This window comes from Actinacidiphila cocklensis (assembly GCF_907177275.1).
GTDB lineage: Bacteria > Actinomycetota > Actinomycetes > Streptomycetales > Streptomycetaceae > Actinacidiphila > Actinacidiphila cocklensis.
The window spans coordinates 1-184,479 of sequence record NZ_CAJSLV010000044.1; the positions used below are offsets into that span (position 1 = coordinate 1).

Here is a 184,479-nt window from a genome sequence, read left to right on the forward strand (position 1 = left end):
GCCCCGGGCCGCCCCTGCGCGGCGGCGTGCGCGGGGACAGCGCGTGGTCGCGCCGTACGGGGGTCTCCGCGCCGGGCTCCCGGCGCCCGGCCGCGCAGCCGCGCCCCGGCATTCCCCGCCGTGCCGGGCGGCCGCGGCCCAGATTCCCCAGTCCTCGGGAAGAGTTCCCCTATCGATCGGGAACAGCGGAAATCTAGCCTCATGAGGTCCATCGCAGAAGTCACGACCGGTGGACGCACCATCGATGAATCGCGCACCGAAACGGGTTTTTCTCTGTGTGAGTGGGATCAATCGAGGGAGTCCTGTGCCCGACATTCCGGCGAACTCCTCCGCCCCTCCTTCTTCGACGATTTCCACGGCACCCCACAAGAAGTCCACACCTGTCGAACAAAGGACCGATTGATGGAACGCACGATGGTGATCGCCCCCGGACCGACCGCGAACGGCGATCTGCACCTCGGCCACCTGGCGGGGCCGTTCCTGAGCGCCGACGTCTGCGCCAGGTACGCCAGGGCCGCCGGCCGGGACGTGCTCTTCGGCACCGGCGTGCACTTCACCCAGAACTACATCGTGACCACCGCCAGGCGGCTGGGGGTGCCGCCCGAGGAGCTGCGGGTCAGGTCGGGTGAGCAGGTCGAGCGGACGCTGAAGGCGGTGGGCATCGAGCCGGACGGCTTCGTGCCCTTCGACGAGCGGTACGTCACCGGGGTGCGGCGCTTCTTCGAGCGGCTGCACGCCGCGGGCGGCCTCGTCCTGCGGTCCGTGCCCTTCCCGTACGTGGCGCGCACCGGCGAGTTCCTCACCGACGCCTACGTGCGCGGCACCTGCCCGGTCTGCCTGTCCGAGGGCTGCGCGGGGCTGTGCGAGGGCTGCGGGCACTGGATCGGCTCGGGCGAGCTGATCGCCCCGTGCTCGACCCTCGACCCCGACGACGAGGTGGAGATCCGCGAGGCGCGGGTGCTGGTGCTCCCGCTGGAGGACCACCGGGAGGCGCTGACCGCGTACTTCGCCGGGCTCGCCCCGACGATGCGGCCGCGGCTGGCCCGGCTGATCGAGGAGCTGCTGGCGCACCCGCTGCCCGACTACCCGGTCACGCTGCCGATCTCCTGGGGCATCCCGGCGCCTTTCCCCGAGGTCGAGGGCCAGGTGATCTACGCCGACGCCGAGGTCGTCGCGTGGAGCATGCACAGTTCTGCGCTGGCCGCCGAGCGCCGCGGCGAGGCACCGGCCGGCGAGGACGCGCTGTGGTTCGCCGAGTCCGGCGCGAAGGTCGTGTACTTCTTCGGCTCGGACGCCGGGTTCGCCTTCGGGGTGGTCGGCGTGGCGATGCTGATGGCGCTGGGCGGCTACACGCTGCCCGAGCACTTCGTGACCAACGAGTTCTACGAGCTGGACAACGACAAGTTCTCCAGCAGCCGCGGCCACGTGGTGACCGGCCGCGAGCTGGCCGCCGAGGTGCCCAGGGACCTGATCCGCTTCTACCTCGCCGCCACCGGACCCGACTTCCAGCGCACCAACTTCACCCGCGGCGCGATGTCCCAGGTCACCGCGTCCCGCCTGGTGGAGCCGTGGAACCGGGTCGCGGACAAGGCGGCACGGGCCGCGCAGGAGAGCGGCGGCGGGCCGCTGCCGGTCTCGGCGCGCTCCCGCGAGGCGGCCGCGCGGATGGCCGAGCGCTTCGGCTCCGCCTACGACGCGCGCCGCTTCAGCCTGACCGCGGCGGCGTTCACGCTGACCGAGCAGCTGGGCCGCCTCGACCGGTGGGAGGTGACCGCGGCGGACGCCGGGGACTTCTGCCACGAGGTGGACGTCTTCCTGCGCTGCGCCGCCCCGCTGCTGATCGACCTGGCCGACGAGGCGCTGCCCGACCTGACGATCCCCGCCGCATCGCCGGCCACCGAGGTCACGCCCCGCGTGCTGCCACGACTGACCGAGACCGCGCAGTGACACCGGCGGCCGGCGGCGCGCGGGTCGTCGTCGTCGGAGCGGGCGTCACCGGTCTGCTGACGGCCGTGGAGTGCGTGCTGGCCGGGCACCGCGTCACGGTGCTCGACCGGGGCGCGATCCCCGACCCGGGCGCCACCTCGCACGACCAGCACCGGGCGCTGCGCACCCTCGCGGTGGGCGACGCCGACGCCACCCGGCGGATGGGCGCGGCCCACCGCCGGTGGCAGGAGCTGGAGTCGCTGCTGGGCGCCGGGTTCTACCGGCAGGTGGGGGTGGTCACCGCGTGGCCGCGCGAGCGGCTGGCCGAGGTCACGGGCTTCGCCGCCGCGGCGGGCGTACCCGTCGAGACGCTCGGGCCGTCCGCGCTGCCGCACCTGGGCTTCCCCGCCGGCACCGCGGGCGTCAGGGAGTCGCGGGCCGGCGTGCTGCTGGCCGGGCGGGTGCTGCGGGCCGCCGCCCGGTGGCTGGCGGCCAGGCCCGCCGCCGCGCTGCGGCCGTACAGCCCGGTGACGGCGGTCGACACCGGCACCGGCAAGGTCACGCTGGCCGGCGGGGAGGTGGTCGGCGGTGACCTGCTGCTGGTCGCCGCGGGTCCGTGGACCAGGGACCTGGTCGACCGGCCCGCGGTGCTGCACCGGCAGACCATGGTCTACCTGCGGCCGGGCCGCACGCAGGCCCGCCGCTGGCGGCACGCGCCCGCGGTGGGCGGGCTCGGCCCCGACGGGCGGGCGTGGGTGGTGCCGCCGGTGGCCGGCACGCTGCTGAAGGTCAGCTCGGACGCGGTGTGCCGGGAGGCGGCGGACACCGACACGAGCGCCGAGGACCAGGCGCCGTGGGCGGAGCGGCTGGCGGCCGCGGGCATCCTGCGCGACCCGGCCGGCTACGAGGTGGCCGCGGTCAGGGCGTGCCACTACACGACCGACACGGCCGCCGGCGGTGCCCGGCTGGCCCGGATGAGCCCCGCGGTGTGGGCGCGTACGGCCTGCGGGGGCTCGGGCTTCGCGTCGGCCCCGCTGGTCGCCGCGGCGATGGCGGAAGCGGCGAAGGAGGCGGCGATATGACCGACGAGGGAAAAGTCGGGGTGTTCGACACGCTCAGGGCGACCCCGACGACGGTGCGGTACCTGCTGGGCGGCGTACTGATCAACCAGCTGGGCGCGTTCGTCCAGACGTTCCTGGTGCTGTACCTGACGCACCGGAACATGTCGGTGCAGGCCGCGGGCCTGAGCCTGGTGGCGTACAGCGCGGGCACGATCCTGGGGACCATGCTGGGCAGCGAGGCCACGCAGCGCTTCGGGCCGCGGTTCACCATCGTCGTCGCGATGGCCGGCTCCGGGCCGCTGGTCGCGGTGATCCCGGCGCTCAGCCGCAACGGGCTGCTGGCGCCGCTGCTGGCCGTGGTGGGCCTGGCGGGCCTGCTGGGCCAGGCGTACCGCCCGGCCGCCTCGGTGCTGCTCAGCGACCTGATGCCGGAGCGGCACCAGGTGATGGGCTTCTCGATGTTCCGCATCGCGATGAACACCGGTGCCGCGGTGGCGCCGCTGATCGCCGCGGGGCTGATCCTGGTCGACTGGGACGCGCTGTTCTGGCTGGACGGCGCGACCGCGCTGGCCTACGCGGGCCTGGCCTACGCGCTGCTGCCCCGGCAGGCGGTGCTCGCCGCCCGCGAGAAGGCCGCGGCGGCGCAGGACGCCGAGCAGGACGCCGACGCGCCGGCGCCGCTGACCGGGCGGGCCGCGTACGCCGCGATCCTGCGGGACCGCAGGTACCTGCTCTTCCTGGCCGCGGTCATGCTCGGCACGCTGGCCTACATGCAGTCGGTGGTCGCGCTGCCGCTGCAGATCAAGGCGGACGACTACCCGACCGGCCTGTACAGCGCGGTGCTCACCGTCTCCTCGGTGGTGCTGATCACCTGCGAGCTGAAGGTCACCACGTACATCCTGCGCATCCCCACGCACACGGCGGTGCTGGTCGGCCACCTGGTCAACGCGCTGGGCTTCGTGGGATACGCGCTGTCGGCGCACTCGCCCGTCTACCTCGTGGCCGGCGCGGTCCTGGAGGTGGCCGGGGTGATGATCGCGGGGCCGAGCATGTACGCCCACCCGGCGACCTTCCCGCCGGCGCTCAAGGCCCGCTACATCGGCGTGATGCAGGCGGCGACCGGGCTCGCGGCCGCCCTCGGGCCGCTGATCACCGTCTACGTCTGGACCCGGCTCGACCACGGCTTCTGGGTGCTGTGCGCCCTGGCGGCCGCGGTCACCGGCGTGCTGGCCATGGCGGGCACGAACCGCGGCGAGGGGCACGGCCCGGCCGCGGAGCGGGACGAGACCACTCTGGGCAAGGCGGAGGAAGTCGTCGGAGGGACCGCATGAGCGAGCAGCACAGCACTCCAGGACCGCGCGGGCCGGTGGTGATCGTCGGCTACGTGGCGGTCACCATCCCCTTCATCGAGGCCTTCCAGCCCGCGGGTTCCGTGGTCTACGTCGAGGAGCCGGACGTCGTGCGCAAGCGCGGGGCGCGCGAGAAGCTCGCCTCCGTCGGATACGTCCGCGACCTGGTCGAGTGGGAGTACCACCTGCCCGGCAAGGCCGACGAGTTCCACGCCGCCCACCCCGGCCTGGACCCGGTCGCGATCGTGCCGGCGATCGAGTACGCGGTGCCCTTCGCCGCCCGCCTCGCCGAGCGCTACGGCCTGCCCGGCGCGACCCTGGGCGCCGCCCTGATCCTGCGGGACAAGGCGCTGCTGCGGCAGGTCAGCGCGGCGGCCGGGATCGCCAACCCGGCGAGCGCACGGGTGCGGAGCCCGCAGGACGTACGGGACTTCCTGCGCGACCATCCGGGGCCCGTGGTGCTCAAGCCGGCCAACCGGCAGGCGTCGATCGGCGTGCGGGTGCTGCACGACCCGGCGGAGGTGGCGGCCGCCTGGGAGGAGTGCCTGGTCCAGGACGAGGGCATCCTGGTGCCCGACCGGCCGATGGACGTGGCCATGCTCGCCGAGCAGTTCGTCGAGGGCGACGAGTACAGCGTCGAGATGCTGGTCCGCGGCGGCGAGCCGCTGTTCACCAACGTCACCGCCAAGGTCCTCTACCCCGGCCCCTATCCGGTGGAGCAGGCGCATGTCGTGCCGGCCGACGTCCCCGGCGAGCTGTCGGGCCTGCTGGGCGCGCAGACCGCGCGGGTGCTGGCGGCGATCGGCTTCGCCGACGGGGTGGTGCACTGCGAGTGGATCGTCTCCGGCGGCGTGCCGCACCTGGTGGAGTGCGCGGGCAGGATGCCCGGCGACGGCATCCTCGACCTGATCGAGGCCGCCTACCCGCTGGAGTTCATGCGCAGCTACTTCGCCGTGCTCAAGGGCGAGCAGCCGCCGGCGGAGCTGCCGGTACGCGCCAGGGGCGGTGCCGCCGTGCGCTTCCTGGCGCCGGGCGCGGGCGAGGTCGTGAGCGTGACCGGCGTCGAGGACGCGGAGAAGGCCGAGGGGGTGCTGATGGTCCACTGCACGGTCCCCGGCGCGGTCTTCGGCGGCCTGCGCAACTCCTGGGACCGCGGCGGCATCGTGATGGCCCGCGCGGACACCCCGGCGGACGCGCACCGGCTGGCCGGCGCCGCCGCCGCCATGGTCCGTATCGAGATGCGGCCGCCGTCGGCGGAAAAGCCGTAACAAGGGAGAAGGGATTCCCCGCTTCCCGGGAATTGTTCCCCTATGTCGCGGGAATGCCGACTCCTTAACCTTGAAAGGCATCACTGTCATCGAGGGGGTAATATGACTCACCGCGAGGTTGATGTTCTGGCGATCGGTGCGGGGCCGGCGAATTTGGCGCTCGCCGCGGCGATCGAGGAGTGCGGCGACACCGAACTGGCCGAGAACACCCTGCTGCTCGAACAGGCTCCTGACATCAAATGGCAGCGCGATCTGCTGATGCCGTGGGCGCGCAGCCAGGTGTCCTTCCTGAAGGACCTGGTCACCCTGCGGAATCCGCGCAGCAAATTCTCGTTCCTCAGCTTCCTGCACGACCACGGCAGGCTCGACCACTTCGTGAACCTCGGCACCTTCCACCCCTACCGGTGGGAGTTCTCCGACTATCTCCAGTGGGTGGCCACCTCGCTGGAGCGGGTGCAGATCCGCTACAGCGCGCAGGCCGCGGGCATCACCCCGGACCGCGACAGCCACGACGCCGTGACCGGCTGGACGGTGACCCTCACCGACGGCGACACGATCCACTGCCGCGACCTGGTCATCGGCGGCGGGCGCGACGCCCGTATCCCCGAGCCCTTCGACGGGCTGCCGCAGGACCGGGTCATCCACAGCTCCACCTACCGCGGCCGTATCGCGCAGATCCCCAAGGACCAGCCGTTGCGCGCGGTCGTCGTCGGCGGGGCGCAGAGCGCCGCGGAGATGTTCTACGCGCTGCACGAGAACCTGCCGGAGAGCCAGATCACGATGGTGGTCCGCTCGATAGGCCTGCAGAACTACCAGACCAGCAAATTCGTCAACGAGCTGTTCTTCCCCTCTTTCGTCGACGACTTCTACGACACACCGCAGGAAGTACGCGCGCAGGTGCTCGACGAAATGCGGTTCACGAATTACGCGGGGCTCGCGCCGCCCTTCCTCGACGAGCTGTACACGATGCTCTACCGGAATCGCATGCTGGGCGCCCAGCGTTCCGAGGTCCGCGCCATGACCGAGGTCACCGGTGCGCGGATCGAGGACAACGACGTCGTTCTCGACCTCAGGGACCGTAAGACCGGAAAGGAGTCGCCGCTGCGCTGCGACCTGGTCCTGCTGGGCACCGGCTACGACACCCGCATGCCGGCGCTGGTGCGGGAACTCGCCGAGCACGCCGGGCTCGACAACGTCAGCGTCAGCCGCAACTACCGGGTGGACCTCGGCGCGTCCACGCCCGGCGCGGTCTACCTCCAGGGCGTCAACGAGTCCACCCACGGCATCGCCGACTCCCTGATCAGCGTCCTCGCGCACCGCAGCCACGACATCGTCAGCGACCTGCTGACCCGCCGCAGCACCGCAGAGGCCGGGGCCGCCCGATGAGCCGCGGCACCCTGCTGGTGATCGGCAGCGGCCTGAAGGTCTACCGCGAGTACCTGGTCGCGCCGATCTGCGCCCGGGCGCGGGAGGCGGGCCTGGAGATGGTGCTGCTGAACAACCTCAGGCCGACGTGGCAGCAGGAGTACTTCGACGAGGTGGTCGTCGCCAACGTCTTCGACTCCGAGGTGATGGGCCGGGCGGCCCGCGAGGTCGCCGCCCGCCGCGACGTGGTCGGCGTGATGTGCTGGGACGAGCCGCTGGTGCTGGACGCGGGGCTGCTGGCCGCCGAGTTCGGGGTGCCGGGCCTGTCCGCGCGCGGGGTGCGCGGCTGCCGCGACAAGGAGCTGACCCGGGCCGAGCTGACCGCGGCGGGGCTGCACCAGCCGGGCTTCGGGCTGACCACCACGGTCGAGGAGGCCAGGGAGGTGGCCGGGCGGATCGGCTACCCGGTGGTGCTCAAGCCGCGGGCGATGGGCGCGAGCATCGGCGTGGTCTTCGCGGCCGACGCCACCGAGCTGGACGCGGCCTTCGGCGTCGCGCTGGCGGCAAGCGAGGTCGACCCGGGTCCCTACCGGGCCAGCGCGATCGTGGAGGAGTACGCGCCCGGTCCCGAGATCAGCATCGACGGGGCGGTCCACAAGGGCGAGTACCTGCCGCTGTTCGTGGCCCGCAAGTACAGCAGCGACCACCCGTACTTCGAGGAGGTCGGCCACACCGTGGACGCGGCCGACCCGCTGCTGGACGACAAGGAGCTGATGCGCACCCTGGCCCGGGCGCACCAGGCGCTCGGCATCGAGGACGGCATCACCCACAGCGAGGTGCGGCTGACCGACCGCGGGCCGCTGATCATCGAGGTCAACGGCCGGCTCGGCGGCGACCTGATCCCCTTCCTCGGCCGGATCGCCACCGGGATCGAGCCGGGCGAGGTGCTCTTCGACGTGGCCACCGGGCAGCGCCCCGACGTCGCGCACACCCGGCGGGCGGTGGCCGGCATCAGGTTCGGCATCCCGCGGGACGACTGCGTGCTGCGGTCGGTGCGGGTGCCCTCGCCGGGCGAGGCGCCTGGCTTGGTGGCCGCGGCGCCGATGGCGGAGCCGGGCACCACGCTGCGGCTGCCGCCGGGCGGCTACCTGGCGCGGCACTCCTTCGTGGTGTGCGAGGGCGACGACCTGGCCGGCTGCCAGGACCGGCTGGCGGCGGCCGCGGCGCTGGTCGAGCTGGACACCGGACCGGTGGGTCCCGCGGACCCGCAGGCGCCGTTCGCGATGCCGGCGGGCCTGCTGGACGTGGACGAGTGAGCGGCGTGGGCGATCAGGCGAGGGACGGGACGGACTGATGACGACGACAGCACGCACGGCGGCGGACCGGGCACCCGCGCACCGCGGGGAGCCGGACACCGCCGCCGAGATCCTGGCCCGGGCCAAGGCCCTGGCCCCGGTGCTGCGGGAGCGGGCCGACGAGATCGAGAAGAACCGCAAGCTGCCGGCCGACGTGGTGGAACTGCTGCGCGGCACCGGCGTGTTCCGGATGGGCTCGGGCCGCGAGTGGGGCGGCCCCGAGCTGACCTCCATGGACCAGACGCGGGTGGTGGAGGCGCTGGCGTACGGCGACGCGTCGGCCGCCTGGTGCGGTGCGATCGGCTCGCTGACCGGGCCGATCACCAGCTTCCTGGACGCCGACGTCGTCAAGGAGGTCTACCCGCGGCAGGACATGGTCACCGCGGGGGTGCTCGCGCCCGCGGGGCACGCCGAGCGGGTGCCCGGCGGCTTCCGGCTGACGGGCAGGTGGTCCTTCGGCAGCGGCATCGACCACAGCGACTGGGTGACCTCGGGGGCGTTCGTCTTCGAGGACAGCAGGCCCTACGCCAGCCCCGACGGCAGCAACCCGCACGAGTCGCGGCAGTTCCTGGTCCCCCGCGAGCAGGTCGAGCTGATCGACAACTGGCACACCACCGGACTGTGCGGCACCGGCAGTTGCGACTACACGGTCACCGACGTCTTCGTGCCGGAGAACCACACGTACACCTTCTACGAGCCGCGCGGCCGGCTCAGCCCGCTCTCGACGCCCGACGCCTTCATGCGGATGCTCTGCGGGGTGGCGCTCGGGGTGTCGAGGGCCGCGCTGGACCACGTACGGGAGATCGCCGCCACCCGGGTCGACCGGATGACCGGCACCGCCTGGTCCGACAGCTTCCGGGTGCAGGTCGCGCTCGCCGAGTGCGAGGCCGACTTCAACGCCACCCGCAACGGCGTCTACGGCGGGATGACCCGGCTGTGGGAGGTGCTGGAGGCCGGCGGCGAGCCGACCCCCGAGGAGCGCGCCGCCTCGCCGCTGTCCTGGCTGCACGCCTACCGCAGCGCCCGCTCCATCGTGCTGCGGCTCTACGACCTGCTGCAGACCTGGTCGATCAACCGGTCCTCGCCCATGGACCGCTGGCTGCGCGACACCACGACCATGTGCCAGAACCTCCCGGCGCAGGACATCGTCCTGGAGTCGGTCGGCGCGTATCTGCTCGGCGGGACCCCCAAGTTCCGGATCAGCCTCGGCATCACCACATGAGGCGTACAGGCCCTGGGGCCGAGTGAGGAATCCGCATGACCAACGAGCTGAGGGGCGAGGACATGACGTTGACCACGCAGGCGGAGGCGCCCGCCGCCGCGGCCGAGACCCTGGCGCGGGCCAGGGCGCTGGCCCCGGTGCTGCGGGAGCGGGCCGCGGAGATCGAGCAGAACCGCAAGCTGCCGGCCGACGTGGTGGAACTGCTGCGCGGCACCGGCGTGTTCCGGATGTGCTGGGGCCGCGAGTGGGGCGGCCTTGAGCTGACCTCGGTCGAGCAGACCCGGGTCGTCGAGGCGCTGGCGTACGGGGACGCGTCGGCGGCCTGGTGCGCGGTGATCGGCGCGAACACCGGGATCTACAGCAACTTCATCGACCAGGCCGCCGCCAAGGAGATGTTCCCGCACCCCGACATGATCACCGCCGGGCTGCTGCAGCCGTCGGGCCGGGCCGAGCGGGTGCCCGGCGGCTACCGGCTCACCGGGCGCTGGCCGTTCGGCAGCGGCATCGACCACGCCGACTGGGTGACCTCGGGCGGCTTCGTCTTCGAGGACGGCAGGCCCTACGCCAGCCCCGACGGCAGCAACCCGCACGAGTCGCGGCAGTTCATGGTGCCGCGCGGGCAGGTCGAGCTGGTCGACAACTGGCACACCACGGGGCTGTGCGGCAGCGGCAGCTGCGACTACACGATCACCGACGTCTTCGTCCCCGAGGAGCACACGTACTCCTTCGGCGTCGTCCACGGCCGGCCCTCGCCGCTCGCCCAGCCCGACGCCTTCACCCGGGCCATGTGCGGGGTGCCGCTCGGGGTGGCGCGGGCGGCGCTGGACCACGCGCGCTCCCTCGCCACCGGCCGGTTCGACCGGATGACCGGCACCGCCTGGTCCGACAGCTTCCGCGTGCAGGTCGCGCTCGCCGAGTGCGAGGCCGACTTCAACGCCACCCGCAACGGCGTCTACGGCAGCATGTCCCGCCAGTGGGAGGTGCTGGAGGCCGGCGGCACCCTGGACGGCCTCACCCCCGACGAGCGCGCCGCCTCCCCGCTGTCCTGGCTGCACGCCTTCCGCACCTCGCGCTCGATCGTCAACCGGCTCTACGACCTGCTGCAGACCTGGTCGATCAACCGGTCCTCGCCCATGGACCGCTGGCTGCGCGACACCACGACCATGTGTCAGCACCTCATCGCCCAGGACCGCATCCTCCAGTCGGCCGGCGCCTACCTGGTCGGCGGAAAGCCGGAGTTCGGCATCAGCCTCGGCATCGTCTAGCCGGGCACCGCCCAGCCGGGTCCGGCCCGGTCCCGCCCTTCGCCCCACGACCCGGCCGGCCCGCCCGCGCACGCACGCACGCACGCCGGGGACCGCGTACGCGCACGTACGCCCCCACCACCACACCTGATTCGCCGTCGCCGCGCGCCCGCCTGCCCGCACGTACGCAGGCGCCGCGGCGCTCGTCCGCCTGCGCGCAGGCCACGGGGAGGAGACCCGATGAGCAGAGGACTTGTGCTTCTTGTCAACCCCAACAAGGTGCACCCGCCGATCGCGCCCTACGCGCTCGACGTGCTCACCACCTCGTTGGAGGCCGCCGACTTCGAGGTCGAGGTACTGGACCTCACCTTCCACCGGGAGGACTGGAAGTCCTGCCTGGCCGAGTACTTCGCCGAGCGCGACCCGATGCTCGTCGGTGTCACCGTCCGCAACACCGACACCGTCTACGCCTTCGAGCAGCGCCCGTTCGTCGGCGAGCACAAGGAGATCATCACCGAGATCAAACGCCTCACCGGCGCACCCGTCGTGGCCGGCGGCATCGGCTTCTCGACGATGCCCTTCGCCCTGGTCGACTACTTCGGCATCGACTACGGCGTGAAGGGGCCGGGCGAGCGGATCATCTGCGACCTGGCCGACGCGCTGCTCACCGGCCGCGACCCCGGCACCGTACCGGGGCTGCTGCGCAACACCGGCGCGGGTGTCACCAGGGTCCCGCCGGCGGTGCTGACCGCGCGGCACGGGCAGGCGCTGCTCCCCTCGCCCACCGGGGAGTTCGAGCCCCGGGTGTGGCAGGTGGACGGCACGGCGAGCTACGTCCGCAGGTCGGGCGAGGCGCTGAAGGTCGACAACCTGAAGTACTACCGGCGCGGCGGGCTCGGCAGCATCCTCACCAAGAACGGCTGCACCTACCGCTGCTCGCACTGCGTGGAGCCGGACGCCAAGGGCACCTCCTTCGGGCAGCGGGCGGTGACCGCGGTGGTCGACGAGATGGAGTCGCTGGCCGCGCAGGGGATCCTCGACCAGCACACCACCGACAGCGAGTTCAACCTGTCGGTGGCGCACGCCAAGAACGTGCTGCGGGAGATCGTCCGCCGCCGGCACGCCGACCCCGCCGGGCCGCTGGCGGACCTGCGGCTGTGGGTCTACTGCCAGCCCAGCCCCTTCGACGAGGAGTTCGCCGAGCTGCTGGCCGCGGCCGGCTGCTGCGGGGTGAACGTCGGCTCCGACCACGTCAGGCCGGAGATGCTGACCGGCTGGAAGGTCACGGAGAAGGGCACCACCTACTACGACTTCGCCGACACCGAGCGGCTGGTGCGGCTGTGCTCGCAGCACGGCATCCTCACCATGGTCGAGGCGCTGTTCGGCATGCCGGGCGAGACCCCGCAGACCATGCGCGCCTGCGTCGAGGCCTTCATGAGGCTGGACGCCACCGTGACCGGCTTCTCGCTGGGCCTGCGGCTGTTCCCCTACACGCCGATGGGCATCGCGATGGCCGCCGAGTGCGACGGGGTCCGCACCGTGCCGGGACTGCAGTCCAACACCGCCAGCGGGCCGATCGTGCTCAAACCGCTGGCGAAGTGCTCGGGGCCGATCGAGTACGAGCGGCAGTTCATGTTCGACGAGCACGGCGACTTCCGGCTCGTGTGCTACTTCTCCCCCGGCCTGCCCGCCGACCCCACCGCCGCCGGCGACCCCTCGGCCCGCTGGGGACCGTCCGTCGACCTGCTGTGGGACATGGTCGACCCCGCCGACCACCACCGGGTGATGCTGCCGACCCTGACCGGCTCCAGCAGCTACGACAACAACTACGCCGACAACCCCTTCCTCACCGGCCTGGCCGGCCTCGGCTACACCGGCGCCTTCTGGTCGCACTGGCGCGAGCGCGAGGAGATCATGCGCCGGGTGAAGGACGGCGGCATCACCGAGCACGCCGAGGTGTAGCCCGGCAGGTAATGGGGCCGCGCATATTCTCCGGAACACATACGATTGAATTCCCGACCGCCCGCGATACGCCCGACGGCCCGTCCCATTCATGCCGTACGGCGTATCGCGGAGCATCCGTGACGCCCTTGCGGTCCGCTGTTTCCTGCCCCATCCTGGTAGCGCTCGACCGGTTCGACCAGGAACAGCACGTTGGGGGAAATCCATTTTAGAGGGGCAAATGAGCCAGCAGGAAAACACCAAGAGATTACATTGGCAACTCCCGTCCCAGGGGGATGTCCGGCGGGACGATTCGGGCCACCGGCCCGAGGGGGAAGGCCCGCCCGCACCACGTGCTCCTGCACCGCTCACCGTCCTGCTCGCCGACGCCCAGCCGGCGATCCGGCACGGCGTCAGATCCGTGCTGGAGCGCTCGGGCGGCATCTCGGTGGTCGGCGAGGCCGCCACGGCCGACGAGGTGCTCGCCGAGACCTCGCGCTGCCGGCCCGACGTCCTGGTGGTCGACCCGCTCATGGACGAGCCGACAGGCATGCAGGTCATCAGCCGGGTGTTACGGATGACGCCGGACACCGGCGTCCTGGTCTTCAGCTCGGTCGACGACGACAAGGCGATCACCTCGGCGCTGCACGCCGGCGCCCGCGGCTATCTGATCAAGCGGGCCAGCGCGGACCAGATCCTGCGCGGCATCCACGCCGTCGCCGCCGGCGAGGCCATCGTGGACCGCTCGATAGCCGACCGGCTCAGCGCCCTCATCCGCCCCGCCACCGGGCAGTATTACTACCCGTTCCCGCAGCTCACGAACAGGGAGCGGGACGTCCTGGACCGCATCGCGGCAGGCAAGTCCAACTCGGCCATTGCCCGGGAACTCGCGCTCGCTTCCAAGACCATCAGCAATCGGGTCTCCGCGATCTTCGGCAAGCTCGGTGTCGCCGATCGCGCACAAGCGATTGTATTAGCCAGGGATGCGGGCCTGGGACATGGCTGAACGCCTTTTCCTGCACCCCGCGCACCCGGAAACCCGCCCGGGTCCCGCATTTCCGCTTCCCCGCCGCAGATTCCCTTGTGAAAGGGAAGACTTCCCCTGTCGACGGGGAGCCGACGGATTCTAGCCTGAAGGCTGTCGCACGGCCACCCAGTCGAAGAAAGCCGATCGGAGCGGGACGTTGACCGACCACGAGCACGCCGACGTGACCATCCGCGCCATGGAGCCGGACCACCTCGAAAGAGCCCACGGACTCGACCTCAGGCTGCTGTACCCCTGGCCCGGGCTCGACTCGCCCTTCCGCGGCGCCTGGTGCGTGCTGCGCCCCGGCGACGTCTCGGAGCTGCACTCGCACCACGACCGGGAGATCTTCATCGTCATGTCCGGCCGCGGCACCGTCCTTACGGGCGGCAGCCGGCAGGAGGTCGCGGCCGGCGATCTGGCGTACATCAGGCCCGACGTGGAGCACAGCGTCGTCAACGAGCACGACGAGGACTTCGCCTACTACGCGATCTGGTGGGACCGGGAGATGTCGGCGGAGTTCCTGGACCGGCAGGAGCAGGCGGCCGCGGGGCGGGCGTCGTGATCGACTACGACGGGCGGCGCTTCCGCGCACCGGACGGCGACACCGCGACCGAGGCCGTCTACCACCAGCAGGGCGACCTCGTGTGGGGCGAGGTGGCGGGCGGCGCGGTCCGGCGCGGCTGGACGGCCGGCACCCGCGGCCCCGACGGGACGCTCTCGATGGGCTACACCATCGTCTTCGCCACCGGCGAGGTGGTCTGCGGGCGCTCGGTGAACACCCCCGAGCTGACCTCGGACGGGCGGGTGCGGCTGCACGAGAGGTGGGAGCGGTACGGGCCGCACGCGGCCACCGGCGTCTCCTACATCGAGGAGGTGGCCTGAGCGTGGCAGCGGCGAAGGCCCCCTCGGATTCGGACTGGCACCTGCTGGACAAGAGCGTGGCCGGGCGCGTGCTGCGGCCCGGCGACGCGCACTTCCGCTCGTCGAGCAGCCCGTTCAACAAGCGCTACGCCGCGGCCGCGCCGGCCGGCGTGCTCGCTGCGGCCGACGTCCTCGACGTGCGGCGGGCGGTGGAGTGGGCGCGGGAGACGGGCGTGCCGATCGTGCCGCGCGGCGGCGGGCACTCGTACGCCGGCTACTCGGTCAACTCCGGCCTGGTGGTGGACCTCAGGGCGCTGGGCGAGGTCACCGCGGACGGCTCCACCGGGCTGGTCACCGCCGCGGGCGGCGCGTCGATGGCCGCCGTCTACGCGGCCCTGGAGCCCGAGCGGATCGCCTTCGCGCTCGGCAACGGCGCCTCGGTGGGCATCGCGGGCCTGACCCTGGGCGGCGGCTCCGCGGCCACCTCGCGCAGGTTCGGGCTCACCGCGGACGCGCTGGTCGCCACCACCCTGGTGACCGCCGACGGCGAGCTGCTGACCTGCGACGCCGAGCGGAACGCGGACCTGTTCTGGGCCTGCCGCGGCGGGGGCGGCGGCAACTTCGGCATCAACGTGTCCTTCACCTACCGGGCCTTCCCGGTCTCCGGCGCCGCCACCTGCCTGCTGCTGTGGGACGGCGCGGACGCCGCCAAGGTCTTCGCGGTGCTCCAGGAGGTCATGCGGCAGGCGCCGCAGGAGTGCTCGATCCGGCTCGGCCTGAGCACCACCGGCTCCGGCGTCACGGTCTCCGCGGTCGGGATGCACCTGGGGTCCGCGGCCGAACTGCGCGACCTGCTCGACCCGGTGCTCGCGGTGGCCAGGCCGCTGCGCGAGGACATCGCCGACCGCACCTTCTGGGAGGCCAAGGACTACCTGGCGCACGAGACGTCCGAGGGCGCCTTCGCGGCCCGGACGAACTTCGCCACCGACCCGCTGCCGCCCGACGCCGTCGAGGAGGTGCTGGCCCGCCTCGGCCGCCGGCCGGGCGGCAGCAACCCCGACGGCGGCGGCTTCGCCCTCTTCGGCTGGGGCGGCGCGGTCAACGAGGTCGCGCCCGCCGACACCGCCTTCCCGCACCGGCACGCGAACTACCTGGTCAGCATGGACACCTCGTGGGGCGAGCAGGACGGCCCGGACGCCGAGGCCACGCATGTGCGCTGGCTGACCGGGCTGCGCGAGGCGCTGGCGCCCCACATGGCGGAGGGCGCGTACGTGAACTTCACCGACCCGGACCTGGCCGACTGGCGCACCGCCTACTACGGCGCCAACTACCCGCGGCTGGTGGAGATCAAGCGGCGGGTCGACCCCGCGGGGCTCTTCCGCTTCCCGCAGGCCGTCGGCTCCTGACACCCCGCGGTGGGCCCCCGGCAGGACGCGCGTCCCGCCGGGGGCCGGGTGCCGGCCGTCAGGTGGCCAGCGGCAGCGCGGTGCGCACCGGGACGGGGGTGAGCACGGAGGAGGGGACCACCTCCTCGGTCTCCTCGTCAATCAGCGAGACCCGCACCGCCGGGTGGGGCGCGGTGTCGACGGTGAGGGTCAGGTCGAGCGCGAAGAGCACGCTGACCGGGTGGGTGCCGCGGGCGTCCTGGTAGCTGCCCGCGTACCGCAGCACCCGCCAGCCCTCGTCGTCCCAGTGGTCGAGCAGCGCGGAGCGCACCACCGGCATCGCGGTCTGCCAGGCCAGCGAGTTCTCCAGCAGCTGCACGGTGGCGGCGACCGGCACCCGCTCGCCGGCGGCCGACGGCAGCGGGTTGCCGAAGACCCTGATCCTGGCCCTGCGCAGCGGCAGCAGCCACACGTGGTCCAGGTCGGCGCTGGCGCACAGCAGCAGCGCTGCCGCGGCGGCCAGCACCAGCGCGGAGCCGCCGGGCCGCCGGGAGACCTGCGACCACCAGGCCGAGTCGGCGCCCGCCGCCGCCAGGCCGCCGGCCACGACGAGCCCGGCCCTGGCGAAGGAGCGCACCCCGATCGGCCCCTCGGCGCGGGCGCTGCACCCGCAGGACGACTCGGGGGCGGTGGCCTTCGCGTAGGCCAGGTAGCCGGTGAAGCCGGCGCCGAGCACCGCGGTGCCGATTCCCGGCAGCAGCGCCTCGGGGGACGCCAGCAGGGCGGCGGCCAGGGCCAGTTCGGCCCCGCCGAGGGTGCGCAGCGCCAGCGTGGCTCGCCGGCCGTCGTTCAGCACCCGCACCAGCACGGTGTTCGCCGCCAGTTGCGCGGTCTGCCGGCCGAAGAGCTTGGCGGCGCCGGTCAGCGCGAGCAGCACCGCGCAGGCGAGCGGCGCGAGGTTGGAGACCAGCGGGATCATCGCACCGCCCCCTCAGTGCCCGAGCGAGACGCGGGCGATGTCGATGGCGCCGTCCGCGGGCCGCCAGGCACCGAGCACCTGCGCCTCCTGCCCGATCCTGGTGCGCGACAGGTCGGCGGTCAGCGCCCCGCCGAGGTAGGAGGCGGTGGTGGTGTCGGGCACGATGTGGCCGACCAGCTCCTCGTTGCCGTGCGTGAGGTGGAGGCGGTCCCTGGCGATGCCGCGGATGGTGACGTAGACGTTCACGATGTTGACCCACACCGCGTCGGCCGCGATCGTCCCGTCGGGCATGGCGGCGCCGCGCGCGTAGAGGCCGTCGCCGACCTCGATGGCCTCTGCGGTGGTGGTGCGCAGCTTCCAGATGCTGGTGGCGTTGGTCAGCTGGATCAGGTGCCGCTCCCCGTGGGAGCCGGCGACGTCCAGGACGTTGCGGTTCGTCGCGACGATCCGCCCCTCGGCGAAGGCGGCGGGGATCGCCGCGTCGAGCGAGGGCATCGGTTCGGCGAACGCGGCCTCGGCGTCGAGCCCGCCGAGCGCGGACGCGCCCACGATGGTGGCGCCGCCGACGGCGGCCGTGGTCAGAAAGCGCCTCCGGTCCAGGCGACGCCCGCCGGATTCCTGGCTGTGGCTCATGTCGTCCTTCCTTCGTGACGGTGGTGCGCGGGTTCGGAGGTCACTCGTAGATGTAGACGGGCAGCTTGCCGGAGCTGAGGCTGCCGATCGCGGTGAAGGCCGAGGGGGTGAGGTCGATGACGCGGTTGGTGCGGCAGGCGCCGTTGCAGCAGGTGGCCTCGCCGCAGAAGCTCTTGGTGCGCGGCCCGCAGTCGGCGAGCGTCACGCACACGGTGGCGCCCGAGCACTGGTGGCGGACGTTCATGACGGCGCCGCAGGTGCGGCGCGGCATGTTCTCGCCGCACAGGTCGGGCCGGGTGATGTCCCAGCAGGCGGCCGAGAGGTTGGGCCAGGCGGCCATGTTCTTGCCGGACTGGCAGGTTCCGCACGCGCCGGTGCCGGCGCTGCCGCAGGAGCCCCAGGCGTTGCCGCAGCAGAACCAGGTGGCTTCACCCGCCCACAGGGAGGTCGATCCGCAGGCCATGTCGAATCCCTTCGCTTCGAGCGCAGGTCATGTCTGACCTGCGCATGACAAGACGATCTGCGCACACGGGGACGGTCGCGCCGCGGAATGGGGGGCCGCGGCGGTGCCGGCGGGAGGTGCCGAGGGGGATCACGCGCCCATGACAAGCGTTCGAGCTGGGGGTCCGCGTCTTTGCGGGCGCCGGCCGGGCCGGTGCGGTGACGTGCCGTGCCGTGCGGTGCTGCGAGGGGGTGGCACTGTGCCTTGCCTGGCGGTGCGCGCTTGCGGGGGCAGCCTCGGGCGGGCCTCCTGCTGTGCCGTATGCGTCTGATGCGTCGGCAGTGCAGGGTGGAACAGGCCCATGATGCGCCTGTCTACGCGCGTTCGGAAGAGGTCCCGCACTCCCGGTCCGCCGCGGGCCTCACCCGGACGGGGGCCAGTCGACCAGCCTCTCGAAGAGGACGAAGCCGATGACCACCAGGCAGGGGGCGAGGACCGCGAGCACCCACCGGGTGCCGGCGTACCGCTCCCGCCAGGGCAGCGTCCAGCTCGCGAGCAGCACGGCGAGCGACAGCCCCAGGACGATCCGCAGGACGTCGTAGCCGACCGCGAAGGAGGCCTCGAAGCGGTCGGAGGCCGCGCTCTCGCAGCTGTCGCAGGCCATGGACGAGAACGAGCAGTAGACGAAGGCGCACAACGCCAGTGGCAGGGTGACCAGGGACGACGCGAACGGCGACACCCAGGCCCTGGACACCGGCGCCTGCGGGGCGCGCTCCGACAGCGGATACGTCATGCCTCCACTCAACTCCCGTGCCGCCCGCGCCGCATGAGTCGCCGTACTCAGGTCTCCCCCCGCACCCCCGTCGGCCGTCCGGGGTGCGGGTGCGGGGCACCATCCGGAGGGAATCGCCGGCTTTCCCGTGGCTGCGCGGCGAAGCCGGGTACCCGGAGGTGGTGGGCGTTGCGGCCCGGTGAGGACACCACGTCGCGGAAGGGGTGGACGCCATGGCGGGACGGACGCCGGGCGGGACGGTCGGGCCCGGGGCAGCCGAGGACGGCGACCCCGGGCGGCACGAGACCGCCGAGGAGCGGGCGGACCGCCGCTGGGGCGACCTGCTCCAGGAGCTGCGGGTCGCGCAGACCGGGGTGCAGATCCTCTTCGGCTTCCTGCTGACCGTGGTCTTCCAGCAGCGCTTCACCCAGCTGTCCACGACCGACCGGCACCTCTACGTCGCCACCGTGGTCGTCGGTGCGGCGACCACCGGCGCCCTCGTCGGCCCGGCGGCGATGCACCGGCTGCTCACCGGCCACCGGCTCAAGCCGGAGACCGTGGTGTGGGCGTCCCGGATGACGGTCCTCGGGCTCTTCCTGCTGCTGTGCACGATGGCCTGCTCGCTGCTGCTCGTGCTGCGGCTGGCCCTCCACGACGCCGTCGCGGCCTGGCTGGCCGGCGCGATGGTGTGCTGGTTCATGCTGTGCTGGCTGGTGCTCCCGCTGTGGGCCAGGCACCACAGCGCCCGGGCCGAACGCGCCCAGGCGCCCGACGGCTGACCCGGGCTCAGCCGGGCTCAGCCGGCCGGCTGGAGGCGGTCGGCCAGACCCGCGGCGGCGAAGGCAGCCGTCAGGTCCTCCCGGCTCTCGGTGAAGTGCGCCCAGCTGTCGCAGTGCGCGGCGACCACCCGGCGGGCGCCCAGGATCGCGGCGGCCTCCGCCGCCTGCGCGCTGTCCAGGACGATCGGGGCTCCGTCGAAGAGCACGGGGAAGCGCGGGGCGCCGGCGAAGAGGACGGCGGTGTCGACCGGCGCGAAGCGCGCGGCGATCTCCCTGACCGCGTCCAGCGAGGCGTTGTCGCCGCTGACGTAGACGGTGGGCAGGCCCTCACCGGTCAGGACGAAGCCGACGACCTGCCCGGTGACCGGCTCGACGTCCGCGCGTGCCCCCGGCCCGTGGACCGCGGGCACGCCGGTCACGGTCACCGTGCCGCCGCCGGGCCGGTCCAGCTCGACGGACTCCCAGTCGGCCAGCCCCCTGGCCCCCTCCCCCAGCCGCCGGCTGCCGTCGGGCGTGGTGAGCGTCAGCGGTACGCCGGCGAGCAGCGCGCGCCCGGAGATGTCGAGGTTGTCGGCGTGCTCGTCGTGCGAGAGCAGCACCACGTCGATCGGGCCGAGGTCCGCGGGGTCGGCGGTGGACGGCGCGGTCTTGGTCAGCACGGGCCGGCCGGGACGCCGGTAGTCGCCGGGGCCGTCGAAGGTCGGGTCGGTCAGGAACCGCACGCCGCCGTATTCGAACACGGTGGTCGGGCCGCCGAGGACGCGGACGGGGAACTGCGAGGCTGCGGGGTGGGCGGCAGCGGACATGGAGACCTTCCTCACGGATGACAGCCAGTGTTTCCGTGAGCAACGGTAGAGACTTCTCATGGATAAAGGCAAGCCGTACCATGAGATTCATGAAGGACAGCGCGCCCTCCGCACCGCCGGCCCCCGTACCCCGAGCGCACGAGTCAGCGGCCCCGCCGCCCGCGTCCGGCGCGGAGCAGTACCCGGCCCTGGACTTCGCCAACAGCGCGCTCACGCTGCCCGGCGGCCAGTCGCTCGACCTCCTCGCGACCCCGGCGGCCGCCGGGGAGTGGCTCGCCGGCCACGGCCTCGCACCGGCGGGCGCCGGCCTTCAGGAGGTGTGCGCGTCCCGGTTGCGCGCCCTGCGCGACCAGGTCCGCGCCCTGATCGCCGCCCGCGTCGAGGGCCGCCCCGCGCCCGCCGGAGCGCTGGCCGCCGTCAACGACGCGCTCACCCGCGCGCCCGCCGCCCGCCTGCTGCGCTGGGACCCCGAGCGCGGGCTGCACCGCGAGGCGTCCCACCCGGTCACCCAGATCGTCGAGCACGCGCTGGCCGCCCTGGCCGCGGACACCGCCGACCTGCTGACCTCCCCCGACGCCGACCGCCTCACCGCCTGCGGCTCCAGCCCCTGCACCCGCTTCCTGCTGCGGCACGGACGCCGCCACTGGTGCTCCACCCGCTGCGGCGACCGCGCCCGCGCCGCCCGCTCCTACGCCCGCAGAACCGGCACCGCCACCCGCTGACGGCACCGGCCGGCGCGGGCCTCAGGCCCAGGTGCGCAGGTCCACCGCGTCGGGGTCGGGGCCGCCGCGCACCCCGGTGTCGATCGCGTCGATCGCCGCGACCTCGTCGGCGCTCAGGGCGAAGCCGAAGACGTCGAAGTTCTCCGCGATGCGGTGCGGGCGGACGGACTTCGGGATGGTGGCCAGGCCGCTGTCCAGGTGCCAGCGCAGGACGACCTGGGCCGGCGTCCTGCCGTGCCGGGCGGCGATCGTGTGGACGGTGGGGTGGTCCAGCGGGTTCTTCGCCGCGCTGCGGCCGCCCTCCCAGTAGAGGTTCACCCCGCCGAGCGGCGACCAGGACTGGGTGACGACGCCGAGGCCCGCGCCGGCCTCGCGCACCTCGCGCTGGGTGAAGTACGGGTGCAGTTCGACCTGGTTGACCGCGGGGACGACGCCGGTGCGGTCGACCAGCCGGCGCAGGTGCTCCGCGGTGTGGTTGCACACCCCGATCGCGCGCGCCCGGCCGTCGGCGAGCAGCCGCTCCGCCGCCCGGTAGGAGGCCACCGTCTCGTCGAAGGAGGCGGGGGCCGGCCAGTGCAGCAGGTAGAGGTCGACGTGGTCGAGGCCCAGATCGGCCAGGCTGGTGTCGAAGCCGCGCAGCGCGGCGTCGTAGCCGTAGTCGTCCAGCCACAGCTTGGTGGTGACGAAGACCTCGCCGCGGTCGAGGCCCGAGCGGGTCAGGCCCTCGCCGACCTCCTTCTCGTTGCCGTAGACGGCGGCGGTGTCGATCAGGCGGTAGCCCTCGCGCAGCGCGGCCTCGACCGCGCCGGCGGTCTCCTGGGGGGTGCTCTGGTAGACGCCGAGGCCCAGGGCGGGCATCTGGACACCGTTGTTCAACGTGATGGTCGGGCTCGTGCCGGTCATGGCGTTCCTCGCTCGGGAGACGGTCGGGGGACGGGTCGGCCGGCCGGGGCGCGTACGCCCTCACCCCGGCGCCCCGCCCCGGGCAGCCGGGGCGGGCACCTCCCATGCAACCTCAGATGACCGCGCCGCAGGGGCGGTTGGCGCAAGGGCGCAGGGGCGGGGGCGCAGAGGCGCGGGGCGCAGGGGCGGGGGCGCAGGGGCCGCTACTTCGGGTCGCGGTGGAAGAGCGACGTGGACCAGACGTAGCCGAGCGCGGCCAGCCCCACGCACCAGGCGACCGCGATCCACCCGCTGTCGCCGATCGCGGTGCCGAGCAGCAGCCCGCGCAGGGTCTCGATGGCGGGGGTGAAGGGCTGGTACTCGGCGACCGGCTGGAACCAGCCCGGCATCGCGTGGACCGGCACGAAGGCGCTGGAGATCAGCGGGAGGATCATCAGCGGCAGGGCGTTGTTGCTCGCGGCCTCCGCGTTCGGGCTGGACAGGCCCATACCGACGGCGATCCAGGTCAGCGCCAGCGAGACCAGGGCCAGCAGGCCCAGCGCCAGCAGCCATTCCACGGCGGTGGCGTCCGTGGAGCGGAAGCCGATCGCCACGCCGACGGCGCCGACCAGGACGACGCCGGCGACGCACTGCAGCACGCTGCCGACGACGTGCCCGACCAGGACGGACCCGCGGTGGATCGCCATCGTGCGGAAGCGGGCGATGATGCCCTCGTTCATGTCCATGGCGACCGAGACCGCGCTGCCGATCGTGGTGCCGCCGACGGTCAGCAGCAGGACGCCGGGGACGAGGTAGGCGACGTAGTCGGAGCGGCCGGTGCCGCCGATGCCGGTGCTCATCACGTCGCCGAAGACGTAGACGAAGAGCAGCAGCAGCATGACCGGGGTGAGCAGCACGTTCAGCGTCAGGGACGGGTAGCGGCGGACGTGCAGCAGGTTGCGCCGCAGCATGGTGTTCGAGTCGCGCAGGGCGAGGGACAGGGCACTCATCGGACGTTCTCCTCGGTCTGGTGGGGGACGTCGGCGCCGCCGGTCAGGGCGAAGAACACGTCGTCGAGGTCGGGGGTGTGCACCGCCAGCTCGTCCGCCTCGACGCCGGCCGAGTCCAGCCTGTCGAGGACGGAGCGCAGCTCGCGCTGGCTGCCGTCACTGGGAATCCGCAGCGCGAGCGCCTCGTCGTCCCGGGTCGCGTCGTGCAGGGCGGTGGCGGCGGACCGGTAGGCGTCGGGGTCGGAGAAGCGCAGCCGCACGTGGCCGCCGGGGACGAGCCGCTTGAGCTCCTCGGCGGTGCCCTCCGCGACGATCCTGCCGTCGTTCAGCACCGCGATACGGTCGGCGAGCTCGTCGGCCTCGTCCAGGTACTGCGTGGTGAGGAAGACGGTGACGCCGCCCGCGACGAGCCGCCTGACGATCTGCCACATGGTGTGGCGGGAGCGCGGGTCCAGGCCGGTGGTGGGCTCGTCGAGGAAGAGGATCCGCGGGTCGCCGACCAGCGTCATGGCGATGTCGAGGCGGCGCTTCATGCCGCCCGAGTAGGTCGAGGCGGGCTTCTTCGCCGCCTCGGCGAGGTCGAAGCGCTCCAGCAGCTCCGCGGTGACCCGCCGCCCCTCGCGCCTGGACAGGTGGTGCAGGTCGGCCATGAGGAGCATGTTCTCCTCGCCGGTGATCAGGCCGTCGACGGCGGAGAACTGGCCGGTGACGCCGATCGCGGCCCGCACCCCGTCCGGTGCGGTGGCGATGTTGTGGCCCGCGACCTGGGCCTGGCCGCCGTCGGCGGCGATGAGCGTGGACAGGATCCTCACGGCGGTGGTCTTGCCTGCGCCGTTCGGCCCGAGCAGCGCGAACACGGAGCCGGCGGGGACCCGCAGGTCGATGCCGTCGAGGACGGTCCTGTCGCCGTAGGCCTTGCGCAGCCCGACCGCGGAGACCGCGGGCGGCGCCGTTTTGGATGTGGACATGACAGATGAAGCCATGGGGTCCTCCCGAGGGGGCGTGCGGTGGCGAGGGGGATGCGGTGGCGGGGCCGGTGGCACCGGCCCGGCGGGCGCCGGGCCGGCCCCGCCGGCGTCAGGCCCTGGCGCGGCGGATGTCGATGTTGCCGAACCGGGTGCGGGCGCGGACCTCGACGGTGTCCTCGGACTTCTCCGGGGTCCCGGACTCGGCGAGCGTGTTGCGCACCTGCCCGGCGCCCGAGCGGACGTCCAGCCAGGCGGCCGTACCCTCGCGGACGCCGATCTCGATGGCGCCGTAGGACGTCTCCAACTGGACACTGCCGCGGGCCACCTCGCCCACCCGCAGGTTGCCGTAGGCGGTGACGGCGGTGACAGCGCCCTCGGCCCTGCGGATGTCGATGTCGCCGTTGGCGCCGCGGACCCGCAGGTCGCCGATGGCGGCGCCGACGGTCGTGGTGCCGTGCGAGTTCTTCAGGACGGCGGGTCCCTCGACCACGCCGACCCGCAGGCTGCCCGAGCTGGTGGTGATCTCAGCGAGGCCCTCGACCCGGTCCACGGTGATCGAGCCGTGCGACGCGGTCAGCCGCAGCGGTCCCGTGGCGTCGAGGCGGACGTCGCCGGACGAGGTCTTGACGCTGACCTCGCCGAGCCGGCCCTCGCCCAGCACCTGCGCCCAGGAGCCGGTCATGTCGACCCGCGAGCCCGTGGGCAGTTCGACGGACACGTCGACGACGCCGGTGCGGCCGAACAGGCTCGCCTTGGGTGTCGTGACGGTCAGGACGCCGCCCGCGAAGCTGACCCGGGTCTGGTCGGCGGCCCGTACGTCCTGGTCGCGCTCCGGGTCGCGCGGCCGGACCTCGACGACGGTGTCGGCGCGGTCGCTCGCGACGAATCCGATGGAGCCGGCGTCCACGCGAGCGGTGGCCGAGATGGGTTCAGGAGTGGCGAAAGAAGGCATGGTGGTCCCGTCCTCGTGAGTCGGTGGGCCGTCCCCGCTGGTGGGACGTGGTGGGAGTGACGTGAGGTGGAGGCGGCGGGGCGCGGTCAGCGCACCCAGCCGGTGAAGCTCTGCCCGAGGTTCTGGGCCTTCTCCGGCTGGTGCGGCCGGGCGCCGCCGTCGACCGCGGCCGACACGGCCCGCACCAGCCACGCGTTGACCGACAGCCCCTCGCGGGCCGCGGCCTCCTCGGCGCGGGCCTTGAGGTGCGCCGGCAGGCGCAGGTTGACGCGGGCGGTGCCGCTCTCGTCGGCGTCGGCCGGTGGCCTCGGCGCTTCGGCGGGCGCGTCCGGCTGCGCGGTGGCGCCGCCCGTGAGGGGCGGCAGCATCACCACGAAGTCCGGGTCGAGCCCGCGCAGCCGGACGTCGACCGAGCCGGGGGCGAGTTCGCGGGTGATCTCGTCCGTGGCGGCGGACAGCACGTTGAGCATGACCAGCCGGGTCGCCGACTCCAGGGGGGCGGTGAGCCTCTCGGCCAGCTCGCGGGCTTCGTCGCCGCCGGCTTCCGCGGCCACCGCGAGTTCACGGCGGAGAGTGTCGACATACGGGGTGAGGTCCATGACGCCATCATGGCACCACAATGGCACCACGCGCAAGCCCGTATGACACCACTCCTGCACCAGCAGGCGCCACAGCGCTCTGACCTGCACAAACACCCTGGCACCAGAGGTGCCCGTCGTGGCACCACGCCCGCGCCGACGCCTCCTGGCACCCGAGGTGGCACCGCGTGGTGCCATCCCGGCGCCATGCGGCATCAGGTCTGCGCCGGCTCCCCGCACCACAGGGCCAGCCGGTGCCGTGCCCCCCGGGTGCCGCGGTGGTCCTCGCCGAGCGTCCGCGCCATGTCGGCCGCCAGGCTCGCGTACGCCGCCAGGGCGCCGGCCACGTCACCGCCCTCCGCCCGCATGCCGGCCAGGGTGAGCCGGGTGACCAGCGTGACGTCGTGGTCGGCGCCCCGCTCCCGCGCCCGCCTCACGAGCAGCCGCTCGTACGCCTCCACGGCGCCGACCTCGTCCCCCTGGTTCCACCGCACCTGGGCCAGGTTCCGCAGGACGGCGGTGTCGTGCGGCTCCCCGATGAGCACCTCCCCCAGGGCCGGCCCCTCCAGCTCGCTCATCCTGGGCGGCGGCGGGGCCGCCCACGCCGTCCTCGCGCGCCAGTGGGCGAGGTTGCGCCGGACCCACGGGAGGCGCGGGTGGTCCGCGCCGAGCACCCGCACCATGTCCGCCGCCAGGCCCTCGTACGCCGCCGCGGCGCCGCCCACGTCACCGGCCTCCGCCCGCACCGCGGCCAGGGCCAGGCGGGTGTCCAGGACCAGCGGATGGTCCGCCCCCCACGCTGCCGCCCGTACGGCGACCAGCTGCTCGTACGGCTCCACGGCGCCGGACGCCTTCCAGTTCCGCCGCCGCCACACCGCCGTGATCCGCAGCTTGCGGGCGTCCTCGTCCTGCTCCTCCTCGCACCACAGCCGGTCCCTGGCCGTCATCACGCGCCAGGGGTTCCGCTTCAGCTCCCGCCCGACGTCCCGGCTGTCGTTGACCACCGCGACGCCGATCGCCACCCACCGCGTCCACCTCATACGCACCCCCGCGTATCGCCAGGCCCTTACGCGGCATTGTGCGCCGCCGCCCCGCGGATGCGAAGGGGCCGTCCCGGCCCGGCGCGGACGTGCCGTCAGCCCGCCCGTCGGGTCAGCAGAACCAGCCGTTCTGCACCCACCCGTGGCGGTTGATGTCGCCGTAGGCGAAGCCGTACACCCACGAGCCGTTCACCTGCTCGACCAGGAAGGTCTGGCCCTGGTAGAGCGTGCCCATCCAGGCGCCGACCGGTTCGGTGCGGACGTAGAGGTCCTGGGCGCAGACGGTCTCCCGAACGCCGACCGTGCCGTTGGCGGCTCCCGCCGGGGCGGCGGCGGTCAGGAGGGCGGCGGCGGCCAGGAGGGCGGCGCCTGCGCCCGTCGTTGCGGTTCGCAGCACAGTGGACTCCCGCTGCTCGAAGGGGTGTTGGGGGGCGGGCGGCACGCGGGGCGTCACCAGGAGTCGTAGCCGCCGATGCACTCGATCCGCAGATAGCCCCAGTCGTTGGGGCCGTAGTCGAAGCTGGCGGCCCAGCCGTTGTAGACGGGGTGCGAACCGGGGGTGTGGCCGATCTTGTCCCCGTAGGGCAGCGTGCGCAGCAGCCCGGACGGGCCGCTCGCGCTGTCGTAGTTGGCGTAGAAGCTGGCGCTCTGGCAGACCACGACGGCGTGCTCGGGCGGCACGGCGGCCGCCGCCGAGGGCAGCAGGGCGCTCGCGGCGGGCAGGGCCAGCAGGCAGCCGGCGATGAGCGTACGACGGCGTCGCGTCATGTCACGTCCAGGGGTGAGGGGTGTGCCGGACGATGCGGAAGTGCCGGATGCTGCGCCCACCACTCTAGATTCTTGACCGGACCCTGACAATAGTCGAGCGCCGGCCGCAGGATGTCCCGCAGCCGGCGCCGGGCCGGGTCGACCCGGCCGTGACCCTCCGGGCGGAGATCGACGCTTGGCGCTGCCCCCGCTGAGCGGCGGCCGGGCCGCCGCTCAGGCGTCAGGGGAGCAGGGAGACCTGGTAGTGCGTGATGTACCAGCCGTCCGCCAGGCGCTTGACCAGCAGGCTGAGGTTGACCGTCAGCGGGTCGCGGTCGGTGAAGGCGAACTCGACGCTCTGGTAGCCGAGTACGAGGTCGTCGGCGAGCCGGCGGGTCTCCAGGATGCGGTACTGCGCGGTCATCCCCAGCGGCTGGGAGGCGTAGTAGGCGGCGACGCCCTCCCGTCCGACGGTGAAGGGGTGCAGCCCCTGGAAGATCGCGTCCTCGGTGAACCGGGCGGCGACCCGCTCCGGCTCGTGCGCGTCGACCGCTGCCTTCCACTCGTCGAGGACGCCGCGCAGGACCGCTGCGTTGTCCGTCGTGCTGCTCATCGGGCTCTCCTGTGGGTGGGACGGAACGTGGTCAGTGGAGGGCGGCGGCCGCGGCGCCGAGCCCGCGGTGGGGGCTCGGCGACGCCGGTGCCGCGTGCCGCTCCGGTGGCGACGGCGGCCCTCCGGGCGAGGTCCATGGCCGGATTATCCCGTTACGGGTCCCGGCCGGCGCGCCTGGCGGCGGGCGCGTCGCGCGGTGCGGCGGATCAGTGGCCGGCGCTCATCCCGCCGTCGACGTGCAGGATCTCGCCGGTGACGAACGGCGCGTTCTCCAGGTAGATCACCGCTTCTGCGATGTCGCTCGTCTCGCCCATCCGGCCGACCGGGTGCAGCGCGGCGAGGAAGCCGTAGGTCTCCTCGGCGTGCATCGGGGTCTTGATGGTGCCGGGCGACACGGCGTTGGCGCGGATGCCGCGGGTGGCGTACTCGATGGCGAGGGACTTCGTGGCCGACTGCAGGCCGCCCTTGGTCAGGGAGGCGAGGACGGACGGCACGTTGGAGTCGGCGTTGTCGACCAGGCTGGTGGTGATGTTGACGATGTGGCCGCCGCCCTGGGCGAGCATCTGCTCGATCGCCAGCTGGGTGAGGCGGAAGAAGCCGCCCAGGTTGATCCCGGTCACGGCCGCGAAGTCGTCCTGGGTGTAATCGGTGAAGGGCTTCGCGACGAAGACGCCCGCGTTGTTGACCAGCGTGTCGACCCGGCCGAACCGCTCGACGGCCGCGGCGATGACGCGGTCGGCGGTGGCGGGGTCGGCGATGTCGCCCTGCACGGTCGCGACAGCGGGGTCGTCGGAGGGCCCGATGGTCCGCGAGGTGGCGACGACGGCGTAGCCGAGCTTGCGGTAGGCGTCGACGATGCCGGCGCCGAGGCCCTGGGACGCTCCGGTGACGACGGCGACCTTCTGGTTCTGGGTGCTCATTGGTGGCTCTCCTCGGTGCGGTGGAGTGGTTGGTCGTTGCGCCTCCGGTCACTAGCCGACCGGTCGACTATTTGAACGTAAGCGACTCGCCCGAGGAAGGCAACCGACAACAGGGGGTGGGCTCCGACCTGTCTCCTCCCAGCTGGGAGGTACGGCCTCGCAGGGCGTCCCGCGGCTACCGCCGGTGCGGGTCGCCGTCCGGCAGCCAGGCGTCCGGGCCGTCGAGGCCGAGGTCGGCGACGCCGCCGCAGAGGGCGTCGGCCGCCGCCAGCACCCCGGCCCGCACCTCGTCGCGGCGCCGGACGAGGGACCAGGTCCAGTACACCTCGGGCACGACGACGGGCCGCATGACCAGGTCGGCCGGCAGCGGAGCGGTCTGGCCCTTGGGCGAGTTGAGGACCGGGCGGCCGCTGCGGCGGACGTGGTCGAAGAACGCGGCGCCGGTGATGCCCCCGTCGGAGACGCGCAGCGCCCGCGCCCCGGTGGCCCGGGCCAGCTCGGCGGCGAAGGCGTTCCACGACGACCAGGAGATGGTGTCGTCGTCGAGGAGGACCACGGTGTCCTCGGCGCGCACCTCGCCCGTGTCGTCGCCGGTGCTCACGGCGTGGAGCCGGTCCGCGCCCAGGAGCCCGGCGTGCAGGCCGTGCCGCTCCAGGTCCTCCTCGCGCACCCAGCACACTGCGAGGTCCAGGCTCCCGTCGGCGACCCGGGCGGCCTGCGTGTGCGAGGGGGCGACCCACGCGTCGAGGATGAGCTGCGCCACCCCCGAGGTGCGGGCGGCCACGTCCGCGGGAAGCCAGTTGACGTAGCCGAGGCGCACCGGTTCCGAGCCGGACAGCCGGCCGGCCCGCTTCTGCAGCTCGTCGGCCCGCCCCAGCAGGTCGCGGACGTTCGGGAGCAGGGCGGCACCGGCGGGGGTGAGGGACACCGAGCGGCGGTCGCGGTCGAACAGCCGCACCCCGAGGTCGCGTTCGAGCGCCTTGATCTGCTGCGACAGCGAAGGACCCGCGATCAGGAGCCGCGCGGCGGCCCGGCCGAAATTGAGTTCCTCGGCGACCGCGACGAAGTACCTCAGCTGGCGCAGCTCCACGACCGCCATGCTACGTGCGGCTGGGAGGCGGCGCCTACCAGCAGCGAGGAAGCAGGACATGGCACCGGCGCCCGCGGCGGCACATCATGCAGGAAGGGGCGGCCGCCCGCCGGCGGCGCCTGCTTCACCCCTCCACGGCGTTCCGGCATCCGCCGGCGCCCCACCGAACGGAGCAAGGCCATGCGCGACTTCCTGGTGGAGATCACCACCACCATCCCCGAGGGCACCAGCCAGGAGGAGGTCGACCGGCGGCGCGCGGCCGAATCCGTCCGCGCCCGGGAGCTGGCCGCCTCCGGCCACCTGTACCGGCTGTGGCGGCCGGTCGGCGAGCTGCGCAGCGTCGGCATCTGGCGGGCGGCCGACGAGGAGGAGCTGCACCGGGAGGTCCTCGGCACCCTTCCGCTGCGCCCCTGGATGACGCCCGCCGTCACCCCGCTGGAGTCCCACCCCAACGACCCGGGCAAGGCCGGCGCCGAGGCGTGACCAGGTCGCCCTGGGGCCATGTCGCCCAGGCGGCCGCCGCGCTCGCCGCCGGCATGGGCGTCGGGCGCTTCGTCTACACCCCGATCCTCCCCCTCATGCACGCGCAGGCGGGGCTGTCCGCGGGCGCCGGCGCGAACCTGGCGACCGGCAACTACGCCGGCTACCTCGCCGGCGCGCTCGCCGGCATCCTCGCCCCGTCACTGGTGCGCTCGCGCGCCCTGCTGCGCGGCTGCCTGGTCGTGCTGACCGCGAGCCTGGCGGCCATGCCCGCCACCCACAGCACCACCGTGTGGGTCGCGCTGCGGCTGCTCGCCGGGGTCGCCAGCGCCCTGGTCTTCGTCATCGTGGCCAGCTCCCTGCTCAGCCGGCTCCGCGAGCACCCCGCCCACCTGTCCGGCTGGGCCTTCGGCGGGGTCGGCGGCGGCATCGCGCTGTCCGGGCTGCTGGTCCTCGTCCTGCGCTCGAACGCCGGCTGGCGGGCCGCGTGGTGGGCGTCCGCCGCGCTGTGCGCGCTGCTCGCGGCCGTCTCCTGGAACCTGCGGACCGAGGACGCCCCCGCACCCGCCGGCGCCGCCCCCGCCCCGCCGCCGCGGCCGCGCACCCACCGCTGGTTCGGCGCCCTCTTCGCCAGCTACACCCTCGAAGGCATCGGCTACATCGTGGCCGGCACCTTCCTCGTCGCCGCGATCGGGCAGGGCTCCCCCGGCTGGGCCGGCAGCGGCGCCTGGGTCGTGGTCGGCCTGGCCGCGGTGCCGTCCGCGGCGCTGTGGGCGCGGCTGGGGCGCCGCTGGTCCCGGCCCGGCCTGCTGCTCACCGCCCTGGTCGTACAGGCCGTGGGCATCGCCCTGCCCGCCCTCGCCGGCGGGATCGGCGCCGCCCTCGTCTCCGCGGTGCTGTTCGGCGCGACCTTCATCGGCGTCAGCACCCTCGCCCTCGCCACGGGTGCCCATCTGCGGTTTCCGCGTTCCGTGGCGCTGCTGACCGCCGGATACTCCGTCGGCCAGATCCTCGGCCCGCTCGCCGTCACCCCGCTGCTCCACCACGGCTACCACCAGGCGCTGCTCCTGGCCGCCGCCGTGGTGCTGGCCGCGGCGGCGGCCGCCGCCCTGCTGCGGGTGGGCTTCCCGCACGCGACGGTCGTGGTGCACCGCGCGGCCGCCCGCACCGCTCAGGGGCCGCGGCCCGCACCGGTGGACACGGCCGCCGGCTCGCAGAGCTGACCCCTGGCGGCGCGGTGGCCTGCGGGTTTCAGCCGCCGGCCACCGCGCCCTGCGGTGCGCGCGCGCCGAGCAGTGCCAGGCAGTTGGCCCACAGGGGGCTGAGCTGCTGGGGGCTGTTGTAGAGCTTCGCGAACAGCACCTGCCCCTCCAGCTGGGCCACCACCGACCGGGCGGCCTCCCGCGGGTCCGCGACGGTGACCTCGCCGCGCGCGAGGGCCTCGGTGACGACCGCCTCGACCATGTCGACCTGCGCCTCGAAGATCTGCTGGAGGCGCGCGCGGATGGCCTCGGTCTGGTTGCTCATCTCCAGGCTGAGGTTCCCGAACATGCAGCCGGCCACGGTGCCGCAGCTCTGCTGCCCGGCCTGCTGGCCCGCCTGCGTCTCCTCGAACAGCAGCCGCAGCCGCAGCAGCGGTTCCGCGTCGCCGCCGAGGACGCCCGACCAGGCGGCCTTCTGCGCGGCCCAGTGCTCGTCGAGCACGGCCAGCGCGAGTACCTCCTTGGAGGCGTAGAAGTAGTAGAAGCTGCCCTTGGGCACGCCGGCCGCCTTGCAGATGTCGGCCACGCCCAGGGCGGAGTAGCCACGCAGCTCGATGAGCGACTGCGCGGCGTCGAGGATCTTCTTCCCGGCGTCACTGGTCCGTCCCATGCGAATCAGTTTACGACCGGTCGACTACATGCGTCGTGAAACAGCCGGCCGGCCTCTCCCCCGACGGAACCGGTTGACTTTCCCAGTGGGAAAGTGAGACGCTCACTTTCCAACCAGGAAAGTGAGGTGTGGCCATGGACGGCATCGCTCCGGAAGAAGCGCTCACCGCCCTCGACGCGGCCGACCGTGCCCGGCGCCAGGTGACCGAGGAGGTCGGCCTGCCGCGCGGCTATTGGTGGGCCATGGCGGCCGGCTGGCTCGTGCTGGGCGGGCTCGGCAGCGAGGCGCCGTCATGGGTCGCGGGGATGGCGACCGCGACCTTCGGTGCGGCGCACGCGGCACTCGCGTCGCGCCTGCTCGACGGGCGCAGGCGCACCGGCCGGCTGCAGGTCAGCAGGGCGGTCGCCGGCCACCGCGTCCCGCTGGTCGTGGTCGGCATGCTGGTCGGACTCGTCGCCGTCACGGTCGGTGCGGCGCTCGCGCTCGACGCGGACGGCGCCGACCACGCCGCCCTGTGGGCGGCCGTGCTGGTCGCGGCGATCGTGGGATTCGGCGGACCGGACATCCTGCGCGTACTGCGCCGCTGGGCGCGGGCATGACCGAGCCGCGGTTCGACGAGCTGATCCACCCCAGCACCCGCCTGTCGCTGGTGGCGACGCTCACGGCGGCCGACTGGGCCGAGTTCGGCTACCTCAAGGAACAGCTGGGGCTGTCCGACTCGGCACTGTCCAAGCAGCTCACGACGCTTGAGGAGGCCGGCTACGTCACCACGGAGCGGCGCCTGAGCGGCACGCGCAGGAAGGTCCGCGCCCGCCTGACGGACGCCGGCCGCGACGCGTTCGACGGCCACATCGCGGCCCTTCAGGAGATCATCACCGAGGCCGGCGCCGCCCGCAGGAGCGAGGGCTGACGGGCCGGCCGCCCGGCTACTTCGGCCGCCAGCACACGGTGTAGGCGAGCGACGGGTAGTCGCCGGGCTGCCAGGTCGCCCAGCCGTCGTTCCCGCAGAAGGAACTGGCGTGGTAGCGGCTGGTGCGTCCGGTGACCACGACGTTCGACGAGTCGCAGGAGCCGGTGTTGGTGAAGGTCGGCTGGGTTTCGCTGCCGGTCTTCAGGAGGCATTCGCGCTGCGTGGCGTATCCGATGTCGTCGGGGTAGTTCATGGACAGGCACAGCAGCACGTCCAGGCCCGAGTCGGCCGCGACGGTGAACGTCTTCCACTCGTTGTAGTGCGGCCAGGAGCTGCACTTCCCGTGGTCGCCCGTGCCCCGGTAGGCGGCCAGGACCTTGAAGTTCCCCGTCCGGCAGCCCGTCTTGTCCCAGGTGCCGCCGGAGGGGGCGCCGTAGACGCAGTCGCCCTGCTGCGCGTGGAAGGCGGTGCCGCCGGGGCTCTGGTAACTCAGGCACAGCACGAGGTTGTTGCGCGCGGAGGAGACGCTCTCGTCGTTGTCGGTGACGTGGTCGCAGCTGTCCAGGTCGGTGGTGCCGGTCCGGATGTCCACGACCTCGAACGCCCCGTCGGTGCAGTCGGTCGCGACCAGGTCGACGTGGCCGCCGGTCCCGTTGTCGTAGAAGCACGACCCGATCTCGGCGGCGGCGATGTCGTCGGGGGTCGGGGAGTCCGACGGCGTGTCCGTATCGTCCGCCGGGTCGTCCGCCGGGTCGTCCGGCGAGTCGGGATCGTCCGCCGGGCCGGTCTCCGTGGTGCCGGGGTCGCCGGGGTCCGTGTCGTCGGCGGCGGGGTCGGTGTACGACGGGTCGTCGGACACGGTCTCGGTCGCGGTGGGGAAGGCCGGCGCCTCCACGGCGGCCGGCCCGGAACCCGAATGGCCGGAGTGCCCGGCGGCGAGGCCGATGACCGCGACGAGCGCGACGACGACACCCGCGGCGATCGCGGCCCCGTTCCTGGCCTTGGGCGGCCGGCCGCCGGGGCCGGGCACCCCGGTGGCGCGGTTGCCCGGCGTACGGCGGGTGCGCCGGCCCGGCCCCGTCACCGTCCTGGTGCCCGGTCCTGCCGGGGCGGACGCCGGGGCGGTCGACGCCGTCGCGACGGCGGCCGCGAGGTTCTCCGCCCACAGGGCCGGGGTCGGGCGCCTCTTCCGGTCGGGGTCGAGGCTGCAGCGGGCCAGGTCTTCCAGCGCCGGGCTGACGGCGGCCAGCACGGCCGGGTCGGTGGCGGTCTGGTCGCGGGCGACGAGGCGGATCGCGAGCAGCGCCAGCTTGTAGACGTCGCTGGCCCCGGTCGCCCGCTCCTCCCCGTCGGGGATCTGCCAGTCGGGCGTCTCGGCCTGCGGCAGGACGGTGGTGCCCCGCAGCCGCATGGCGTCGGCGTCGATGAGGAAGCACTCGGGCTGCGGAGCGGTGCTGAACAGCAGGTTCTTCGGGGAAAGATCCCCGACGGTGATGCCCAGGCGGTGCAGCCGGCTCAGCGTCTGGGCCAGGTCGCCCAGCAGGGCGAGCCGGTCCCGGCTGCTGATGGTCAGGCCGATGCCGGCCACGTACGCGTCGTCGTTGAGGAGGTACTCCATGGTGGCGAGCCGCCGGGTGCCGGCCGTCCCGTTGAGGGTCTGGAACGCGAACCGGAAGCGGTCCGGCACCGCCCGCATGAGGAAACCGCAGGCCTGTCCCTGGCGTTGGACCACGGCCGCGGGCCACGCGGTCCGCTCGCACAGCCACTCGGCGTCCGCCGCGTTCAGCTCGCCGACCAGGTCGGCCCTCGCGGTGAGCGCGTCGGCCTGCAGCGACGGCAGGACGGCAGGGCTGTACTCCTTGTAGACCACGTCCCAGCCGTGGCCCGCCGTCTCGTTGATCCGCCGGTTGGTGACCTCGTGGACCGTGCCCTGGCCGCCCTGGCCCAACTGCGCTCCCAGGACGAGCCGGTCGTGTGCGACCGCCGGGGTCCGGGGGGCGTTCACCGCTGCCCCCGGGGTGTCGTGGGCCAGACCGCCAGCAGGGTCCGGTCGTCGTCGAAGGTCTCCCGGGAGAAGTCCAGCAGGTGGGCGAGCCACACCGGCGGCAGCGGGTGCGCGAGCTGGCCGGCGAACAGCGAGCCGACCTGGCCGTCGCCGTCGCCGAGCGGATCGGCGAAGCCGTCGGTTCCCACCAGCAGCGCCTCACCGGGGGACAGCTGCCTGGCGGCCTGTTCGAGCGGATCGGGCACGTGCGGCAGCGGCGTGACCGTGTTGGACACCAGCAGGACGTCCGTCCCCGTCTTGGTCGGGAACAGGTGCACGTACTCCCCGCGGGCGCGGTCCAGCGCCCATGCGCCCGAGTCGCCGACACGGCACGCCTCCACCACCGGCCCCTCGGGCCGCGGGCGGACCACGCCGGCCACCAGCGTCGTCGCGTACAGGCCGGCCACCTCGCTGAACTCCGGGTCCCGGCCGCCGAGCCGCCACCGCGTCAGCTCCCGCAGCCGGTCGGCGGCGTGGCACGCCACGTCCCGCAGGTCGAGCCGGCCGCCCGGCTGGTCCAGCAGGTGGAGCATCCGCTCCACGGCGGCCCGGCAGGCCGCCACCGCCCCCTGCTCGGAACTGGACGCGCTGGAGACGCCGTCGGCGACCGCGAAGACGACGCTGCCGCTGGCGGTGTGCACCGCCGCGCGTGCGGCGTCCTGCCGCGGCTGCCGGTAGTAGCGGTGCCTGGCACCGCGGACCGAGGCGAACCGCATGGCCAGCTCCGCGGTCGACCAGCCGTCGCACTCGGTGTCGGGGAAGTCGAAGCCGTACTGGCCGGGGGGCAGCGCCTCGAACTCGGGACCCGGGGTCCCGACCGTGATCCGCTGCCACGGCGCGGGCCGCGCCGGGTCCGATGCGTCCCGTGTCCCGGCGGACAGCGGGCCGTTCTGCGCGTCCACGGTCACACCTCGTCGATCGCCATGGTGAACTGATCCGGCCGGTTGACCACGAGCTGCGGGGTGGCCGAGTTCAGGGCGTGCCCCGAGGCCACCAGGCTGGCGGTCAGGGAGTGGAAGAACTCGGCGATGGCCTGGCCCAGGTCCGTCCCGGCCTTCGCGACGAAGGCGAACTCGGGGCGGGTCGCCACCTCCAGCATGGTGTCGGCCCGGGCGTCGCCGATGCCGCAGGCGATGATGTTCGGCGCCGTCGGGGTCTGCGCCTTGTCGGTCAGCGCCGCGTGCGGGTTGCGCCAGGACCGGCCGTCGGTGGGCTGCCCGTCGCTCAGCAGGAACACCACGGGGCGGTGCACCTTGTACCCCTCGCTGCGCAGCCACTGCACGTCGGAGGGGATCCGCTGCAGCAGGTCCTCGAACACCGCCTTGTAGCTGGTGAGCCCGCGGATCTGCATCTGCGGCAGGCTGCCCTCGCTGCGCATGTCGGCCACCGCGAGCCGCACCTGCACGTCGTCGGAGAAGCCCAGCACCGCGAGCCGCAGCTTCGCCGCGACCATCGGCTCCGCGCGCAGCCCCTCGCACAGCGAGGTCAGCCCGGCGGACAGTTCCGACAGGTAGGGGCTCATCGAACCGGACTCGTCCGCCAGCACGTAGGCCGGCAGCAATACGCCCTTTGTTTCTGACATGGGTATCCTCTCCCAAGTGGTCGTTCCCATTCGGCCCGGGATTCTTTTCCGTTCGCCTTCCGCGGGCCGGATTACGGCGAATCTCACATCTCGATGCCCAGGGGCGGCGGCGGCCATTCGGGCATCCAGGCGGTCTCCAGCTCACCCGACAGGACGCCGACGAACCACTCGCCGAATTCGTGCGGTGTCTCCAGCCAGTCGTGGTGGTTCCTGCGGAAGGCCGCGACGGTCCACCGCCCGTCGTCCCCTGGCCGCAGGAAGAGCTGGTCGCCCTCGATCGTGTTGCCCCACAGGAGCGATCCGCCGGGAGCGGGCAGCACCGCACAGGGGACGGTGGGGTTGTCCTCCATGTCCTCCCCCATGAGCTGGGCGTAGGACCGGATGCTCGACGCCCCGGCGAGGAAGATGAACCCGCCGATCATGGTGTTGCCGTACGCTCCCGCCACCTCGGTGAAGTCCCGGGGGAACGTGACCCCCCAGCTGTCACCGATCCGTGCCACACGCTCGGCGTCCCCGTGGCGCACGGGGCCGCCAAGGAGCGGGACGAGCCTGCTGAGTACCTCACTGGTCTGCATTCTCACGATCCGTTCTCGCAACGGCTTCCGGCACCCGTGGCGTTGTTCTGGATGACGCATTCCTTCTTGACGTCGCCATCGGTGACGTAGTTGACGGAGGTCGGTACCGGGGAATCCGGGTTCCCGTACACCGGATACGCCTCGACGTACACGTGGCCGCCTGCCTTGATGGATTTCACGACCGCTTCTTCCGCATTGTTGTACATCCACTGATTGGCTTTCTGGTACAGCGGGACAAAATTGCGGGTGTCCTTGTTCTCACCGCCCATCGCGTAGCCGATGAGGTGTCCCCGGGATCGGTTGTTCCAGGGCAGGGTCGTCAGACCCGGCAGCGCGAAGCCGAGACTGGGGCGGTCGTCACCGGTGTAGTTCTGCGGTCCGAGCTGCCCGTAGGCCCCGCTGGCCACGCACTCCCCGGCCTGCTTGTGGCGGGGCAGATAGACGATGCTGCCGATGAAGAGCGCACCGGTGTTGCAGGGGTCGTCGACCCGGTCGTCGTCGGGGACGGTGATGGCCCTGTCGACGACCACCGGGCTGCGGTCGACGGTCGCCGTGGCCCGCCCGCCCTGGGTGAGGACGTCGCCGAAGGCGCTCGCGCCCTGGTCGGTCCCGGCGTCGCCGCTCTGGACCAGGAGGGCCAGGTAGTTCCCGTTCGCCTCCGGCGCGAGGCCGTCGTAGGTGACGGAGAGCGGCAGCTGCGCGGCTTTCGACGCCGGAACCTTCGATGCCGCGCCCGGCGCGAGCCGCACCACGGTGGGCTGGAACCGCACCGGGAGGTGGTTGCGCACCGCGTAGGAGGCGAGGGAGGTGACCTGGCCGGCCCGCGAGGCGGGGTCACCGCCGGGGGCCTGGGCCGCCTGGCCTGCGGGCGGCGCGGGCTCGGGGGCGTCCCCGCCGCCGGCCATGGCCGCGGCCTGCGCCGGCGGGGCGGTGAGCAGGTCCTCCAGCGCGGTCACCATCTCGCCGAGCAGTTCCTGGTGCGTCGCCTCCAGCCGCTGCTGGTCGGCGGTCCACGTATCGCCCGCCGCGTTGTGGTCGGCCATGTCCGTGGCCAACTGGGCTTTCTGGGCGCTGAGCTGGGCCTCCTCGGCGTCGAGCTGCTGCTGCTCGCCGTCGATCGACGCCTTCTCCTCGCTCAGCGCGGTGCCCTCGGTGTCGAGTTGCTCCTTGCGGGCCACGGCCGCGTCGTACGCCCCCTGCTCGTCGGGCAGGAGGAAGTCGTGATCGGTGGCGTTGTACGCGTCCACGTCCGCGTTGTAGGCGGCCAGCTTCTGGTTGTGGGTCTGTATGCGGGTCCCGCAGGCGGCGTCCCTCTTGTTGTACGCGTCGGTCGCGGCGTTGAACCTGGCCGCGGACCTGGTGAGCGAGGACTTCTCGGTGGTCAGCTTCGTCTTGCGCTGCTGGAGTCCGTCGACCTGGCTGTTGTAGATGACCTCTTTCGCGACGAGGCTCGCCGGGAAACTGCCGCTCACGGCGACCTTCGCGGGGACCTCGGTGCTCTCCGCCACCGCTGCCGTGCGCGGGAGCGTCGCCGGGGCGGCCGCCGCGGAGCCCGCGGTGAGCACCGCCACGAGCAGCGCCGCGACAGCCGGGACCAGGGCACGCCGTCGGCTCTTGCTCCGGCGGGTCCGGGAAGGGCGGGGGTTCGGGGCGGGGCGAGGCGTCCGCTCGCCTCCGGCGCTCATTCGCCGACCCCTGCGGCGATCCGCAGGGTGAGCGCCTGGACGGTCGACCGCCCGTCGCCCGCCTCACAGATGCCCGCCTGAAGCAGCGACCTGCCCTTCAACTGCGCCTGGCGGTAGCAGGCCCAGCCGTTGCCGCCGTCCTGCACGGCCGTCCAGGCGACGCCGTCCTGGGTGGCGGCGTCGACCCGGTAGGTCCACCGGGAGCTGCGGCCGTCCTGGTCGGTGCGGACGGCCGACGGGCAGGAGCGGAGCCCCGCGGCCAGCCCCTGGAGGACGGCGCCGGCCTTCGCACTGTCGGGGTAGACGCCGGCGACCTGGGTGAGCGTGTAGTCGCCGAACCCACCCGCGTCCTGGTAGGTGGCGGACAGGAAGGCCGTCCAGTCCTTGCCGTAGACCGCCTGGGTGGCGGGACCGACGGCGATGCCGCAGCTCGACGGATCAGCGGCCAGGGCCGGAGCGGGCTCGGCCGCCCGCGGTCCCGAGGTGAGGCTCACCCCCGTCAGGCGGCTCGCCTGCTCCGGGGTGAGAAGCGCGGCGTGCACCGTACCCGCCACCAAGTGCAGCGGGACGGGGGCGGGTTGGCTGGGCCAGCGCCACCAGCCGACGCCGGCCAGCACGAGGCAGGGCAGCACGGCGGCGAGCGGCAGCCGCCTGCGGCGCAGGGCCGCTGCGATACGGACCCGGGTGCGGGTGGCCCGTGGCGCGGGTGCCTGAGCGGACGCCTGGGCCGCTGTCCGGGCCGGCGCCTGTGCCGGTGGGCCGGTCAGGGCGGTCGCGGCCCTGACAGCCGGCGCCTGGGGAGCCGCGGTCCTTGCGACCGCGGTCCCGGGAGCCGGGCTCGCGGGAGCCGGCGCCTTGCGCGGCGGCGTCGTGAGAGGTGCGGGGCTCCCCATGGGGGGCGGAGTGGCCCGGGGGGTCTGCTGCCAGGTGGGGAGTGCCGCCTCCCCGCTGCGGGTGCCGGCGGCGGAATCCGCCGGCGTCTGCCACGTCGCCTTGCCGTGTGACGCGGTCGGACCAGTTGCGTCGTGCTCGGGCACCGTCACTCCTTCCATGCATCCGGTCGTCCGATCCGGTCGGGACGTCGACTGCATCGACTCTGCTGCCGCCTGCGGCAGCACGTAACCTGAGGGCTCTCAGGGTCCGCACGGCCATGACGCCGACGACGCCGATGACGCGGGGTGCCACAGCATGGAGACGGTCATCGTTCAACTCCCCGACCCCCAGCCGCCGATCGGCCCGGGGCAGGGGCGGCCCGGCCAGCTCGTGCTCGGCCCGGGCCAGGTGGCCACGTTCGGGCGCGGGTCGGAGGACCGGCCGGTCGACATCCCCCTCCGCGGCGAGGGGGTCTCGCGCTACGCGGGCGAGCTGACCGCAAGCGACGACCACTGGCGGCTGACGAACTTCAGCCCCCGCACCACGTACGTCGTGGAGAACCTGGAGGGCGGCGGCGAGTACGTGAAGGTCGCCCCGCGCCGGCTCGGTGCGCCCATTCCCTTCGAACTGTCCCGCGTGGTGCTGCCGTTGACCGACAGCTTCGTCCGGTTCACCGTCTTCGCCCCGCGGCACGCGTTCCTCGACCCCGGCCCGGAGGCTCCCACCGGCCACGCGGCCGAGCTGACCCTCATGCCCTTCGCGCTGGACCCCACGGCGAAGTACTTCCTGGTGCTGCTCGCCCTCTGCGAGCCCCGGCTGCGCGACCCCTCCAGCCTCGCCATCCCGAGCGTCGGCGAGGTAGTCGCCCGGCTGCGCGCGCTGCCCAACTGCCGTGACCTGACCGCCTCCGCCGTCAACTTCCACATCGACTACCTGGCGGGCTCCAAGCTCAAGGTGCGGGAGCGCACCGGCACGCAGGACAGCCCGCGCCTGGACTGGAAGCGCGAGGCCCTCGTCTCGCTGGCCCTGCGCTTCGACCTGGTCCAGGAGAAGCACCTGCAGATCTTCTGGAACCCGCACGCATGAGCGAACCCTTGCACGCACCGGCCGCGGCCTGACGGAATGTCAGCAACGGCGGGCGTCCGCCGCGGTCCCATCTGGCAGACTGTGCAGCCCGGTTGGGCGGCTGACCGGGGGCGGTCTGGAGGACGGGCGTGTGGGATCGGGGCACCGTACTCGGCGGGCGCTACACGCTCGCGGAGCGGATCGGCGGCGGCGCCATGGGCGACGTCTGGCAGGCCGATGACGGAGTCCTCGAACGCCGGGTCGCGCTGAAGATCCTGCGCCCCGAACTGTTCGACGACGCCAGGTTCGCCAAGCGCTTCCGCCGCGAGGCCCTGATACTGGCCGCGCTGGACCACCCGGGCATCGTCGACGTCCACGACTACGGTGAGAACGCCTTCGGCGACGGAAGCCGGGTCGCCTACATCGTCATGGAACTGGTCGAGGGACGACCGCTCGACGACCTCCTCAGGGACAGCGGACCCCTGCCGCCCGCGCAGGCCCTCGCCACCGCCGCCGACGCGCTCGACGCGCTGCACGCCGCCCACCGGCGGCAGGTCGTCCACCGCGACGTCAAGCCGTCCAACCTGCTGGTCTGCGACGACGGCCGGGTGAAGGTCACCGACTTCGGCATCGCCAGCGACCTCACCACCTCCAAGATCACGCCCGACCACGCCGTCGTCGGTACGGCTTCCTACATCGCGCCCGAGCAGGTCGAGGGCCACGGCACCACGCCGGCCTCCGACCTCTACTCGATGGGCGTCGTCTGCTACAACATGCTCACCGGGAAGCTGCCCTTCGACGGCGAGCGGGCCATCGAGCTGCTGATCAAGCACGTCCAGGAGCCGGCGCCCGCCCTGCCCGCCGACTTCGCGCAGCCGGTACGGGACTTCGTCGCCACCGCCCTGGCCAAGAAGCCCGAGGACCGCTTCCCCGACGCGGCCGCGATGGCCGGTGCGGCCCGGGCCGCGGCGGCCGCACCCGCGCCCGGCCCCGGACCCGGACCCGTGCCCGGAGTGGACGTTCCCGCCGAGCCCGAGGAGCCCGCCGAGCCCGCCCGGTCCGGGGGCCGCCCGGCCGAGGACGTGGTCGCCACCGGTGAGGAACGCCCGGGGCGCAGCCGCCGCAGCGTCCTCGTACCCGTGCTGGTCGCCGCCGCCGTCGCGGTGGCCGCCGCGGGCGTCGCGCTCATCGGCCCCTCGCACTTCCGGTCCCACCCGGGCACGCCCGGCCAGGAGGTCCACGTGTCAGCGGTCGCGTCCGCCTCCGGGTCCGGTACGGCCTCCGCGTCACCGCCCGCGTCCGGTACGCAGAGCGCCGGCACGACACCGCCGGCCTCGGGTCCCGGCACGCTCCCGCCCACGTCCGCGCCCGCCCCGCCGCCGCCACGCGCCGACCCCTCCACCGTGCGCCCGAGCGCGCCCGCGACCACGGCGCCGGGCACGTACCCCATCGGCGGCGTGAGCATGAGCAAGGACCCCGCCGCGATCACGGGCTCCGGTGCCGCCGCAGGCCCTGCCGGCGGCTGCACCGCCTGGCTCGACGACGCCGGCGGCGGCGATCTCTACGGGATGCTGAACACCGACTACTACGAGACGTGCCACGCCGAGCTGGTCAGGAGCGACGGCCTGACCGTCGAGCTCGCCGCCTCGACCGGCGCCGAACGCACCGGCACTGTCTCCGGCGTCGGCCACACCACCCGCATCTGCGTCTGGCAGCAGGGCGCCATCGCCGACAAGCAGTGCGCCGCCCCGTTCGGCATCCGCAACGGCACCCCGGTCATGCAGTAACCGCCCCCGGCCCGCACCGCTCGCCGGACTGCCGCCCGTCCGGGTCTGCCGACTCCCGCTGGACATCCGCGTGTTGGCTGGTCAGCGGCCTGCTGGTGGGGAAGGTGACGGGGCGGTCGGCCGCCCCGACGGATCATCACACTATCTTTGGCCGGATGCAGTCACAGCAGCCTCACTCCCCCGACGTCCCGGCAACCCCTCCGGCGGTGCCCCCGCCGCCACGAAGCCGTACGGCGACGGTCGTCGTGTCGCTGGTCGCGGGACTCGTGCTCGGCGCCGCAGGGGTCGGCGCCGGCTGGGCGCTCAGCGGCGGCGACGGCGACAGCGCCGGGGGCCCGACCCCCGCGGGCGACGCCCGCGCCGCGTGCCAGGCGCTCGACGGATTCGACGAGTCGAAGTACGCCGCGAAGGGGCCGGAGGGCGAGATCGCCCTCAACCGCTATGCCGCGGCGGGGGCGTTCTCCGCCTCGGCCGCCGCGGGGGACGCGTCGTACGAGCCGCTCGCCCAGGCCGTACGCCGCTCCCAGGACCGCCACAACCGGGTCTTCGACTTCGACGCGAAGGTGAAGCAGGACCTGGACGAGGCCCGCCGGATCTGCGGCACCCTCTAGACCACCGGCGGCCCGCCCGTCCTGAGGCGCGACCTGAGCGGATGCCCCCGCCGCTCAGGCCGGGCGGCGAGCGCGGTGACGGCGGCGCTGAGCCGGCCCGCATAGGCGGCGTTCAGGGCGGCGCGGTCGAACAGCAGCCGGTACCACATCGGGCTGAAGACGAGGTCGATGAGGAAGTCGTCGTCTTCGCGGGTGAGTTCGCCGCGCTCGCGGGCGCGCGCGAGGAGCACCCGGACGTTGTCGAGGCGGGGCAGGATCAGGCGTTCCCAGACCGTACGGGCGAGGACGTCGTCGCCGATCGCCTCCGCCGCCAGCGCCCGGTTGAGGACGCCGCTGATGCCCTGCTGGGCCTCGAACGTCGAGGCCCAGCAGCCCGGTGAGATCGCCGTGCAGGGTGCCGGTGTCCGGGGCGGGGAGCTTCCCGGCCGCGTAGGCGGCGAGCGCGTCGAGGATCACCTCGCCCTTGCCGCGGTAGCGCCGGTAGACGGTCTGCTTGGAGATGCCCGCCCGTGCCGCGATGGCCTCGATGCTGACCGCCCGGTAGCCGCTCTCCTCGACCAGCTCCATGGCGACGCGCAGGATCGCGTCGTCCACGCCGGGGTCTCTGGGTCGTCCGCTCACCCCGCTGCTCACCCGCACCCCCGGCGCCCGCATCGTCAACGTCAGCTCCGCGGGACAGGCCACCCTCGACTTCGACGACCTGCTCCTGGAACGCGGCTGGGACGGCGTCCAGGCGTACTGCCAAGCCAAACTCGCGCAGATCATGCTGACGTTCGAGCATGCGGAACTGCTGCGCGGCCATGGCGTCACCGTCAACGCCCTGCACCCCGCCTCGTACATGCCCACCGAGATCGTCATCCATCTGTTCTCCGTGCAGAGCACCCTCGACGAGGGCGTCGCCAACCTGGCCAGGCTCGTGACCGACCCCGGCCTCGGCACGACCACCGGCACCTACGTCAACCGCGACATCGCGTCCCGCGCACACGCCCAGGTGTACGACCCGGCAGCACGCCGGCGCCTGCTCGACCTCAGCGAGAAGCTCACGGGCGTACCCCTCCTCGCGCCCTGACCGCGCCCCGGCACGGGCGGACGGCCCCTGCGGCTCACGTCACCGAGCCGCAGGGGCAGTCGGGGGCTCCGGCCGAGAGGGGGTCAGGTCAGGGTGAACTTCTGGGCCGCGGAGCCGTTGCAGTCCCAGATCTGGAGGCGGTGCCGTTCGCGGTGGCGCCGCTGGGGGTGTCGAAGCAGCGGCCGGACTGCGGGTTGAGGAGGGAGCCGTCGGACTGCTGCACCCATTTCTGGCCGCCGACGGCAGGCCCGCCTGTTCGGGGCTGACCTTGGCACGTCGGGAGCGGAGGAAGGCGCTGACGGCGTCCCGGTTGTCCATGGGGACAGGGTAGGCAGCCCGCGCGGGCGGTGGGGTGCCCTGGCATTACCCCTCACGGCGGGGACTCCCCCGGTGCGGCCGCGTCCCGTTGCATGGTGCGTGACGGAGGAACACGGTGAACGAGGAGAGGGACACGCCATGAACGAGCGGACCGGGACGGCGACGGAAGATCCCGCGGACGTCGTACGCGGACTGTACGAGGCGCTGGCCAAGGGCGACGTGCCGGGTGTCCTGGCCAGGCTGGACCCCGAGGTGGTCGTGGACGAGCCTGGCCAGCTGCCGTACGGCGGTGTGCACCGGGGGCGCGAGGCGTTCGCGGAGTCGGTGCTCGGCGCGATGACGGGTTACGCCGAGGTCGCCGTCACCGGCGCCGAGGTCTTCGCGGGCCCCACCGGTGTCGTCGGGCGGCTCACCGGCGCGCTGACGGCCCGCAGCACCGGTGAGGTGTTCCCGCTGACCATGCTGGAGGTCCACCAGGTCGAGGGCGGCACGGTGCGGCGGATCGACGTCCACCTGAAGAACCCCCACGAGCTCGCCGCGTTCTACGCGCGAGCCGAGGCGGGCAGGAGCTGACCGCCCGGCGGGGCTCCCGCGCTCAGGAGGCGGACTCCTGCTCCCGCAGCGTCCGTTCGACCGCCTCGCGTACCCGCGCGTCCTCGCGCAGCCTGCCCCGGGCGCGGGCGCGGCGTACGAGGAGCGGCACGGCCACGGCCGCAGCGACCAGGAGCACGGCCAGCAGCGTCAGCGTCCACGGGACGGCCCAGCCGTGCGCGGTGGCCGTCACCGGCTTGAGCGCGGACGTGGAGCCGGACGCGTCGGTCAGCAGCGGTGTCAGCGTCACGGTCGCGCTCAGCCGGAAGGCGGGGGCCGTGCCGTGGACGGGCACCTGCACCTTCCGGCTCTCGCCGGGCAGCAGGGGCGGCGGCGCGGCGACGCTCTTCGCGTCGGCCTTCAGCCAACCGAACGGGCCGGAGACGGCGACGGTCTGGCGGGCCGACAGCGTGGCGTTGCCGGTGTTGCGGATCGTGTACGTGACGGTCGCGTCGCCGGTGCCGAACGGATCGGCGGTGCCGCTGTAGCCGACGTGCAGGTCCTCGACCTTCAGCGCCGGCCTGAGCTCCCCGCTGACCCGCAGCGCGATCTTGATGCCCAGGCGCCGGTCGACGGTGATGCCCTGTGCGGCGTCCGGCTGCTTGAGCGAGGTGAGGATGCCGCCCGCGTAGTCGCCGGGCGTGGCGTCGGCCGGGACGGCGACGGTGAAGGGGACGTCGGCGGACTTCCCCGGCGGGACGACGACGCTGCCGCTCGCGGGGCGGGACCAGGCGCCGACGCCGACGGACTTCTTGTCCCGGGTGAGCAGGTCGAGCTGGCCGGTGGCGGTGGTGAAGCCGTCGGCGGCGTAGACGGTGAGGGTGAGCGGGTCCTTGCCGTGGTTGGCGACGGTCATGGAGTCCTTGATCACGCCGCCGGGGTTGATGCTGTAGCCGAAGCTGGACCGGTCGGAGCCGTACTGGTTGGCCGCCGTCCTGACCGTCCAGCTGACGTCGCCGCCCGCGGCCCGTGCGGAGCCGGCGGCGACGCCCGTGGCCAGGCCGGCGAGCGTGGACGCGACGGCGATGAGCAGCGCCAGGCCCAGGACGCGGGCGGCGGTGCGGGAGAGGGTACGGATGGTGGTCGGGCGGCACATGGGGGTCGCGTGCATGCAGGTTTTCTCCTGGCGCGGGGAGGGCGGGGCGGGCGCCCGTGGGCACCCGCCCCGCCCCCCGTCAGTCGATTCGGCCGGTCAGCCGGTCAGCTGCTCAGTTCCTCAACTGCTCAGCTGCTCAGCGCAGTGATCGTGAGAGTGGCCTGGTAGCTGCCCTTCTCGACGCTGTCCGGGATCTTGAGGCTGAGGTCGGCGCCGACCTTCGCCGTACCCCGGGTGTGGCCCTGGCCGGCCGAGCCGAGAACCTGCGAGACCGACAGGCCCTTGCCCTGGTCGGCGTAGCCGGACGCGACCGTGTCGCCGGCCTGGGCGCCCGCGCCGGCCTGCAGGACGCGCGGGGACCAGCCGAGGTAGGAGCCGGAGAACGTCTTGCCGGCGTCCCGGAAGTCGCTCACGCCGGCCGAGATCGACCAGGGCGCCAGCGAACGGCGGGTGTCCGACACCGAGATCGGGTTGAGCTTGCCGCCCGCCTCGAAGTGGTCGCCGCCCTGCTCGACTGCGGTGCCGAGGTCGACCAGGCCGTTGTTGCCGTCGATCGTCCAACCGAACTCGCCCGGCGCCGCGTTGGGCACGTTGACCTGGATGTCCTGTCCGTCACCGTGGTAGTTGTGCACGGTGAAGTCGTCGACGACGGAGCCGACGGGCTGGGCCTCGCTGGTGTTGTTGCACCAGTTGCCCTTCTCCACCGCCGCGTTAGGGGCGGCGCAGGTGCCGCTGCGGACGTTCTGGACCACGAGCTGGTCGTTGCGCACCTGGACCTTGACGTAGGTGCGGACGTGCTCCTGGTTCTGGACCGAGTTGTACCAGTAGTTGTCCGGGTTCAGCGGGTCCGCACCGTTGCCGGCGCCGCTCGTGCCGCTGCTGTCGGGCTTCGTGATGTCGTAGTACTTCGAGCCCGAGGCGGAGTTGGCCGTCACGTAGACGACGCCGCCGGGACCCGGGTACAGCTGGGCCTCGCCGGGCTGCTCGTCCGGGTTGGCCTTCTGGCCGTTCTTGATCTCGTAGCTGCGCGAGTAGCTGTGGTCGTGGCCCTGGAGGACCAGGTCGACGCCGAGCTTGGAGAACGTGGTCGGGAAGTCGACCCGCCGGGTCTTGTTGTCCGAGTCCTTGGCGTGGTCGGCCGGCGAGTAGATCGAGTGGTGGTAGGTCAGCACCTTCCACTTCGCCTCGGAGCCGTGCTTGTTGATGACGTCGGTGACGTAGGCGAGGTGCGCCGCGTCACCGCCGCCGCCCTGCGAGGTGGCGTAGCTGTTGCTGTTCAGGTCGATGAACAGCACATCCTTGTAGATGTACCAGTAGTCGCCGCCCGAGGAGTTGGACGCCGGGTCGCCGTTGGAGTAGTACGCCCCCGACTTGTCGGTGTTCGGGGTGGCGAAGTGCTGCTCGTAGGCCTTGCCGCCGACGTCGTGGTTGCCGATGGTGGCCGCCCACGGGTACTGGCGCAGCTTGTCGGGACCCAGGAAGGCGTTCCAATGGGACTCGTTGTTGGCGCTCTCGACCTGGTCGCCGCCGGACACCAGCAGTTCGGCGTTCGGGTTGGCCGCCAGGGCGACGTCGAGCGTGTCCTTCCAGCCGGCACCGTCCTCGGCGGTGTCGCCGGACGAGCCGATCTGCGGGTCGCCGAAGAACAGGAAGTCGTAGTTGCCCTCGAAGTCCTGCGTCTTGAACGAGTACGTGGCCGACCAGTTGCCCTCGCTGCCGACGCGGTACGAGTACGGCGTCTGCTCCTTGAGGTTGGTGATCGTCGCGTGGCGGTTGAAGCCGCCGCTGGTGGCGATGTTGGCCGTGCCGGTCGCGGCGAAGGTCGCCGCGTCGGCCGGGAACTGGCCGTCGACGACCGAGGCGGTCGGCGCGACCTGGAGCTGCTGCGCGGTGTCGGCCGAGGAGTACCAGCTGACGGTGCGCTGCGCCTCGTCGGCGCCCACGCCGAGGATGACGCCGGTGATCGCGGTGGGCTCCGCGGCGACGGCGGGTGACGCCAGGACGCCGCCCAGCGCCACGGTCAGGCCCAGGAGCGCCGCGGTGGTCCCGGTGGCCACCCGGCGCCGCACAAGCTCGGCGGCCTGTGTCGAGGGTCTCGATTTCATTCGGTTCTCTGTTCCTTCTGCGGACGTGAGTACATGAAGTGGGAGCCGTCAAGCTCTCAGCACCGGGTAAACCGATACCAAATACAGTCTTTGCAATGTCTAAACTTTTCCATGGTCAAGAAATTACTGACGCGGAATCAGAAGGAGAAGGTTCGCTGCAGGAACCACACGAGCCCCATGATGAACACGCCCGCGGAAATCGCCCCGGTCGCCCGCAGCCCCGCGGTGGGCGCGCGGTGCCGCAGCAGCACGAGCACCGGGAAGATGAGCGCGATCAGGGCCAGCTGGACGGCCTCGATCCCGACGTTGAACACCAGCAGCGACCACAGCAGCGTCCACGAGAAGGCGCTGTCGATGCCGAGCGCCCCCGCGAAGCCCAGGCCGTGCACCAGCCCGAAGCAGAAGACCACCGCGAGCCTGGTCCTGCCCGCGCGGTCCAGGCCGAAGTGCCCGCCGCCCGTCTCCGCCAGGTCGATGGCCCGCTCGCGGTGCCGCCACAGCCGCCACAGGTACCAGCCGGCGACCACCGCGATCGACAGCGCGATGACCGGCTCCACGACCGCCGACGGCACGTCGACCAGGCCGAGCGCGGCGAGCAGCAGCGTCACCGAGTGCGCCACGGTGAAGGAGGTGGCGGCGAGCACGACCTCGCGCAGCCGCCGCGAGCCGGCGATGAGCGCCAGCAGGAAAAGGATGTGGTCGGTGCCGGTGAGCAGGTGCTCCGTGCCCAGCCGGAAGAACTCCCAGAACCGCTCGTACCAGGCCTGGTGGGTGGAGAAGGCCGGGTGGGCGGCGTCCAGCGCGGCGCTGCCCGTACGGCCGTCGACGTCGTAGGTGACGATCGTCCGGGTGCCGGTGACGTACCCCTCCGCGTCGGGGAACAGCCCGCTGCGCACCTCGTGGTCCACGCCCCGCTCCTGGCACGTCCAGTCGAGCACCAGGTCCGCGTACGGCACGCCCTGCCGGCGGCCCGTCGTGAAGTCGCCGACCTGCTCAGGGGTGCAGCCGCGCCCCTGCGAGGTGACGGAGAAGCGCTCGCGGACGTAGTCGACGGCGGCCTTCCGGTGGGCGTTCAGGGCCGCGGCCCGGGCCTGGGCGTCGCCGGCGTCGAAGGCTGCGGTGCCCGCGCGGAAGAGCGCGTCGTCGTGCCCTGCGTCGGCGGCGGAGACGACGTAGAGGTCGTATTCGAGCTGCAGCTTCGTCCGCAGGCGCCCGTCGCCGCCGTCGCCGACATCGACGTAGGCCACCGAGCTGAAACCGTGGGCCGACGCGGGCTGCGCCGAGCCCAGGAAGGCGGCCGCCGCGACCAGGACCGCCACAAGGCCGATCCGTATTCTGGATGACACCGTTCTCCCTTTGCTGCTCCTTTGCCTGCCAGCGCACGGTGCACGTGCCGGGTGAACGGAATGGCGCGCGAAGGCGAACGTTGGAAAAACAAGGGCGGGAACGGCTTCCCCGGCGTGAATACGGCGGCGGGCGGCGTAGCAGGATGGCGCCACACCCCCCGCCACTACTTCGGAGGACGAACGTGTTGCGCCCCTCGTTCCTGGCTGTCGCCGCACTGGCCGCGGCCGTCGCGATGGTCACCGGATGCGGTGCCGGCGACGACTGGTCGAAGCCTCACCCCAGGCCGTCCGCCGTCGGCACGCTCGGCCCCGGCTTCGTCGACCGCTCCGACCCGCCGGGACCGGAGGCGACCGCCACACCCGAACCCGGCTCGTGGGCGGGGGTCAGCCCGTCGGAGGGCTTCCGGGTGGTGCTGCTCACCACGGGCGCCGACCGCCCGACGACCGCGCTGGTCACGGCGGTCAGGGACTGGGCGGCCGAGGAGCACGTCTCGCTGCGGACGGTGACCGCCGGGTCCGCGTCCGACCTGGTGCCCGCCGTCACCCGGGCGATGGACATGCACCCCGACCTGATCGTCAGCGCCGGCAACGACCTGATCGACCCGCTGGCGACCGTCACCCCCAACCACCTGTCCCAGCAGTTCCTGGTGGTGGGCGCGGAGTTGGCCGAACCGACCAGCAACGTCACGGCGGTGGACTGGTCCGGCGCGTCCTTCCGCGGCGAGGGGCTGGGGATGTCCTCGACGTACGACGCCGCTTCCTTCACGCCGGAGCGGTGTGCGGCGTCGATACGGGCCGGGGTGGCAGCGGTGCTCAACGACCTGACGGGCATCGTGCTCTGGCTGGACAAGGCCTGAGCCTCAGCGGTCTCCCGTACGCCGGTCGGCGGCCCCGGTCAGCGGTCGGCGGTCGGCGGTACCGCGGGGCCGGAGACCCACACCACGACGCGGTTGCCGTTCTCACGGATCGCGGCGATCAGTCCGGCGGCGCCGCCCACTTTCTGGTCGGCCAGCAGCTGGAGCCGGGGGATGTCGTCCTCGGTGAGCTGGCACTCGGCGCCGTCCCGCCCACCGCCGTCATGGTTCCAGAGCCAGGGAGCGATCTCCCGCTTGAGGGCGTCGGGCAGCTGGTTCCTCGGCTGGACGCTCCCCGGCCGCCAGTACAACCCGCGGGCCATGCCGACCTCCTGGTGCGTCGGGTGCCCACCGCTGTCCGGACGCTGCTCCGGACGCGGGGACGCGGATCACGATCGTCGTCCCCGTGCTTCCAGAAGCACTGCCCGACGACAGCGGCCATTCACGCCGCGCCGCCACCGGTGCTGGACGACTCCAGCACCGTGCAGGCGGAGCCCCACCCCGGCAGCCCATGGCGCACCTGGTCGAGATCGTGGCCCGGATAGCCCGGTGGCGCTTCAGGGATCCCGTGGACGTCAAGCAGGTAGAAGTCCGCGTGCTCTCCTTCGACAGAGAACTTCCCGTCGGGAAAGAACTCCAGCTCCAGCCGCAGTCCCCCGCCGGCGGCCTCGGAAGGCCGGCTCGACGTCACCGAGAAGGCCATCAGCTTCCGGGACTGCGGCGCCCCGCTCCAGGAGAACGACCGCAGCCCGCGGACCACGAGGAGTGCGGCGTTCCCCGTCGGGTAGTACGACGCGGTGCGCATGTCGAAGAGCAGCGCCGCACGGTTCGCGGTGGGGCACACCCTGGAGTCCAGAAGCTGCGTGTCCTCCAGGGCGTCGTCTTCCTTCAGCGGGTCCCAGCCGACGGCTTCCGGGGCCGGACGGTAGTCCTGGGACGAGAAGAGGTCTTCCACAAGGGTCATGGGATCGCGATGTGCCAGTAAGGGTCGGCCTTGGTGAGGGTCTGCCCGGTGATCGGATTGATGATCTGGCCTCCGTCGTTGAGGTAGCTGACGTACCCGTTGGGGTACGGGTGCGGGCCGCCCGTCACCGGATCCATGACGCGCACGTACCTGACGGTCTTGTGGAACCCGTTGGCGAGTGCCTCGGACGGCTTGACGTCGAAGATCCAGCCCTTCAGGTTGTTGGCGGTCGCGATGGCTTTGCGGCCCTTCGGCAGCCAGAGCTTCTCACCCTTGGGACCGACGAGGTTGCCGATCAGGCACCGGTCGTTGTGCACCAGCACCGGGATGCCACCGGCCAGCACATAGTACGTGTGGAGGTCTTCGACCGTCAGGTTGTAGGTGACGATGCGGGCCGTGTAGTTGCGTACGGTCGCGACCGTCGTGGTGTGCCCGTCGGGCAGGCGCAGGGCGTCGCCGACGTGCAGGTCTGCGGCGTTGACCCAGCGCTCGCGGGTGGCGTCCCAGTAGGGGTGGTGCTGGGTGGACGTCAGGGCGTGCGGCGTGCCCTTCCCGGTGTCCGCACCGACGGTGATGTCGGTGAAGTCGGTGTCGGTCAGGGTCGTGATGACCGCGACCACCTTCTCCGGAGCGGTCTTCCCGGTGAGCGGGTCGGTCGCGAGCACGGTGTCGCCGACCTTCACCTCGCTGATGGGTCCGGCTCCGCCGTCGGCCCTCAGTACGGGGGTCTCCGCCGGGAAGCTGTCCACGCTGCAAACGGACTTCGCCAGCTCCTCCAGGCCCGACCCGATGTCCTTGACCGCCACCTCGGCACCGGTTCCGGCGCCCCGTGCCGCGACCTTGGCGCCGTCGGCCTCCTCGCCGACCCCCGGGACGAACATCAGCAGGTCACTCGCGACTCCGACGGCCGCCCAGCCGCAGTCCTTGCCCTTGGTGACGCAGTGCACGGTGTCCTTGATGCCGAACGGGTCGTCGCCGGCCTTGGGCAGCAGGCCTGAACTCGCAGCGTCGTCACAGAACTTGATCATCACGGGGACGCTGTCGTTGCTGCCGCCACACTCCTGCTGGATCCACTTGCCGATGAGGCTGGCGTAGCTGTCGGTGTCGCGCGCTATATAGCGGGCAGCCAGCTCCTTCCGCGTGGGGACCCGGACCGTGTCGAGCGTCGGCTGGCCGTCGTCGTAGGTGCCGACCGTGAGCCCCGGGCCCTTCGGTCCGCCGACGGTGACCTTCCCCTGGTGGCCGCACGGCACCCCGCGTACGCCCTCGCACTGCTTCGGCGTGCAGTACGACAGGTCGTAGGCACAGGTGTTCTGGGTGCCGGGCGGGTCGGTGCCCGCAGGGTCGCTGAGGTTGACCGGGTCGTTGTCGGCGTAGGAGTAGCCGTTCCACTGCTGGGGCTGGGCGGCGTCGAGGATCGGGTCGGGGCTCAGGAAGCGGCCGGTGGCGGGCTGGTACTCGCGGGCGCCGAGGTTGGTCAGGCCGGTGGCGTCGTCGGCGGTGCCGCCGACGAAGCCGTGGTCGCCGGCCCAGACGGTGGGCTGGGTGCCGCGCGGCTGGCCGAACGGGTCCGAGGGGCGCCGGGTCTCGGCCAGCGTGGTGGAGTCCAGGGCCAGCGTGGCGGTGCCGTTCAGGTCGGCGGACTGCCAGGTCAGACCGCTGGGCTGGAGGACTCCTGTCAGGCCGTCGGGCAGGGTGTAGCTGCGGGCGTCGGTGACGGCACCGGTCGCGGTGTCCAGGGTGAGTTCGTCGAAGCCCAGGTTGAGGGTGGCGTGGCCGGGGTCGTGCCGGACGAGCTGGTTGCCTTCGGCGTCGTAGACGTAACTGCTGTCGCCGGAGGTGCCGGTGGCGTCGAGCGAGGCGAGTTTGCCGTCGGGTGTCCAGGCCAGCGTGGTGGTGCCCGGTGTGCCGGTGACCGCGGTGGTGTTGCCGTCGGCGTCGTACTGGAACGACTGGGCACCGGGGTTGTTCGGGCCGGTGCTGGTGGTGGACAGCAGCGCGTGCGCGCCGCCGGTGCCGCCGCCGGTGTTCGCCGCGGTGGTGGGGGTGTTCTGGGTGCCGGCCGGCGGGAACACCTGGGTGGTGACGACGTCCTTGGCGGTGTCACCGGTGATGTCGTGCCGGGTCAGGCCGGTACGGTCGCCGCGGCTGTCGTAGCCGTAGGAGGTCCAGTAGGGCGCCGGGCCGCCGACGGTGGTGCGGCCTGCCGCCGCCCCGCTGGTCGGTGTGCTGTTCATGCAGCTGCCGATGCCGGGCACCTGCGGCTGCGGCTTGACCGTGGTGCCGCCGGTGTCGGTCCAGGCGGTCGTCACCCGGTCGAGGTAGTCGTAGGAGAAGCACTGCAGGTCGGTCTGCGCCGGGGTGTTGTCGGGGATGTTCTTGATCGCGGTGAGCTGCCCGGCCGGGTTGCGCAGGTACGTCGTCTGCTGGACGGCGCCGCTGGTCGCGGTCTGCTTGTCCACCCAGGTGGACAGCAGCGCACCGGTGGCCTCGTCGTAGTTGTCGGTCGCCACCACCTCGGTGCCCCACGGGTTGACCGTGGTGCGTATCGCGCGCCCGTAGGCGTCGTAGTCGGTGGACAGGTCGTAGGTGGTCTGGGCCGAACCGAAGGTGATCAGCGGCCCGTTGACGTCGTACTTGTAGTTGACCGTCTCGGCCGGCAGTCCACCCCGGGCGTCGGTGTGGCTCGCTGTGATCGCTCCGGTGATCGGGTCGTAGGCGCTCTGCGAGGTGTAGGCGCGGGCCAGGCCGCCCTCGGTGGACGGGATGGTCACGGTGGTGCCGGTGGCGTGGTAGTCGGCGTCGTAACCGGTGATCGCGCTGGTGTACGGGTGCGCGGTGTCGCCGGCCAGGTAGCTGGTGGACGTCACCGGCTGGCCCTTGGCGTTCGCGATGCTGTCGTACGTCCAGGCCGCCATGGGGACCTTGGTGGTGGACGGGGCGGTGGTGCTGTACTCGGCGGTCTTGCGGCCGGTGAGGTCGTAGTCGAAGCTCAGCGTCACCTTGCGGGCGTCCGTCGTGCTCTTCAGCCGCCCGTCGCTGTCGTAGGCGCTGGTGAGGGTGCCGGTGTCCGGGTCGGTCGCGCTGATGGTCCGGCCGTGCAGGTCGTAGCCGTAGGACCAGGTGTCCTTGGCGGTGGAGTCCGTGCGGGTGAGCGGCTTGCCCGACGGGGTGTAGGTGTACGCGGTCACGTCGGCGTCGGCCGCGTTGCGCGTGGGGGTGGCCGTCTTGTACTGCCACACCTGCGAGGTGCGGTTCAGCGAGTCGGTGATCGTGGTGGTCGGGGTGCCGCCGGCAGGCGGGGTCACGTCGGTCTCGTCCACGCCCGGGTACGCGGTCGTGGTGCGCCACTGCTCGACGGCGTAGGAGGAGGTGATCTGCGCGGTGGGACGGCCCTGGCCGTCGTACTCCGTGGTGGTCTGCTCCGGGACCTGGTCGTCTTCGAAGGTCGTAACCAGCGTGCCGCTGGGTGCCGCAGCGTTGTCGTAGTACGGCGAGCGTGCCCCTGCCGTGCGGCCCTGCGAGTCGTAGAACGTGTCGGTCAGCACCCGGCCGTGGTAGGCGGAGATGCCGGGCGTCGACTGGGTCTGACGGGACCGGCCGAGCCCGTCGAATATCTCCACCGAGACCAGGTAGCGGGGGGTGTCGCTGGTCAGCGTCGAGGTGGTGACCGCCGACGGTGCGGCCGAGCCGTTGACGGCGTAGCCGTAGGTCACGCTGGGGTTCTGGCTGCTGGTGCGGCCGGGGTACCACAGCTTGGTGAGCCTGCCGAGGGAGTCGTACGCCTCGGTGGTGACCTTGTTGTTGATGTCGGTCGAGGTCAGTTCGAGGTTGCGGGCGATGTCGACGGTCGTCGTGATGGACCAGTCCGTGGTGCTGCCCGGCGCCGCGTGGGCGACCGTGATCGTCGAGGGCAGTTCACCGGTGTGCGCGGGGGCGTACGTCGTCGTGGTGGTGGCGCCGTTCGGGTGCTGCGTGTCCGTCGCGTTGGGGTCGGTGGTCGAGACGGCACGGCCGTAGGCGTCGTAGGCCGTGGTGCCCTTCGTGCTGAAGACCGCGTTGCCGGAGGCGTCGTAGTGGTCGATCTCCTGCGCGGTCGTCGGAGCGCCGGTGCCACTCGCCGAGCCGAACGCAAGGCTGTCGTACAGCGTGCGCAAGTCGGAGACGGTGTTGGTCGCCGTGGGCTTGGCCGTGCACGCCGATGTGCCCGAGATCGTCCTGACCTCGTCGGGCAGCGTGGCAAGCAGCGTGTTGCTGCTCGTCGCATACGACGTCAGGACGCAGGAGTCGGGCTGCCCGGCGGCCTGGGTCTCCACGCTGGCGGTGCGGTTCGCGTGCCCGGAGTCGGTGACCGTCGTGGTGGTCGTCGTCTCCCAACTGCCGTCCGCCTTCTTCGCCTTGCTGGTGACGACGCTGCGCGTCGAGGCGTAGCCGGCCAGCAGCTTCGGCAGGTCCGCACCGCGGGAGTGGGTGGCGGTGGTGACCGGTGAGCTGCCGACGGTGACGGTGTAGGCGGTGACGCTGCCGCCGGCCTTGTCGTAGGTGTCGGTCTCCAGCGTCTGCCCGGAAAGCCACTCGGTGTCCGTGATCTGGTCGCCGAGGGTGTCGGTGACCTTCACCGGCTTCGTCCCGCCGGACGCGGTCCGGTCGCCGTCCATGCCTTGCAGGTACTTGGTGACGGTCTGCGACTGCGGACCGTCCTGCCCGCTGCCCGTCACCGCGGTCACCGACGCGTAGCCGCGGAACTGGTCCCAGGTACGGGACTTGGGGTCGGCCAGCTCCTCGTCGTTGTAGTGCCAGGCGGCCGGGCCGTAGGTGTACGTGGTGACCTGCGCGGGCGAGTGGGCGACCGGGTCGTTCTCGGTGACCGAGGCGACCTGGTAGCGGTTGAACCAGTCCGAGGCGGGGTCGGCGCCGTAGACGCTGCCCGGCGGCGACCACAGCACGTTGTAGCAGGCCATCGTGTCCGTGGACGGATCGGCCGGCATCACGTGGTTGACCCGGGAGCAGGCCGGGAGGCTGTAGTCCACCTGGATCTGCTCGCCGGTCTCGGTGGTCAGCTCCTGGATCCGCGGCCGGTTGAAGATCCCCGGCGCCGGCACCAGGTCGGTGCCGTCCACCCGGTTGGGCAGTTCCACCGGGGTGAAGGTGACCTTCGGCAGCTGGAGGTTCGGGGTGCCGTCCTTGCCGGTGCGCTGGATGCTTGCCAGCCACAGCGACGGCTTGGTGCCGTCGTGCGGGTCCTGGAAGGACTGCGTGAGGTCGTAGGTGTCGACGTCCTTGTAGGCGCCGTTGGACAGCACCTGGGTGGTGATCGACTTCAGCCGGATGTTGGACCAGAAGCTCGGACCGACGTTGTGGCAGGTACCGCTGCTCGCGCAGTTCTGGTCGTACGGCACGTCCGGCCAGTGCGACGCGTTGCCGGACGCCAGCGTGGCGCCGTCGCAGGTGAACCCGCCGTCGGTGGAGCAGCGCCCCTCCGCACGCGGGGTGAACACCACCTTGGCCGCGGCCTTCAGCGTGCCCTTGGCCGTGATCTGGTCCGCGAGCCGCTGCCCGTAGCTGATCGACGTCAGCGCGCCGCCGCGGATGTAGGAGGTGAGGGTGCCGCCGTTCTCGTGCTGGCCGCCGCCGCGCTGGTAGGAGTTCGACTCCGTGCTGTACGTGTACGTGGTCAGGTTGCCGTTGGGGTCCACGGCGTAGTCCAGGTTGAACCGCCACGCCATCTGGCACCAGGACTCGTCGCCCTTGGCCGAGTCGTAGCACGGGTCGCCGCTCTTGGGCGCGTACACCGGCTCGGTCCAGGCCGAGTTCGTCGCCGGGTCGGAGTTGTCCCCGCCGGGCAGGTGGTTGGCGCCGAAGTAGTAGATGCTCCCGGAGCTGGTGCTGACCTTCACGTACTCGCCGGCGTGCGCGCCGTTGGAGGCGCCCGACAGGAACTCCACCTTGGAGCCGTCGTCGTTCTTCAGCCGCCAGGCGCCCGAGGTGTCGTCCTGGACGAGTTCGGCGGAGGTGCCGTTCAGCGACAGCGTCGCGTTGTAGCCGCCCCAGCACAGGTCACCTGAGTGCGAGATCCCGTCCTTGTCGCAGGACTTGTAGCTCCGCTCGACGTATCCCGGCGAGTAGTCCCAGCCGTCGCCGATCCAGGACGCCTGCGAGTTCGTCGACGACGTCAGGCCGTCCAGCGAGGAGGAGTTGTAGTCCAGCGACACCTTCGGCGCGTCACCGCCGATGGCCGGGGGCACCTGGATGGGGTAGCTGTAGCCGAAGCCGCCGCTGCTGGAGCCGGCGGTCCAGGCGTTGCTGGGGTTCAGGCTGGTGGCCGCGTAGGTGCCGCCGCCGCCGGCCGGGGCCGGGTCGGCCGCGATCACGACGGAACCGGCCGCGGCCTGCGTGGTGGTGGCCGGGATCCGCACGTCGGCGACCAGGCGCTCGGTCGCCGGATCGACGTGCGAGGGCACCGGGGTCTCTTTCCCGCATCCCGCGGCCGCCGGGGTGGTCAGCGCACAGGCCGGCAGCGTCACCAGCCGGGCGCGCGACGCCGCGTCACCGCCGTAGGCCGCGTCCAACGAGCTCACGTCCAGACCGACTTCGACCAGTCCGGCCGGTCCCGCACTCCCCCGGGTCAGCGAGACGACCGGGCCGGCCAGCCCCGCAGCCTTCGCGGTGCTGCCGGAGACCGTCCGTACCACGACCGGGGTGCCGCTCGCCGCGGGCGCGGCCGGGGCCGCCAGGCCGGTGGCCCTGGCGGCCTTCGCGCCGCTGGGCGCCGAGCCGATCCAGACGGGCGACTGGGACGCGTGCGCGCTCGGTCGGCCCTTCCCGGGGACTGCCACGGTGGCCGTGCCGGCGCTCGGGGCAGGAGCCCCCGCCACTCCGCCCCACGCCCCCGGGACCTGGTAGTGCAATTTCGGGGCGGTCGGCCTCGCCGCGTTCTGCACCGGTACCGAAGCCGTACGCGGCAGTTTCGTGCCCGGCGGCGACCAGACCTTGTGCGAATCCGTCGGCGTGGCAGCCTCGATAACCCCGGTGCCTATCGGCCCCAGCAGCGTCGCCGTGACGCCGAGCACGGTGAGCCCGCCCAGCCACACGCGCCGGCTGCGACGCCTCTCACCAGGCCATACCTGTCCCCAACCCCCCACGATTCCCCCCCAGTCCGGCCCGCGCCGCAAGCGTCACAGCCGGCGGCTGCAGGCGGGCCGACTGTAGTCACGCCGGATGACCCCGAGTTAATGCATGGAACGATTTTTGCTTCATCTTTACCCATAAGCGCGCCCGTCCCATCGCACACTGCCCCACATAGCACGATTCATTTACTATGGGATCTTGACCACCTGCCGACCGGTGCCGCTACTGTGCGGCCTCCATGGGCACTTGTTCGAGCGCCCGCACCAGGAGGGGGTCCGATGGGGGGCATCGGTATGTCTGCGGAGGGCACGAACCGGGCAGGTCGACGGCAGCGCAGACGCAGGGGCCGGTTCGGCGGCGGGCCGCTCGGCGCGCTGCTGGCCCTCGCTCTGGCCGGCAGCGCACTCACCGGCATTGCCGGAACGGCGCACGCCGACGGAACGCGCTCCGGCGGCAGCGACGCCGCACAACTGCCGGCGGACGCCGACGCGACCGCACGTGCGCAGGCCCAGGCCCAGTCGTCGGACGAGCCGGTGGTGGTGGACGAACTCACCACTGCCTACGCGCAGACGGTCGCCAACCCGGACGGCACACTGACCGAGACCAGCAGCGCAGCGCCCGTACGGGCCAAGGTGAACGGCGGTTGGGCGCCGGTCGACGCCGGCCTGCAGGCCGGCAGTGACGGCACCCTGTCCACCAAGGCGTCGGTCAACAAGCTCACGCTGTCCGGCGGCGGCACCGCGCCCTTGGCCACGCTCACCAGCCCCGGCGGCGCGACGCTCGCCATCACCATGCCCTTCGCGCTTCCCGCACCGACCGTGCACGGCGACACCGCGCACTATCCGGATGTGCTTCCGGATGTCGATCTCGACGTCACCGCGAACGAGATCGGCGGCATCCGGGAGATCCTGGTCGTCAAGACGGCCGAGGCCGCGAGCAACCCGGCCCTGGCGACCCTGCACCTGGCGACGTCCGGTGCCGGGCTGACCATGCAGGCCGACGCGGCAGGCAACCTCCAGGCCGTCGACGCGGCGGGCAACCCGGCCTTCGTCGCGCCCGCGCCGATGATGTGGGATTCGAGCGGAGCCGCCACGGCGGCGCCCGCGGCGAAGTCAGGCGCGGACGCGACCGCCCTCGCGACCACCGAGGCAGGCTCCGACCCGAGTACGCCGGAAGGCCCGGGAACCGGCGCCCGGACCGCCGCGATCCCGGTCACCGCCGCCGCAGCCGGTGTGGACCTCAGGCCGGTCGCCGGCATGCTCAGCGGTAGCGACACCCACTACCCGGTGTTCATCGACCCCTCCTACATCCCCTGGGACCCGGGCAGCCCGACCTGGACCTGGATCCAGTCCGCCTACCCCAGCTCCAGCGACAACTACGGCACTTACGGCACCTCGCACAGCTCCCAGCCGGGCGTCGGCATCTGCGGTACCTATCCCGGGGGCGGCAGTTGCAGCCCCGCGGACAAGGAGCGCTCCTACTTCCAGTTCAACACCAGCACCCTCGTGTCGCACAACGACATCGTCGGCACTGCTGTGCTCAACCTGACCCAGACGTACTCCGCGGACTGGAGCTGCACCAACAAGTACGGCCTCAAGCTCTACTACTCGCACGACACGATCGGCCACGGCACCACCTGGAGCAGCCACCCCGCCGACACCTACACCGGCCTCACCGACAACGTCGGCGGCACCGGGTCCAGCGGCTGCATGGGCGACGTGCCGTTCGCCTACACCGTCACCTCCACGGTGAAGACCGCCGTGGAGAGCGGCAACTGGAACAACATCACCTTCGGTGTCTACGGTGACGAGTCGGACGCCAACGGCCTCAAGCGGCTGTCCAACCAGGCGACGCTGGCCATCACCTACGACCACACGCCCAACGTGCCCACCGGCATGACGTCGACGCCGCTCCCGCACAACGCGAGCACCGGCAGCACGTCCCCGTGCTACGCCGCCACCAACCCCACTGCCGACGCGTTCGTCGGCAAGCCCGCCGGGACCACCGGCCTGGTGCTCAAGGCGACGGTCTCCAGCCCGACATCGCCGGCCCAGCCGGTGCGCGGCGACTTCAGCGTCTGGGACGACTCCGTCACGGGTACCCCGGTCACCCCGCACGGTTCCGGTTACAGCTCCGGTTACGCCTCCTCCGGGAGCCAGGTCTCCTTCACCGTCCCGCAGGGCGACTTCACCGACGGCCACGCCTACGGCTGGAACGTCAGCGCCAACGACGGCCTCGCCAGTTCCGCGGCCTCCGGCGTCTGCCACTTCCGGGCGGACTTCTCACCGCCCACCGTCAGCATGCCCACCGCCGACGACCAGGTCGGCTCGCTGTCGGTGACCTTCCCGCCGGCCGGCAACGGCCAGACCACCGGGGTGTTCGTCGGTGGCGGCGGATGGGTCCCGTTCACCGCGGCCGACCCCACCCCCGCGGTCGGCGTGGCCTCCGGCCTGGCCTGCGGACGGTGGAGCTTCGACCCGGAACTGGCCGACGCGGCCTGGCAGTGCGGCGCGAACCTGCCGGGAAGCAGCGGCCTCGCGGTCTTCCCCGGCCACTGGGGCACCAACATCCTCTACGTGCAGTTCGAGGACAGGGCAGGCAACCTGTCCGGCATCGCCACGTACGCCTTCTACGTACCGTGGAATCCGCACGGTCCCGCACCCGTCTTCGGTGACACCACCGGCGACGGCTCCGCGGACATCGTCGCGGCCGGCAACACCGACGGCGGCCTCTACGAGTACACCGTGCCCGGCAACACCCAGGCCACCAGCCCGGCAACGTCGTTCGGAGCGAAGGCGGCCGACTCGCCGGCCGGCGACGCCTGGAAGAACTACCGGATCACCCACCGGGGCAGCCTGCGCGGCGGGCTCAACGTGGACGACCTGATCGTCCACAAGGACGGCTCGCCGGAGCTGGACTTCTACTACAACCCCGGCAACACCGCCACCGACGGCCGCTTCGACAAGAAGAGCCCGCTGGACAAGCCGGCCTGCGTGGACGACGGTTCGGGTACCTACTGCTCCGGCTACCCGGCCGACTGGTCCAAGACGCTGCAGATCGCCGCACTCGGCGACGTCTCGTCCGCCGCGCTGGACGCCGGCCACTTCCGCAACCGCACCGGCCTGCTCACCACCGAGACCAACTCCGCCGGCGACGCGGCCCTCTGGTTCTATCCGACGGTCTCCGACGGCACGCTCGGCCGGCCGGTCCGGCTGGCCGCCACCGGCTGGAAGAACCTCGACCTGATCTCCCCCGGCGACTGGAACGCCTCCGGGCGCCCCGGCGTGTGGGCGCGCGACCGCACCACCGGTGTCATCGACGCGTACGCCTTCACCACCGGCACCCTCACCCCCACCGACGTCTTCGGTGACCCGCTCGGCTACACCGTGCCGACCCTCACAGGAATCAGCGCCGGCACCCAGATCGGCGTCCTGTCGGTGGCCACGGCCCCGCTGATCGGCTCGGACGGCGACCTGAACGGCGACGGCATCGCCGACCTCTGGTCGGTCGCGACCAACGGCGCGATCACCTTCCGCCCCGGCAAGACCACCGGCGGCACCTCGGCGACCGCCGTCAGCTCCTTCGCCGCGGCACTCGCGGTAGGAGCCACCACCGGGGCAGCCGACCAGTGGTCGCTCCAAGGCAGCGGAAACGACACCGGCTCCGTCAACCCGGCCACCGCGGTGGGCGGCGTGACCTGGGCCGCCGACCGCACCGGCCGCTCCCCGGGAGCCGCCGTCCTGGACGGCTCGACCGGCTACCTGCACACCGCAGGACCGGCGCTCAACACCACGCTCAGCTACACCGTCTCGGCATGGGTCAAGCTCGACTCGACCGCCGTCACCCAGACAGCCGTCAGCCAGGGCACGGTGAACCACCAGGCGTTCTACCTGGGCTACTACACGACCACGTCGTCCTGGTACTTCATGACCACCACGAGCGACGCCGCCACGACCTCCTTCCCGACCGCCCACGGCGGCAAGGCGACCACGGGCACCTGGACCCACCTCACCGCGGTGTACGACGCGAGCTCCGACATCATGTCCCTCTACGTCAACGGCGTCCTGGCCTCCACCGCCGCCGCGAACTCCACCCCCGTCTACAACCCGAGCGCCCCGCTGACCGTCGGCGGCAACATCACCCTCGGCAGCACCAGCCCCTACAACCAGTTCGACGGATCGATCTCCGACGTGCGCACCTTCGCCTCCGCGCTGACGGCTGACGAGGTCCACACGGTCTTCACGTCCTCTTGACCCGGTGTGGGCCGCCGCCCGGGCGGCGGCCCACACGCGTACTCAACCCTTGTGGCCGACACCGCTCCTGACGGTGCCGGGGGGCAGGGAGCCGGACGGCGTGGACCCCCGGAAGGGACGGGTGGACATGCACGCGGGCGGCGGACCCTGGGTGACGCCGATCACCGCCATGTAGCTTCCTGCGGGCGCGGGAGAGCCGCGACCGCACCGTGCCGACCGGAACGCCCAGCGCCGACGCGGCCTCGCGGTAGTCGAGACCCGACCACACGCACAGCGCGAAGACCTCCCGCTCACCGCGCCGCAGTTTCTCCATGCCTCTAGCTGTCCACCCACCCGCGCCCGGGCCCCGTGACGCACACCACAAGTCGAGCTTGGTGGACGGCCGCGGAACCGGGGGACGGCACCCCCGCCCACGTGTCCCCGCGGTCAACCTCCAGGTCGGCGCCGGGGCAAGGACTCCTTGCCCCACAACAGGCTGCGGGGCGCTCAGTCCTGCGCTCGGGGCCAGGCGGCCAGGGCCAGTTCTGCGGTTCCGGTGAGCTCTGCGGCCGTTGCGCCGTCCCGGGCGCGCTGTGACATGCCCTGGATGACTGCGGCGAAGTACGCGGCCAGGGCGCGGGGGTCGGCTGCGGCGGGCAGTTCGCCGTGCTGCTGCGCGCTCTTCAGGCGGGTTTCGAAGGCGGCCAGGTTCGCGTTGCGCAGGTCCCGCAGGAATGCCGCGACCCCGGCGTCCTGGACGGTGACGTTGGTGGCGGCGCTGATGGTCAGACAGCCGGCCGGGTGGGAGGGGTCGGGGTAGACGGCCGCCGCCTCGCGGAGGATGCGGCGGAAGGCGCCGCGGGCCGTGGGCTCCTCGTCCAGGGCGGCGCCGACGAACGCACCGGCAGGAGAGCGTCCGTAGGCGTGGACAACCTCTTCGAACAGGGACTTCTTGTCGCCGAATGCCGCGTACAGGCTGCCGGGCTTGATGCCCATCACCCGCGTCAGCTCGCCGATGGAGGTGGCCTCGTAGCCGTGCTCCCAGAACAGCCGGATTGCGGCCGTCAGGGCCGTCGTGCGGTCGAACGCCGGCGGCCGTCCTCGCTTCACGCCTGATCCACTCATGCCCTTGATTTTAGAGCGTCCGCTCAAGAACTCGTGCTACGTTCATTCTTGAGTCATCACTCAAGAATTAAGGAGGGGGCAACAGCCATGTCAACAGGGGCACTTGAGGGCAAGACCGCACTGGTCACCGGCGGCAGCCGGGGGATCGGCCAGGCCATCGCGGAACGACTCGCCCGGGACGGCGCCGCGGTCGGCGTCGCCTACGCCCGGGACGAGACGGCGGCGACCGAGACCGTCGAGCGCATCCGAAAGAACGGAGGGCGGGCCTTCGCGCTGCGCGCGGAGCTGGGACGGCACGGCGACGCGGCCCGCATGTGGGCCGCCTTCGACGCCGCAGGCAAAGACCACGCGCCCGACGGGAAGCTCGACATCATCGTCAACAACGCCGGCATAGGGCGCAGCGCGGCGCTGGCCTCGCTGACCGAGGACGGCTTCGACGAGGTCTTCGCCGTGAACGTGCGTGCACCGTTCTTCATCGTCCAGCAGGGGCTCCCGCGCCTCCGCGACGGGGGCCGGATCATCAACATCTCCAGCGGCGCGGCCCGCCTGGCCATGCCGGAGATCATCGCCTACGGCGCAACCAAGGGCGCTCTGGACACCTTCACCCTCAACCTCGCCAAGGAACTGGGCCCCCGCCGCATCACGGCCAACTCGGTGGCTCCCGGGATCGTCGATACGGATGTCAACGCGGCCTGGCTCCGCGGCAATCCGCAGGCCGAGGCACATGCGGCGTCCCTGGCCGCCCTCGGCCGGGTCGGACAGCCGCAGGACGTGGCCGACATCGTGGCCTTCCTCGCGTCCGACGACGCTCGCTGGGTGACCGGCCGGGTCATCGACGCGACCGGAGGCGCGGGCCTGTGAGTCACCCCCCTCGGGCTGGAGCACCGCGCCGCGGCCTCCCGCCCGACAGGGACGTCGGCGACCTGCGTTCGTCCCGCACCACCGTCATCGGGACCTGCGGCTGAGATGCCGCACCGCAGCGGCCGGCCCCTTTCAGACGTGCGGGAGCGTGTGTTCCGCGCTGGCGTACGCACCGCCCTGCAGACCGCTCTCCGCCGAGTCCCCTTCCGGCGGAAGGCCCGACGCGAAGACTTCCGCGTCATCCACGGGCGCGTACCCCAGAGCCGCCCCAGCCTCGATGTCCCAGAACCGGCGGGTGTTGGCGGAAACGGCGTAGCCGGCCGTGAAGCGGATACCGGGAGCGGTGAGAGCCGCGCGGACGAAACCGAGGCAGTCGCGCGGGCTCAGCCACGTCGCCAGGTGACGACGCTCGGTCGGCGCGTTCTCGAAGCTCCCGATGCGCAGGCACACCACGGACACACCGAACTTGTCCGCATACAGACGCCCCAGCGCCTCGACCGCTGCTTTGCTCACTCCGTAGAGGCCGTCCGGACGCGGAGGCATCTCGGGCGTGACGGTCTCCGAGACCGGATAAAGGCCGGTGAGGCGATTGGGGCCTGTTCGAGGTTCGGATCATGACCCGAGCGCTGGCTAGACTCACCTCGTGAGGATCAGCCAGGCGAATGCGGACGACATTGCCGACTTGGCCTGGTTGTTGTGGCTCGATACCCGTAATGAGGAGCCAGCACAGCGGTCTGTTGACGCATTTGCGGCGGAGCTCGCGCAGTGGTGGTCCGCCCACCAGGACTCGCACCTAGCGTTCGTGGCCCGACTCCTCCGACCGGAGATCGTCGGCATGGCCTGGGTCGCGCTCGTCCCTCGCGTGCCGAGACCTGGAGCGACGAATCGGCTATCTGCAGACATCCAGAGCGTCTTCGTCGTACCGGAGCACCGGGGTCGGGGGGTCGGCTCGGCGCTCGTGGACGCCGCTTCGGAGCATGCGGCACGCTTCGGGGCCCTTCGCGTGACGGTCCACTCTGGTCGCAAGGCAGTGCCGGTGTACGAGAGGCTGGGCTTCGAGTCGTCCCGACAGCTCCTACAGCGATCGCCGGGCTAAAGGTTTTTCTGGGTGTGATCAATGGGCTGGTAGGAGGTAGGCGATCCAGATCGTCGCGGCGCGAAGGTGTACTCCGGCGAGGTAGCTCTCGGGGGTCTTGTCGTAGCGTGTGGCGACGCCTCGCCAGGTCTTGAGCTTGTTGATGGCGCGCTCGACGGTGTTGCGGTCGCGGTAGAGGTCCGTGTCGTGGCTGAGGGGCCGGCCGCCCCGGCGGCCCTTCTTTGCGCGGTTCCCGGTCTGGTCCTTCTTCTCCGGGATGACGGCCTTGATACAGCGTTTGCGCAGGTGGGTGCGGTTGGCGCGGGAGGAGTAGGCCTTGTCGACTGCGTCGGGCCGGGTGCGGGGACGGCCGCGAGGGCGGCATCCGTCGCGCGGCTGTTTCACAAGGGGCTCCCGCCCCGTCGGCCGAGCACCGCTCAGCGCACCCAGTCCTTCAGCGGCTCGGTGTCCAGGGTGATCCCCACCGGAGCGGGCAACGCGATCGTCTTCCCGAAAGGGCGCCGGGCGATCATGCTGTAAGCGCCGTCGTCGGGCTCGCTGTACACCAGCGTTTCGCACGCGTCCCGGTCGATCAGCAAGTACACCGGGATGCCGGTCTCCGCATAGGCTCGCGGCTTGTCCTCCCGGTCCCGCTTGTCGGTGTCGGTGTCGTACGACGTCACCTCGACCACCATCACCACCCGGTCGGCGGTCGCCCACTCCCCATGGCCGGCGAAGCTGCCCTTGGGCGCCAAGGCCCCGTCCGGCTTCGCGTGACCGCTGCGGTAGGTCTCCACCTTGAGGCCGCGTTCCGGATAGAGCCACAGGTCCGAGCGCTGCTGCATGCAGTGCTCCATGACCCAACGGACGATCTCGTCATGATCCCCGTCCGGCACCGCTTTGACTCCCAGCTTCCCGTGGACGAACTCCAACCGGACGCCCTCGCGCTCGGCAGCGGCAGCGATGCGTTCGAACTCGTCCGCCTGCATCTGCGGCCGATCCTCAGTGACAGTCATCGCGCGCCTCGCTCCTCCACGCCCGCTCCTGAAAACACCGGCACACGCACAGTCTAGGGATTCTGCGTCCGGCACGTCGGATCGACGGCGTGGTCGTCGACGCCAGTCCCTTGACGTCGGCCTCCGCCGGGCAGCGCCTGCTCAGCGATGCGTGCTGCATGTGTGCCGGGCATCCGGGCCAGGTCCCGCACACCGCGCGGGCAGGGCCTGACCAGGCAAGAAAAAAGAGCCCCCAGTCGGGTTCGAACCGACGACCTACGCTTTACAAGATCTCCAGGAGCGAGCGGCTGACCTGCGGGGCGCAGCCGACGCGGCGCTGACCTGCAGAAACGGCGTTCGTCCTTTGCCGGTGCTTCACGCTGGTTTCCGCGCCCACGTGTGCTGAATCCGTGCTGAGCCGGCGAACGCTCAGGCGTACGGCAGCAGCGTCGCGGTGTCCAGGTCGAAGCCGAACGGTTGGGGGATGTACAGGCTCTCGCCGAAGTCGGCGTCCTCGCGGCGGTGATACTTCCCGCCATCGGGGCGGCTGAAGAGCGTGACGGTCTTCAGCCTGGCGTCCACCACGAGATACAGGGGGATTCCCATCACCGGGTAGTCCCTGACCTTGCCCACCCAGTCGTTCTCGGGGTTCGAGGGCGAGACCAACTCGACGGCGATGGCCGCGGCCTCCGCAGGGACCTGGTTGTCCGTGGTCTCCAGGACGGCGGTCGGCAGATAGGTCAGATCGGGATTGCGGCTCTTGCCCACGCCGGGGGAAACGAGGTCCGTGTTCTCACTCGGCACCAGGTCACCCGGGCTGTGCACGTCGAACTGCCGCCTGACTACCAGGAGATTGCGCTGATGGATGCCGGAGGGGCCGACCATCATGACGATGGTGTCGCCGGAGAGCTCGATCTTGAACCCGTCCGGCAGGCTTCTGCGGGCCTCATCGAGGAGTGCGAAGTGCTGCGGGTCCATGCTGCTGTGCCTCCCGAGAGCGAGCCGACCGTCTCCAAGACTATCGGGGGACGCTCCGCCCGGCGCCGAAGCCGCTCGCGGACGACGTCCCAGGAGAACCGCGCTCGCCAATGAGACCAGAACCGAGACAAGCCGACAGCAAGACACCGCGGCCGGCACCGGGAGGGCTGCCCTCACCAGGGCAAACGTGGAGCCCCCTGTCGGGTTCGAACCGACGACCTACGCTTTACAAGACCCCTCGGGGCGGGCTGCTGACCTGCGGGGATGCAGCGATCTGGCCGCCTGAGCAGCCGAAACTCCATCCACTGATTGCCGCCCGTTCGGATCGTTTTCCAGCGCGGTGTGTGCCGAATCCGTGCTACCGGAGGGCCAGGGCTGGCAGCACGGCCCGTCATCCAAGGACGTCGCCGCATGGCATCAATTCAAGGCATGACTTAAACTGAGAGCAGTCATCATTGAGGAGCTGCTTTGCCCTGGGCCGTCAAAGTCACCGATGAGTACGCCGTCTGGTTCCGGAATCTGATCAAGGAAGATCTGGAATCCGCTTCGCTGGTGGCCCAGGCGGTCGCGGCCTTACGCGAGGCCGGACCGACGCTGGGGCGACCTCTCGTCGACCGGCTGAAGGGAGGCGGCTTGCACCACCTCAAGGAACTGCGGCCGGGATCGAGCGGGCGCTCCGAACTCCGGATCATCTTCGCGTTCGACCCAACGCGTTCGGCCCTCCTCCTGTTGGGCGGCGACAAGGCAGGAAACTGGGAACGCTGGTACCGCGACAACATCCCGATCGCAGAGCAGCTCTACCTCGACTACACCCGTGACACCGAGGAGTGACGATGCCTGGAAAGACCCCGCAGGACTGGGAGAGCCTCGAACAGGAGCTTTACGCGGCTGGCGTCGATCCCGCCGAGGTGGAGGCCGGCGCCCGTCGCCTACTGGCCAAGGCCCGCGGCCACCAACTCGCCGAGACGCGCAAGCAGTGCTCCATGGCGCAGAAGGACGTGGCCGCCCGGATGGGCGTGAGCATCGCCCGCGTATCCCAGATCGAACACGGCGAGGTCACCTCGCTCGACGTCATCGCGCGCTACGTCGAAGCGCTCGGCGGACGTCTCGACCTCGTGGCCGACTTCGGCGACCACACCGTTCGCATGCCGGCCAGCGGCGACAGAAACAACGCTGCCGCGTAGATGACGGAGTTCCAGATCAGAGCAAGGGCGCGGGCGCTATGGCGAACTGGCGCAACACCGTGAGCGAGTCCTGACGCGACAAGCGGTCAACAGCCGGGCCTGCGGGCACCCGCGCGGGGGCTGCGATGGCCCTCGGGTAGCGCCGGGGGGCCGATCTGGTCAGTCGCCTACGTGGCCGACGGCCAGAAGGTGGGAGCTGGCCGCGAGGAGTTCGGGGTAGGGCTCGGCGAGGCGGGCGGCGGTGAGGGCCGACTCGAAGAGTTCCTCGCTCGGCTGGGCGCCGGTGGCCTGTTCGACGGCTTTGAGGAGCGACCAGGTGGGGCCTTCCACTCCGAAGACTTGGACGTCGCGCAGTCCCGCCGCGCGCAGTTCGGCGGCCAGTTCCTCCGCGCGGTGGAAGTAAGCGACAGTGAAGCCGCGTCGGCCGTCGTAAGTCGAGGTGGCGAGGGTTTCCACGATCGATTCCCGCAGGCGTTCGGTGTGCAGGTGCGCCAGTGCGGTGTGTTCGAAGATCGAGGCGTACCGGTTGATGCCCGCCGCCGCGACGAGTCCGCCGAGGCGAGCGACGCGGGCCGCCTCGCGGAGTGCCTGAAGCCGTTCGGCGCGGTCGGGCAGGTGGTACAGCGGGCCGAGCATGGTCACCACGTCGTACGACCCGTCCTCGGCATCCAGACTGCGGGCGTCCCCGACGGAAGCCGCACATACGTGGCGTGCCTGCTCGACATGGCGGGCGACGGGATCGACGAGATCCACGTCGTAGCCGTCCTCGACCAACCAACGCGCGTGCACGCCTGTACCGCCGCCGACGTCGAGGACGCGAGCGGGCGCCTTCGGCAGGAAGCGACGCAACAGCTCCTGCGTGCGCAGCAGTTCCAGCCGCCCATCAGCGGAAGAGTTCAGTCGGCTCCCTTCGTCGAAGACATCGGTGTAGAAGGTTGTGACCTCGGGCGCCAGCTCGGGGGACGACATGTCGGCAGTATCCTCTGCACCGGTGGACCAGTCCAGCCCACGACCTGACGAGGAGCCATGGCACTACTGAAGTACGAAGAGATCGCAGAGTCGCTGCGCGTCCGCATGGCCAGCGGCGAGTTTCCGCCCGGAGCGACGCTCCCCTCCGGCCGGGACCTCGCCGAACAGTGGCAGGTGGCGCGGGCAACAGTGGTCAAGGCGATGGACGTACTCCGCAATGACGGCCTGGTCGAGGCACGGCAGGGCGCCGGCTTCGTCGTGACCGAGACGGCGATCGGGCGGTCCGCCGGCAACAGGAAGTCGGGCAGCGCACGGGTGACCGGCGGCATGCCGTTCACGCGGATCGGCGACCCCGAGCACACCACCCCGCCCGCTCGCATCGCCACTGCACTGGGCCTGCCCGACGGCACGCATGCGCTGCGTCGCGCCAGGCTGATGCAACTGCGGGACGGCACCCCGCACAGCTATGTCGAGGCATGGTTCCCGCCGGACGTGGTCGACAAGGCACCGCGCCTGGAACAACGCGCGCCGATCGCCGAGGGGACCACGAGGTACATCACCCGGCAGACGGGGCGCACTCCCGCCGAGGGCGTGGACGTGACAACCGTCCGCCTCGCCACGGACAAGGAGGCACATCACCTGCACCTCGACACTCCGGCAGCAGTGGCCGTCGTGCTCCATATCGCGTACGACCAGGAAGGCCGCCCCTTGGCGTGCGAGGAAGGCGTCACACCGGGGTCGCTGTGGGAGCAGACGGACGCCTATCCGATGTGACCGACCAACCGTTGAAGAGCGCGGGTCGCAACCACCTCGCTCCATCCATCGGCGCACGGACGTACGCGCCGACCTGACCCTCCATCCTGGGCATCGAGGCGCGCACCAGCAGGACTTGACTGGACCGGTCCACCGGTCCAGTCTGTTTGTGACGGTTGGTCACCTCGTCATTCGCGAGGTGCCGTGTTCCGCGTTGTGTTGATGAAGGGGTGGGATCGGGATGCCCAGTCGTAGTTCTCCGCGGTTGGCGCCGCCACACGTTGGCCCGTTGGAAACGTCCAAAAGGTCGTGGCGGTGTGTCACCTTCCCCGAGTTCCCGGTGGAGCCGCACGAGTCAGATGTCGTGACCGCCCGGCGGGCCGTCGCACGGATCGTCCGGGAATGGCGGGTGCCCTTCACGGAAGAACGGCTCGAAGACCTGGAACTGCTGGCCGGAGAAGTGATCGCCAACGCCGTCGGCCAGACCCGGGCACCGTGCTCTGTGGCGGTGCGATGGACCCGGAGTCAGGGTGCGGGTAGAGGTCGCCGATTCCAGCGCTGTACGCCCGAAGCCGCGCAGCAGTTCGCCGGACGCCGAGGACGGGCGGGGGCTGCTGCTCGTGGACGCGCTCGCTGCGGACTGGGGCAGCTTCTACGATCCCGCCGGGAAGGTGGTCTGGTTCGAGGTCGCCTCCAGCATCCGGCCCGCACGGCGGAAGCAGCCGCCGCCGTGGAGTACTCCGGGGACGTGGGCGATCACGACGTCAGACGGTGCCGTCACGTCTGGGTATCTGCCGGCCTGGGCCGAGGACGACCCCACCGAGATCGGCGTGCCGGAGGAGGAGCTGCCGCAAAGGCTGGCCCAGGTCAACCATCGCGCCTTCTTCGAAGGACCGATGCCGCCCCTCACCGCTCCGGACCTGTGGGGCACAGGCGGGTGGCCGAGGTGGGCGGACTCAGGAATCGGCCTCCCGGCTGTGTGCCCTCGTCCCCCGGCGAGGGCACACGGAGCACATCCCGCTGCCTGAGTTGGTCCTGCCTCACCTCTGACGAGGTCCCTGGCATGATGTGCGCCATGACGCAGACCCGAAAGGCCGATGGCGCGTAGGCCGCCCGGCGCCATCCGTGCTCAGCGATGGCCGGCCCGGAAGAAGGACGTTCCCCCTGCCCGCCAGGTTTCGGGCGTTCCTCACCGAACCCGCGCAGCCATCAATCAGCTCGAAGCCCGACATCTCTGGCGGGGAGCGGTCGCCGAGGCCCTGCACCACTACGAACGGTTCCTCCGTCAACCCGGCCGATATCTCTCTCTGCCTTGGGACGACTGCCCCTGCTGCAATCCGGCAGAGGCCCGGGACATCCTCGGAGAAGCGCTCCGACTCCTGCCGCCTGCGGCCCGAGCAGGGCTCCAGAAGATCGTCACCCCGCTGGATGCGGAGTACCTCCGTCGCACCCTGCCCGACCCTGTGGCAGCGTCCATCAGCCCGTGGCATGCGGAAGCGTGGTGGCGGCAGAGAGTCCGGGAGAGATGACCCCCGCCCTGATATCGGGCAGCTTCCTGCTCGCCTGCCGCCGGTTGCCGCCCTCGGCCGCGGCGCGGCGGCCCCGCGACCGGCCGGCGGACCACCCAGGCGCCGTGAACCGGCGCGATGTGTGCTGCATGTGTGCCGGGCGCCCCGGCCGGGCGCCCCGCACCGCGGAAACCAGGCCTGACCAGGCAAGAAAAAGAGCCCCCTGTCGGGTTCGAACCGACGACCTACGCTTTACAAGTCCACGAGCGATCGTGACGACCGGTTCCAGCTCATGCCGCGCGGTGGCGTTCTACCTGGTCAACGCAGTTGTCGCAAGCTGGACTGTGACGCCCCGCACCGCCCCGTCCGAAGGCGTCTGCGCTCCCCTTGCGCTCCCCGCGCCCCACCGGGCGGGCTGGCCCGGCGACACTGGTCGGGGATACCTCCACAGGCCGCAGGAAATGTAACCAAATCAAGAGAATATGTAACCACCTATGGGTTACATTTATCGCCGTGCCCACGGACCTGACTGCAATGATCGCGGAGCTACGCTCGGCGGGAGGCGACTGCGCCGACATCGAGGTGAAGTCGGCCGCCGGGGGGCTCCCCCAGTCGCTGACCTCGACGCTCAGCGCGCTGGCGAACCTGCCGGGTGGCGGCACCATCATCCTGGGGCTCGACGAGCGAACAGGATTCCGGCCCGTCCCCCTGGCGGACCCGCAGGGGCTGAAGCAGGGCCTCGCGCTCAAGGCCCGTTCGTTCACGCCCCCGGTTCTCCTCACCATCAGCGACGGAACGGTCGACGGCTGCCCTGTCGTGGTGGCCACGGTCCATGAGTGCGACCGTTCGGCGAAGCCATGCAGGGTCACCGCCTCGGGCGCCTCCTACTCGCGTGGATACGACGGCGACTTCGAGCTGTCGGCTCTTGAGGAGCAGGCCTTCCTCGCCGCACGCCGCCCTCCGCTGTTCGACCGGGCGCCGGTTGCCGACGCCGCCCGGGCGGATCTCGACGACCAGCTTGTCACCGAGTTCCTCCGGTCGGTCCGGGAACGGGACCCCCGCGGCCTGGGGCGCTTCACCGATGACGCCGAACTGCTGCGGCGCGCCGGCGTGACCACCGCCGAGGACACACCAACCGTCGCGGGCCTGCTGGCTCTCGGCGCCCACCCTCAGCAGTGGTTCCCCCGATTCGTGATCCAGGCCTCAGCAGAGCCGCTGCCGGAGGATCCCGTGGGCTCCCGCGCACGCAACCAGACGACGATCACGGGGCCGATTCCACGGATGCTCGACGAGGCCCTGGCCTGGGCCCGGCGCACCTTCGACACCACGATCGTGTCCGAACCCGACGGGACCGTCCACGACCGACCCACCTACCCCTACGTTGCCTTCAGGGAGCTGATCGCCAACGCCCTGGTGCACCGAGACCTCGACCACTGGTCCGCAGGCCTGGCAATCGAGGTCAGGCTCCGACGCGACCGGCTGGTGGTCTCCAACCCCGGCGGGTTGTACGGAATCACCGTCGAACGACTCGGCCGGGACGCCGTGACCTCGGCGCGCAACGCCAGGCTCGTCGCGATCTGCCAGCACGTCCGCTCCCCCGAGACGGGAGCGCGGGTCATCGAAGCCCTGGCCACGGGAATCCCGATCATCACAGCCTCCCTCAGCGAAGCCGGAATCCCCCCCGCCCACTACGTGGACGCGGGCATCCGGTTCACCGTGGTCCTGCAACGCGCAGCGGCACCCGCCACACAACCCGGGCTGAACGAAACCGCGCTGCGAGTCTACGACGCGCTCGCAGCCGGCCCCCAGAGCGCGGCCGAACTACAGAAGTCACTGGAGCTCACTGCTCCCAACATCCGCAAAGTCCTCCGCGACCTGCGCAGCCGAGGCCTGGTGGAGCAACTCGGAGGCAGAGGACGACCGACCACCTACCGGCGCCCCGCAGAGTAGTCCGTACCCGCTGGCGCAACGTCCCGCTGCGGCGCGCGGCGCAGTCCGGCACCGGTCCGCAAAGCTCCACGAAGGACGCCGGTGCGTGTTCCCCCCGACCCCCGTGTCGAGTGCCGGTCCACGTCCGATGTCCCCGCGTAGCCCGCCTAGCCCCGTGGCGTAGGGGAACCAACGCCAGGTCTCCGCTGCACCAGCCGCAGCACTCGGCGGTAGGCTGCGCGGCCGTGAGCGAGTACCAGTACTACGAGTTCCAGGCCGTTGACCGACCGTTGACCACGGACGAGCTCCAGCAGGTACGGGCCCTGTCGAGCCGGGCCAGGATCAGCACGACGCACTTCGTCAACGAATACCACTACGGCGACTTCCGCGGTGACGGCCGCAAGCTGATGGAGCAGCTGTACGACGCACATCTGTATTTCGCCAACTGGGGCTCGCGCCGCCTGATGCTGCGCCTGCCCACCACGCTGCTGCCCGCCCGCAGCGCCAAACCCTATTGCGCGGAAGACGCCTTCACCTGCTGGACCAGGAACGGCCACCTCATCCTCGACTTCGCCTATGCGGCCGAGGACGACAGCGAGTGGGAGTTCGACACCTCCTTCACTCTGGCCTCGTTCACGGCCCTGCGTACCGAACTCGCCGCAGGCGACCTGCGCCCCCTCTATCTGGCCTGGCTTTCCGCGCTCACCCGCTGGGAGTTGCAGGAAGACGTCGACGAAGACGAGTACACCTCCGCCATCGAGCCGCCCGTACCCGCCGGTCTGGCCCAGCTCACCGGCTCGCAACAGGCCCTGGCGGACTTCCTGCACATCGACCCGCACCTGCTCACCGCAGCCGCCCGCGCCAGTTGTACCGCCCCTCCCCCGGCGGTCGACAAGAACGCACTCGCCGCGTGGATCCGCGCCCTGCCGCAACGCGAGAAGGACGCCCTGCTGCTGGACGCCGCCCTGGGCACATCCCCACAACCGGGCCCCGCGCTGCTGGCCCGCCACCGCACCGCATCCCACGGCACAGCCGGACCCTCCACCGCCGCCCCACGCCGCTCAGCCGCAGACCTCCTCGACGCCGCCCACGAAGTACGCAGCGAGCACACACGGCAGCAGCAACGTGCCCGTATCCTGTCCCGCCGAGCCGAACAACAGACCAGGGAGGACCGCCTGGACCACCTGGCCGAGAACGCCGAGCAGGTCTGGCAGGACATCGCCCACCTGATCGGGCAGAAGCAGTCCGGCCCGTACGACGCCGCAGTCGCCCTCCTGAAGGATCTCCGCGAGGTCCATGACCGGGCGGGCACCCCCGAGGAGTTCGCCCGGCGCCTGCAGCCCCTACGCGACCAGCACCGCGGCAAGCCCTCGCTGATGCGACGCCTCACCGACGCCGGCCTGACAGCCCGCTGATCGCCTGAGGGGAAAGACCGGCACCAGCGCGCCGCCCCTCATCGGCCGCTCCCCAGGGCCACCCCTTGTCGACCCGGCACAAAGTCCGCGATCGAAGATTCGTTCCTCGCTCCCGCCCCCGGCGGCGCCCAGCACACGCAACAAGCGGTCCGGGCGCAGACCACGTCCCCCGCACGCCTTCACCAGAGCCGTTCACGACCGCCGACGACCTCCCTGCACAGGGACGCCCGCTGCACCCGCGCTGTCCTGATGCGCTCCCCTCGCGCTCCCCTTGCCGGCTCACCCACCGCCCGCCCGGCCGTCAGGCACCGCACTGGGCCGTGAAAGCCCTGTTCAGAGGCCCGTGAGCGCCCGCAGGACCAACCAGTGCCTCCCGTGGGTCAGCCCGCGCCGGACGCATCACCATGCGTAGGTCAAAAGGGGTCCACTGGAGGCCTCCCCATGGTCAAGAGAAGGGAAAATGGCCAGGCCAAACGCTTAGCCTGGGGTTCACCATGGAGCCCCCTGTCGGGTTCGAACCGACGACCTACGCTTTACAAGAGCGTCGCTCTGGCCAACTGAGCTAAGGAGGCGCAGGGAGAAGTGTAGCGGGCGGGGTCGGGGGAGGGTGGGGAAAAAAGGGGTGGAGGGCTGGTGACAAAACGGGGAACGTGCAGGTAGCGTCACCGGGAGTCCGTGGGATGCGGGCTGGACCACTGAAGCGGCACCAAAAAAACTGCTTCCTTTACTCGGATCGTCCGGCACGTTCCTGCCGGTGAAGGGACTGCGTAACAGTCATGGCTACAGTCACGTTCGACAAGGCGACCCGGATCTACCCGGGTGGCGACAAGCCCGCGGTGGACGGGCTCGACATCGAGGTCGGGGACGGCGAGTTCCTGGTGCTGGTCGGGCCTTCGGGTTGCGGCAAGTCGACCTCGCTCCGCATGCTCGCGGGGCTCGAGGACGTCAACGCCGGTGCGATCCGGATCGGTGAGCGGGACGTCACGCACCTGCCGCCCAAGGACCGCGACATCGCGATGGTGTTCCAGAACTACGCGCTGTACCCGCACATGACGGTCGCCGACAACATGGGCTTCGCGCTCAAGATCGCCGGCGTCAACAAGGCCGAGATCCGCAAGCGGGTCGAGGAAGCCGCGAAGATCCTGGACCTGACCGACTACCTGGCGCGCAAGCCGAAGGCGCTCTCCGGTGGTCAGCGCCAGCGTGTCGCGATGGGCCGCGCGATCGTCCGTGAGCCGCAGGTCTTCCTCATGGACGAGCCGCTGTCGAACCTCGACGCGAAGCTGCGTGTGCAGACCCGTACGCAGATCGCCAGCCTGCAGCGCCGCCTCGGCGTCACCACCGTCTACGTCACCCACGACCAGGTCGAGGCCATGACGATGGGCGACCGCGTGGCGGTGCTCAAGGACGGTCTGCTGCAGCAGGTCGACAGCCCGCGCAACATGTACGACAAGCCGGCCAACCTGTTCGTGGCGGGCTTCATCGGCTCCCCCGCGATGAACCTCATCGAGGTCCCGATCGTCGACGGCGGCGTGAAGTTCGGCAACACGCTGGTCAACGTCGAGCGTGACGCGGTGCAGGCGGCGGCGGACAAGGGTGACCGCACGGTCACCGTCGGTGTGCGCCCCGAGCACTTCGACATCGTCGACGGCGAGAGCGAGAGCAAGTCGCTGTCCAAGGACGCCCCGGCCGGCCTGGCCGTGACCGTCAACGTCGTCGAGGAGCTGGGCGCGGACGGTTACGTCTACGGCTCGGCGAAGGTCGGCGACGAGGACAAGGACATCGTCATCCGCGTCGGCGGCCGCGCGATCCCGGAGAAGGGCTCCGTGCTGCACGTGGTGCCGCGCGGCGGCGAGACCCACGTCTTCGCCACCTCCTCGGGCGAGCGCCTGAGCGACTGACCCAAGGGTCACAAGCGCCAAGGGCCGGGCGGTACGTGGGCGACCACGTACCGCCCGGCCCCTTTTGCGTGCCCGCGCTCGCGGGAGAGCCGGCCGCGGGTACGGGCCGCGGGCACCGCCCCCGAACGCCGGTCGCTTACATACGCATAACCGGCCTTTCGGATGCGTTCGTCAACACCCGAACACCCTGACAGCGATTTCACTCCCTCGGGAGAGTGACTAAATGTCGCCAAATCATCACCAGTCGCTACGATCCGAGGCGTGAACCAGGTAGCTCGCCGTCTCGGCAAGACATTCGCGCTCGTTCTCCCGGTCGTTCTCGTGCTGTCGGGAACGCTCGCCGTCACCCGCGTCCCGTGGGCCGTCTCCTCCTCCGACGCGCAGGTGCTCACCGCCTCCGCCAAGAGCCGGCAGGAAGTGGCCGCGGAGACCGCCGCGAAGGCGCCGCAGGAGGCGCTGCGTATGCGTCTGCTGGCCGAACTCCAGGAGAAGGACCCGGGAGTGGCCCTGACCGGCCTCCAGGTCGCCATGGCCCGCCAGCCGTCGCTCGCCAAGTACTGCGCGTCCATCGCGCGTTCGCTGGGCCGCGCGGCCGTGGCGAAGTACGACGGCGCCACGCAGCGTGCCCAGTCGTGGTCGCGCCCGGTGTGCGACACCGCTTTCGCGACGGGCATCGCGTCCGTCGGCTGACACCAGGCCCCGCATTCGCCGCACTTACCGCGTTCCCGCAGGGGCGGGGTACGGTCCGCGTCCGGTCCGTACCCCGCCTTCCGCGTCGCATAGGGTGCCGAGCATGACGCACGACACCATTGCGCACGAGGTCATCCCGGTCACGCAGGCCGTCATCCTGGCCGGAGGGCAGGGCTCGCGGCTGCGCCCGTACACCGACGACCGGCCCAAGCCGATGGTCGAGATCCCCGGTACGGGCACGCCGATCATCGGCCACCAGCTGGCCTGGCTCGCCGCGGAGGGCGTCACCGACGCGGTCGTCTCGTGCGGGCACCTCGCGGAGGTGCTCCAGGAATGGCTGGACAGTACGCCGCTGCCGATGAAGGTGACCACGGTCGTCGAGCACGAGCCGCTCGGCCGCGGCGGCGGGCTCAAGTACGCCGCCGCGTCGCTGCCGCGGGCCGAGGAGCCGTGGTACGCCACGAACGGCGACATCTGGACGCGCTTCTCGCTGCGCGACATGGCCGCATTCCACGAGGAGCGCGACGCCGTCGCGACGCTCGCCCTCGCCAGGCCGCGGATTCCCTGGGGGGCCGTCGAGACCAACGAGTTCGGGCAGGTCCTGGACTTCATCGAGTCCCCGCCGTCGCCCTTCCTCATCAACGCCGGCGTGTACGTCTTCGCGCCCGGCTTCACGGCGATGCTGCCGGATCTGGGCGACCACGAACGCACGACCTTCCCGCGGTTGGCGCGGGAGCGCCGGCTGGCCGGCTACCCCATTCCGCAGGGGGCGTACTGGCGGGCGATCGACACGGCGAAGGATCTTCGCGAGGCGGCCAGGGAATTGGGCTCGACGCCCGTCTAGGAGGGTTCCCTTTCCCCGACGGGGGGCTCTGGACGACTGCGGGTGATTGCCCCTTGCGGTGGGGTGTCGGCTGCCGGGCGCGTCGTGGCTTGTCGCGCAGTTCCCCGCGCCCCCGAGGTCCTGCCCCTTGGGCGCCACGTTTGCCTGCGGCGCTGTGATGGTTGCGCGCGCAGTTCCCCGCGCCCCCGGGTGATTGCCCCCTGCTGCCTGCCGCGCCGTCGTCGTTGCGCGCGACGCCGAGGGGCGCCCGCGTGCGGAATCCCCGCGCCCTGGCGGGCGCGGGGATTCCGGCGGGCGAGAGGGGGCAGGTCAGGCGATCGGGGAGGTGGCCGGGGCGGCGCCCAGCAGGGGGGCGCCGAGGAGGCCGCCGATGGCGCCCTGGGGGGGCCTGGACGCCGGGGGCGGGGGCGGCGGCGGGGCCGCGTGGGTCGGGGGCGGGGCCGCGGGGGGCTGGGTGGGCGTGGAGTGGCCGCCCGAGCCGCCCGAGCCACCGGAGGAGCCCGAGGAGCCCGTGGAGCCGCCGGTACCGCTCGTGGACGTGTGGCCGGGGGTGTGGGTGCGCCCGGGGGCCGTGGTCGGCGCCTGGGCGGACGCGGGGGCGTCCGGCTCCTTCGTCTTCCTGGCCTTGGCCGAAGTGCTCGGCGCGGGCGTCGTGGACGCGGACCCGGCGTCGGCGCCCGGGGCCTCGGGCAGCGGCACTCCGGGCAGGTTGTTGACGAGCGGGGCGGCCGGCCCCGCGGGGCGCTGGGCAGGGGCGGTGGTGGCCCGTACCGCGGCCCCCAGCACCGAGCCGATCAGCAGGGTGCAGCCGGCGATGACCGTACCGAGCACCACACCGCGCCGCAGTACATAGCCGCGCAGGTCCCACACGCCGACCCGGGGGCCGAGCCTGCGCCATGCGTCGCCGGCGAGCTTGCCGTCGACGGAGTAGACGGGGGCGCCGGCGATGACCAGCGGGCTCCAGGCGGCCAGGTAGATGAAGTCGGGGGCGTCGTACACCGGGACGGTGCGCCAGCTCACGGTGACGAGCAGGGCGATGGACAGGGCGGCGCCGAAGCTCGCGGCGACCCGCTGCCACAGTCCGCAGACGGTCAGGACGCCGACCACGACCTGGAGGAAGGCGATGCTCAGGCCCGCGCCCACCGGGTGGTTGAGCGCGGCGTCGCGCAGCGGCTCGGCCGCCGCCCAGGGGTGCAGCGAGGACAGCCAGGTGACCATGGAGCCGCGCTCGCCGCCGTCGAAGTAGACGCGGTCGCACAGTTTGCTCATGCCGGCGTAGATCGACACGAAGCCGAGGAAGATCCGCAGCGGCAGCAGCACGATGCCGAGGTTCAGCCGACGGTGCGGATACCAGGCGTGCTTGACGAAGTCGGCGTTGCCCTGGCGCGACATGCGCCGCGGCCCGGCGCCGCCGTATCCGTCGCCATGTACGCCGCCGTCGCCATGTACGTCGCCGTACGCGTCGCCGTCGCCGTGTACGCCGCCGCGGTAGCCGACGACCGGCTCGCCGTCGTCCTGGTCGTACGCGCCGCGCGCCGGGCGGACGCCGCTGAGCAGGCCGGTCGGGGACTGGCCGCTGCGGGGGCCGACGACGGTCGGGCGACCGGGCGGCCGCCCGGTCGTGCCGTCGATCCGCGGCAGTACCTGGGTGGCCGCGCCCGCGCTGCCGTCGTCGGAGCCGGCCCGCCGTACCGCCCGCAGCAGCTCACCCGCGCGCGGGTCGCCCGGCTCGGTGCGGCCGGACCACACCACCGGGACGAGCTTGCGGCGGCCCGGCGCCCGGGCGGCGCCCGCGTACTGCGGGGCGGCGGCGATCCGGCTGGTGTCGCCGAGTCCCAGGGAGCGGGTCGAGGCCCTGCCCAGCTGCACACGGAAGCTCGCATGGGTGACGATGACCTGCGCGGGGTCGCTCGGCACCCGTGCCATCGTCATGACCTGCTCGTCGAATCCGGGCGTCCCTCCCCCTGTGGAGGGGCGGGGGGTTCTGGTGTCCACACTCATCTAACCGAGTGACGAACGGTTAGGACACTGCCTGGCAGAGCCCTCGATGTCCGAGACGCGTCAATCGCACCGAGGCAGTATGATGCGCCCGCACGGCCTGCGGGGACCGTTCAGGCCCGGCGCCGCGCCGCCTCGTAGAGGACCACGCCCGCCGCCACGCCGGCGTTCAGGGACTCCGCGGCACCGCCCGGCATCGGGATGCGGACCAGCAGGTCGCAGGTCTCGCCGACCAGCCGCGACAGGCCCTTGCCCTCGCTGCCCGCGACGATGACGACGGGGCCGGTGAGCGCTTCGAGGTCGTAGAGGTCGACGTCGCCGTCGGCGGCCAGGCCGATGACGGTCAGGCCGGCCTTCTGGTACGCCTCCAGCGTGCGGGTCAGGTTGGTGGCGCGGGCCACCGGGACGCGGGCCGCAGTGCCGGCCGAGGTCTTCCAGGCGCCGGCGGTCATACCGGCGGCACGCCGCTCGGGCACCACGACGCCGTGGCCGCCGAAGGCCGCGACCGAGCGGACGACGGCACCGAGGTTGCGCGGGTCGGTGACACCGTCGAGGGCCACGATCAGCGGCTCGTCGCGCTGCTCGGAGGCCTCGGCGAGCAGGTCGTCGGGGTGGGCGTACTCGTACGGCGGGATCTGCAGCACCAGGCCCTGGTGGTTCAGGCCCGCGGTGATCCGGTCCAGCTCGGGCCGGGGCGCCTCCAGCAGCGGCACGCCGCGGTCGGTGGCCAGCCGCAGCGCCTCGCGCACGCGGTCGTCGCTGTCGATGAACTGCTGGACGTAGACCGCGGTCGCCGGGATGTCGGCGCGCAGCGCCTCGACCACGGGGTTGCGGCCGACGACCATCTCGGACGTCGACTTGGCGCCGCGCCCCGACGGGCGGCGGGACTGGCCCGACACCCGGCGGGCCTGGGCGTTCGCGACGCGGTTCTTCTTGTGGCCCTTGCGCGCCTCGGCCGGCGGCGTCGGACCCTTGCCCTCAAGGCCCTTGCGGCGCTGCCCGCCGCTGCCGACCGTGGCGCCCTTCTTGTTGGTCGTACGGCGGTTCCTGCGCTGGCTGTTGCCGGCCATGGGGCACTCTCACTTCTGTCTTCGTCCCGGCGTCGCCGACGTCTGTACGCCCGCGCGCCGCATGTCTTGTGTGCCGGGGCTCCTGTGCGGGAGCCCCGGCCGGGCGGTCAGCCCCGCAGTGTCCACCGCGAACCGGTCGGGGTGTCCTCGATCTCCAGGCCCGCCTGGACGAGCTGGTCGCGGATCGCGTCCGCCGTCCCGTAGTCCTTGCGGGACCGCGCCGACTGCCGCTGCTGGAGCACCAGCTGGACGAGCGAGTCCACGACGCCGTGCAGGTCGTCCCCGCGGTCCGCACCGGTCCAGTGCGGGTCCAGCGGGTCGAGGCCCAGCACTCCGAGCATCGCACGGACCTCGGCCAATCGCGCGACCGCCGTCTCCTTGTCGTCGGCGGTGAGCGCGCTGTTGCCCTGCCGGACGGTGGTGTGCACCACCGCCAGGGCCTGCGGCACGCCCAAGTCGTCGTCCATCGCCTCGGCGAAGGCCGGCGGCACCTCTGCCGCGGCCTCCACGTGGCCGGCCTTCTCCACGACCCGCTGCACGAAGCCCTCGATCCGCGCGAACGCGGACTCCGCCTCGCGCAGGGCGTCCTCGCTGTACTCGATCATCGACCGGTAGTGCGGGGTGCCCAGGTAGTAGCGCAGCACGATCGGGCGCCAGCGCTGCACCATCTCCGAGACGAGCACGGAGTTGCCGAGCGACTTGCTCATCTTCTCGCCGCTCATGGTGACCCACGCGTTGTGCACCCAGTAGCGGGCGAACTCGTCGCCGTACGCCTTGGCCTGGGCGATCTCGTTCTCGTGGTGCGGGAAGATCAGGTCGATGCCGCCGCCGTGGATGTCGAAGACGGGGCCCAGGTACTTGTGGGCCATCGCCGAGCACTCCAGGTGCCAGCCGGGCCTGCCGCGGCCCCACGGCGTCTCCCAGGACGGCTCACCGGGCCTGGCGGCCTTCCACATCGCGAAGTCGCGGTGGTCGCGCTTGCCGGTCTCGCCCTCGCTCTCGGGCTGGCGCAGGTTGTCCAGCTCCTGGTTGGACAGCCCCAGGTAGCCGGGGAAGGAGCGCACGTCGAAGTAGACGTTGCCCTCGGACTCGTAGGCGTGGCCGCGCTCGATCAGGCCGCGCATCATCTCGATCATCTCGGGCACATGGCCGGTGGCCCGCGGCTCGTACGTGGGCGGCATGCAGCCGAGCACGTCGTAGCCGGTGGAGAAGGCGCGCTCGTTCTCGTACCCGATGGACCACCAGGGGCGCCCCTGGTCGGCGGCCTTGCCGAGGATCTTGTCGTCGATGTCGGTGACGTTGCGGATGAAGGTCACGTCGTAGCCGCGGTGCCGGAACCAGCGCTGCAGGATGTCGAAGTTCAGCCCGGACCTGATGTGGCCGATGTGCGGTGCCGCCTGCACGGTGGCGCCACACAGGTAGATCGAGACACAGCCCGGCGTGAGCGGGACGAAGTCACGTACCTGGCGTGCGTCGGTGTCGTACAGGCGAATAGTCACGCCTCAAGGGTAGTGGGCGTTGGGCCGTGCCTTGTGCGGTCTGCGGGAGTCGGACTACACATCGGCTATATGCGGAGTCTGCGGCGGCACCGCAGGCGGGTTTCACCTGGGACGACGGACCACCAGAGCGGTGGCGACGGCCGCGAGTCCCTCGCCGCGCCCGGTGAGTCCGAGGCCGTCGGTCGTGGTGCCGGAGACGGACACCGGCGCGCCGACGGCCGCGGACAGGGCGGCCTGCGCCTCCGCCCGGCGCGAACCGATCTTCGGGCGTACCCCGATGACCTGGATCGCGACGTTGCCGACCTCGAAGCCGGCCTCGCGGACGATGCGGGCCGCCTCCGCGAGGAGCGTGGCGCCGGAGGCTCCCGACCACTCGGGTCGGTCCGTGCCGAAGTGCGCGCCCAGGTCGCCGAGCCCGGCCGCCGAGAAGAGCGCGTCGCAGGCGGCGTGCGCGGCCACGTCCGCGTCGGAGTGCCCGGCGAGGCCGAACGCGGCGCCCTCCCAGTGCAGCCCGGCGCACCACAGCTCGCGCCCCGCCTCGAAGGCGTGGACGTCGGTCCCGATCCCGACCAGGGGCAGCGGCAGGGGCTGAGCCCCCGCGGGGACGTCAGTGGCCATTGACCCTCCTCCGTGCCAGGACGGCCTCGGCCAGGACGAGGTCCAGCGGCCTGGTGACCTTGAAGGCCTCCTCGTGCCCGGGCACGACGAGGACGGGGACGCCCATCCGCTCGACCATGCCGGCGTCGTCCGTGACGTCGTCGGTGACCGTGGCGTGGGCCTTGGACAGCACGGCCCGGTCGAAGCCCTGCGGGGTCTGCACGGCCCGCAGCAGGGCGCGCTGCGGGGTGCCGGTGACCGTGCCGGTCCCGAGGTCGATGCTCTTGACGGTGTCGGCGAGCGGCAGGCCCGGTACGACGGCGGGGGCGCCGCCCCTGACCGCGTCCACGACGGCCTCGACGGTCTCGACCGGCACCAGCGGGCGGGCGGCGTCGTGGACGAGGACGACGTCGACGTCGTCGGGCAGCGCGGCCAGGCCGAGGCGTACCGAGTCCTGGCGCTCCTCGCCGCCGGGCACCACCCTTATGTCGGTGGCCTCGGGCAGCCCGTTCGCGTCGAGCAGCGCGCGGACCTCGGCGGCGCCGTCCGGCGGGGCGACCACGACGATGACGGTGACGGCCCTGGCACGGGCCATCGCGCGGACCGCGTGGACCAGGATCGGGACCCCGCCGAGAGTGCGCAGCGCCTTGGGCGCTCCGGGGCCGAGCCGGACGCCACGTCCGGCGGCGGGAATGACGGCTGCGGTACGCAGGTTTGTGTCCTTGGATGAGATGGGTATCGCTTGGAGGTGCCCCCGGGCCGAACGGCCGGGTGGCGCCCCCGGGCGAAGTCAGGGGGTGGGATCACCGGGCGAAGCCCGGGGAGCCAGGGCACGGTAGTCCGGAGGACCCCTTCCGTGAAGTCCTCAGGGAAGACCGTAGCGCCCGGCGCGAGCGAAGGTGTGGCCAATGCCGCGCAAAGGCGTGCGGCGTCGGCGCACGGAGCCCTGCGGCCGCACGCGGGGTCGGCACATGCCGCAGCACCCGGCGATCATGCAGGCCGGGTGCCGCGGCAGGGTCCCTCAGGAGTCGTCCGAGGGGTTGCGTCTGCGTAAGTCAGTACGTCACGGCAGCGTGAGTGGCGCTGGAGGGACGCGACACGAGAACGTCCGGAAAGGGACGGTCTTACGACGCGAGGACTTCGTCGAGCAGGGCCTCGGCCTTGTCCTCGTTGGTGTTCTCGGCCAGTGCGAGTTCGCTGACCAGGATCTGCCGGGCCTTGGCGAGCATGCGCTTCTCGCCGGCCGACAGGCCGCGCTCGCGCTCGCGGCGCCACAGGTCACGGACGACTTCCGCAACCTTGATGACATCGCCGGAAGCGAGCTTCTCCAGATTTGCCTTGTATCGGCGGGACCAGTTGGTCGGCTCCTCGGTGTACGGCGCGCGCAGCACCTCGAAGACCCGATCCAGACCCTCCTGACCGACCACGTCGCGTACGCCGACGAACTCCGCATTGTCCGCGGGTACGCGCACCGTCAAGTCGCCCTGAGCGACCTTGAGCACCAAGTAGGTCTTGTCCACGCCTTTGATCTGGCGAATTTCGATAGCCTCGATCAGCGCGGCCCCGTGATGGGGATAGACCACGGTGTCGCCAACCTTGAACGTCATGTGACAGGTACCCCTTCCGTGGCTATCCAGGGTAACACGGGAACGCCCTCATCTGAATGGCGTTTTCGCAGGTCAGGGCATATCTCGGGGCTTGACAAGCGCCCCTGGAACGTGCTGGAGGGTGCCACAGCCATGCGGTATCCGCAGGTCGGAGCAGGTATACGGCGAGCCGGAAACACACCCGTCACACTCCGGAAGGTCTCACAACAGTGGCCGATACGTCCAGTTTTGTCGGTTCCCAAGGAGTGGATCTTCGCTACTCCGTTCGGGTTCCCGGCGGTTGAAGATCCAATTTTGCACGTTCATGGAAATCCCCCGCGCGCCCGCTCGCGTCGGTCCGCCGGTAAACACACCGTGGTAATGCCGGAATACATTGCGGGCGTGTTGCCTACCGACGCCCCGGGCGGCCCGTTCGGGTTCCCGGCCTGCTCAGAGGGGTGTTCAGAGGCGTACGGGGACCAAAGGACCCGCCGCGGGCGGGTGCGCGGCCCGCGGGCGTACGACCGGCGCACAGGACCGGTCGGGTGAGGGTGCGTCACGGAGGGACCACCCGGTGTGTGGGCGCGCGGGCGGCTCGGTAATCTTAGGCCGCTGGAAGATCGTCAGAATCTGCCCAAGGAGATGCCGCCGCCGTGGTCCGCAGCTTCCGACGCGGCGCCCTCGCCGCCGTCGTCGCTCTCACGCTCGCCCCCCTCGCCGCCTGCGCGGCAGGCAACAACGCCCAGACCGGGAAAGTCCAGCCGGACAGCCAGTCGGCGGCGGTCGGCGACATCCTGGTGCAGAACGCCTTCGTGCTCACCCAGCCCGGTGGCCCCGCCACCGTCTCCGCGCGGGTGTTCAACGACGGCACGGCCGACCAGACGCTGCAGGCCGTCCAGCTCGCGGGCGGGATCTCGGCGCAGCTGTCCGCCGCCGACGGCGGCAGCACCATCACCGTCCCCGCGCACGGCACCGTGCTGCTCGGCGGCAAGGGCAACCCGGCCGCGGTCATCAACAGCGGCGTCGAGTCGCTGCGCGACGGCGACGTGCAGAACGCGGTGTTCAACTTCAGCTCCACCGGCGCGGTCGCGCTGCCGGTCAACGTGACGCCCGCGGCCGGCTTCTTCGAGCCGTACGGCCCCAGCTCGCTGCCGACCACCGCGACGCCGCTCCCGTCGGAGACGCCCACGGCCGGCTCCACCGCCACCCCGACCGGCACCGCCACCCCCACGGGAACGGCGACCCCCACAGGCACGGCGACGCCGACGGGCACCGCCACCGCGACCTCCTGAGCGGCGCAATACGCCGCCATATACGCCGGAAAACGCCGGTAAGGGTCCGACGCCTTGCGTCGGACCCTTACCTGTCGGACTACCTGTCGGACTACCTGTCGGACTACCCGCCGGAATACCCGGAGGAGCGCCTCAGGGCGCGGCCGCGGCCTACGGCTCGAACTTGTAGCCCAGCCCGCGGACCGTCACCAGGTAGCGCGGCGCCCCCGGGTCGGGCTCGATCTTGGCGCGCAGCCGCTTGACGTGGACGTCGAGGGTCTTGGTGTCGCCGACGTAGTCCGCGCCCCACACCCGGTCGATCAGCTGCATGCGCGTCAGCACCCGGCCGGCATTGCGCAGCAGCATCTCCAGCAGGTCGAACTCCTTCAGCGGCAGGTCCACCTTGCCGCCGCCGACCGTGACGACATGCCGGTCCACGTCCATACGGACCGGTCCCGCCTCCAGGGCGGCAGGGGAGATCTCCTCGGGCTCACCGCGGCGGCGCAGCACCGCGCGGATGCGGGCGACAAGCTCCCGCGAGGAGAACGGCTTGGTCACATAGTCGTCCGCGCCTATCTCCAGGCCGACGACCTTGTCGATCTCGCTGTCCTTGGCGGTCACCATGATCACCGGGACATTGGACTTGAGCCGCAGCTGGCGGCAGACCTCGGTGCCGGGCAGCCCCGGCAGCATCAGGTCGAGCAGTACCAGGTCGGCGCCGTTTCGTTCGAACTCGTCCAGCGCGTCGGGCCCGGTCGCGGAAATAGCAACCTCGAAGCCCTCCTTGCGGAGCATGTACGACAGCGCGTCGCTGAAGGACTCTTCGTCCTCGACGACGAGTACGCGGGTCACGGAAGGACCTCCGGGGCGGGGATGTGTTCTGGGAGGGTCTGGAACAGCTGGTCGTCCGACGGCTCGTCGGCCGGTTCTGCGTCCGCTTCGGCATCCGGGTCGGTGCCGGGCGGGAGCGCGCGGTCGCGGGCGATCCCGGCCTCGGGAAGCCGCAGTGTGAAGGTGGAGCCCTGGCCTTCCGCGCTCCACACGGTGACCTCGCCGCCGTGGGTGGCGGCGACGTGTTTGACGATGGACAGGCCGAGCCCGGTGCCGCCGGTGGCCCGCGAGCGCGCCGGGTCGACCCGGTAGAAGCGCTCGAAGACCCGGTCGCGGTCCTTCTCGGAGATGCCGATGCCCTGGTCGGTGACGGAGATCTCGATGAGGTCGCCCCCGGTCGCGGCGATCCGGCGTCCTGCTATCCCGACCCGGGTGCGGGCCGGGCTGTAGTTGACGGCGTTCTCGACGAGGTTGCCGAGCGCTGCCGCGAGCTGGCCCCGGTTGCCCCATATGAAGAGGTCGGGTGTGGTGCCGGTGGCCATGGTGATCTGCTTGGTGTTGGCCTGGTGGCGGCAGCGGTCGACGGCTTCGGCGACCAGGTCGTCCACCGCCACCGGCTCCGCGTCGTCCAGCAGGTCGTCGTCCTGGACCCGGGAGAGGTCGATGATCTCCTGCACCAGGCTGGTCAGCCGGGTGGCCTCGATCTGCATCCGGCCGGCGAAGCGGACGACCGCCTCGGGGTCGTCCGAGGCGTCCATCACGGCCTCGGACAGCAGCGAGAGGGCGCCGACCGGCGTTTTCAGCTCATGGCTGACATTTGCCACGAAGTCCCGCCGTACCGCCTCGATCCGCCGGGCCTCGGTGAGGTCCTCGACCAGCAGCAGCACCAGCCGGGAGCCCAGCGGCGCCACCCGGGCGGAGACCGCGAGGCCCTCGCCGCGCCCCGCGCCGCGGCGCGGAAGGTCGAGTTCCACCTGGCGTATCTCGCCGTCCCGCCGGGTCTCGCGGGCCATCTGCAGCATCTGGTCGACGGCCAGCCGGCCGCCGCGTACCAGTCCGAGGGCATATGCCGCGGAGCTGGCCTTGACCACGATGTCGCCCTCGTCCAGGACGACGGCCGACGAGCGCAGTACGGACAGCACGGTGTCCACTCCCGGCGGGAGCACGGCGTCCGTGTGCAGTGCGGTACGGGTCGGGCGGGCCTGTTCCCGCTCGCTCCAGCGGAACGCGAGCACGGCGATCACGCCGGTCAGGAGACCGGCTATCGCACTGGCTGCGGCGACTGCCGCGTTCACGTCCATGGCCCCAGGGTAGGTGGCATGCTCAAGCACTCCACAACCCTGAGAGCTACCTCTCAGATGCACGTTGCCAAGAGTTCACCTTCACGTAGGTGCTGATTCACTCCGGGTGCGCGGACGGTACGCACAGGCCCATCAGCGTGGCAGCGTGGAGGAGAAGCCTCTGTACTGGCCTGAGCACTTTCTGCACATTCTGCTCATACGGAAGGAACGCGATGCGGGACGCATACCACGAGGAGCTTGACTCCATCGGTGACGGGCTGGTCGAGATGGCCAGGCTGGTCGGCTCGGCAATAGGCCGCGCCACCACCGCACTGCTCGACGCGGACCTCAACATCGCGGAAAGCGTGATCGCCGCGGACGAGAAGGTGGACGACCTCCAGCGCGAGCTGGAGACCCGGGCGATCAACCTGCTGGCCCGCCAGCAGCCGGTGGCCACCGACCTGCGGATCGTCGTCACCAGCCTGCGGATGAGCGCCGACCTGGAGCGCTCCGGCGACCTGGCCCGCCACGTCGCCAAGCTCGCCCGGCTGCGCTTCCCGGTCTCGGCCGTCCCGCACGACCTGCACAGCACCATCCTGGAGATGGGCCAGCTCGCGCAGCGGCTGATGGCCAAGGCCGCCGAGGTGATCATCACCAAGGACGTGGACGACGCCCTGCAGCTCGAAGCCGACGACGACCGCATGGACGAGCTGCACCGCACCCTCTTCCAGCACCTGCTGGACGACCGCTGGAAGCACGGCATAGAGACCGCCGTGGACGTCACCCTGGTCGGCCGCTACTACGAGCGCTTCGCCGACCACGCCGTCTCCGTCGCCAAGCGCGTGGTCTACCTGGTGACCGGCGAGCACGTCGACGCGATGTCGCCGACCCCGACGCAGGTGGAAGGCGCGTAACCGGGGCGGGGGGCGTGCGGGTGGTGCTCCTGTGGGCGTTATGCCCTTGTGCGCCCTTGATGCGCGGCTGCACACGGGAGTTCACTGGTGAGTGAGCTAAGCCTGAGGAGGGCGCACTGATGCCGGAGACCCCCACGCCCGTACCCGTACGCGACCAGTCGACGTCCGACGCCGTATCTCCGCTGCGGACCCCACTCCCCCTGGTCGCCGCATGCGGCTGCGGCTCCGGCTGCGGCTGCGGCTGCCAGTCCGGCGGCGCCTGCCAGTGCGGCGGCTGACCAGCTGGGACACAGCACACAGATCGTGCCCCCGGATCGCGGACCGACCGCGGCCCGGGGGCACGTCTGCAGCGAAGATTACGTGACCGCCGGCAGTGCCCACGCTGCGCTCCCGCTCGCCCGCCGCGCGCCCGCCCTCAGCCGATCGGTTGATACCGCTGAGCCGTCCGGCGGATCAGCCGCCCCCCGCCGCACAGGACCGGCCGGCCGATGCCGCCGGAGCGCCGCCCTTGCCACGCTGGTGGCGGCGGCCCGGAACCCTTCCGGAGCCCGTGAGGAGCCCTCCGAACCCCTCGGAAGCGCCTCCGGAACCGGAAAAGGACGGCGCGCGCATGCCGGCGGTCATCGAGGTGCGGAACCTGCACAAGAGATACGGGCCACACGTCGCGGTCGACGATGTCTCGTTCGCCGTGGAGCAGGGCGAGATCTTCGGGATTCTCGGCCCGAACGGGGCCGGCAAGACGACCACCGTCGAGTGCGTCGAGGGGCTGCGGACACCCGACCGGGGCGAGATCGACGTACTGGGGCTCGATCCGCGGCGCGACCGCGCCGAGTTGACCCAGCGGCTCGGGGTCCAGCTCCAGGACGGTCAGCTCCCCGACCGGCTGAGGGTCGGCGAGGCACTGCGCCTGTACGGCTCCTTCTACCGCAGGCCGGCCGACCCGGCGGCCCTCGCGGACGCCCTCGGCCTGGCCGGGGCGCAGCGGACCCCGTACGCCGCGCTGTCCGGCGGGCAGAAGCAGCGGCTCTCCATCGCGCTCGCGCTGATCGGCAGCCCCGAGGTGGCCGTCCTGGACGAGCTGACCACCGGCCTTGACCCGCAGGCCCGCCGTGACACCTGGGACCTGATCCAGGACGTCCGTGCCCGCGGGGTGACGATCCTGCTGGTCACGCACTTCATGGCGGAGGCGGAGCGGCTGTGCGACCGGGTGGCGGTGATCGACGGGGGCCGGGTCGTCGCGCTGGACAGCCCGGCCGCCCTGGCCGAGCGCGTCCAGGGCGGCCAGCGCATCCGCTTCCGGCCGTCCGTGCCGTTCGAGGACGCCCTGCTCACCGATCTGCCCGACGTCACAGGCCTCACCCGGCAGGGCGATGTCGTGGTGGTCACCGGCACGGACAACGCGCTGGGCGCGGTCACCTCGGTGCTGGCCCGCCACGACATCGCGGCGGACCACCTGCGGGTGGAGCAGGCCGGCCTGGAGGACGCGTTCGTCGCGCTGACCGGGGGCGACGAGAAAACGAGGAGAAGGAGAACGCCATGACGGCCCACGCCAGCGCCGTTCCCGTCCCGCCCGCCGCCCGCCCGGGGTCGGTGCTGGGGCGGTTGACCCGCACCGAGCTGCGGCTGTTCGTCCGGGAGAAGGCGGGTCCCGCCTTCGCGATCGCGCTGCCGCTCGCGCTGCTGACCGTCTTCGGCAACATCCCCTACTACCACCGGCACCGGATCGGCGGCTCCACGCTCCTGGAGCTGTACGTCCCGATCCTGGCCTCCTTCGTCCTTGCCACGCTGTCCTTCAACTGGGTGCCCGCGGCGATGGCCGGCTACCGGGAGAAGGGGGTGCTGCGCCGCCTGCGGACCACCCCGGTCGGGCCGGCCCGCGTGCTGGCCGCCCAGCTCCTGGTCAGCCTGGCGACCGCGGCCGTCGCGGTGGCCGCCGTCCTCCTGGTGGCCCGGCTCTCCTTCGGGGTGCCGCTGCCGCGGCAGGCCGCCGGGTACCTCGCCGGCCTCGTGCTGGCCGCGCTCGCCCTCATGGCCATCGGCCTGTTCGTCGCCGCGGTCTCCCCCAACGGCCGGGTCGCCAACGCCGTGGGCGCCACCCTCTTCTACGTCATGATGTTCTCCGCCGGGCTGTTCCTCCCGATCGCCGCCATGCCCCCGCTGCTGCGGCACATCAGCCGGGCCGCACCGCTCGGCGCCGCCGCCCAGGCGCTGACCGACGCCACCCAGGGACACTGGCCGCACGCCCTCCAGCTGCTCACTCTCGCCGGCTACGCCGTTGTCTTCGGCGCGGCGGCGGTGAGATCGTTCCGATGGGAGTGAGGCCGATCCGGAGGGCACCGATGAGCAGGCGGGAAGCCAGGCGGCAGGCGCGGCAGGAGGCCAGACGGCAGGTGCTCGCCCGCGCGGGCGAGCAGGACGCGCGGCTGCTCCCGCTGATGACCGTCGCCCCGTACGCCATCCTCGCCGCCCTCGCCGTGGCGATCCTGATCGCCGAACACCGCTCGGGCGGCGACCTGCTGGTCGACCTCGGCCTGTGCGCGGCGACCGCGCTGTGGCTGCTGTCGATGTTCAGCCTGCGCCCCCAGCGGTGGGAGCGGCCCGCGGCGATGGGGGTCTTCTTCGCCGGGCTGATGGTGCTCGCCTGCCTCCTCGTCCTGCGCGATCCGTGGTTCGGCCTGTTCACGCCCGCCTGCTACTTCTACGCCTTCGGCATCCTGCCCTGGCCGGGGCGGCTGCCGGGGGTCGCCGCGGCCGCGCTGGTGTCGGGCAGCGCCCAGGCCTCGGGCATCCCCAAGGGCGACGCCACCGGCTGGATCGCCTTCGCCGCGGTACTGGCCGTCAACGTGGTCTGCATGTGCGGCTTCGCGTGGTGGGAGCGGGACGCCGAGGTGCGGGGCAAGGAACGGGAAGCGGCCCTGGAGCAGGTGCGGGAGGCGAACCAGCGGCTCCAGGCCACCCTGGACGACAACGCCGGGCTGCACCGGCAGCTGCTGGCCCGGGCCAGGGAGGCCGGGGTCCTCGACGAACGGCAGCGGATGGCCCGGGAGATCCACGACACCCTAGCGCAGGGCCTCATCGGGATCATCACGCAGCTGCAGGCCGCCGAGCAGTCGGGCGACATCCCCGACCGGTGGCGGGCGCACTTCGCCGCCGCGACCAGGATGGCCCGCGAGAGCCTGGCCGAGGCACGGCGCTCGGTGGACGCCCTGCGCCCCGAGCAGCTGGAGACCGCCGAGCTGGGGGACGCGCTGGCCGGCGTCGCCGAGCGCTGGTCGGTGCTGCACGGGGTCGCCGTCCGGGTCACCACCACAGGGACCACCCGGCCGATGCGGCCGGAGGCCGAACTGGCGCTGCTGCGGGCGGCGCAGGAGGCACTGGCCAACGTGGCCCGGCACGCGCAGGCCGGCAGCGTCGCGCTGACGCTCGGCTACCGGGAGCGGGACGTCGCGCTGGAGGTGCGCGACGACGGGTGCGGCTTCGCGGCGCCGACGCCCGCACCGGGCGGCGGGTTCGGGCTGAAGGCGATGCGCGAACGTATCGAGGGCCTGTCCGGCACCCTGCGGGTCCGCTCGGAACCCGGCTCGGGCACGACCGTCTCCGCCCTCGTACCGCACGCGACGGCCGAGGTGCGCGCGTGAACGCCGAGGTGCGCGCATGAACGCCCCCGCCCCGATCCGCCTGCTGATCGCCGACGACCACCCCGTCGTACGGGACGGCCTGAGCGGCATGTTCGCCGCCGACCCCGCCTTCGAGGTGGTGGGCGAGGCGGCGGACGGCGCCGAGGCCGTCCGGCTGGCCGGAAGCCTGGAACCCGACGTCGTCCTGATGGACCTGCGGATGCCCGGCATGGACGGCGTGGCCGCGATCACCGAGCTGGCCAGGACGGGCAGCCCCGCCCGGGTGCTGGTCCTGACCACGTACGACTCCGACAGCTACGTCCTGCCGGCCATCGCGGCGGGCGCGACCGGCTACCTCCTCAAGGACGCGCCCCGGGACGAGCTGCTCCGGGCGGTCCGGGCCGCCGCCAACCACGAGGCGGTCCTCGCCCCCTCGGTGGCGGCCCGCCTGATGGACCGCGTACGCCCCCCGGCCCCCGCCCTGCTCACCCCGCGCGAGCACGAGGTCCTCACCTGGGTCGCCGCCGGCGCCACCAACCGCGAGGCCGCCGCCCGCCTGCTGATCAGCGAGGCCACGGTCAAGACCCACCTGCTGAACATCTACGCCAAGCTCGGCGCGAACGACCGCGCCTCGGCCGTGGCCGCCGCCTTCACCCGCGGCATCCTCACTCCCGGGACGGGGGCGTAGTCCCCTGGGCTCCTGGTCTCATAGTCTCCGGCTATGAGCATGATCGGTGAGTACCTGCGCGTGACGGCCGCCGAGCTGGCCCGGGCCGTCGACGACCCCGACTGGGCGGCCGACCTCGTCGAGCGGATACGCGAGGCGGAGGACGACGCGGAGCCCGCCCCGTCCGACGCGCGCCACTTCAGCACGTACAAGGCCTGGGACCTGCTCCGCTTCCTGCTGGCCCGCGCCGGCTTCCCGGTGGACGTCGTCCACGGCGAGGAGCCGTTCGCCGAGGACGACGACTGGGGCTACGGCCCGCCGAAGTACCTTCCCCCGTCACGGGTCCGCCTCGCGGCGCAGGCCCTGCGCGCCACCCCGTACGACCGGCTCACCAGCGGGCTGGACCCTGCCGAGCTGACCGCGGCCGAGGTGTACCCCGTCATGTGGGACCAGCCCGGGGCAGTGGAGTGGGGACGCCACTGGTACGACGCCCTGACGCGCTTCCTCTCGGCTGCCGCGTCCGCGGACGACGCGCTGCTCGTGTGGCTCGACTGACTTCCCGTCAGCCGAGGTTCTCGGCCGCCTTGGTCCTCGGCCCGCCCACGTCACCGGTGTTGAGCGTCCCCGCCGGCTCCAGCAGCAGGATCGCGGTCTCCTCCTCCGCGAGGGGGCAGTGCTCGACCCCGCGCGGAACCACGTACAACTCCCCCGGCTCCAGCACCACATCACCGTCCCTGAGCTGAATGGTCAGCCGCCCGCTGACGACCAGGAACAGCTCGTCGGTGTCCTCGTGGGTGTGCCAGACGAACTCCCCCTTCACCTTGGCGAGCTTGACGTCGTAGTCATTGAGCGCGGCCACTTTCTTCTGCGACCACAGGTCGCTGAACTGCGCCAGCTTCTCCACGAGGTTCACAGCCTCAGCCATTCCCGCACCCTCCTCGACCCCCGGGCTCTCCGCCCTGCTGCCGCCGAGCATGCCGCACCTGGCCCCCAGCGGTCTTGTACGTTTCTGACGTGCCCGCTTCCCTGGACGCGGAGAGTTGTCCACAGGCTGTGGGTAACTCGCCTTCGCGGCGGCAGGCCTGAAGGGCGGAGCCCCACCACAGAGTCGAGGCACCCATGCGCAGCCTTGCCCGTCTGCCGAAGGCCCATCTCCACGTCCATCTCGAAGGCGCGATGCGGCCGGCCACGTTCGCGGAGCTGGCGGGCGAGCGGGGAGAACGGCCGTCTGCCGGTTTCACGTCGTTCGCGGGCTTCCTGTCCGCGTACGGTGCCGCCGCCCGGCTGGTGCGCGAAGGTCCGCGGGAGAACGTCCTGCGGCTGGTGCGCGAGGTCGTCGAGGACGCCGCCGCGGACGGAGCGGTGTGGATCGAGCCGCACCTGAACCCCCTGACATACGCGGACGATCCGGGCGCCGCGCTCGACCTGCTGGATGTGGTGATCGACGAGGGCCGCCGTACCGCGGCCCGGCTGGGCATCGGCTTCGGCGTCCTGGTGTGCGCCCGGCGCAACGGCGACCCCGTGGAGGCCGTCGCGACCGCCCGCCTCGCGGCCCGGCGGGCGGGCGACGGCGTGGTCTCCTTCGGCCTGGCAGGAGACGAGGCCCGCTACGCACCGGAGCCCTTCGCCGAGGCCTTCGGCATCGCCCGCGACGCCGGGCTGATCTCCGCCCCGCACGGGGGCGAACTCGCCGGCCCGGCGAGCGTACGCGCCGCCGTCGACGTGCTCGGCGCGCGACGGATAGCCCACGGCGTCAGGGCGGTCGAGGACCCGGCACTCGTCGCCCGCCTGGCCGCGGAAGGCGTCGTCCTCGACGTCTGCCCCACCTCCAACGTCGCCCTCGGCGTGGTGGATTCCCTGTCCGCCCACCCCCTCCCACGCCTGCTCCAGGCCGGCGTCCCCTGCACCTTGAACGCCGACGACCCCCTCCTGTTCGGCCCCGGCCTCCTGGCGGAGTACGAAACCGCCCGCGCGGCCCTCGGCCTGACCGACCCCCAACTCGCCTCGATAGCCCGGACCTCGGTCGAATCCTCCGGAGCCCCGCGCGCATCCGTGACCGCAGCGCTGGCCCGCATCACCGAATGGCTGACCCCTCCGCCCCCGGGGGACGCGGCGGCCACCGTACGAGTCGACCACGCAGACGCGGACCGCGTCCCCGAGCTTTGACCCGACAGCAGGACGAGGGTTCAGGCCCCCTTCGGCGGTGCCTGGGGCTTGCGCTTGGCGGCCAGCCCCGCCGGCAGCATGACGATCAGGCCGGTGCCCGCCCCGCACACCGTCCACAGCACCCGGTAGCCCTCGGCGGCGTAACGGGAAGGCTGGGGGAGGTCGATCAGGATGAGCACCCCTGCGGCAACGGCCGCGCAGTAGAGGGCGTAGTTCAGGAAGCGGATCCCCACCGCGTGCACCAGCAGCACGAGCGCGACGACTTCGAGCCCGCTCGTCACGGTGATCAGCCTGAGCCCGTGTTCGCTGGCGGGCACCAGGAGCAGCAGCACAGCCACGACCGCGCCGATCACCGCGCCGGCAAGGCGCTGTACGGACACGAGCATGCCCTGCTCCAGGCTCGGCTTCATCGCGACGACGGCCGCGATCGGGATCCAGGAGCCGTCCGGCAGATCCGGTCCGAACGCCAGGGCCACGCTGCCGGCGATGGCCACAGCCCGGAGCACCGCGAACAGGGCTAGTGGCCGGGTCAGCTTCCGGCGCGAGGTGTCCCCGGGGAGTTCCACGAACGGCTGGGGCCGGTCCTCACACCCGCGGACCAGCCACTCGACGAACGTCAGCACGATCCACAACGCCGCCCCTCCGGCCCACGCCAGCACCTGTGCCCAGGTGTGGCTGGAAACGTGGGCGTGATGGTGGAGGGTGAACGCGAGTCCGACGGCGACGATGAACCAGAGGTTGAGTTGAGAAGCAGGGCGTTGACGAATCTGCGCACCCCGAACGCGACGGCCAGCCCGGCCACCAGCGTGACCCCGAAAGCCGCGAGCGCCAGCCAGCCCCAGGCCTCTCCCCCGATACCGAACGCGAGCGCGGTGACCCCCGCGCCGATCAGCGCGAAGAACGAGACGTGCGACGCGCGATACCCGTAGCCGCCCCCCGGGTCGGCCAGCGCCACGAACAGCATGCCGAACAGGGCGCTCAGGAGGTACTGCTCGTACCCGATCGCCCAGAAGACGAGCAGCGGCACGAGCGCGACGTCCAGGAACAGCACCGCTCGCGGCCAGTTGACGCCTGCACGGTTGAGCTCGAACACCTTCGATAGCCAGCGCCCGGCCCGACCCCCGCGGCCAGCCCGTCCTCGCTCGGCCGCACCAGCCATGACCGCCCCCGTCCGCTCCAGTCGCCGGGTATGCCACTCCTAACCTGCATTCTCCGATTCGGCCGAGACCACCTCGAAACGACCCGCCGTCGAGTCCCCAGCACGGAGCACACCTCACGCCTGGCTGCGCCCCAGAACTGACCTCGTACGGCGACGCCCCGCGCTTGCAGGTGCGTCAGAGCAGGTGCGTGCCGTCGTGGGATCGGATGGCTGGCTGCCCTGGTTGGTCCAGGGCGTCGGTGATGCGGATGGCGAATGCCTCGGAGGCGAGCCGGGGGATCTCGTCGCGGGTGGCCCATCCGACAGCGTCGCCTCCTCCTCCGGCTGCCACGATCAACCGCGTCATGTGATCACCGTATGGCGTCGAGGATTAGCCACTCGCCCCAGAGTGGCCGGTGGTAGCCACTTGGCCCAGGGACGGCCCGGGCGTCAACCCCCGTAGCGGCTACGGAGGTCCTGTGCGGTGCCCGACATGATCGAAACGGCGGAGTCGATGGAGGCCGTGAAGGGACCCTCCGTCTGGGGGTCGAAAGCGATGAGGCCCGACTCCCGCTCAACGATCGCCACGATCGCCGAGACAATCTGGAAGACCTGGGCGGCTCGCTCCCCGTCGTGCCAGTACGGCACAGACAAGCTGATCTCATCACCGAAGATCGCAAGGTCCAGGCCCGTGCCGTCGTGGCTCAACTCAAGAGCACCTGCACTACGGGCCAGCTCAACTTCGCCCAATATGGCCTCAGCCTGGGGCGTCACGCGTCCCCACACCTCGATGAGTGCCGCCGGAACGTCCTGGGATGCTTCTGCCGCCGCTTCCCGTCCCTCCGAGAGTTCGTCCCAGGAAAGGTCCGCGCGAGGTTCCACGAAGTAGATGTCGTAGCTCACCGCGTGATCGTATGGCCCGACCCGCCCCTGAAGTTGCAGTTGCAGTTGCGCCCTGCCTGCTCGCTAATCCCCGAGGCGGTCCTCCGCTGCTGGCGTGCGCCGAGATCGAGTTGGCCTAGGGTCCGTCTCTCGTCCGAGCCGAAACGCCCACATGAACACGGAGAGGGACATCATGAGCCGGATACTAAATTCGCTGCTGACGGCGCCGAACACAGCGCCGGGCACGACGATCAGCAGCCCCCACCACGGGTTCTGGTGCCAACGCCGGGGCCTGGCAGACATCGATGACCACCTCCGGCGCGCACCATACCGTGGCTCAGCCGCACCCCCTCCAGGAATGGAGCTCCCGCACTCCTCCCACGATGAACTGGCAGTTGCCAGCCGGGCCTGGCTCATCTCGGAGCCTGAGCGCCCCCGCCAAGGCACCTCATTTACCCGGACTACGCGGCCTCAGCCCATGCCGAGCGGGGCGGACTTCGGTGGACTCGTCGGAGATGGCCAATCCACCGCCGGTGATGCGGCCGGTGAAGCAGAGGTTGAACTGGCGGCGGACCTCGCCGTCCGTGCAGGCGATCACGTGGCGGGGGTCAGCTCTCGTTCCGGGCGGGGCGGGCAGTCGCCCACGCGGACACGGTGACGAACCGGGAGATCATCCGACGACCGCCGACGGTCACAGAACCGATCCCCCGAGGCGCGGGCAGGGGGCATAGAAAAGCGGAAGAACTACTTCTTGCCCTGGTTCTCGCGGGGCGACGCGGCTGCCTGCGACATCCCTGCTCAGGGCGCCTGCCTGCCACTCCCCCGCCGTCGTCGTTGGTCGTCTCCGGGCACCCACGAGCACCCTCGCACGGCCCACAGACGGCCCAGAGTTGATCAATGCAGGGCTACACCGAAGCGGTCCGCCTGAGTCTCAGCCGACGACAGCCCGCCACGACGATGCGGCAGCCAACCGACGAGGCGCGCGTATGCCTCGCCGCACCCCCACCTCCCTCGGCCACGCCGCGGCTTCCGTCAGCCTCCGGCCTGTCCGGGGGCGGCAACAGGCTGCCAGCTCCTATCACTCACGCTATGACTCGTCGGTGGGCTTGGCTTCATGTACGGAGACAAGTTCGCCTAGATCGTTCGCGACCATGACTTGCGCGAGTCGTCCGGCGACGGCCACAACCTCCGGCCATGCGGTTGCCTGGAGGTACTCCGCGTCGGTGTCGTTGGGGGCCTCGGCCTCGGCGGCGTTGAGTGCCCGACCCAGCTGCCGCACGAGATCGACCTCTTCCTCGGTCCTCAAGCTGATGCCGAGATAGCGATCTGGGTGGTCGGCGTCGCAGAAATCATCGAAGAGTGTGTGGAAGATGTGGTCCAGATCCTCGAAAGTTGACGGATCCAGCCACACGTCCCGTTGCCACGGAGGGTTGGCCAAGGCCAGGACCGCCGGCACGAGGTGGACTCGGAAGTTCGCTACGCGCTGGCTACTCTCACTCACGCGATCGAGAGTAGCGACCACCCCCACCTACGAACTGACCGAGCAGCACGACCGTACTTCCGCTGCGTGGACGCTGAGCTTGGGAATCACGTGGCCTTGGGGCCTGTAAACCCTCTCTGACCTGGTGGAACGGCGCTCCTGGGAGGGCTCGGCAGGATTCACCGCTGACCGCATTTGACCGTTGACGCGGACGATCCAATCACGCGGTCGGTGATGGTGTCCGGGTCCGCCTGGAACCCGAGATCTGCGATGGCAGCGGCGGCGTTCAGCCGATCTCGCATCTGGGGGTCTTGGATGCGATCGATCCGCGCATTAGTCTTCTCGTAGCGGTCGTCCACCTCTACCCGCTTTTCAATGCGCTCGACATGGTTGGAAACCTTGGTGCGGGCGTCACGGGCTTGTTTATGCCACACACCTCCAGCGATCGCAACGGCGGTTGAGACGAAGCTCGTCACCCACTTGATGCCCTGGTTGCCACCTTGGAACAAGGCGATCCCGAATGCGCTCAGCGCGATGACGGCTGCTACCCCCGTGACGGCGAGGCTTACCCAAAACGCCAGCTTCGCTTCCTTGCGCTCGTCTTCGAGTGAGCCATAGACGAACTCCGAACGCCGATCAGTCGTCGTGAGCTGTTGCGCCTCTGGTTGAGCTGCAGAAATCAGAGGGGGTGCGCTTTCCTGAAAACTCCCAACAATCTCACCAGAGTTGATCGTAACGTTGCCGTCACCTGTGACGACGATATTCCTAGCGCCTTAGTTATGCGCGTTTAATTGGGCTATCAAGCGCTGCCGAGTTTTCGACGCGGTTGCCATGGCGCCCACTAGTTCGCTGCGAGCCTCCCGCGAAAGATGGCTAGAACGGTTATCTCGGCTCAGACGCGAACGAATAATCTCCAAATCCCGGTCAAGTTGCTCTAGCCTCTTGATCAGATCTGAAATGTTGAGCCGCCCAACTCCGCGCTCGTCCTCGGCCGCCATGATCGTCCCGATCCCCCTCCTGCCGCACTGCGTTGGGGCATCAGCGTAGCGCCGACGGCGTGGTAGTGGGCGAGCGTTCAAACGCCGAGCCGCAGTTCATGCAAATTGCGGATGTTCAGCGTTCGGTGCGGGGTCATGCAGCAGACGCGCCTACCGTCAGTCGGGCTGCTCGGTAAGCGCCCGGATCATACCCGGGATGAGCTTCTTCTACGACGCCGCAGGGGTCGAGGGCGTCAAGCGCCCGGGCCAAGAGGTCGCGATGGAGGAATGGGGTGGAACCCACGGGATTCAGAAGCGCAAGGCGGTGCTCTACTACGCGACTCGGGACGCCTACCCGCGCAGAGACGCGGATTAGATCTTCTGGAAATGGTGTGAGCCTCCGCAGACCTGGGACCTTGCTAACGATCAATGCCGTGACCTGCGGCTTAGCCGTGGACCGTTGTCAGCGCTGGTCATCGTCGTGCGGCCTCGGACGGCCCGGAGACGGCCCGGCAGGCGAGGCGTTCCCCGCCTAGCTATCAACGCGGATACCGCGTTCCGGCGCTCTATCGCAACAAGACGCGGCAATATGGCGTCATGGACCAAGGGGATGCTGCGGTTTGGGCTGCGGGTCTGGGCATTGCTGGCACGCTGTTTGGAGCGCTCGGCGGTGCTCTTGTGCAGAGTCGAGCGCAGCGACGGCAGGTCCACGATCAAGAGATCGTGGACGTTGGGCATTGGCTCAGGGGCCAGCGGCAAGTGGCGTTCGCGGCAGTTCTGGAAGCTTCCACCCATGTCACAGAGACGCTGGGACCGGTTATCGCCGCTCGGTTGGCACCCGACTGGAGTGAAGGCGGGGATCACCGTGCTCTGTGGGAGCCATGCAACGGGGCACTGGGCATGCTGAAGAAGGCAGTCACGGCCGTCGCTATCACTGGGCCGCCCCATATGGCAGACCTAGCAGCGGCCGTTTACGACGCTGAGCACAGCAAAGCAGACAGCATGCGTCAGCTCGGACTCGACTTTGATGGGAGAGTCGCCATCTACGTTCACACCAGCGGCCTGGTGGACGCAGCACGCGAGCGCTTCACGAAAGCAGCCCAAGAGGTATTGGCAAGCACGTCGGGCCCTTGACCAAGGTCGGTGGAGCGGCTTTGGGCGGGAGCTGCCATGGGGCGAGTGAGTGCCGCCGGCCAGCCCATAGTGGGCGCGCGCGGCGCCGGCCGGGCCGAGCGGGGCGAAGACATGAGCGACGGCGCGGCCGGTGCCGGACGCGCGCCCCGGCGGAGCGGTAGCGCGGCCGGTGCCTTGAATAGGTAGAGGCAGGTTTCGACAGTTCGCGGAGACGGATAATCGACTGAGCCGCGATTGCACTGCGACGCTGGCGGTAGAGCCCACTTGACCCCCAGCTCATAGGCTCAAGGGTTTCAGCAGGTCAGAAGCCTTCTGAGGCACGACCAGTCGTTCGCGTGACCTGGGGTTGTTCGGCTGCGCGCATAGCGTGTGGTCCCAAAGTGGTCCCAAGATCCAGGGCAACGCCTCGTCGTGGGATCACTCGTCGGTTTCCTCCATCTCCTTGAAGTAGATGGGGTCAATCGCTGTCACGCTGTATGTCGTCCCCCTGTAAGACGCGCGGCCGCGCTGCATGAGGTTCCACGTAACCGACCATGCCGCGGCCCGATCCCGCTGCAACGTTGGTTCCTGAGTGCCGAATACCAGTCGGACAGCGGCCATGATCGCATCGCCACGAGAGCCGTGCAGATTCTTGCGATCAAGAATGTTGCTGGAAAGTGGTGGTCGGGCAACGACCTGCCACTGCGTAAATCGCCCCATGTGACACCCCCTGTGACTGAAGTTGCCTGCGTTGCGCGGCATGGAAGCTGAGCCCCTGCATCGACGATAGCCAGGTAGTGATCCCAAGGCGACGCAAGCCCGCCACCCTCCCCCTTCCTCTTTCCCATCCCGTCTGCCGTCGGCCCGCACGTATGTGGAGCGGGCGTGGTTCAGGGCGTCAAGGTGGAGCGCCCCGCTGGACGAACGACCTTGACGCCCTGAACCACGACGGCTCGGCTTGCCCGAGTCGATGGCAGGTGGGATGGGAGCCCCCACCGCTCACCACGATGAACGTGCAGACGCCGGCGGGTTGGGGCCATCTCGGAGCCGGAGCGCCCCCGCCGGAGGCATCGTCGTGACCTCGGCTGTGCGGGATCACCTCATGCCGCAGGCCTCCCCCTCGCGGGCGCGCGCGGTGCGGGCCGTGCCGCGCGGGGCGGAGACAGAAGCGACGGCGCGGCCAAGCGCCGGACGCGCGCCCGGCGGAGCGGTAGCGGAGCCGGGTGCCTTGAACTCGTAGAGAAGGTTGTTACTCGGTCGCCGGTGCCCTGGGGGCATGAAGTTGGCCCCGACCGCTGTGGAGCTTGGTGGCGGTCGAGGCCCTGGACTGCGCTCGTGGTCAAGCGTTGTGATGGGTCGTCCAGTCTTCGCGGGCTGTGATGAGGGCGGGGCGCACCTCGTGGTCGAGGTGGTCCGCCTGGGTGCGGAGTTGGGTGGCGATGGCGGCCAGCTGGTCGGGGTCGAGGTTGTGGAGCCAGTAGTCGTCGACCAGTTGGAGATTGACCACGGGCAGGCGTGCCGTGGGGTCTTCGCTGTAGGGGGCGCAGTCGATGCTTCCGCTCAGGATGACGGCCTCGGCGCCAGGAACGTCGGTGACGGAGACGGTCATGCCAAGACCCGAGAAGGGCTGGTGATGTGTAATGTCGGCCAGCTCGGTGGCGAAGTACTGGGGCGGTACGTCGGTGGCGCTTGGGTCGTCTTCGGCCCACGGAGGCAGGTAGCCGGCTGCGGTGTAGCCGGTGGTCGTGGTGATGGTCCATGTCGGCGGGGCCTCGGCTGATGGTGCGGGCTGAGGTTGGCCGTCGTCCTGTCGCGTTGCACCCGGCTCCGTGCTGGGGCGCTCCTTCGTTGCTCCGCTCATGGGTCATCGCCCTTCCGTCGCCGGTTGGATGGATGCGGGTAAGGCCGGCGCCTCGGACGAGTGCTGCTCGATCGTCGCGGCGACCTCCTGCCAGGCCGTGAAGACGTTCATGACCTCGTGCTCCGGGGCGTGGGTGAGGTCCAGGAGGAAGCGGCGGATCAGGACTTCGCTGCTCAAGGTGTTCTGGATGCGGGCGATCGTCCACAGGCTGTGGGTAGTGGGCGCAGCCGTCGACGGTTGGCCGGGGGTCATCGGGCGTCCTTAGCGTGGGTGAGGTGGGCGGTCACGGTGTGGCCGTGCTGGTCGCCGTGAGTCTCGACCTGGTGGGCGAGTGCGGTGACCATGGTCAGGCCGCGGCCGTGGGTGGCCTCGTCGCCGGGGTGCTCGACGGTCGGCGCCGTCTTCGTACCGCCGGAGTCGGTCACCGAGATGGACACGACCGCGTCGGAGATGGCGAGGCTGACGTGGAAGGCTCCCCCAACCGGGCCGCCGTCCCCGCTGGCGGTGTGCAGCACGGCATTCGCGCTCAGCTCCGTGACGATGAGCGCGGCGTCGTCCGCGCACGGGGAATCGCGCAGGACATCGCGGGTCCAGCGGCGTACGCGGCCAACTTCTTCGGGTGAACCTGGGCAACTGAGTCCCCAGACTCGCGGACTACTCGTATACTCGTGCATACAAGTTACTTTCTGCTGGTGGGCGGCCATGGACCGATGGTGGGAGCTAGACGAGTTTCACGCCGTCGTGCGCACGCACGGCAGGCGGGGACATCGCGTCAAGGGCGTCGAGCACGCGGATCGCGTACGCCTCGTCCGCGAGTTCGGAGACTTCCTCGCGGGTGGCCCAGCGCAGGGCGCTGGTCTCCTTACCGGTGGAGGGCTGGCCGTCGATCGCCTCGCAGCGGAAGACGAGGGAGACGATCAGGCCGGTCATGTTCTTGTAGACGCCTGTGAGGGTGGCAGGGACAGCGATCTTGACGCCGGTCTCCTCCAGCACTTCGCGCTGGAGTGCGTCGGGGATGGTCTCCCCCGCCTCCAGGACTCCGCCCGGCGGTTCCCAGTGGCCGTTGTCGCGGCGCCTGATCAGCAGAGCGCGGCCGACGTCATCGATGATGACTCCGGCGACGCTCACGGAGTGCGGGCGCTCGATCGGCACGGACCTGATCCTCTCGGGTGGCTAGGCTGCCCACCGTAGCAACAAAGGTCGGCCACTCGTCTAGATATCCAAAGGAGTACGTATGCCCGTTCTTCCCTCCGGCGTCCTGGGGGCGCTGGACCCGACGAGCGACCGAGCGGTGTTCCGCCAGATCGCCGACCAGCTGCGTGAGGCGATCGACAAGGGCAAGTTCGCCGAGGGCGACAAGCTGCCCTCCGAGACGGAGTTGGTCGAGCATTACGGCGTCTCGCGAATGACCGTACGGAACTCCTTGTCCGTCCTCCAGGGCGAGGGCCTGGTGGTCTCCGAGCACGGCAAGGGCGTCTTCGTACGTCCCCGGCCGCCCGTGCGGCGACTGGCCTCGGACCGGTTCGCCCGCCGGCACCGCGAGCAGGGCAAGTCCGCGTTCATCGTGGAGGCCGACGCTGCCGGCAGCCACCCCACCGTCGACAGCCTGGAGATCAAGGAAGAACGGCCGAGTCAGGACGTCGCCACCCGGCTCGGGGGTCCGCGTCGCGTGCTGGCCCGGCGCCGCCGCTACCTCCTCGACGGGCGCCCGGTCGAGTTCGCCACCTCCTACCTCCCCCTCGACCTGGCCCGCGGGACGCCGATCGCCGAGCCGAACCCCGGACCTGGCGGCATCTACGCCCGCCTGGAAGAACTGGGCCACCGCCTCGACCACTTCGAGGAGGAGATCCGCGCCCGCATGCCCGCGCCGAGCGAGGTCAAGACGCTCCAGCTGGCTTCCGGTGTGCCCGTGATCCACCTCGTCCGCACAGCGTTCGACACCGAGGGCCGCGCTGTCGAGGTCTGCGACACGGTCATGGCCGCTGACGCATACGTCCTCGCGTACCAGCTTCCGGCCACGTGACCTGGGTGGATGGTGTCGCGACACGGGCAGAGGCAGGCCAACTCCCGTGACTCGTACGCCTTCACGGGCAAGCTCATCTAGACGAGTAGCCGGGTCCTGTGGCACAGTGGTTCGCGTACCCGGTTCTTCGGGTACACAGGGCGACACTTGTCTAGACGACTAGCTGTCACGTGTGAAGGAGAAAGCGTTGCGTTCCATCCGTGTGGAGACCTCGGCGGCGACGATCCTGCTGACCGAGGCTCCGGAGACGAAGATCAAGGACCGGCAGACCGGCGAGATCGCCACCGACGCCAACAGCGGTGAGCCGCTGATGACGCTCGGCGTGGTCCACATCGAGGACGGGGAGTCCTCGCTCCTCAAGGTCACCGTTCCGCAGAGCGGCGTCAGCGAGGGCCTGACCCTCGGCGGACCCGTCGCACTGCCGGGGCTGGTGGCCCGCCCGTGGGAGAGCACCTTCAACGGGCAGCAGCGGCACGGCATCGCCTTCCGCGCCGCCGCCGTCACCCCGGCCGCCTTCCCGGTCCAGGCGGGGGCCTGAGCCTGATGCCGGACCTGATGACGTTGATGGAGGTGGGTGGCCCCCTCGCCGCGGTCGGCGGTGGCGCCGCCTACCTCCGGGCCGAACAACCGGCCGCGTACTGGTCCATGGTCGGCCTGCCCCTCTCGACCGCCCGCCTGCTCGGCTCGTACACGTCCGTCATGGACGCCTGCGGGCTGACCGTGGCTCCGTCACGCTTACGGGCGCTGGCGGTGCGGGCGACGACTCGACGGGAGGTGCGGGCGGTCCCTCCGCGGCGGGGGATCATCCGCCCGACCTCGACGGGCATGCGGATACGGCTGCGGCTCGCGCCGGGCCAGGAGCCGGCCGACGTCGCCGCCTCGGCTGAACGCCTTCGGCATGCGTGGGGCGTTCACGCCGTGTACGTCTCCGTGGTCAAGCCCGGCGTGGTCGAACTGCGGCTCGTCGGCTTCGACGTCCTGCGCAAGGTCCGCATGCCCCGCAAGACCTCCGGCGGCTTCCTCAAGGTCCCAGTGGCGCTTCGGGAGGACGCAACCGCGTTCGTACGGGACTACCGCGCGATACCCCACCAACTCACCCTCGGCGCGCCCCTCTCCGGCAAGTCCATGTACCTGCGCCACCTGATCGCAGGACTCGCCCCTCAACCCGTCGCCCTGGTCGGCATCGACTGCAAGCGCGGCGTGGAACTGGCGCCGTTCACGGCCCGGCTCTCCGCCCTGGCCACCGACCCCGGGCAGGCGGCGGAACTGCTGCCCGTCCTGGTCCGGCTGATGGAAGAGCGCTACGACCTGATCAAGACCCGGCAGGGCATCGCCCGCTCGACACCCGACGAGGAGATCACCTCCGACATCTGGGGCTTGCCCGATGCCGAACGCCCCGTGCCCGTGGTGCTGTTCGTGGACGAGGTGGCCGAACTCTTCCTCGTCGCCACCAAGAAGGACGAGGAACGGCGGGACGAGATGGTCACCCACCTCATCCGGCTCGCTCAACTCGGTCGAGCCGCCGGCATCTACCTGGAAGTCTGCGGGCAGCGCTTCGGCGCCGAACTCGGCAAGGGCGCGACCATGCTCCGAGCCCAGCTCACCGGCCGTGTCTGCCACCGGGTGAACGACGAAGCCTCCGCGAAGATGGCGCTCGGCGACATCGCACCTGAAGCAGTGGGCGCCGCCTGCGCCATCGTCCCCGATCGGCCCGGCCTCGCCGTCGCCGGGGACACCTCCGGCGGCTGGACCCGCATCCGCACGCCCTACCTGTCCCTCGCCGACGCGGCAACCGTCTGCGACACGTCCGCGCACCTCGTACCGGACCTGCCGACGCTGGAACCTTTCCGGCCCGCCACCCAGCCCCACCGGCCCGATCTGCTGACCAAGCTCCGCCCCGTCACCGGCTGACCCCCCCCCCGTACAGCGTCACGTCCCTACCCCGTCATGCCCCGAGCCGAAGGGAGGTCTCGCGCGTGCGCGCTCGCCTGGTCCGCGTCGACGCGGTGCTCGTACAAGCAGCCATCGCCGCCGCGTTGTCCTTCGCCCACCTCCACGACATCGCCAACGCCGCAGGCCAGCACGGTTGGAAAGCCTGGGCCTACCCGGTCTCCGTCGACCTGCTCCTCGTCGCCGCGTGGCGACGGCTCCGCTCCGGTACGGCCAAGGGCGCGGCCTGGTGCTGGTTCGCCATCTCGCTGGCCGCGTCCCTCGGCGCCAACGTCGCCACGGCCGGACTGCTCGACGTCCACGCCGTACCGGCATGGCTCCGCATCCTCGTCGCCGGATGGCCGGCCGTCGCCTTCCTGGGCGGAACGCTGCTCGCGCACAGTCCGTCGCCGCAGGCGCCTTCCCCGGAGCCGGTCACCAGCGATCCGGCCCCCGTACTGCCCGTCCCCGCCGTTCCCGCTGCCCTGGTCGCCCACGCCCGCAAGGTCGCCGCCGACCACCGCACCCGTACCGGCCAAGCCATCGACACCCCAACGCTCCGCGCCCGCCTTGGCGTCACCACACCCCTCGCCGAGGCCGTCGCCGCCCAGCTCTGAGAGGAGAACTCACAAAGGGGGTGGCGGTGGCAGCGGCGCCGAACGCTTCTCCCGGCGTCGTCGCCTCAGCTCCGTGAAGAACCCGGCCGACACCATGACAACAGGAAAGAGCGCCACCTGACGCCACGTCTCATGGTCCCACCAGTGGAAAGCGGCCATGCCGAGAGCGGCGCACGCACTCCAGAAGACGACCGTCAGCAATAGGCCCACTCGCTCGCTCATGAACTCCCCCCGCCCAACTCGCTCAGAGCCCTCCCCGAACGCTGCCAGGCACGAGATCTGTGTACCGCCACGCCCAGAGCCCGACAACCAAGGCCCAGGAAAGGAGAGTTCTCGATGTCTGCTAACCGCCGCTTCCGCAGCATCGTCCGCATCGGCCCTGTCCAAGTCGGCACCGCCTACGACCAGCGCGGCCAGGAGAAGCACACCGCCGCCTGCACCGCCCCGCGCTGCGGCTTCTCCGCCGACTACGACTCCCGTGCCGCCGCCGAACTGGCAGCCCGCACCCACCAATGCGCCGCCCGATGAAAGGACTCGCCCACCCGTGACCGTCAGCCTGCCTCTGGTCGCCGTCCTCGGCATCATCGCCTGGGCCGCGATCAAGTTCCTCGGCATCCGCCTCTGGGTCGCCGTCGTCATCGCGCTGTTCGGTTTCTACCTCGCCCACACCTTCCTCGCGCCCGCGATCGACGACAGCACGCGCAACGGCGTCGAGATCGTCAACGGCACACACACCTAGACGAGTAGCCAAGAGAGGTCCGCCGTGTCCCTGACTCCCAAGTACCCGCAGGCCCCGGCCATTCCGGCGCCGCACGCCCCCTCGCGGGCCGTCCCCGCTCAGCACGCTCATGCACCCGCCTGCCACTGCCAGCCGACCACTCCCGCACGCCGCACCGCCCCCGCGCTCGGCGTCGCCGCCGGGGCAGTCGCCGCCGTCGTCACGGTCGGCATCGTCCTGACCGCGCTCCTGGTCGCCGTCACCGTCGCGGCCGTCTCAGTCGCCGTCGTCGCCGTGGTCCTGCGCTCGCTGCTCACGCCTCCGCGCCAGCGCTGACCGCTTCCACCGAACTGCCGGGGCGGCACTGATACCGCCAAGCATCCGCCGCCCCGGCAGCCCAACTCCACGAACCGCAGCCCGTGAAGGAGCCCCATCATCACCCGCGCCACCCCGCCCCCGCTGCCCGAACTCGCCACCCTCGCCGCCCTGGGCACGATGCCTGCGCTGCTCCGCCAGCTGTCCGGCCTCGGCGGCTGCATCCACCCGATCCGCCTCGACGGCCACCGCATCGAATACGCCCTCGACACCGCCACCGGAGAGATCGGCGCCGCCCTACGCCACATGGCCTCGGAAAGCATGGCCGCCGGCCACCTGCTCGTACGGTGCAACAACCGCCGTACGACCCGTTGCCCGGCCTGCGCCGAGACCTACCGCCGCGACACCTTCCACCTCATCACCGCCGGACTGCGCGGCGGCAAGGGCACCCCGGAGGACGTCGCCCACCACCCGCGCGTCTTCGCCACCTTCACCGCACCCGGCTTCGGCCCCGTCCACAACCGCCCCGACTCCGGCCGCTGCCGCTGCGGCACCGCCCACCCGGCCGACTCCCCCGAACTCGGCACCCCACTCGACCCGGACACGTACGACTACGAAGCCGCCGTGCTCTGGAACGCCCACGCCGGAGCCTTGTGGCGGCGATTCACCATCTACCTGCGCCGCGAAATCGCCAAGCGGGCCGGACTCAGCCAACGCGCCTTCCGCCAGCACGCCCGCGTCTCGTTCGCCAAGGTGGCCGAGTACCAGCGACGCGGCGCCGTCCACTTCCACGCCGTCATCCGCCTCGACGGCCCGGACGGCGGCAGCACCCCGCCGCCCGCCTGGGCAACCGCCGACCTACTCACCGACGCCATCCGCGCCGCCGCCTCAACCGCCCGGGTCACCGGGCCGACCGTCCACGGTCGCACCCACACCTTCACCTTCGGGCGCCAACTCGACGTCCGCACCATCCGCGGCAACGACTTCCGCGGCTCAGAACTCACCGACCGTGCGGTGGCCGCGTACATCGCCAAGTACGCCACCAAGGGCGCCGAGACGGCCACCGGCACCCTCGATCGCCCCCTCCGCTTCCTGGCCGAACTCGCACACGTCCAACTCTCCGGCCACGCCGAGCGGATGATCCGCACCGCATGGACCCTCGGCGCCCGCAAGGACCTCGAACACCTCCGTCTGCGCGCCTGGGCGCACATGCTCGGCTTCCGCGGCCACTTCTCCACCAAGACCCGCCGCTACTCCACCACCCTCGGTGCACTCCGCGACGCCCGCGCCGAGTACCGCCGCGCTCAGGCCCCGCAGACCCCGGAAGAGACGACGTACGTCCTCTCCCACTGGGTCTTCGCCGGCACCGGCCTCACCCTCGCCGAAGCCTGGCTCACCGCATCGCTCGAACCCGCCCCCGGAACGGAAGGAGAACCCACCCATGGCTGAGCGACGCCGGAACCTGGCCGCGGCGGCCGACGCATCGCCTGCCCTCCCCGCTCGGTACCTCACGCCCGAGGACCTGGTGGAGATGTTCGAGCTGCCCAGCGTCGAGACGGTGTACCAGTGGCGGCGCAAGCGGACCGGTCCCCGCGGCTTTCGTGTCGGCCGACACCTGCGCTTCGACCCTGCCGACGTACGGGCCTGGGTGGACTGCCAGCGTGAGGGGGTGGCCGCCTGATGGCCGGGCACATTCAGGATCGCTGGTACCGGGTCGAGGCCGGGCAGGACGGCAAGAGCCGGAAGGTCAAGACCGAGCGCTACGGCTCGGGGCTGCGGTACCGCGCCCGCTATGTCGGTCCGGACGGCACCGAGAAGAGCAAGAGCTTCCCCGACCGGCAACGGCGGCTCGCGGAAGCGTGGCTCGCCCAGACCAAGGCCGACATGGAGCGGGGCCAGTACGTCGACCCCAAGGCGAGTCGGGTCACCTTCCGGCAGTACGCGGAGCGCTGGCTCAAGAACCACGGGGCCGACCCGAACACGGGCTTCTCCATGGAGAGCCAGCTCCGGTTGCATGCCTTCCCCTACATCGGTTCCCGGCCGCTCGGCTCGTTCCAGCCCGCGCACATCCGGGACTGGGTGGGTGAGCTGGCTGCGGCCGGCGTCACTGGGTCGTACGCGCGGGTGATCTACTCCAACGTTCGCAGCGTGCTCAGCGCTGCCGTGGACGACGGGCACCTGCCCAAGAATCCCTGCGCGGCACGGTCGGTGAAGGCGCCCGTAGTCGAGGTGAAGCGCGTCACCCCGTGGACGACTGAGCGGGTCTTCGCTGTACGGACTGCTCTGCCGGAGCGGTATCAGGCAACCGTGGACCTGGGAGCCGGGTGCGGGCTGAGGCAGGGTGAGATTCTGGGCATCACAGTGGATGCGATCGACTTCGACACGGACACCGTGCACGTGGTGCAGCAGCTCAAGCTCAGCCGGAGCAAGGCGGTGTTCGCCCCGCCGAAGGGTGGCAAGCTCCGGGACGTGCCGCTGCCCGGCCCCGTGGCGGATGCCTTACGGGCACACATGAAGCGGTTCCCGCCGGTGGACATCACGCTGCCGTGGAAGGTGGCGGGTGGGCCGCTGGTGACCAGGAAGCTCCTCTTCACCGGGCCGATGGGTGGGCACGTCTGGCGCAGCTCGTTCAACCCTGACGCGTGGAAGCCGGCGCTGGCTGCGGCTGGGGTCATCCCGGCACGTAAGAAGGGTGCGGAGTACGCCTCTGCGCGCGAGCACGGGATGCATGCGCTGCGGCACTTCTACGCCTCGGTCCTGCTGGACGCTGGCGAGAACGTCAAGGCGCTGGCCGAGTACCTGGGCCACTCTGACCCAGGCCTGACCCTGCGGGTGTACGCGCACCTCATGCCGAGCAGCCAGGAGCGGACGCGCAAGGCGATCTCAACAGCTTTCACCGCTTCCAAAGACCACACCATTTCGTAGTCCGGGAACCCAAAGTCTGTTGCGACAGATTTCCCAGCATCACAGACGACCAAATCACAGCTAGAGATTCGTCCCCAGCCGCGAAATCCCGGGATGCAAATTCCCCGGATCCTGTGGGACCAAATCGCGGGCACCAAATCACCTCGAAGCAAATCGATCCGTGAATCCCAATCCCTTCACCATCGCCTGTCCCCCTACGTTGCAGGCCAGACTCCCCATGAGGCAGACCCGGAAGCTCACTTCACCGAGGTTCGCGATGGCGTTGTCAAGCACTCTCCAGAAAGGGCTTGACAACGTCAACCCATTACCACCTGGGCATTTGCCTGACACTGAGTTAGAAGGCTAGGGTCAATAACGCAGGAAGGCCGCCCCGGTCGGACGGGGCGGCCTTTGCTCACCTGCATACCTAGCAGCTATCACAAGTGAGGTGTCTATCGTGGCACAGATCCACTGGAGTATCGACGTCAGCGTCCGCCCAGCTCCCTTCGGACGTATCAGTCTCGGCGAAGTGGCCCTGGGGTACTGGGCAGGGGCTCCCCTGTGGGCTGCCCTGACGGTTGGCGCGCTGACGCTGTTCGACGTAAGGATCCGTCGCTGGCGGGGGCCCAAGCACGCGTGACGGCCCACACACGGCCCCGGCCGTGACTATGCCCCCTGCCTAGCGGCAAACCCGCAGGTAGGGGGCATGTTGGCGTCTAAGAACTACTTCTTGCCCTGGTTCTTCACTGCCTCGATCGCCGCCGCCGCCGCGTCCGGGTCGAGGTAGCGGCCGCCCGGGGTGAGGGGGCGGAAGGAGGCGTCGAGGTCGTAGGACAGGGGGATGCCCGTGGGGATGTTGAGGGACGCGATGTCCGCGTCGGAGATGCCGTCGAGGTGCTTGACCAGGGCGCGGAGCGAGTTGCCGTGGGCGGCGACCAGGACGGTGCGGCCGGTCAGCAGGTCGGGGACGATGGCGTCGTACCAGTACGGGAGCATCCGGGCGACGACGTCCTTGAGGCACTCGGTGCGCGGGCGCAGCTCCGGGGGGATCGTCGCGTAGCGCGGGTCGTCGCTCTGGGAGAACTCGGTGCCGTCCTCAAGGGGCGGCGGCGGGGTGTCGTAGGAGCGGCGCCACAGCATGAACTGCTCTTCGCCGAACTCGGCGAGGGTCTGCGCCTTGTCCTTGCCCTGCAGCGCACCGTAGTGGCGCTCGTTGAGCCGCCAGCTGCGGTGGACCGGGATCCAGTGGCGGTCGGCGGCCTCCAGCGCGAGCTGCGCGGTGCGGATCGCGCGCTTCTGCAGTGAGGTGTGCACCACGTCGGGGAGGAGCCCGGCGTCCTTGAGCAGCTCGCCGCCGCGCACCGCCTCCTTCTCGCCCTTTTCGTTGAGATTCACGTCCACCCAGCCGGTGAACAGGTTCTTCGCGTTCCACTCGCTCTCGCCGTGGCGGAGCAGGATCAGCTTGTACGCAGCAGCAGCCATGTCTCCGAGCCTAATCGAAACTCCGTGGCACCTCGCGACCGGCCTCGGTAACATGCGCTGAGCACATGTGCCTGTTACAGAGAACGAGGGGGAGCCCGTGACGGCGATCAGCCGAGCGGTACGCGAGACGACCGGCGGCCTGCCGCGGCAGTTCTGGTGGCTGTGGACGAGCACGCTGGTCAACCGGCTGGGCGGCTTCGTCGTCACCTTCCTCGCGCTCTACCTCACCGTGCAGCGCGGCTACTCCGCCGCGTACGCCGGACTGGTCGCCGCGCTGTTCGGGCTCGGCGGGGCCGCGGGGGCGGTGCTCGGCGGGGTGCTGGCCGACCGGGTCGGGCGGCGGGCGACGCTGCTGGCCGCGCAGCTCGGCGCGGCGGTGACCACCGCCGTCCTCGGCTTCGTCACCGACCCCCTCGCCATCGCCGCCGTGGCCACCCTGGTCGGCCTGACCGGGAACGCCTCACGGCCCGCACTGTCCGCGATGATCGCCGACCTGGTGCCGGCCGCGGACCGGGTCCGCGCGTTCTCCCTCAACTACTGGGCGATCAACATCGGCTTCGGCGTCTCCGCGGCCGCCGCCGGCTTCATCGCCGCCGAGGGCTATCTGTGGCTCTTCCTCGGCGACGCCTTCACCACCGTGCTGTGCGCGCTCGTCGTCTACGCCAAGGCCGCGGAGACGATGCCGGCGGCGCCCGCGGACCGCGGCACGCACGAGAAGGCGGAGACGTCGACGCTGCTGGACGTCATGCGCGACCGGCGCTTCATGGCGCTGGCCGGCCTGACCTTCCTCTTCGCCGCCGTGATGCAGCAGGCGAGCTCCACGCTCGCGGTGGACATGGGGCAGCACGGGCTCAGCGCCCGGCAGTTCGGCCTGGTCGCCGCCGTCAACGGCGTGGTCATCGTGCTGCTCCAGATGCCGGTCACCCGCGCCCTGCGCAGCCGCAGCAGCGGCGTCCTGCTCGCCGCCGGCTCCCTGGTGCTGGCCTGGGGCATCGGCCTCACCGTCTTCGCCACCTCGGTCGCCGTCTACGCGGTGACCGTCGTCATCTGGACGCTGGGCGAGATCGTGCACGCGCCCGCCTCGATGTCGGTCGTCGCCGACCTCGCCCCGCCGCACGCCCGCGGCCGCTACCAGGGGATGTTCACCCTGGCCTGGTCCGCTGCCGCCTTCGCGGGGCCGCTGGCCGGCGGCCTGGCCCTGCAGTACCTGGGGCGCGACTCCGTGTGGCTGGGCTGCGCCGCCATCGGCACGGTGGCGGCCGCCGGCTACTACCTGCTGCTCCGCCCGCGCACCGCCCCGCTCCAGCCGGCCGTCCCGGTGGAGGCCGGCCGCGACCTCCCGGTCGCCTGAGGTCCCGTCGCGACGCCGTACGGCAGCGGTCGGCGGGCCGGCCTGCCACGGCCCCCGGTGCGCCGAGCCACCGCAGTAAACGGTTTCGTCAGACGTCGTCGCTGGTCAGATGCGCGAACGCGGCCAGATTCTTGGTCGACTCGCCGCGCGAGACCCGCCAGGCGTACTCCTTGCGGATCGAGGATGCGAACCCCAGCTCCAGCAGGACGTTGAAGGACCCGTCGGAGTTCTCCAGGACCGCGCCGAGCAGCCGGTCGACCTCCTCGGGGGTGACCGCGGCCAGCGGCAGGCGGCCGCTCAGATAGACGTCGCCCAGGTGGTCGATGGCGTACGTGACGCCGTACAGCCGCAGGTTGCGCTCCAGCAGCCAGCGGTAGAAGGCCTCGTGGTTCTCGTCGGGGCGGCGGACGACGAAGGCGTTCAGCGACAGGGTGTGGCGGCCGACGATCAGCTGGCAGGTGGTCGACAGCTTGCGGGTGCCGGGCAGTTGCGTGACGTACGTGCCCTGGCGCGGCGACTCCCAGGTCAGCTCCGACTCGCGCAGCACCTGCTCGATGACCCGGCCGGCGGCGGCCTCCGCGTCCGTGGGGGCGCCGTTCGCGCCCTGGCCGCCCCCGTCACCGCTCCCGTCGCCGCTCGCGTCCGCGGTCGGGTCCCCGTTCACGTCCCTGGGCTCAGCCATGGGCCGATCGTAGGCGACGGCGGCGCTCGAACTGCGCTGCCGCGTACACGTCGGCGGTGTCCGCCGCCGAGGCGTCCCAGCCGAAGCGGCGCGCGTGCACCGCGGCGGCCTCGCCGAGCGAGGCGCCCAGCAGCGGGTGGTCGACGAAGCGGCGCAGCACCCGGGCGTAGTCGCGCGGGTCGTGCCCGGGGACCAGGAAGCCGGTGCTCCCGTCGCACACCGCGACCGGCAGCCCGCCGACCGCCGCCGCCACCACCGGGGTGCCGCAGGCCTGCGCCTCGATCGCGACCAGGCCGAAGGACTCGCTGTAGGACGGCATCACCAGCACGGTCGCCGCCCGGTACCAGTCGGCCAGCCGCTCCTGGTCCACCGGCGGCTGGAAGCGTACGACGTCGGACACGCCGAGCCTGGCCGCCAGCTTGTGCAGGGCCTCCGGCTTGGCCAGGCCCGTGCCCGACGGGCCGCCGACGACCGGCACGACCAGCCGGTCGCGCAGCGCCGGGTCCTCGTCGAGCAGCACGGCGACCGCCCGCAGCAGCACGTCGGGGGCCTTCAGGGGCTGTATCCGGCCGGCGAAGAGCGGGATCAGCGCGTCCTGCGGCAGGCCGAGGCGGGCGCGGGCGGCGGCGCGGCCCGCGCCCGGCCGGAAGCGGTCGAGGTTGACGCCGGGGTGGACGACGGCGACCTTGCCGGGGGCGGCGGCGTAGTGCCGGACCAGCTCGCCCGCCTCCTCGTCGGTGTTGGCGATCAGCCGGTCGGCCGCGGCGACCACCTGGGTCTCGCCGATGACGCGGGCGGCGGGCTCTGGGGCGTCGTCCTCGGCGAGCGCGGCGTTCTTGACCTTGGCCATGGTGTGCATGGCGTGCACCAGGGGCACGCCCCAGCGCTCGGCGGCCAGCCAGCCGACGTGGCCCGACAGCCAGTAGTGCGAGTGGACCAGGTCGTAGTGCCCCGGACCCTGCCCGGCCCAGGCCTGCATCAGGCCGTGGGTGAAGGCGCACAGCTGCGCGGGCAGCTCCTCCTTGGCCAGCCCCTCGTACGGCCCGGCGTCCACGTGCCGGACCAGGACGCCGGGCGCCAGCTCGACGCAGGGGCGGCGGGCGCCGGTGGTCGACCGGGTGAAGATCTCGACCTCGATGTCGCGCTGGGCCAGCCGTTTGGCCAGCTCGACGATGTACACGTTCATGCCGCCGGCGTCGCCGGTGCCCGGCTGGTGCAGCGGCGAGGTGTGGACGCTCAGCATCGCGACCCGCCGCACCCGCCGCCCGCCCCGCCTGCGGTGCGGACGGTATGCGGCGGCAGCCGCACCGGCGGCGTCGCGCAGCCCGCCGAACCGGGACGTGTGCTGGGTCACCTTCGTTCCTTCCGGCAGCCGTACCCCCGCGCTCAACAAGTGCGAACACCGGAAGACGGGGTTCCATTTCCGGCTTTGCCGAAGCGTGACGAAATCGCTGGACAGTGCCGCACCGGGAGCGTCCTCCCGGGGCCGCCCGGGGCTGGCCCCTGCCTTCCCGCCGCCTGCCCGCCGCGGGCCGGCCGAACCCGGTTACCCTCGCCGCATGGGTGGTGAGCGGGCGGTCGGGGTGGTGACCAGGGGGACGACCAACCCGAACCGGCTGCGCCGGATGGACCGCTGGATCGCCGCCACCCACGGCCCGCAGCTGCGGCGGGCCGACGACCCGCTCGCGGTCGACCTCGGCTACGGGGCCGCGCCCTGGACCGCCGTCGAGCTGCTCGCGCGGCTGCGCCGGGTGTGCGACGCGGCGGAGGTGGTCGGCGTCGAGATCGACCAGGACCGGGTGACCGCCGCCCTCCCCTATACCCGCGACGGGCTGCGCTTCGTCCGCGGCGGCTTCGAGGTGCCGCTGCCCGGCGGGCGGCGGCCGGTGCTGATCAGGGCGGCGAACGTGCTGCGGCAGTACGCCGAGGACGAGGTCCCCGCGGTGTGGCGGCGGCTGACCGCCAGGCTCGCGCCCGGCGGGTTGCTGGTCGAGGGCACCTGCGACGAGATCGGGCGGCGGCACGTGTGGGTGGCGCTCGGCCCCGAAGGCCCGCGCACGGTCACCTTCGCCACCCGGCTGGGGTCCCTGCACCGCCCCTCCGACCTGGCCGAGCGGCTGCCGAAGGCGCTGATCCACCGCAACGTGCCGGGCGAGCCGGTGCACGCGTTCCTCACCGCCTTCGACCGGGCGTGGGCCGCGGCGGCCCCGCTGTCGGCGCTGGGCGCGCGGCAGCGCTGGATCGCGGCGGTGCGCACGCTGCGGGCGGACGGCTGGCCGGTGCTGGACGGCCCGGCGCGCTGGCGGCAGGGCGAGGTCACGGTGGCGTGGGAGGCGCTGGCGCCGCGCTGAGGTCCGCGAGTGCCCGCGGGGCCGCCCGAGGCGCCTCCGCGCCGTCGCTCAAGTCCCCCTCCAGGTCCGCCGAGTTCCCATCCGGGTCCCTGTCCAGGTCCCTGTTCAGGTCCCTCCCCAAGTCCCTCTCCAAGTCCGCAAAAGGGCCGAATCGCCCCCACGGTTGCAGTGCGGGAGCGTGATGTGTGTCATGTGCGGATCCCCACATCGGGGGCGAAATCCCGCCCTGGCCACCGCATATGACGCTGACGGTTTCCCTGCGGCTCTCCCGTCACGTCGGGTTCAGCCACTAGGGTCTCTCAGACCAGGGGTGGCAAAGCAAGGCAAAGGAAAGACCTCGAATCATTCAGGGGACCGGAAAGGAGTCGCTTGATGTCCGCTGCCAAGCGCGGCACCGAACGGCCCTCGGGCTCCGATCCCGGGGCGGAGGCGGCCGCCACCGCCGCAGCGCCGGAGGCCGCGGGCACGCCCGCGGTGAGCCTGCCGCGCCAGCGCCAGGACACCGCCGACGGGCCGCCCGCCCTCAACCTGCTGGTCGTCGGTGACGACCCGACCGGCGCCTTCACCGCGCCCTGGTTCCAGGACGGCGGCGGCCCCCGTATCCGCATCCTGCGGGCCGGCAACCTCACCGCGGCGGGCCGGCTGCTCACCGACGACGTGCACTGCATCCTGCTCGACCTGCCCGACGCGCTGGAAGGCGTACGGCACATGCTGCGGGTCGCCCCCGGCACCGCCGTCCTGGTGCTGACCGACGGCGCCGACGACGGCAGCGCGGCCGAGGCCGTCCGCGTCGGCGCCCAGGACCACCTGGCCCGCAGCGACGTCGACGCCGGCAGCATCACCCGGGCGGTGCGCTACGCCGTCGAGCGCAAACGCGCCGACCTCGCGCTGCGCAAGCTCACCGAGACCCGGCTGCTGGCCCAGGAGAACCGCAGGCTGGAACGCGGCCTGCTGCCCACACCGCTGCTGGAGGGCGCGGGCCTGCGCTTCGCCGCCCACTACCGCCCGGGCCGCAGCCGCGCCCTGCTCGGCGGCGACTTCTACGACACCGTCCGCACCTCCGACGGCGTGGTGCACGCGATGATCGGCGACGTCTGCGGCCACGGCCCGGACGCGGCGGCCCTCGGCGTGGAGCTGCGCATCGCCTGGCGCGCGCTGACCTTCGCGGGGCTCGGCGGCGACGCCCTGCTGCGCACGCTCCAGCAGGTGCTGGTCCACGAACGGGCCGACGACGAGATCTTCGCGACGCTCTGCACCCTGGACATCGCGCCCGACGGCTGCAGCGCCGAGCTCCACCTGGCCGGCCACCCGGCGCCGCTGCTGGCGGGACCTGGCAGGGTGCCGCGGCTGCTGCCCCACGAGGACGGCGGCCCGGCGCTCGGTCTGCTGCCCGACACGGTCGCCGAATGGCAGCGGGTGCCGGTCGCGCTGGACGGCGAATGGCGGCTGATGCTCTACACCGACGGCCTGATCGAGGGCCGGATCGGGGTGGGCACGCAGCGGCTGGAGCAGGACGGCATGGTCCGGCTGGTCTCCCGGCTGCTGGCCGCGGGCCTGCACGGCGACGCGCTGCTGGACGCCGCCGTCACCGAGGTGCGCGAGCTGAACGGCGGCGAGCTCACCGACGACGTGGCGGTCGTGCTGCTGGAGCGGACCGGGCTGGAGCCGTAGCGCGTACGCGGCTCGTCAGGGCTCAGCGCCTGCCGTTGTACGGGCCGTACGGCCCGTCGCTGCTGCTGCCGCTGTTGCGGCCGCGCAGCCGGCGGGCGGCGCCGCCGCGGCGGCCGCTCACCTCGCGGACCGCGGGACGCACGTCCACCATGTAGACGATCACCGCGACCACGCCGATCACCGGCAGGAACGTCATGATCGGGAAGAACTTCATCACCAAGGCGCAGACGCCGAGGATGATCAGCCAGAAGCCCTTGTTGTTCTTGCTCGCCGCGCGATAGGCGTCCTCGCGGTGCAGTGCCGCGTCGACGAACGCGAACGTCGCGAAGAGGAAGAGCCCCCACGAAATCAGGGCCTGCACTCCCAGGATCTGTGTGGTCAGCACGCCGTCCACCCGCCTTTGTCGTCCGCCGTCCGCCGTCGGCCGGCGCTGCCACCGTACCGGTCGTAGACCTACAACGGGCCGGGCGCGCGATGCGTGCCCGGCCCGTGTGTCCTGCCCGCTCTCCTGCCCGGCACACCGCGCAGGGCCGGCAGTTTCGCCTACTCGGCCGGCTTGTCGGCCTTCTTCGCGGCGGGCTTGCGGGCCGGCGCCTTGCGCGGGGCGGCGGGCTTGGCCTTCGCCTCGGCGGCGATCTCGGGGGCCTTGCCGTTCTGCTCGCCGCTCTCGCCGCGCCAGCTCGCGACGGCGCCCTTGCCGCGCACGGCCAGCTCGTCGTACGTCTCGCGGGCCTTCACCGCGTAGCCGGTGGCCACGCCGACGCCCTGCAGCGCCAGGTCCTGCACCGACTCGCCGAGCTTCTTGAAGTCGGGCATCTCCTTGAACGCCTTGAGGTCGATCTCGCGGTAGGTCTCCGTGAGCTTCGCCTGCGCGTCCTTGGCGCCCGCGCTGACCTTGCCCTGCACGGCCTTCGGGTCGGTGCTCTTGATCTTCTCGATCTGCTCGGGAGCCTGCTCCCTGAGCTTCACGAACAGCCCCGGCACCTCGCGCAGCTTCTCGGCGGCGAGGTCCGCGGTCCCGGCGACCGCGTACAGCGGGGTCGGGTTGCGCAGGCTCTTCACGATGTCGTCGGTGATCGTCATGGTCCGGTTTCCTCCCGTACGGGGGTGGGCCGCCCGCGGCGGTCCGCCTCCTCTTCCTCTGCTTCTGCCTCTGCGTCCTCGGCCGCCCGCGACTCCCCCGCGGCGGCGTTCTCCTTGCGGAAGGACTCGTAGATCTGGATGAGCACCTGCTTCTGCCGCTCGTTGATCGACGGGTCCGTCAAGATCGCCGCCGGCACCTCCAGCTCGTCCCGCTCCCGCGCGTCGAGCATCCCCGCCTGGACATACAGCGTCTCGGCGGAGATCCGCAGCGCCTTGGCAAGCTGCTGCAGAATCTCGGCACTAGGCTTCCGCAGCCCGCGCTCGATCTGGCTCAGATACGGATTCGACACACCGGCCGCCTCCGCCAGTTGCCGCAGACTCAGCTGCGCGCTGCGCCGCTGCTCCCGCAGGTACTCGCCGACGTTGCCGACCTTCAGTGACGCCATACGTACGAGAGTGCACCAGCGCGCTAACTTTTGCAAGCACATCGCTTGCAGCTGGCAAACGGATGTCTCGGGGGAGGGGTTCGCGGCCCCGGGCCGCGGGGCGCGGTCAGGACTCCGGGTCGGGGTCGGGGTCGGGGTCGACGAGGAGGCGGGCGTAGTTGGCCATCGAGCGCTGGTAGCGGGGCAGGTGCGGGGCCAGGGCGGCCACCGCCAGGGAGACGGCCTCGCGGGCGCGGTCGAGGTCGGTGAGGGCCAGGGCGAGGACGACGGTCACGGCGTCGTCGAGGTGGTCGCTGGTCCTGGCGCGCTCCTCCGTCAGCAGGGCGACGCTCTCCTCGGACCGGCCGAGGTTGCGCAGGGAGCTGGCCATCTGGATCACCGCGCGGCGGCGGCGCTCGCCGGGCACGCCGGCGTCCAGGGCGGCCCGGTAGAGCGGGACGGCGAGGTCGGAGTGGCCGGTGGAGTCCCAGGCGGCGGCCCGCTCGAACAGGCCGGTGCCGTCGCCCTCCGGGAGCTCGCCGACCAGGGCGTCCATGGCCGCGCGGAAGTCCTCCTCCGGCAGGCCGTCGACGGCCGCCCACAGGTCGGCGTTGCGGCGCTCCCAGTCCGCGGCGGGGGCGGCGGTCGTCGGTGCTGCGGTCATGGGTCCACGCTCCTGGCTGTGCGGTCCGGTGCCCGGCCGGTCGTCCGGCGGCGCCGCCATCCTGCGAGGGCCGTCGCGGCCGGCACCAGTGATTCGGTGGCCGCCGAATCACCGCGTTGTACGGTGAGGGCGCCGCGCCCGTCCGCGCCGCCGCCGCTGCCGCCCGCCGCCACCCCCGCCCACCTCCCCGCCCGACCCGGACGTCCCCTCCCAGGAGGTCCCGCTCCCCGGCGGCCTGCTCCCAGGAGGTCCCGCCATCACCACCCTGCGCTTCGGCCCCGCCGACCTGCTGCGCTGCCGCTTCGCCTGCTCGCCGGCCTTCGAGACGCTGGCCGCCGTACGCGTCGCGACCGGCCCGCAGCCGCCCGGCCACCACCGGCGCTGGCTCGCCGACGTCACGGACGCCGCACGCGGACTCGACCTGCGGCCGCTGACCCTGCTGCAGCCGCGCCGCGGCTACACCCCCGACTTCCTCTCCCCGCCGCCCGACCGCCCGGCCGAGTCCTTCCCCTCGTTCGCGGACGACCTGGCGCGGATCGCCGCGACGCCGCCGCATCAGGCCCGCGCCGAGATCGCCCGGTCGCTCGCCGAGACGCCGGGCGCGGCCCGCACCGCCACCGGCCGGCTGCTGCTCGACGGCGACCCCGCCGAGGTCGTCGCGCTACTCGCGGGCCTCGTGGCGGACGCGTGGACGGCGCTGGTCGAGCCGTACTGGCCGCGGACCAGGGCGCTGCTCGAAGCGGACATCGCCTTCCAGGCGCGGCGGCTGGCCGGCGGCGGCCTCGACCGGCTCTTCGCCGAACTGCACCCGTCCGTGCGCTGGCACGACAACGTCCTCACCCGGGAGCACGGCGGCACCGACCACCGCGACCTCGAAGGCGAGGGGCTGGTGCTGATGCCCAGCGCGTTCAAATGGGAGCAGGTGGTGATCGTCCTCGACCCGCCGTGGCAGCCGACGCTCATCTATCCGGCGCGGGGCGTCGGCAACCTGTGGGTCGCCGACGCGGGGGCCGATGCCGCGGCGGCGGCGCTGGGGCGGCTCATCGGGCACACCCGCGCCAAGCTGCTCACCGGCCTGACGGAACCCGCCGCCACGGCGTGGCTCGCGCACCGGTACGGGCTCGCTCCCGCGACGGTTTCCGAGCACTTGGCCGTGCTCCGGGACACGGGCCTCGTCACGGCGGCGCGGCACCGCCACGAGGTGCGCTACCGGCGCACGGAACTGGGCGATACGTTCGCCGGCGGCGAGGGCGGCGGCCTTCACCGGGCGGCTGCGAGCGCGAGGGAGGCGACAGCCAGGGCGAAGTAGCCGCCGGGGAAGGCGATGTTGCGGAACACGCGGGCACGGACGTGGGCTGCGAGAGCGCCGGCGAAGAAGAGGACGAGCCCGATCGCGGCGGCGATGCCGACGAAGGCGGTGAAGCGGCCGTCCAGCAGCCCGACCGCGAGCCCGGCGGCCCCGGCCGCCTTCAGCGTGGCGAGCCGCGGGAGCCAGGACTGCGGGAGGCCCACCTCGGCGGAGTTGGCGAGGACGAAATCCGCCCTGGCGAGGTCGGCGACGGCGATCCCGGCGTTGACCGCGATCGTGACGACGGTGTCACGCGCTTCTGCGGCCTGCGGCCGGGCTGGCGGGTCGACATGCGGCAGGCCCCGTGGTCGGACCCGACCGCCGGGCTCGCCGACGGGGCAGTCCACGTCGCCCTGCTGCGGCTGCCCTTCCCCGGCCAGGACGCACTGCGGGTGGAGGTGCTGCTCACCGAGCCCAGGTGGGTCGCGCTCCCGGCCGCCCACCCGCTGGCGGCGCGTGACGTGATCCCCTTCCGAGACCTGTGGGAGGAGCCGTGCGTGGCGGCCGCGCCCGAGACGGCCCGGTGGCGGGACTACTGGCTGGCCGCGGGTGAGCGCGAGGGCCGCCCGGTCACCGTCGGCGCCGTCACCGAGCACCCCGACGACTGGCTCAACGCGATCGCCAACGGCTACGGCATCGCTCTGGCCCCCGCCTCCGCAGCCCGCTTCTACGCCCGGCCCGGCGTCGTCTACCGGCCCGTCAGCGGTGTCAGCGCCAGCCAGGTCGGCGTCGCGTGGGCGCCCGCCGACGACGGCGACCCCGTCCTCCGGGACTTCGTCCGCTGCTGCGTGGACTGCACGTCACCCGCCCGCGACGGAGGCGCCGGCTGACCTGCCCCCCTCGGCGTCCGCCAGGACCTCCGCGATCACGCGGGCGTGCGCGGCGGCCAGGTCCTGGTCCGTGGTGCGGAATTGGCGCATCGAGATGAGGGCCTTCCACAAGGCCCAGCCGCGGGCGCGCGCCCATGCGGGCCGGTCCTGGGCGACGGTGTCGCGGAAGGCGGCGCGGCTGCGGCCGGAGAAGAGGGTCCAGGCGATCACCAGGTCGCACGCGGGGTCACCGACCCCCGACGTGCCGAAGTCGAGCACCGCGGCGAGGCGGCCGCCGGAGACCAGGAGGTTGCCGCCGGCGATGTCCCCGTGGAACCAGACGGGCGGACCCGTGAAGTCCGCCGCGAGTGCCGCCTCCCAGACCGCCGTGGCCTTCGCGGTGTCGACGAGGCCGTCGAGTGCGGCCAGCGCGGCGCGCGTCTCGGCGTCGTAGTAGGCGGGCGGCGCACCGCGCTGGAAGCTGTGCGCGCCGGCCGCGGGGCCGCCCGCGGGGTCGACGGACTGGAGGGCGAGCAGGAAGCCGCCGAGCGCGACGGCGAAGCCGGTGAGGTCGCCGACCCGGTCGGGCGTCATCGCGGTCTCGCCGTCCAGCCAGCCGCGTACCGACCAGGGGTACGGATAGCCCTCCCCCGGCTCCCCCTCGGCCAGCACCTGCGGCACCGGCACCGGCAGGTGCGGCGCGAGCAGCGGCAGCCAGGTGTTCTCCTTCTCGACCGCCGGCACGTAGCCGGCGGCGGTGGGCAGCCGTACGGACATGTCGCCGCCCAGCCGGTAGGTGCGGTTGTCCCACCCGTCGACCGCGACCGGCCGCACGGGCAGGTCCCGCCACTGCGGGAACTGCGCCGCGATCAGCCGCCCCACCAGCGCCGCGTCGATCCCCGCACGGCCGTCCTCACCAGAAGTCACCCGGGTGATGATCACCGCACCCCCGGCCCGCCGCAAGCGAATTGAACGGCGGGCTCTACAACACCTCGATGTGGACGCCGCGGAGGCGTTCGGGGTCGGCGATGACGTCGATCGCGGTGATCAGGTCGTCGACGACGGTGAAGGTCAGGACCAGGCGGAGGCGGCCGGCCGGGGCCATGACCAGGCCCGGGACGCCGTTGAGCAGGGCGGGCTCGGTGAAGGCGACGCGGGCCGCGGCGGCCGACGCGCCCTGGGCGACGCGCAGGCGCCCGCGGATGTCGACGGGTTCCGGGGTGGGGCCGGCGGTGCGGTCGGCGTGGATGACGACGTCCGGGTCGAGGACGGCGACCAGCGCCTCGAAGTCGCCGTCGCGGGAGGCGGCGAGGAAGGCCTGCACCACGTGGCGCTGCCTGGCCACCTCGGCCTCCTTCGCGGCCGGGTCCGCGCCCCTGACGCGGCGCCGGGCGCGGCTGGCGAGCTGGCGGGCCGCGGTCGGGGTGCGCTCGGTCATCCGGGCGATCTCGTCGAAGGGCACGGCGAACATGTCGTGCAGCACGAAGGCGACGCGTTCTGCGGGCGCGAGGGTGTCGAGGACGACCAGCATCGCCAGGCCCACCGACTCGGCCAGCACCGCCTCCTGCTCGGGGTCGGCGGCCTCCTCCACGGGCTCGGGCAGCGCGTCGTCGAGCGGGGCCTCGCGGCGGGTGCCGCGCGTCCTGAGCATGTTCAGGCACAGCCGGGCCACCACGGTCGTCAGCCACGCGGGGAGGCTCTCGATGCCGTCGGCGCCGTTGCGGCTCAGCCGCAGCCAGGCCTCCTGGACCGCGTCGTCGGCCTCGGCGGCCGAGCCGAGCATGCGGTACGCGACCGCACGCAGCCGGGGCCGCTCCTGCTCGAAACTGCCGGCCAGCGCCGCCTCGTCGCTCATCGGTCACGTTCCTCTTCCGCCGCGGGTCACCAAAATAACCCGCCAGAACAGCGCGAACGCCACGGGAGAAACCACATGATCACCTCGCCCATCCTGGTCACCGGCGGCACCGGCACGCTCGGACGCCACGTCCTGCCGATGCTGCGGGACGCCGGCCGCACCGTCCGCGTGCTCACCCGGCACAGCCGCGAATCGGCCGACGACGGCGTCGAGTACGTCACCGGCGACCTGCTCCAGGACACCGGCGTCGGCCCCGCGGTGGCCGGCGTGCACACCGTCCTGCACCTGGCAGGCAGCAACAAGGGCGACGACGAGGCGACCCGCCACCTGGTGCGGGCCGCGGTCGAGGCGGATGTGCGGCACCTGCTGGTCATCTCGGTCATCGGCGCCGACACCGTCCCGCTGGGCTTCCTGCGGACGAAGCTCGCCGCGGAGCGGGTCGTCGCCGAGTCGGGCCTGCCCTGGACGGTGCTGCGCGCGGCCCAATTCCACGACCTGGCCCTGACGATGGCCAAGGGCATGGCCAGGTTGCCGGTCGTCCCGGTCCCTTCGGGCATGCGCCTCCAGCCGGTCGACGTCCGCGACGTCGCCGCCCGGCTGACCAGGCTGGCCCTCGGCGAGCCCGCCGGCCGCGTGCCCGACCTGGCAGGCCCGGCCGTCTACCCGGTGGCCGACCTGGTCCGCGGCTACCTCACCGCCCGCGGCAAGCACCGCCCGCTGCTCCCGGTCCCCCTGCCCGGCAAGGCCGGCCGCGCCTACCGGGCCGGCGCCAACCTCACCCTGGAGGGCGCCGACACGGGCAGCAGGACGTGGGAGGACTTCCTCGCGGAACGCGCCGCGTGAGCAGGCCGCCCACCTGCGCGGCGAGCACCTCGGCGTCGACCGGGGCGCCGCCGCCCGTCTCGACCCGCAGCAGCGGCGCGTCGAGGTCGAGCGGCCCCCGGTAGGAGGCCCGTACGGCGGCGACCCGCTCCGCGACCTGCTCCGGGGTGTGCACCGGGTCGAGGTGCCCCGGGTGGCGCGCACGGGCCTGGAAGCGGGCGGCGGCGACGGCGGCGTCGCAGTCGCAGTGCACCTGGACCAGCCGGGCGCCGCCCTGCCCGCACAGCTCGTGCAGGCGGGCCGGGGCGGTCTCCGGGTGCCACCAGTTGTCCAGCACCGCGCCGGGCGCCAGCGCGGCCTGCGCGTAGAGGACGTCGTCCGCGGCACGGCTCAGCCGGTGCCGCCACGGCTCGGGGCCGACCCCGAGGGAGTCGTACAGCGCCTCCAGGACGACGTCCTTGTCGATCACCGCCAGCCCCAGCCGCGCGGCCAGGCCGCGGGCGAGCGTGCTCTTCCCGCTGCCCGGCAGACCGGACACGACGACTACGCGGGGCTGTCCACGAGGGGAGTATGGCCCGGGGCTTGAACCTGACACCGTGGCAGGGGCTGGAGTGGAGGGGTCATGTTCACCATCGGGGACTTCGCCGCGTACGGCCAGGTGTCGGTGCGGATGCTGCGGCATTACGACGCCATCGGGCTGCTGCCGCCCGCGCGGGTCGATCCGGTCACCGGGCACCGCGGCTACGAGGCCGCGCAACTGGCCCGGCTCAACCGGATCATCGCGCTCAAGGACCTCGGGTTCAGCCTGCGGCAGGTGGCCGTACTGCTGGACGACCGGGTCGACGCGGAGCAGTTGCGCGGCATGCTGCGGCTGCGCCGGGCCGAACTGGCCGCGGCGGCGGCCGCCGCGGCCGACCGGCTGGCGCAGGTCGAGCGGCGGCTCCTCACCATCGAGAGCGAGGGCACGATGCCCGTCGACGAGGTCGTCGTCAAACCGCTGCCGGCGCTGCGGGTCGCCGCGCTGAGCGGCACCGCGGACAGTTTCGACCCGCGGCACCTGGGGGCGGTGCTCCGGCCGCTCCTGCGCGGCGCCCGCGCCCTGATCGCCGCCGCCGGGGTGCAGGCGGCCGGCCCGGACCTCGCGTGGTTCGAGCCGCTGCCCGAGGGGGCGTACGGGGTCACCGTGCACGCGGGTGTGCCCGTGCGGGGCGGGGTGCCGTACGTGCTGCTGCCCGCTGTGCCGCGGGCCGCCACGCTGGTGCACCGCGGGTCGCCCGAGTCCGTTCTGGCCTCGATCCAGAAGCTGGCCCGCTGGGTCGAGGCGGCGGGTCTGGTACCCGAGCCGCCCGGCCGCGAGCACTTCCTCACGGCCGGGGGTGAGCCTTCGTCCTGGCTCACCGAGATCCAGGTCCCGGTGGCCGCGCCTGCCGCACCAGGGCGTACGCCGCCTGCCGCGGTGCCTTCTCCCCTGCGGCCCGGCGGGGGCTTCCCGCGCTCCTGAGGTCCTGCCCCTTGCGGAGCGTTGCCTGCCTAGGGCCGCGTCGTGATCGGCCGCCGGCTCGACCCCGCCGACGCGGATCGCCGTACGGGACCCGGCGCCGGTCTGCCCGCACTCGCCGGTGTGGCACCGCGACAACCCGCACCCGGCGCTCGCCGCGCTGCGCGGCCACCTGCGCTCGGGGCGGTTCGTCCACTCGGCGGCCGGGACGTGGACACCGGCCCGGGCGTGGTCGATGCGCCTCGGGGGCCGGCCACCGTGCCGTCCGAATACCGCCAGCCGGAGATCCGTTCGCAGGGCAGGGTGGGGGCATGACCTCACCGAACACGACCACGCTCGACCACACGCGTATCGAGCCCGGAATCCTCTACTTCGGCACGCCCGTCGTGCTGCTGTCCACCCTCAACGAGGACGGGGCGACGCCGAACCTGGCGCCGATGTCGTCGGCCTTCTGGCTGGGGTGGCGGTGCATGCTGGGCCTGGGGGCACGGTCGCAGACGGCCCGCAATCTGCTGCGGGAGCGGGAGTGCGTGCTGAACCTGCCCGACGACCGGCTCGCCGACGCGGTCGACCGGCTGGCGCTGACCACCGGGCGCGATCCGGTGCCCGGCGGGAAGGCGGAGCGCGGGTACCGCTTCGAGCGCGACAAGTTCGGGCGGGCCGGGCTGACGGCGGTGGCGTCGCAGACCGTACGGCCGCCGCGGGCCGCGGAGTGCCCGGTCGCGATGGAGGCCGTGGTCGAGGCCACGCACCCGCTGGCCGAGGACGACCCGGAGCAGCGCGGCGGCATCATCGTCTTCGAGGTGCGCGTCCAGCGCGTGCTGGTGCACGACGGGATCCGGCTGCCGGGCAGCACCGACCGCATCGACCCGGACCGCTGGCGCCCGCTGATCATGAGCTTCCAGCAGCTGTACGGGCTCGGGCCGCGCGTGCGGGAGTCGACGCTCGCGCGTATCCCCGAGCGGATGTACCGCGGGCCTGACATCGCGCGGTCCCGGGTGGCCGGGGCCGGCCCTGGCGCCCTTGACACCCGGCAGTGACCCGCCGAGTCTGAGCAGGCGCGCTCGCGGTCCCCGCGGGTGGCGCACCGTCACTTCCCGTGCACAGCGGCGGACGACGACCTGCACCACGTTCGACCGCCGGGCAGCTGCGGAGCTGAGCGGCGGGGTGGTCGAACGCCTGCACAGGGAACAGCCGGAGAGCCGCTCAGCCGAGGAGGAGCCGTCATGCGCGGGCCAGACGCGTATCCGACCGTGTCCGGTGTCGCGGCGGCGGCCCGCCTGCTCAGCGCGCGGCATCCGGACCTGTGCCGGATGCGGCTGGCCGGTGAGTCCAGGACCGGGCGGCCGCTGTGGCTGCTGTCGGTCGGACACGGCAGGCGGCACGTACTGGTGGTCGCCGGGCCGCACCCGGACGAGCAGGCCGGCGGCGGCACGGTGCTGTGGCTGGCGGAGCAGGCGGTCGCCGACCGCCGGCGGATGGCCGACGCGGACCTGACCTGGGACTTCCTGCTGTGCCTCGACCCCGACGGCACGGTGCTCAACGAGACCGGGCCGGCCGGACCGCGCCCGCCCGCCGTCCACTTCCGGCACACCTACCGCCCGGCGGTCAGCGAACAGCCCGAGTGGGCAGGCTCCTTCCGCGCCCCGGGCGACGAACTCCCCGAGACCTACGCCCTGCTGGCCGTCATCGACGAGCTGCGGCCCATCCTGCAGTGCACCCTGCACGGTACGGACGTCGGCGGCAGTTGGGTGCAGCTGACCTCCGACATCCCCGGGCTGGCCGAGCCGTTCGGGAAGTACGCCGCGGAACTCGACATCCCCGTGCAGGTCGGGACGTACGACGCGCTGTTCTGGCAGGGCTCGGGGCCGGGCGTGTACGTGCTGCCGTCCGGCGGGGTGAGGGAACGATTCGCCAGCGAGCCGGAGGACGTCAACGGCTCCACCTGGTGCCGCCCGCAGCGCTACGGCGGGCTCACCGCGCTCGTCGAGGTGCCGATGTGGGCGACGCGGCGGGTCGCCGACCCGGCACCGCACCCCGACCCGGCCTACGCGGTCGCCGCGATGGCGGCCAGGCTCCGCAAGGACGGGGCCGCACTGGCCAGCACGCTGGAGCGGGCGCTGCCGGTCATCGGCCCGCCCGAGGGCGGCAGCCAGGCGCTGCTGCTGCGCGGGGTGGAGCACGCGGTCGGGACGTTCGCCGCGCTCGCCGCGGACTACGACGCGCTCGCGGCGGAATCGCCCGTGCCGCTGACGATGGCGCACGTCGCCGCGCTCGACATCGCCTCGCGGCGCATTCCGCTGCGGGCGACGGGGATGCTTTTGCGGCTGCTCGACGAGCAGCCGCTCGGGGACGGGGATCCGGCTGCCGAGCCGGGGCGGTTGCGGAGCCGGCTCGAGCGGCGGCTCGACGCGGGGGCGCGGGAGTTGGTGGCGAGCCTCGATGCACGCTGGGTGCCGGTTTTCGACCAGGTCGAGCTGCAGGCGCGGACCGTTCTCTCGGCGGTGGAACGCCTTTCCTGAGGTGGCCCCTGCGGGTGGCTCAGGGACCAGGTGACTGCCCCCTGCGGTGGCCCGCGCGTCTTCCCGCCGTCGTGGCCGGTCGCGCAGTTCCGCCCCCGGCCCCCCCTGGAGTGACTGCCCCTTGCGGCGAGTTGCCTGGCCTCTGCGCAGCCGCGGGCAGGCGACAGGCCGCGAGGGGAGGTCAGTTCCCGGGGCCGGCGGAGCCGCAGGCCGGGCAGGTGGGGCGGCGGGGGTGGATCTGGAGGACGGGGTCGCCGAGGGACATGAGGTTGATGCCGTAGCGGAAGCCGTGGCGCATGGGCGGGACGCCCGTGAGGAGGGCGAGGGCCGCGTGGGCGACGAGGGTGCCCGAGAGGGTCGCGGTCACCGCGCTGGCCGGGTTCCACGGCATCCGGGGGGACACGGCGCCCTCGTCCTGGCCCGGCGCCAGCCGGAGGTCGCGGCGCTCGTCCTCGCCCGCCCGCTGGCACTCCCAGCACGGCCCTGAACCGGGCACGTGGACGCCCGCGGTGACCAGCGGGCCGCGGTAACCGCCCTCCACCCAGGGGAGGTCCGCCGCCAGGCAGACGCGGTTCGCCCAGCGGCGGATCTCCGGCGGGCGGTCCGCGCCGAGCACCAGCACGTCGTAGGGCGGGCCTTCGGCGACCAGTTCGGCCAGCGCGTCCTGGCCGCGGATCTCCCGGCGTTCGCCGGTGACTGCCGCGTCGGAGTTGAGGGCACGCAGCGCGGCCACCGCCGCCTCCGCCTTGGGGTGCCCGATGTCGGCCTCGCCGTAGAGCAACTGGCGGTTGAGGTTGGACAGTTCGACGGTGTCGGGGTCCACCACGTGCAGCCGCCCGACTCCGGCGGCGGTGAGGATCTGCGCGGCGGCGCCCCCCGTTCCGCCGACCCCGAGCACCAGCACGCGGGCGCGGCGCAACCGGAGCTGCGCCTGCCACGGGCTGGCCCGCGGGCTGAGGTCCATCCAGCGCAGCAGCGCCACCCCGCGGGTGTGCCGCAGCCGGTCGCGTTCGGCAAGGCCCGGCGGCATCGGGGCGGCCGCGTCCTCCACGAAACCGGCCTGCCGCAGCTCGCCGATGGCCGCGCCGACCGTCTCGGGGAGCACCGCCGCCGGGTGCAGCGCGGCGACCTCCGCGGCGATCCGCTGCCCGCTGCGGGTGCCGTCCATCAGCTGGGTGAGCGTCCAGATCCAGCCGTGCGGGTCGGCGATCTCCGCGCCGATGCCGTAGATGACGCTGCCGATCCTGACGTTGCCGTCGACCGTGCGGTACGCCCGGTGCTCCGGCTTGATCCGCGGCCGCCGTAACTCCCCGTCCGCGCCCCCGACGTCCGCCTCCGTCCGTGCCGTCATCCGGGCCGCCCCCTTCCCCGTCGCCCTCCTTGACACTGTCGCCGTGCCGCCGGACTCTGACAAGGCATGGGAGTAACCCGGGGTGAAGAGTCAACTCCTGTGTGCAGCAACCGACTTGGACAGGGGAGAGGGGAGTCAGCATGGCGGGCACCATCGTCATACGACGGCTGGACAAGAAGGAGACCACCGGCGACAGCAATTCCAACGGGACGTGAGCCATTCCACGGCCGATGCGTACCCGGGCGTCGCGGGGGTCGTTGCTGCGGCCTCCGCGTTCGTCCGGTTCCGGCCGGGGCTGTGCACCCTGCGGGTGGCCGGCCGGTCGCGGGAGGGCCGCCCGCTGCATCTGCTCACCGTCGGCCTCGACCGGCCCCGGGTACGCAACATCCTGGTCGTCGCGGGGCCGCACTCCGACGAACGGGTCGGCGCGGCCAGCGCGCTGCGGATCGCCGAGCGGGTCGCCCTCGACCCGCACCTGCACGTCGGATCGGGTGCCGCCTGGCACTTCCTGCTCTGCCTCGACCCGGACGGCACCCTGCGCAGCGAGGCGGGACCGGCGGTCCGCCGCACCCCCGCCGACCACTTCCGGCACGCGTACCGGCCGCCGGCCGACGAGCAGCCCGAGTGGGCGCCGTCGATCCGGCCCCCCGAGGACCAGCTCCCCGAGTCGCAGGCGCTGATCCGGCTCATCGACGAGCTGCGCCCGGTGCTGCAGTGCTCGCTGCACGGCAACGACATCGGCGGCAGCTGGGTCCAGCTCACCCGGGACCTGCCCGGGCTGTCCGAGAGCCTCGGCAAGCTGTCCGCCGAGCGGGACGTGCCGGTGCAGACCGGTACGTACGACGCCCTCTACTGGCGGTCCTCAGGCCCCGGCGTCTTCCTCCTGCCCGAGCCCGGCGAGCGCGCCCAGTTCGACAGCCTGCCCGAGGACGTCAGCAGGTCGACGTGGATACGGCCGCAGGCGTACGGCGGGATGACCGCGCTGTTCGAGGTGCCGATGTGGGCGAGCGCCGGTGTCTCCGACACCAGCCGGCACCCCGACCCGGCCCGCGCCCTCGCCGACCTCGCGGTCCTGCTGCGGCACCAGTCGGGGCTGGCGCGCACGATGCTCGCCGAGGTGCGGCAGGTGCTGGGCGCCTCGGGCGGCGACCCCCGGCTGCTGCGGATCGCCGACGGGCTCGTCGCGATGGGGCCGCGGGTCGCGGAGGAGTGGGACGCGCTGCATCCGTCGCCGGTGCGGTTGTCGCGTGCTCACGTGCACGCGCTCGACATCGCCGCCCGGCGGATGGCCCTGCGGGCGGCGGGGACGCTCCTGCAGCTCCTGGACGCGGATGCGTCGCCCTCGGCGGAGGCCGTACGCACCGCGTGCGCGCGGCGGCTCGCCCGCTGGGCGGCGGAGCTGGCCGCGGAACACGGCCTGACCTGGCTCCCCGTTCCGACCCAGGTCGACCTCCAGACCGAGGCGGTCCTCTCGGCCTTCCACCACCTCCCGTCCTAGGGGGGTGCCGCACCCCCTGCCCCGACCCGCACGCCCCGGACCTTCCCCGGGTGGACAGCTCGTCTCGCGGTTCCGCCCCCAGCGCTTCGCATGGGGGTACCCCCAGCGCCACCTGGGGTGGGTGCCCCTTGCGGTGGCGTCGCTTTCTTTCCCGCCCGTTCGGCGGGGCGCGCAGTTCCCCGCGCCCCTTTTGGCCTGCGTCCTCCAGCGCACAGCGTTCGCCCCTGGCAGGGGCTTGCCCTCTGCGCAGAGGGTGACCGTTTTTCAGGGGCGCGGGGAACTGCGCGACGAGCCACCCAACCGGGCGAAGGTCCCGGGACAAGGGGTGCCCGGGAGGGCGGGGGCTCAGACCGTCGCGGAAAGTTCCGCTGCGACCAGTTCGGCGAGCTGGACCGCGTTCAGCGCAGCGCCCTTGCGGAGGTTGTCGTTGGACAGGAAGAGCGCGAGCCCGTGCTCGACCGTCTCGTCGCGGCGGATGCGGCCGACGTACGAGGCGTCGCGGCCCGCGGCCTGCAGCGGCGTGGGGATGTCCGACAGCTCGACCCCCGGCGCCTGCGCCAGCAGCTCGTACGCCCGCTCCACGCTCAGCTCGCTCGAGAACCTCGCGTTGACCTGGAGCGAGTGCCCGGAGAAGACGGGCACGCGCACGCACGTGCCGGACACCTTCAGGTCCGGGATCTCCAGGATCTTGCGGCTCTCGTTGCGCAGCTTCTGCTCCTCGTCGGTCTCGAAGCTGCCGTCGTCGACGAGGGACCCGGCGAGCGGGAGGACGTTGAAGGCGATGGGCCGGGCGTAGACGGCCGGCTCGGGGAAGTCGACCGCGTCGCCGTCGAAGGTGAGGCGGTCGGCGCCGTCGACGACCTGGCGGGCCTGGCCGTACAGCTCCGCCACGCCGGACAGGCCGGAGCCGGAGACCGCCTGGTAGGTGGTGGCGACCATCGAGACGAGGCCGGCCTCCTGGTGCAGCGGCTTGAGCACCGGCATCGCGGCCATCGTGGTGCAGTTCGGGTTGGCGATGATGCCCTTGGGGCGGTCGGCCAGGGCGTGCGGGTTGACCTCGGAGACGACGAGCGGGACGTCGGGGTCGCGCCGCCAGGCGGAGGAGTTGTCGATCACGACGGCGCCCTGGCCGGCGACCTTCTCCGCGATGGCGCGGCTGGTGGCGCCGCCGGCCGAGAAGATGACGATGTCCAGGCCGGTGTAGTCGGCGGTGCCCGCGTCCTCGACGGTGACCTCGCCACCGGGGGCGCCGGCCCACGGGAGGGTGCGCCCGGCGGACCGCGCCGAGGCGAAGAGCCGCAGCTCCGTCACCGGGAACGCGCGCTCGGCCAGCACCTTGCGTACGACGCCGCCGACCTGCCCGGTGGCTCCGACGATTCCGATCCTCATGCGGTCTCTCCGATCTGGTCGCGCCCGTCCGTGGCGCTGGGTGCTGGGTGTGCCCGCCCGTTCGAGTATCACCGCAGCGGCGGGCGGGCGGCGAATGGTTTCAGGTGCCGAGACGTACGCCGGCCAGCGCCTGCGGGCTCGCGGGCAGCAGCGGCAGCCGTACGCCGGGGGTCGGGATGCGGCCCTGGGCGTGCAGTGCGGCTTTGATCACGGTCGGGTTCGGCTCCCGGAAGAGCGCGGCCGCCTGTGCGGCGAGCCGGTGGCCGAGCTCCCGGTCGCCGGTGGCGGCCAGCCGCACCCATGCGGCGGTGTCGAGGTGGGCGGAGGCCAGGACGGCGCCGGTCGCGCCGAGGGCGAGCATCGCGGGCGCGAAGACGTCGTCGCCGGCGAGCACGTCGAAGCCGGCCGGCCGGTCGCCGAGCAGGTCGACGGTCTCGGCGTCGATGCCGCCGACCGCGTACTTCACCCCGGCCACCCCGGGGATCGCGGCCAGCTCCCGCAGCGCGCGGGCGGTCAGCTGCTGACCGGTGCGGTAGGGGACGTGGTAGACGACCAGCGGCACGTCGCTGCGGGCGGCCACGCCGGCGAAGTGCGCGACGACCCCGGCCTCACCCGGCCGGACGAAGGCCGGCACCGTGACCAGCACGGCGTCGGGCGCGACGGCCCACTCCCCCAGGCCGCGCCGCCCGTCCCCCACCCCGAGCACGAACCGCGCCCCGGCGGCCCGGCACACCCGCCCGACCAGCTCGGCGACCCGCCCCCGCTCCTCCTCGTCCAGGCTCCCCGGCTCCCCGGTCGTGCCGAGCGCCACCAGCCCGTCGGCCCCCTGCGCGAGGACGTCCCGGGCCAGCGCTTCGAGCGCGCCGTAGTCGACCCCTCCGTCGGCGGCGAAGGGCGTGACGAGCGGTACGTACAGGGCTGGGCTCATGCGGCGAGTCTCACCCGGCGGAACACCGTAGGTCCAGTTAAATTTTGCGAGGGTAACCGTTAAGAATCTCTGTTCTTATGGGCGGTCATCCACGCCTCGAACACCGCCTCGACCGCGACCGGCGGCGGCACCTTCTCCATCCCCAGGACTTCCTGCGCCGCCACCAGCGCCCGGTACACGACGGTCGCCACGTGCCGGAGCCGCCCACCGTCCGGGTGCTCGGCCAGCCGTGCCGCGCCGCGGATCACGTCGGTGCAGACCGACTGGACGCGCTTGAAGTCGCGGTAGCGGGGCAGATCCGCGTCCAGTCCCCGGGAGGCGGCGGGGCCGACGGCCCGGCGCCAGCGGCGGATCATGTCGCGTTCCTGGTCGGGGCGGTAGCCCATCAGGTGCAGATGGGTGGCCAGGTCGTACACCGGGTCACCGATCAGTGCCAGCTCCCAGTCGATCGTCCACAGCGCGCCCGCCCGGTCGACCACGAGGTTCTTGCGGTGCAGATCGCCGTGCAGGAGGCGGGGGCCGCGGGGCGTGAGGTCGGGCACCTGCGCCGGCAGCCCGACCAGCGTCTCGTGGCTCACGCCCAGCTCGTCGAACAGGCCGCCGACCCGCGGCCGGTTCGGCAGGTAGATGTGAGCGATGGCGAAGTGCAGCAGCTGGCGCAGGAACCCGGTCCCGTCGCGGCCGCCGGCGCCACCGTCCGCGCAGTCGCAGGACGACTGCCCTTCGGCGAGCAGCGGTCCGGGGTCGATCGCGGCCAGTGCGGCGAACAGCTCCTCCAACTGCTCCTGGATCTGCTCGGGCACCCGCTCTGCCGCCGCGGGCCACCGGTCGAGGGTGACGCCCTCGATGAACTCGGCAAAGGTCAGCACGTCGCCCCTGACCGCGGCACGTCCCACCCGCGGCACCCGCGGCACCCGGCCCTGCACCTGCTCCAGCAGCTGGTCCTCCGACGGGAAGTACCGCATGTCGTACCAGAAGACCCCTTCCCGCGGCTCGCGGAGCTTGAGCCAGGGAAAGTCGCCGGCCAGCGGCGAGGCCCGGTCCAGGCGTACGGCGAAGGTGAAGTGGTGGTTGCCCTTGAGCGGCCCCTCGACCAGGTCCGCGCCGACCGGAGCGGCGTGTGCTCCGACTCCCCAGGTCATCGAACTCCTCGACTGCGCGGTGAACCAGCTGACGGCCACGTCCCAGCACGCCGCCGCGTGGAGTGGAGGGTAGTCCCGGCACCGGATCCGCCGGACGCCCGCCGGAAAGCCACCTGCGGCACAACGGCGGCCCGGGCTACGCGTAGGCCGCGGCCTGGTACACGTGCACGAGCGAGTCGACCACGTGCTCGACCCCGGCGTCCGTCAACTGCCGATGCTTCCTGGCGTTCCTCGCATAGCCGAGGAAGGCGACACCGGCGGCGGAGGCCGCCTCGTAGTCGCGGGGGGAGTCGCCGATCATCAGGCACTGCCCGGCGCCGACGCCCGTACTGCGTATCGCCTCCCGCACGCAGGAGGGATGCGGCTTCAGCAGCCGCGGGTCGGCAGCCCTGCCGTGCACATGCGGGCCGAAGCAAGCGGTCAGGCCGCGCAGTTCGAGATAGCCGAGGACCGCCGCCGCCGAGTTGTTGGTCGTCACCGCGACGGACTTGCCGCGCGCCACCAGCCGCCGTACGAGGGAGTCGGCGTACGGCGTCGGCCTGGCCGAGACGATCGCGACCGATTCCTGGTCGGTGAGCAGCTTGTCCAGTTCCGCGACCCTGTGGTCGTGCTCCGAGCCGTCGAAGGCCTTCGCCACGTCCAGCAGGATCTGTATCGGGTCGGTCCGGTGGGCCACTTCGGGCGCCCGTGGCCAGGAGGCGACACGGGAGGTCAGCGCCGCCGCGACCTCGGTTGCCTTGTGCCCGCCGAACACTGCGGTGAGCGGGCCGTCGAAGTCGAACAGGACGCAGTTCGCGGCGGCCAGCAGCTCCCTGAGCGTGTCGGCCGTCGTCCGGGGGGGCGGGTGCGAGGTCACTCAAAGAGTGTCAACGGCTCGGCGATCGTTGACCAGAGCGTTTCGAACCAGCGCTGCGAGCTGTGGACGAATGCCGCGCCCTGGCCGTCCTCGGCGTCGGCCGAGTAGTGGTAGAGCGTGGCGTCGAGACCGAGGATGTCGTAGATCTCCATTTCCTGCTGCTGGAACGGCACCATGCGCCTGACGACCTCGTAGTAGCCGAACAGCGCGTCCGTGCCGTTGAGCAGATACAGCTTGTGCATCGGGGTGAGCGGGACCGTCCTGATGTCCACCCTCACGTCGGCCACGTGCCCGGAGTCCGCCAGCGCGCCCACCGCGCTCTGCACCGTCACCGCCTGGCTGATCGTCAGCCTGCGGAGTCGGCGCAGCGGCCGGTCGTCGTCGGCGTCGCCCACCGCCTTGGGGAGCGCGAGCCGCACGTCGGGCGACGGCAGCAGCAGCCGCACCGCGATCGATTCCGGCCGCAGCTCGCCCCTCCTGACCCGGCGCAACGGCTCCTGAAGCGCGGAGTTGAGGGTCTCCGAGGTGAACGAGAAGGAGTCCAGAGTGATCCGGTCCGCCTCGAAGGCGGCATCGATGTGGTCGGTCAGCCCCACGCCTGCGGGTTCCGGCGCCGTGTGGGCGGCGGACCGGTCGAGGACGTAGGAGCCGCGGCCCTGCTGGGAGTCGATCCAGCCGTCCCGCCGCAGCTCGTCCAGCGCGCGCTGCACGGTGGCGCGGGACACGTCGAAGCGCCGCACCAGCGCCGCCTGGGTGGGCAGTTGGGCTCCCGCTTCGAACGTGCCCTGCTCGATGTCGTGACGCAGTTCCCAGGCGATCCGCAGATACGGCACCTCGGGCGGGCTTCCGCTCACAGCCGACTCATGCAGGCTCACGGCAACAGCGTACAACCCTCTGTCAACTTTGGGACTTGACTGAGATTCGTTTTGCGATCTCCGCCAAGTGGCACAACATGATTGCCAGACATCAATCAACTTATGGAATTTGACCAAGAGTTGCTGAAGTTGGCCAAGCAGGCTCGGCCGGTACGCCCGTCCAGCGTCGTACGAGCGTCAGCCGACACCGCGGTGCCGGCAGCCAAGCCGGGCAGGTGCGGGCGAACGACCCGGTAGGCGTCGACAAATGCCGGACCTAGCGTCGTCGCCACGGGCGGGAAGAGGACCACGTCAGTCGCCCAGGAGGGGGTGAGGGCGATGCTCTTGATGGATCTGACGGTCTGGTTGCTTCAACAAGGGCTCGAAAACCGCTACGGCCCGGTCATGGGAGCAGGGCTCCTGTGCTGCGGGGTCGGCTTACGGAACCGCGCACGCAGCACACAGGCATGGTGCGCCGGCGGAGTCCTGATCGTGCTGGCGTATCTGGCGCAGCACTGAGCCCCCGGGGCATCACGCCCAGGGGGCTCTCCTCGTCCCTGAGGGCCTTGCCTCAGAACACCTCGGGGCACCAGGGCCGGCGCGGGGTGTGGAACAGGTGGGACGCGGTGGCGGCCGCGCCGGGGCGGTGCTCGGTCAGCAGGCCCAGGGCCGACAGCCGCTCGGCCGACTCGTCGCCGAGGTAGAGGCGGGCCAGGGTGGCGACGTCCAGGGTCAGATCGGGCGGCGAGGCGGGGGCGGGAGTGCAGCGCGGGGCCGCGCCGGGAGCGGTCTCCAGCCGGAAGGTGCCGCCGGCCAGGCCGTCGGCGTCGCGCACGTCGAGTACGAGGTCGGCGCCCAGCGGGGCGTAGGTGCGGGCCGACAGTGCGACCGGGACGTCCAGCAGCCGCAGCCACATGTAGTCGGCGTAGGTCTCGGTGCGGGCGGCGCGGGGGTCGCCGAGCAGCAGCGGGAGGATGTCGTCGGGCGGGCGGTGGCCGGACTTGAGCCGGACGACCCAGTCCAGCGAGAGCAGGTAGCGCCACAGCGCCGCGTCGGCGTCCGGGGTCGCGGCGAGCTGCCAGAGCACCTCGGCTTCGGCGTTGGGGAACTTGCCCGGCCAGTAGGGGTCGTTGACCCGGTACGCCGCCATGCCGTCGACCTCGCCCGCCGTGTCGCGGTGGACGACGAAGAAGGGCACCTGGAAGCCGAACGAGGGCAGCACGATCGCGCCGGTGGCCCGGTCCCACCAGCGGCTGTCACGGCTGATGGCGCCCGGGGTACGGACGCGTACCCGCTCGTGCAGGGCCGGTCCCAGCGCCCGCACCTCGGCCGGGGTGACCAGCTCGACCGTGCCGGATACCGCGTCACCCGGCGGGAGCACCGCCCGCGGCACGTCGACCTCCCACTCGGTGACCCAGGTGGCGGGGCCGAAGCCGAACCGCCCGTAGATCGGGTACTCGGCGGCGATCAGGATGGCCACCGCCTCGCCGCGCTCCTTGGCCGCCGCGAGGTCCGCGGCCATCAGGCGAGTGGCCAGGCCCCGGCGGCGGTGCGTGGCGGTGACGGTCACGTTGGTCACCGCGGTGGCGGACACCGAGCCGCCGCCCGGCACCGTCAGGTCCCGCGCCATGCTGCGGAAGGTCCCCACGCAGCGGTCCCCGTCGAAGGCGCCGCGGGTGCGGTCCAGGTCGAACCCGGGCCGCGAGAGCGCGATCTCCTCCGCGGAGATGACCTGCGACCGGTGGAAGCCGGTGTGCATCGCCTGCACCCACGGGCCGACCTCGGACTCGGTGATCGTGCGTATCTCAACACCCATGTCCGCACGTTACGCAGCCGCGCCCGCCGCCCGCATCCGGTTATCACGGCAGGCCCCGGGCCGGCCGCCGGTCAGCCGTCGGAGAGCAGGTCGTCGATGTGGGCCTCGCCCTCGCGGTAGCGGCGGGCGATCTCCGCCGAGCAGTCGTCGACGGTCTGCTGGAGGCTCAGCCTGCGGCCCGAGACCTGCTGCTCGTGGCGGGCCAGCCGGGCCATCCCCGCGTGCAGCTCGGGGTCGGTGCGCGCGTCGAGGTCGGACAGCTCCACCTCGGCGAGGATGTCGGCGGCCAGCCGCTGCACCCGGGGGCTCAGCGGGGTGCCCAGCGTGACGTGCCGGGCCGAGCGGACCCGGGACGGGCCGTCGGCGAGGATCTCCGGGAGCCGGTCGAGCACCGGGGCGTCCGGGCCGCCGGGGGCGCCGGGCAGGGCGGCGGCACCGGCCCTGCGGCTCAGCTCGGCCCGCAGGATGTCGATCCGCCCGTGCAGCAGCCGGCGCAGATACGACAGGTCGGCCTCCTCGCTCTGGGCGTCCCTGCGCAGGGTGCGCAGCGCCACCAGGTCGAGGCCGCCCAGGTCGGCTGCCGCGGTGTCCGCCAGTGGGCCGCGGGGCGCGGGCGGGCGGGACGGCCCTGGTGCGTCGGCCTTGAGCATGCGGTGGCCCTTCCTGGTGGGCGCCGGGGGCTGGCACCGCCGGCAGGTCGGCGGCGGTGCCGGGAGCCTGTCCAGCGCCGGACGTGATCATGCCTGTCGTCCCCCGCACGCAGCAGCCGTACGCGCCGGCACCGCGAGGGCGGCTCCCACACGGGCAGCTCCGCCACGGCAGCGCACGCGGCAGGCGGCCACGGGCGGGGAATCCTGCCGTCGATGCTGCCACCTGTCCCCGGCACCCCGCAGCGAGTCTGCACCCGAACGGCCGTCGCGACAGTTGTGCGAGGCGGCCGGTGCGGCGCGCGCCGGCGTCCGTACGCGCCCCCGCCCCGGTACGGTGACCGCCCGCGTGCGCGCCCCCACCCTGGTTCTTCCGGCGTTCCCGCACCCGACACAATGAGGCCATGCGAGCGGTGGCCCAGCGGGTGAGCGAGGCGAAGGTCGTGGTCGACGGGCGGAGCGTGGGAGCCATCGGCCCCGGGCTGTGCGTCCTGGTCGGGGTGACGCACGACGACACCGCGGAGAAGGCGGCGGCGCTGGCCCGCAAGCTGTGGACGCTGCGCATCCTGCCCGAGGAGCGGTCCTGCTCCGACATCGCGGCACCGCTGCTGGTGATCAGCCAGTTCACGCTCTACGGCGACGCCCGCAAGGGCCGCCGCCCCACCTGGAACGCCGCCGCGCCGGGACACCTGGCGGAACCGCTGGTCGACGAGGTCGTCGCCCAGCTGCGTGCGCTGGGCGCGACCGTCGAGACCGGGGTCTTCGGCGCCGACATGAAGGTGTCGCTCACCAACGACGGACCCTTCACCGTCGTCGTGGAGCTCTGAGCGCGGTTCGCAGCGCGGCTCGGCTCAGGGATCGGCTCTGCGCCCCGCTCAGGGCGCGACGACCGTCTCCTGGGTCGCGGCGGTGTCCCCGGCCAGCAGCGTCGCACCCTCCGGGGTGTTGCGCTTGACGACCGCGAGCGCGATCGGGCCCAGCTCCCAGTGCCGGGCCGACGAGGTGATCGTGCCGACCGCGCGGCCCTCCTCGCCCTCGGCCGCGACCCGCACCTCGGTGCCGGGCCCGGGCAGCCGCACCTCGCTGCCGTCCAGGTGCAGGAAGACCAGCCGGCGCGGCGGGCGGCCCAGGTTCTGCACACGGGCGACCGTCTCCTGGCCGCGGTAGCAGCCCTTCTGCAGATGCACGGCGGTGTCCAGCCAGCCCAACTCGTGCGGGATGGTGCGGTGGTCGGTCTCCAGGCCCAGCCGCGGCCGGTGCGCCTCGATCCGCAGCGCCTCGTGCGCCAGCACCCCGATGGGCGGCCCGGCCTGCGCGGCGAACTCCTCGAACCTGTCGCGCGGGACGAAGACCTCCCGGCCGTACGGCGTCTGCCGGGCGACCCACTCGGCGGGCACCTCGGTGATCGACCCGGCGGGCAGGTACACGACGGCGAACTGGTCGGAGGCGTCGGCGGTCTCGACCCGGTAGAAGAACTTCATGCTCTCCAGGTAGGCCAGCAGCGGCCCCTGGGTGCCGGGCTCGACGTGCATCCAGGTGGTGGCACCGTCGTCGACCAGGTAGAGGGCGTGCTCGATGTGGCCGTGCGCGGACAGGATGAGCGCCTCGGTGGCCTGCCCGGCCGGCAGGTTCTCCACGTGCTGGGTGAGCAGCAGGTGCAGCCAGGACAGCCGGTCGGCACCGCTGACCGTCACCACACCGCGGTGCGAGAGGTCCACGAAACCGGTGCCGTCGGCGAGGGCGCGCTGCTCGCGGAAGAGGTCGCCGTAGTGCGCGGCCACTCCCTCGTCAGGGCCTTCTGCGGGGACGGCGCCGGGCAGCGACAGCAAAGGGCTCTTGGTCATGCCGTCAAGACTACGACCAGGCCGCTCGTATGACCGGACCGGCGGTCATTGCCACGGTCACAGCGAAGGCGGCGGTACGGGCACCGGCCGTCAGGAGTCCGCGGCCTTCGCCGTGCAGTCGCGGCAGCGGCCGAAGATCGCGAAGTGCTTCATGTCGGTCTCGAAGCCGAACTCCGCCCGCAGCCGCTCGCCCAGCGGCGCCGCGATGTCCACGTCGGCCTCGGTGACCACGTCGCAGTCCCGGCACACCAGGTGCATGTGGTCGTGCCGGTCGGCGAGGTGGTACGTGGGGGCGCCGTGCCCGAGGTGGGCGTGGCTGACCAGGCCCAGCTCCTCCAGCAGCTCCAGCGTGCGGTAGACGGTGGAGATGTTGACCCCGGAGGCGGTCCTGCGCACCTCGGACAGGATGTCGTCGGGCGTCGCGTGCTCCAGGCAGTCGACGGCCTCCAGCACCAGCTGGCGCTGTGGCGTCAGCCGGTATCCGCGCCGGCGCAGGTCGGTCTTCCAGTCGGTGGTGACCACCCGGCCAGTGTAGGTCGACACGCCGGTGAACGACCGCGGCCGGCAGCTCGCAGAACCGGGCCGGCCGCGTGGGGGCCGGCTACTTGAAGAAGGCGATGCCGTCGTCCGGCAGGTCCTTGAGGTCGGCGATCCACTCGCGCGGGTCGACGACCTTCTTCAGGTGCGCCGACATGTACGCCCGCAGCGGCACCGAGGGGGTGGCCTTCTCGCCGACCCACATCAGGTCGCTGTTCACGTAGCCGTACAGCCGCTTGCCGCCGCTGTACTCCGGGGCGAAGGGCAGCCGGGCCACCGCGTCCGTGACCAGGTCGATCTGCGGCTTGCCCTCGGCCAGCTCGCCGGTCCAGATCTCCACGACGCCCTCGTCGCGGCTGCTGGTGACGTCGACCTTGCGGTCCGCGCCGATCCGCCAGTAGCCGCTCTCGCTCTCCAGCGGCCTGACCTTCTTGCCCTCGTCGTCCAGCACCCAGGTGTGCGAGACGTACTCGAGGAACGCCCGGCCGTCGTGGGTGAAGGTGAGGGACTGCCCGAAGTTGCACTTCTCCGAGCCCGGGAAGTCGTGCACGCCCGCGCCCTCCCACCGGCCCAGCAGGAACGCCAGCGGTACGAGGTCGGGGTGCAGGTCGGACGGGATCTCGATCATGTCAGCGCTGGCCCTGGTAGAGCTTCTTCACCGCGTAGAACGCGAATGCGGCGACGCCGACGCAGACCAGCACGAGCAGGACGTCGAAGTAGTACTCAATGTGCACGGGTCGTGCTCCTCGCGAGGGCAGCGGGCAGGGCCGCGCCCAAGTCTAGTGCGCGGCCCCGCCCCGGGCGCGGCCAGCCCACGTGACGTGCCGCTCAGCCGTGCGCGGCAGCAGGGGCCGCGTACCGCTCAGCCCAGCAGCTGGGCCTGCAGCCGCACGGTCTGCCGGAAGGCCTGCTCGGGCACCTCGCCGCCCTTGCGGGTCAGCAGTACCAGCGCCACGGTGTCGCCCGCCGTCACGTAGGCGAACCGGGTCATGCTCGCGCCGTACGGGGCGGTCTCGCCGTAGCCGGAGACCGTCTCGCGCCGGGGGACCGTGCGGTCCACGAGGCTGCGGTCGGGCCTGTCGGTGGTGACGCCCTCGACCGGGCGGCCGTCGGCGTCAGGGCCGACGATCTCGGCGTAGCCCGCGGAGATCATCTGCAGCAGGTACACCTCCGCCCTGGTGCCGTCGGGCATCGTCCAGGCGCGGCCCGCGATGTGCCGCAGCCCCTGCTGCTTGAGGAACAGCGCCTTCTGCGCTCCTGCCCCGTTCTGCCTCGTCCTGAGGTACGCGGCCGTCGGCAGCCAGCCCTTGGTGCCGGGGAAGGCCGGGTCGTCCACCGCGCCCCGCGGCAGCGGGACCAGCAGCGAGCGCAGGTCGGCGTAGTGGATGCCGCCGGGGTCGAGCGCGGCGTCCAGCGGGCGGGGCCTGCGGGCGGGGAGCAGCGGGAGCGCGATCGGCGGGTAGGTCCAGCGCCCGTCGTCCGGCGTCCTCAGCCCGGGGATCTTCGTGCGCTCCGGACGGGTCACGGCGTAGGCGGTGCCGGCGCCGAAGACCGCGAAGACCAGCAGCACGGACGTCCAGCGCAGCGCGACCCGCGCCCGCGGGCTCATCCCGTGCGAGGCGACGACGTCGAGGTCGGTGCCGGTGCCGGTGCCGGTGCCGGTGTGGAGGTGGGTGCCGGACATCAGACTCCCTCCCCCGGCGCCTGGATGCGGTCGAGCTGCTTGGCCATCAGCGCCACGGCCTGGCTCCTGTTCACGCGCGGACCCTCGACCCTGAAGGTCACCATCAGGTCCCCCTCGGTGGCCTGGCAGTACATGCCTTGCAGCCAGTCGTCGCCGGAGGCGGCCGCGCTGCCCGGCACCACGCAGACGGCGTGCGGATGGCCCGGCACCGCGGGTCCCCTGCCGAAGACGTCGGAGCCCTGGCTGAGCTTGCGGAAGGCCTCGGGCGCGGCGCCCGCGGCGAGCTTGTTGCCCACCTGCACGATCGTGATCGCGTAGGTGTCGCTGCCGTCGAACCTGCGGAAGGTGCGCAGGGCGGCGCCCTTGATGTGCATGGCGTCCAGCTCGGCGTCGGCCTGCCTCCGCTCCTTCGCGCTGAGGTCGGCGGCGCCGTCGCCGCCCTCCGCCATCGCCTTGGCCTGGGCGGCGTCGAGCACGGTGTCGTTGCCGTACTGCTCGACGTCCGGTCCCTGCTTCAGCATCGGCTGCGGGGGGAGCAGCAGTTCCCCGAGGTCGCCGTAGTGGGTGCCGCCGGCGGTCACGCCGTAGGACCTGGCCGCGGTGTGGCCGGGCGCGGCCGTCGCCGCGCTCCGGGCGGCGGGCTTGCCGCCGCCGCTGCCGCTGCCGAAGAGCGCGTAGCCGCCGCCGGCCAGGGCCGCGACGGCCAGCAGCGCCCCGGCGATGATCAGATCGCGCCGCTCCTTGGACCGCGCGGGCGCGACGGGCGGGACGGCCGGGGGCGTGGGAGGGGCCGCCGGCGCCGGGTGTTGCTCGGTCACATCCGCTCCAGCTGCTTGGTGATCACGGACAGGACCGCGTTCCGCGACACCGGGCGGACCCCGGTCACGTAGACCTCCACGTAGATGTTGCCGACCCGGGCCAGGCCCATGCCGACGTAGACCTTCAGGCCGCCCTTCTCGCCGTAGGGCTCCGCGGACGGCATGACCTCGCCGTCCTCGGTGCCGGGGATCGGGGTGGCGTAGTCCTGGTGCCCGCCGTCGCCGTCCTCGTTCTCCCGCAGCATCTGCGCGGTGTACGGCGACTGGTCGTCGCGGAACTGCGTGAGGCTGATCTCGGTGTCGGTGGCCTTCGGTTTGCCCACCGACCAGCGGGCCACCGCCGCCCGGCGGAAGCCGTTCTGCCCCAGCTCGCCGTACTCGGACGCCGGGTCGTAGTACTTGTCCGCCTCTTCCGCCTGCGAGACCCAGTGCCTCTCGCGCTGCTCGGCGCCCTTGGGCGTCGGCAGGATCAGCTTGAGCAGGTCGGCCTCGTAGACCGCGTTGCGGTCGTCGGCGGGTTTCGGTGCCGGCCGGGCCGGGGCCGCGCCCTCGGGCTGAGCGGGCGCGGCGGCGACCAGCGGCGGCAGCGGCGTGGGCTTGCGGCCGCGCTGCACCTGGTAGCCGGCGCCCGCGCCGGCCAGCACGCCGAGCACCGCGGCGGCGGCGATGACCAGCGTCAGCCGGGAGCGGGCCATCGGCCGGTAGGGCTCGGGCGGCGGCGCCACCGAGGACGAGACGAGTTCGGGTTCGAACAGCAGGGCAGGACGTGCCTGCCAGTCCTGACCTGCGTCACGGCGTGCTTCGCCGCCGATGTCCTGCATGGAGCCCCCCCGGGCGAAAGACGTACAGGCGTGCGACCAGCGGCACGCGGATTCGTATTATGTCCAGCCGACTCGCTGGGTCCCTACCGATTTCCCGGCCGCGGGATGTGACCTGCCGCACAACCTTGCACCGCCTACGCTGGGCGGATGGCGAAGAAGCTCGTGATCAAGGTGACGGCGGGCGCGGACGCGCCCGAGCGGTGCTCGCAGGCGTTCACCGTGGCGGCGCTCGCGGTGGCCAGCGGAGTGGAGGTGTCGCTGTGGCTGACCGGTGAGTCGGCGTGGTTCGCGCTGCCGGGCCGGGCGGCGGAGTTCGAACTGCCGCACGCCGCACCGCTGCCGGATCTCCTGGACGCGGTGCTGGCCGCGGGGACGGTCACCCTGTGCAGCCAGTGCGCGGCCCGGCGCGACATCACCGAGAAGGACCTCGTGGAGGGGGTGCGCATCGCGGGCGCGCAGCTCTTCGTCAGCGAGATCATGCCGGACGGCGTGCAGGCCCTGGTGTACTAGGAGCGGGGCCGCCGGCGGCGGGAGACCGCGCTCATCTGCGGTGGTCCTTGCCCTTCCGGCCCTCCAGCTCGTCCCACCACGCGTCGGACTCGGGGTCCCCGGTGCCGGCGTCGGAGCCCCGGTCGTCGTCCTGCGGTTCGTCGAACCACCGCTCGTTGGGGCCGTGCCGGTTCGCGATGATCGCCGCGACCGGGGGGATGACCATGGCCACCAGGCACATCCCGATGGCGGCCTGGACCGACCAGAGACGCACGACCGCCCACGCCATGACGAACAGCACCACGCAGGTGCCCATCATGGCGTAATACCAGTGACGGCGGTGTGCGTTCACACTTCAACGGTACGTCCGCCAGGCGGATACCGAAACAGCTCGGAACGCGGCGCGGAGGGCCGCACCCCCTTGCGCGGGGTGCGGCCCTCCGGGCGTGTCGGGCGACGTCGGGGACGTCAGACGGCGATGGCCACCTCGGCCGCCGCACCCTGCTCGGCGACGACCGTACGGTCCACCGTCGCACCGGGCACCAGCGCGCGCAGCGTCCAGGTGCCGGGCGCCGCGAAGAAGCGGAACTGCCCGGTCGCCGAGGTCGGCACCTCGGCGGTGAACTCGCCGCCGCCGTCCAGCAGTCGGACGTAGCCGCTGACCGGCTCGCCGTCGCGGGTCACAGATCCCTGGATGATGGTCTCGTTCGCCACGTCAACTCCTGCCAGGTCAGGCCCGCCGGCCTTGGCTCCACACATTGCGGATATCCCTCACTTCTTGTCGGTCGGTCCCGGTTCAGTTGGCGCCGAGCTCGATCGGCACGCCGACCAGCGAGCCGTACTCGGTCCAGGAGCCGTCGTAGTTCTTGACGTTGTCCTGGTCGAGCAGCTCGTGCAGCACGAACCAGGTGAGCGCCGAGCGCTCGCCGATCCTGCAGTACGCGATGGTGTCCTTGGCCAGGTCGACGTTCTCGTCCTGGTAGAGCTGGACCAGTTCGGCGTCGGACTTGAACGTGCCGTCGTCGTTGGCGTTCTTCGACCACGGGATGTTGCGGGCGCTCGGCACGTGGCCGGGGCGCTGCGACTGCTCCTGCGGGAGGTGGGCCGGGGCGAGCAGCTTGCCGGAGAACTCGTCGGGCGAGCGCACGTCGACCAGGTTCAGCGTGCCGATCGCGGCGACGACGTCGTCGCGGTAGGCGCGGATCGCGGTGTTCTGGGCCTTCGCCTTGTACTCCGTCGCGGCGCGCGCGGGCACCGCGGCGACCAGGTCGCGGGAGTCCAGCTCCCACTTCTTGCGGCCGCCGTCGAGCAGCTTGACCGCGTCGTGGCCGTAGAGCTTGAAGTACCAGTACGCGTACGACGCGAACCAGTTGTTGTTGCCGCCGTACAGGACGACGGTGTCGTCGTTCGCGATGCCCTTGGCGGACAGCAGCGCCTCGAAGCCGGCCTGGTCGACGAAGTCCCGGCGGACCGGGTCCTGGAGGTCCTGCTTCCAGTCGATGCGGACGGCGTTCTTGATGTGGTTCTTCTCGTACGCCGAGGTGTCCTCGTCCACCTCGACGATGACCACCTTCGGGTCGTCGATGTGGGCCTCGACCCAGTCGGCGTCGACCAGGACGTCACTGCGGCTCATGCTGTTCTCCTCCGGGGCAGTACGGATGGTGCGGTTGCGCGACGCGCAGGGGGGCGGTGCGAGTCGGTGCGGTCGAGCGGCTCGGTCGGCGCTCCACAGCACGGGGCAGGCAGGCTGCGCCGGGGGCCTTTCGGCCGGCTTCGGCACGGGGGAGCTGCTGCCCCTAGGGCATGCGACAGAGCATGGCGGCGACGCGGCACAGGTCGACTGCCCGCCGCTTCGTGAGATCCGCCTGTCGCTTCATGAGTCCCGATCGTAGGGAAATGAACCCGTAGGTGTCACCGGCGTGTCATATGGCGAGACAAGATTGTCCGAATGGCGGATGCACCCCTTTTGGCCAGGGGCTCCCCGGGGAACTGGCGGGTGAATCTCAGCTGGCGAGAGTGACGTGCTTCCCGCCCGCCGCGACCGACAGGCCGTCCGGCGTCGTCGTCACCGAGGTCAGCGCGATCCCCGACGGCAGGTGCGTGAGCTGCCGCTCGAAGTCGATCTGCTGCCGCACGTTGTCCTCCAGGCCCAGCTTCGTCAGCTCGACCGGCAGCTTCTCGGCGTGCAGCCCTATGGTGTCCGCGCCGCGCACGGTCACCTGGCTGAGCACGCTGATCTTGGTGCCGATGCCGGGGATGGTCCCGGTGAGCTTCACCATCGGCTTGCCGTCCGCGCTGTTGCCCGCGGCCGAGACGGTGACCCCGGGAGGCGCGGCCTTGGACAGGTCCGCGTAGGTGATGAAGGCGATCCCGTCGGCGCTGTCGGCGACCGCGGTGCGGTAGCCGTTGGAGAACTTCACGCCGTGCAGGTCGGCGTTGAAGGTCGCGATCCGCAGCGTCTCCCCGCCGGCGCCCGCCGCGATGTCCTCCGCCTCGATCGTGACGTCGTCCAGCTTGCCGAAGGCGGCCTGGGTCAGGAACGGGAAGCCCTTGATCGACACCTTCGGCTTGTGGTCGAGCCCCTGGGTGGCCTGGGCGCGCTCGGCGGCCTTGTTCTGGGCGACCGAGACCGCGATCCGGTCGGCGGCGACGAAGAGGCCGCCGAGGACCACCACCACGATCAGGACTATCCGCCACACTCGCATGCGCCCGTACTCCCCCACACTCGTTCCGCCTCGACTTCCGCAACGCCTGACGGGCGGCGGGGGGTCCGCGGTTCCCTGCGGCACCGATCCGTTACCTGTGAGGATCCGCGGAACCTCTCAGGTCAGCGCGCGGCCAAGAGCGTAGACGACCGGCGCCGCGGCGGTGAGCGGCAGCGCCACGCCCGCCGTGAAGTGGACGAAGCGGGACGGGAAGTCGTAGCTGGCCACCCGCAGCCCGATCATGGCGCAGGCGCCGCAGGCCACCGCGAGCAGGATGCCGTCGCTGCTGCCGAGGCCGCCCGCACCGCCGGTGGCCGCACCGGTGACCGCCGCCGCCAGCAGCGAGGTCAGCACCGACAGCGGTTCGCCGGGCAGCGGCAGCGCGCGCACCAGGGTCGCGGCGGCCACCGCGACCGCGCCGGCCACCACCGCGTCCTTGCCCGCGTCGGAGACCGCGGCCGCCAGATAACCGCAGGCCAGCACCGTGATCAGGGTGGAGGCCGAGGTCGCGGTGAGCGAGGACAGCCGCTCGTCCGCGCTGCCGTGGTGGCGCAACTGCAGCACCAGGACCAGCAGCAGCCACACGCCGAGGGTGCCGGCGACCACCTCGGGCGCGTGGTCGCCGTCGGCGGCCAGCATCGCGACGTCGGCGGTCACCCCGGCCAGGAAGGCCAGCACGATGCCCTGCCGGGCGGGCCACATGCCGTTGAGCCGGAACCATCCGGCGGCGGTGACCGCCTGGAGCAGCACCAGGAAGACGGTCAGGCCCGGCTTGCCGAGTGCGGCGCCGCCCGCGAGCAGCAGGCCGAGCGCCGCGGTGAGGGCGGCGGGCTGGATGCCGGGCGCGATGATCGGCGAGCCGGTGCGCCCGTCGGGCCGCACGGGCACGGTCCTGGCTCCCCGGCGGGCGGCCCGGCCGCCGGGCCGGGCGGCGGCGGGCTCGTCCTCGATGACCGGCAGCACCGCGGTGTGCTCGGCGGCCTGCTGCTCCGCCGGGTAAGACTGCGGGTCGGCGTAGGCGTGGGCCTGCGGCTGCTGCCACGGGGCGCCCTGGGCCTCGAAGGCCGCCGCCCCCGGCGGGAACGCGCCCTGCGGCGCGGCGGGCTCCCAGCCTGCCTGCGGGTACTCCTGCGGCGCCGTCCACGGGTGCGCGGCGGGCGGGGTGGCGCCCCAGCCGTCACCCGCGGCGGGGGCGGGGGCGCCGTAGGCCTGGCCGTCGTGGGCCGCGGCGTGCCCGGCCCAGTCGTCGCCGGCCGGCGGGGCGCCGTAGCCGGCGTCCTGGCCCTGCGGCGAGGGCGGGGCGGCGTGCAGCGGCTCGGGGACGTAGGTGCCGTCCGTGCCGTAAGGCGCCGCCCCGCCGTATGCCTGCTCGTCGTGGCCGCGGCCCTGGCCGTAGCCGTCGCCGTACTCGTACGCGCCGTGGTCGCTCATACGGACCCCCCGGCGAAGGGCGGCAGCACCTCGACGGTGCCGCGGTCGGGCAGCGGAACCTGGGCGTGGTCGCGGGTGCCGACCGGGTGGCCGTCGACCAGGAACGAGCAGCGCAGCAGCACGCGGGCGAAGTCGGGCCGCCCGGAGTGCCGCTGCCTGGCGGCGGCCAGCGCGTCGGCGAGCGTGGCAGCGCGGTACGGCTCCTCCGCGGTGCCCGCGGCGGCCTTGGCGGCGGCCCAGTAGCGGATCGTCCCCGCCGCCGGGGGCGCGGCCGTCTCGGTTCCAGCCATCGCGGCTCCGTCTCCTCGTCCTTCGTGGTGCGTGTCGTGCGTGCGGTGCGGGTCGTGCAGGTCGTACGTGCGGTGCGGCCGCGGCGCGGGGGGTGTGACGCCCGTACGCCGGCGTGGGCCGCCTCCATCATGGACCGTCGGCGTCACCGCGCTCCAACACGGGCGGTCAGCCAGTCGCCGATCCGGCCGAGCAGGGCCGCGTCCGCGGCGTTCTCCGCGTGGCCGAAGCCCGGCTCGATCCACAGCTCGGCGCCGCCCTCGCCCGCGGCCGCGGCGAGCGAGTGCGGGTGGTCGAGCGGGAAGTACGTGTCGCGGTCGCCGTGCACGATCAGCAGCGGCGTCGGCGCGATGTGCGGCACCGACTCGACCGGCGAGCGCGGCACCGGGTCCCACTCGGCGGAGTGGATGCGGGTGCCGAGGCCGACCCGGGAAACCAGCCGGCCCGCGGGCCTGGTCACCACCCAGTGCAGCCGCCGCATCGGCGCCGTACCGCGGTAGTACCAGCGGGCGGGAGAGCTGACCGAGACGACCGCGTCCACGCGGGAAAGGCCCGCGTCGGGGCCGGCGCCCGCGTGCCGCAGCACCACGGAGGCGCCCATCGAGAAGCCGACCGCCGCCACGCGTGCGTAGCCCAGCCGCCGCGCCCAGCCGACCGCCGCGTCCAGGTCGAGCACCTCGCGGTCGCCGACCGTGGAGTGGCCGCCGGAGCGGCCGTGGCCGCGGAAGGAGAAGGTGAGCACACCCCCGCTGCCGTGCAGCACCGCGGCCGCCCTGCGGACCGCGGGGCGCTCCAGAGCGCCGGTGAATCCGTGCGCGACGACGATGGCCAGATCCCGACTACCCTTCGCGGCGGCGAGGTGTTCGGCTTCGATCGGTATCCCGTCGGACGTCAACAGAACCGCGCTCCGGCCACCCGAAGTGAGCGGTGAAACACGGAAACGCATGTCGTCGGTCTCGGCAGCGCTGTCCATGTGGGCTATTCTTCCGTGGAAGAGGACCTGGGCAATGCCGCCCCCGGGTCCTTTCGTGCTTTCCGCACGTTGTCGTCCTCGCCGCACCGAGGAAGGGTCGTAGCAAATGAGCCAGCCTGATCCACCCGGCCGCCCCTTCGGCCACGCCTGCGGGAACACCCGCGGCGTCCCCCGCGACAACACCCGGCACCACCACTCCGACCTCGCCCTCGATGTCCGCACGACCGATGGGAGCACCCGGTGAGTTCTCTGCTGCTGCTGACCAACGCACTCCAGCCGTCCACCGAGGTGCTGCCCGCGCTCGGGCTGCTGCTGCACAGCGTGCGCGTGGCCCCCGCGGAAGGCCCCGCGCTGGTGGACACCCCCGGCGCCGACGTGATCCTGATCGACGGCCGCCGCGACCTGCCGCAGGTGCGCAGCCTGTGCCAGCTGCTGCGCTCCACCGGCCCCGGCTGCCCGCTGATGCTGGTCGTCACCGAGGGCGGCCTCGCCGCGGTGACCGCGGACTGGGGCATCGACGACGTGCTGCTCGACACCGCGGGCCCGGCCGAGGTCGAGGCGCGGCTGCGGCTCGCGATGGGCCGCCAGCAGATCACCGGCGACGACAGCCCGATGGAGATCCGCAACGGCGACCTGTCGGTCGACGAGGCCACCTACAGCGCCAAGCTCAAGGGCCGGGTGCTCGACCTGACCTTCAAGGAGTTCGAGCTGCTCAAGTACCTGGCGCAGCACCCGGGCCGGGTCTTCACCCGCGCCCAGCTGCTCCAGGAGGTCTGGGGTTACGACTACTTCGGCGGTACGCGGACGGTGGACGTGCACGTGCGGCGGCTGCGCGCCAAACTCGGCGTCGAGCACGAGTCGTTGATCGGCACGGTCCGCAACGTCGGCTACCGTTTCGTCACTCCGGAGAAGGTCGAGCGGGCCGCAGAGGAGGCCGCGCGCAGCGAGGCCGCGCAGGGCCGCGGGTCCGACCGGCAGGACAGCCGTTCCTCCGCTGAACAGACGGTATGACGATCCGCGTGACGAGCCGATAGACACGCGTAGACTTCCCGTCGTGCCCAAGGTGACGCGCGACGACGTGGCCAGGCTGGCGGGGACATCCACCGCGGTCGTCAGCTACGTCATCAACAACGGACCCCGGCCGGTAGCCCCGGCCACCCGCGAGCGAGTGCTCGCGGCCATCAAGCAGCTCGGCTATCGCCCGGACCGTGTGGCCCAGGCGATGGCGAGCCGCCGTACCGACCTGATCGGCCTGATCGTCCCCGACGCGCGCCAGCCCTTCTTCGCGGAGATGGCGCACGCGGTGGAACAGGCCGCGTCCGAGCGCGGAAAGATGGTGCTGGTCGGTAACTCCGACTACCTCGACGAGCGCGAGGTCCACTATCTGCGGGCCTTCCTCGGCATGCGGGTCTCCGGCCTGATCCTGATCAGCCAGGGCCTCAGCGACAACGCGGCCACCGAGATCGACGCGTGGGACGCCCGGGTGGTGCTGCTGCACGAGCGGCCCGAGGCCATCGACGACATCGCGGTGCGCACCGACGACATCGGCGGCGCGCAACTGGCCGTACGCCACCTGCTGGAGCACGGCCACGACTACGTGGCCTGCCTCGGCGGCACCGAGGTCACCCCGGTCATCGGCGACCCCGTCACCGACCACGTCGTCGGCTGGCGGCGGGCCATGGAGGAAGCCGGGCGGTCCACCGAGGGCCGCCTCTTCCAGGCCCCCTACAACCGCTACGACGCCTACGAGGTCGCGCTCGACCTGCTGGCGGGACCGGACAGGCCGCCGGCCATCTTCTGCGCCACCGACGACCAGGCGCTCGGGGTGCTGCGGGCCGCCCGCGAACTGCGGATCGACGTGCCCGAGCAACTGGCCGTCGCCGGCTTCGACGACGTCAAGGAGGCGGCGCTCGCCGACCCGCCGCTCACCACGGTGGCCTCCGACCGCCAGGGCATGGCCAGGGCGGCGGTCGACGCGGTGCTCGACGACTCCCTGCGGGTACCGGGCGCCCGCCGCGAACGCCTGCGCCAGTTCCCCTCCCGCCTGGTGGTCCGCGGCTCCTGCGGCTGCCACGCCTAGCCTGCGGCTCGCTCGCCCGGCACGACGCAGCCCTCTCCCGCCAGAGGGTGCCCCCAGGGGCGCGGTGCTCCTGCGGTGCCCTTTCCGAAGGGGGTACGCCCCAGGGGCACCCTCCTGCGCAAGGGGAGCCGCACAGACCCCGTGCCCGGGGGAGGCTCGCCCCCTGCCTGAGGGGCACCCTTTACATCGGGCATATTGTCGGGCTTCTCAGCGTGTGCTCAGGCGGCTCTCATCTTCGGGCCGCAGAGTCGTTGACATGACCGAGAGCAGCCGCAACGGCGGCGAACCCCAGCACCCGCACGACCCGCAGCTTCCGCTCTACTTCGGCCCCCAGGCCCCGGTCCCGTCCTCTCCCGCGCCCTCGTCCGAGGGGGAGGGCGAAGGCACCCAGAGCTACGCGGGCTTCCCGCCGCCGCCCCCGCACGACCCGGCCGTCGCGACCGGCGGCCCCGGTGAGCCCGGCGGCCACCGCCGCAGGGTCGTCCGCAGGCCCGTCGCCCTGTTCGCCGCCGCCGCGATCGCGGCCGGGGTGATCGGCGGCGGGATCGGCGCCCTCGTCGGCAACGCCACCGACCACTCGAACGGCACAAGCAGCGCCACCGGCGGCGCCAGCGCCGTGGTGAACGCCGCCGCGCTCGACGGCACCGTCGCGGGTGTGGTGAAGGCGGTCGACCCCAGCGTCGTGGAGATCAACGCGACCTCCGGCCAGGGCAAGGCCACCGGCTCCGGCGTCATCATCACCGCCGACGGCCAGGTCGTCACCAACAACCACGTCGTCGCGGGCGCAAGCCGGCTCAGCGTCACCTACGCCAACGGCAAGACCGCGAGCGCCAGCGTCGTCGGCACCGACCCGGCCAAGGACCTCGCGCTGATCAAGATCCAGGGCGCCACCGGCCTGCCCGCCGCCGGCCTCGGCGACTCCTCCTCCGTGGCCATCGGCGACCAGGTCGTCGCCATCGGCTCCCCCGAGGGCCTGAGCAACACCGTGACCAGCGGCATCGTGTCCGCCCTGAACCGCGACGTGACCGTCCCCGTCGAGACCGGGCAGAGCCAGGGCCAGGGCTTCGGCGGCAACGGCAGCCAGAGCGGCAGCGACCAGTGGCCGTTCTCCTTCGGCGGCAACCAGTACAACGGCGACACCGGCAGCTCCACCACCACGTACAAGGCGATCCAGACCGACGCCTCGCTCAACCCGGGCAACTCCGGCGGCGCCCTGATCAACATGGCCGGCCAGATCGTCGGCATCAACTCGGCGATGTACTCCGACTCCTCCTCCGGCTCGTCCTCCTCCTCGTCCGGCAGCGTCGGCCTCGGCTTCGCCATCCCGGTCAACACCGTCAAGGCCGACCTCGCGACGCTGCGCGGCGGCGGCACCAACTAGCGCACGGCGCCGTGCGACGCTGAGAGGGTCAGCGGCACCACCCATGACGAGCAGCGAGGTATCCCCCACCATGAGCCCTGGTCCCGGCACCGGACCCAGCGCCGGCGAGCCCGCCGAGGCACCCGCCCGCATCCTGATCGTGGACGACGAGCCCGCCGTACGCGAGGCGCTGCGCCGGAGCCTGGCCTTCGAGGGCTACGACACCGAGCTGGCCGCCGACGGCATGGCCGCGCTGGAGACCGCCGACACGTACCGCCCCGACGCGATCGTGCTCGACGTGCTGATGCCGCGGATGGACGGTCTGACCACCGCCCGCCGGCTGCGCGCCACCGGGGTCACCACCCCCATCCTGATGCTCACCGCGCGCGACACCGTCGGCGACCGCGTCACCGGCCTCGACGCGGGCGCCGACGACTACCTGGTCAAGCCCTTCGAGCTGGACGAGCTGCTGGCGCGGCTGCGCGCACTGCTGCGCCGCAGCTCCTACGCCGCGGCCGCGGCGGGCGGGGGCGACCCCGCCGCCCACACCCTGGCCTTCGCCGACCTGCGGATGGACGTCACCACCCGCGAGGTCACCCGCGACGGCCACCCGGTGGAGCTGACCCGCACCGAGTACACCCTGCTGGAGCTGTTCCTCACCCACCCCCGCCAAGTCCTCACCCGCGAGCAGATCCTCAAGGCGGTGTGGGGCTTCGACTTCGAGCCCACCTCCAACTCCCTCGATGTGTACGTGATGTACCTGCGGCGCAAGACCGAGGCGGGCGGCATGCCGCGGCTGGTGCACACGGTGCGGGGCGTCGGCTACGTGCTGCGCGCCCCGGACGGCGGCCACGCGTGAAGAAGCTCACCCTGCGCTCGCGGTTGACGCTGCTGACCGCCGCCGCGGTGGCGGTCGCGGTGGCGGCCGTCGCGCTCGCGGCGTGGTTCATCACCCGCGACCAGCTGGTGGCCCAGCTCGACTCGACGCTGCACAGCACGCACGTCGACAACCGCTACCTCAACCAGACCCTCGTCACCTGCGCGTCGACCGCGCAGACCAGCGGCAACGTCCCGCCGGGCGCCGTGGGCATCCAGATCGTCAAGGCGGACGGGACCCGGTGCCTGGGAGTCGGCGCGCCGCCGGTCAAGGTGCAGGCCCGCGATATCGAGGTGGCGTCCGGCACGGTGGACACCGTGACGCACGACGCCCGCACCGACAGCGGGCAGGAGGTCCGCGTCTTCACCGAGCCGCTGCTCGACGGGCCGGACGGGCAGGCCACCGGGCTCGCCGTGTCGATCTCGCGCCCGCTGACCGAGATCGACAAGACCCTCACCACCCTGGCGTGGGTGCTGTTGGCCGTCGCCGGGGTCGGCGTGCTGGGTGCGACCAGCGCCGGCCTGTGGATCGCCCGGACGGGGCTGCGGCCGGTCGACGAGCTGGCCGGCACCGTCGAGCACATCGCGCGGACCGAGGACCTGAGCGTCCGCATCCCGGTCGAGGGCGAGGACGAGATCGCCCGGCTCGGCCAGTCCTTCAACGCGATGACGTCCGCGCTGGCGTCGTCCAGGGACCGGCAGCAGCAGCTGATCGCCGACGCGGGGCACGAGCTGCGCACCCCGCTGACCTCACTGCGGACCAACATCGAGCTGCTGGAGCGCAGCGAGGCGACCGGCCGGGCCATCCCCCCGGAGGACCGGCGGGCGCTGCTGGCCTCGGTGAAGGCCCAGATGACCGAGCTGGCCGCGCTCATCGGCGACCTCCAGGAGCTGTCCCGGCCGGACGCCGCGCCGACCCTGCAGGTCGTCCCGCTGCACGAGATCACCGGCACCGCCCTGGAACGCGCCCGGCTGCGCGGCCCCGACCTGACGATCTCCGCGGACGTGTCGCCGTGGTTCGTGCGCGGCGAGGCGGCGGCGCTGGAGCGGGCCATCGTGAACCTGCTGGACAACGCGGTGAAGTTCAGCCCGCCTGCCGGGCGGATCGACGTACGGCTGCACGGCGGCCGGTTGACCGTGCGCGACCACGGCCCCGGCATCCCCGCCGAGGAGCTGCCGCACGTCTTCGAACGGTTCTGGCGCTCACCCTCCGCGCGCTCGCTGCCCGGCAGCGGCCTGGGCCTGTCGATCGTGGCCCGTACCGTCCACCAGGCCGGCGGCACGATCGCGCTGACGCCCGCACAGGGTGGCGGCACCGAGGCCGCGCTGTACCTGCCGGGCGCCCCGACCGCACCGCCGGACGCGCCGCCCGAGCCCTGACAGGACCGCATCGATCGTCTCGACATGTGAAATTGCCGTCTCGGATTCCGGTAACCGGCGAATACTTGGCTGCACCATCCACTCATCGGAGGTGCGTCGACCGTGCGTCGCTGGATCATGCTCGCCCTGGGGACCGCGGCGCAGACGGCTGCCTGCGCGTTCGTCTACGGAATCCCGTACCTCGCCGACGACCTGCGCACCCAGCAGGACCTGAGCCTGACCCAGGTCGGCCTGCTGGTGTCCTGCCCGACGGTCGGCCTGGTGCTCGCGCTGTACGGGTGGGGCGCCGCGGCCGACCGGTGGGGCGAGCGGGTGGTCATCGCGGTCGGGCTCGGCGCGGCCGCCGGGGCGCTGGCCGGTGCCGCCTGGGGCGTGCACGGCATGGTGCCGCTCGGGGCGCTGCTGGTGGTGGCAGGCGCCGCGGGCGCGTCGGTCTACTCCGCGAGCGGGCGGCTGGTCATGGGGTGGTTCGCGGCGAGCGAGCGCGGCCTGGCCATGGGCATCAGGCAGACGTCCACCCCGCTGGGCATGGGCCTGGCCGCGCTGGCCATGCCGCCGCTGGCCGGGGCGCACGGGCTGCGCGGCGCCATCGGCTTCCTGGCCGTGCTGTGCGGGGTCATCGCCGTGCTGATCGCGCTCTTCGCCGCCGACCCCGCCAGGCCCGCCGCGAAGAGCGCGGAGCCCGCGCCCAACCCCTACCGCGGCTCGCGCCTGCTGTGGCGCATCCACGGCTCGGCAGCGCTGCTGGTCGTCCCGCAGTTCACCGCGGGCGCCTTCGCGCTGGTGCTGCTGGTGGACGTACGCGGCTGGTCCCCGGTGCACGCAGGCCAGCTGATCGCCGTCGGCCAGGGGCTGGGCGCGCTGTCCCGCATCCTGGTCGGCCGCTGGTCGGACCGGGTCGGCGAGCGGCTGCGGCCGATGCGGCAGCTGGCGGTCGTCACCGCGGCCGTTGTGGCCGGCGCTGCCCTCGCCACCGCCTTCCCCTCCCCGCTGACCGCCGCCGTGCTGGTGGCCGCGATCGCGATCACGGCCAGCACCAACGGGCTGTCCTTCACCTCCACCGCGGAGCACGCGGGTCCCGCCTGGTCGGGCCGCGCCCTCGGCGTCCACAACACCGGCCAGAACCTGACCGCCGCGGTCGTGCCGCCGCTGATGGCCGCGTTCATCTCGGCCACCGCCTACTGGCCCGGATTCGCCCTGGCCGCGGCGACCGCCTGCGCCTCAGCTGCCATCGTCCCGGTGACGCGTGCGGTGCCCGCCCGCCAGGCGGCAGACGGGACCCGTACGATTCCGGCATGACCGACCGGCGGATCGACACCCTCACCGACCTCCCCGCCGACACCGCGCAGGCGGTGCTCGACCTGATCGCCACCGCCGCCACGGCGGACGGGCAGCCCGCGGTGTCAGAGCAGGGCCGGCTGCACGTGCGCCGGGGCGGCCGGGAGGGGGTACGGCACCTGCTGCTGCGGTCCGGCGACGAGCTCGCCGGCTACGGGCAGATCGAGGACACCGACCCGGTCGAGGCGCCGGCCGCGGAGTTCGTGGTGCACCCCGAGCACCGGCTGCACGGGCACGGGCGGGCGCTCGGCGAGGCGCTGCTCGCCACCAGCGGGCACCGGCTGCGGGTGTGGGCGCACGGCGGCCACCCCGCGGCGCGGCACCTGTCCGTACAGCTCGGGCTCAAGCTCTTCCGCGAGCTGCGGCAGCTGCGGATGCCGCTGGCGGCGGCAGGCGCGGGCCTCCCCGAGCCGGTGCTGCCCGCCGGGGTGACCGTGCGGACGTTCCGGCCCGGCGAGGACGACGCGGACTGGCTCGCCGTCAACGCGGCCGCCTTCGCTCACCACCCCGAGCAGGGCTCGCTCACGCAGCGGGACCTCGACGACCGCAAGGCCGAACCGTGGTTCGACCCGGCCGGCTTCTTCCTGGCCTTCCGCGGCACCACCCTGGTCGGCTTCCACTGGACGAAGGTCCACGCCGATCTGGGGCTCGGCGAGGTGTACGTCGTCGGTGTCGCCCCCGCCGAGCAGGGCAGCGGCCTCGGCCGCGCCCTCACCACGATCGGCCTCCGCCACCTCGCCGCGGACCGCGGCCTCCCCGGCGTCCTCCTCTACGTCGACGCGGACAACGCCCCTGCCGTGGCGGTATACGAACGCCTCGGCTTCACCACGTACGAACTCGACCTCATGTACCGCACGGAAACCTGACGCCTGCGGCGCGCCTGATGGGGGATTACCTCTCCCCCGTCGTGGCTGCTCGCGCAGTTCCTCGCGCCCCCAGGTGATTGCCCCTTGCGGAGCGTGCTTCGTCTACAGCTGCGTCGTGGCTTGTCGCGCAGTTCCGCCCCCAGAGCTTCGCCTGGGGTACCCCCAGCGCCGCCTGGAGTGATTGCCCCTCGCGGTGGCGTTGCATTCTTCCCGCCTCTCCGGCGGGGCGCTCCGTTCTCCAACAGAGCTTCGCCTGGGGGTACCCCCACGCGCCCCTGAAAAACGCCCACCCTCTCCGCAGAGGGCAGCCCTGCCAGGAACAAACCCTGCGCGCAGGAGGACGCAGGCCAAAAGGCGCGCTGGGTGTACCTCCAGGCGAAACCCGGGGGGCGGAACTGCGCGCGCAACCCAACGCCGGGGGAAAGCCGACCGCCCACCGCAAGGGGCCACCCCCCGGAGGGGGAGGCGCCTCAGGTGGCACCCAGGACCGCGGAGGCGGAACATGTGTGCGGGAGGTCCCGCGGCGGGGCGACGGGGGCACCCCGAGGAATCCCCGCAACCTCGCCGGAGGTGCTGCGCTTGCCTGACGGCAATGCTCTCGTTACCAGCGGTTCAACCACCCTTGCAAGCATCTCAGGATGCAGCCCGCTGCCCCCCACTGCTCACCCCCGCCCGACCTGCCGAAACCCTCGCCGGCACGAGACAATGGAGTGACGGCTGCTGGCCGCCTGACGGGGGGTGTCGGCCGCGCGTACGACGTGCCGGAACCGGAGGAGGGCTCGCGCACCATGGCCCAGACGAATCACCCCAGCGTCCCAGCCCAGCCCCAGAAGAGGGCCGGCGAGGGCACCACCGATGTGTTCGGCACCTTCCGGCCGCGGGTCGTACCCGACCTGGAGCCGGAGCCGCCAGGCCTCGACGCGGCCAGCGAGGAGTTCGGCGCGGAGCTGCCGCAGGGTCGCTTCCTGGACCGGGAACGCAGCTGGCTGGCCTTCAACGAGCGGGTGCTCGAACTGGCCGAGGACCCGGCCACCCCGCTCCTCGAACGGGCTAATTACCTGGCGATATTCGCCAGCAACCTGGACGAGTTCTTCATGGTCAGGGTCGCCGGGCTGAAGCGCCGGATGGCCACCGGGGTCGCGACCAGGTCGGCGTCCGGGCTGCAGCCCAGGGACGTCCTGGACCTGATACTGACCCGTTCCAGGGAACTCATGGCCAGGCACGCCGCCTGCTTCCAGAACGACGTCGCCCCGCAGCTGGCGGACGAGGGCATCCACGTCATCCGCTGGGGCGAGCTGACCGAGAAGGAGCAGGCGCGGCTCGCGACGCTGTTCCGGCAGCAGATCTTCCCGGTGCTGACCCCGCTGGCCGTGGACCCGGCGCACCCCTTCCCGTACATCTCGGGCCTGTCGCTGAACCTCGCGGTGGTGGTGCGCAACCCCGTCTCCGGCCACGAGCACTTCGCGCGGGTGAAGGTGCCGCCGATCCTGTCCCGCTTCCTGGAGGCCGGGCCGCAGCGCTACGTCCCGCTGGAGGACGTGATCGCCGCGCACCTGGAGGAGCTGTTCCCCGGCATGGACGTGCTCGACCACCACATGTTCCGGGTGACCAGGAACGAGGACCTGGAGGTCGAGGAGGACGACGCGGAGAACCTGCTCCAGGCGCTGGAGAAGGAGCTGATGCGGCGCCGCTTCGGACCGCCGGTGCGCCTGGAGGTGGAGGAGTCGATCGCCCCCCGGGTGCTCGACCTGCTGGTGCACGAGCTGAAGATGAAGCACACCGAGGTCTACCCGCTGCCCGGGCCGCTCGACCTGACGGGCCTGTTCGCGATCGCCGGCCTGGACCGCCCGGAGCTGAAGTTCCAGCGGTTCATCGCGGGCACCCACCGCGACCTGGCCGAGGTGGAGTCCGCGTCACCGCCGGACATCTTCGCGGCGATGCGGGAGCGGGACATCCTGCTGCACCACCCGTACGACTCGTTCTCCACGTCCGTGCAGGCCTTCCTGGACCAGGCGGCCGCCGACCCCGACGTCCTGGCCATCAAGCAGACCCTCTACCGCACTTCGGGCGACTCGCCGATAGTCGACGCGCTGATCGACGCGGCCGAGGCGGGCAAGCAGGTCCTGGTGCTGGTCGAGATCAAGGCGCGCTTCGACGAGCAGGCCAACATCAAGTGGGCGAGAAAGCTCGAAGAGGCCGGCTGCCACGTCGTCTACGGCCTGGTCGGCCTCAAGACGCACTGCAAGCTGTCGCTGGTGGTCAGGCAGGAGGGCGACACGCTGCGCCGCTACAGCCACGTCGGCACCGGCAACTACCACCCCAAGACGGCCAGGCTCTACGAGGACCTGGGCCTGCTGACCGCCGACCCGCAGGTCGGGGCGGACCTCTCGCACCTGTTCAACCGGCTGTCCGGCTACTCGCGGCGCGCCACGTACAACAGGCTGCTGGTCGCCCCGCGCAGCCTGCGCGACGGCCTGGTCTCCCGGATCATGGCGGAGATCGAGCACCAGAAGGCCGGCAGGCCCGCGTTCGTCCGCATCAAGGTCAACTCCATCGTGGACGAGGCGCTGATCGACGCGCTCTACCGGGCCTCGCAGGCCGGCGTCCCGGTGGACATCTGGGTCCGCGGGATCTGCGCGGTACGGCCGGGTGTGGCCGGGCTGTCGGAGAACATCAGGATCCGCAGCGTCCTGGGGCGGTTCCTCGAACACTCCCGGGTGTTCGCGTTCGGCAACGGCGGCGAGCCGGAAGTGTGGTTCGGCAGCGCCGACATGATGCACCGTAACCTCGACCGCCGCATCGAGGCGCTGGTCAGGGTCGCCGACCCGGCCCACCGCGCCACCCTCAACCGCCTGCTGGAGACCGGGATGTCGGACAGCACGTCCTCCTGGCACCTGGCGGCTGACGGCGACTGGACCCGGCACAGCACCGACGCCGAGGGGCGCCCGCTGCGCAACGTCCAGGAGATGCTCATCGACGCCCGGAGGCGCCGGCGTGGCCCATCAGCAGCTACCTGACCGGCTGCCGTCGCAGCGCAGCCACACTCCGCCGGGCAGGCCCGGCGGCAGCTCACCGGCAGACAACGGGGACACGGGGACCAGCACCAGCATGAACGCCGAACCGTACGACGCCACGCCGCCGGGCGGCGGCACCGCGGGTGAGGTGCTGACCCGCTACCTGCACGAGCGCGCCGCCGCCTTCCTGCGCGGGCTGAGCCTGCGCGGCGAGAACGAGGCAGAGGCCGACGCGCTGCTGCGCGGCAGCGCCCGCAGGATCGGCGGGGTGCTGCACATCTACGGGCCGCTGACCGACCCCGGCTGGGCCGAGCCGCTGCGGGCCGAGCTGGGCTGGCTGACCACGACGCTGGGCCGCGAGCCGCAGTACGCCGCCCGGCTGGCCCGGCTGCTCGACGCGCTGCGGCGGCTGTCGGTCAGCGTCGAGGAGCAGGAGGCCGTCACGGTGGGCGGCCCGCCGCCGCCCGCGCCCTCCGGCGGCGGACCGCTGGCGCTGGGCGCGGCCCGCGCGGGTGCACTGCTGGAGCGCCAGCTGACGCTGGCAAGGACCCGCGCGCACTCGGCGTCGCTCCAGGCGATGGGCTCCGCCCGCTTCCACGCGCTGGCCGACGCGATCGCCGTGCTGGTCTCGGACGTCCCGCTGGCGCCGGCCGCCGCGGCCCCGGCCGCCTCGGTCATGCCGCCGCTGGCCGCGCAGGCGTACAGGCTGCTCGCCGACGCCGCCGCCGCGCTGCCGCTGCACCGGGCGGCGCACCCGTACAACGCCGACGCCGTGCAGGCCTCGCTGGGCGCCGACCTCACCGCCGACCTGCAGGACGCGCCCTGGCACCAGGTCCGCATCCTGCTGCGGCTGAGCCGCTACGCCGCCGAGGTGAGCCGGCCCGAGGGCGACGCGGCCGACCGGCAGCGGCTCGCGGACGCGGCGACGGTGCTCGGGCGGCACCGGGCGGCGGCGGAGTCCGCGTCCGCGGTCGCCACCGCGGCCCGTACCCCGCGGATAGCGCCGGCGACCGCCTACGCGCTGGGCGTGCTGCACGCCGACCAGCGGCACGAGGTCGAGGCGGCCCGCTTCGCCTTCTCCCGCCTGTGGCAGCCCGCGGTTCCGGGGCCGCGCGGGCAGTGAACGGCGAGAGCGCGGCCGTACGGGCGGCCGGCGTGGTGCTCTGGCGCACCGCACCGGCGGGCGTCGAGATCGCCCTGATCCACCGGCCGCGGTACGACGACTGGAGCCTGCCCAAGGGGAAGCTGAAGCGGGGCGAGGAGTTCGCCGACGCGGCGCTGCGGGAGACCCGCGAGGAGACGGGCCTGGCCTGCGACCTCGGCCCGGCGCTGCCCGCGACGCACTACCTGGTGGACGGCCGGCCCAAGGAGGTCCGCTACTGGGCCGCACGGGCGCACGCGGGCGCCTTCGTCGCCAACACGGAGGTGGACGCGATGGTCTGGCTCCCCCCGTCCGCGGCCCGCCACCGCCTCACCCACGACCGCGACCGCCCCCTCGTCGACGCACTCCTGCTGGCGCTGGCCTGAGCGGGTGAGCCTCCCCCGGGCACGGGGTCTGTGCGGCTCCCCTTCCGCAAAGGGGGTGCGCCTTCCCCGGGCGGGTGGGCTATGCGACTTCCCTTGCGCAGGAGGGTGCGCCTTCCCCGGGCACGGGGTCTGTGCGGCTCCCCTTCCGCAAGGGGGCAACCCCCAGGGGCGCGGGGAACTGCGCGACCATCCCCCAGAGCTTCGCATGGGAGGTGCCCCCACCACCGGAGCGCGGGTCGTCACCGGCCCGAAGGGGCTGTTCGGTCCGCGCCGGACCACCGGCAAGTGGGTGGCTGAGCGCGCAGTTCCCCGCGCCCCATCAGGCGCCGCCCAGGCATGAGCTCCCCCTGCACAGGGGGAACGCACGCCCCACGCGGGTGGGGACCACCCCGGGCTGACGGGTGAGGTTCACCCGGCGTTCACCCTCTCCCGTTGGTCGCTTCACCTGATCTGCCTAATTTCGGCCTTACCGGTGAGCACCAGCCGCCGGAGGACGAATGCTTCGCCGTCGTCGGCGGGCTCTCGGAAGGAACACACGAAGGTGAAGCTTCAGCGTAAGAGCGGGCTGCGGGCCCTGACCGTCGGCGCGGTCGCGATTACCGGTGCGCTCGTCCTGTCGGCCTGCGGTTCGGACGACAACAGCGACAGCAGCAGCACGCCGAGCGCCTCGGCCAGCGGTTCGAGCAGCGCGGCGGGCGGCACCAACGCGGCGGGGATCTCCTGCGCGCCCGGCAAGATCCTCTCCTCGGGTTCGACCGCGCAGCAGAACGCGATCGAGTCCTGGGTCAAGGACTACCAGCAGGCCTGCAGCGGCTCGACGATCAACTACAAGCCGTCCTCCTCCGGCGAGGGCATCATCGACTTCAACAACGGCACGGACGCCTTCGCCGGCTCCGACTCGCCGCTGAAGCCCGAAGAGGTCGACAAGTCCAAGAGCGTCTGCACCGGCGGCCAGGGCATCAACATCCCGATGGTCGGCGGCCCGATCGCCATCGGCTACAACCTGCCCGGCGTGAACAACCTCGTGCTGAACGCCTCGACGCTGGCCCAGATCTTCAACGGCAAGATCACCACCTGGAACGACAAGGCGATCACCGCCCTCAACCCGGGTGCCACCCTGCCGAGCACCAAGATCCAGTCGGTCCACCGCCAGGACGACTCCGGCACCACCGACAACCTGACCAAGTACTTCAAGGGCGCCGCTCCGGCCGACTGGCCGTACGAGCACGCCAAGGCGTGGGCCGCCAAGGGCGGCCAGGCCGCTCCGAAGTCCGCGGGCGTCGCCGGCCTGGTGAAGCAGACCGAGGGCTCGATCGGCTACTTCGAGCTGTCCTACGCGACCGCCAGCAGCATCCCCACGGTCAAGATCAACACCGGCGCCTCCGCCCCGGTCGAGGCCACCACCGCCAACGCCTCCGCGGGCATCGCCCAGGCGAAGGTCATCGGCACCGGCTCGGACCTCGCGCTCGACCTGGGTGCCGCGTACACCACCAAGGCGGACAACGCCTACCCGATCGTCCTGGTGACGTACGAGATCGCCTGCGACAAGGGCAACAAGGCCGACACCCTGCCGCTGACCAAGTCCTTCCTGAACTACATCGCCAGCGACGCCGGCCAGGCCAAGCTCACGTCGGCCGGCTACGCGCCGCTGCCGACCGAGATCGCCACGAAGGTCCGCACCACCATCTCCGCCCTTTCCTGATCCAAGCGCGGCGGGTCCCGCGGCCGACGGCCGCGGGACCCTCCGCGTATCCGGTGCACCGCCGCCGGGGGAGCGCGCTCCCCCACCCAGACCGGAGAAACCACTGATGACAACCACCGCTCCACCCGCCACACGGCCCGAACCGCATCGGGCCGCCAAGACCGTCTCCCGGCCGGGCGACCGGATCTTCGCCGGCCTCGCCCGCGGCTCCGGCATCCTGCTGCTCGTGGTGATGGCCGCCATCGCGGTCTTCCTCACCGTCCGCGCGGCCCACGCGATCTCCAAGGACCACGGCAACTTCCTGACCACCTTCGAGTGGACGCCCAGCCTGAACCCGCCGGTCTTCGGCATCGCGGTCCTGGCCTACGGCACCGTGGTCAGCTCGATCATCGCGATGGCCATCGCGGTGCCGATCGCGATCGGCATCGCCCTGTTCATCACCCACTACGCACCGCGCCGCCTGGGCGGTCCGATCGCCTACGTGATCGACCTGCTCGCCGCGGTGCCCAGCATCGTCTACGGCCTGTGGGGCGCGCTCTTCCTGGTGCCGCACCTGCGGGGCGTCAACCTCTGGCTGGACCACTACTTCGGCTGGACCTACATCTTCCACAAGGAAGACCCGAACTCCGCGGCCCGCTCGCTGTTCACGGTGGGCATCCTGCTGGCGATCATGATCCTGCCGATCATCACCAACGTCAGCCGCGAAGTGATCAACCAGGTGCCGAAGATGCACGAGGAGGCGGCGCTCGCGCTCGGCGCGACCCGCTGGGAGGTCATCCGCCTGTCGGTGCTGCCCTTCGCCCGCTCCGGCATCATCAGCGCCTCGATGCTGGGTCTGGGCCGCGCGCTCGGCGAGACCATGGCGGTCGCCACCGTGCTGTCCGCCTCGCCGACGCTGTCCGGGCACCTCCTGGACCCGGTCGGCGGCACCTTCTCGCAGAACATCGTCGCCAAGTTCGGTGAGGCCGACGACTTCGGCCGGGACGCGCTGATCGCGTCCGGCCTTGTGCTGTTCCTGATCACCCTGCTGGTCAACGGCGCCGCGCGGATCATCATCCAGCGGCGGAAGGAATACTCGGGGGCCAACGCATGAGCGACACGGTTATCGACGCCACGGCCGCCGCCGGCAAGCCCGCCACCCCCCGGCTCGCCTCCCGGCACCTGCCGCGCTGGAGCCCGCTCGCCATCGCCGCAGGCGCCATCGCGATCGCCGTGGCGATCGGCGCGGGCGCAGGGCTGACCAGCCACATCCAGTGGGGCCTGATCGCGCTGGCGCTCTTCGTCGCCGGCTCCTACGCCATCACCGCACGGGTCGAGGGCCGCCGGCAGGCCAAGGACCGGGTGGCCACCAGCCTGGTCTGGTCGAGCTTCATCCTCGCCGTCGTCCCGCTGTACTCGCTGGTCGAGACCACGATCAGCAAGGGCGTCGGGGTGCTGGACGGCACCTTCCTCACCCACTCGATGAACAACGTGCTGACCATCCAGCCCGGCGGCGGCGTCTACCACGCCATCATCGGCACCCTGGAGCAGGTCGGCATCGCCACCGTCATCGCCGCCCCGCTGGGCATGCTCACCGCGATCTACCTGGTGGAGTACGGCAAGGGCCGGCTCGCCAAGTGGGTGACCTTCTTCGTCGACGTCATGACCGGCATCCCGTCGATCGTGGCCGGTCTGTTCATCCTGTCGGTCTGGTTCGTGGCCCTCGGCAAGGCCCCGGCGTCCGGCTTCGCCGGCTCGCTCGCGCTCGCCCTGCTGATGATGCCGGTCGTGGTGCGCTCCACCGAGGAGATGCTCAAGCTGGTGCCGAACGAGCTGCGCGAGGCCTCGCTGGCGCTGGGCGTCCCGAAGTGGCGCACCACCGTCAAGGTGGTCCTGCCCACGGCCGTCGGCGGCATCACCACCGGCATCATGCTGGCGATCGCGCGTATCGCGGGCGAGAGCGCCCCGATCGCCCTGCTGGTCTTCGGCAGCGCCGCGATCAACACCAACCCGTTCAAGGACCCGCAGTCGTCGCTGCCGTACTACATCTTCGAGCAGTACAACAACGGCAACCAGCCCAGCTACGACCGCGCGTGGGGGGCCGCCCTGGTCCTCATCGCGTTCGTGATGATCCTGAACCTCGTCGCCCGGGTCATCTCCCGCTGGAAGGCGCCCAAGGCCGGTCGCTGACGCGGCCCCCACCAGCAGTCAGCAGACCGCCCGCAGAAAAGAAGTGATCCCCATGGCCAAACGCATCGACATCAGCGGCCTGTCCGCGTACTACAGCGCCTTCAAGGCGATCGACGACATCTCCATGACCATCGAGCCCGGCTCCGTGACGGCCTTCATCGGCCCGTCCGGCTGCGGCAAGTCGACCTTCCTGCGCACCCTGAACCGGATGCACGAGGTCACCCCCGGCGGCCGCGTCGAGGGCAAGGTGCTGCTCGACGACGAGAACCTGTACGGCTCGGGCGTCGACCCGGTGACCGTGCGCCGCACCGTGGGCATGGTCTTCCAGCGGCCCAACCCGTTCCCCACCATGTCGATCTTCGACAACGTGGCGGCGGGCCTGAAGCTCAACGGCGTCCGCAAGAAGAACGAGCTGAACGACATCGTCGAGCGCTCCCTCAAGGGCGCCAACCTGTGGAACGAGGTCAAGGACCGGCTGAACAAGCCCGGCTCCGGCCTGTCCGGCGGCCAGCAGCAGCGGCTGTGCATCGCCCGCGCCATCGCGGTCGAGCCGCAGGTGCTGCTGATGGACGAGCCGTGCTCCGCGCTCGACCCGATCTCGACCCTGGCGATCGAGGACCTGATCGGCGAGCTGAAGAGCCGGTACACCATCGTCATCGTGACCCACAACATGCAGCAGGCCGCCCGCGTGTCGGACCGTACGGCCTTCTTCAACCTGGCGGCCGTCGGCCAGCCCGGCAAGCTCATCGAGATCGACGACACCGAGCGGATCTTCTCCAACCCGTCCGTGCAGGCCACCGAGGACTACATCTCCGGCCGCTTCGGATAACCAGGACCGCCGTGCGGTGCTGCATGGCGGTGCCACCGCAGGGCGCAGGCCCCGCCCCCTTCACCGGGGGCGGGGCCTGATCCGTCGTACGGCTCGGCTGAGGTGGGTCAGAAGACCAGCCGGAGGATCTCGTAGCAGGCGGCGGCCACCAGAGCCGCGGCCGGCATGGTGATGAACCAGCCCGCGACGATGTTCTTGGCGACGCCCCAGCGGACCGCCTTGACCCGCCGGGTCGCGCCGACGCCCATGATCGAGGACGTGATCACGTGGGTGGTGGAGACCGGCGCCTGGAAGATGTACGCGGTCGCGTAGAGGATCGACGCGGACGTCGTCTCGGCCGCGAAGCCCTGCGGCGGGTCCAGGTCGATGATCCGCCGGCCCAGGGTGCGCATGATCCGCCAGCCGCCCGCGTACGTACCCAGCGACATCATCGCCGCGCACACGAACTTGACCCAGATCGGGATGCCGAAGCCCTTGGACGGGTCGTTGATGACCAGCGCGAGCACGACGACACCCATCGTCTTCTGCGCGTCCTGCAGGCCGTGCCCCAGCGCCATGCCGGCCGCCGAGACGGTCTGCGCGATACGGAACCCGCGCTTGGCCTTGTGCGGGTTGGCGCGGCGGAAGAACCACAGGATGGCCAGCATCACCAGGTAGCCCAGGACCAGGCCGACCGCGGGCGACAGGAACATCGGGATGATGACCTTGTCGACCACCCCCGACCAGTGCACGGTCGTGCCGCCGGCCAGCGCAGCGCCGACCAGGCCGCCGAACAGCGCGTGGCTGGAACTCGACGGTAGGCCGAAGTACCAGGTGACCAGGTTCCAGGCGATCGCACCGGCCAGCGCCGCGAAGAGGATGGCCATGCCCGAGCGGCCCTCGGGCGTCGCGATCAGGCCCTTGCTGACCGTATTGGCCACTCCGCTGCCCAGGAACGCGCCGGCCAGGTTCATCACGGCGGCCATCGCGAGCGCCGCCTTGGGCGTCAGGGCCCGGGTCGAGACCGAGGTGGCGATGGCGTTCGCCGAGTCGTGGAAGCCGTTGGTATAGGTGAAGAAGAGCGCCACCGCGATGGTGACGATCAGAACGAAGGTGTCCACGTAGGTCAGGACTCCTTGACCGCGATGGTCTCCACCGTGTTCGCCACGTGCTCGAAAGCGTCCGCGGCCTCCTCCAGCACGTCCACGATCTGCTTGAGCTTGAGCACCTCGATGGCGTCGTACTTGCCGTTGAAGAGCTGGGCGAGCAGCTTGCGGTGGATCTGGTCGGCCTGGTTCTCCAGCCGGTTGACCTCGATCCAGTACTCCGTGAGGTTGGACATGGTCCGCAGGTTCGGCATCGCCTCGGCGGTCAGCTCCGCGGCCCTGGCCAGCACCTCGATCTGCTGCTCGACGCCCTTGGGCAGCTCCTCCACGTTGTAGAGGACGACGAGGTCGACGGCCTCCTCCATGAAGTCCATGATGTCGTCGAGCGAACCGGCGAGGGTGTAGATGTCCTCCCGGTCGAAGGGCGTGATGAAGGAGGAGTTCAGCTGGTGGAAGATCGCGTGGGTCGCGTCGTCCCCCGCGTGCTCAGCCGCCCGCATCCTCTCGGCGATCTCGGTACGGGTAGCCGAATCGGCTCCGAGCAGTTCCATGAGGAGCTTCGAACCGGTGACGATGTTGTCCGCGGACGCGGCGAACATGTCGTAGAAGCTCGTCTCCCTGGGGGTCAGACGAAAGCGCACGTGGGTTCCTCGGCATACATCGGAGTCGGTCTCGTTGATGCTAGGCGCAACATCCGGCCACAGCTAACCGGCGTCATCCAGTGTCGCCCATGGGACAGAGTCCCCCTCACGGGGGATGCGTCGCACACACTACCGATTCGGTAACATATACCCACCAGGGGTATAAGGGACAGAGAGGGCGGGCGGCGGGATGACGGACACGGCGGCGGAGACGGCAGTGACACAAGCAGCGGCGGGCTCAGCGCCGGGATCGACGGGTTCGGCAGCAGACGAGATTGTGTCGCCGCAGGGCCCGCATGGCTATAGCCACGACAAGGAGTCCCACCTCAAACGCCTGCGGAGGATCGAGGGCCAGATCCGCGGCCTCCAGCGGATGGTCGAGCAGGACGTCTACTGCATCGACATCCTGACCCAGGTCTCGGCCAGCACCAAGGGGCTGCAGTCCTTCGCGCTGCAGCTCCTGGAGGAGCACCTGCGGCACTGCGTGGCCGCGGCGGCGGTCGGCGGCGGCCCCGAGATCGACGAGAAGGTCGCCGAGGCGACGGCGGCGATAGCGCGGCTGCTGCGTACCTAGGGCCGGCCCTGGGGCGGGTCCTAGTGCGCGGGGCAGCGGTCGACTTCGAGTACCTCGTCGATGCGGGCGAAGCTCAGCCGCTCCTCGTCGGCGGTGGACGCGGCGATGATCAGCTCCCCGCACAGCTCGATCTCGGCGAGGGCCACCGGGTCGTCCTGGACCGTGGCTCCGGGCGACGGCACCATATCCGCACCACCTCCTCCGCCAAGCGTCCCGTCCAACGGCCGCCATCCAGCGTAGGGACCTCCTTGCCCCGGCGCATGGCACGGAAGGACCATTTCCCGCACCCCCCGCCCGGGCGGAGGGCGGCCGTGCGGCGGCCAGGGTGGATCCGCAGGGTCCCGCACTAGGAAGAAACGATCTTGCCGGCCCAGATGTCGTCCCCCCGGGGCGTGGCGAACGCCACCAGCGCGCCGAAGCCGTCGAAGACCGTGGTCGACACCACACCCACCCCGCTTCCCTTGGCGCCGAAGGTGAAGTGCTCGGTGAGCCGGCGCAGCCGGCCCTCCGCGTCGAGCCACGCGTCGAACGGCACCCGGGTGACGGCGAAGCCGCCGGCCGCCGCGGTGAGCGCCCCCGACGTGCCCGGCGCCGCGGCGCGGGCGGCCCGCGCGATGTCCGCGACGCCGCGGTAGTGGCGTACCGGCGTACCGCCCAGCGCCTCCTCGCCGACCAGGACCACCTGCTGGGCGCCGCGCAGCAGTTCCGCCGCGGCCAGCGGCTCGGTGGCGCCGCCGGTGACGAGGTTGCCGTCCGGCAGCGCCGTGGTGTCGACCCGTACCCACTTGCCCGCCGGCACCCCCGCACCGCGGTCCTTCATGTACAGCGCGCCGGGCGTCATCACCTCGGTGACCGGCCTGTGCTCCTCCGCGCCCGCGGCGTCCCTGGGCAGCACCAGGATCAGTTCGCCCTGCCGTCTGGCGTAGTCGAAGCGGCCGGTACCGGTGACGGTGACCCAGGTGCCGCCGCTGGCCATCCGCATCGACGTCTCCACCAGCGAGCTGCCGGCCCGCACCAGGGCGTCGGCGGCGTCCCACACAGCCGCCGACGCGTCGCCGCCGGCGTCCTTCGCACCGCCCGGCCGGGCCTCGGCCGCCGCGGGCTCGCCGCCCGCCGCGGCACCGTGCTGCACGCACCCCGTGACCAGCGCCACCGCGCAGCCTGCCGCGGCCGCCGCCGTCGCCGCACGCCGGAGCCGCCCCGCGGCCGGCGTCCCTACCGCCGGGGGCGTCGCCCCCGTGGACATCGCAGCCACCATCCCTGAACCATCCCGTCCGCGCCTCGGCCTCACCTCGGTAACGACGGTCGGAAGCGCACCGTCACGCCCGTTACGGTGGTGAGGTGCTCGAGTTCTGTACCGTCCAGGAGACGGCGGCCGCCGACCATCGGACGTCCGTCGTCGAGCGGGGCTCCTTCGCCAGCGCCCACTGCTCCTGCGGCTGGAAGGGGCCCGCCCGCAGAGCCCGCGACCGGGCCAGGCGCGACGCCCAGGAGCACGCCGGCGGCTGATCGCCGCCGCCCGCCGCGCACCGCAACCAGCACCCCCGCCGCCACGTCTGGACTTGCAGAGTCCCCACAGGAAATGCGGCGGTGAAGCACGTGAACGAGTCGTCGGCCCCCCAGGCCCAGGCCAGTGCCCCGATACGGCGGCGTACGGCCCTCACGGCGGGCGGCGGCGCCCTCGCCGCGACCTGGCTGACCGGCTGCGGCCCGGCCGGCGGTGACAGCGGCGGCGACGGCAAGGCGCCCCCGCCGCGCACCACCACCGCGGCGCCCGCCACCCGGACCCCCAGCCCCGGCTTCTCGCCGGTCGCCGCCGACTGGCCCGCCCTCGGCTCCGCCCTGCACGGCCGGCTGGTCCGCCCGAAGGACGCCGCCTACGCCACCGACCGGCGGCTGTACAACACCCGCTTCGACCACCTGCGCCCGGCCGCCATCGCGCACGTCAGCGGCGCCGACGACATCCGCCGCTGCCTGGACTTCGCCCACCGCACCGCGACCACGCCCGTCGTGCGCAGCGGCGGCCACTCCTACGCCGGCTGGTCCAGCGGCGACGGCAAGCTGGTCATCGACGTCTCCGAGCTGAACTCGATCCGGCTCGACGGCACCACGGCCACCGTCGGCGCCGGGGCCAAACTCATCGACGTCTACGCCACGCTCGGCAAGCAGGGCAGGACGATCCCGGCCGGCTCCTGCCCCTCCGTCGGCGTCTCCGGGCTCACACTGGGCGGCGGCCACGGCGTGATGAGCCGCTCCATGGGCCTGACCTGCGACAATCTCATCGGCGCCACGCTGATCACCGCGGACGGCACGACCCACGAGGTCTCCGCCGACCAGGAACCCGACATCTTCTGGGCACTGCGCGGCGCGGGCTGCGGCAACTTCGGCGTCGTCACCTCGCTGCGCTTCTCCACCCACCCGGTGCCCGAGGTCGTCACCGGCTACCTGACCTGGCCGTGGGGCCGGGCCGCCGAGGTGCTCACCGCCTGGCAGGGCTGGGGTCCCGACCAGCCGGACCACCTCTGGTCGGCGCTGCACCTGGACTGCGCCCCGGGCGGCTCACCGACCGTCTCCGTCGCGATGCTGTCCACCGGTTCGAAGTCCGACCTGTCCGCGGCCGCCGACCGCCTCGCCGACGCCGCCGGCGCCCCGGCCTCCTCGGTCTCGCTGCACCCGCACACCTACCTGGAGGCGATGTTCGCCTACGCGGGCTGCTCGGGACAGTCCGCCGCCCAGTGCCACCTGGCGCCCGAGGGCCACCTGGGCCGAGACACCTACACCGCCCGCTCCGACTTCTACGACACCGACCTGCCGGCCGCCGGCGTCAGCGCCCTGCTCTCGCAGGTCGAACGGCTGGCGAGCGCCTCGGGCGGCGGCGCGGGCAGCATCGCGCTGACCGCACTGGGCGGCGCGGTCAACCGGGTCTCCCCCACCGCGACCGCCTTCAGCCACCGCGGCTCGCGCTTCCTGGCGCAGTACCTGGCCTCCGCGGCCCTGTCGACGACCTCCTGGCTGGACACCACCCACGACGCGATGCGCCGCTACGCCTCGGGCGGCGCCTACCAGAACTACACCGACCCGGCCCTCACCGACTGGCGTACCGCCTACTACGGGCAGAACGCCGGCCGGCTCGCCGCGCTCAAGCGAACCCTCGACCCGCAGCGGCTCTTCGACTTCCCGCAGGCCCTGTGACGGCTCGCGGCCGGACGCGAACGGCCGGAAGCCGCCTTGACGGCGACCGGCCCGAGCGGTCTCACGCTGCCAGGTCCTTGTCCGCGGCGCTGTGCCAGCGGTGCGGCGAGGAGGCGCGCGGCGGCCGGCCGTAGGGCGCGGGCCGCGCGACGACCAGGAAGGCCGCCCGGCCGCGGGCCAGCCTCGTGGTCAGCGCGGTGAGCAGGGCCAGGGCGAGCGGGGCGAGCAGCAGCGCGGTGGCGGCGCCGAGCGCGAAGCCGCCGACGACGTCGGTCGGGTAGTGCGCACCCAGGTAGACCTGCGCGAAGCCCTCGGCCACCGCGACGCCTATCGCGACGGCTCCCGCGGCGCGGCTGACCATGAACAGCCCGACGGCGACCGCCGCGGCGAGCGCGACGTGGTCGCTGACGAAGGACGCGGTGTGGTGGCCGCGCACCAGCACGTCGAGGCCGTCGTGGTCGACGTACGGTCGCGGCCGCTGCACCAGCGCGCGTACGGAGATGTTGAGCAGCAGGGCGATGCCCGCGGCGAGGCAGGACCACAGGACGCCCGCGACCGCGGCGGGCGCGTCGGCCGAGCGCCGGGCCACCCGCCACCAGCACCATCCGGCCAGCAGCGCGGTCAGGGCGATCAGGCCGTAGCCGCCGAGCAGTTCGACGGCCCGGTCGACGCCGCGCGGTGCCTGCTTGGCGAGTTCGTTGATGGAGCGGAGCAGGGTGATGTCGGGGTTCGTGCTGTCACTGGCGACCTCTGCCATGGCGGTGGTACCCCTTACCACTAGCAACTGACCGTACCTCAGCGGTTCGGCACGTCTGCAACCCCCGTCGCTTGCGTACCAACCCATTGTCGCCCGTACAACGGCCGACACGGTACGTAGCGTTCCGGTCTTCGCCAGAAGATCACCATGCTGTTATCCAAGGGTGACCAGCGAACCCGCATGAACGTCAGGCGTGGGCCAGGAGGTGACGTTCCGTTCAGGCCGCGGCCACCGGAAGCGCCGCCGCGCCCGCCTGGGTGACCCGGGTCGCGCCGATGAAGTCGGGCGTGTCGATCCGGTCGAAGCGGATCACCGCACCGGTGTGCGGGGCGTCGATCATGTAGCCGCCGCCGACGTAGAGCCCGACGTGGTGGATCGAGCGCGGGTCGTCCAGGTTGTGGGCGAAGAAGACCAGATCGCCGGGCAGCATCTCGTTCCTGCCCGGGTGCGCGCCGGCGTTCCACTGGTCGTTGGCGACCCGCGGCAGGGTGATGCCCACCGAGGCGTACGCCGCCTGCGTCAGCCCCGAGCAGTCGAACCGCCCGCCCTGCGCCGCTGTCCCCTCGCCGCCCCACAGATAAGGGGTGCCGATCCGGGTCTGCGCGAAGTAGATCGCCCCGGCCGCCTGCTGCGACGGCCGCACGGTGCCGACCGGCGCGGCGAAGCTCTTCTCCAGGGTGCGGATGGTCGTCACGTAGTTCTGCGTCTCGCGGTACGGCGGCACCCCGCCGTGCTGGATGACGGCGTACGCCCCGGCGTTGTAGGCCGCCAGCATGTTGTCCGTGTTGTCCCCGGGGACGTCCTTCACATACCGGGCCAGGTCGCAGTCGTAGGTCGCGGCCGACGGGATCGCGTCCTGCGGGTCCCAGACGTCGGCCTTGCCGTCGCCGTTGCCGTCGATCCCGTGGGTGGCCCAGGTGCCGGGGATGAACTGGGCGATGCCCTGTGCCTGCGCACCGCTCTGCGCGCGCGGGTCCCAGCCGCTCTCCTGGTAGAGCTGCGCGGCCAGCAGCGCCGGATTCAGCGCCGGGCACAGACTGCCCCACTTCTGCACGATCGGCTGGTAGACGTCCGGCACCGCGCCCTTGGCCAGCCGCACCGCACCGCCGGAGCCGCCGCCCGCCAGGCCGGCCGCCGCCGAGTACGTCCCGACGACCAGCAGGGCCATGAAGGAGAAGAGCAGCCCACCGCCGAAGATGACGGCCAGCCAGACCTTACGCGCCATCAGTGCCGCCTCCCCTTCCGCACCCTGTCCGCCGCACCGTTCTCACCATGCAGGAACACACGTTCCTATCGTTGCCCTGCGGTTATGCTCGTGATACACAGAGTAGTCATCCATGTCCCATCGAACACCGGTCCGCGTACCAGTCTGACGGCTCCGGGCCGGATCACACGGACGATCCGCCGAGAAAGTCGCCCAGCGGCGCGCAACAGCGGAAACGTCGGTCAAGATAGATGCTGGCCCCTTGCGCCCCGGCAGGGGAGCCAACTGACAGAGCGGGGTGGTGAGTTACATGTTCGTGGCAGCCCCAAAGGGCGACATCAACACCATCATCGGCGGCATCGCACCGGACTGGGGACCTTTCGGGTCCCTGGGCCAGGAAGCGCGTGTGATGATCGAGGTGGTCATGGCGGTGGCGATCCTGCTGTGCCTGGCCATGGCGATCTGGGGTGCGGCGAAGCAGCGGATCGGCGCGACCGCGCTGCGCGACACGTTCAGCGCGGAGCAGGGCAAGGGATTGATCATCGCCGGGCTGACCGGCGTGTTCATCATCGGATCGCTCGGCACGCTGTTCACCATCGTCTACGGAATGGCCGTGTAGCCGGGCGCACCCGCCGCCCGCCCGCCGGCCGCTGCCCTGCCAAGTCCCCAGGAGCCCGTCCCAGGCTCCACCTTCCCACCCGAGGCTGCGTGCTGATGCCCACTCGACCAAGCAGCGGAGCCGTCCGCCCGACGCGGTGCTCCCGCGCGCCCGCGGCGCCCCGAGGGGCGGCCGCGCGATGAGTCTCGGCCAGGACGGACCCCCGACCAGGACCCGGATGCCCGAGGGCCACACGACCCACGGCGGCGGCACCCGCCGCCCGCAGCCCCGGCGTGCCCTGGTCACCGTGGTGGGCATCGTCGTCCTGCTGATCGCCGCCCTGGCCTTCGCCAACCGCGGTGACCACCCCTCAGCCGGCGGCGGCAGTACCGGCGGCGGCACCTCGGGCGGCGGCACCGGCTCCCACGGCTCCGACGCCGCGCCCACCGCGCCGACCGGCCAGAAGCCCGTCGACGGCAAGGGCGGCGCGGGCATCCCGGCCGGCTTCGCGCACACCGACCAGGGCGCGCAGTCCGCGGCGGCCAACTACGCGGTGGCGCTGGGCTCCGCCGACATGTTCAACACCGACCGCAGGCACCGCATCGTCAGCTCGATCTACGACCCCGCCGTCAGCGCCGGTCTGCAGACCAGCCTGGACCAGGCATACGCGGGCGCGGCCCTGAAGAGCCTCGGCCTCACCGCCGACGGGACCGCGCCGGCCGGCTTCACCTTCGTCTCCCGCACGGTGCCGATCGGCACCAAGGTCACCTCCGGCTCCGGTGCCGGCTCCGCCGACGCCAAATCCGTCGAGGTGTGGTGCACCGACCTGGTCGGCCTGGCCGGCTCCGGCTCCACCAAGCCGGTCAGCACCGCCTGGTTCACCATCACCGAGCAGCTGGTCTGGTCCAACGGCGACTGGAAGATCCGCTCCTCCAGTCAGAAGGACGGCCCCGCCCCGGTCGCCGCCGACAACCAGGCCGCCTCCGCCGACGAAATCGCCGGCGCGGTCCGGGACTACGGAGGGTTCACGTATGCCAGGTAGCAGCCGCACCCGACGTCAGAACCGCACCCGGCGCGGACCCGCCGCCCGCCGCTGGTCCGTACCCGCCACGCTGACCGTCCTGACCGCCGCCGCGGTCACGCTGTCCTCCCGCGCGGCGCTGGCGGCCACCGCGACGCCCTCCCCGCCCGGCGCCACTCCCACGACGGCGCCGCCCGACAGCAGCGCCTGCGACGGCCTGATCGGCGCCGCCAAGGACTACTGCACCAAGGGCGACGCCAACGCCCCGGCCAAGGGCACCAACCCGACCGACACCCTCGACCCGCTCACCTCGCTCGCCAAGGGCTGCGCCAACGCCGCCTCGTGGACGATCGACAAGCTGTCGGCCGCCGTGACGAAGACGACGCAGGTGGACTTCACCAACACCGCGTTCCTGCGGCAGTACGCCGTGGTCTTCGCGGCGTCCACGATCCTGACGCTGATCCTGTGGCTGCTGGCGGTGGCCAAGCGGGCGGTGCGCGGGGCGCCGATGACCGAGGCGCTGACGGAGGCGGTCGGCTTCCTGTGGCTGACGGTGCTGGCGTCGGCCTTCACCCCGCTGATCCTCTACACCGTGGTCTCGGCGACCGACGCGGTCACCGACGTGGTGTCCTCGGGCACCAAGTCCGACACCCAGGTCTTCTTCGGTTCCTTCTCCGGCGCCCTGACCAAGGGCACCGACATCGGCGGCGGCCCGATCATGCTGATCGTGGTGTCGATGGTCTCGGTGCTCGCGGCCGGCGTGCTCTGGCTCGAACTCGTCATCAGGGCGGCGCTGCTGTACGTCGGCGCGCTGCTGGGCACCGCGGTCTACGCGGGCCTGGTGGACAAGAACATGTGGCACCACGTCAGGCGCTGGGCCGGCATCATGATCGCGGTGATCCTGGTGAAACCGGTGATCGTGATCGTGCTGGGCCTGGCCGGCGCGCTGTCCTCCTCCGACGACGGACCCGACGCCTTCTCCGCGGTCGTCTCCGGCCTGGCCATCATCCTGCTGGCGATCTTCGCGAGCTTCATGATCTACCGCTTCGTCCCGGGCTTCGGCGACGACGTGGTCAGCCTGCGCAACAGCCGCAAGGCCAGCGGCCAGAGCCAGGCCGCCGCGGTCATCTCCTCGCCCGCCGCACTGGTCAAGCAGGGCATCAAGACGCACAGCGCCCGCGGCGGCCCGCAGGAGCAGGCCCAGGGCGGCGGGCCGCAGCCGTCGAACGCGGTGGCAGGCGGCATGGCCGCGCACAGCTCACGCGGCGGCCAGAGCGGCGGCGGCGCCGCCGCACCGCCCCCGCGGCCCGGCGGTGGCGGCCAGGGCGGCGGAGGCGGCCTCGGCTCGCCCTTCCGGGCGAACCAGGGATCGAACAACGGCACGCAGGGAGGTGATCGCGGGTGACGACCCAGCCCTTCACCCAGCCGCGCCGCACCTATCTGATCGGCAAGGCACGACCCAACGCGATCGTGGGGAAGAACCGCGAGACCGGCGAGATCGTGCTGATCGTGCTCGGCGCGGGACTCGGCATGCTCAACGGCCTGCTGGTGCCGATACTGCTGCTGCGGATCGTCGGCCTGATCGGCTGGCCGTTGCTCGCACTGGCCGCGGTCTTCCTGCCCTACCGGCGGCGCACCTTCTACCGCTGGTTCGAGATCAACCGCACCTACCGCCGTACGCTGCGGGTCTCGCCCACCTACCGCTCGTCGGTGCAGGAGGCGGGCACCGCGCTGGACGGGCGGGAGATCGAGGTGGGTCCGCCGCCGGGGATCGGGCGGATCAGCTGGCTGGCAGCGCCGTTCGGCCCGGACGAGATCGCGGTGCTGCTGCACGTGGACCGGCGTACGGTGACGGCGGCCATCGAGATCGAGGGTCCCGGTGTCGGCCTGCGGGACAGCGAGGACCAGGAAGCCCTGGTGGAACGCTTCGGCACGCTGCTCAAGCACGTGGCGAACGGCGACGGCTTCGTCACCCGCCTGCAGATGCTGGCCCGTACGCTGCCCGCCGACCCCGACGCGCACGCCAAGGACGTCGCCCAGCGCGGCGACCCGGACGCGGACCGGTGGCTCAAGGAGTCCTACGAGCAGCTCCAGTCGATGGTGTCGACGTCGTCCGAGCAGCACCGGGCGTACCTGGTGGCGTGCATGCACTTCACCCGCGAGCTGGCCGCCGAGGGCAACGCGATGGCCCGCGCGACGGTGGTGCGCGGCACCAAGGTCGACAAGGACGCGGGCCTGGCCGCGGTGATGGCCCGTGAGCTGACCGACATCTGCGCCCGGCTCGCCGAGGCCGACATCCGGGTCAGGCAGCCGCTGGGCCAGGCGCGGCTGGCGTCGCTGGTGCACTCGATGTACGACCCGGACCACCCGATCGACCACATCCAGGCGATGACCAGGCGCAACGCCTGGCCGGCCGAACTGGACGCGACCGAGCCGACCTTCCTGCAGGCCAAGACCCGCGAGTCGATGACCCGTGCGCCCTGGCACCATTCGACGGCCTGGATCAAGGAGTGGCCGCTGACGCCGGTCGGGGTGAACTTCCTGGCCCCGCTGCTGGTGCACACCCCCGACGTGATCCGTACGGTCGCGGTGACGATGGACCTGGAGCCGACGGACGTCGCGATCGAGCGGATGCTGACCGAGAAGACCAACGACGACGCCGAGGCCAGCCGTGCCGCGAAGATGAACCGGGTGGTGGACCCGCGGGACATCGCCCACCACGGCCGGATCGACCAGCGCGGCGAGGACCTGGCCAGCGGCGCGGCGGGAGTGAACCTGGTGGGGTACATCACCGTCTCGTCGCGCTCCCCCGAAGCGCTGGCGCGCGACAAGCGCACCATCCGTGCTTCCGCCGGTAAGTCGTATTTGAAGCTTGAGTGGTGCGATCGTGAGCACCACCGGGCATTCGTCAATACGTTGCCGTTCGCGACCGGCATCCGCCGCTAGTCGTCGTCACGAGGAGGCCATCGCCATGCCCATGCTGGACCCTCTTGCGGCGCTCACCGACGCGTTCACCAGCTTCCTCTTCGGCCGGGTCGAGTCGACCCGGCTGCCGGTGCGGACCTCCACGGGTCAGGCGCAGGCGGTCTACCTGCCGACCGCCGCGCCGGGACTCGGCGACTCCGGAGTGATCATCGGGCGCGAGGTCTACTCGGGCAAGGGCTACATCTACGACCCCTTCCAGCTCTACGGCCAGCAGCTGCCGGCCCCGCACTGGCTGGTACTCGGCGAGTCCGGCAACGGCAAGTCGGCGCTGGAGAAGACCTACGTGCTGCGCCAACTGCGCTTCCGCGACCGGCAGGTGGTGGTGCTCGACGCGCAGGGCGAGGACGGCGTCGGCGAGTGGAACCTGATCGCCAGGGCGATGGGCCTGACCCCGATCCGGCTGGACCCGATGGCGGCCCTCGACGGCGGCATCAAGCTCAACCCGCTGGACCCGGCGATCACCGTGACCGGCCAGCTGGCGCTGCTGCGCACCATCATCGAGGTGGCGATGGGCCGCGGCCTGGACGAGCGGTCCGGTTTCGCGCTGAAGGTCGCGCACGCCTTTGTCGCCGAGACGGTGACGGAGCGCCAGCCGATCCTGACCGACATCGTCGACCGGCTGCGGCACCCGATGCCGGAGTCCGCCGAGGCGATGAACGTCGACCTGGACGACGTGCGCGCCTGGGGCCTGGACGTGGCCCTGGTGCTCGACCGGCTGGTCGACGGCGACCTGCGCGGCATGTTCGACGGGCCGACGAGCGCGGGCATCGACCTGGACTCGCCGCTGATCGTCTTCGACCTGTCGCACATCGACCGCAACTCCATCGCGATGCCCATCCTGATGGCGATCGTCGGGGTGTGGCTGGAGCACACCTGGATCCGCCCCGACCGGAGGAAGCGCATCTTCCTGGTCGAGGAGGCCTGGCACATCATCAACTCGCCCTTCGTGGCGCAGCTCTTCCAGCGGCTGCTGAAGTTCGGCCGCCGGCTGGGACTGTCCTTCGTGGCCGTCGTCCACCACCTGTCCGACGTGGTCGACGGGGCCGCGGCGAAGGAGGCCGCCGCGATCCTGAAGATGGCCTCCACCCGCACCATCTACGCCCAGAAGGCCGACGAGGCGCGGGCGACCGGGCGGGTGCTCGGGCTGCCGCGCTGGGCGGTGGAGATCATCCCGACGCTGACCCCCGGCATCGCCGTGTGGGACGTCAACGGCAATGTGCAGGTGGTCAAGCACCTGATCACCGAGAGCGAACGCCCGCTGGTCTTCACCGACCGCGCCATGACCGAGTCCTCGGTGGAGCACGCCGCCGACATGGCCGCGGAGGCGGAAGCCGAGGCCGAGGCCCGCGCGGAGGCCCATGCAGCGGCCCAGGTCGCCCTCGCCAAGCAATTGGCCGACGACGCGGTGGCGTGACATGGCGGCGCAGAAACGGGAGCAGAGCGGTGGCCTGCCCGACGGGCTGATCGTCGGCATCATCGCGTTCCTGCTGGGCGTCACCCTGCTGGTGTGGACGGCGACCGGCATCGCGGGGGTGCTCTCGCACGGGGCGTGGCCGGGCGACGTGCACTTCACCCGCACCCCGCGGGCCATGCGCGCGCTGATCGGGCAGCCGCACGACGTCCCGGCGGCCTGGCCCGACGCGAAGCCCGGCGAGCTGCCGGGTGCGGGGCTGTTCTGGGGGAACTTCATCGGGCAGTTCATGGTGCTGATCACCGTCGCGGTGTGGGTGCTGAACGTCCTGGCGCGGCTGCGCACCCGCGGCGAGCGCCGCGGACCCCGCCCGCAGGCGGCTCCCGAGCCGGCCGCTGCCGCCGCGCCGGCGGCCGCGGCGGTGCCCTCGCC

186 protein-coding genes, 1 tRNA gene and 8 pseudogenes are annotated in these 184,479 nt (G+C 72.1%); 94 read left to right on the forward strand and 101 right to left on the reverse strand.

All coding sequences use genetic code 11. The annotated features are described in order from the left end of the window. Positions 1-402: 402 nt before the first annotated feature. The 13 genes from NFU81_RS07620 (at position 403) to NFU81_RS07680 (ending at position 16,025) form a co-directional block, all read left to right on the forward strand. On the forward strand, positions 403-1,947 hold the full coding sequence (locus NFU81_RS07620) for a class I tRNA ligase family protein (RefSeq protein WP_251486416.1): 1,545 nt from the start codon (positions 403-405) through the stop codon (positions 1,945-1,947). Beyond that, the gene (locus NFU81_RS07625; RefSeq protein ID WP_251486419.1) at positions 1,944-3,008 is read left to right on the forward strand and encodes an FAD-dependent oxidoreductase; all 1,065 of its coding nucleotides are present in this window, start codon (positions 1,944-1,946) and stop codon (positions 3,006-3,008) included. Before NFU81_RS07620 ends, NFU81_RS07625 begins: the two co-directional genes overlap by 4 nt. Next, positions 3,005-4,318 (forward strand): MFS transporter, encoded by a 1,314-nt coding sequence (locus NFU81_RS07630; RefSeq protein ID WP_251486422.1) that lies wholly within the window; start codon positions 3,005-3,007, stop codon positions 4,316-4,318. The genes NFU81_RS07625 and NFU81_RS07630 overlap by 4 nt, the downstream gene beginning before the upstream one ends. Next, the gene (locus tag NFU81_RS07635; protein WP_251486425.1) at positions 4,315-5,604 is read left to right on the forward strand and encodes an ATP-grasp domain-containing protein; all 1,290 of its coding nucleotides are present in this window, start codon (positions 4,315-4,317) and stop codon (positions 5,602-5,604) included. Before NFU81_RS07630 ends, NFU81_RS07635 begins: the two co-directional genes overlap by 4 nt. Positions 5,605-5,706: 102 nt before the next feature. Beyond that, positions 5,707-6,990 (forward strand): lysine N(6)-hydroxylase/L-ornithine N(5)-oxygenase family protein, encoded by a 1,284-nt coding sequence (locus tag NFU81_RS07640; RefSeq protein ID WP_251486427.1) that lies wholly within the window; start codon positions 5,707-5,709, stop codon positions 6,988-6,990. After that, positions 6,987-8,285 carry an ATP-grasp domain-containing protein gene (locus tag NFU81_RS07645; protein ID WP_251486430.1) on the forward strand — a complete coding sequence of 433 codons (1,299 nt, stop codon included), beginning with the start codon at positions 6,987-6,989 and terminating at the stop codon, positions 8,283-8,285. The genes NFU81_RS07640 and NFU81_RS07645 overlap by 4 nt, the downstream gene beginning before the upstream one ends. Before the next feature lie 37 nt (positions 8,286-8,322). Continuing rightward, a complete protein-coding gene (locus NFU81_RS07650) occupies positions 8,323-9,546 on the forward strand; it encodes an acyl-CoA dehydrogenase family protein (protein WP_251486433.1) in 1,224 nt (407 codons plus the stop codon). Positions 9,547-9,581: 35 nt separating this feature from the next. Continuing rightward, complete coding sequence (locus NFU81_RS07655) at positions 9,582-10,811, forward strand: acyl-CoA dehydrogenase family protein (protein ID WP_422665162.1); 1,230 nt, start codon at positions 9,582-9,584, stop codon at positions 10,809-10,811. A 219-nt stretch (positions 10,812-11,030) separates the two neighbouring features. Beyond that, a complete protein-coding gene (gene tsrT, locus NFU81_RS07660; RefSeq protein ID WP_251486436.1) occupies positions 11,031-12,752 on the forward strand; it encodes a tryptophan 2-C-methyltransferase in 1,722 nt (573 codons plus the stop codon). Between the two features lie 220 nt (positions 12,753-12,972). Next, positions 12,973-13,737 carry a response regulator gene (locus NFU81_RS07665; RefSeq protein ID WP_251486439.1) on the forward strand — a complete coding sequence of 255 codons (765 nt, stop codon included), beginning with the start codon at positions 12,973-12,975 and terminating at the stop codon, positions 13,735-13,737. Between the two features lie 178 nt (positions 13,738-13,915). Further along, a complete protein-coding gene (locus tag NFU81_RS07670; RefSeq protein ID WP_251486440.1) occupies positions 13,916-14,320 on the forward strand; it encodes a cupin domain-containing protein in 405 nt (134 codons plus the stop codon). Next, on the forward strand, positions 14,317-14,640 hold the full coding sequence (locus NFU81_RS07675) for an avidin-fold protein (RefSeq protein WP_251486443.1): 324 nt from the start codon (positions 14,317-14,319) through the stop codon (positions 14,638-14,640). Before NFU81_RS07670 ends, NFU81_RS07675 begins: the two co-directional genes overlap by 4 nt. A 2-nt stretch (positions 14,641-14,642) precedes the next feature. Further along, on the forward strand, positions 14,643-16,025 hold the full coding sequence (locus NFU81_RS07680) for an FAD-binding oxidoreductase (protein WP_251486446.1): 1,383 nt from the start codon (positions 14,643-14,645) through the stop codon (positions 16,023-16,025). Positions 16,026-16,083: 58 nt separating this feature from the next. Here the strand turns inward: NFU81_RS07680 and NFU81_RS07685 are convergent, their stop codons facing one another. The 4 genes from NFU81_RS07685 to NFU81_RS07700 form a co-directional block, all read right to left on the reverse strand. After that, positions 16,084-16,983 (reverse strand): MauE/DoxX family redox-associated membrane protein, encoded by a 900-nt coding sequence (locus NFU81_RS07685; protein ID WP_251486450.1) that lies wholly within the window; start codon positions 16,981-16,983, stop codon positions 16,084-16,086. 12 nt (positions 16,984-16,995) lie between these two features. Then, positions 16,996-17,616: a twin-arginine translocation signal domain-containing protein gene (locus NFU81_RS07690; RefSeq protein WP_251486453.1), complete on the reverse strand. Its 621-nt coding sequence runs from the start codon at positions 17,614-17,616 to the stop codon at positions 16,996-16,998. Between the two features lie 40 nt (positions 17,617-17,656). Continuing rightward, positions 17,657-18,079 carry an RlpA-like double-psi beta-barrel domain-containing protein gene (locus NFU81_RS07695; RefSeq protein ID WP_033174096.1) on the reverse strand — a complete coding sequence of 141 codons (423 nt, stop codon included), beginning with the start codon at positions 18,077-18,079 and terminating at the stop codon, positions 17,657-17,659. 400 nt (positions 18,080-18,479) lie between these two features. Beyond that, positions 18,480-18,851, reverse strand: coding sequence for a hypothetical protein (locus tag NFU81_RS07700; RefSeq protein ID WP_251486456.1), 372 nt, complete (start codon positions 18,849-18,851; stop codon positions 18,480-18,482). Positions 18,852-19,063: 212 nt separating this feature from the next. Between NFU81_RS07700 and NFU81_RS07705 the strand changes: the two genes are divergently transcribed. After that, positions 19,064-19,609 carry a DUF6328 family protein gene (locus tag NFU81_RS07705; RefSeq protein ID WP_251486459.1) on the forward strand — a complete coding sequence of 182 codons (546 nt, stop codon included), beginning with the start codon at positions 19,064-19,066 and terminating at the stop codon, positions 19,607-19,609. A gap of 17 nt (positions 19,610-19,626) precedes the next feature. Here the strand turns inward: NFU81_RS07705 and NFU81_RS07710 are convergent, their stop codons facing one another. Further along, positions 19,627-20,415 carry an MBL fold metallo-hydrolase gene (locus NFU81_RS07710; protein ID WP_251486462.1) on the reverse strand — a complete coding sequence of 263 codons (789 nt, stop codon included), beginning with the start codon at positions 20,413-20,415 and terminating at the stop codon, positions 19,627-19,629. A gap of 89 nt (positions 20,416-20,504) precedes the next feature. On the opposite strand from NFU81_RS07710, the gene NFU81_RS07715 reads away from it, so the two are divergent. Continuing rightward, entirely contained in the window at positions 20,505-21,137 is a 633-nt protein-coding gene (locus NFU81_RS07715) for a CGNR zinc finger domain-containing protein (protein ID WP_251486465.1), read from the forward strand. 21 nt (positions 21,138-21,158) lie between these two features. On the opposite strand, the gene NFU81_RS07720 is transcribed toward NFU81_RS07715, so the two are convergent. From NFU81_RS07720 to NFU81_RS07770, 11 genes are all read right to left on the reverse strand, one after another. Continuing rightward, positions 21,159-22,040, reverse strand: coding sequence for an aldo/keto reductase (locus NFU81_RS07720; protein WP_251486468.1), 882 nt, complete (start codon positions 22,038-22,040; stop codon positions 21,159-21,161). Positions 22,041-22,243: 203 nt separating this feature from the next. After that, positions 22,244-23,029, reverse strand: a complete 786-nt coding sequence (locus tag NFU81_RS07725) for an ABC transporter permease (protein ID WP_251486471.1) — start codon at positions 23,027-23,029, stop codon at positions 22,244-22,246. After that, positions 23,026-24,012 (reverse strand): ATP-binding cassette domain-containing protein, encoded by a 987-nt coding sequence (locus NFU81_RS07730; RefSeq protein WP_251486474.1) that lies wholly within the window; start codon positions 24,010-24,012, stop codon positions 23,026-23,028. Before NFU81_RS07730 ends, NFU81_RS07725 begins: the two co-directional genes overlap by 4 nt. Before the next feature lie 94 nt (positions 24,013-24,106). Continuing rightward, entirely contained in the window at positions 24,107-24,949 is an 843-nt protein-coding gene (locus NFU81_RS07735; protein ID WP_251486477.1) for a DUF4097 family beta strand repeat-containing protein, read from the reverse strand. An 86-nt stretch (positions 24,950-25,035) separates the two neighbouring features. Continuing rightward, positions 25,036-25,548 carry a toxin-antitoxin system HicB family antitoxin gene (locus NFU81_RS07740; protein WP_251486480.1) on the reverse strand — a complete coding sequence of 171 codons (513 nt, stop codon included), beginning with the start codon at positions 25,546-25,548 and terminating at the stop codon, positions 25,036-25,038. A gap of 194 nt (positions 25,549-25,742) precedes the next feature. After that, positions 25,743-26,549 carry a tetratricopeptide repeat protein gene (locus tag NFU81_RS07745; protein ID WP_251486482.1) on the reverse strand — a complete coding sequence of 269 codons (807 nt, stop codon included), beginning with the start codon at positions 26,547-26,549 and terminating at the stop codon, positions 25,743-25,745. A 130-nt stretch (positions 26,550-26,679) separates the two neighbouring features. After that, on the reverse strand, positions 26,680-26,964 hold the full coding sequence (locus NFU81_RS07750) for a hypothetical protein (RefSeq protein ID WP_251486493.1): 285 nt from the start codon (positions 26,962-26,964) through the stop codon (positions 26,680-26,682). Between the two features lie 53 nt (positions 26,965-27,017). Then, on the reverse strand, positions 27,018-27,335 hold the full coding sequence (locus NFU81_RS07755) for a hypothetical protein (protein WP_251486496.1): 318 nt from the start codon (positions 27,333-27,335) through the stop codon (positions 27,018-27,020). 220 nt (positions 27,336-27,555) lie between these two features. After that, positions 27,556-27,927 carry a YybH family protein gene (locus tag NFU81_RS07760; protein ID WP_251486499.1) on the reverse strand — a complete coding sequence of 124 codons (372 nt, stop codon included), beginning with the start codon at positions 27,925-27,927 and terminating at the stop codon, positions 27,556-27,558. A gap of 206 nt (positions 27,928-28,133) precedes the next feature. Then, positions 28,134-28,847 carry an SDR family NAD(P)-dependent oxidoreductase gene (locus tag NFU81_RS07765; protein ID WP_251486502.1) on the reverse strand — a complete coding sequence of 238 codons (714 nt, stop codon included), beginning with the start codon at positions 28,845-28,847 and terminating at the stop codon, positions 28,134-28,136. 175 nt (positions 28,848-29,022) lie between these two features. Next, positions 29,023-29,946 (reverse strand): LysR family transcriptional regulator, encoded by a 924-nt coding sequence (locus NFU81_RS07770; RefSeq protein ID WP_274038058.1) that lies wholly within the window; start codon positions 29,944-29,946, stop codon positions 29,023-29,025. Between the two features lie 171 nt (positions 29,947-30,117). Here NFU81_RS07770 and NFU81_RS07775 point away from each other — a divergent pair, with 171 nt between their 5' ends. Next, a complete protein-coding gene (locus NFU81_RS07775) occupies positions 30,118-30,420 on the forward strand; it encodes a muconolactone Delta-isomerase family protein (protein WP_251486508.1) in 303 nt (100 codons plus the stop codon). 53 nt (positions 30,421-30,473) lie between these two features. After that, entirely contained in the window at positions 30,474-31,640 is a 1,167-nt protein-coding gene (locus tag NFU81_RS07780) for a YbfB/YjiJ family MFS transporter (protein ID WP_251486872.1), read from the forward strand. A gap of 28 nt (positions 31,641-31,668) precedes the next feature. Here the strand turns inward: NFU81_RS07780 and NFU81_RS07785 are convergent, their stop codons facing one another. After that, a complete protein-coding gene (locus NFU81_RS07785) occupies positions 31,669-32,289 on the reverse strand; it encodes a TetR/AcrR family transcriptional regulator (protein WP_251486511.1) in 621 nt (206 codons plus the stop codon). 134 nt (positions 32,290-32,423) lie between these two features. Here NFU81_RS07785 and NFU81_RS07790 point away from each other — a divergent pair, with 134 nt between their 5' ends. Together NFU81_RS07790 and NFU81_RS07795 are read left to right on the forward strand one after the other, a co-directional pair. Continuing rightward, a complete protein-coding gene (locus NFU81_RS07790; RefSeq protein ID WP_251486515.1) occupies positions 32,424-32,888 on the forward strand; it encodes a hypothetical protein in 465 nt (154 codons plus the stop codon). Beyond that, positions 32,885-33,199 carry a winged helix-turn-helix domain-containing protein gene (locus NFU81_RS07795; RefSeq protein WP_251486518.1) on the forward strand — a complete coding sequence of 105 codons (315 nt, stop codon included), beginning with the start codon at positions 32,885-32,887 and terminating at the stop codon, positions 33,197-33,199. Before NFU81_RS07790 ends, NFU81_RS07795 begins: the two co-directional genes overlap by 4 nt. 16 nt (positions 33,200-33,215) lie before the next feature. Here NFU81_RS07795 and NFU81_RS07800 read toward each other — a convergent pair whose 3' ends face one another. From NFU81_RS07800 to NFU81_RS07825, 6 genes are all read right to left on the reverse strand, one after another. Further along, complete coding sequence (locus NFU81_RS07800) at positions 33,216-35,204, reverse strand: LppU/SCO3897 family protein (RefSeq protein ID WP_251486520.1); 1,989 nt, start codon at positions 35,202-35,204, stop codon at positions 33,216-33,218. Beyond that, entirely contained in the window at positions 35,201-36,145 is a 945-nt protein-coding gene (locus NFU81_RS07805; protein ID WP_251486522.1) for a protein phosphatase 2C domain-containing protein, read from the reverse strand. The genes NFU81_RS07800 and NFU81_RS07805 overlap by 4 nt, the downstream gene beginning before the upstream one ends. 2 nt (positions 36,146-36,147) lie before the next feature. After that, positions 36,148-36,825: a vWA domain-containing protein gene (locus NFU81_RS07810; RefSeq protein WP_251486524.1), complete on the reverse strand. Its 678-nt coding sequence runs from the start codon at positions 36,823-36,825 to the stop codon at positions 36,148-36,150. 83 nt (positions 36,826-36,908) lie between these two features. Further along, positions 36,909-37,325, reverse strand: a complete 417-nt coding sequence (locus tag NFU81_RS07815) for a hypothetical protein (RefSeq protein WP_251486526.1) — start codon at positions 37,323-37,325, stop codon at positions 36,909-36,911. A gap of 77 nt (positions 37,326-37,402) precedes the next feature. Then, complete coding sequence (locus NFU81_RS07820) at positions 37,403-38,971, reverse strand: DNA/RNA non-specific endonuclease (protein WP_251486528.1); 1,569 nt, start codon at positions 38,969-38,971, stop codon at positions 37,403-37,405. Between the two features lie 110 nt (positions 38,972-39,081). Then, positions 39,082-40,122, reverse strand: coding sequence for a sensor domain-containing protein (locus NFU81_RS07825; protein WP_251486530.1), 1,041 nt, complete (start codon positions 40,120-40,122; stop codon positions 39,082-39,084). A gap of 151 nt (positions 40,123-40,273) precedes the next feature. On the opposite strand from NFU81_RS07825, the gene NFU81_RS07830 reads away from it, so the two are divergent. From NFU81_RS07830 to NFU81_RS07840, 3 genes are all read left to right on the forward strand, one after another. After that, positions 40,274-41,044, forward strand: a complete 771-nt coding sequence (locus NFU81_RS07830; protein WP_251486533.1) for a serine/threonine protein kinase — start codon at positions 40,274-40,276, stop codon at positions 41,042-41,044. A 128-nt stretch (positions 41,045-41,172) separates the two neighbouring features. Beyond that, positions 41,173-42,810: a serine/threonine-protein kinase gene (locus NFU81_RS07835; protein WP_251486535.1), complete on the forward strand. Its 1,638-nt coding sequence runs from the start codon at positions 41,173-41,175 to the stop codon at positions 42,808-42,810. A 155-nt stretch (positions 42,811-42,965) separates the two neighbouring features. Further along, a complete protein-coding gene (locus tag NFU81_RS07840; RefSeq protein ID WP_251486537.1) occupies positions 42,966-43,421 on the forward strand; it encodes a hypothetical protein in 456 nt (151 codons plus the stop codon). On the opposite strand, the gene NFU81_RS07845 is transcribed toward NFU81_RS07840, so the two are convergent. Beyond that, on the reverse strand, positions 43,418-43,804 hold the full coding sequence (locus NFU81_RS07845; protein WP_308208272.1) for a TetR-like C-terminal domain-containing protein: 387 nt from the start codon (positions 43,802-43,804) through the stop codon (positions 43,418-43,420). The two genes, NFU81_RS07840 and NFU81_RS07845, sit on opposite strands and share 4 nt — an antisense overlap. Positions 43,805-43,928: 124 nt before the next feature. Beyond that, a pseudogene (locus NFU81_RS41230) lies at positions 43,929-43,988 on the reverse strand (hypothetical protein); the annotation flags it as partial. Between NFU81_RS41230 and NFU81_RS07850 the strand changes: the two are divergent. Continuing rightward, entirely contained in the window at positions 43,987-44,490 is a 504-nt protein-coding gene (locus NFU81_RS07850) for a Rossmann-fold NAD(P)-binding domain-containing protein (protein ID WP_251486539.1), read from the forward strand. The pseudogene NFU81_RS41230 and the gene NFU81_RS07850 sit on opposite strands and share 2 nt — an antisense overlap. Before the next feature lie 83 nt (positions 44,491-44,573). Here the strand turns inward: NFU81_RS07850 and NFU81_RS07855 are convergent. Beyond that, positions 44,574-44,731: pseudogene (locus tag NFU81_RS07855) on the reverse strand (ricin-type beta-trefoil lectin domain protein); the annotation flags it as partial. A 215-nt stretch (positions 44,732-44,946) separates the two neighbouring features. Between NFU81_RS07855 and NFU81_RS07860 the strand changes: the two are divergent. Further along, entirely contained in the window at positions 44,947-45,381 is a 435-nt protein-coding gene (locus NFU81_RS07860; RefSeq protein ID WP_251486542.1) for a nuclear transport factor 2 family protein, read from the forward strand. 22 nt (positions 45,382-45,403) lie between these two features. Here the strand turns inward: NFU81_RS07860 and NFU81_RS07865 are convergent, their stop codons facing one another. From NFU81_RS07865 to NFU81_RS07875, 3 genes are all read right to left on the reverse strand, one after another. After that, positions 45,404-46,510, reverse strand: a complete 1,107-nt coding sequence (locus NFU81_RS07865; RefSeq protein WP_251486544.1) for a WxL protein peptidoglycan domain-containing protein — start codon at positions 46,508-46,510, stop codon at positions 45,404-45,406. Positions 46,511-46,623: 113 nt separating this feature from the next. After that, complete coding sequence (locus tag NFU81_RS07870; RefSeq protein WP_251486545.1) at positions 46,624-48,600, reverse strand: purple acid phosphatase family protein; 1,977 nt, start codon at positions 48,598-48,600, stop codon at positions 46,624-46,626. A 137-nt stretch (positions 48,601-48,737) separates the two neighbouring features. Beyond that, a complete protein-coding gene (locus NFU81_RS07875) occupies positions 48,738-49,946 on the reverse strand; it encodes a HupE/UreJ family protein (RefSeq protein ID WP_251486547.1) in 1,209 nt (402 codons plus the stop codon). 182 nt (positions 49,947-50,128) lie between these two features. On the opposite strand from NFU81_RS07875, the gene NFU81_RS07880 reads away from it, so the two are divergent. Next, the gene (locus NFU81_RS07880) at positions 50,129-50,803 is read left to right on the forward strand and encodes a type 1 periplasmic-binding domain-containing protein (protein ID WP_251486549.1); all 675 of its coding nucleotides are present in this window, start codon (positions 50,129-50,131) and stop codon (positions 50,801-50,803) included. A gap of 38 nt (positions 50,804-50,841) precedes the next feature. On the opposite strand, the gene NFU81_RS07885 is transcribed toward NFU81_RS07880, so the two are convergent. From NFU81_RS07885 to NFU81_RS07895, 3 genes are all read right to left on the reverse strand, one after another. Further along, positions 50,842-51,123, reverse strand: coding sequence for a Rossmann-fold NAD(P)-binding domain-containing protein (locus NFU81_RS07885; protein ID WP_251486551.1), 282 nt, complete (start codon positions 51,121-51,123; stop codon positions 50,842-50,844). Between the two features lie 119 nt (positions 51,124-51,242). After that, complete coding sequence (locus tag NFU81_RS07890) at positions 51,243-51,764, reverse strand: hypothetical protein (RefSeq protein WP_251486553.1); 522 nt, start codon at positions 51,762-51,764, stop codon at positions 51,243-51,245. After that, positions 51,761-58,600 carry an RHS repeat-associated core domain-containing protein gene (locus NFU81_RS07895; protein ID WP_251486554.1) on the reverse strand — a complete coding sequence of 2,280 codons (6,840 nt, stop codon included), beginning with the start codon at positions 58,598-58,600 and terminating at the stop codon, positions 51,761-51,763. The genes NFU81_RS07890 and NFU81_RS07895 overlap by 4 nt, the downstream gene beginning before the upstream one ends. A gap of 570 nt (positions 58,601-59,170) precedes the next feature. Here NFU81_RS07895 and NFU81_RS07900 point away from each other — a divergent pair. Then, a complete protein-coding gene (locus NFU81_RS07900; protein WP_251486556.1) occupies positions 59,171-63,145 on the forward strand; it encodes a LamG-like jellyroll fold domain-containing protein in 3,975 nt (1,324 codons plus the stop codon). On the opposite strand, the pseudogene NFU81_RS41235 reads toward NFU81_RS07900, so the two are convergent. Next, a pseudogene (locus NFU81_RS41235) lies at positions 63,132-63,452 on the reverse strand (RNA polymerase sigma factor); the annotation flags it as partial. The gene NFU81_RS07900 and the pseudogene NFU81_RS41235 sit on opposite strands and share 14 nt — an antisense overlap. Before the next feature lie 179 nt (positions 63,453-63,631). Beyond that, on the reverse strand, positions 63,632-64,249 hold the full coding sequence (locus tag NFU81_RS07910) for a TetR/AcrR family transcriptional regulator (protein WP_251486559.1): 618 nt from the start codon (positions 64,247-64,249) through the stop codon (positions 63,632-63,634). Between the two features lie 87 nt (positions 64,250-64,336). On the opposite strand from NFU81_RS07910, the gene NFU81_RS07915 reads away from it, so the two are divergent. Then, positions 64,337-65,110 (forward strand): glucose 1-dehydrogenase, encoded by a 774-nt coding sequence (locus NFU81_RS07915; protein WP_251486562.1) that lies wholly within the window; start codon positions 64,337-64,339, stop codon positions 65,108-65,110. 132 nt (positions 65,111-65,242) lie between these two features. Here NFU81_RS07915 and NFU81_RS07920 read toward each other — a convergent pair whose 3' ends face one another. Further along, a complete protein-coding gene (locus tag NFU81_RS07920; RefSeq protein WP_251486565.1) occupies positions 65,243-65,623 on the reverse strand; it encodes an NAD-dependent epimerase/dehydratase family protein in 381 nt (126 codons plus the stop codon). 130 nt (positions 65,624-65,753) lie between these two features. Between NFU81_RS07920 and NFU81_RS41240 the strand changes: the two genes are divergently transcribed. Then, positions 65,754-66,206, forward strand: a complete 453-nt coding sequence (locus tag NFU81_RS41240) for a GNAT family N-acetyltransferase (RefSeq protein ID WP_422665163.1) — start codon at positions 65,754-65,756, stop codon at positions 66,204-66,206. 18 nt (positions 66,207-66,224) lie between these two features. On the opposite strand, the pseudogene NFU81_RS07925 reads toward NFU81_RS41240, so the two are convergent. The 3 genes and pseudogenes from NFU81_RS07925 to NFU81_RS07935 all read right to left on the reverse strand — a co-directional run. Next, positions 66,225-66,563 (reverse strand): annotated as a pseudogene (locus NFU81_RS07925) (transposase); the annotation flags it as partial. 59 nt (positions 66,564-66,622) lie between these two features. Continuing rightward, a complete protein-coding gene (locus NFU81_RS07930; RefSeq protein WP_251486568.1) occupies positions 66,623-67,201 on the reverse strand; it encodes a Uma2 family endonuclease in 579 nt (192 codons plus the stop codon). Between the two features lie 408 nt (positions 67,202-67,609). After that, positions 67,610-68,158: a Uma2 family endonuclease gene (locus NFU81_RS07935; RefSeq protein WP_251486571.1), complete on the reverse strand. Its 549-nt coding sequence runs from the start codon at positions 68,156-68,158 to the stop codon at positions 67,610-67,612. Between the two features lie 468 nt (positions 68,159-68,626). On the opposite strand from NFU81_RS07935, the gene NFU81_RS07940 reads away from it, so the two are divergent. Then, positions 68,627-68,989 carry a type II toxin-antitoxin system RelE/ParE family toxin gene (locus NFU81_RS07940; protein WP_251486574.1) on the forward strand — a complete coding sequence of 121 codons (363 nt, stop codon included), beginning with the start codon at positions 68,627-68,629 and terminating at the stop codon, positions 68,987-68,989. A gap of 2 nt (positions 68,990-68,991) precedes the next feature. Next, positions 68,992-69,342: a helix-turn-helix domain-containing protein gene (locus NFU81_RS07945; protein WP_251486576.1), complete on the forward strand. Its 351-nt coding sequence runs from the start codon at positions 68,992-68,994 to the stop codon at positions 69,340-69,342. 159 nt (positions 69,343-69,501) lie between these two features. Here NFU81_RS07945 and NFU81_RS07950 read toward each other — a convergent pair whose 3' ends face one another. Beyond that, on the reverse strand, positions 69,502-70,311 hold the full coding sequence (locus NFU81_RS07950; RefSeq protein WP_251486577.1) for a class I SAM-dependent methyltransferase: 810 nt from the start codon (positions 70,309-70,311) through the stop codon (positions 69,502-69,504). Between the two features lie 57 nt (positions 70,312-70,368). On the opposite strand from NFU81_RS07950, the gene NFU81_RS07955 reads away from it, so the two are divergent. Beyond that, complete coding sequence (locus tag NFU81_RS07955) at positions 70,369-71,085, forward strand: GntR family transcriptional regulator (RefSeq protein WP_251486579.1); 717 nt, start codon at positions 70,369-70,371, stop codon at positions 71,083-71,085. Between the two features lie 631 nt (positions 71,086-71,716). Here NFU81_RS07955 and NFU81_RS40790 read toward each other — a convergent pair. Beyond that, positions 71,717-71,845, reverse strand: a complete 129-nt coding sequence (locus NFU81_RS40790) for a hypothetical protein (RefSeq protein ID WP_274038061.1) — start codon at positions 71,843-71,845, stop codon at positions 71,717-71,719. A gap of 1,240 nt (positions 71,846-73,085) precedes the next feature. Here NFU81_RS40790 and NFU81_RS07960 point away from each other — a divergent pair. Together NFU81_RS07960 and NFU81_RS07965 are read left to right on the forward strand one after the other, a co-directional pair. Next, entirely contained in the window at positions 73,086-74,522 is a 1,437-nt protein-coding gene (locus NFU81_RS07960) for an ATP-binding protein (protein WP_251486581.1), read from the forward strand. A gap of 224 nt (positions 74,523-74,746) precedes the next feature. Beyond that, entirely contained in the window at positions 74,747-75,916 is a 1,170-nt protein-coding gene (locus NFU81_RS07965) for a hypothetical protein (RefSeq protein ID WP_251486583.1), read from the forward strand. A 495-nt stretch (positions 75,917-76,411) separates the two neighbouring features. Here the strand turns inward: NFU81_RS07965 and NFU81_RS07970 are convergent. Next, positions 76,412-76,488, reverse strand: a tRNA-Thr gene (locus NFU81_RS07970). 204 nt (positions 76,489-76,692) lie between these two features. On the opposite strand from NFU81_RS07970, the gene NFU81_RS07975 reads away from it, so the two are divergent. From NFU81_RS07975 to NFU81_RS07985, 3 genes are all read left to right on the forward strand, one after another. Beyond that, positions 76,693-77,817 (forward strand): ABC transporter ATP-binding protein, encoded by a 1,125-nt coding sequence (locus tag NFU81_RS07975; RefSeq protein WP_251486585.1) that lies wholly within the window; start codon positions 76,693-76,695, stop codon positions 77,815-77,817. Positions 77,818-78,078: 261 nt separating this feature from the next. Beyond that, a complete protein-coding gene (locus NFU81_RS07980) occupies positions 78,079-78,507 on the forward strand; it encodes a hypothetical protein (RefSeq protein WP_251486587.1) in 429 nt (142 codons plus the stop codon). A gap of 103 nt (positions 78,508-78,610) precedes the next feature. Beyond that, a complete protein-coding gene (locus NFU81_RS07985) occupies positions 78,611-79,351 on the forward strand; it encodes a nucleotidyltransferase family protein (protein WP_251486589.1) in 741 nt (246 codons plus the stop codon). A gap of 309 nt (positions 79,352-79,660) precedes the next feature. Here the strand turns inward: NFU81_RS07985 and NFU81_RS07990 are convergent, their stop codons facing one another. The 6 genes from NFU81_RS07990 to NFU81_RS08015 form a co-directional block, all read right to left on the reverse strand. After that, the gene (locus NFU81_RS07990) at positions 79,661-81,352 is read right to left on the reverse strand and encodes a DoxX family protein (RefSeq protein WP_251486591.1); all 1,692 of its coding nucleotides are present in this window, start codon (positions 81,350-81,352) and stop codon (positions 79,661-79,663) included. A 110-nt stretch (positions 81,353-81,462) separates the two neighbouring features. Beyond that, the gene (rlmB, locus tag NFU81_RS07995; RefSeq protein WP_251486594.1) at positions 81,463-82,419 is read right to left on the reverse strand and encodes a 23S rRNA (guanosine(2251)-2'-O)-methyltransferase RlmB; all 957 of its coding nucleotides are present in this window, start codon (positions 82,417-82,419) and stop codon (positions 81,463-81,465) included. A 107-nt stretch (positions 82,420-82,526) separates the two neighbouring features. Next, positions 82,527-83,918, reverse strand: a complete 1,392-nt coding sequence (cysS, locus tag NFU81_RS08000; protein WP_251486597.1) for a cysteine--tRNA ligase — start codon at positions 83,916-83,918, stop codon at positions 82,527-82,529. Between the two features lie 102 nt (positions 83,919-84,020). Next, positions 84,021-84,536: a 2-C-methyl-D-erythritol 2,4-cyclodiphosphate synthase gene (gene ispF, locus NFU81_RS08005; protein ID WP_251486601.1), complete on the reverse strand. Its 516-nt coding sequence runs from the start codon at positions 84,534-84,536 to the stop codon at positions 84,021-84,023. Then, positions 84,526-85,254, reverse strand: coding sequence for a 2-C-methyl-D-erythritol 4-phosphate cytidylyltransferase (ispD, locus tag NFU81_RS08010; RefSeq protein WP_251486877.1), 729 nt, complete (start codon positions 85,252-85,254; stop codon positions 84,526-84,528). Before ispD ends, ispF begins: the two co-directional genes overlap by 11 nt. A gap of 385 nt (positions 85,255-85,639) precedes the next feature. Then, positions 85,640-86,122, reverse strand: a complete 483-nt coding sequence (locus NFU81_RS08015) for a CarD family transcriptional regulator (protein WP_033174074.1) — start codon at positions 86,120-86,122, stop codon at positions 85,640-85,642. 632 nt (positions 86,123-86,754) lie between these two features. Between NFU81_RS08015 and NFU81_RS08020 the strand changes: the two genes are divergently transcribed. Continuing rightward, complete coding sequence (locus tag NFU81_RS08020; RefSeq protein ID WP_251486604.1) at positions 86,755-87,393, forward strand: DUF461 domain-containing protein; 639 nt, start codon at positions 86,755-86,757, stop codon at positions 87,391-87,393. A gap of 150 nt (positions 87,394-87,543) precedes the next feature. Here NFU81_RS08020 and phoP read toward each other — a convergent pair whose 3' ends face one another. Beyond that, positions 87,544-88,224 (reverse strand): two-component system response regulator PhoP, encoded by a 681-nt coding sequence (phoP, locus tag NFU81_RS08025; RefSeq protein ID WP_031525271.1) that lies wholly within the window; start codon positions 88,222-88,224, stop codon positions 87,544-87,546. After that, on the reverse strand, positions 88,221-89,504 hold the full coding sequence (gene phoR / locus NFU81_RS08030; RefSeq protein WP_251486608.1) for a two-component system sensor histidine kinase PhoR: 1,284 nt from the start codon (positions 89,502-89,504) through the stop codon (positions 88,221-88,223). Before phoR ends, phoP begins: the two co-directional genes overlap by 4 nt. A 212-nt stretch (positions 89,505-89,716) precedes the next feature. On the opposite strand from phoR, the gene phoU reads away from it, so the two are divergent. From phoU to NFU81_RS08065, 7 genes are all read left to right on the forward strand, one after another. After that, the gene (gene phoU / locus NFU81_RS08035; protein ID WP_251486610.1) at positions 89,717-90,397 is read left to right on the forward strand and encodes a phosphate signaling complex protein PhoU; all 681 of its coding nucleotides are present in this window, start codon (positions 89,717-89,719) and stop codon (positions 90,395-90,397) included. Between the two features lie 119 nt (positions 90,398-90,516). Further along, positions 90,517-90,675, forward strand: coding sequence for a hypothetical protein (locus NFU81_RS08040; protein WP_251486613.1), 159 nt, complete (start codon positions 90,517-90,519; stop codon positions 90,673-90,675). A gap of 332 nt (positions 90,676-91,007) precedes the next feature. Further along, entirely contained in the window at positions 91,008-91,937 is a 930-nt protein-coding gene (locus tag NFU81_RS08045) for an ABC transporter ATP-binding protein (RefSeq protein WP_251486615.1), read from the forward strand. Further along, the gene (locus tag NFU81_RS08050; RefSeq protein WP_251486618.1) at positions 91,934-92,716 is read left to right on the forward strand and encodes an ABC transporter permease; all 783 of its coding nucleotides are present in this window, start codon (positions 91,934-91,936) and stop codon (positions 92,714-92,716) included. Before NFU81_RS08045 ends, NFU81_RS08050 begins: the two co-directional genes overlap by 4 nt. 20 nt (positions 92,717-92,736) lie before the next feature. Continuing rightward, complete coding sequence (locus tag NFU81_RS08055) at positions 92,737-94,035, forward strand: sensor histidine kinase (protein WP_251486621.1); 1,299 nt, start codon at positions 92,737-92,739, stop codon at positions 94,033-94,035. Between the two features lie 16 nt (positions 94,036-94,051). Then, a complete protein-coding gene (locus tag NFU81_RS08060) occupies positions 94,052-94,702 on the forward strand; it encodes a response regulator (protein WP_251486624.1) in 651 nt (216 codons plus the stop codon). A gap of 33 nt (positions 94,703-94,735) precedes the next feature. Continuing rightward, positions 94,736-95,236, forward strand: a complete 501-nt coding sequence (locus NFU81_RS08065) for a YfbM family protein (RefSeq protein WP_251486627.1) — start codon at positions 94,736-94,738, stop codon at positions 95,234-95,236. 7 nt (positions 95,237-95,243) lie between these two features. On the opposite strand, the gene NFU81_RS08070 is transcribed toward NFU81_RS08065, so the two are convergent. Continuing rightward, positions 95,244-95,606, reverse strand: coding sequence for a cupin domain-containing protein (locus NFU81_RS08070; RefSeq protein ID WP_251486630.1), 363 nt, complete (start codon positions 95,604-95,606; stop codon positions 95,244-95,246). Between the two features lie 194 nt (positions 95,607-95,800). Here NFU81_RS08070 and add point away from each other — a divergent pair, with 194 nt between their 5' ends. Further along, the gene (add, locus tag NFU81_RS08075) at positions 95,801-96,847 is read left to right on the forward strand and encodes an adenosine deaminase (RefSeq protein ID WP_251486633.1); all 1,047 of its coding nucleotides are present in this window, start codon (positions 95,801-95,803) and stop codon (positions 96,845-96,847) included. Between the two features lie 20 nt (positions 96,848-96,867). Here the strand turns inward: add and NFU81_RS08080 are convergent, their stop codons facing one another. From NFU81_RS08080 to NFU81_RS41095, 7 genes and pseudogenes are all read right to left on the reverse strand, one after another. Beyond that, positions 96,868-97,470 carry an FUSC family protein gene (locus NFU81_RS08080; RefSeq protein ID WP_251486879.1) on the reverse strand — a complete coding sequence of 201 codons (603 nt, stop codon included), beginning with the start codon at positions 97,468-97,470 and terminating at the stop codon, positions 96,868-96,870. Then, positions 97,464-97,940, reverse strand: a complete 477-nt coding sequence (locus NFU81_RS08085; protein WP_251486636.1) for a hypothetical protein — start codon at positions 97,938-97,940, stop codon at positions 97,464-97,466. Before NFU81_RS08085 ends, NFU81_RS08080 begins: the two co-directional genes overlap by 7 nt. Positions 97,941-98,181: 241 nt before the next feature. Next, positions 98,182-98,352, reverse strand: coding sequence for a hypothetical protein (locus NFU81_RS08090; RefSeq protein ID WP_251486639.1), 171 nt, complete (start codon positions 98,350-98,352; stop codon positions 98,182-98,184). Positions 98,353-98,435: 83 nt separating this feature from the next. Beyond that, entirely contained in the window at positions 98,436-98,888 is a 453-nt protein-coding gene (locus tag NFU81_RS08095) for a hypothetical protein (protein ID WP_251486642.1), read from the reverse strand. A 469-nt stretch (positions 98,889-99,357) separates the two neighbouring features. Then, positions 99,358-99,489: pseudogene (locus NFU81_RS08100) on the reverse strand (DNA mismatch repair protein MutT); the annotation flags it as partial. 465 nt (positions 99,490-99,954) lie between these two features. Further along, entirely contained in the window at positions 99,955-100,368 is a 414-nt protein-coding gene (locus NFU81_RS08105) for an SCO4402 family protein (protein WP_251486645.1), read from the reverse strand. A gap of 158 nt (positions 100,369-100,526) precedes the next feature. After that, on the reverse strand, positions 100,527-101,108 hold the full coding sequence (locus NFU81_RS41095; RefSeq protein WP_340188946.1) for a TRADD-N-associated membrane domain-containing protein: 582 nt from the start codon (positions 101,106-101,108) through the stop codon (positions 100,527-100,529). 433 nt (positions 101,109-101,541) lie between these two features. On the opposite strand from NFU81_RS41095, the gene NFU81_RS08115 reads away from it, so the two are divergent. Together NFU81_RS08115 and NFU81_RS08120 are read left to right on the forward strand one after the other, a co-directional pair. After that, positions 101,542-101,700 (forward strand): hypothetical protein, encoded by a 159-nt coding sequence (locus NFU81_RS08115; RefSeq protein WP_251486651.1) that lies wholly within the window; start codon positions 101,542-101,544, stop codon positions 101,698-101,700. A gap of 221 nt (positions 101,701-101,921) precedes the next feature. Continuing rightward, positions 101,922-102,458, forward strand: coding sequence for a hypothetical protein (locus NFU81_RS08120; RefSeq protein WP_251486654.1), 537 nt, complete (start codon positions 101,922-101,924; stop codon positions 102,456-102,458). Between the two features lie 417 nt (positions 102,459-102,875). Here NFU81_RS08120 and NFU81_RS08125 read toward each other — a convergent pair whose 3' ends face one another. The 5 genes from NFU81_RS08125 to NFU81_RS08145 form a co-directional block, all read right to left on the reverse strand. Further along, a complete protein-coding gene (locus tag NFU81_RS08125) occupies positions 102,876-103,157 on the reverse strand; it encodes a hypothetical protein (protein WP_251486657.1) in 282 nt (93 codons plus the stop codon). Positions 103,158-103,776: 619 nt separating this feature from the next. After that, positions 103,777-104,298: a DUF6907 domain-containing protein gene (locus NFU81_RS08130; protein ID WP_251486659.1), complete on the reverse strand. Its 522-nt coding sequence runs from the start codon at positions 104,296-104,298 to the stop codon at positions 103,777-103,779. Positions 104,299-104,301: 3 nt separating this feature from the next. Then, complete coding sequence (locus NFU81_RS08135) at positions 104,302-104,550, reverse strand: hypothetical protein (protein ID WP_251486661.1); 249 nt, start codon at positions 104,548-104,550, stop codon at positions 104,302-104,304. Further along, the gene (locus tag NFU81_RS08140; protein WP_251486663.1) at positions 104,547-104,972 is read right to left on the reverse strand and encodes an ATP-binding protein; all 426 of its coding nucleotides are present in this window, start codon (positions 104,970-104,972) and stop codon (positions 104,547-104,549) included. Before NFU81_RS08140 ends, NFU81_RS08135 begins: the two co-directional genes overlap by 4 nt. Before the next feature lie 46 nt (positions 104,973-105,018). Next, the gene (locus NFU81_RS08145; protein ID WP_251486883.1) at positions 105,019-105,426 is read right to left on the reverse strand and encodes an NUDIX hydrolase; all 408 of its coding nucleotides are present in this window, start codon (positions 105,424-105,426) and stop codon (positions 105,019-105,021) included. Between the two features lie 106 nt (positions 105,427-105,532). Between NFU81_RS08145 and NFU81_RS08150 the strand changes: the two genes are divergently transcribed. The 10 genes from NFU81_RS08150 (at position 105,533) to NFU81_RS08195 (ending at position 112,825) form a co-directional block, all read left to right on the forward strand. Next, positions 105,533-106,321: a GntR family transcriptional regulator gene (locus NFU81_RS08150; protein ID WP_251486665.1), complete on the forward strand. Its 789-nt coding sequence runs from the start codon at positions 105,533-105,535 to the stop codon at positions 106,319-106,321. Positions 106,322-106,508: 187 nt separating this feature from the next. Continuing rightward, entirely contained in the window at positions 106,509-106,859 is a 351-nt protein-coding gene (locus NFU81_RS08155) for an SCO3933 family regulatory protein (protein ID WP_251486668.1), read from the forward strand. A gap of 5 nt (positions 106,860-106,864) precedes the next feature. Further along, on the forward strand, positions 106,865-108,232 hold the full coding sequence (locus NFU81_RS08160) for an FtsK/SpoIIIE domain-containing protein (RefSeq protein ID WP_251486669.1): 1,368 nt from the start codon (positions 106,865-106,867) through the stop codon (positions 108,230-108,232). A gap of 65 nt (positions 108,233-108,297) precedes the next feature. Beyond that, positions 108,298-108,867 (forward strand): DUF2637 domain-containing protein, encoded by a 570-nt coding sequence (locus NFU81_RS08165; RefSeq protein ID WP_251486671.1) that lies wholly within the window; start codon positions 108,298-108,300, stop codon positions 108,865-108,867. 336 nt (positions 108,868-109,203) lie between these two features. Next, positions 109,204-109,395 (forward strand): mobile element transfer protein, encoded by a 192-nt coding sequence (locus NFU81_RS08170; protein WP_251486674.1) that lies wholly within the window; start codon positions 109,204-109,206, stop codon positions 109,393-109,395. Between the two features lie 16 nt (positions 109,396-109,411). Next, positions 109,412-109,606, forward strand: coding sequence for a hypothetical protein (locus tag NFU81_RS08175; protein WP_251486676.1), 195 nt, complete (start codon positions 109,412-109,414; stop codon positions 109,604-109,606). Positions 109,607-109,630: 24 nt separating this feature from the next. Continuing rightward, the gene (locus NFU81_RS08180) at positions 109,631-109,921 is read left to right on the forward strand and encodes a hypothetical protein (RefSeq protein WP_251486680.1); all 291 of its coding nucleotides are present in this window, start codon (positions 109,631-109,633) and stop codon (positions 109,919-109,921) included. Between the two features lie 159 nt (positions 109,922-110,080). Continuing rightward, entirely contained in the window at positions 110,081-111,349 is a 1,269-nt protein-coding gene (locus NFU81_RS08185) for a replication initiator (protein WP_251486683.1), read from the forward strand. Then, positions 111,342-111,581 (forward strand): helix-turn-helix domain-containing protein, encoded by a 240-nt coding sequence (locus NFU81_RS08190; protein ID WP_251486686.1) that lies wholly within the window; start codon positions 111,342-111,344, stop codon positions 111,579-111,581. Before NFU81_RS08185 ends, NFU81_RS08190 begins: the two co-directional genes overlap by 8 nt. Beyond that, positions 111,581-112,825 (forward strand): tyrosine-type recombinase/integrase, encoded by a 1,245-nt coding sequence (locus tag NFU81_RS08195; RefSeq protein WP_251486689.1) that lies wholly within the window; start codon positions 111,581-111,583, stop codon positions 112,823-112,825. The genes NFU81_RS08190 and NFU81_RS08195 overlap by 1 nt, the downstream gene beginning before the upstream one ends. Before the next feature lie 702 nt (positions 112,826-113,527). Here NFU81_RS08195 and NFU81_RS08200 read toward each other — a convergent pair. Further along, complete coding sequence (locus tag NFU81_RS08200) at positions 113,528-114,286, reverse strand: phosphoglyceromutase (RefSeq protein WP_251486692.1); 759 nt, start codon at positions 114,284-114,286, stop codon at positions 113,528-113,530. Between the two features lie 97 nt (positions 114,287-114,383). Between NFU81_RS08200 and NFU81_RS08205 the strand changes: the two genes are divergently transcribed. Beyond that, positions 114,384-115,637: an MDR family MFS transporter gene (locus NFU81_RS08205; RefSeq protein WP_251486695.1), complete on the forward strand. Its 1,254-nt coding sequence runs from the start codon at positions 114,384-114,386 to the stop codon at positions 115,635-115,637. Between the two features lie 88 nt (positions 115,638-115,725). Here the strand turns inward: NFU81_RS08205 and NFU81_RS08210 are convergent, their stop codons facing one another. Both NFU81_RS08210 and mshA read right to left on the reverse strand, forming a co-directional pair. Then, positions 115,726-116,319: a type III secretion system chaperone family protein gene (locus NFU81_RS08210; protein WP_251486698.1), complete on the reverse strand. Its 594-nt coding sequence runs from the start codon at positions 116,317-116,319 to the stop codon at positions 115,726-115,728. Then, positions 116,312-117,673, reverse strand: a complete 1,362-nt coding sequence (mshA, locus tag NFU81_RS08215; protein WP_422665164.1) for a D-inositol-3-phosphate glycosyltransferase — start codon at positions 117,671-117,673, stop codon at positions 116,312-116,314. Before mshA ends, NFU81_RS08210 begins: the two co-directional genes overlap by 8 nt. Before the next feature lie 205 nt (positions 117,674-117,878). On the opposite strand from mshA, the gene NFU81_RS08220 reads away from it, so the two are divergent. Together NFU81_RS08220 and NFU81_RS08225 are read left to right on the forward strand one after the other, a co-directional pair. Next, on the forward strand, positions 117,879-118,670 hold the full coding sequence (locus tag NFU81_RS08220; RefSeq protein WP_251486701.1) for a class I SAM-dependent methyltransferase: 792 nt from the start codon (positions 117,879-117,881) through the stop codon (positions 118,668-118,670). 372 nt (positions 118,671-119,042) lie between these two features. Further along, positions 119,043-120,341, forward strand: a complete 1,299-nt coding sequence (locus NFU81_RS08225; protein WP_251486704.1) for a PP2C family protein-serine/threonine phosphatase — start codon at positions 119,043-119,045, stop codon at positions 120,339-120,341. A gap of 22 nt (positions 120,342-120,363) precedes the next feature. On the opposite strand, the gene NFU81_RS08230 is transcribed toward NFU81_RS08225, so the two are convergent. The 4 genes from NFU81_RS08230 to NFU81_RS08245 form a co-directional block, all read right to left on the reverse strand. Beyond that, positions 120,364-120,726 carry a DUF2516 family protein gene (locus NFU81_RS08230; RefSeq protein WP_251486707.1) on the reverse strand — a complete coding sequence of 121 codons (363 nt, stop codon included), beginning with the start codon at positions 120,724-120,726 and terminating at the stop codon, positions 120,364-120,366. Between the two features lie 158 nt (positions 120,727-120,884). After that, positions 120,885-121,424: a hypothetical protein gene (locus tag NFU81_RS08235; RefSeq protein WP_251486711.1), complete on the reverse strand. Its 540-nt coding sequence runs from the start codon at positions 121,422-121,424 to the stop codon at positions 120,885-120,887. Then, complete coding sequence (locus NFU81_RS08240; protein WP_251486714.1) at positions 121,421-121,870, reverse strand: helix-turn-helix domain-containing protein; 450 nt, start codon at positions 121,868-121,870, stop codon at positions 121,421-121,423. Before NFU81_RS08240 ends, NFU81_RS08235 begins: the two co-directional genes overlap by 4 nt. A gap of 106 nt (positions 121,871-121,976) precedes the next feature. Beyond that, positions 121,977-122,513, reverse strand: coding sequence for a tetratricopeptide repeat protein (locus NFU81_RS08245; RefSeq protein ID WP_251486717.1), 537 nt, complete (start codon positions 122,511-122,513; stop codon positions 121,977-121,979). A gap of 571 nt (positions 122,514-123,084) precedes the next feature. Here NFU81_RS08245 and NFU81_RS08250 point away from each other — a divergent pair. After that, positions 123,085-123,822 carry an ArsR/SmtB family transcription factor gene (locus NFU81_RS08250; protein WP_308208273.1) on the forward strand — a complete coding sequence of 246 codons (738 nt, stop codon included), beginning with the start codon at positions 123,085-123,087 and terminating at the stop codon, positions 123,820-123,822. Here NFU81_RS08250 and NFU81_RS08255 read toward each other — a convergent pair. After that, complete coding sequence (locus NFU81_RS08255) at positions 123,774-124,160, reverse strand: DoxX family protein (RefSeq protein WP_422665166.1); 387 nt, start codon at positions 124,158-124,160, stop codon at positions 123,774-123,776. The genes NFU81_RS08250 and NFU81_RS08255 overlap by 49 nt on opposite strands. On the opposite strand from NFU81_RS08255, the pseudogene NFU81_RS08260 reads away from it, so the two are divergent. After that, positions 124,125-124,691, forward strand: a pseudogene (locus tag NFU81_RS08260) (LysR family substrate-binding domain-containing protein); the annotation flags it as partial. The gene NFU81_RS08255 and the pseudogene NFU81_RS08260 sit on opposite strands and share 36 nt — an antisense overlap. Here NFU81_RS08260 and NFU81_RS08265 read toward each other — a convergent pair. Next, complete coding sequence (locus tag NFU81_RS08265; RefSeq protein WP_251486721.1) at positions 124,662-125,597, reverse strand: aminoglycoside phosphotransferase family protein; 936 nt, start codon at positions 125,595-125,597, stop codon at positions 124,662-124,664. The pseudogene NFU81_RS08260 and the gene NFU81_RS08265 overlap by 30 nt on opposite strands. 55 nt (positions 125,598-125,652) lie before the next feature. Beyond that, positions 125,653-126,525 (reverse strand): sigma-70 family RNA polymerase sigma factor, encoded by an 873-nt coding sequence (locus NFU81_RS08270; RefSeq protein WP_251486723.1) that lies wholly within the window; start codon positions 126,523-126,525, stop codon positions 125,653-125,655. Between the two features lie 78 nt (positions 126,526-126,603). On the opposite strand from NFU81_RS08270, the gene NFU81_RS08275 reads away from it, so the two are divergent. Next, positions 126,604-127,368, forward strand: coding sequence for an SDR family oxidoreductase (locus NFU81_RS08275; RefSeq protein ID WP_422665167.1), 765 nt, complete (start codon positions 126,604-126,606; stop codon positions 127,366-127,368). On the opposite strand, the gene NFU81_RS08280 is transcribed toward NFU81_RS08275, so the two are convergent. Further along, entirely contained in the window at positions 127,301-127,885 is a 585-nt protein-coding gene (locus NFU81_RS08280) for a P-loop nucleotide/nucleoside kinase family protein (RefSeq protein WP_251486727.1), read from the reverse strand. The genes NFU81_RS08275 and NFU81_RS08280 overlap by 68 nt on opposite strands. An 84-nt stretch (positions 127,886-127,969) precedes the next feature. On the opposite strand from NFU81_RS08280, the gene NFU81_RS08285 reads away from it, so the two are divergent. The 4 genes and pseudogenes from NFU81_RS08285 (at position 127,970) to NFU81_RS08300 (ending at position 131,367) form a co-directional block, all read left to right on the forward strand. Then, on the forward strand, positions 127,970-128,848 hold the full coding sequence (locus NFU81_RS08285; protein ID WP_251486729.1) for a MerR family transcriptional regulator: 879 nt from the start codon (positions 127,970-127,972) through the stop codon (positions 128,846-128,848). Positions 128,849-128,921: 73 nt separating this feature from the next. Further along, positions 128,922-129,065 (forward strand): annotated as a pseudogene (locus tag NFU81_RS08290) (LysR family transcriptional regulator); the annotation flags it as partial. Between the two features lie 91 nt (positions 129,066-129,156). After that, the gene (locus NFU81_RS08295; protein WP_251486731.1) at positions 129,157-129,885 is read left to right on the forward strand and encodes a flavin reductase family protein; all 729 of its coding nucleotides are present in this window, start codon (positions 129,157-129,159) and stop codon (positions 129,883-129,885) included. Between the two features lie 186 nt (positions 129,886-130,071). Next, positions 130,072-131,367, forward strand: coding sequence for a M14 family zinc carboxypeptidase (locus NFU81_RS08300; RefSeq protein ID WP_251486734.1), 1,296 nt, complete (start codon positions 130,072-130,074; stop codon positions 131,365-131,367). Between the two features lie 181 nt (positions 131,368-131,548). On the opposite strand, the gene NFU81_RS08305 is transcribed toward NFU81_RS08300, so the two are convergent. Further along, positions 131,549-132,718 (reverse strand): HesA/MoeB/ThiF family protein, encoded by a 1,170-nt coding sequence (locus tag NFU81_RS08305; protein WP_251486736.1) that lies wholly within the window; start codon positions 132,716-132,718, stop codon positions 131,549-131,551. Between the two features lie 211 nt (positions 132,719-132,929). On the opposite strand from NFU81_RS08305, the gene NFU81_RS08310 reads away from it, so the two are divergent. Beyond that, entirely contained in the window at positions 132,930-134,216 is a 1,287-nt protein-coding gene (locus NFU81_RS08310) for a M14 family zinc carboxypeptidase (protein WP_251486738.1), read from the forward strand. A 345-nt stretch (positions 134,217-134,561) separates the two neighbouring features. On the opposite strand, the gene NFU81_RS08315 is transcribed toward NFU81_RS08310, so the two are convergent. The 7 genes from NFU81_RS08315 to NFU81_RS08345 form a co-directional block, all read right to left on the reverse strand. Continuing rightward, positions 134,562-135,605, reverse strand: coding sequence for an aspartate-semialdehyde dehydrogenase (locus tag NFU81_RS08315; protein ID WP_251486739.1), 1,044 nt, complete (start codon positions 135,603-135,605; stop codon positions 134,562-134,564). A 100-nt stretch (positions 135,606-135,705) separates the two neighbouring features. Further along, positions 135,706-136,533 (reverse strand): dihydrodipicolinate synthase family protein, encoded by an 828-nt coding sequence (locus tag NFU81_RS08320; RefSeq protein ID WP_251486742.1) that lies wholly within the window; start codon positions 136,531-136,533, stop codon positions 135,706-135,708. A gap of 59 nt (positions 136,534-136,592) precedes the next feature. Next, positions 136,593-137,675: an aminoglycoside phosphotransferase family protein gene (locus NFU81_RS08325; protein ID WP_251486744.1), complete on the reverse strand. Its 1,083-nt coding sequence runs from the start codon at positions 137,673-137,675 to the stop codon at positions 136,593-136,595. 136 nt (positions 137,676-137,811) lie between these two features. Continuing rightward, a complete protein-coding gene (locus NFU81_RS08330; RefSeq protein ID WP_251486746.1) occupies positions 137,812-138,531 on the reverse strand; it encodes an HAD family hydrolase in 720 nt (239 codons plus the stop codon). Beyond that, positions 138,528-139,406, reverse strand: a complete 879-nt coding sequence (locus tag NFU81_RS08335; RefSeq protein ID WP_251486748.1) for a GntR family transcriptional regulator — start codon at positions 139,404-139,406, stop codon at positions 138,528-138,530. The genes NFU81_RS08330 and NFU81_RS08335 overlap by 4 nt, the downstream gene beginning before the upstream one ends. 550 nt (positions 139,407-139,956) lie before the next feature. Beyond that, positions 139,957-141,201 carry a GNAT family N-acetyltransferase gene (locus NFU81_RS08340; RefSeq protein ID WP_251486750.1) on the reverse strand — a complete coding sequence of 415 codons (1,245 nt, stop codon included), beginning with the start codon at positions 141,199-141,201 and terminating at the stop codon, positions 139,957-139,959. A 71-nt stretch (positions 141,202-141,272) separates the two neighbouring features. Further along, entirely contained in the window at positions 141,273-141,851 is a 579-nt protein-coding gene (locus NFU81_RS08345) for an RsiG family protein (protein ID WP_251486752.1), read from the reverse strand. 401 nt (positions 141,852-142,252) lie between these two features. Between NFU81_RS08345 and dtd the strand changes: the two genes are divergently transcribed. Continuing rightward, on the forward strand, positions 142,253-142,675 hold the full coding sequence (gene dtd / locus NFU81_RS08350; protein WP_251486755.1) for a D-aminoacyl-tRNA deacylase: 423 nt from the start codon (positions 142,253-142,255) through the stop codon (positions 142,673-142,675). A gap of 48 nt (positions 142,676-142,723) precedes the next feature. Here dtd and ygfZ read toward each other — a convergent pair whose 3' ends face one another. The 6 genes from ygfZ to NFU81_RS08380 form a co-directional block, all read right to left on the reverse strand. Then, complete coding sequence (gene ygfZ / locus NFU81_RS08355) at positions 142,724-143,692, reverse strand: CAF17-like 4Fe-4S cluster assembly/insertion protein YgfZ (RefSeq protein ID WP_251486758.1); 969 nt, start codon at positions 143,690-143,692, stop codon at positions 142,724-142,726. A 90-nt stretch (positions 143,693-143,782) separates the two neighbouring features. After that, positions 143,783-144,214, reverse strand: a complete 432-nt coding sequence (locus NFU81_RS08360; protein WP_251486761.1) for a Fur family transcriptional regulator — start codon at positions 144,212-144,214, stop codon at positions 143,783-143,785. A gap of 79 nt (positions 144,215-144,293) precedes the next feature. Then, a complete protein-coding gene (locus tag NFU81_RS08365) occupies positions 144,294-144,857 on the reverse strand; it encodes a heme-binding beta-barrel domain-containing protein (protein WP_251486764.1) in 564 nt (187 codons plus the stop codon). 234 nt (positions 144,858-145,091) lie between these two features. After that, entirely contained in the window at positions 145,092-145,913 is an 822-nt protein-coding gene (locus NFU81_RS08370) for a hypothetical protein (protein WP_251486768.1), read from the reverse strand. Then, a complete protein-coding gene (locus NFU81_RS08375; RefSeq protein ID WP_251486770.1) occupies positions 145,913-146,731 on the reverse strand; it encodes a hypothetical protein in 819 nt (272 codons plus the stop codon). The genes NFU81_RS08370 and NFU81_RS08375 overlap by 1 nt, the downstream gene beginning before the upstream one ends. Further along, positions 146,728-147,552 carry a hypothetical protein gene (locus tag NFU81_RS08380; RefSeq protein ID WP_251486773.1) on the reverse strand — a complete coding sequence of 275 codons (825 nt, stop codon included), beginning with the start codon at positions 147,550-147,552 and terminating at the stop codon, positions 146,728-146,730. Before NFU81_RS08380 ends, NFU81_RS08375 begins: the two co-directional genes overlap by 4 nt. A gap of 147 nt (positions 147,553-147,699) precedes the next feature. Between NFU81_RS08380 and NFU81_RS08385 the strand changes: the two genes are divergently transcribed. Continuing rightward, on the forward strand, positions 147,700-148,062 hold the full coding sequence (locus tag NFU81_RS08385; protein WP_251486776.1) for a DsrE family protein: 363 nt from the start codon (positions 147,700-147,702) through the stop codon (positions 148,060-148,062). Positions 148,063-148,093: 31 nt separating this feature from the next. Here NFU81_RS08385 and NFU81_RS08390 read toward each other — a convergent pair whose 3' ends face one another. From NFU81_RS08390 to NFU81_RS08420, 8 genes are all read right to left on the reverse strand, one after another. Beyond that, positions 148,094-148,393, reverse strand: coding sequence for a DUF3099 domain-containing protein (locus NFU81_RS08390; protein WP_251486779.1), 300 nt, complete (start codon positions 148,391-148,393; stop codon positions 148,094-148,096). A gap of 116 nt (positions 148,394-148,509) precedes the next feature. Further along, complete coding sequence (locus tag NFU81_RS08395; RefSeq protein ID WP_251486782.1) at positions 148,510-148,800, reverse strand: DUF1416 domain-containing protein; 291 nt, start codon at positions 148,798-148,800, stop codon at positions 148,510-148,512. Between the two features lie 37 nt (positions 148,801-148,837). Further along, positions 148,838-149,674 carry a sulfurtransferase gene (locus NFU81_RS08400; protein ID WP_251486785.1) on the reverse strand — a complete coding sequence of 279 codons (837 nt, stop codon included), beginning with the start codon at positions 149,672-149,674 and terminating at the stop codon, positions 148,838-148,840. Between the two features lie 163 nt (positions 149,675-149,837). After that, positions 149,838-149,918: a putative leader peptide gene (locus tag NFU81_RS41245; RefSeq protein ID WP_355342331.1), complete on the reverse strand. Its 81-nt coding sequence runs from the start codon at positions 149,916-149,918 to the stop codon at positions 149,838-149,840. A gap of 126 nt (positions 149,919-150,044) precedes the next feature. Continuing rightward, positions 150,045-150,746, reverse strand: coding sequence for an LmeA family phospholipid-binding protein (locus NFU81_RS08405; RefSeq protein ID WP_251486787.1), 702 nt, complete (start codon positions 150,744-150,746; stop codon positions 150,045-150,047). Positions 150,747-150,863: 117 nt separating this feature from the next. After that, positions 150,864-152,177 carry a hypothetical protein gene (locus NFU81_RS08410; RefSeq protein ID WP_251486790.1) on the reverse strand — a complete coding sequence of 438 codons (1,314 nt, stop codon included), beginning with the start codon at positions 152,175-152,177 and terminating at the stop codon, positions 150,864-150,866. After that, positions 152,174-152,467: a MoaD/ThiS family protein gene (locus NFU81_RS08415; RefSeq protein WP_251486792.1), complete on the reverse strand. Its 294-nt coding sequence runs from the start codon at positions 152,465-152,467 to the stop codon at positions 152,174-152,176. Before NFU81_RS08415 ends, NFU81_RS08410 begins: the two co-directional genes overlap by 4 nt. Positions 152,468-152,610: 143 nt before the next feature. Beyond that, a complete protein-coding gene (locus tag NFU81_RS08420) occupies positions 152,611-153,438 on the reverse strand; it encodes an alpha/beta hydrolase (protein WP_422665165.1) in 828 nt (275 codons plus the stop codon). Between the two features lie 106 nt (positions 153,439-153,544). Here NFU81_RS08420 and NFU81_RS08425 point away from each other — a divergent pair, with 106 nt between their 5' ends. The 15 genes from NFU81_RS08425 (at position 153,545) to pstB (ending at position 170,579) form a co-directional block, all read left to right on the forward strand. After that, positions 153,545-153,682: a hypothetical protein gene (locus NFU81_RS08425; protein WP_251486794.1), complete on the forward strand. Its 138-nt coding sequence runs from the start codon at positions 153,545-153,547 to the stop codon at positions 153,680-153,682. Further along, complete coding sequence (locus NFU81_RS08430) at positions 153,679-154,449, forward strand: response regulator transcription factor (protein ID WP_251486796.1); 771 nt, start codon at positions 153,679-153,681, stop codon at positions 154,447-154,449. The genes NFU81_RS08425 and NFU81_RS08430 overlap by 4 nt, the downstream gene beginning before the upstream one ends. 43 nt (positions 154,450-154,492) lie before the next feature. Continuing rightward, positions 154,493-155,518, forward strand: coding sequence for a LacI family DNA-binding transcriptional regulator (locus NFU81_RS08435; protein WP_251486798.1), 1,026 nt, complete (start codon positions 154,493-154,495; stop codon positions 155,516-155,518). 256 nt (positions 155,519-155,774) lie between these two features. Beyond that, entirely contained in the window at positions 155,775-156,899 is a 1,125-nt protein-coding gene (locus NFU81_RS08440; RefSeq protein ID WP_251486800.1) for a S1C family serine protease, read from the forward strand. Positions 156,900-156,969: 70 nt separating this feature from the next. Then, on the forward strand, positions 156,970-157,737 hold the full coding sequence (locus tag NFU81_RS08445) for a response regulator transcription factor (protein ID WP_251486802.1): 768 nt from the start codon (positions 156,970-156,972) through the stop codon (positions 157,735-157,737). Beyond that, a complete protein-coding gene (locus NFU81_RS08450) occupies positions 157,734-159,134 on the forward strand; it encodes a sensor histidine kinase (RefSeq protein ID WP_251486804.1) in 1,401 nt (466 codons plus the stop codon). Before NFU81_RS08445 ends, NFU81_RS08450 begins: the two co-directional genes overlap by 4 nt. Before the next feature lie 102 nt (positions 159,135-159,236). Next, a complete protein-coding gene (locus tag NFU81_RS08455; RefSeq protein WP_251486806.1) occupies positions 159,237-160,433 on the forward strand; it encodes an MFS transporter in 1,197 nt (398 codons plus the stop codon). Next, positions 160,430-161,338: a mycothiol synthase gene (mshD, locus tag NFU81_RS08460; RefSeq protein ID WP_251486808.1), complete on the forward strand. Its 909-nt coding sequence runs from the start codon at positions 160,430-160,432 to the stop codon at positions 161,336-161,338. Before NFU81_RS08455 ends, mshD begins: the two co-directional genes overlap by 4 nt. Positions 161,339-162,126: 788 nt before the next feature. Next, the gene (locus NFU81_RS08465) at positions 162,127-164,355 is read left to right on the forward strand and encodes an RNA degradosome polyphosphate kinase (protein ID WP_251486811.1); all 2,229 of its coding nucleotides are present in this window, start codon (positions 162,127-162,129) and stop codon (positions 164,353-164,355) included. 91 nt (positions 164,356-164,446) lie between these two features. After that, the gene (locus NFU81_RS08470) at positions 164,447-165,475 is read left to right on the forward strand and encodes a CHAD domain-containing protein (RefSeq protein ID WP_251486814.1); all 1,029 of its coding nucleotides are present in this window, start codon (positions 164,447-164,449) and stop codon (positions 165,473-165,475) included. After that, positions 165,472-165,879, forward strand: coding sequence for an NUDIX hydrolase (locus NFU81_RS08475; RefSeq protein WP_251486816.1), 408 nt, complete (start codon positions 165,472-165,474; stop codon positions 165,877-165,879). Before NFU81_RS08470 ends, NFU81_RS08475 begins: the two co-directional genes overlap by 4 nt. Positions 165,880-166,420: 541 nt before the next feature. Next, positions 166,421-167,581 carry a phosphate ABC transporter substrate-binding protein PstS gene (gene pstS, locus NFU81_RS08480; protein ID WP_251486819.1) on the forward strand — a complete coding sequence of 387 codons (1,161 nt, stop codon included), beginning with the start codon at positions 166,421-166,423 and terminating at the stop codon, positions 167,579-167,581. Between the two features lie 106 nt (positions 167,582-167,687). Next, the gene (pstC, locus tag NFU81_RS08485) at positions 167,688-168,674 is read left to right on the forward strand and encodes a phosphate ABC transporter permease subunit PstC (protein ID WP_251486822.1); all 987 of its coding nucleotides are present in this window, start codon (positions 167,688-167,690) and stop codon (positions 168,672-168,674) included. Further along, complete coding sequence (gene pstA / locus NFU81_RS08490; RefSeq protein ID WP_251486824.1) at positions 168,671-169,750, forward strand: phosphate ABC transporter permease PstA; 1,080 nt, start codon at positions 168,671-168,673, stop codon at positions 169,748-169,750. The genes pstC and pstA overlap by 4 nt, the downstream gene beginning before the upstream one ends. A 52-nt stretch (positions 169,751-169,802) precedes the next feature. Then, positions 169,803-170,579: a phosphate ABC transporter ATP-binding protein PstB gene (gene pstB, locus NFU81_RS08495; protein ID WP_251486833.1), complete on the forward strand. Its 777-nt coding sequence runs from the start codon at positions 169,803-169,805 to the stop codon at positions 170,577-170,579. Between the two features lie 107 nt (positions 170,580-170,686). Here the strand turns inward: pstB and NFU81_RS08500 are convergent, their stop codons facing one another. Together NFU81_RS08500 and NFU81_RS08505 are read right to left on the reverse strand one after the other, a co-directional pair. Beyond that, positions 170,687-171,679, reverse strand: a complete 993-nt coding sequence (locus NFU81_RS08500) for an inorganic phosphate transporter (protein ID WP_251486842.1) — start codon at positions 171,677-171,679, stop codon at positions 170,687-170,689. Positions 171,680-171,684: 5 nt separating this feature from the next. Then, on the reverse strand, positions 171,685-172,305 hold the full coding sequence (locus NFU81_RS08505) for a DUF47 domain-containing protein (protein ID WP_033174016.1): 621 nt from the start codon (positions 172,303-172,305) through the stop codon (positions 171,685-171,687). A 190-nt stretch (positions 172,306-172,495) separates the two neighbouring features. Here NFU81_RS08505 and NFU81_RS08510 point away from each other — a divergent pair, with 190 nt between their 5' ends. Then, positions 172,496-172,879 carry a metal-sensitive transcriptional regulator gene (locus NFU81_RS08510; RefSeq protein ID WP_251486844.1) on the forward strand — a complete coding sequence of 128 codons (384 nt, stop codon included), beginning with the start codon at positions 172,496-172,498 and terminating at the stop codon, positions 172,877-172,879. A gap of 20 nt (positions 172,880-172,899) precedes the next feature. Here the strand turns inward: NFU81_RS08510 and NFU81_RS08515 are convergent, their stop codons facing one another. Continuing rightward, on the reverse strand, positions 172,900-173,064 hold the full coding sequence (locus NFU81_RS08515; RefSeq protein ID WP_251486846.1) for a hypothetical protein: 165 nt from the start codon (positions 173,062-173,064) through the stop codon (positions 172,900-172,902). A 161-nt stretch (positions 173,065-173,225) separates the two neighbouring features. Beyond that, the gene (locus tag NFU81_RS08520; RefSeq protein ID WP_251486848.1) at positions 173,226-174,125 is read right to left on the reverse strand and encodes an SCO4651 family lipoprotein; all 900 of its coding nucleotides are present in this window, start codon (positions 174,123-174,125) and stop codon (positions 173,226-173,228) included. A 95-nt stretch (positions 174,126-174,220) separates the two neighbouring features. On the opposite strand from NFU81_RS08520, the gene NFU81_RS08525 reads away from it, so the two are divergent. Then, entirely contained in the window at positions 174,221-174,388 is a 168-nt protein-coding gene (locus NFU81_RS08525) for a hypothetical protein (RefSeq protein ID WP_251486850.1), read from the forward strand. A gap of 81 nt (positions 174,389-174,469) precedes the next feature. Continuing rightward, the gene (locus NFU81_RS08530; RefSeq protein ID WP_251486853.1) at positions 174,470-176,071 is read left to right on the forward strand and encodes an FAD-binding oxidoreductase; all 1,602 of its coding nucleotides are present in this window, start codon (positions 174,470-174,472) and stop codon (positions 176,069-176,071) included. A 61-nt stretch (positions 176,072-176,132) separates the two neighbouring features. Here the strand turns inward: NFU81_RS08530 and NFU81_RS08535 are convergent, their stop codons facing one another. Then, a complete protein-coding gene (locus NFU81_RS08535; protein ID WP_251486855.1) occupies positions 176,133-176,828 on the reverse strand; it encodes a phosphatase PAP2 family protein in 696 nt (231 codons plus the stop codon). A 217-nt stretch (positions 176,829-177,045) separates the two neighbouring features. Then, positions 177,046-178,053: a bifunctional lytic transglycosylase/C40 family peptidase gene (locus NFU81_RS08540; protein ID WP_251486857.1), complete on the reverse strand. Its 1,008-nt coding sequence runs from the start codon at positions 178,051-178,053 to the stop codon at positions 177,046-177,048. Between the two features lie 289 nt (positions 178,054-178,342). Here NFU81_RS08540 and NFU81_RS08545 point away from each other — a divergent pair, with 289 nt between their 5' ends. The 6 genes and pseudogenes from NFU81_RS08545 to NFU81_RS08570 form a co-directional block, all read left to right on the forward strand. Further along, entirely contained in the window at positions 178,343-178,651 is a 309-nt protein-coding gene (locus tag NFU81_RS08545; protein WP_031524459.1) for a hypothetical protein, read from the forward strand. Between the two features lie 178 nt (positions 178,652-178,829). Next, positions 178,830-179,672 carry a hypothetical protein gene (locus NFU81_RS08550; RefSeq protein ID WP_251486860.1) on the forward strand — a complete coding sequence of 281 codons (843 nt, stop codon included), beginning with the start codon at positions 178,830-178,832 and terminating at the stop codon, positions 179,670-179,672. After that, positions 179,662-181,056 (forward strand): hypothetical protein, encoded by a 1,395-nt coding sequence (locus NFU81_RS08555; RefSeq protein ID WP_251486862.1) that lies wholly within the window; start codon positions 179,662-179,664, stop codon positions 181,054-181,056. The genes NFU81_RS08550 and NFU81_RS08555 overlap by 11 nt, the downstream gene beginning before the upstream one ends. After that, positions 181,053-182,597, forward strand: a complete 1,545-nt coding sequence (locus NFU81_RS08560) for an SCO6880 family protein (RefSeq protein ID WP_251486865.1) — start codon at positions 181,053-181,055, stop codon at positions 182,595-182,597. The genes NFU81_RS08555 and NFU81_RS08560 overlap by 4 nt, the downstream gene beginning before the upstream one ends. Before the next feature lie 31 nt (positions 182,598-182,628). After that, positions 182,629-184,050, forward strand: coding sequence for an ATP-binding protein (locus NFU81_RS08565; RefSeq protein ID WP_251486900.1), 1,422 nt, complete (start codon positions 182,629-182,631; stop codon positions 184,048-184,050). Between the two features lies 1 nt (position 184,051). Beyond that, positions 184,052-184,479: pseudogene (locus tag NFU81_RS08570) on the forward strand (type VI secretion protein); the annotation flags it as partial.

What these genes read in the sequence shown, in the direction of transcription:
- NFU81_RS07620 (WP_251486416.1), top strand. Translation starts at nt 403, where the DNA reads ATGGAACGCACGATGGTGATCGCCCCCGGACCGACCGCGAACGGCGAT.
- NFU81_RS07630 (WP_251486422.1), top strand. Translation starts at nt 3,005, where the DNA reads ATGACCGACGAGGGAAAAGTCGGGGTGTTCGACACGCTCAGGGCGACC.
- NFU81_RS07635 (WP_251486425.1), top strand. Translation starts at nt 4,315, where the DNA reads ATGAGCGAGCAGCACAGCACTCCAGGACCGCGCGGGCCGGTGGTGATC.
- NFU81_RS07640 (WP_251486427.1), top strand. Translation starts at nt 5,707, where the DNA reads ATGACTCACCGCGAGGTTGATGTTCTGGCGATCGGTGCGGGGCCGGCG.
- NFU81_RS07645 (WP_251486430.1), top strand. Translation starts at nt 6,987, where the DNA reads ATGAGCCGCGGCACCCTGCTGGTGATCGGCAGCGGCCTGAAGGTCTAC.
- NFU81_RS07650 (WP_251486433.1), top strand. Translation starts at nt 8,323, where the DNA reads ATGACGACGACAGCACGCACGGCGGCGGACCGGGCACCCGCGCACCGC.
- NFU81_RS07655 (WP_422665162.1), top strand. Translation starts at nt 9,582, where the DNA reads ATGACCAACGAGCTGAGGGGCGAGGACATGACGTTGACCACGCAGGCG.
- tsrT (WP_251486436.1), top strand. Translation starts at nt 11,031, where the DNA reads ATGAGCAGAGGACTTGTGCTTCTTGTCAACCCCAACAAGGTGCACCCG.
- NFU81_RS07665 (WP_251486439.1), top strand. Translation starts at nt 12,973, where the DNA reads ATGAGCCAGCAGGAAAACACCAAGAGATTACATTGGCAACTCCCGTCC.
- NFU81_RS07685 (WP_251486450.1), bottom strand. Translation starts at nt 16,983, where the DNA reads ATGATCCCGCTGGTCTCCAACCTCGCGCCGCTCGCCTGCGCGGTGCTG.
- NFU81_RS07690 (WP_251486453.1), bottom strand. Translation starts at nt 17,616, where the DNA reads ATGAGCCACAGCCAGGAATCCGGCGGGCGTCGCCTGGACCGGAGGCGC.
- NFU81_RS07695 (WP_033174096.1), bottom strand. Translation starts at nt 18,079, where the DNA reads ATGGCCTGCGGATCGACCTCCCTGTGGGCGGGTGAAGCCACCTGGTTC.
- NFU81_RS07700 (WP_251486456.1), bottom strand. Translation starts at nt 18,851, where the DNA reads ATGACGTATCCGCTGTCGGAGCGCGCCCCGCAGGCGCCGGTGTCCAGG.
- NFU81_RS07705 (WP_251486459.1), top strand. Translation starts at nt 19,064, where the DNA reads ATGGCGGGACGGACGCCGGGCGGGACGGTCGGGCCCGGGGCAGCCGAG.
- NFU81_RS07710 (WP_251486462.1), bottom strand. Translation starts at nt 20,415, where the DNA reads ATGTCCGCTGCCGCCCACCCCGCAGCCTCGCAGTTCCCCGTCCGCGTC.
- NFU81_RS07715 (WP_251486465.1), top strand. Translation starts at nt 20,505, where the DNA reads ATGAAGGACAGCGCGCCCTCCGCACCGCCGGCCCCCGTACCCCGAGCG.
- NFU81_RS07720 (WP_251486468.1), bottom strand. Translation starts at nt 22,040, where the DNA reads ATGACCGGCACGAGCCCGACCATCACGTTGAACAACGGTGTCCAGATG.
- NFU81_RS07725 (WP_251486471.1), bottom strand. Translation starts at nt 23,029, where the DNA reads ATGAGTGCCCTGTCCCTCGCCCTGCGCGACTCGAACACCATGCTGCGG.
- NFU81_RS07730 (WP_251486474.1), bottom strand. Translation starts at nt 24,012, where the DNA reads ATGGCTTCATCTGTCATGTCCACATCCAAAACGGCGCCGCCCGCGGTC.
- NFU81_RS07735 (WP_251486477.1), bottom strand. Translation starts at nt 24,949, where the DNA reads ATGCCTTCTTTCGCCACTCCTGAACCCATCTCGGCCACCGCTCGCGTG.
- NFU81_RS07740 (WP_251486480.1), bottom strand. Translation starts at nt 25,548, where the DNA reads ATGGACCTCACCCCGTATGTCGACACTCTCCGCCGTGAACTCGCGGTG.
- NFU81_RS07755 (WP_251486496.1), bottom strand. Translation starts at nt 27,335, where the DNA reads ATGACGCGACGCCGTCGTACGCTCATCGCCGGCTGCCTGCTGGCCCTG.
- NFU81_RS07760 (WP_251486499.1), bottom strand. Translation starts at nt 27,927, where the DNA reads ATGAGCAGCACGACGGACAACGCAGCGGTCCTGCGCGGCGTCCTCGAC.
- NFU81_RS07765 (WP_251486502.1), bottom strand. Translation starts at nt 28,847, where the DNA reads ATGAGCACCCAGAACCAGAAGGTCGCCGTCGTCACCGGAGCGTCCCAG.
- NFU81_RS07770 (WP_274038058.1), bottom strand. Translation starts at nt 29,946, where the DNA reads ATGGCGGTCGTGGAGCTGCGCCAGCTGAGGTACTTCGTCGCGGTCGCC.
- NFU81_RS07775 (WP_251486508.1), top strand. Translation starts at nt 30,118, where the DNA reads ATGCGCGACTTCCTGGTGGAGATCACCACCACCATCCCCGAGGGCACC.
- NFU81_RS07780 (WP_251486872.1), top strand. Translation starts at nt 30,474, where the DNA reads ATGGGCGTCGGGCGCTTCGTCTACACCCCGATCCTCCCCCTCATGCAC.
- NFU81_RS07785 (WP_251486511.1), bottom strand. Translation starts at nt 32,289, where the DNA reads ATGGGACGGACCAGTGACGCCGGGAAGAAGATCCTCGACGCCGCGCAG.
- NFU81_RS07790 (WP_251486515.1), top strand. Translation starts at nt 32,424, where the DNA reads ATGGACGGCATCGCTCCGGAAGAAGCGCTCACCGCCCTCGACGCGGCC.
- NFU81_RS07795 (WP_251486518.1), top strand. Translation starts at nt 32,885, where the DNA reads ATGACCGAGCCGCGGTTCGACGAGCTGATCCACCCCAGCACCCGCCTG.
- NFU81_RS07810 (WP_251486524.1), bottom strand. Translation starts at nt 36,825, where the DNA reads ATGTCAGAAACAAAGGGCGTATTGCTGCCGGCCTACGTGCTGGCGGAC.
- NFU81_RS07830 (WP_251486533.1), top strand. Translation starts at nt 40,274, where the DNA reads ATGGAGACGGTCATCGTTCAACTCCCCGACCCCCAGCCGCCGATCGGC.
- NFU81_RS07840 (WP_251486537.1), top strand. Translation starts at nt 42,966, where the DNA reads ATGCAGTCACAGCAGCCTCACTCCCCCGACGTCCCGGCAACCCCTCCG.
- NFU81_RS07850 (WP_251486539.1), top strand. Translation starts at nt 43,987, where the DNA reads ATGGCGACGCGCAGGATCGCGTCGTCCACGCCGGGGTCTCTGGGTCGT.
- NFU81_RS07860 (WP_251486542.1), top strand. Translation starts at nt 44,947, where the DNA reads ATGAACGAGCGGACCGGGACGGCGACGGAAGATCCCGCGGACGTCGTA.
- NFU81_RS07865 (WP_251486544.1), bottom strand. Translation starts at nt 46,510, where the DNA reads ATGCACGCGACCCCCATGTGCCGCCCGACCACCATCCGTACCCTCTCC.
- NFU81_RS07870 (WP_251486545.1), bottom strand. Translation starts at nt 48,600, where the DNA reads ATGAAATCGAGACCCTCGACACAGGCCGCCGAGCTTGTGCGGCGCCGG.
- NFU81_RS07885 (WP_251486551.1), bottom strand. Translation starts at nt 51,123, where the DNA reads ATGGCCCGCGGGTTGTACTGGCGGCCGGGGAGCGTCCAGCCGAGGAAC.
- NFU81_RS07890 (WP_251486553.1), bottom strand. Translation starts at nt 51,764, where the DNA reads ATGACCCTTGTGGAAGACCTCTTCTCGTCCCAGGACTACCGTCCGGCC.
- NFU81_RS07900 (WP_251486556.1), top strand. Translation starts at nt 59,171, where the DNA reads ATGGGGGGCATCGGTATGTCTGCGGAGGGCACGAACCGGGCAGGTCGA.
- NFU81_RS07910 (WP_251486559.1), bottom strand. Translation starts at nt 64,249, where the DNA reads ATGAGTGGATCAGGCGTGAAGCGAGGACGGCCGCCGGCGTTCGACCGC.
- NFU81_RS07915 (WP_251486562.1), top strand. Translation starts at nt 64,337, where the DNA reads ATGTCAACAGGGGCACTTGAGGGCAAGACCGCACTGGTCACCGGCGGC.
- NFU81_RS07930 (WP_251486568.1), bottom strand. Translation starts at nt 67,201, where the DNA reads ATGACTGTCACTGAGGATCGGCCGCAGATGCAGGCGGACGAGTTCGAA.
- NFU81_RS07935 (WP_251486571.1), bottom strand. Translation starts at nt 68,158, where the DNA reads ATGGACCCGCAGCACTTCGCACTCCTCGATGAGGCCCGCAGAAGCCTG.
- NFU81_RS07945 (WP_251486576.1), top strand. Translation starts at nt 68,992, where the DNA reads ATGCCTGGAAAGACCCCGCAGGACTGGGAGAGCCTCGAACAGGAGCTT.
- NFU81_RS07950 (WP_251486577.1), bottom strand. Translation starts at nt 70,311, where the DNA reads ATGTCGTCCCCCGAGCTGGCGCCCGAGGTCACAACCTTCTACACCGAT.
- NFU81_RS07955 (WP_251486579.1), top strand. Translation starts at nt 70,369, where the DNA reads ATGGCACTACTGAAGTACGAAGAGATCGCAGAGTCGCTGCGCGTCCGC.
- NFU81_RS07975 (WP_251486585.1), top strand. Translation starts at nt 76,693, where the DNA reads ATGGCTACAGTCACGTTCGACAAGGCGACCCGGATCTACCCGGGTGGC.
- NFU81_RS07985 (WP_251486589.1), top strand. Translation starts at nt 78,611, where the DNA reads ATGACGCACGACACCATTGCGCACGAGGTCATCCCGGTCACGCAGGCC.
- NFU81_RS07990 (WP_251486591.1), bottom strand. Translation starts at nt 81,352, where the DNA reads ATGAGTGTGGACACCAGAACCCCCCGCCCCTCCACAGGGGGAGGGACG.
- rlmB (WP_251486594.1), bottom strand. Translation starts at nt 82,419, where the DNA reads ATGGCCGGCAACAGCCAGCGCAGGAACCGCCGTACGACCAACAAGAAG.
- ispF (WP_251486601.1), bottom strand. Translation starts at nt 84,536, where the DNA reads ATGGCCACTGACGTCCCCGCGGGGGCTCAGCCCCTGCCGCTGCCCCTG.
- NFU81_RS08015 (WP_033174074.1), bottom strand. Translation starts at nt 86,122, where the DNA reads ATGACGTTCAAGGTTGGCGACACCGTGGTCTATCCCCATCACGGGGCC.
- phoR (WP_251486608.1), bottom strand. Translation starts at nt 89,504, where the DNA reads ATGGACGTGAACGCGGCAGTCGCCGCAGCCAGTGCGATAGCCGGTCTC.
- phoU (WP_251486610.1), top strand. Translation starts at nt 89,717, where the DNA reads ATGCGGGACGCATACCACGAGGAGCTTGACTCCATCGGTGACGGGCTG.
- NFU81_RS08040 (WP_251486613.1), top strand. Translation starts at nt 90,517, where the DNA reads ATGCCGGAGACCCCCACGCCCGTACCCGTACGCGACCAGTCGACGTCC.
- NFU81_RS08045 (WP_251486615.1), top strand. Translation starts at nt 91,008, where the DNA reads ATGCCGGCGGTCATCGAGGTGCGGAACCTGCACAAGAGATACGGGCCA.
- NFU81_RS08050 (WP_251486618.1), top strand. Translation starts at nt 91,934, where the DNA reads ATGACGGCCCACGCCAGCGCCGTTCCCGTCCCGCCCGCCGCCCGCCCG.
- NFU81_RS08055 (WP_251486621.1), top strand. Translation starts at nt 92,737, where the DNA reads ATGAGCAGGCGGGAAGCCAGGCGGCAGGCGCGGCAGGAGGCCAGACGG.
- NFU81_RS08060 (WP_251486624.1), top strand. Translation starts at nt 94,052, where the DNA reads ATGAACGCCCCCGCCCCGATCCGCCTGCTGATCGCCGACGACCACCCC.
- NFU81_RS08065 (WP_251486627.1), top strand. Translation starts at nt 94,736, where the DNA reads ATGAGCATGATCGGTGAGTACCTGCGCGTGACGGCCGCCGAGCTGGCC.
- NFU81_RS08070 (WP_251486630.1), bottom strand. Translation starts at nt 95,606, where the DNA reads ATGGCTGAGGCTGTGAACCTCGTGGAGAAGCTGGCGCAGTTCAGCGAC.
- add (WP_251486633.1), top strand. Translation starts at nt 95,801, where the DNA reads ATGCGCAGCCTTGCCCGTCTGCCGAAGGCCCATCTCCACGTCCATCTC.
- NFU81_RS08090 (WP_251486639.1), bottom strand. Translation starts at nt 98,352, where the DNA reads ATGACGCGGTTGATCGTGGCAGCCGGAGGAGGAGGCGACGCTGTCGGA.
- NFU81_RS08115 (WP_251486651.1), top strand. Translation starts at nt 101,542, where the DNA reads ATGAGCTTCTTCTACGACGCCGCAGGGGTCGAGGGCGTCAAGCGCCCG.
- NFU81_RS08120 (WP_251486654.1), top strand. Translation starts at nt 101,922, where the DNA reads ATGGACCAAGGGGATGCTGCGGTTTGGGCTGCGGGTCTGGGCATTGCT.
- NFU81_RS08125 (WP_251486657.1), bottom strand. Translation starts at nt 103,157, where the DNA reads ATGGGGCGATTTACGCAGTGGCAGGTCGTTGCCCGACCACCACTTTCC.
- NFU81_RS08130 (WP_251486659.1), bottom strand. Translation starts at nt 104,298, where the DNA reads ATGAGCGGAGCAACGAAGGAGCGCCCCAGCACGGAGCCGGGTGCAACG.
- NFU81_RS08135 (WP_251486661.1), bottom strand. Translation starts at nt 104,550, where the DNA reads ATGACCCCCGGCCAACCGTCGACGGCTGCGCCCACTACCCACAGCCTG.
- NFU81_RS08140 (WP_251486663.1), bottom strand. Translation starts at nt 104,972, where the DNA reads ATGCACGAGTATACGAGTAGTCCGCGAGTCTGGGGACTCAGTTGCCCA.
- NFU81_RS08150 (WP_251486665.1), top strand. Translation starts at nt 105,533, where the DNA reads ATGCCCGTTCTTCCCTCCGGCGTCCTGGGGGCGCTGGACCCGACGAGC.
- NFU81_RS08160 (WP_251486669.1), top strand. Translation starts at nt 106,865, where the DNA reads ATGCCGGACCTGATGACGTTGATGGAGGTGGGTGGCCCCCTCGCCGCG.
- NFU81_RS08170 (WP_251486674.1), top strand. Translation starts at nt 109,204, where the DNA reads ATGTCTGCTAACCGCCGCTTCCGCAGCATCGTCCGCATCGGCCCTGTC.
- NFU81_RS08185 (WP_251486683.1), top strand. Translation starts at nt 110,081, where the DNA reads ATGCCTGCGCTGCTCCGCCAGCTGTCCGGCCTCGGCGGCTGCATCCAC.
- NFU81_RS08190 (WP_251486686.1), top strand. Translation starts at nt 111,342, where the DNA reads ATGGCTGAGCGACGCCGGAACCTGGCCGCGGCGGCCGACGCATCGCCT.
- NFU81_RS08195 (WP_251486689.1), top strand. Translation starts at nt 111,581, where the DNA reads ATGGCCGGGCACATTCAGGATCGCTGGTACCGGGTCGAGGCCGGGCAG.
- NFU81_RS08200 (WP_251486692.1), bottom strand. Translation starts at nt 114,286, where the DNA reads ATGGCTGCTGCTGCGTACAAGCTGATCCTGCTCCGCCACGGCGAGAGC.
- NFU81_RS08210 (WP_251486698.1), bottom strand. Translation starts at nt 116,319, where the DNA reads ATGGCTGAGCCCAGGGACGTGAACGGGGACCCGACCGCGGACGCGAGC.
- NFU81_RS08220 (WP_251486701.1), top strand. Translation starts at nt 117,879, where the DNA reads ATGGGTGGTGAGCGGGCGGTCGGGGTGGTGACCAGGGGGACGACCAAC.
- NFU81_RS08225 (WP_251486704.1), top strand. Translation starts at nt 119,043, where the DNA reads ATGTCCGCTGCCAAGCGCGGCACCGAACGGCCCTCGGGCTCCGATCCC.
- NFU81_RS08235 (WP_251486711.1), bottom strand. Translation starts at nt 121,424, where the DNA reads ATGACGATCACCGACGACATCGTGAAGAGCCTGCGCAACCCGACCCCG.
- NFU81_RS08240 (WP_251486714.1), bottom strand. Translation starts at nt 121,870, where the DNA reads ATGGCGTCACTGAAGGTCGGCAACGTCGGCGAGTACCTGCGGGAGCAG.
- NFU81_RS08245 (WP_251486717.1), bottom strand. Translation starts at nt 122,513, where the DNA reads ATGACCGCAGCACCGACGACCGCCGCCCCCGCCGCGGACTGGGAGCGC.
- NFU81_RS08270 (WP_251486723.1), bottom strand. Translation starts at nt 126,525, where the DNA reads ATGAGCGACGAGGCGGCGCTGGCCGGCAGTTTCGAGCAGGAGCGGCCC.
- NFU81_RS08285 (WP_251486729.1), top strand. Translation starts at nt 127,970, where the DNA reads ATGTTCACCATCGGGGACTTCGCCGCGTACGGCCAGGTGTCGGTGCGG.
- NFU81_RS08295 (WP_251486731.1), top strand. Translation starts at nt 129,157, where the DNA reads ATGACCTCACCGAACACGACCACGCTCGACCACACGCGTATCGAGCCC.
- NFU81_RS08300 (WP_251486734.1), top strand. Translation starts at nt 130,072, where the DNA reads ATGCGCGGGCCAGACGCGTATCCGACCGTGTCCGGTGTCGCGGCGGCG.
- NFU81_RS08305 (WP_251486736.1), bottom strand. Translation starts at nt 132,718, where the DNA reads ATGACGGCACGGACGGAGGCGGACGTCGGGGGCGCGGACGGGGAGTTA.
- NFU81_RS08315 (WP_251486739.1), bottom strand. Translation starts at nt 135,605, where the DNA reads ATGAGGATCGGAATCGTCGGAGCCACCGGGCAGGTCGGCGGCGTCGTA.
- NFU81_RS08320 (WP_251486742.1), bottom strand. Translation starts at nt 136,533, where the DNA reads ATGAGCCCAGCCCTGTACGTACCGCTCGTCACGCCCTTCGCCGCCGAC.
- NFU81_RS08325 (WP_251486744.1), bottom strand. Translation starts at nt 137,675, where the DNA reads ATGACCTGGGGAGTCGGAGCACACGCCGCTCCGGTCGGCGCGGACCTG.
- NFU81_RS08340 (WP_251486750.1), bottom strand. Translation starts at nt 141,201, where the DNA reads ATGGGTGTTGAGATACGCACGATCACCGAGTCCGAGGTCGGCCCGTGG.
- NFU81_RS08345 (WP_251486752.1), bottom strand. Translation starts at nt 141,851, where the DNA reads ATGCTCAAGGCCGACGCACCAGGGCCGTCCCGCCCGCCCGCGCCCCGC.
- dtd (WP_251486755.1), top strand. Translation starts at nt 142,253, where the DNA reads ATGCGAGCGGTGGCCCAGCGGGTGAGCGAGGCGAAGGTCGTGGTCGAC.
- ygfZ (WP_251486758.1), bottom strand. Translation starts at nt 143,692, where the DNA reads ATGACCAAGAGCCCTTTGCTGTCGCTGCCCGGCGCCGTCCCCGCAGAA.
- NFU81_RS08365 (WP_251486764.1), bottom strand. Translation starts at nt 144,857, where the DNA reads ATGATCGAGATCCCGTCCGACCTGCACCCCGACCTCGTACCGCTGGCG.
- NFU81_RS08370 (WP_251486768.1), bottom strand. Translation starts at nt 145,913, where the DNA reads ATGTCCGGCACCCACCTCCACACCGGCACCGGCACCGGCACCGGCACC.
- NFU81_RS08380 (WP_251486773.1), bottom strand. Translation starts at nt 147,552, where the DNA reads ATGCAGGACATCGGCGGCGAAGCACGCCGTGACGCAGGTCAGGACTGG.
- NFU81_RS08385 (WP_251486776.1), top strand. Translation starts at nt 147,700, where the DNA reads ATGGCGAAGAAGCTCGTGATCAAGGTGACGGCGGGCGCGGACGCGCCC.
- NFU81_RS08395 (WP_251486782.1), bottom strand. Translation starts at nt 148,800, where the DNA reads ATGTGTGGAGCCAAGGCCGGCGGGCCTGACCTGGCAGGAGTTGACGTG.
- NFU81_RS08400 (WP_251486785.1), bottom strand. Translation starts at nt 149,674, where the DNA reads ATGAGCCGCAGTGACGTCCTGGTCGACGCCGACTGGGTCGAGGCCCAC.
- NFU81_RS41245 (WP_355342331.1), bottom strand. Translation starts at nt 149,918, where the DNA reads ATGAAGCGACAGGCGGATCTCACGAAGCGGCGGGCAGTCGACCTGTGC.
- NFU81_RS08405 (WP_251486787.1), bottom strand. Translation starts at nt 150,746, where the DNA reads ATGCGAGTGTGGCGGATAGTCCTGATCGTGGTGGTGGTCCTCGGCGGC.
- NFU81_RS08410 (WP_251486790.1), bottom strand. Translation starts at nt 152,177, where the DNA reads ATGAGCGACCACGGCGCGTACGAGTACGGCGACGGCTACGGCCAGGGC.
- NFU81_RS08415 (WP_251486792.1), bottom strand. Translation starts at nt 152,467, where the DNA reads ATGGCTGGAACCGAGACGGCCGCGCCCCCGGCGGCGGGGACGATCCGC.
- NFU81_RS08420 (WP_422665165.1), bottom strand. Translation starts at nt 153,438, where the DNA reads ATGGACAGCGCTGCCGAGACCGACGACATGCGTTTCCGTGTTTCACCG.
- NFU81_RS08425 (WP_251486794.1), top strand. Translation starts at nt 153,545, where the DNA reads ATGAGCCAGCCTGATCCACCCGGCCGCCCCTTCGGCCACGCCTGCGGG.
- NFU81_RS08440 (WP_251486800.1), top strand. Translation starts at nt 155,775, where the DNA reads ATGACCGAGAGCAGCCGCAACGGCGGCGAACCCCAGCACCCGCACGAC.
- NFU81_RS08445 (WP_251486802.1), top strand. Translation starts at nt 156,970, where the DNA reads ATGAGCCCTGGTCCCGGCACCGGACCCAGCGCCGGCGAGCCCGCCGAG.
- mshD (WP_251486808.1), top strand. Translation starts at nt 160,430, where the DNA reads ATGACCGACCGGCGGATCGACACCCTCACCGACCTCCCCGCCGACACC.
- NFU81_RS08465 (WP_251486811.1), top strand. Translation starts at nt 162,127, where the DNA reads ATGGCCCAGACGAATCACCCCAGCGTCCCAGCCCAGCCCCAGAAGAGG.
- NFU81_RS08470 (WP_251486814.1), top strand. Translation starts at nt 164,447, where the DNA reads ATGAACGCCGAACCGTACGACGCCACGCCGCCGGGCGGCGGCACCGCG.
- pstC (WP_251486822.1), top strand. Translation starts at nt 167,688, where the DNA reads ATGACAACCACCGCTCCACCCGCCACACGGCCCGAACCGCATCGGGCC.
- pstA (WP_251486824.1), top strand. Translation starts at nt 168,671, where the DNA reads ATGAGCGACACGGTTATCGACGCCACGGCCGCCGCCGGCAAGCCCGCC.
- pstB (WP_251486833.1), top strand. Translation starts at nt 169,803, where the DNA reads ATGGCCAAACGCATCGACATCAGCGGCCTGTCCGCGTACTACAGCGCC.
- NFU81_RS08510 (WP_251486844.1), top strand. Translation starts at nt 172,496, where the DNA reads ATGACGGACACGGCGGCGGAGACGGCAGTGACACAAGCAGCGGCGGGC.
- NFU81_RS08515 (WP_251486846.1), bottom strand. Translation starts at nt 173,064, where the DNA reads ATGGTGCCGTCGCCCGGAGCCACGGTCCAGGACGACCCGGTGGCCCTC.
- NFU81_RS08520 (WP_251486848.1), bottom strand. Translation starts at nt 174,125, where the DNA reads ATGTCCACGGGGGCGACGCCCCCGGCGGTAGGGACGCCGGCCGCGGGG.
- NFU81_RS08535 (WP_251486855.1), bottom strand. Translation starts at nt 176,828, where the DNA reads ATGGCAGAGGTCGCCAGTGACAGCACGAACCCCGACATCACCCTGCTC.
- NFU81_RS08540 (WP_251486857.1), bottom strand. Translation starts at nt 178,053, where the DNA reads ATGGCGCGTAAGGTCTGGCTGGCCGTCATCTTCGGCGGTGGGCTGCTC.
- NFU81_RS08545 (WP_031524459.1), top strand. Translation starts at nt 178,343, where the DNA reads ATGTTCGTGGCAGCCCCAAAGGGCGACATCAACACCATCATCGGCGGC.
- NFU81_RS08550 (WP_251486860.1), top strand. Translation starts at nt 178,830, where the DNA reads ATGAGTCTCGGCCAGGACGGACCCCCGACCAGGACCCGGATGCCCGAG.
- NFU81_RS08555 (WP_251486862.1), top strand. Translation starts at nt 179,662, where the DNA reads ATGCCAGGTAGCAGCCGCACCCGACGTCAGAACCGCACCCGGCGCGGA.
- NFU81_RS08565 (WP_251486900.1), top strand. Translation starts at nt 182,629, where the DNA reads ATGCTGGACCCTCTTGCGGCGCTCACCGACGCGTTCACCAGCTTCCTC.